The 230,686-nt window shown below is 67.3% G+C and carries 196 protein-coding genes, 4 tRNA genes, 3 pseudogenes and 1 riboswitch (2 of these 204 cut by a window edge); of the genes and pseudogenes, 119 read left to right on the top strand and 84 right to left on the bottom strand.

Annotation, left to right across the window (positions count from 1 at the left end):
* Together ncot_RS11340 and ncot_RS11335 are read left to right on the top strand one after the other, a co-directional pair.
* Positions 1–223, top strand: the 3' portion of a protein-coding gene (locus tag ncot_RS11340) for a flavin reductase (protein ID WP_168617702.1). 284 nt of this gene lie to the left of the window's left edge; only the last 223 of its 507 coding nucleotides appear in the window; its start codon lies off the left edge, out of view; its stop codon occupies positions 221–223.
* Between the two features lie 68 nt (positions 224–291).
* On the top strand, positions 292–633 hold the full coding sequence (locus tag ncot_RS11335; RefSeq protein WP_168617701.1) for a DUF2200 domain-containing protein: 342 nt from the start codon (positions 292–294) through the stop codon (positions 631–633).
* A gap of 49 nt (positions 634–682) precedes the next feature.
* Here ncot_RS11335 and ncot_RS11330 read toward each other — a convergent pair whose 3' ends face one another.
* The 3 genes from ncot_RS11330 to ncot_RS11320 all read right to left on the bottom strand — a co-directional run bounded on the left by ncot_RS11330 (position 683) and on the right by ncot_RS11320 (position 3,777).
* Positions 683–1,249: a DUF2231 domain-containing protein gene (locus ncot_RS11330; protein ID WP_168617700.1), complete on the bottom strand. Its 567-nt coding sequence runs from the start codon at positions 1,247–1,249 to the stop codon at positions 683–685.
* 83 nt (positions 1,250–1,332) lie between these two features.
* Complete coding sequence (locus ncot_RS11325) at positions 1,333–2,445, bottom strand: homoserine O-acetyltransferase (RefSeq protein ID WP_168617699.1); 1,113 nt, start codon at positions 2,443–2,445, stop codon at positions 1,333–1,335.
* A gap of 45 nt (positions 2,446–2,490) precedes the next feature.
* A complete protein-coding gene (locus ncot_RS11320; RefSeq protein WP_168617698.1) occupies positions 2,491–3,777 on the bottom strand; it encodes an O-acetylhomoserine aminocarboxypropyltransferase/cysteine synthase in 1,287 nt (428 codons plus the stop codon).
* A gap of 193 nt (positions 3,778–3,970) precedes the next feature.
* Between ncot_RS11320 and ncot_RS11315 the strand changes: the two genes are divergently transcribed.
* Positions 3,971–4,267: a DUF4235 domain-containing protein gene (locus tag ncot_RS11315; protein WP_168617697.1), complete on the top strand. Its 297-nt coding sequence runs from the start codon at positions 3,971–3,973 to the stop codon at positions 4,265–4,267.
* 58 nt (positions 4,268–4,325) lie between these two features.
* On the opposite strand, the gene ncot_RS11310 is transcribed toward ncot_RS11315, so the two are convergent.
* The 3 genes from ncot_RS11310 to ncot_RS11300 all read right to left on the bottom strand — a co-directional run bounded on the left by ncot_RS11310 (position 4,326) and on the right by ncot_RS11300 (position 6,709).
* Positions 4,326–5,000: a DUF6766 family protein gene (locus ncot_RS11310; RefSeq protein ID WP_168617696.1), complete on the bottom strand. Its 675-nt coding sequence runs from the start codon at positions 4,998–5,000 to the stop codon at positions 4,326–4,328.
* Between the two features lie 106 nt (positions 5,001–5,106).
* Positions 5,107–5,496, bottom strand: coding sequence for a hypothetical protein (locus ncot_RS11305; protein WP_206065375.1), 390 nt, complete (start codon positions 5,494–5,496; stop codon positions 5,107–5,109).
* 34 nt (positions 5,497–5,530) lie between these two features.
* Positions 5,531–6,709, bottom strand: a complete 1,179-nt coding sequence (locus ncot_RS11300) for an alcohol dehydrogenase catalytic domain-containing protein (protein WP_168617695.1) — start codon at positions 6,707–6,709, stop codon at positions 5,531–5,533.
* Positions 6,710–6,847: 138 nt separating this feature from the next.
* On the opposite strand from ncot_RS11300, the gene ncot_RS11295 reads away from it, so the two are divergent.
* Both ncot_RS11295 and ncot_RS11290 read left to right on the top strand, forming a co-directional pair.
* Positions 6,848–6,991, top strand: coding sequence for a GPGG-motif small membrane protein (locus ncot_RS11295; protein WP_168617694.1), 144 nt, complete (start codon positions 6,848–6,850; stop codon positions 6,989–6,991).
* Between the two features lie 14 nt (positions 6,992–7,005).
* Positions 7,006–8,007, top strand: a complete 1,002-nt coding sequence (locus ncot_RS11290; RefSeq protein ID WP_168617693.1) for an NAD-dependent epimerase/dehydratase family protein — start codon at positions 7,006–7,008, stop codon at positions 8,005–8,007.
* Positions 8,008–8,271: 264 nt separating this feature from the next.
* Here ncot_RS11290 and ncot_RS11285 read toward each other — a convergent pair whose 3' ends face one another.
* From ncot_RS11285 to ncot_RS11270, 4 genes are all read right to left on the bottom strand, one after another.
* Entirely contained in the window at positions 8,272–8,469 is a 198-nt protein-coding gene (locus ncot_RS11285) for a CDGSH iron-sulfur domain-containing protein (protein WP_168617692.1), read from the bottom strand.
* Positions 8,470–8,633: 164 nt separating this feature from the next.
* The gene (locus ncot_RS11280) at positions 8,634–9,641 is read right to left on the bottom strand and encodes an iron-containing redox enzyme family protein (protein ID WP_168617691.1); all 1,008 of its coding nucleotides are present in this window, start codon (positions 9,639–9,641) and stop codon (positions 8,634–8,636) included.
* 96 nt (positions 9,642–9,737) lie between these two features.
* Complete coding sequence (locus ncot_RS11275) at positions 9,738–10,388, bottom strand: methyltransferase (protein WP_168617690.1); 651 nt, start codon at positions 10,386–10,388, stop codon at positions 9,738–9,740.
* Between the two features lie 58 nt (positions 10,389–10,446).
* Positions 10,447–11,031: an isochorismatase family cysteine hydrolase gene (locus ncot_RS11270; RefSeq protein WP_168617689.1), complete on the bottom strand. Its 585-nt coding sequence runs from the start codon at positions 11,029–11,031 to the stop codon at positions 10,447–10,449.
* A 78-nt stretch (positions 11,032–11,109) separates the two neighbouring features.
* Between ncot_RS11270 and ncot_RS11265 the strand changes: the two genes are divergently transcribed.
* The 3 genes from ncot_RS11265 (at position 11,110) to ncot_RS11255 (ending at position 14,436) form a co-directional block, all read left to right on the top strand.
* The gene (locus ncot_RS11265) at positions 11,110–13,272 is read left to right on the top strand and encodes a catalase (protein ID WP_168617688.1); all 2,163 of its coding nucleotides are present in this window, start codon (positions 11,110–11,112) and stop codon (positions 13,270–13,272) included.
* Positions 13,269–13,751 carry a hypothetical protein gene (locus ncot_RS11260; RefSeq protein WP_168617687.1) on the top strand — a complete coding sequence of 161 codons (483 nt, stop codon included), beginning with the start codon at positions 13,269–13,271 and terminating at the stop codon, positions 13,749–13,751. The genes ncot_RS11265 and ncot_RS11260 overlap by 4 nt, the downstream gene beginning before the upstream one ends.
* A gap of 73 nt (positions 13,752–13,824) precedes the next feature.
* Positions 13,825–14,436: an NAD(P)H-dependent oxidoreductase gene (locus ncot_RS11255; RefSeq protein ID WP_168617686.1), complete on the top strand. Its 612-nt coding sequence runs from the start codon at positions 13,825–13,827 to the stop codon at positions 14,434–14,436.
* Between the two features lie 54 nt (positions 14,437–14,490).
* Here ncot_RS11255 and ncot_RS11250 read toward each other — a convergent pair whose 3' ends face one another.
* The gene (locus tag ncot_RS11250) at positions 14,491–15,303 is read right to left on the bottom strand and encodes a class II glutamine amidotransferase (RefSeq protein ID WP_168617685.1); all 813 of its coding nucleotides are present in this window, start codon (positions 15,301–15,303) and stop codon (positions 14,491–14,493) included.
* Positions 15,304–15,338: 35 nt separating this feature from the next.
* On the opposite strand from ncot_RS11250, the gene ncot_RS11245 reads away from it, so the two are divergent.
* The 8 genes from ncot_RS11245 to ncot_RS11210 all read left to right on the top strand — a co-directional run bounded on the left by ncot_RS11245 (position 15,339) and on the right by ncot_RS11210 (position 25,984).
* On the top strand, positions 15,339–16,478 hold the full coding sequence (locus ncot_RS11245) for a glutamate--cysteine ligase (RefSeq protein ID WP_240937873.1): 1,140 nt from the start codon (positions 15,339–15,341) through the stop codon (positions 16,476–16,478).
* Positions 16,479–16,654: 176 nt separating this feature from the next.
* Positions 16,655–17,047: a hypothetical protein gene (locus ncot_RS11240; RefSeq protein WP_168617684.1), complete on the top strand. Its 393-nt coding sequence runs from the start codon at positions 16,655–16,657 to the stop codon at positions 17,045–17,047.
* A gap of 650 nt (positions 17,048–17,697) precedes the next feature.
* On the top strand, positions 17,698–19,218 hold the full coding sequence (locus ncot_RS11235; protein WP_168617683.1) for a DUF3375 domain-containing protein: 1,521 nt from the start codon (positions 17,698–17,700) through the stop codon (positions 19,216–19,218).
* Positions 19,215–19,937 (top strand): DUF4194 domain-containing protein, encoded by a 723-nt coding sequence (locus ncot_RS11230; protein WP_168617682.1) that lies wholly within the window; start codon positions 19,215–19,217, stop codon positions 19,935–19,937. The genes ncot_RS11235 and ncot_RS11230 overlap by 4 nt, the downstream gene beginning before the upstream one ends.
* Positions 19,934–23,542: an SbcC/MukB-like Walker B domain-containing protein gene (locus tag ncot_RS11225; protein WP_168617681.1), complete on the top strand. Its 3,609-nt coding sequence runs from the start codon at positions 19,934–19,936 to the stop codon at positions 23,540–23,542. Before ncot_RS11230 ends, ncot_RS11225 begins: the two co-directional genes overlap by 4 nt.
* Positions 23,543–23,553: 11 nt before the next feature.
* Positions 23,554–24,582, top strand: coding sequence for an arginine deiminase-related protein (locus tag ncot_RS11220; protein WP_168617680.1), 1,029 nt, complete (start codon positions 23,554–23,556; stop codon positions 24,580–24,582).
* A gap of 136 nt (positions 24,583–24,718) precedes the next feature.
* The gene (locus tag ncot_RS11215; RefSeq protein WP_168617679.1) at positions 24,719–24,925 is read left to right on the top strand and encodes a DUF3099 domain-containing protein; all 207 of its coding nucleotides are present in this window, start codon (positions 24,719–24,721) and stop codon (positions 24,923–24,925) included.
* A 27-nt stretch (positions 24,926–24,952) separates the two neighbouring features.
* Positions 24,953–25,984: a hypothetical protein gene (locus ncot_RS11210; RefSeq protein ID WP_168617678.1), complete on the top strand. Its 1,032-nt coding sequence runs from the start codon at positions 24,953–24,955 to the stop codon at positions 25,982–25,984.
* A gap of 159 nt (positions 25,985–26,143) precedes the next feature.
* Here the strand turns inward: ncot_RS11210 and ncot_RS11205 are convergent, their stop codons facing one another.
* The 3 genes from ncot_RS11205 to ncot_RS11195 all read right to left on the bottom strand — a co-directional run bounded on the left by ncot_RS11205 (position 26,144) and on the right by ncot_RS11195 (position 29,004).
* Positions 26,144–26,767 carry a vitamin K epoxide reductase family protein gene (locus ncot_RS11205; RefSeq protein WP_168617677.1) on the bottom strand — a complete coding sequence of 208 codons (624 nt, stop codon included), beginning with the start codon at positions 26,765–26,767 and terminating at the stop codon, positions 26,144–26,146.
* On the bottom strand, positions 26,764–27,645 hold the full coding sequence (locus tag ncot_RS11200; protein ID WP_168617676.1) for a thioredoxin domain-containing protein: 882 nt from the start codon (positions 27,643–27,645) through the stop codon (positions 26,764–26,766). The genes ncot_RS11205 and ncot_RS11200 overlap by 4 nt, the downstream gene beginning before the upstream one ends.
* A 234-nt stretch (positions 27,646–27,879) precedes the next feature.
* Positions 27,880–29,004 carry a hypothetical protein gene (locus ncot_RS11195; protein ID WP_168617675.1) on the bottom strand — a complete coding sequence of 375 codons (1,125 nt, stop codon included), beginning with the start codon at positions 29,002–29,004 and terminating at the stop codon, positions 27,880–27,882.
* A gap of 221 nt (positions 29,005–29,225) precedes the next feature.
* On the opposite strand from ncot_RS11195, the gene ncot_RS11190 reads away from it, so the two are divergent.
* On the top strand, positions 29,226–30,803 hold the full coding sequence (locus ncot_RS11190; protein ID WP_168617674.1) for a DNA polymerase ligase N-terminal domain-containing protein: 1,578 nt from the start codon (positions 29,226–29,228) through the stop codon (positions 30,801–30,803).
* Positions 30,804–30,866: 63 nt separating this feature from the next.
* Here ncot_RS11190 and ncot_RS11185 read toward each other — a convergent pair whose 3' ends face one another.
* A complete protein-coding gene (locus tag ncot_RS11185; protein ID WP_168617673.1) occupies positions 30,867–31,763 on the bottom strand; it encodes a LysR family transcriptional regulator in 897 nt (298 codons plus the stop codon).
* Between the two features lie 70 nt (positions 31,764–31,833).
* Between ncot_RS11185 and ncot_RS11180 the strand changes: the two genes are divergently transcribed.
* The 5 genes from ncot_RS11180 (at position 31,834) to ncot_RS11160 (ending at position 36,840) form a co-directional block, all read left to right on the top strand.
* A complete protein-coding gene (locus tag ncot_RS11180) occupies positions 31,834–32,892 on the top strand; it encodes a putative sulfate exporter family transporter (RefSeq protein ID WP_168617672.1) in 1,059 nt (352 codons plus the stop codon).
* A gap of 110 nt (positions 32,893–33,002) precedes the next feature.
* Positions 33,003–33,644: an ABC transporter permease gene (locus tag ncot_RS11175; protein ID WP_168617671.1), complete on the top strand. Its 642-nt coding sequence runs from the start codon at positions 33,003–33,005 to the stop codon at positions 33,642–33,644.
* The gene (locus tag ncot_RS11170) at positions 33,641–34,912 is read left to right on the top strand and encodes an ABC transporter ATP-binding protein (RefSeq protein ID WP_168617670.1); all 1,272 of its coding nucleotides are present in this window, start codon (positions 33,641–33,643) and stop codon (positions 34,910–34,912) included. The genes ncot_RS11175 and ncot_RS11170 overlap by 4 nt, the downstream gene beginning before the upstream one ends.
* Positions 34,905–35,840 carry an ABC transporter permease gene (locus ncot_RS11165; protein WP_240937872.1) on the top strand — a complete coding sequence of 312 codons (936 nt, stop codon included), beginning with the start codon at positions 34,905–34,907 and terminating at the stop codon, positions 35,838–35,840. Before ncot_RS11170 ends, ncot_RS11165 begins: the two co-directional genes overlap by 8 nt.
* A 1-nt stretch (position 35,841) precedes the next feature.
* Positions 35,842–36,840, top strand: a complete 999-nt coding sequence (locus ncot_RS11160; protein WP_206064944.1) for a glycine betaine ABC transporter substrate-binding protein — start codon at positions 35,842–35,844, stop codon at positions 36,838–36,840.
* 47 nt (positions 36,841–36,887) lie between these two features.
* Here ncot_RS11160 and ncot_RS11155 read toward each other — a convergent pair whose 3' ends face one another.
* The 4 genes from ncot_RS11155 to ncot_RS11140 all read right to left on the bottom strand — a co-directional run bounded on the left by ncot_RS11155 (position 36,888) and on the right by ncot_RS11140 (position 39,634).
* Positions 36,888–37,325, bottom strand: coding sequence for a hypothetical protein (locus tag ncot_RS11155; RefSeq protein WP_168617669.1), 438 nt, complete (start codon positions 37,323–37,325; stop codon positions 36,888–36,890).
* A 76-nt stretch (positions 37,326–37,401) separates the two neighbouring features.
* A complete protein-coding gene (locus ncot_RS11150; RefSeq protein WP_168617668.1) occupies positions 37,402–37,848 on the bottom strand; it encodes a hypothetical protein in 447 nt (148 codons plus the stop codon).
* Positions 37,849–38,213: 365 nt separating this feature from the next.
* The gene (locus ncot_RS11145; protein WP_168617667.1) at positions 38,214–38,813 is read right to left on the bottom strand and encodes a DUF6318 family protein; all 600 of its coding nucleotides are present in this window, start codon (positions 38,811–38,813) and stop codon (positions 38,214–38,216) included.
* A gap of 140 nt (positions 38,814–38,953) precedes the next feature.
* Positions 38,954–39,634 (bottom strand): helix-hairpin-helix domain-containing protein, encoded by a 681-nt coding sequence (locus ncot_RS11140; protein WP_168617666.1) that lies wholly within the window; start codon positions 39,632–39,634, stop codon positions 38,954–38,956.
* Positions 39,635–39,825: 191 nt separating this feature from the next.
* On the opposite strand from ncot_RS11140, the gene ncot_RS11135 reads away from it, so the two are divergent.
* The gene (locus ncot_RS11135) at positions 39,826–40,869 is read left to right on the top strand and encodes an excalibur calcium-binding domain-containing protein (RefSeq protein ID WP_168617665.1); all 1,044 of its coding nucleotides are present in this window, start codon (positions 39,826–39,828) and stop codon (positions 40,867–40,869) included.
* Positions 40,870–41,249: 380 nt separating this feature from the next.
* Entirely contained in the window at positions 41,250–42,635 is a 1,386-nt protein-coding gene (locus ncot_RS11130) for a dicarboxylate/amino acid:cation symporter (protein WP_168617664.1), read from the top strand.
* Between the two features lie 288 nt (positions 42,636–42,923).
* Here ncot_RS11130 and ncot_RS11125 read toward each other — a convergent pair whose 3' ends face one another.
* Entirely contained in the window at positions 42,924–44,204 is a 1,281-nt protein-coding gene (locus ncot_RS11125) for an MFS transporter (RefSeq protein ID WP_206064943.1), read from the bottom strand.
* A gap of 81 nt (positions 44,205–44,285) precedes the next feature.
* Between ncot_RS11125 and ncot_RS11120 the strand changes: the two genes are divergently transcribed.
* Positions 44,286–45,149, top strand: a complete 864-nt coding sequence (locus ncot_RS11120) for a LysR substrate-binding domain-containing protein (RefSeq protein WP_168617663.1) — start codon at positions 44,286–44,288, stop codon at positions 45,147–45,149.
* A 48-nt stretch (positions 45,150–45,197) separates the two neighbouring features.
* Here ncot_RS11120 and ncot_RS11115 read toward each other — a convergent pair whose 3' ends face one another.
* From ncot_RS11115 to ncot_RS11105, 3 genes are all read right to left on the bottom strand, one after another.
* Complete coding sequence (locus tag ncot_RS11115) at positions 45,198–45,911, bottom strand: TOPRIM nucleotidyl transferase/hydrolase domain-containing protein (protein ID WP_168617662.1); 714 nt, start codon at positions 45,909–45,911, stop codon at positions 45,198–45,200.
* 214 nt (positions 45,912–46,125) lie between these two features.
* The gene (dtd, locus tag ncot_RS11110) at positions 46,126–46,554 is read right to left on the bottom strand and encodes a D-aminoacyl-tRNA deacylase (protein ID WP_168617661.1); all 429 of its coding nucleotides are present in this window, start codon (positions 46,552–46,554) and stop codon (positions 46,126–46,128) included.
* A gap of 25 nt (positions 46,555–46,579) precedes the next feature.
* Positions 46,580–48,148, bottom strand: a complete 1,569-nt coding sequence (locus tag ncot_RS11105) for a peptide chain release factor 3 (RefSeq protein ID WP_168617660.1) — start codon at positions 48,146–48,148, stop codon at positions 46,580–46,582.
* A 156-nt stretch (positions 48,149–48,304) separates the two neighbouring features.
* Here ncot_RS11105 and ncot_RS11100 point away from each other — a divergent pair, with 156 nt between their 5' ends.
* The 13 genes from ncot_RS11100 to ncot_RS11040 all read left to right on the top strand — a co-directional run bounded on the left by ncot_RS11100 (position 48,305) and on the right by ncot_RS11040 (position 55,087).
* Entirely contained in the window at positions 48,305–49,204 is a 900-nt protein-coding gene (locus tag ncot_RS11100) for a histone protein (RefSeq protein WP_168617659.1), read from the top strand.
* 6 nt (positions 49,205–49,210) lie between these two features.
* Positions 49,211–50,518, top strand: coding sequence for an SRPBCC family protein (locus ncot_RS11095; RefSeq protein ID WP_168617658.1), 1,308 nt, complete (start codon positions 49,211–49,213; stop codon positions 50,516–50,518).
* Between the two features lie 54 nt (positions 50,519–50,572).
* A complete protein-coding gene (gvpJ, locus tag ncot_RS11090; RefSeq protein WP_206065369.1) occupies positions 50,573–50,986 on the top strand; it encodes a gas vesicle protein GvpJ in 414 nt (137 codons plus the stop codon).
* Positions 50,987–50,991: 5 nt separating this feature from the next.
* The gene (locus ncot_RS11085) at positions 50,992–51,759 is read left to right on the top strand and encodes a GvpL/GvpF family gas vesicle protein (RefSeq protein WP_346766643.1); all 768 of its coding nucleotides are present in this window, start codon (positions 50,992–50,994) and stop codon (positions 51,757–51,759) included.
* The gene (locus ncot_RS11080) at positions 51,750–51,995 is read left to right on the top strand and encodes a gas vesicle protein GvpG (RefSeq protein WP_168617655.1); all 246 of its coding nucleotides are present in this window, start codon (positions 51,750–51,752) and stop codon (positions 51,993–51,995) included. Before ncot_RS11085 ends, ncot_RS11080 begins: the two co-directional genes overlap by 10 nt.
* A gap of 2 nt (positions 51,996–51,997) precedes the next feature.
* Positions 51,998–52,429: a gas vesicle protein gene (locus ncot_RS11075; protein WP_206064942.1), complete on the top strand. Its 432-nt coding sequence runs from the start codon at positions 51,998–52,000 to the stop codon at positions 52,427–52,429.
* A 41-nt stretch (positions 52,430–52,470) separates the two neighbouring features.
* Positions 52,471–52,803 carry a gas vesicle protein gene (locus ncot_RS11070; RefSeq protein WP_168617653.1) on the top strand — a complete coding sequence of 111 codons (333 nt, stop codon included), beginning with the start codon at positions 52,471–52,473 and terminating at the stop codon, positions 52,801–52,803.
* Positions 52,796–53,557, top strand: coding sequence for a GvpL/GvpF family gas vesicle protein (locus tag ncot_RS11065; RefSeq protein WP_168617652.1), 762 nt, complete (start codon positions 52,796–52,798; stop codon positions 53,555–53,557). Before ncot_RS11070 ends, ncot_RS11065 begins: the two co-directional genes overlap by 8 nt.
* Complete coding sequence (locus ncot_RS11060; RefSeq protein ID WP_240937870.1) at positions 53,554–53,775, top strand: gas vesicle protein; 222 nt, start codon at positions 53,554–53,556, stop codon at positions 53,773–53,775. Before ncot_RS11065 ends, ncot_RS11060 begins: the two co-directional genes overlap by 4 nt.
* A complete protein-coding gene (locus ncot_RS11055; RefSeq protein ID WP_168617651.1) occupies positions 53,772–54,065 on the top strand; it encodes a gas vesicle protein K in 294 nt (97 codons plus the stop codon). The genes ncot_RS11060 and ncot_RS11055 overlap by 4 nt, the downstream gene beginning before the upstream one ends.
* 22 nt (positions 54,066–54,087) lie before the next feature.
* Complete coding sequence (locus ncot_RS11050) at positions 54,088–54,456, top strand: hypothetical protein (protein WP_168615748.1); 369 nt, start codon at positions 54,088–54,090, stop codon at positions 54,454–54,456.
* A 47-nt stretch (positions 54,457–54,503) separates the two neighbouring features.
* A complete protein-coding gene (locus ncot_RS11045; RefSeq protein WP_168617650.1) occupies positions 54,504–54,737 on the top strand; it encodes a hypothetical protein in 234 nt (77 codons plus the stop codon).
* Between the two features lie 149 nt (positions 54,738–54,886).
* Complete coding sequence (locus ncot_RS11040) at positions 54,887–55,087, top strand: hypothetical protein (protein ID WP_168617649.1); 201 nt, start codon at positions 54,887–54,889, stop codon at positions 55,085–55,087.
* 106 nt (positions 55,088–55,193) lie between these two features.
* Here the strand turns inward: ncot_RS11040 and ncot_RS11035 are convergent, their stop codons facing one another.
* The gene (locus tag ncot_RS11035; protein WP_240937869.1) at positions 55,194–55,829 is read right to left on the bottom strand and encodes a DUF4396 domain-containing protein; all 636 of its coding nucleotides are present in this window, start codon (positions 55,827–55,829) and stop codon (positions 55,194–55,196) included.
* Between the two features lie 98 nt (positions 55,830–55,927).
* Between ncot_RS11035 and ncot_RS11030 the strand changes: the two genes are divergently transcribed.
* From ncot_RS11030 to ncot_RS11020, 3 genes are read left to right on the top strand one after another with little or no spacing between them, the layout of a single operon-like run.
* The gene (locus ncot_RS11030) at positions 55,928–56,755 is read left to right on the top strand and encodes an alpha/beta hydrolase (RefSeq protein ID WP_168619305.1); all 828 of its coding nucleotides are present in this window, start codon (positions 55,928–55,930) and stop codon (positions 56,753–56,755) included.
* Between the two features lie 56 nt (positions 56,756–56,811).
* Positions 56,812–57,597, top strand: a complete 786-nt coding sequence (locus ncot_RS11025; RefSeq protein ID WP_168617648.1) for a dienelactone hydrolase family protein — start codon at positions 56,812–56,814, stop codon at positions 57,595–57,597.
* On the top strand, positions 57,594–58,682 hold the full coding sequence (locus ncot_RS11020) for a tellurite resistance/C4-dicarboxylate transporter family protein (RefSeq protein WP_168617647.1): 1,089 nt from the start codon (positions 57,594–57,596) through the stop codon (positions 58,680–58,682). The genes ncot_RS11025 and ncot_RS11020 overlap by 4 nt, the downstream gene beginning before the upstream one ends.
* Before the next feature lie 13 nt (positions 58,683–58,695).
* On the opposite strand, the gene ncot_RS11015 is transcribed toward ncot_RS11020, so the two are convergent.
* Together ncot_RS11015 and ncot_RS11010 are read right to left on the bottom strand one after the other, a co-directional pair.
* Positions 58,696–59,052 (bottom strand): hypothetical protein, encoded by a 357-nt coding sequence (locus tag ncot_RS11015; protein ID WP_168617646.1) that lies wholly within the window; start codon positions 59,050–59,052, stop codon positions 58,696–58,698.
* A gap of 591 nt (positions 59,053–59,643) precedes the next feature.
* Positions 59,644–62,685 (bottom strand): AAA family ATPase, encoded by a 3,042-nt coding sequence (locus tag ncot_RS11010; RefSeq protein WP_346766619.1) that lies wholly within the window; start codon positions 62,683–62,685, stop codon positions 59,644–59,646.
* A gap of 396 nt (positions 62,686–63,081) precedes the next feature.
* Between ncot_RS11010 and ncot_RS11005 the strand changes: the two genes are divergently transcribed.
* The gene (locus ncot_RS11005) at positions 63,082–64,329 is read left to right on the top strand and encodes an IS256 family transposase (protein WP_168617553.1); all 1,248 of its coding nucleotides are present in this window, start codon (positions 63,082–63,084) and stop codon (positions 64,327–64,329) included.
* Positions 64,330–64,426: 97 nt separating this feature from the next.
* On the opposite strand, the gene ncot_RS11000 is transcribed toward ncot_RS11005, so the two are convergent.
* Complete coding sequence (locus ncot_RS11000) at positions 64,427–64,762, bottom strand: hypothetical protein (RefSeq protein ID WP_168617644.1); 336 nt, start codon at positions 64,760–64,762, stop codon at positions 64,427–64,429.
* A gap of 544 nt (positions 64,763–65,306) precedes the next feature.
* Here ncot_RS11000 and ncot_RS10995 point away from each other — a divergent pair.
* From ncot_RS10995 to ncot_RS10980, 4 genes are all read left to right on the top strand, one after another.
* Complete coding sequence (locus tag ncot_RS10995; protein WP_168617643.1) at positions 65,307–66,737, top strand: DUF2971 domain-containing protein; 1,431 nt, start codon at positions 65,307–65,309, stop codon at positions 66,735–66,737.
* 62 nt (positions 66,738–66,799) lie between these two features.
* Positions 66,800–68,038: an IS256 family transposase gene (locus tag ncot_RS10990; protein ID WP_168617579.1), complete on the top strand. Its 1,239-nt coding sequence runs from the start codon at positions 66,800–66,802 to the stop codon at positions 68,036–68,038.
* 434 nt (positions 68,039–68,472) lie between these two features.
* Positions 68,473–72,105, top strand: coding sequence for a hypothetical protein (locus tag ncot_RS10985; protein WP_168617642.1), 3,633 nt, complete (start codon positions 68,473–68,475; stop codon positions 72,103–72,105).
* A gap of 73 nt (positions 72,106–72,178) precedes the next feature.
* Positions 72,179–73,321 (top strand): hypothetical protein, encoded by a 1,143-nt coding sequence (locus tag ncot_RS10980; protein ID WP_168617641.1) that lies wholly within the window; start codon positions 72,179–72,181, stop codon positions 73,319–73,321.
* 327 nt (positions 73,322–73,648) lie between these two features.
* Here the strand turns inward: ncot_RS10980 and ncot_RS19700 are convergent, their stop codons facing one another.
* Positions 73,649–73,915 (bottom strand): nucleotidyltransferase domain-containing protein, encoded by a 267-nt coding sequence (locus ncot_RS19700; protein WP_240937868.1) that lies wholly within the window; start codon positions 73,913–73,915, stop codon positions 73,649–73,651.
* 1,154 nt (positions 73,916–75,069) lie between these two features.
* Here ncot_RS19700 and ncot_RS10965 point away from each other — a divergent pair.
* Positions 75,070–76,395 carry a hypothetical protein gene (locus ncot_RS10965; RefSeq protein ID WP_168617639.1) on the top strand — a complete coding sequence of 442 codons (1,326 nt, stop codon included), beginning with the start codon at positions 75,070–75,072 and terminating at the stop codon, positions 76,393–76,395.
* A 352-nt stretch (positions 76,396–76,747) separates the two neighbouring features.
* Here the strand turns inward: ncot_RS10965 and glnA are convergent, their stop codons facing one another.
* Positions 76,748–78,178: a type I glutamate--ammonia ligase gene (gene glnA, locus ncot_RS10960; RefSeq protein ID WP_168617638.1), complete on the bottom strand. Its 1,431-nt coding sequence runs from the start codon at positions 78,176–78,178 to the stop codon at positions 76,748–76,750.
* Positions 78,179–78,418: 240 nt separating this feature from the next.
* On the opposite strand from glnA, the gene ncot_RS10955 reads away from it, so the two are divergent.
* The 3 genes from ncot_RS10955 to ncot_RS10945 all read left to right on the top strand — a co-directional run bounded on the left by ncot_RS10955 (position 78,419) and on the right by ncot_RS10945 (position 80,235).
* Positions 78,419–78,820: an RDD family protein gene (locus ncot_RS10955; protein ID WP_240937867.1), complete on the top strand. Its 402-nt coding sequence runs from the start codon at positions 78,419–78,421 to the stop codon at positions 78,818–78,820.
* A gap of 10 nt (positions 78,821–78,830) precedes the next feature.
* Positions 78,831–79,697 carry an LppX_LprAFG lipoprotein gene (locus ncot_RS10950; RefSeq protein WP_168617637.1) on the top strand — a complete coding sequence of 289 codons (867 nt, stop codon included), beginning with the start codon at positions 78,831–78,833 and terminating at the stop codon, positions 79,695–79,697.
* 109 nt (positions 79,698–79,806) lie between these two features.
* On the top strand, positions 79,807–80,235 hold the full coding sequence (locus tag ncot_RS10945) for a hypothetical protein (RefSeq protein WP_168617636.1): 429 nt from the start codon (positions 79,807–79,809) through the stop codon (positions 80,233–80,235).
* A gap of 42 nt (positions 80,236–80,277) precedes the next feature.
* Here ncot_RS10945 and ncot_RS10940 read toward each other — a convergent pair whose 3' ends face one another.
* The 5 genes and pseudogenes from ncot_RS10940 to lipB all read right to left on the bottom strand — a co-directional run.
* A complete protein-coding gene (locus ncot_RS10940) occupies positions 80,278–80,976 on the bottom strand; it encodes a DUF4191 domain-containing protein (RefSeq protein WP_168617635.1) in 699 nt (232 codons plus the stop codon).
* 51 nt (positions 80,977–81,027) lie between these two features.
* Positions 81,028–81,930, bottom strand: coding sequence for a lipoyl synthase (gene lipA, locus ncot_RS10935; RefSeq protein WP_346766618.1), 903 nt, complete (start codon positions 81,928–81,930; stop codon positions 81,028–81,030).
* A gap of 147 nt (positions 81,931–82,077) precedes the next feature.
* Complete coding sequence (locus ncot_RS10930) at positions 82,078–83,058, bottom strand: ABC transporter permease subunit (protein WP_168617633.1); 981 nt, start codon at positions 83,056–83,058, stop codon at positions 82,078–82,080.
* Positions 83,055–84,020 (bottom strand): ABC transporter ATP-binding protein, encoded by a 966-nt coding sequence (locus tag ncot_RS10925; protein ID WP_168617632.1) that lies wholly within the window; start codon positions 84,018–84,020, stop codon positions 83,055–83,057. Before ncot_RS10925 ends, ncot_RS10930 begins: the two co-directional genes overlap by 4 nt.
* A gap of 212 nt (positions 84,021–84,232) precedes the next feature.
* Positions 84,233–85,036 (bottom strand): annotated as a pseudogene (gene lipB / locus ncot_RS10920) (lipoyl(octanoyl) transferase LipB); the annotation flags it as partial.
* Positions 85,037–85,086: 50 nt separating this feature from the next.
* On the opposite strand from lipB, the gene ncot_RS10915 reads away from it, so the two are divergent.
* Positions 85,087–85,656, top strand: coding sequence for a hypothetical protein (locus ncot_RS10915; protein ID WP_168617630.1), 570 nt, complete (start codon positions 85,087–85,089; stop codon positions 85,654–85,656).
* 1 nt (position 85,657) lies between these two features.
* Here the strand turns inward: ncot_RS10915 and ncot_RS10910 are convergent, their stop codons facing one another.
* From ncot_RS10910 to lpdA, 3 genes are all read right to left on the bottom strand, one after another.
* On the bottom strand, positions 85,658–86,566 hold the full coding sequence (locus ncot_RS10910) for a TIGR01777 family oxidoreductase (RefSeq protein WP_168617629.1): 909 nt from the start codon (positions 86,564–86,566) through the stop codon (positions 85,658–85,660).
* Positions 86,567–86,719: 153 nt separating this feature from the next.
* The gene (gene sucB / locus ncot_RS10905) at positions 86,720–88,543 is read right to left on the bottom strand and encodes a 2-oxoglutarate dehydrogenase, E2 component, dihydrolipoamide succinyltransferase (protein ID WP_168617628.1); all 1,824 of its coding nucleotides are present in this window, start codon (positions 88,541–88,543) and stop codon (positions 86,720–86,722) included.
* 49 nt (positions 88,544–88,592) lie between these two features.
* Positions 88,593–89,987, bottom strand: coding sequence for a dihydrolipoyl dehydrogenase (lpdA, locus tag ncot_RS10900; RefSeq protein ID WP_240937866.1), 1,395 nt, complete (start codon positions 89,985–89,987; stop codon positions 88,593–88,595).
* A 124-nt stretch (positions 89,988–90,111) separates the two neighbouring features.
* Here lpdA and ncot_RS10895 point away from each other — a divergent pair, with 124 nt between their 5' ends.
* Both ncot_RS10895 and ncot_RS10890 read left to right on the top strand, forming a co-directional pair.
* Positions 90,112–90,468 (top strand): hypothetical protein, encoded by a 357-nt coding sequence (locus tag ncot_RS10895; RefSeq protein ID WP_168617626.1) that lies wholly within the window; start codon positions 90,112–90,114, stop codon positions 90,466–90,468.
* Positions 90,465–91,322: an NYN domain-containing protein gene (locus tag ncot_RS10890; RefSeq protein WP_168617625.1), complete on the top strand. Its 858-nt coding sequence runs from the start codon at positions 90,465–90,467 to the stop codon at positions 91,320–91,322. Before ncot_RS10895 ends, ncot_RS10890 begins: the two co-directional genes overlap by 4 nt.
* A gap of 15 nt (positions 91,323–91,337) precedes the next feature.
* Here the strand turns inward: ncot_RS10890 and ncot_RS10885 are convergent, their stop codons facing one another.
* A complete protein-coding gene (locus tag ncot_RS10885) occupies positions 91,338–92,852 on the bottom strand; it encodes a leucyl aminopeptidase (protein WP_168617624.1) in 1,515 nt (504 codons plus the stop codon).
* A gap of 32 nt (positions 92,853–92,884) precedes the next feature.
* Here ncot_RS10885 and gcvT point away from each other — a divergent pair, with 32 nt between their 5' ends.
* Complete coding sequence (gene gcvT, locus ncot_RS10880; protein ID WP_168617623.1) at positions 92,885–93,994, top strand: glycine cleavage system aminomethyltransferase GcvT; 1,110 nt, start codon at positions 92,885–92,887, stop codon at positions 93,992–93,994.
* A gap of 242 nt (positions 93,995–94,236) precedes the next feature.
* Here the strand turns inward: gcvT and ncot_RS10875 are convergent, their stop codons facing one another.
* Genes ncot_RS10875 through ncot_RS10850 form a run of 6 tightly spaced genes read right to left on the bottom strand, consistent with a single transcriptional unit; the run spans position 94,237 to position 100,725 of the window.
* A complete protein-coding gene (locus ncot_RS10875; protein ID WP_168617622.1) occupies positions 94,237–95,031 on the bottom strand; it encodes an adenosylcobinamide-GDP ribazoletransferase in 795 nt (264 codons plus the stop codon).
* Between the two features lie 14 nt (positions 95,032–95,045).
* Positions 95,046–96,479 (bottom strand): bifunctional adenosylcobinamide kinase/adenosylcobinamide-phosphate guanylyltransferase, encoded by a 1,434-nt coding sequence (locus tag ncot_RS19695; RefSeq protein WP_168617621.1) that lies wholly within the window; start codon positions 96,477–96,479, stop codon positions 95,046–95,048.
* Complete coding sequence (locus ncot_RS10865) at positions 96,476–97,276, bottom strand: ECF transporter S component (RefSeq protein WP_168617620.1); 801 nt, start codon at positions 97,274–97,276, stop codon at positions 96,476–96,478. The genes ncot_RS19695 and ncot_RS10865 overlap by 4 nt, the downstream gene beginning before the upstream one ends.
* Positions 97,269–98,867, bottom strand: coding sequence for an ABC transporter ATP-binding protein (locus tag ncot_RS10860; RefSeq protein WP_168617619.1), 1,599 nt, complete (start codon positions 98,865–98,867; stop codon positions 97,269–97,271). The genes ncot_RS10865 and ncot_RS10860 overlap by 8 nt, the downstream gene beginning before the upstream one ends.
* Positions 98,864–99,988 carry an energy-coupling factor transporter transmembrane component T gene (locus tag ncot_RS10855; RefSeq protein WP_168617618.1) on the bottom strand — a complete coding sequence of 375 codons (1,125 nt, stop codon included), beginning with the start codon at positions 99,986–99,988 and terminating at the stop codon, positions 98,864–98,866. Before ncot_RS10855 ends, ncot_RS10860 begins: the two co-directional genes overlap by 4 nt.
* A 2-nt stretch (positions 99,989–99,990) precedes the next feature.
* Positions 99,991–100,725 (bottom strand): SCO2322 family protein, encoded by a 735-nt coding sequence (locus ncot_RS10850; protein ID WP_168617617.1) that lies wholly within the window; start codon positions 100,723–100,725, stop codon positions 99,991–99,993.
* Between the two features lie 86 nt (positions 100,726–100,811).
* A riboswitch (cobalamin riboswitch) is annotated at positions 100,812–100,933 on the bottom strand.
* A 54-nt stretch (positions 100,934–100,987) separates the two neighbouring features.
* Here ncot_RS10850 and ncot_RS10845 point away from each other — a divergent pair.
* Positions 100,988–101,248 carry a hypothetical protein gene (locus ncot_RS10845; protein ID WP_168617616.1) on the top strand — a complete coding sequence of 87 codons (261 nt, stop codon included), beginning with the start codon at positions 100,988–100,990 and terminating at the stop codon, positions 101,246–101,248.
* Between the two features lie 143 nt (positions 101,249–101,391).
* Here ncot_RS10845 and ncot_RS10840 read toward each other — a convergent pair whose 3' ends face one another.
* Positions 101,392–102,156 carry an acyl-CoA thioester hydrolase/BAAT C-terminal domain-containing protein gene (locus tag ncot_RS10840; RefSeq protein WP_168617615.1) on the bottom strand — a complete coding sequence of 255 codons (765 nt, stop codon included), beginning with the start codon at positions 102,154–102,156 and terminating at the stop codon, positions 101,392–101,394.
* 34 nt (positions 102,157–102,190) lie between these two features.
* Here ncot_RS10840 and ncot_RS10835 point away from each other — a divergent pair, with 34 nt between their 5' ends.
* The 5 genes from ncot_RS10835 (at position 102,191) to ncot_RS10815 (ending at position 107,727) form a co-directional block, all read left to right on the top strand.
* Positions 102,191–103,006, top strand: coding sequence for a thymidylate synthase (locus tag ncot_RS10835; protein ID WP_168617614.1), 816 nt, complete (start codon positions 102,191–102,193; stop codon positions 103,004–103,006).
* Between the two features lie 45 nt (positions 103,007–103,051).
* The gene (locus ncot_RS19690) at positions 103,052–103,954 is read left to right on the top strand and encodes a dihydrofolate reductase (RefSeq protein ID WP_240937865.1); all 903 of its coding nucleotides are present in this window, start codon (positions 103,052–103,054) and stop codon (positions 103,952–103,954) included.
* Between the two features lie 136 nt (positions 103,955–104,090).
* A complete protein-coding gene (locus tag ncot_RS10825; RefSeq protein WP_168617613.1) occupies positions 104,091–105,014 on the top strand; it encodes an LLM class F420-dependent oxidoreductase in 924 nt (307 codons plus the stop codon).
* A 113-nt stretch (positions 105,015–105,127) separates the two neighbouring features.
* Positions 105,128–106,027 (top strand): 4-hydroxy-tetrahydrodipicolinate synthase, encoded by a 900-nt coding sequence (dapA, locus tag ncot_RS10820; RefSeq protein WP_168617612.1) that lies wholly within the window; start codon positions 105,128–105,130, stop codon positions 106,025–106,027.
* An 11-nt stretch (positions 106,028–106,038) separates the two neighbouring features.
* Positions 106,039–107,727, top strand: a complete 1,689-nt coding sequence (locus ncot_RS10815; protein ID WP_168617611.1) for a ribonuclease J — start codon at positions 106,039–106,041, stop codon at positions 107,725–107,727.
* 158 nt (positions 107,728–107,885) lie between these two features.
* Here the strand turns inward: ncot_RS10815 and ncot_RS10810 are convergent, their stop codons facing one another.
* From ncot_RS10810 to ncot_RS10780, 7 genes are all read right to left on the bottom strand, one after another.
* Entirely contained in the window at positions 107,886–109,205 is a 1,320-nt protein-coding gene (locus ncot_RS10810) for a hypothetical protein (protein ID WP_168617610.1), read from the bottom strand.
* Between the two features lie 130 nt (positions 109,206–109,335).
* The gene (locus ncot_RS10805) at positions 109,336–110,022 is read right to left on the bottom strand and encodes a response regulator transcription factor (RefSeq protein WP_168617609.1); all 687 of its coding nucleotides are present in this window, start codon (positions 110,020–110,022) and stop codon (positions 109,336–109,338) included.
* On the bottom strand, positions 110,019–111,911 hold the full coding sequence (locus tag ncot_RS10800; protein ID WP_168617608.1) for an ATP-binding protein: 1,893 nt from the start codon (positions 111,909–111,911) through the stop codon (positions 110,019–110,021). The genes ncot_RS10805 and ncot_RS10800 overlap by 4 nt, the downstream gene beginning before the upstream one ends.
* Positions 111,912–112,140: 229 nt before the next feature.
* Positions 112,141–112,944 carry a class I SAM-dependent methyltransferase gene (locus ncot_RS10795; RefSeq protein WP_168617607.1) on the bottom strand — a complete coding sequence of 268 codons (804 nt, stop codon included), beginning with the start codon at positions 112,942–112,944 and terminating at the stop codon, positions 112,141–112,143.
* A gap of 31 nt (positions 112,945–112,975) precedes the next feature.
* Entirely contained in the window at positions 112,976–116,476 is a 3,501-nt protein-coding gene (gene cydD / locus ncot_RS10790) for a thiol reductant ABC exporter subunit CydD (RefSeq protein WP_168617606.1), read from the bottom strand.
* On the bottom strand, positions 116,473–117,501 hold the full coding sequence (gene cydB, locus ncot_RS10785) for a cytochrome d ubiquinol oxidase subunit II (protein WP_168617605.1): 1,029 nt from the start codon (positions 117,499–117,501) through the stop codon (positions 116,473–116,475). The genes cydD and cydB overlap by 4 nt, the downstream gene beginning before the upstream one ends.
* Positions 117,502–117,509: 8 nt before the next feature.
* Entirely contained in the window at positions 117,510–118,964 is a 1,455-nt protein-coding gene (locus tag ncot_RS10780) for a cytochrome ubiquinol oxidase subunit I (protein ID WP_168617604.1), read from the bottom strand.
* A 90-nt stretch (positions 118,965–119,054) separates the two neighbouring features.
* Here ncot_RS10780 and ncot_RS10775 point away from each other — a divergent pair, with 90 nt between their 5' ends.
* From ncot_RS10775 to ncot_RS10765, 3 genes are all read left to right on the top strand, one after another.
* Complete coding sequence (locus ncot_RS10775; protein WP_168617603.1) at positions 119,055–119,504, top strand: BlaI/MecI/CopY family transcriptional regulator; 450 nt, start codon at positions 119,055–119,057, stop codon at positions 119,502–119,504.
* A 4-nt stretch (positions 119,505–119,508) separates the two neighbouring features.
* Positions 119,509–120,369 (top strand): M56 family metallopeptidase, encoded by an 861-nt coding sequence (locus ncot_RS10770; RefSeq protein ID WP_168617602.1) that lies wholly within the window; start codon positions 119,509–119,511, stop codon positions 120,367–120,369.
* Positions 120,370–120,870: 501 nt separating this feature from the next.
* Positions 120,871–121,149, top strand: coding sequence for a GIY-YIG nuclease family protein (locus ncot_RS10765; RefSeq protein WP_206064940.1), 279 nt, complete (start codon positions 120,871–120,873; stop codon positions 121,147–121,149).
* A gap of 266 nt (positions 121,150–121,415) precedes the next feature.
* Here ncot_RS10765 and ncot_RS19820 read toward each other — a convergent pair whose 3' ends face one another.
* Complete coding sequence (locus ncot_RS19820; protein ID WP_168617601.1) at positions 121,416–124,550, bottom strand: M4 family metallopeptidase; 3,135 nt, start codon at positions 124,548–124,550, stop codon at positions 121,416–121,418.
* Positions 124,551–124,786: 236 nt separating this feature from the next.
* Between ncot_RS19820 and ncot_RS10755 the strand changes: the two genes are divergently transcribed.
* From ncot_RS10755 to ncot_RS10730, 6 genes are all read left to right on the top strand, one after another.
* Complete coding sequence (locus ncot_RS10755) at positions 124,787–127,366, top strand: DNA translocase FtsK (RefSeq protein ID WP_168617600.1); 2,580 nt, start codon at positions 124,787–124,789, stop codon at positions 127,364–127,366.
* Entirely contained in the window at positions 127,363–129,318 is a 1,956-nt protein-coding gene (locus ncot_RS10750; protein WP_168617599.1) for a RodZ domain-containing protein, read from the top strand. Before ncot_RS10755 ends, ncot_RS10750 begins: the two co-directional genes overlap by 4 nt.
* A 126-nt stretch (positions 129,319–129,444) precedes the next feature.
* The gene (locus ncot_RS10745) at positions 129,445–131,073 is read left to right on the top strand and encodes an AMP-binding protein (protein WP_240937864.1); all 1,629 of its coding nucleotides are present in this window, start codon (positions 129,445–129,447) and stop codon (positions 131,071–131,073) included.
* A 94-nt stretch (positions 131,074–131,167) separates the two neighbouring features.
* The gene (gene rimO, locus ncot_RS10740) at positions 131,168–132,640 is read left to right on the top strand and encodes a 30S ribosomal protein S12 methylthiotransferase RimO (protein WP_168617597.1); all 1,473 of its coding nucleotides are present in this window, start codon (positions 131,168–131,170) and stop codon (positions 132,638–132,640) included.
* Entirely contained in the window at positions 132,637–133,245 is a 609-nt protein-coding gene (gene pgsA, locus ncot_RS10735) for a CDP-diacylglycerol--glycerol-3-phosphate 3-phosphatidyltransferase (RefSeq protein ID WP_168617596.1), read from the top strand. The genes rimO and pgsA overlap by 4 nt, the downstream gene beginning before the upstream one ends.
* 302 nt (positions 133,246–133,547) lie before the next feature.
* Positions 133,548–138,713, top strand: coding sequence for an ExeM/NucH family extracellular endonuclease (locus ncot_RS10730; RefSeq protein ID WP_168617595.1), 5,166 nt, complete (start codon positions 133,548–133,550; stop codon positions 138,711–138,713).
* 149 nt (positions 138,714–138,862) lie between these two features.
* On the opposite strand, the gene ncot_RS10725 is transcribed toward ncot_RS10730, so the two are convergent.
* On the bottom strand, positions 138,863–140,644 hold the full coding sequence (locus ncot_RS10725; protein WP_168617594.1) for a glycoside hydrolase family 15 protein: 1,782 nt from the start codon (positions 140,642–140,644) through the stop codon (positions 138,863–138,865).
* 155 nt (positions 140,645–140,799) lie between these two features.
* On the opposite strand from ncot_RS10725, the gene ncot_RS10720 reads away from it, so the two are divergent.
* Positions 140,800–141,105: a helix-turn-helix transcriptional regulator gene (locus tag ncot_RS10720; RefSeq protein WP_168617593.1), complete on the top strand. Its 306-nt coding sequence runs from the start codon at positions 140,800–140,802 to the stop codon at positions 141,103–141,105.
* A 41-nt stretch (positions 141,106–141,146) separates the two neighbouring features.
* Here ncot_RS10720 and ncot_RS10715 read toward each other — a convergent pair whose 3' ends face one another.
* From ncot_RS10715 to ncot_RS10690, 6 genes are all read right to left on the bottom strand, one after another.
* On the bottom strand, positions 141,147–141,926 hold the full coding sequence (locus ncot_RS10715; protein ID WP_168617592.1) for an Fpg/Nei family DNA glycosylase: 780 nt from the start codon (positions 141,924–141,926) through the stop codon (positions 141,147–141,149).
* Positions 141,919–146,475, bottom strand: a complete 4,557-nt coding sequence (locus tag ncot_RS10710; RefSeq protein WP_240937863.1) for an ATP-dependent helicase — start codon at positions 146,473–146,475, stop codon at positions 141,919–141,921. The genes ncot_RS10715 and ncot_RS10710 overlap by 8 nt, the downstream gene beginning before the upstream one ends.
* Positions 146,476–146,603: 128 nt before the next feature.
* On the bottom strand, positions 146,604–148,109 hold the full coding sequence (locus ncot_RS10705; protein WP_168617591.1) for an amidohydrolase family protein: 1,506 nt from the start codon (positions 148,107–148,109) through the stop codon (positions 146,604–146,606).
* Between the two features lie 45 nt (positions 148,110–148,154).
* On the bottom strand, positions 148,155–149,201 hold the full coding sequence (locus ncot_RS10700) for a hypothetical protein (protein ID WP_168617590.1): 1,047 nt from the start codon (positions 149,199–149,201) through the stop codon (positions 148,155–148,157).
* Positions 149,198–149,506, bottom strand: coding sequence for a sigma-70 family RNA polymerase sigma factor (locus ncot_RS19495; protein WP_240938184.1), 309 nt, complete (start codon positions 149,504–149,506; stop codon positions 149,198–149,200). Before ncot_RS19495 ends, ncot_RS10700 begins: the two co-directional genes overlap by 4 nt.
* The gene (locus ncot_RS10690) at positions 149,403–149,936 is read right to left on the bottom strand and encodes a DJ-1/PfpI family protein (protein WP_206064939.1); all 534 of its coding nucleotides are present in this window, start codon (positions 149,934–149,936) and stop codon (positions 149,403–149,405) included. Before ncot_RS10690 ends, ncot_RS19495 begins: the two co-directional genes overlap by 104 nt.
* A 307-nt stretch (positions 149,937–150,243) precedes the next feature.
* Between ncot_RS10690 and ncot_RS10685 the strand changes: the two genes are divergently transcribed.
* From ncot_RS10685 to ncot_RS19490, 5 genes are all read left to right on the top strand, one after another.
* Positions 150,244–150,657 carry a hypothetical protein gene (locus ncot_RS10685; protein WP_168617588.1) on the top strand — a complete coding sequence of 138 codons (414 nt, stop codon included), beginning with the start codon at positions 150,244–150,246 and terminating at the stop codon, positions 150,655–150,657.
* Between the two features lie 616 nt (positions 150,658–151,273).
* Entirely contained in the window at positions 151,274–151,672 is a 399-nt protein-coding gene (locus ncot_RS10680) for a hypothetical protein (protein ID WP_168617587.1), read from the top strand.
* A gap of 322 nt (positions 151,673–151,994) precedes the next feature.
* On the top strand, positions 151,995–152,711 hold the full coding sequence (locus tag ncot_RS10675) for a hypothetical protein (protein ID WP_168617586.1): 717 nt from the start codon (positions 151,995–151,997) through the stop codon (positions 152,709–152,711).
* Positions 152,683–153,303, top strand: coding sequence for a hypothetical protein (locus tag ncot_RS10670; RefSeq protein ID WP_206064938.1), 621 nt, complete (start codon positions 152,683–152,685; stop codon positions 153,301–153,303). The genes ncot_RS10675 and ncot_RS10670 overlap by 29 nt, the downstream gene beginning before the upstream one ends.
* Positions 153,304–153,400: 97 nt before the next feature.
* Positions 153,401–153,955, top strand: coding sequence for a thermonuclease family protein (locus tag ncot_RS19490; RefSeq protein ID WP_240937862.1), 555 nt, complete (start codon positions 153,401–153,403; stop codon positions 153,953–153,955).
* Positions 153,956–154,350: 395 nt separating this feature from the next.
* On the opposite strand, the gene ncot_RS10660 is transcribed toward ncot_RS19490, so the two are convergent.
* On the bottom strand, positions 154,351–155,019 hold the full coding sequence (locus ncot_RS10660) for a helix-turn-helix domain-containing protein (RefSeq protein ID WP_168617584.1): 669 nt from the start codon (positions 155,017–155,019) through the stop codon (positions 154,351–154,353).
* 135 nt (positions 155,020–155,154) lie between these two features.
* Entirely contained in the window at positions 155,155–155,397 is a 243-nt protein-coding gene (locus ncot_RS10655) for a helix-turn-helix transcriptional regulator (protein ID WP_168617583.1), read from the bottom strand.
* Between the two features lie 157 nt (positions 155,398–155,554).
* Here ncot_RS10655 and ncot_RS10650 point away from each other — a divergent pair, with 157 nt between their 5' ends.
* Positions 155,555–156,793 carry an IS256 family transposase gene (locus ncot_RS10650; RefSeq protein ID WP_168617579.1) on the top strand — a complete coding sequence of 413 codons (1,239 nt, stop codon included), beginning with the start codon at positions 155,555–155,557 and terminating at the stop codon, positions 156,791–156,793.
* 280 nt (positions 156,794–157,073) lie between these two features.
* Here ncot_RS10650 and ncot_RS10645 read toward each other — a convergent pair whose 3' ends face one another.
* Positions 157,074–157,739 carry a hypothetical protein gene (locus tag ncot_RS10645; RefSeq protein WP_168617582.1) on the bottom strand — a complete coding sequence of 222 codons (666 nt, stop codon included), beginning with the start codon at positions 157,737–157,739 and terminating at the stop codon, positions 157,074–157,076.
* A 578-nt stretch (positions 157,740–158,317) separates the two neighbouring features.
* Positions 158,318–159,097 (bottom strand): hypothetical protein, encoded by a 780-nt coding sequence (locus ncot_RS10640; RefSeq protein ID WP_206064937.1) that lies wholly within the window; start codon positions 159,095–159,097, stop codon positions 158,318–158,320.
* 486 nt (positions 159,098–159,583) lie between these two features.
* Between ncot_RS10640 and ncot_RS10635 the strand changes: the two are divergent.
* Together ncot_RS10635 and ncot_RS10630 are read left to right on the top strand one after the other, a co-directional pair.
* A pseudogene (locus ncot_RS10635) lies at positions 159,584–160,934 on the top strand (IS256 family transposase).
* Positions 160,935–161,790: 856 nt separating this feature from the next.
* Positions 161,791–164,073: a DNRLRE domain-containing protein gene (locus ncot_RS10630; protein WP_168617580.1), complete on the top strand. Its 2,283-nt coding sequence runs from the start codon at positions 161,791–161,793 to the stop codon at positions 164,071–164,073.
* A 16-nt stretch (positions 164,074–164,089) separates the two neighbouring features.
* Here the strand turns inward: ncot_RS10630 and ncot_RS10625 are convergent, their stop codons facing one another.
* Together ncot_RS10625 and ncot_RS10620 are read right to left on the bottom strand one after the other, a co-directional pair.
* The gene (locus ncot_RS10625) at positions 164,090–165,328 is read right to left on the bottom strand and encodes an IS256 family transposase (RefSeq protein WP_168617579.1); all 1,239 of its coding nucleotides are present in this window, start codon (positions 165,326–165,328) and stop codon (positions 164,090–164,092) included.
* Positions 165,329–166,305: 977 nt separating this feature from the next.
* A complete protein-coding gene (locus tag ncot_RS10620; RefSeq protein ID WP_168617578.1) occupies positions 166,306–166,671 on the bottom strand; it encodes a hypothetical protein in 366 nt (121 codons plus the stop codon).
* A gap of 706 nt (positions 166,672–167,377) precedes the next feature.
* On the opposite strand from ncot_RS10620, the gene ncot_RS10615 reads away from it, so the two are divergent.
* Positions 167,378–167,620: a hypothetical protein gene (locus ncot_RS10615; protein ID WP_168617577.1), complete on the top strand. Its 243-nt coding sequence runs from the start codon at positions 167,378–167,380 to the stop codon at positions 167,618–167,620.
* Between the two features lie 61 nt (positions 167,621–167,681).
* Here ncot_RS10615 and ncot_RS10610 read toward each other — a convergent pair whose 3' ends face one another.
* The gene (locus ncot_RS10610) at positions 167,682–167,828 is read right to left on the bottom strand and encodes a sigma factor (protein WP_168617576.1); all 147 of its coding nucleotides are present in this window, start codon (positions 167,826–167,828) and stop codon (positions 167,682–167,684) included.
* Positions 167,829–168,017: 189 nt separating this feature from the next.
* Between ncot_RS10610 and ncot_RS10605 the strand changes: the two genes are divergently transcribed.
* Entirely contained in the window at positions 168,018–168,332 is a 315-nt protein-coding gene (locus tag ncot_RS10605) for a hypothetical protein (protein ID WP_168617575.1), read from the top strand.
* Positions 168,333–168,369: 37 nt separating this feature from the next.
* Here ncot_RS10605 and ncot_RS10600 read toward each other — a convergent pair whose 3' ends face one another.
* Positions 168,370–168,879, bottom strand: a complete 510-nt coding sequence (locus ncot_RS10600; protein WP_168617574.1) for a GNAT family N-acetyltransferase — start codon at positions 168,877–168,879, stop codon at positions 168,370–168,372.
* A 42-nt stretch (positions 168,880–168,921) separates the two neighbouring features.
* On the opposite strand from ncot_RS10600, the gene ncot_RS10595 reads away from it, so the two are divergent.
* The 8 genes from ncot_RS10595 to ncot_RS10560 all read left to right on the top strand — a co-directional run bounded on the left by ncot_RS10595 (position 168,922) and on the right by ncot_RS10560 (position 175,161).
* Entirely contained in the window at positions 168,922–170,055 is a 1,134-nt protein-coding gene (locus tag ncot_RS10595; RefSeq protein WP_168617573.1) for a DinB family protein, read from the top strand.
* On the top strand, positions 170,052–170,246 hold the full coding sequence (locus ncot_RS10590) for a DUF3046 domain-containing protein (protein WP_168617572.1): 195 nt from the start codon (positions 170,052–170,054) through the stop codon (positions 170,244–170,246). The genes ncot_RS10595 and ncot_RS10590 overlap by 4 nt, the downstream gene beginning before the upstream one ends.
* Positions 170,247–170,432: 186 nt before the next feature.
* Entirely contained in the window at positions 170,433–171,476 is a 1,044-nt protein-coding gene (recA, locus tag ncot_RS10585; protein WP_168617571.1) for a recombinase RecA, read from the top strand.
* Positions 171,476–172,336, top strand: coding sequence for a regulatory protein RecX (locus ncot_RS10580; RefSeq protein WP_240937861.1), 861 nt, complete (start codon positions 171,476–171,478; stop codon positions 172,334–172,336). Before recA ends, ncot_RS10580 begins: the two co-directional genes overlap by 1 nt.
* A 104-nt stretch (positions 172,337–172,440) precedes the next feature.
* On the top strand, positions 172,441–173,151 hold the full coding sequence (locus ncot_RS10575; protein WP_168617570.1) for a GNAT family N-acetyltransferase: 711 nt from the start codon (positions 172,441–172,443) through the stop codon (positions 173,149–173,151).
* A gap of 14 nt (positions 173,152–173,165) precedes the next feature.
* Positions 173,166–174,023 (top strand): PPK2 family polyphosphate kinase, encoded by an 858-nt coding sequence (locus tag ncot_RS10570; RefSeq protein WP_168617569.1) that lies wholly within the window; start codon positions 173,166–173,168, stop codon positions 174,021–174,023.
* Entirely contained in the window at positions 174,020–174,784 is a 765-nt protein-coding gene (locus tag ncot_RS10565) for a HipA family kinase (RefSeq protein WP_168617568.1), read from the top strand. Before ncot_RS10570 ends, ncot_RS10565 begins: the two co-directional genes overlap by 4 nt.
* Positions 174,781–175,161, top strand: a complete 381-nt coding sequence (locus ncot_RS10560) for a DUF3037 domain-containing protein (RefSeq protein WP_168617567.1) — start codon at positions 174,781–174,783, stop codon at positions 175,159–175,161. The genes ncot_RS10565 and ncot_RS10560 overlap by 4 nt, the downstream gene beginning before the upstream one ends.
* Before the next feature lie 133 nt (positions 175,162–175,294).
* On the opposite strand, the gene ncot_RS10555 is transcribed toward ncot_RS10560, so the two are convergent.
* The 4 genes from ncot_RS10555 to ncot_RS10540 all read right to left on the bottom strand — a co-directional run bounded on the left by ncot_RS10555 (position 175,295) and on the right by ncot_RS10540 (position 178,725).
* Positions 175,295–176,038 carry a sirohydrochlorin chelatase gene (locus ncot_RS10555; protein WP_168617566.1) on the bottom strand — a complete coding sequence of 248 codons (744 nt, stop codon included), beginning with the start codon at positions 176,036–176,038 and terminating at the stop codon, positions 175,295–175,297.
* Between the two features lie 79 nt (positions 176,039–176,117).
* Positions 176,118–176,864 (bottom strand): phosphoadenylyl-sulfate reductase, encoded by a 747-nt coding sequence (locus ncot_RS10550; RefSeq protein WP_168617565.1) that lies wholly within the window; start codon positions 176,862–176,864, stop codon positions 176,118–176,120.
* Entirely contained in the window at positions 176,861–177,022 is a 162-nt protein-coding gene (locus ncot_RS10545) for a hypothetical protein (protein WP_168617564.1), read from the bottom strand. The genes ncot_RS10550 and ncot_RS10545 overlap by 4 nt, the downstream gene beginning before the upstream one ends.
* Positions 177,022–178,725 carry a nitrite/sulfite reductase gene (locus tag ncot_RS10540; protein WP_168617563.1) on the bottom strand — a complete coding sequence of 568 codons (1,704 nt, stop codon included), beginning with the start codon at positions 178,723–178,725 and terminating at the stop codon, positions 177,022–177,024. Before ncot_RS10540 ends, ncot_RS10545 begins: the two co-directional genes overlap by 1 nt.
* 422 nt (positions 178,726–179,147) lie before the next feature.
* Between ncot_RS10540 and ncot_RS10535 the strand changes: the two genes are divergently transcribed.
* A complete protein-coding gene (locus ncot_RS10535; RefSeq protein ID WP_168617562.1) occupies positions 179,148–180,620 on the top strand; it encodes a glycine hydroxymethyltransferase in 1,473 nt (490 codons plus the stop codon).
* A gap of 135 nt (positions 180,621–180,755) precedes the next feature.
* Here ncot_RS10535 and ncot_RS10530 read toward each other — a convergent pair whose 3' ends face one another.
* The 5 genes from ncot_RS10530 to ncot_RS10510 are packed head-to-tail and all read right to left on the bottom strand — an operon-like array spanning position 180,756 to position 185,029.
* Positions 180,756–181,436 carry a response regulator gene (locus ncot_RS10530; protein ID WP_168617561.1) on the bottom strand — a complete coding sequence of 227 codons (681 nt, stop codon included), beginning with the start codon at positions 181,434–181,436 and terminating at the stop codon, positions 180,756–180,758.
* Positions 181,433–183,037 carry a sensor histidine kinase gene (locus tag ncot_RS10525; RefSeq protein WP_168617560.1) on the bottom strand — a complete coding sequence of 535 codons (1,605 nt, stop codon included), beginning with the start codon at positions 183,035–183,037 and terminating at the stop codon, positions 181,433–181,435. Before ncot_RS10525 ends, ncot_RS10530 begins: the two co-directional genes overlap by 4 nt.
* A gap of 29 nt (positions 183,038–183,066) precedes the next feature.
* The gene (locus ncot_RS10520; protein WP_168617559.1) at positions 183,067–184,320 is read right to left on the bottom strand and encodes a DUF6596 domain-containing protein; all 1,254 of its coding nucleotides are present in this window, start codon (positions 184,318–184,320) and stop codon (positions 183,067–183,069) included.
* Positions 184,317–184,667 (bottom strand): YciI family protein, encoded by a 351-nt coding sequence (locus ncot_RS10515; RefSeq protein ID WP_168617558.1) that lies wholly within the window; start codon positions 184,665–184,667, stop codon positions 184,317–184,319. Before ncot_RS10515 ends, ncot_RS10520 begins: the two co-directional genes overlap by 4 nt.
* Positions 184,664–185,029: a YciI family protein gene (locus tag ncot_RS10510; protein ID WP_168617557.1), complete on the bottom strand. Its 366-nt coding sequence runs from the start codon at positions 185,027–185,029 to the stop codon at positions 184,664–184,666. The genes ncot_RS10515 and ncot_RS10510 overlap by 4 nt, the downstream gene beginning before the upstream one ends.
* A gap of 223 nt (positions 185,030–185,252) precedes the next feature.
* Here ncot_RS10510 and ncot_RS10505 point away from each other — a divergent pair, with 223 nt between their 5' ends.
* Together ncot_RS10505 and ncot_RS10500 are read left to right on the top strand one after the other, a co-directional pair.
* Positions 185,253–186,239: a YihY/virulence factor BrkB family protein gene (locus ncot_RS10505; protein WP_240937860.1), complete on the top strand. Its 987-nt coding sequence runs from the start codon at positions 185,253–185,255 to the stop codon at positions 186,237–186,239.
* A gap of 64 nt (positions 186,240–186,303) precedes the next feature.
* The gene (locus tag ncot_RS10500; protein WP_168617556.1) at positions 186,304–187,389 is read left to right on the top strand and encodes a potassium channel family protein; all 1,086 of its coding nucleotides are present in this window, start codon (positions 186,304–186,306) and stop codon (positions 187,387–187,389) included.
* 6 nt (positions 187,390–187,395) lie between these two features.
* Here the strand turns inward: ncot_RS10500 and ncot_RS10495 are convergent, their stop codons facing one another.
* Positions 187,396–188,742, bottom strand: a complete 1,347-nt coding sequence (locus tag ncot_RS10495) for a cytochrome P450 (protein WP_240937859.1) — start codon at positions 188,740–188,742, stop codon at positions 187,396–187,398.
* A 63-nt stretch (positions 188,743–188,805) separates the two neighbouring features.
* On the opposite strand from ncot_RS10495, the gene ncot_RS10490 reads away from it, so the two are divergent.
* Positions 188,806–189,414 carry a TetR/AcrR family transcriptional regulator gene (locus ncot_RS10490; RefSeq protein ID WP_168617555.1) on the top strand — a complete coding sequence of 203 codons (609 nt, stop codon included), beginning with the start codon at positions 188,806–188,808 and terminating at the stop codon, positions 189,412–189,414.
* A 74-nt stretch (positions 189,415–189,488) separates the two neighbouring features.
* On the opposite strand, the gene ncot_RS10485 is transcribed toward ncot_RS10490, so the two are convergent.
* The 3 genes from ncot_RS10485 to ncot_RS10475 form a co-directional block, all read right to left on the bottom strand.
* A tRNA-Val gene (locus ncot_RS10485) sits at positions 189,489–189,563 on the bottom strand.
* A gap of 22 nt (positions 189,564–189,585) precedes the next feature.
* Positions 189,586–189,656, bottom strand: a tRNA-Cys gene (locus ncot_RS10480).
* Positions 189,657–189,701: 45 nt separating this feature from the next.
* A tRNA-Gly gene (locus tag ncot_RS10475) sits at positions 189,702–189,774 on the bottom strand.
* Between the two features lie 128 nt (positions 189,775–189,902).
* Between ncot_RS10475 and ncot_RS10470 the strand changes: the two genes are divergently transcribed.
* On the top strand, positions 189,903–190,724 hold the full coding sequence (locus ncot_RS10470) for an aminodeoxychorismate lyase (protein ID WP_168617554.1): 822 nt from the start codon (positions 189,903–189,905) through the stop codon (positions 190,722–190,724).
* Between the two features lie 60 nt (positions 190,725–190,784).
* On the opposite strand, the gene ncot_RS10465 is transcribed toward ncot_RS10470, so the two are convergent.
* Positions 190,785–191,216: an SsgA family sporulation/cell division regulator gene (locus ncot_RS10465; protein WP_240937858.1), complete on the bottom strand. Its 432-nt coding sequence runs from the start codon at positions 191,214–191,216 to the stop codon at positions 190,785–190,787.
* A gap of 172 nt (positions 191,217–191,388) precedes the next feature.
* Here ncot_RS10465 and ncot_RS10460 point away from each other — a divergent pair.
* The 4 genes from ncot_RS10460 (at position 191,389) to ncot_RS10445 (ending at position 195,126) form a co-directional block, all read left to right on the top strand.
* Positions 191,389–191,460: transfer RNA gene (locus ncot_RS10460), tRNA-Val, on the top strand.
* A gap of 533 nt (positions 191,461–191,993) precedes the next feature.
* Complete coding sequence (locus ncot_RS10455; protein WP_168619296.1) at positions 191,994–193,076, top strand: IS630 family transposase; 1,083 nt, start codon at positions 191,994–191,996, stop codon at positions 193,074–193,076.
* 120 nt (positions 193,077–193,196) lie between these two features.
* Positions 193,197–193,325: a YegP family protein gene (locus ncot_RS10450; protein WP_240937857.1), complete on the top strand. Its 129-nt coding sequence runs from the start codon at positions 193,197–193,199 to the stop codon at positions 193,323–193,325.
* Between the two features lie 553 nt (positions 193,326–193,878).
* Positions 193,879–195,126: an IS256 family transposase gene (locus tag ncot_RS10445; RefSeq protein WP_168617553.1), complete on the top strand. Its 1,248-nt coding sequence runs from the start codon at positions 193,879–193,881 to the stop codon at positions 195,124–195,126.
* Between the two features lie 4 nt (positions 195,127–195,130).
* Here ncot_RS10445 and ncot_RS10440 read toward each other — a convergent pair whose 3' ends face one another.
* The gene (locus tag ncot_RS10440; RefSeq protein WP_168617552.1) at positions 195,131–195,949 is read right to left on the bottom strand and encodes a hypothetical protein; all 819 of its coding nucleotides are present in this window, start codon (positions 195,947–195,949) and stop codon (positions 195,131–195,133) included.
* A gap of 918 nt (positions 195,950–196,867) precedes the next feature.
* Here ncot_RS10440 and ncot_RS10435 point away from each other — a divergent pair.
* The 16 genes from ncot_RS10435 to ncot_RS10360 all read left to right on the top strand — a co-directional run bounded on the left by ncot_RS10435 (position 196,868) and on the right by ncot_RS10360 (position 217,067).
* A complete protein-coding gene (locus ncot_RS10435; protein WP_168617551.1) occupies positions 196,868–198,067 on the top strand; it encodes an XdhC family protein in 1,200 nt (399 codons plus the stop codon).
* Entirely contained in the window at positions 198,068–198,520 is a 453-nt protein-coding gene (locus ncot_RS10430; protein WP_168617550.1) for a molybdenum cofactor biosynthesis protein MoaE, read from the top strand.
* Between the two features lie 696 nt (positions 198,521–199,216).
* The gene (locus tag ncot_RS10425; RefSeq protein WP_206064936.1) at positions 199,217–199,861 is read left to right on the top strand and encodes an NAD(P)H-dependent oxidoreductase; all 645 of its coding nucleotides are present in this window, start codon (positions 199,217–199,219) and stop codon (positions 199,859–199,861) included.
* Between the two features lie 1,068 nt (positions 199,862–200,929).
* Entirely contained in the window at positions 200,930–201,229 is a 300-nt protein-coding gene (locus tag ncot_RS10420; RefSeq protein ID WP_168617549.1) for a Dabb family protein, read from the top strand.
* Positions 201,229–202,158, top strand: coding sequence for a cyclase family protein (locus ncot_RS10415; RefSeq protein ID WP_168617548.1), 930 nt, complete (start codon positions 201,229–201,231; stop codon positions 202,156–202,158). Before ncot_RS10420 ends, ncot_RS10415 begins: the two co-directional genes overlap by 1 nt.
* 34 nt (positions 202,159–202,192) lie before the next feature.
* Positions 202,193–203,392 carry an FAD-dependent monooxygenase gene (locus ncot_RS10410; protein WP_168617547.1) on the top strand — a complete coding sequence of 400 codons (1,200 nt, stop codon included), beginning with the start codon at positions 202,193–202,195 and terminating at the stop codon, positions 203,390–203,392.
* 82 nt (positions 203,393–203,474) lie between these two features.
* Positions 203,475–204,173, top strand: coding sequence for an SRPBCC family protein (locus ncot_RS10405; RefSeq protein WP_168617546.1), 699 nt, complete (start codon positions 203,475–203,477; stop codon positions 204,171–204,173).
* Between the two features lie 308 nt (positions 204,174–204,481).
* Entirely contained in the window at positions 204,482–205,339 is an 858-nt protein-coding gene (locus ncot_RS10400) for a carbon-nitrogen family hydrolase (RefSeq protein ID WP_240937856.1), read from the top strand.
* A gap of 1,219 nt (positions 205,340–206,558) precedes the next feature.
* Positions 206,559–207,428: a xanthine dehydrogenase family protein subunit M gene (locus tag ncot_RS10395; RefSeq protein WP_168617545.1), complete on the top strand. Its 870-nt coding sequence runs from the start codon at positions 206,559–206,561 to the stop codon at positions 207,426–207,428.
* The gene (locus ncot_RS10390) at positions 207,425–207,964 is read left to right on the top strand and encodes a (2Fe-2S)-binding protein (RefSeq protein WP_168617544.1); all 540 of its coding nucleotides are present in this window, start codon (positions 207,425–207,427) and stop codon (positions 207,962–207,964) included. The genes ncot_RS10395 and ncot_RS10390 overlap by 4 nt, the downstream gene beginning before the upstream one ends.
* 224 nt (positions 207,965–208,188) lie before the next feature.
* On the top strand, positions 208,189–209,265 hold the full coding sequence (locus tag ncot_RS10385; protein ID WP_168617543.1) for an alpha/beta hydrolase family protein: 1,077 nt from the start codon (positions 208,189–208,191) through the stop codon (positions 209,263–209,265).
* Positions 209,262–210,512 carry an aminotransferase class III-fold pyridoxal phosphate-dependent enzyme gene (locus tag ncot_RS10380; RefSeq protein ID WP_240937855.1) on the top strand — a complete coding sequence of 417 codons (1,251 nt, stop codon included), beginning with the start codon at positions 209,262–209,264 and terminating at the stop codon, positions 210,510–210,512. The genes ncot_RS10385 and ncot_RS10380 overlap by 4 nt, the downstream gene beginning before the upstream one ends.
* 100 nt (positions 210,513–210,612) lie before the next feature.
* On the top strand, positions 210,613–211,791 hold the full coding sequence (locus tag ncot_RS10375) for a helix-turn-helix domain-containing protein (protein WP_168617541.1): 1,179 nt from the start codon (positions 210,613–210,615) through the stop codon (positions 211,789–211,791).
* 486 nt (positions 211,792–212,277) lie between these two features.
* Complete coding sequence (locus ncot_RS19485; RefSeq protein WP_206064935.1) at positions 212,278–212,889, top strand: DUF4286 family protein; 612 nt, start codon at positions 212,278–212,280, stop codon at positions 212,887–212,889.
* Complete coding sequence (locus ncot_RS10365) at positions 212,886–214,280, top strand: amidase (protein ID WP_168617540.1); 1,395 nt, start codon at positions 212,886–212,888, stop codon at positions 214,278–214,280. Before ncot_RS19485 ends, ncot_RS10365 begins: the two co-directional genes overlap by 4 nt.
* Before the next feature lie 378 nt (positions 214,281–214,658).
* The gene (locus ncot_RS10360; protein ID WP_168617539.1) at positions 214,659–217,067 is read left to right on the top strand and encodes a xanthine dehydrogenase family protein molybdopterin-binding subunit; all 2,409 of its coding nucleotides are present in this window, start codon (positions 214,659–214,661) and stop codon (positions 217,065–217,067) included.
* Between the two features lie 823 nt (positions 217,068–217,890).
* Here ncot_RS10360 and ncot_RS10350 read toward each other — a convergent pair.
* A complete protein-coding gene (locus ncot_RS10350; protein WP_277345709.1) occupies positions 217,891–218,562 on the bottom strand; it encodes an IS3 family transposase in 672 nt (223 codons plus the stop codon).
* 875 nt (positions 218,563–219,437) lie between these two features.
* On the opposite strand from ncot_RS10350, the gene ncot_RS10340 reads away from it, so the two are divergent.
* From ncot_RS10340 to ncot_RS10310, 6 genes and pseudogenes are all read left to right on the top strand, one after another.
* A complete protein-coding gene (locus ncot_RS10340; RefSeq protein ID WP_168617536.1) occupies positions 219,438–220,367 on the top strand; it encodes a sugar ABC transporter substrate-binding protein in 930 nt (309 codons plus the stop codon).
* An 82-nt stretch (positions 220,368–220,449) separates the two neighbouring features.
* Positions 220,450–224,307, top strand: coding sequence for a hydantoinase B/oxoprolinase family protein (locus ncot_RS19475; protein WP_277345708.1), 3,858 nt, complete (start codon positions 220,450–220,452; stop codon positions 224,305–224,307).
* 211 nt (positions 224,308–224,518) lie between these two features.
* The gene (locus ncot_RS10325) at positions 224,519–226,879 is read left to right on the top strand and encodes a molybdopterin-dependent oxidoreductase (RefSeq protein ID WP_168617535.1); all 2,361 of its coding nucleotides are present in this window, start codon (positions 224,519–224,521) and stop codon (positions 226,877–226,879) included.
* Between the two features lie 158 nt (positions 226,880–227,037).
* The gene (locus tag ncot_RS10320; protein WP_206064932.1) at positions 227,038–228,096 is read left to right on the top strand and encodes an IS110 family transposase; all 1,059 of its coding nucleotides are present in this window, start codon (positions 227,038–227,040) and stop codon (positions 228,094–228,096) included.
* A 390-nt stretch (positions 228,097–228,486) separates the two neighbouring features.
* Positions 228,487–229,768 (top strand): annotated as a pseudogene (locus tag ncot_RS10315) (IS3 family transposase).
* Between the two features lie 419 nt (positions 229,769–230,187).
* Positions 230,188–230,686, top strand: the 5' portion of a protein-coding gene (locus ncot_RS10310) for a sugar ABC transporter substrate-binding protein (RefSeq protein WP_168617533.1). It continues 428 nt past the right edge of the window; 499 of the gene's 927 nt are visible here — the first part of the coding sequence; the start codon lies at positions 230,188–230,190; its stop codon lies off the right edge, out of view.

The following is a 230,686-nucleotide window of genomic DNA, read 5'->3' as shown; positions in this document are numbered from 1 at the left end:
GGAGGTCACGAGCCACGAGCACGGCGTCCCCCTGCTGGCCGACTGCCCGAACCGGATGGTCCTCGAGCGCATCTCGCTCCTGGACGTGGGAGGCGACCACGTCAACCTGGCCACGCGTGTGCTGCATGCCGAGCACGGCGGTGAGTTCACGCCGCTGCGGGTGTCTGACGCGGCCGGCCTCGAGCCCGGCCACGGCAGTGAGGAACGCTCGATCGAGCCCTGAGCCCTGAGCCCGGAGCCGTGAGCCCCGAGCCGTGAGCCCGGAGCCCTGTCCCCGATAGGCTCGGGGTCGTGCACAAGATCTTCGCGACGAGCGTCGCCTCCGTCCATCCCCACTACGTCGCCAAGGTGGAGCGCAAGGGCCGCACGAAGGCCGAGCTCCACCAGGTGATCGAGTGGCTGACCGGCTTCGACGAGCAGGCCCTGCAACGCCACCTGGACGCCGGGACGAGCTTTGCGGACTTCTTCGACGACGCTTCGCTCAATCCGAACGTCACGCTCGTCAAGGGAGTCGTCTGCGGCGTTCGGGTCGAGGACATCGAGGACCCGCTGATGCAGAAGATCCGCTACCTCGACAAGCTCGTTGACGAGCTGGCGAGGGGGAAGGCACTGGAGAAGGTGCTCAGGTCGTGAGGGGCGGGGTGCTGCTGACCTCGCTGCACCCGGCCGATCACTGGCAGCGTCAGGGCAGGTCTGGCGCGTCGAACTCCGGGTGACGGCTGCCGACCTTGCGGGCCACGGCCAGGTGACCGCCCAGGAAGCCGGCCGCACTCGCCACGGCTGCTCCGGCCAGCGCTCGTCGTGCACCAGCGCGCTGGTTGCCCCTGCGGCGGGCGATCCAGGACGAGGCATAGAGGCCGATCGCGACCCCGTTGCTGACCGCGTGCACGAAGCCGACCCGCTTGTCGGTCGGGCCCGCCTCCGACCACTCGGCCCAGCCGGTCCACGCGGTCGGGCCGACCACCACGAGACCGGTGCCGACCAGGGTCCGGGCGGCGTCGGGCCATCGGCCGCGACCGACGACGTCGAGCACGGTGGCCGACGTCCACGAGCCGATCACGAAGTCCGTGAGCAGGGGATGGAGGGCGTGGCCCAGCCAGTCACCGCGGAGCACCCGGCCGCGCGCGCCAGAGCCGAACAGCCGGCGAACCTTGGGCTCGAGTGCATGGACGGGGCCGTCGAGTGCTTCGGCGTCCTCGAGGCGCCGGGTCAGGCGTACGAGGACGGGCAGCTGGTCGAGGGAGCTCATCGGTTCCTCCTCGGTGGGATCGTCTGACTCCACCCTGCTCCCGGCCGCGGCCGGGATCAACCCCCTCGCCGGCCGTCCTCGCGTCAGGCGAGGAACGCGGCGATGCGCTCGTGGTAGCCCGGAGGCTGGAGCAGGAACGAGTCGTGCCCGAACGGGGAGGACAGCTCTGCCCGGTCGACCTGCACGCCGAGCTTCTCCAGCTCGGTGGCCATCCGCACCGACTGCGCAGTGTCGAAGCGCCAGTCGGTGTCGAAGGAGGTCACCTGGAAACGGGTGCGCGTCGTGCCCAGGGCGTCGGCCGTCCAAGGGTCACCGAACGGGTCGAAGTAGTCGAGCAACCGAGTGAGGTAGAGGTAGGACAACGCATCGAAGCGGTCGAGGAAGACCTTGCCCTGGTGCTGGAGGTAGTGCTCCACCTCGTAGTCGGGTTGCAGTGTCCAGTCATCGCCCCGGGACGTGCGCCGGTGGCCGAACTTGGCGTCCAGCGACTGGGCGGAGACGTAGGTGACGTGCCCGATCATCCGGGCGACCTTCTGCCCGCGCCACGGGAAGACGCCCTGCTCGATGTAGCGGCCGTTGCAGAAGTCGGGATCGGACATGATCGCCTCGCGCCCGATCGTGGAGAACGCGATGTTCTCCGGCGTCAGGCGCGACGACGCGGCCACCACGACGGCCCGGTCGATCGCCTCCGGGTCATCGATCGCCCACTGCAGCACCTGCATCCCGCCGAGCGACCCGCCGACGGCGGCGTACAGCTTCTCGATGCCCAGGTGGGCGGTGAGACGCCGGTGGGCAGCGACCAGGTCGGTCATGTGCAGGATCGGGAAGTCGAGGCAGTACGGCGCCCCGGTGGCCGGGTCGTTCGACAACGGGCCGGTGCTGCCGGAGCAGCCACCGAGCAGGTTGGGGGAGATGACGAAGAAGCGGTTCGTGTCGACCGGCTTGCCGGGCCCGATCAGGTTGTCCCACCAACCGCGCTTCTTCTCACCCACGTGCAGCCCCGCGGCGTGGGCGTTGCCGGTCAGGGCGTGACAGATGAAGACCGCGTTGTCGCGCTCCGGCGACAGCTCGCCGTAGGTCTCGTAGGCGATCTCGACGTGGTCGAGCCGACCGCCGCCACGCAGGCGCAGCGGGTCGTCCGGACTGGCCAGGACGACCCGCTGTTGCTCGACGTGGCCGAGCGTGCCGCTCGCCATCAGGTGTTCACCGCTCGGATCAGCGTGGTCTCGTCAGGGCTCGACTCACTTGCTGGCCAGGAGCGCCTGCTCCAGGTCCGCGATGATGTCCTCGACGTTCTCGATGCCGATCGAGAGGCGCACCATGTCCTCGGGGACGCCGGCCGCCTCGAGCTCCTCGGGCTCCAGCTGGCTGTGCGTCGTGGTGGCGTTGTGGATCGCCAGCGACTTCGCGTCACCGATGTTGGCCAGGTGGCTGAACAGGCCCAGCGACTCGATGAACTTCTTGCCGCCCTCCCGGCCGGACTTCAGGCCGAAGCTCAGCAGGCCGCCGTAGCCCTTCCCGGTGCCGATGCGGTCGTGCACCTCCTTGTGGGCGCTGTCCGCCAAGCCCGGGTAGCTGACCCACGACACGGCGTCGTGGCCCTGCAGGAACTCGGCGACGGCCAGCGCGTTGGAGCTGTGCCGTTCCATCCGCAGGTGCAGGGTCTCGAGGCCCTGGAGGAACAACCACGAGTTCATCGGGGTGGTGGCCGCTCCGGTGTTGCGCAGCAGCACGGTGCGGGCCCGGATGATGTACGCCGCCGGGCCGGCCGCGTCGGTCCACACCACGCCGTGGTAGGCCGGGTCCGGCTTGGTGAGGCCCGGGAACCGGTCGGAGTTGCCCGCCCAGTCGAACTTGCCGGAGTCGACGATGACACCGCCGATGGAGGTGCCGTGGCCACCGATGAACTTGGTCGCGGCGTGCACCACGACGTCGGCACCCTGGTCGATCGCGCGCACCAGGTACGGCGTCGGGGCGGTGTTGTCGATGATCAACGGGAGGCCCTGCGCGTGCGCGGCCTCGGACCACGCCGGGATGTCGACGACGTTGATCTTGGGGTTGCCGACCGTCTCGCCGAAGACCAGGCGGGTCTTGTCGTCGACGACCTCAGCGAGGTCCTCCGGCTTCTCCGGGTCGACGAAGCGCACCTCGATGCCGAACTGCGGCAGGGTGTGCGCGAACAGCGCGTAGGTGCCGCCGTACAGGGTCGACATCGCAACGATGTTGTCGCCGGCGTTGGTCAGGTTGAGCACGGCGTACGTCGTGGCGGTCGAGCCGCTGGCCACGGCGAGCGAGGCGACGCCGCCCTCGAGCTGGGTCATCCGCTGCTCGAAGACGTCCTGCGTGGGGTTCATGATGCGGGTGTAGATGTTGCCCGGCTCGGCGAGGCTGAAGAGGTTCGCCGCGTGCTCGGTGTCGTTGAAGACGTAGGACGTGGTCTGGTAGATCGGCACCGCCCGGCTGTTCGTGGTCGGGTCGGCTTCCTCCTGACCGGCGTGGACGGCGACGGTCTCGGGACGGTAGGTCATCTCTTCTCCTGGCGATCGATGAAACCACGAGCCTAGGCAGAAGCCGAGCGCCACTCCAGACCCGTCCAGTGAGCGGTCACCTCCGACGGCTCCCGGGCCCGGCACAGTGCGTGCGGGAGCGGGTGAGGAGCCGCCCGGTGGGTACCTCATGGGCCGACAGATGTGAGTGACACACACCAACGGGAGGTCCGTCATGAGCAAGGAAGAACCAGGCACGACGTCCGCGAAGATCCTCTACCGTCCGGTCGGCCTGGTCGCCTCCATGGCGGCCGGGCTCACCGCGAGCATGGTCTTCCGCTGGGTGTGGGGCCGCCTCTCGCGCGGCGAGGACCAGGATCCGCCGAAGGCCCTCGAGAGCGAGTACGGCCTGCGCGAGGTCCTCATGGCCGCGGTGGTGCAGGGCGCCATCTACGCCGTCGTCCGGGCCCTGGTGGATCGTGGCGGCGCCCGGGCCTTCCAGCGGGTCACCGGGGACTGGCCGGGCAACTGAGCGCCCGCCCCGCTCGGGCGCGACGGGGGAGACCGCCTCGCCGGCTCCGGGGGCCGGCTCAGCCCTCCAACCCGGTGGCGCCGTGCGGCGCCCCGACGGGCTTGCTCTCCGGTGAGCCCCGCTGGCGCAGGTAGATGGCCAGGACCGCCATCGAGCCCACCGCCAGGAGCTCCGACTGCCAGTTCTGCAGCGTCCGGGCCCAGAAGTCGGCGTTCGCCAGATAGGCAGGCCACGAGATCGGGTCACGCAGCTGCCCCACGCGAGTCTCGTTGTAGGCCGCCCACCCGGCAACGGACTGGACCAGCCACGAGGCCAGGAAGATGGTCGCCATGACCAAGGACAACGACCACGAGTAGAGCGCGGTGCGCACGCCGCCGACACGGGCCCAGCGCGGTGAGTCGTCCTTGGCGTGTGGGCCCACCATCTGGTCCTCGTCGGACTCGAGCCCTGCCTTCCCGAGCTCCTTGGACTCCGGTGAGCCCTTCTGCAGGAACCACACGGTGGCCGTGATGTAGAGCAGGAACTGGAGGTACTCGCTCTGCCAGTTCTCCGTCACGTCCACGGCGAAGTCCGCCGACAGGAGATAGCGACCCAGAGTGATCTGGTGGTAGCCCTCGCCCAGCTGCTGGTCGTTGAACTGGTGCCAGCCGGCCAGCGCCTGACCGACCAGGGCCAGGATGAACAGCAGGCCGAAGACGAGACTGAGCGAGTTCTCCTTGATGAACCGACGCATGGGCAACCTCCCGATGAGGGCTACTGGTGTTGGAGGGCGGTGACCAGGGTGATGGCCAACCCGGCGATGATCACGCACAGGTAGGCGACGAACATGAGGCGCATCCTCAACCTCCCTGGACCGAGCAGTCGTAGGGCTTGTCCTTGCGGGGCGTGCATCCGGCGGCGACGACGCGCCACCCGTCGCCGAAGCGGCTGAGGAACAGGGTGTCGTGGGCGAAGCTCACCTGGGCCGTGGTGCCGAAGACCTGCACGGTGTCGAGCCGACCCGGTGGGTCCAGCTCCTCGCCGGAGAGTCCCTTGGCGCACGAGCCCCCGCCGGAGTCCGCGAGCTCGGCGCGGGTCGGCGGGGCGAGGTGCTGGCAGGCCCTGGACCAGTCGGCGTGGTCCAGGGCTGCCTCGAAGCCAGCAGCACGATCTCGTACGTCGTCCTCCTGGCCGTTGCTGCAACCGGAGCACAGCAGCAGCGCCGTCACTCCGAGGACCAGCATCCGCATCACGGGCGTCACCCTTCTCGGTCGGTGGATCCCGTCACGGGTTGAAGACGACCTTGACCATGCCGTCGTCCTTGGCCTGGAAGGTGCGGTAGGCCTCGGGCGCCTCCGACAAGGGGAGGTGGTGGGTCGCGAAGCTCTCGACCCCCAGCGGGTCGTCGGGCCCGTCGAGGAACGGCATCAGGTCCTCGGTCCACGCGCGCACGTTGGCCTGGCCCATGCGCAACTGGACCTGCTTGTCGAAGAGCTGCAGCAGCGGAATCGGGTCCACCGCGCCGCCGTAGACGCCAGCGATCGAGATCGTTCCGCCGCGGCGTACGGCGTCGAAGGCGGTGTTCAGCGCCGCCATCCGGTCGATGCCGGCCTTGCGCATCATCGGCTCGGCCACGGCACTCGGCATCCGGGAGATCGCCTTGGTCATCCCCTCTACGACGGGAGAGCCGTGGGCCTCCATGCCCACTGCCTCGACCACGGCGTCGGCGCCGCGTCCGTCGGTCAGCTCGCGCACCTGTTCGCCGACATCCCCGGAGCTCAGGTCGATCGTCTCCGCGCCGCGCGCGCCGACGCGGGCCAGGCGTTCCGGGACACGGTCGACGGTCAGCACCCGGTGGCCGGCGTCGAGGGCGAAGCGGGTGGCCATGTCGCCGATGGGACCGGCGCCCAGGACCAGCACGGTGCTCTCGGGGGCCGGGTCGGCGTACTGCAGGGCCTGCCACGCCGTGGGCAGGACGTCGGAGAGATAGAGGAACCGATCATCGGAGGGGCCGTGCGGGACCTTGATCGGGAGCTGGTTGCCGAACGGCACCCGGAGGTACTCGGCCTGCCCACCGGGCACCTGCCCGTAGAGCTTGCTGTAGCCGAACAGGCTGGCACCCGTGCCCTGGTCGCGGTTCTGCGTGGTCTCGCACTGCGAGTGCAGGTGGTGCTGGCACATCCAGCACGTGCCACAGCTGATGTTGAACGGCACGACGACACGGTCGCCGACAGCCAGCTCGCGCACCTCCGGGCCGACCTCGACGACGGTGCCCATGGGCTCGTGCCCGACGACGTCGCCCGGGGTCATGAACGCGGTCAGCACCTCATAGAGGTGCAGGTCGGAGCCACACAGCCCGGTCGAGGTGATCTCGACGATGATGTCGTCGGGGTCGATGATGCCCGGGTCGGGGACCTCCTCGACCCGCATGTCGCGCTTGCCCTGCCACGTGACGGCCTTCATGGATTCCTCCTCGAGATCGTTGTCCCCGCGCAGTACCCGCAAGGCGCGTGAGCAGTCGGCACGGATGAACTTCGATCCGTTGGGTACCGGGCGGCGCGCGGCGGACACTGGGTCCGGCCGCAGACATGGAGGGATCACATGACAGTCATCCTGCTGATCATCGCCGCCATCCTGGTCATCAGCGGCATCGTTGCGCTGGTGCGTGGACAAGTCCTGTGGGGAGCAGTGCTGATCATCGTCGGCCTGCTCGTCGGCCCTGGTGGCGTCAGCATCTTCTCGTAGGTCGAGGAGATGCAGTGAAGGTCGTCGTCACCGGCGCCACCGGAAACCTCGGCAGCGCCACCGTCCGCGTCCTCTCCGCCGGGGGTGGAGAGGACGTGGTCGGTGTTGCCCGGAGGCGTCCCGAGGGCATGGGACAGACCGTCGACACGTCCGTGGAGTGGCGTGCGGCCGATGTCGCGACCGACGACCTCACACCCGTGGTCGAGGGAGCCGACGCAGTCGTGCACCTCGCCTGGAAGTTCCAACCCACGCACCGGCCCGAGGTCACCTGGGCGACCAACGCAGTCGGCACCCGCCGTCTGCTCGCCGCCGTGGCCCGGGCCGGTGTACCGGCCGTCGTGTGCGTCTCGTCGGTTGCGGCCTACTCCCCGGTCGACCACGACCACCCGGTCGACGAAACCTGGGACACCGACGGTGCCTCGCCGGCGGCGTACTGCCGCGAGAAGGCGTACGTCGAGCGGGCTCTCGACGCGTTCGCCCTCGCCCATCCCGAGGTGCGACTGGTCCGGGTTCGCCCGGCCTTCGTGTTCCAGCGCTCCGCTGCCAGTGAGCAGCGGCGCATCTTCGGCGGGGCGTTGGCCCGGCCGAGCCTGCTCGACCGGCGGCGGATCCCGGTGCTGCCGGTGCCGGCGGGCCTGCGGTTGCAGGCGGTCCACGCCGGCGACGTGGGCCGGGCCCTGGCCGCCGTGGCCACCACCGACGTCAGTGGAGCGTTCAACCTCGCCGGTGACGGAGTGATCGCTCGTGAAGAGCTCGGGGAGCTGTTCGGGGCACGGACCGTGGAGGTTCCTGCCCGGTTGGCGAGCGCCGGACTGCAGGCTGCGTGGCGCGCCCGCGCCCTGCCGGTTCCCGGCAACCTGCTCGACGCCGTGATGCAGCTCCCGCTGATGGCGACCGACCGCGCGGTGCGAGACCTCGCGTGGTCGCCGCAGCACACCGCGGCCGACGCCCTGGAGGCCGTGCTCAGCGGAATGCCCGCGCGAGCGGGCAGCCGGATGCCGCCGCTGCATCCCTGACCCGCAGCCGTCGCCCGTCCGGCTGCGGCCAGCCCGCCGCCCGCTCGTGCGTCGAGAGCCCCGTACGCCGCACGTGCGCCGGAGGCGTGGGGCCGCTCGTGCGTCGAGGGCCCGTACGCAGCACGTGCGCCGGAGGCGGCGGCCGTGTGTGCGTCCGGCCCCGCGACCCGTGCGTGCGTGCGTGGAGCCGCATGCCTGCGTCGAGGCCCGCATGACGTGGGCCCAGGCGGAGCAGGGACGGCCTCGTCGGCCGCCACCGCTGATTCAGCTGCTCGTCTGTGCCGAGGCCCGGGGAGTGACGAACTTGTGCGTGCCGTCGCACCACGGCTGCCGTTGCGACCGCTCGCAGCGGCACACCGCCACGACGGGTCGGGTGACCGGGTGCTCCTCGCCGTCCTGGCCGACCCACGAGGCCGCGCCGCGCACGAGCAGCGGTCCGCCCGGGCAGTCCTGCGTGCGCACCTCCTGACCGACCGGTCCGGTCTGCCGGGTCTGACTGGTCCGACCTGCCGGATCGGTCTGACTGGTCTGACTGGTCCGACCGGCCTGACCGGCGTGAGCGGACGACGGACCGGCCTGAACGCCGGGGTCACCTGTGCCTGCCCCGGGGCCTGCCGCGGCGCCCGTCATGCCTGGACCCCGACCAGGTGTCGGGGAGCCGGCCGGCTCCACATGTCGACCAGCGCCGCGCCGGCCAGCCCGTCCAGTCTCAGGCAGCTGGCCGCACCGAACAGCACGTCGTCCGCGAGCTCGGGCTCGGCTTCGACCAAGGTGCCGCAGATGTTGCGGATCGCGAGCTGCTCGTGCACCGCGTCAGCCTCGACGTGCTCGTCGAAGTAGGCGGCGGTCACCTCGGGCAGGCCGAGGCGTTCGATGCCGGAGACGATGCGTCGGCAGGGGGCCGAGCTGGTGGCCTCGAAGGCGGCCAGGTGCCCGAGGGCGGCACCGCGCAGTCGTCGTCGCAGTGCGAACATCGACATCACGTTGTTGACCGCCAGGGTGATGGCGCTGGCCTCGTCAACGTGGGCTCCGTAGGCGCTGTCCAGCCCGATCGCCTCCATGGCGCGGGCGAACATGGTGGCATGCAGCCGCTCGGGTCGCCCGGCGCCGTACTCGTCGTACTGCAGCTCGGCGAGCGCCGCCTTCGCCGGCCCGTCGAGCCGGGGCAGCACGAAGCTCTGCGGGTCCGACTCCTTGAGCTGGTAGACGCTGCGCTGGCGCAGGAAGTCGGCGAACTGCTCCTCGGTGGCGTGGCGCTGCAGGTGCGACGCCAGGGAGCCACCGTCCAGCTCGTCGATCAGGTGGTTCAGCTGCTCGGGCAGGTCGCCCGCGCTCGACGCTGCGCGGCGTACGTCGTCGGCGGTGAGGCGGCGCAGGGTCTGCTCGAGGCACGCCTCCAGCATCGTGCGCGAGTGGATCAGCAGGGGATCCCACTCGAGGTCGGGGTCGACGTCGTCGAAGCCCCGGTAGTGCAGCTCGAAGAGCATCCACAGGGCCAGCTGGACGTCCTCGTTGACGAGGAGGTCGTCGTCCTGGAGGGGGAGTGCGGTGACGACCGGCGCATCCATGGCTCGGTCGGCAAGGACATGTGCCACCTGCTGGCTGAGCGGGCCGCGCGGTGCGGGCAACTGCATGGGACCACCTCCCGGGAGTGTGTGCGGCAGAGGTACCCAGTGCCGGGCTGATCAGTCGCGATCGTCGTCGACTGACCGGGTCATCCCGGGAGCAGGTCAGGCAGGCCGGCCCAACAGCATCAGGACTCCGCTCTCACCGAAGGTGCGCACCTCGGTGGTGGCCAAGTCGATCCGCTCATCCGCCATCCAGTCCCCGAGGTCGTCGGCCTGCGCCACGGTGCCGAGCTGCACGACGGCTGCCCCGTCGGGGTGCAGGCACTGGTCGATGGTGCTCACGCAGGCGCGGGCCAGCGTCAGTCCGTCCGTTCCACCATCGATCGCCAGCTCCGGGTCCTCCGGGAAGCGCCCGACGTGCTGGCTGGGCACCCATGGGGGATCGGCGATCACCAGCGGGAAACGCTCGCCCGAGTCGAGACAGTCGACCACCGGGCGCTGGCGCACCTCGACGAGCTCGGAGAGCCCCGCGACGGCGGCATTGCCGCGACCGAACTCGCAGGCCACGGGATCGATGTCCACGAGGACACCACGTCGGCCGGTGCTCTTCATCGCCAGCAGGCCGATATGCCCCACCCCGGCGCACAGCTCGAGGATCGGGCCGGAGGGGACCTCGTCGGCGGCCTCCGTGGCCCAGGCCGACTGCGCGGCCGTCCACGGTCGCGGCGCCAGGACACGGTTGTCGTAGACGATGGCCACGTCGCCGAACGTCAGCTGTCGGGTGGTCGGGTCTGCCGGCTGCGAGGTCTGCATGCGTGGCGTGTACCCAGCGCCGGCATCCTGATGCCGCGCCCCGGGCGCGGGTCGCCGGTCAGACGGGGCGTGCCGTGAGGTCGGGCCCGGAGCCGTCGGTGATCTCGGCGGTCGAGAGGCTGCGGAACCTGAACTCCTCGCACATCACCTCGAGCGTCGGTCGGTGGAGCTCGGGACGGTGAGAGGCGATGGCGTCCTCGGCAAAGACCACGTGCAGGTTGTGGGCGTAGGCGTCGCCGGCGGTCGCGGCCACGCACGTGTGGGTCGAGACCCCGGAGAGCACCAGCAGGTCGACGTCGCGCTCGCGCAGGAGATCGCTGAACCCGGTGTGGTGGAAGGCGCTGTCGCGGGTCTTGACGACCTCGGTGCCGCCGTCGACGGCCAGGCCATCGACGAGCTGGGCGTCGTCGTCCCCGGCGATCAGGAAGCCCTGGTCGTCCTCGAGCATGCTGAGTGTCCAGGTCGACCGGTCCGGCAGGTGCTCGGTGCGCACCCGGATCACCGGCATCTCCTGTTCGAACGCCCAGCGTTGGAGGGCGTTGCACTGCTCCACCAGGGCGTTCGTCCGGGACTCGAGGGGGCCGGAGGCGAAGAACGCGACCTGCATGTCGATCAGCACCAGGGCCGGAGTGGATCCGTTCACGGGCGCCAATCTACTGGGGAGCTGTGGTGCATCCCGCCGAGACGGGTACCGGAGTCGTCCCCAGACCAGGAGGCTTCGATGACATCCGATCGCCAGCGCGCCCAACCGGCCGGCAACCCCACCGCCCGCACCGAGGCACAGGGCTCACCTGACCCACGCACCCCGACCGGGGCCACGGAGGGAGCCGATCCGACAGCACGTGGTCAGCAGGGCGAGCTCCTCACGACCGCGAACGGCGCTCGTCTCCGCGACACCGACCACTCCCTCAAGGCGGGTGCCCGCGGGCCGGTCCTGCTCCAGGACCACCACCTGCGCGAGAAGATCACCCACTTCGACCACGAGCGCATCCCGGAACGCGTGGTCCATGCGCGCGGCGCGGCCGCCCACGGGGTGTTCGAGGGCTATGGGACCGCAGCTGCGGTGACCCGTGCAGCGTTCCTCGAGAAGGGACGGCGTACGCCGGTGTTCACCCGGTTCTCCACCGTCGTCGGCTCCCGTGGATCGGCCGACACGGTGCGTGACACCCGTGGCTTCGCCACCAAGTTCTACACCGACGAGGGCACCTTCGACCTCGTCGGCAACAACATCCCGGTGTTCTTCATCCAGGACGCCATCAAGTTCCCCGACGTGGTCCACGCCGCGAAGCCGCATCCCGACCGTGAGATCCCGCAGGCGCAGAGCGCCCACGACACCTTCTGGGACTTCGTCTCGCTGCACACGGAGGCGCAGAACCACACGATCTGGTTCATGGGTGATCGCGGCATCCCGCGGTCCTTCCGCATGATGGAGGGCTTCGGCATCCACACCTTCCGACTGACCAACGCCGACGGCGACACGTCGCTGGTGAAGTTCCACTGGAAGCCGGCGCTCGGCGTGCACTCGCTGACCTGGGAGGAGGCCCAGCTGGCCGCCGGTGGCGACCCGGACTTCCACCGTCGAGACCTGGCCGACGCGATCGAGGCCGGCAGCTTTCCCGAGTGGGAGCTGGGGATCCAGGTGTTCCCCGACAACGAGGAACAGGTCTTCGAGGGGATCGACCTGCTCGACCCCACCAAGTTCGTGCCCGAGGAGCTCGCCGAGGTGCAGGCGATCGGTCGCTTGACCCTGAACGCGAATCCCACCAACTACTTCGCGGAGACCGAGCAGGTCGCCTTCCACCCCGGCCACCTGCCACCCGGCATCGACGTGACCGACGACCCGCTGCTGCAGGGGCGGTTGTTCTCCTACATCGACACCCAGATCACCCGCCTCGGGGGACCCAACTTCGCGCAGCTGCCGATCAACCGTCCGCACGCGCCCGTCAACGACATGTTGCGTGACGGCTTCGCCCAGCAGGGCGACCACACGGGGATCGCGCCCTACCACCCGAGCTCCCTCGACGGTGGGTGCCCGTTCATGGCCACCGACGACGACCGCCCCTTCACGGACGCGCCGGTGAGGATCCCCGAGTCGGTGAAGAACCGTGAGCTCGCCGAGTCGTTCGACGACCACTTCAGCCAGGCTCGCCTCTTCTGGTCGAGCATGAGTGCCCCGGAGAAGGAGCACATCATCGGCGCCTACAGCTTCGAGCTCGGCAAGTGTCACGACCCGGCGGTCAGGGAGCGCCAGGTGCAGTGCCTGGCCCAGATCGACCCGGTGCTGTGCCGTGAGGTGGCAACGGCCCTCGGCCTCCCGGTGCCCGAGCCGGAGGAGGCCCTGGCCGAGGTCACCGCGTCGTCGGCACTGACCCAGGTCGGCGAGACCTGGCCGGTCGACGGACGCAAGGTCGGCATCGTCGCCGACGTCGACCACCCGGAGGACCTCACCGGGCTCGTCGAGTCGATCACCGAGGCCGGGATGGTGCCCCTGGTGATCGCAGCCCGCGGTGGAGAGGTCGGCGGCGTGGTCGTCGACCGGACCTTCGCCACCGGGCGCTCGCTCGAGTTCGACGCACTGCTGCTCGCGGGGAACCCGGCGGCAGCACCTGACGCCATCCCTGCCCGGGATGCCAAGGCCGGTGCTGATGCCGATCAGCGGCCCGACCCGAGAGTCACCCTGCTGGTCGAGGAGTGCTGGCGCCAGGCCAAGGCGATCGGCGCGTGGGGCGCCGGAGAGGACGTCCTGGTGGCGTGCGGCGTCGACGGGAGCCCCGGGGTGCTCAGTGGTGACGACGCGCCCTCCCTCCTGCCCCAGGTGCAGGAGCTCCTTGGCTCGCACCGGGTCTGGGAGCGGTTCCCCAGCCGACTCGAGGGGGAGTCATGAACAGTGAGGTCCTCGAGGGACACCTGCAGCACCACTGGACAGGGGCGACGGGAGGAGTCGCCTTCTTCGACCGGGTGGCGCGCACGCTTCCGGACCGGGAGGCGGCCGCCCAGGTCCGCGACATTGCGCGCGAGGTCAACGACGACCGCGAGTCGTTGCGTCGCATCATGGTGTCGTTGGGCTTCCCGCCATCTCGCACGGGGGCGCTGGTCGCCCGTGCCGGAGAGTGGGTCGGCCGGTTCAAGCCGAACGGCCGCGTGATCAGTCGTTCACCCCTGACCGACGTCCTGGAGCTGGAGGCCCTCCGTGACGCGGTCTCCGCCAAGCGGATCGGGTGGCAGCTGCTGCGCGAGCTGGCCGAGCACGACGGGAGGATCGATCCACGGCACGTGCAGGGCCTCCTGGACCGTGCGGACTCGCAGCTGGACAGGCTCCAGCAGCTGCACCTGCAGGTCGCGATGGACCGAATCCTGGAGTGAACGACGGCCCGGAGCGGTGGCTCGGTGTGCAGGCCCCCCGGCATGACCGACCTCCGGCTGGGTACCAGACGGCATGACTGAACTGACCTGTCTGGTCCTGAACTGCACCCTCAAGAAGTCGCCGGCGGAGTCGAGCGCCGAGCTGCTCGGTTCGCAGGTGCTCGCCGCCCTCGGTGAGCACGGGGTGACGGGCACGATCGAGCGCGTCGTCGACCACGACGTACGTTTCGGGGTGAGCACCGACGAGGGCGACGGCGACGCCTGGCCCGCACTGCGCCGGAAGATGCTGGATGCCGACATCCTCGTGCTCGCCACGCCGATCTGGCTCGGACAACCCTCCGCGGTCTGCAAGATGGTGCTGGAGCGCCTCGACGCCGAGCTGTCCGAGACCGACGACCAGGGCCGGATGCTCACCTTCGGCAAGGTGGCCGGGATCGCGGTCGTCGGCAACGAGGACGGCGCCCATCACGTCACCGCTGAGCTGGCCCAAGCGCTGATCGACGTCGGCTTCACGCTGCCGGCCAGTGCGGTGACCTACTGGGTCGGCGAGGCCATGCAGGGGGTCGACTACAAGGACAAGTCGCCGACCCCGGAGCAGACGGCTGGGACCACCGCCACACTGGCCGCCCATGCGGCTCACCTGGCCGGTCTGCTCGCCCAGTCGCCGTACCCGGCGCAGGGTTGAGGGGTGTCCGTGGGAGGGGACACCGTGTGGATGACGCGGCAGGGGCCCGGGACGTCAGCTGTCGTCGACGTCGAGCGTCGCGATCGGGTCGAGCCGGGTGATCTCGCGGGTCGACAGGTCGACCATCACCGCAGTGTCCTCGGGCACCGGCGTCCACCCCGGCTGGTCGAGGCCGCTGGAGACGATCTCCAGCCCGGCATCGCTCTCCCGGTAGTCCATCGCGAAGTACTCCGTCGTGTGTCGCGGCGGAATGTCGTCCTCGTCGTCGAACATCGCGCGCAGCGCCCGCATGGGCGAGTCGGCACGGGAGTTGATGTGGATGGCGAACATGTGCGTCGGGGTGAGCATCAGCGCGTTGAGGCTGCAGCGCGGAAACTTCTTGATCAACGTCGCCAGGGCCCGGGTGACACCCTCGGCCTCGTCCCCGTGCTCCTCGACGCTCTGGTGGACGAAGTGGAAGTAGCGCTCGCTGTCGGTGTCGCCCCGCAGCTTCGCACGGGTCTCCGGCGTGAGCAGGGCCTCGAGCTCGGCGATGGGGGAGACATGGCCGTTGTGGGCGAAGGCGGCGCCGTCCTCGAGGAAGGGATGCGTGTTCCTCGGGCCGACGTCGATCCCGCCGGTCGCCCAACGCAGGTGCACCAGCCCCGCATGGGACAACGGCTCCTCGACGAGCATGCGGTAGGTCTCGTCGATGTCCGCCGAGCGTGGCGAGCTCGAGCAGCGGGTTCCCTCCGGTGTCTGCCAGGCCATGCCCCAGCCGTCGGAGTGGACTGCGGTCAGCGAGGTGAAGGCGGCCAGCCCTTCGTCGCCGAGGAGATCGGCAACGGAGTGGGGCGCATCGGTGACGTAGCCGAACAGACGACACATGGTCCTGTGGGTGCTTTCGTGGGGAGCGTGACGACTTGAGTGGAGATGCCACCGTCGGTACCCCGACCCCGATCCGGACAGTCGGGGTCGAGGAGGAGCTGCTCCTGGTCGACGCCACGACCGGTGCTCCCCGCTCGGTCGCCAGCCAGGTGCTCCGGGTCGCGAAGCGCCGCGGGGAGACGGGGGAGGCCAATGACGACGTCGGCGGCTCACTCGGACCCGAGCTGCAGGAGCAGCAGGTCGAGACCGACACGCCTCCGGTGCAGGACCTCGGACTGCTCGAGATCGAGCTCGGCCGGTGGCGGGAGAAGGCACGCGCCGCCGCCGCCGAGGCCGGTGCCCTGGTGCTGGCCAGCGGTACGACGCCCCTCCCGGTCCGCCCGCAGCCCGTCGACGACGAGCGCTATGCCGAGATCCGGGAGCGCTTCGGCCTGACCGCCAGCGAGCAGCTCTCGTGCGGCTGTCACGTGCACGTGTCGGTCGACTCCGACGACGAGGCGATCGGTGCCCTCGACCGGATCCGGCCCTGGTTGCCGGTGTTGCTGGCGGTGAGCGCGAACTCGCCGTTCTGGCAGGGCGGCGACTCGGGCTACGAGAGCTATCGCTCGCAGGTGATGACCCGGTGGCCGACCAACGGCCCGACCGAGGTGTTCGGCAGTGGTGCGGCCTACCTCGACCACCTGCGCCTGCTCACGGAGACCGGGGTCCCGCTGGACGAGGGGATGGCCTACTTCGACGCTCGGCCGTCGCGGAGCTACCCGACGCTCGAGGTGCGGGTCGCCGACGTCTGCCTCGATCCGCGGGACGCCGTGCTCGTCGCCGCTCTCTCCCGTGCCCTCGTCGAGACCGGGGCACGCGCCTGGGCAGCGGGGGAGGACGCGGACCCCGTGTCGGTGGCAGTCCTGCGCCTGTCGATGTGGCAGGCAGGCCGGAGAGGCCTGGGCGGCGAGCTGCTCGACCCGCTCTCCCACCGGCCACGACCCGCCGAGGACGTCGTCGAGTCGCTGGTCGCCCACGTCACGCCGGCGCTCGAGGCGACCGGAGATGCTGAGCGCGTCCACGAGGGCCTCGAGCGGGTCTTCACCAAGGGCACCGGCTCGGTGCGGCAGCGCGCGATCCTGGCCGAGGAGGGCCGACTGGACCGGGCGGTCGTGCGGTTGGCTGAGCTCACGTGACCGCGCCGGCGTGCGTCTCCCATCGGCGTCGCGATCTCCCATCGGCGTGCGTCTGCCATCCGCGTGCGTCTCCGATCGGCACCATGGCGACCGTCCACGGATGACTCGTTCGGGTCATCTCCGAACCGCCCGTGTGGTTGCCGGAGAGCGGCCCGTCCTCCTTCTAGGCTTGAGCCATGACGTCATTGGGGGCAGCACCGCAAGAGGATGAGATCACTCGTCTCTTCGAGGCGTCCCCGGACCGTCCGGTGCGGACCTCGGCCGCGTCGGTGTCTGCCTTCCTCCTCGGACTGGTCGCCATCCTCACGGCGCCGTTCACGCAGGCGCGCGGGCTCGCCCTGCTGGCCGGGGGAATGGCCCTCGTCGTGGTGGTCGTCGGCATGGCTGCCACGAGTCGTTCGCACGTCGCCGGCCGGGCACTGGTCGCAGCCGGTCTCTTCCTGGCCCTGGCCGCCCTGGTGGTGATCGGCATGGGCTATGCCGGGTTCGACACGACGTTCGGCGACGGTCTCGTGCCCACGTTGACGTCGTGGTTGGAGACGCTGCGTTCCACCTTCCGCCTGCCGTAGGCGCTCCTGCCCGCTCGTGCCTCGTGCCCGCTCGTGCCTCGTGCCCGCTCGTGCCTCGCGCCCGCTCATGCTCGTTCGTGCCTCGTGCCCGCTCGTGCTCGCTCGTCCTGGCCCGTCGCGGCTCATGCCGGGCTCGTTCCCGCTCGTGCCGGCCCGCTCCTCGACCTCATCTCACGGTCCACGGCTTTGCGCGCGATTCACTGTCACCTGGTGACAGTGAATCGCGCGCAACCGTGATCGACCGCTCCTGAGTCCTCGGCTGTTGCCCGCGCAGAAGGGCAGGTGGTCGCCACAGTCATCGCCGCGGAGCGAGCGGCGAGCACAGCAGCGAGTGTGCCGAGCGCAGCGGTGTGTGTGCCGAGCACAGCGGAGCGAGCGCCGAGGGCGGGCGGAGCGAGCGGCGGGCGGAGCGAGCGGCGAGCACAGCGGCGTGTGTGCCGAGCGCAGCGGTGTGTGTGCCGAGCACAGCGGAGCGAGCGCCGAGCGGCGGGCGGTGCTCACGATCTCGGATCGCCGTGCTGACCGCCCCGGACGGGGCGGGGGAACCTCCCGCGGGAGGGCTCTGGGATGCTGGGCGCCGCAACGGACGGCAAGCGGGTCGCTGGTGACGCGCCGGCGAGTCACTGGTGGAGTGAGCGGATCGAGGTGGAATGAGCGAGATCGAGGGAGAGCTGCAGCGCGTCAGGGGCGCGTTCGCGACGCCCACGCTCACCCTGCTGCACCAGCGCCAGGCACCCGTGGTGATCACGCTCTTCCGGTCGGCCTTCGGCCGCAGCAACACCCCGATCCCCACGGCTCGGTTGCACACCCAGGTCGAGTCCCACCTGGAACAGCTGCGGTCCGTGGGGGAGGAGGACCTCCCGAACGGCTCCGGCAAGGAGCTGTGCCACCGATGGATGCGCGGACAGTGGCTGGTGCGTGCGCTCGACGAGCGCGGCCGTGAGGTCTACACGCTGACCTCCCACGCCCAGCAGGCCCTGGAGCTGGTCAAGAACCTGACCCGTGACCGGGCCACGCTCAGCGAGCACCGGATCGCCACGATCCTCGGCACGGTGCGCCGGTTCAACGCCGAGGCCAACCCGGACCGCACCACGCGGGTCACCCTGCTCAACGAGGAGATCGCCCGACTCCAGGCGGAGCGCGACCGCTTGGTCGACGGTGCGGAGATGGTCAGCGCCACCGAGGACTACATGCACGAGGGCTACACCGAGCTGCTGTCGCTGATCTCCGCACTGCCCAGTGACTTCGCCCGGGTCGAGGAGCGCTTCGCGAAGATCCGGGGCGAGATCCTGGCCGCGTTCCGGGCCGAGGACCGACCGGCCGGCGACGTGATCGACGACTACCTGGACCGGGCCGACATGGTGATGACCCGCACCCACGAGGGGCGGGCCTTCGAGGGTGCCTTCGCGCTGCTGCGTGACGAGGCGCTGGTCACCCAGCTGCGCGAGGACCTCACCGCGCTCCTCGACCACCCGCTCTCCGACCGGATCCTCGGTGAGGCCGACCGCGCCGAGCTGCGCGGCACGGTCAGGCTGGTGCGTGACGGGCTCGACCGGGTGCTCAAGCAACGCTCTCGGGTGACCGCGACGCTCAAGGAATACATCGTCTCCCACGACGCTGCGCGGGACCGCGAGCTCGAGCAGACCCTGCGCCAGGTCGAGTCCGAGCTGATGACGTGGGTGGAGAACACCGGTCCGCGGGCCACGCACGACGTACCGCTCCTGCCCCCGCGGGTGAGTGTCGACCACCTCCGCGAGAGGTTCCACGACCCGGCTGACGACGTACTTCCCGAACGCATCGCACCACCCGCACCCGCCGACGTCCCGTCGCTGACGCTGGCCGAGCTGAAGGCCCAGGGTGGGCCGCGACTGGGTGAGCTGCGCCAGCGACTCGACGAGGCACTCGCGGACCTGCTGCCGGCGGACTCGCTCGGCGCCTTGTTCGGCCAGCTGGAGCCGGAGCTGCGGCGCCCCGTGGAGATCTTCGGTCTCCTGCACCTGGCCGCCGATCGCGGCTGGGTGAGCACGGACGACCCGGAGCCGTACGCCGCGCAGCGCCACGACGGCTCCCGGCGCACGTTCTCGGTGCCGCGGATGCCGATCGACGCGGGTGGCCCCGGCACCGCTGACCCTGATCACGCCGACGAGCAGAACAGTGAGCACCACGCATGACCGACGTCGTTGACGAGACCTGCCCCGACACCGAGCATTCCATCGACCCCGTGGAGGCATCGGGCGACCCGGAGGACACGTCGGTGTCGCTCTTCGAGGGTGACGAGGGTGGCCTCGAGCTGGCCCAGCGCCAGGCGCTGGTGACGCTGCTCAAGCAGCGCTTCATCAGCGCGCGCACACACCCCCGCGACTGGCAGGTGCTGGTCGACCACGAGCGTGCCCTCCGCTCACGGCTCAACGACCTCTTCCTCGACCTGCAGGTCGACCGGGCCCGCGAGGTGGCCTGGAAACGGCAGGCGGTCTCCGAGACCGGAAGCCGCTTTCCGACGTTGCTGTACGACGCACCGTGGTCGCGCGAGGAGACCATCGTCCTGGTCCACCTGCGCGACCGGTTGCGCTCCGGTGTGGCAGGTGGCGACACCCGTGTGTTCATCGACCGGGAGGACATCGTCAACCACGTGGCCAGCTTCCGCCCGCCGCACGCCACCGACGAGGCCGGTGACGAACGTCGAGCCAGGAACGCGGTGACCACGGTCGCGAAGTCGGGGCTGCTGATCCCCACCGCCTCCGAGGACCGCTTCGAGATCAGCGAGGCCGTCGAGCCGCTGCTGCCCCTGGAGCTGCTGGTCGAGCTGGTCGAGGCGCTGCAGAAGGCCAACGGTGCGGAGCAGGCCGGCGACGAGGCCGACGTCGAGCTGTTCGAGGAGGAGGCGGAATGAGCACGGATGACCTGGACGTGACCGGAGGGCTCGACACGTCCTCGTTCGCCGCTGCGTCGGACGACCCGAGCCGGGATCGGGCCGACGCCACCAACGACGGACGCGTCGACGAGTCGGAGCACTCCGAGGGGCTCTTCCTGCACCGCGCGGTGGCCAACCCAGTCGACGACACCGTGCAGTGGCGCGCGGCCCTGCTGCAGCTGGTCAACTGGGGTGGCTTCGGTGGCCTGACCACCATTCCGCTGCGTGGGGACGCGACGATGATCTCCGGGGCCTCGGGGGTCGGCAAGAGCACGATCCTCGATGCCTACACCGCGCTGATGATGTCGTCCGACACCAAGTTCAACGGCGCCTCCAACGACGCCGTCGCCGGCCGCGCGCGCAGCGTGGGCCAGCGCAACCTGCTCTCCTACCTGCGCGGTGCGGTGGACGTGGTCGACGATCCCAGGACCGGTCGGCCGGTGGAGAAGCTCCTGCGTGGCAAGGGGTCTGACACCTGGGGCGCCATCGCGATGACCTTCGTCAACGACCAGGGCGGTCGCTTCACCGCCCTGCGGACCTACTACGTCCCGCGACGTGCCACCCGGTCCAGCGACGTGCAGATGCGGTTGTTCTCGGTGGAGGGCACCGTCGAGCTCGACAGGCTCGAGGTCGCCGTTCCCGACAAGCTGCACGCGAACACGATCAAGAAGCTCTGGCCCGGCATCCGGGCGCACGGCACCTACGCCGAGTTCTCGGCCGTGCTGCACGCCCGTCTGGGCATCGGTGCCAACGGTGACGGCGCCAAGGCGTTGCGGTTGCTCTCCCGGATCCAGGGTGGCAACCAGGTCCGCAGCGTCGACGAGCTCTACAAGGACATGGTGCTCGAGCGCCCGGCGACGTACGCCGCGGCGGACCGAGCGATCGAGCACTTCGACGACCTCGACGCGGCGTACTCCGCGATGCGCACCGAGGAGGCCAAGCTCGAGCTGCTGGCGCCGATCGCGGAGCTCCACGAACGCCGCAGCGCCGCTGCCCGGCGCCTGGGGCAGCTCGACTCCTACGGGGTGACCGCTGCCGGCGACACACCCCTGCGCCTCTGGCTGCTGGGCACGCACCTGCGACTCATCGAGTCGGCCCTGTCCACGAACAGCCGCGCGCGTGCGGCCACGGCCGATGACCTGGCCAAGGCCGCCTCGGCGGAGGCCGCGCTGGTCGGCGACCTGGAGGCGGCCAAGGAGTCGCACCGGTCGGCGGGCGGCTCGACGCTCCAGTCGTTGGGCAACGCCCTGGAGCAGGAGAAGGTGGTGCGTGACGACAGGTTGTCGCGTCGTACCGTCTTGGCGGAGCGGATGCTGCCGCTGCTCGAGGCGCCCCTCGCAGCCGCCCCCGACGAAGAGTCGGGCACGTCCGTCGAGGTGTCCACCGACGAGGCCCTGTCCTCGGCGGTGGGCTTCGCTGCCCTGCAGGAGCAGGCGCGCACCTGGATGGCCGACTGGCAGGACAAGCACGACGCGCTGCGCACGGAGCGCGACGACGTGCTGCGCGGGGGCTATCCGCTGAACCAGCGGCAGGCGGAGCTGCGTCAGGAACGAGCCTCCCTGGAAGGACGTTCGGGTCGGGTGCCGGCGCGGCTCCACGAGCTCCGCGCCGCGGTCTCCGAGGCCAGTGGGATCAGCGAGGACCGCCTGCCGTTCGTGGCGGAGCTGATCGACGTCTCGGCCGACGAGTCGAAGTGGCGCACCGCCATCGAGACCGTGCTCGGTGCCTCGGCGCGCACCATGCTGGTGCCGATCGACGAGCTGGCCGGCTTCTCGGCCGGCATCGACGGGCTGCACCTGCGCGGAAGGCTGACCTTCGAGGGTGTCGAGCTCGACCTGCCCGCAGCCGAGCCGGCCGACCCCGAGCGGGTCGCCGGCAAGCTGGACTTCAAGGAGTCGCCGTTCTCGGGGTGGGTGCAGGCCCACGTCGCCGAGCCGTCGCGCAACGCACTGTGCGTGGAGACCGCTGCGGGACTCGACGGCGGCGGCCACCGTGTGACGGCCGCCGGCCAGACCCGCAAGGGACGTCGCGGCAGCCATGGTCGTGCCGACTCCCGCAGCATCATCGGCTTCTCCAACGACGACGCGATCGCCGAGATCGACGCCGAGCTGGCCTCCGTCGGTGAGCAGCTCGCCGCGCTCGACGACCGGGTGCGTGAGCTCGACCGCCGGGCCAGCGTGCTGGGGCAGCGCCACACGGCCTACGACGCGGTGGTCGCGGCGCGCTTCGACGACTTCGACGTCACCGGCAGCGACGAGCGGATCGCCGACATCGGCCGGCGGCGTCGCGAGATCCTCGGCTCCGACGACCAGCTGCAGGCCCTGCAGCGCCAGATCGAGGAGCTCACCACGCGCCTCGACGAGACCCGGCAGGAGCGGTTCGCGCTCGAGCAGCGACGCAACCAGCTGAACGAGGTGCACGGCCGCCTGGTCGACGACGAGGACTCGGTCAAGGACCGGCTCGAGGCGATGCAGCACTCCGGGCGGGCCGTGCTCACCGAGGAGCAGTCGGCCACGCTGACCGCCGACTTCGCAGCCGCCTCGGCGCCCGCCGATCCCGACGACCTCGATCGCTTCCCGGAGAACTCACAGCGGCTCGCCGAGAGGCTGCGCGACGCCGTGGGCGACGCCCACGCGGAGATCGAGCGGGCCGACGACGAGCTCGGTGCGATCTTCCGGATGTACAAGCTGCAGTGGGACGCGCCCAACCTCGGTGGCACCACCGAGTCGTACGCCGACTACGCGCGGATCCTCGAGGAGATCAAGCAGACCGGCCTGGCCCAGCGGCGCACGGAGTGGCGCCGGCGGCTCACCGAGTGGAGCGGGCAGGACCTGGTGCCGTTGGTGGGGGCGATGGCGGCCTCCATCGAGGAGATCGAGGACCGGCTCGAGCCGATCAACGCCATCCTGCGACGCCTCGAGTTCGGCGCCGAGCGGCATCGGCTGCGGATCCGGCTGCGCCGGTTGTCCCCGGCGCACGTGCAGGTCTTCCTCAAGGACCTGCGCGCGCTGTCGTCGGCCACGGCGAAGGACCTGGACGACGCCGCGCTCGAGAAGCGGTTCGCCGACCTGAGCCGGTTCATGCAGCAGCTGCGGCGCTCTGACCAGGCCAGCATCGGGCTCACCGACCGGGACCGGCTGCTCGACGTACGCCGTCATGTCGAGATCAGTGCGGAGCAGTACGACCACGTGACCGGCGAGCTGCGTGCGACCTACCGCACGCTGGGGGAGAAGTCCGGAGGTGAGAGCCAGGAGCTGGTGGCCTTCATCGTCGGCTCCGCGTTGCGCTTCCGGCTGGGCGACGAGATGCGGTCGCGTCCTCGGTTCGCGCCGGTGTTCCTCGACGAGGGGTTCGTCAAGGCCGACTCCGACTTCGCCGGCCGTGCGGTCAAGGCGTGGCGGGGACTGGGCTTCCAGCTGATCGTGGGGGTGCCGCTCGACAAGGTGACCGGCCTCGAGCCCCACATGGACGAGCTGTTGGCGATCACCAAGAACAGCGCGACGCACCAGTCCTGGATCACGCCGATCACGGACGAGTCCGACGCCGACTCCGTGCGTTCGGCTTCCACCGTCCCGATGGTCTAGATTCCGTTGTCGTGAGTGCCCAAGCCCCCTCTGCCGTCATCCTCGTCCGTGCCGAACGCTTCACCCCCAACCCGGTCACGTCGGCTGACAACGCCTTCCAGGCTGATCCGCCGGAGGGACAGTCGGCCGACGCCACGGCCGCCAGGGCGTTGGCGGAGATGGATGCCCTGGCGTCGGCCCTGAGGGAGGCCGGCGTCCGCGTGCACGTGTTCGAGGACGAGGACCACACTCGCCCCGACAGCGTCTTCCCGAACAACTGGCTCTCCACGCACGCCGGGGGCAACGTCGCGGTCTACCCGATGTATGCCTCCAACCGTCGCCACGAGAGGCGGGCCGACGTGCTGGAGATGCTGAAGTCGGACTATCGGGTCCAGACGATCATCGACTACTCCGGCCTCGAGCCCGACGGGATCTTCCTCGAGGGCACCGGCGCGATGGTGCTCGACCACGTGTCGCGGGTCGCCTACACGGCGGTCAGCCACCGGGCCGACACCCACGTGCTCGAGCGGTTCTGCACCGACTTCGGCTACGAACCGATGGCCTTCGACGCCGTCGACTCCGACGGCGTTCCTGTCTACCACACCAACGTGATCGCGTGTGTGGGCACGGAGGTGGCGCTCTTCGCGCTGGAGATGATCCCCGACCTGCGCCGCCGCGAGGAGGTCCGCGAGCGGCTCACGGTCCAAGGTCGCAAGGTCGTGGAGATCACCGAGGAGCAGGTGCGCGAGTTCGCCGGCAACGCTGTCGAGCTCTGCGGCCGTACGCCGGAGGGCAAGCGTCGCTACATCATGGCGATGTCGGCCCGAGCACGCGCCAGCCTGCGGCCCGACCAGGTCGCTGCGATCGAGGAGTCCTGCGAGATCGTCTCGGTCGACATCCCCACGATCGAGCTGGCCGGTGGGTCCGTGCGGTGCATGATCGCCGGCGTGCACCTCGACCACCGTCCGCCGGTCGAGCCCGAGCTGACCGAGGCCGTGGCCGCGATCAACGAGGACGCACCGGTGACCGCCGATGGCCGCGACGTGATGATCGAGGCCTGAAGCCGGGCTGGCCGGTTCGCGCAGTCGCCGTACCCGTCACCGGTGCGGCGCTGGTCCGGTGCCCGTCCGCAGGGACGGCGTGCCGACGCCTCGGGTGCACACTGGAAGGGTGCGACAACGCGACAGGACGCCCCGGGTGACCGACGCTGAGGAGTCCCTCTCGCACCGGCAGGCCAAGCGGCGCCGGGTCTACTTCGTGATGATGGGGACCTGCATCCTGCTGATCGTGCTGGCGTGGAACGTCGTGCGCCTTTGGTCGGTCCCCGCAGCGGTGGTCATGTCGGCTGTTGCCGCCGTGATCCCACCGACGGCCGCCATCCTCGCCAACCGGGACGGCGGCTAGGGCACGTCGTGGCCGTATCGTCTGCCTGTGCCCTCCTCGAAGCCGACCGCCGCGTCCCTCGCCAGCCAGCTGCTCGACGCACAGGTGCGCCACCACCTCGACCGGTTGGCAGGTGCCCACCTCGAGTCCACGGTGCGAGGCCTGGCGGATGACCTGATGGCGGTCGGCGGGCAGCACCAGCTGGCTGATCTGGTCGACGAGCAGGTGATCGCCGAGGTGGTGGTCCGGGCGTTGGCGACGGTCCCGGCCAGCGCGGCAGTCAGCGGGTTCGTCGACCTGGGCCTGCAGGTCGCGATGGATGGTCCGACCGAGCCGCACACGGTCGGTGACGTGTTCGACCGGGACCAGGTCGAGGCGGCCCTCGACGCAGCCCTCGGGCTGACCCCGGTGCTCGAGCGCGCACTCGAGCGGCTGACCGCCAGCCCCCTCGTGGGCACGATGGCCTCACGCTTCATGGGGCGCATCGTCGGTGAGGTGCTGCAGGCCAACAAGGCCGTCGCGGACAAGGTGCCCGGGCTCGGCTCGCTGATGTCCTTCGGCACCAACGCGGCCTCCAAGGTGATGGGGGCTGCGGACAAGCAGTTCGAGGGGCTGATCGGCGACACCATGGGCAGGGGTGGGACCTTCGCCGTACGCCGCCTGAACCGCATCATCGTGGAGACCCTGCGCGACCCGACGACGCGCGAGGCCTTGCTGCAGGTGTGGGACATGGTCGGGGCGGAGCCGGTCAACGGTGTCGGCGAGCACGCCAGCCGCGAGGAGGTCGCCAGCCTGGTCGACGCCCTCCACGAGATGGCGATCACCACCCTGGCCGATGAGCACGTCGCCGCCCTCGCCACCGTGGTGGTCAAGGGATTCTTCGAGCGGTTCGGCGGCTACACGCCCACCGAGCTGCTCGGGGAGCTCGACCTCGACCGGGAGGACGTCGTCGACGACCTGGTCCGGATCGCCCCAGGAGTCATCGACGCACTGCGTGAGAGCGGCGACCTGGAGCGGATCATCCGCGCGCAGCTCGAGCCGTTCTACTCCTCGGTGGAAGTGACCCGCCTGCTCGAGTGAGGCACGTCGGGCGGTGTGAGCCTCGTGCTGCGGCAGCCTGGGCGGTCGGGCCAGCCGGGCGGTCGCGGCAGCCGGGCGCCTGCCCCGTGGGCGCGTCACCAATCCGCGACTCGCGCATCAACCATCCGCGGCTCGCTCATCAAGGACACGCGGTCCGGGTCAGAGGTTGCTGGTCCAGAAGTCCCAGAAGCGAGCCAGGACCAGCACGGCGACACCGACGTACCAGAGGCCCACGACGGTGAAGCGCCAGTCCCACAGCACGCGCACCACCCGGCGTACGCCGTCGCCGGAGGCGACTTGCTCGACGGCCTTCAGGGTGAACCACCAGGCCAAGGGGATGGTCACAGCCCAGACCACCATGCACCAGGGGCACAGCGCACCGATGCGGTAGAGGCTCTGGAAGATCAGCCAGTGCACGAAGACCGTGCCGGCGATTGTGCCGATCGCGGCGCCGGCCACGATCGGCGTCGGGACCCGGCCACCGGCGGCAAGCAGCGCACCGAGGGTGAGGACGATGCTGAAGCCGACCACGCCCAGGAACGGGTTGGCGAAGCCGAAGACGGAGGCCTGCTCGGTGGCCATCACGGAGCCACAGGAGAGGATCGGGTTGAAGTTGCAGCTGGGCTCGAAGCTCGGGTCCTGCAGCAGCTTCACCTTGTCGACGGACAAGGTGAACGCGGCGGCCAGACCGAGGAACGACAGCACCGCCACGAGGATCCCCGTGGCGCGCCCCCAGATGATCACGCCGTCCTGTGCCTCGAGCACGGCCGCCTCCTCACTCACGAGGCCTGGGCCTCCTGCACGGCGGACTGGATCGCGCCGGCGGTGGGGTTGACGCGGTCGCCGTTGACGTAGACGCCCGGGGTGCCCTGGAAGTCGGCCTCGTTGGTGATCTCGTTGCTGGTGTAGTCGACCCAGCCCTCGTTCTTGTTGTCGTCGATGCAGGTGGACACGGCGTCCTCGTCGGCCCCGGACTCAACAGCCATCTCGGTGAGCCGGGAGTCAGGGAGACCGGCACCACCCTCGGCGGGCTGGTTCTCGAGCAATGAGTCGTGCATGGCCAGCCAGTTCTTCGGATCGTCCTGGACGACGCAGACCGCGGCGTTGAGCGCGCGGCTGGAGTACTCGTCGCTCGACATCCTGTCGAGGAAGGCGACCGGACGGAACTCCACGGCCACGTCGTCGCCGTTGGCATACCCGTTGATCAGGTCCTTGCTCTCCTGGTGGAGCGCCGCGCAGTGCGGGCAGGCGAAGTCCTCGACCAGGGTGACGGTCACGGGTGCATCCGGATTGCCGACGGTGATGCCGCCGTCGTCGGCGAAGCCGGTGGGTGCGGCCACGAAGTCGGGCTCGCTCGCCTTCTTGATCCCGATCACGACACCCACGGCGATCACCGCCACCGCGGCGAGGACACCGACCTGCACCAGGACCTTGTTGCGCCGCTGCTTGCGCTGCTCGGCCTCGCGGATCGCCTTCGCCCGCTCCCGGCGCTCCCGCTTGGCTGCCACCTTCTCGGCGTCGACGGGCTTCTTTGGCTTGTCACCGGGGCGCTTGCGGGACATCTCGTCGTCTACCTCGTCGTTCGTCTGGTCGGGGCGGGGGTACGGCGTCGACGGCCCCGGGAGGGCCATCTGGTTGAAGAATGTACTTGAATGGTTCAAGTCTCGGATCGATCCTCGCAGATCCCCGGCGCTGTCGAGCGCGGCCGCCGAATCTAGGGGCGGTGGCCGCCTCGACCGAACCCGGTGACCCGTCCTCCTGGTTCCTGACCGCCGGCTGTCGCTGCTGAAGATGGCGTTCGCGGTGCCGGCCCCACCGCCACCTCCACGACCCCGACGGCAGGCCGCGGCAGCCGCGGCGCGCAACAAGCGGCAGCTGCGGCGCGACAAGCAGTCCTAGCCGAGCTTGGCCGCGTCGATGCTCCACTCCAGCGTGGCGACCGGATCCTTGCCCTGCTCGCCGAAGCTCGAGGTGAGCGTCAGGTCGCCCTGCTCTCCCTCGGGCACCTCGAAGACGAACTGGGTGCTGGACCTGTCGCGCTGCCATGTGTCGATCGGGTCCGCGCCGTCGAGCGTGGCCGCTCGCTCGGTCACCGCTGCCGGGCTCTCGCCGGACAGTGCCAGCTGCTTCGCGGTGCGCACGTTGACCACCAGGAACTCCTGGCCGGTGTCGGCCCAGCCGAGCCCGTCGACGTACGGCGTGCGCAGGGTGCTGCTCACCGTGCAGGGCGCCGCGCCCGGCTGCAGGTCGGCCCCGGAATCGGTGCGCGTGAACGAGCCACAGGGGAACTGGTCGTAGTCCTGGTTGAGTGCTGGGACGTCGGCAAGGGCGGCTGCGTCACCCAGGTCGACCTTGCCGCTGGCGGCGTCGACGACCTGCTCCACGTCGCCGACGCGCAACACCACCTGCACGTCGGTGGGCTGGCCCGCGACGCTGAGCCAACGGGTCTCGCGACTCTGGAAGAGCCACGGCTTGGACGGGTCGAACTCGAGCCCGTCGGGTCCCTCGGTCAGCGAGTAGTCCGTGCCGTCCGCCCGCAGCAGCAGGTCCACGTCGTCGGCCGGGGACTTCGAGCTCAGTGCGAAGGCAACGGTGCCCTGCTTGCTGACCTCGACCCGGATGAAGCTGCCGCCGGCGGGTGCTGCGACCGCGGCCTGCTTCTTGGTGGCCGGGATCTCATCGACGGGTTCACCTGCGGCGACGTCGAGGCGGATCCACGGCAGCACGACCTCTCCCTCGTTCGTGAGGGGCTCGGCGGCAGCAGCGCCCTTCATCACCTTGCCGAAGGTGCCCGACGGCGTTCCGTCGACGCGGGAGTCACCGGGGTCGTCATCGCCGATGAGCTTGACGCCCGCGACGAGCGCGACCACCGCGACCACGGAGATGATCGCGATGAGGGCAGGGAGCCAGCGCGACGCGCCGCTCGTCCTGTCGGTGCCAGCTCGGTCGCTGCCCGTGCTCTGGGTGCCGGTGCTGTCGGCGCCAGTGGTATCGGCGCCAGTGGTCTTGGGGTCGGTCATGGCGGGGCTCCTCCCGGCGTGCGCCGGATCCGTCCGGTGCGTGTCGGTCGCGACCATTCTTCCATCCGACCCCAGCGCTGCCTGCGTGCCCACGCCGACCCGGTGCCGAGCCAGGGCCACGGGCGAGGTCCCGCCGGGGCCCCGTCGTGACGGGTCTTCCCGGTGCTGGTCGTTGCCGGTCCGGGTGGCGTGATCCGTCCGGTGTCGGGTACCGCTCCGGTATGGCCGACCTCCTCGAGACCTATCGCCGCAAGCGGGACTTCACGCGCACGCCGGAACCGGCCGGGGGGCGCGGTCGAGCACCGGGCGGCGACCGCTTCGTCGTCCAACGCCATCGAGCCAGCAGCCTGCACTACGACCTGCGCTTCGAGGTGGACGGCGTGCTGGTGAGCTGGGCGGTGCCGAAGGGCCCGACCCTGGACCCGGGCGTACGCCGCCTTGCCATGCACGTGGAGGACCACCCGATCGAGTACCTGCACTTCGAGGGCGTGATCCCGGAGGGGGAGTACGGCGGCGGCGACGTGATCGTCTGGGACACCGGCACCTGGGAGCCGGTGCACACCGACGATCCCGGCGCGGCCATCGCCCAGGGTGAGCTGCACGCCGAGGTGCACGGCGAGAAGCTGCGCGGACGCCTCGTGCTGGTTCGCCGCGGTGACCCGGACCGTGACAAGGACGAGTGGATGCTGCTGCACAAGCACGACGACCACGCGGTGGACGGGTGGGACCCGGAGGACCACCCCGTCTCCGTGCTCAGCGGGCGCACCAACGAGGAGGTCAAGGCGGACCCCCACCACGCCTGGCGTTCCGACGAGCCGGCCGCGGAGGCCGAGGTCTCGTTGCTTCCCGAGCAGCTCGACGACGACGCGATCGACGCCCTTGCCGAGATCGGGAAGGAGGGCACGTGGCAGGTCTTCGGTCGCCGGCTCAAGGTGACCAACCTGGACAAGGTGCTGTTCCCGGCGCGGGACGACGCAGAGCCGGTGACCAAGCGCGAGTTCCTTGCCTACGTGGCGCGGATCGCGCCGGTGGCCCTGCCCTACGTCGAGGGCCGCGCGTTGAACCTGCGACGCCACCCCGACGGCTCCGACGCCCAGGGCTTCTGGCACAAGCAGCGGCCCGACCACGCACCGAAGTGGCTCGGTGCGTGGGACAACCCCGAGGCGGACCCGGGTGAGACCACGACGTACGTCGTCGCCGACGAACCTGCGGCGTTGGTGTGGGCCGCCAACTTCGGTGCGCTGGAGTGGCACCCGTGGACCTCGCGGACCGAGGCACCGCACGAGCCGACGTACGCCCTGATCGACCTGGACCCCGGGGAGAGGACCACGTGGGACGAGCTGTTGGACCTGGCGCGGCTGCATCGCACCGCGCTCGACGAGCTCGGTGTGACCGCGGGCGCGAAGGTGACCGGCAAGCGGGGCATCCAGATCTGGGTGCCGATCGTGGCCGGCTACACCTTCGACGAGACCCGAGCCTGGGTGGAGAGCCTGTCGCGGACCGTGGGCAAGGTGCTCCCCGACCTGGTGAGCTGGGAGTGGGAGGTCAAGAAGCGCAAGGGTCGGGCGCGTCTGGACTTCACGCAGAACGCGATCAACAAGACGCTGGTGGCTCCGTGGTCGACGCGCCCGGCGCCGGGTGCGCCGGTCTCCGTGCCGATCACCTGGGACGAGCTGGACGATCCCGGCCTGCGGTCCGACGGCTGGACGATCCGGACAGTGCTGGACCGGTTGGAGGCGAAGGGTGACCCCTTCCGGGTCCTGCTGGGATCAGCGCAGGAGCTGCCGGTCTTCGAGTGATCACCCCGCGATGGCGGTGCTCAGCACGACCAAGCGGCTGGCAGCTCCCGGGCCCGGCGCGACTCAGCGGCCGGTGCGGTGCGCGATCCGGAGCAGCGCAGCCGCAGCGGGCTCGAGGGCGCGGTCCTTGCGCCAGATCGCAGTCAACGGCCGCTCCAGGTCGAGTCCGTGGGAGACCTCGACCAGCTCGCCGGTCTCGAGCGCGGGCCTGACGGCGTGGGGCGTGACCACGGCGGGTCCCATCCCCGCCTGCACGGCGCCGACCATCGCGGTGGTCGACGTGGCGACCATCGAGATCCTCGGCTGAGCGGCCAGGGCCCGCTCGAACGTGTCGCGGGTGCCACTGCCTTCCTCGCGTACGACGAACTCGGCCTCCAGCAGCTGCGAGCGGAGCAGGGGAGTGCTGCGTCGCGCCCACGGATGGTTCGGCGGGACCACCATGACGAGACGGTCGGAGCCGACGACGCGACGGGCCACGTCGGTGGCCACGATGCTGGTCTCGACGAACCCGAGCACGCAGTCACCCGAGCGGACGAGGCTGTCCACGGCATCGCTGTTGACCACCTGGACCCGGGGGTGGATGCCCGGCTGGGTCGCCCGCAGCTCGCCGATCCAGCGCGGCAGCATGAACTCGGCGATGGTCAGGCTTGCGGCGATGGGCAGGTCGTGGCCCTCCTGGCTGCGGTGGGCCCCGAGCGCGCGCAGGCCGCCCCGCACGGTGTCGACCTGGTGGAGCAGGTCGCGGGCCCAGGCGGCGACGGTGGTGCCGTCGGGCGTCAGTAGGGTGCCACGGGCCGAGCGCTCGGCGATCGTGAGCTGCCAGCGGGTCTCGAACGCGCGCAACGCCGCGCTGGCCGCGGGTTGCGAGATGCCCAGTCGGCGACCGGCAGCTCCGAGGCTGCCGGTGTCCTCGAGGTGGACGAGCAGGCGCAGCGCCTGCAGATCCAGCTCCCGACTCATAACCAACGGTTATATCCCACCTTCACCTCGGGGTCTACCGGCCACGGCCGCCGCCGAGGAGGGTGGCTGCATGAACTCGACCACGGCCTCCGCTACGGCTGGCAGCGCGCGCCAGGTCGACGCCCACCCGGCCACCGCGCCGGGGCCGGGGCCGACCCGGCCGGCACAGGTCCTGCGTTGGCTCGTCGTCACCGCACTCGCGGCCGGAGCATCGTTGCTGATCAGTCGCGAGCTTCCCCTGCTCGGGCCGCTGCTGGTGGCGCTGGTGCTCGGAGTCGTCTGCGCCAACCTGGGACCGGTCGCCCGCCACGTCGTCGGCCAGTCGCCACGACTCGACAAGCTCCTGCTGCGTTCCGGCGTGGTGCTCCTCGGGCTCAAGGTGGTCGTCGCCGATGTCATCGACCTCGGCCCGGGGGCGGTCGTGGTCGTGCTCGGCACCGTCCTCACGACGTACGCCGCCACACAGGTGGTCGGACGGGCGCTCGGGCTGGACCGGGAGCTGACCACGTTGATCGCCGCCGGCTTCTCGATCTGTGGGGCGGCCGCGGTGGCTGCGGTCGAGTCGTCGATCCGGGCGAGGCCGCGCGATGTCGGGCTGGCGGTCGCCCTGGTGACCGCGTTCGGCAGCGCCATGATCGTCGCCGTGCCCACGCTCGGGCACGTCCTGGGCCTGGACCGGCAGCAGACCGCGGTGTGGGCGGGGGCCAGCATCCACGAGGTGGCCCAGGTGATCGCGGCCGCGTCGTTGATCGGCGGCGGGACGGTGGCCCTGGCCACCGCCATGGCCGTCAAGCTGGCCCGGGTGGCGCTCCTGGTGCCGGTCCAGGTCGCCTCCGGCCGGATCTGCCACGGTCGCCACGGGAGCCGGCGCGGTCCTCTCGTCCCGCTGTTCCTGGTCGGCTTCCTGGCGGCCGTCGGCACCCGCGCCACCGGAGTCCTGTCCGCCGGGATGCTCGACCTGGCCAGTGACGTCACCACCTGCTTGTTCGCGGCCGCGATGTTCGGACTCGGCACCACGATCGTGGCGCGCCAACTGTGGCCGGTGCCCCTGCGAGCGCTGCTCCTGGCCGTCGTCTCGACGGTCGTCGCTGCCGGGGTCTCGTTGGTCCTCGTCGTGCTGCTGGGCTGACGCACGACGCGTTCCCGACCCGTCCGGCGACACGCCGTTGCGTCACCTCCCGGCCCACCTGTGGTTGGCTGAAGCGGCCGTCAGCTGATCAGTGAGGTGATCCCCGGGCCATGTGGAACTTCGTGAGGGACCGCTGGGACCTGATCCTCTACAACGCCCTGCAGCACGCGAACTTGGTCTTCCAGGCGGTGCTCCTGGCCACGATCGTCGCCGTCCTGCTCGCGGTGGTCATCAACAAGTTCCAGGTGCTCGAGTCGGTCGCCAACATGCTCTCCGCGATCGGTCTCACCATCCCGTCGTTCGCACTGGTGGGCCTGTTGTTGCCGCTCACCAAGATCGGCGCCATGACGGCCTTCATCTGCGTGGCGTTCTATGCCATGCTCCCGATCCTCCGCAACGCGGTGGTCGGCTTCAGCCAGGTCGACAAGGACCTGCTCGAGTCGGCCAAGGGCATGGGCATGGGCGAGGTCGCCATCCTGATGCGGGTCCGGCTCCCGCTCGCCTGGCCAGTGATCCACGCCGGCGTCCGCACCTCGGTGCAGATGTCGATGGGCATCGCCGCGATCGCCGCCTACGTCCTCGGTCCCGGCCTGGGCGGCTACATCTTCACCGGCCTCTCACAGGCCGGCAACGAGAACGCCGTCAACTACGCCTTGGTCGGCACGGTGGGCATCGTGGTCGTCGCCCTGATCGCCGACGTGCTGATGCTGCTGCTGGGTCGCTTCACCATCTCGAAGGGAATTCGCGCATGACCGACATCGAGGCCGCCGACTCCGCGAAGCACCGCGACGAGGGTGGTGGTGACGGCAGGTCCATCAGTGGCGCCGAGCTGCGCCTCGAGAACGTGGTGAAGCGCTACCCGGGGCAGAAGGTCGCCGCCGTCGAGTCGCTCACGCTGACCATCCCCGCGGGCGAGATCGTCACGTTCGTCGGGCCTTCCGGCTGCGGCAAGACCACGTCGCTGAAGATGATCAACCGGCTGATCGAGCCGACCTCGGGGACGATCCTGATCGACGGCCAGGACATCAAGCAGGACAGCGCCAGCAGCCTGCGGCGCAAGATCGGCTACGTCATCCAGGGTGGGAGCCTGTTCCCGCACATGACGGTTGCCACCAACGTCGGCGTCGTGCCGAAGATGCTCGGCTGGGACAAGAAGCGGATCAGTGCCCGCACCGACGAGCTCCTCGACCTGGTCGGTCTCGACCCCGACCGCTATCGGGACCGTTATCCGCGTGAGCTCTCCGGTGGCCAGCAGCAACGTGTCGGTGTGGCGCGCGGGCTGGCCGCGGATCCGCCGGTCATCCTCATGGATGAGCCCTTCGGGGCGGTTGACCCGATCACTCGGCAACGGCTCCAGGACGAGCTGATCAGCATCCAGCGCGAGCTGGGCAAGACCATCGTGTGCGTCACCCACGACATCGACGAGGCGATCAAGCTCGGAGACCGCATCCTGATCCTCCAGGAGGGCGCCCACATCGCCCAGTACGACACCCCCGAGAACATCCTGGCCGCACCGGCCAACGACTTCGTCGCGGACTTCGTCGGGGCCGGGTCGACACTCAAGCAGCTCTCGCTGACCCGTGTGCGCAGCCTCGACCTCAGCCACCCGACGATGGCCCATGTCGGGGACGAGATGGCGCCGGTGATCCAGGCCGCGGAGCAGGCCGGCGACGAGACCGTCGTCGTCCTCGACGAGCGGGAGCGCCCCGTTGCCTGGCCGTGGCTGCGCCAGATGCGCAACAACCCGCGGGTGCTGAGCTCGCCGCGCGAGAACCTGGTCACCCTCGACCAGGCAGCGACCCTCAACGACGCGCTCGACACGATGCTCACCGCGGCGCACTCGAAGGCGATCGTCACCGGCGACCGCGACAAGTATCTCGGTGTCATCGACTTCGAGACCGTCACCGACCACATGCGCCAGGCCGAACGCGAGGCGGCCGAGAACGTGGAGCAGGCCAGGGCAGCGGACGCCGCGGCGCCTCCCGGCGGCGACCCGACGGGGGAGGGCAGCCATGACTGACCCCCACCCGGTCGATGTCGAGCCGCTCGATCGGCAGTCGGCATCTGAGGCCCCCGAGGGGACCGAGCCCACGGGCAAGGCCAAGGGCCGGGTCATCACACGCGAGATGGCCCTGATGCTGGCCGTGCCACCGATCCTGGTCGCGGCGATGTTCGGCGGCTTCGTCTGGTGGCGACAGACCGCCGAGCTCGACGTGGTCGAGTCGAACCAGCTGGCGTGGAACGTGCTGTTCCAGAGTCGGTGGACCGAGGTGTTCCCGAGCTGGAACCCGGCCGACTGGCACGCGCCGTTCCCGAGCTGGAACCCCGCCACGTGGTACGACGGCCCCTTGCTGCAGGGCTTGATCTGGGAGCACGTCCTCCTGACGGTCGTCTCGGCGATCATCGTGGTGCTCGCCGCCGTACCCCTGGGCATCATGCTCACCCGCCGGGGGCTGAACGTGCTGGCGCCCTTCGTGGTCGGCATCGCGAACGCCGGGCAGGCGGCACCCTCCGTGGGACTGATCGTGCTGCTCTTCCTCTGGCTCCAGGGCGGCTTCTGGACCGCGGTCATCGCACTCAGCCTCTATGGAATCCTTCCCGTGCTGCGCAACACCATCGTCGGCATCCAGGGCGTGGACCCGACCTTGGTCGAAGCCGGTCGTGGGATCGGGATGACCGGTTCGATGACGCTGTTCAAGATCGAGCTGCCGCTCTCGATCCCGGTGATCATGGCCGGAGTGCGCACCTCGCTCGTGCTGATCGCCGGCACCGCGTCCCTCGGCTGCTTCATCGACGCCGGTGGTCTGGGCGAGATCCTGCAGACCGGCATCACGCTCTTCAAGTTCTCACTGATGGTGACCGGCGCCCTCCTGATCGCCTTGCTGGCGCTGTTGATCGAGTGGCTCGGACGTGTCCTCGAGCTGGTCACCCGACCGAAGGGGATCTGAGATGAACGACGCACGGCGTCGCCGACGCGGTCGGCTCGGGTTGGTCAGTGTCGTCTCCGCCATGTCGCTGCTGCTCAGCAGCTGTTTCCTCGGCACCGCTGCTGGTCCGATCCGCCAGGGCGAGCTCGCCGGGCCGGTGGCCGACGTGAAGTCGATGGACGGACTCAAGATCTCCATCGGCTCGAAGAACTTCAGCGAGAACATCATCCTCGGCAAGATGGCGGTGTCGTTGCTCGCCTCGGCAGGTGCCGATGTCACCGACCTGACGAACATCCCCGGGAGCGCGGCGGCCAGGCAGGCGCAGCTCGAGGGGCAGATCGAGGCGATGTGGGAATACACCGGCACCGGGTGGATCACCTACCTCGGCCACACCGACCCGATCCCCGACGAGCAGAAGCAGTATGTCGCCGTGCGCGACGAGGACCTCGAGAAGAACGACCTGGTCTGGCTGCCGCCTGCGCCGATGAACAACACCTACGGCTTCGCGATCACCCCCGAGGTGAAGAAGCGCTTCGGCATCACCAAGCTCTCGGAGATCCAGAAGCTCCCGGTCAAGGAGCGCACGTTCTGCGTGGAGTCGGAGTTCACCAACCGGCCGGACGGCTTGCCCGGGATGCTCAAGACCTATGACATCCCGCTCGGACGCAACGGCGTACCCCAGTCCAACCTGAAGACCTACCAGACGGGTGCGGTCTACAGCGCGACGGCGAAGGGGGAGTGCAACTTCGGTGAGGTGTTCACCACCGACGGTCGCATCGTGGCGCTCGACCTCACCGTCCTCGAGGACGACCGGTCCTACTTCCCGAAGTACAACGTGTCCCTCGTGGTCAACGAGGACATCCTCGAGGACTACCCGCAGATCGAGGAGCTCTTCGCGCCCGTGACCGAGAAGCTCACCGATGAGGTGCTGCTGAAGCTCAACGCGCAGGTGGACGTCGAAGGGAAGGAACCGGTCGACGTGGCCTTCGACTGGTTGAAGAAGGAAGGCTTCGTCAAGTAGCGCGCCTGCGGTTCGACACGCGTTGTCCCGGGGGGCCTGCGCTCTCGTCAGCCGATGCTCCTGACCAGCCTGGTCAGCTCCTCGTCGACTGTCGGGGTCATCGTCGTGACCGCGAAGACCGTCGCCCAGATGTCTCCACTGTCAAGGTGCGCGTCCTCGGTGAATCCGACCTCCGTGTAGCGCATCTTGAACTTGGAGGCGTGCTTGACGAAGACCACGACCTTGCCGTCCCGGGCCCACGCCGGCATTCCGTACCAGGTCTTGGGCAACAGGTCGCTCGCGTGCTCGGTGACGATCTCGTGCACCCGGTTGGCGATGGCCGCCTCGTTGCCGGGCATCGCGGCGATCGTGTCGAGCAGGGCCTGGCGTTCGGTCGCTGCCTTCTTGGACGTGGGCTTGCTCGCGGTCTTCAGCTCGGCTGCACGCTGCTTCATCGCGGTGCGCTCTTCCTCGCTGAACCCGTCGTACTTCTGCTTCTCGCTCATGGCCATTCCTCTCGTCAGTTGCTGTCACTGGGATGACGATCCGCATCGCACAGGTGTGACTGACTGGCTGGGTTGCTCAGGAAGTGCCGAGCAGGACCGACCTGGCCTCGACGACCCGTAGGTCGACGGGTGTGCCTTCGGAGGTGACCGTGCCGGAGACGTCACGCCATCGACCGTTGCCCACTCGGAACCTGGCGGAGTAGGCGACCGACACCCGGGGCTGCATGGTCACGTCGGCGTCCTCGTAGGCATGGACCAGGTAGTCGCTCATCGGCCGACCGGAGCTCCACTCCACGCCGGGCCCGGTGGTGGTCTCGGACGTTCCGTCGCCGTAGGCCCACACGTAGGAGACCGGCGTGATGCCGAGCTGCACCCGGCGCCCCAGGAGATGGACCGTACGCCGGAACGAATCGGCGTCGGTGGAGAAGATCGTGTCGAAGTTGACCAAGGTCTTGCCGCCCGGTGGCTGGATGCTCAGCGTGGGCTTGGGGAGCTCGACCTTCTGGAACGCGCGGAGAACCATGAGCAGGGTGATCTGCTGTGGCGCGGGTTGTTCGCCCGTTGGGCACATCTCCGCAGTGTCTGAATGCGCCACAGCGGCCGCAGTCATGCACATGATGTTTCCAAGGTTCGCGAACGGATTCGGGGCTGCGGTTGTGCTGGCATCAGCGGTGTTGAGTGTCTTGATCGTTCGACAAACGGCTTGGGTTTGCGAAAGGCCTCCCGCTGCGAAGGATGATGAGGATGCACTGGCCTCAAGGCTGACTGCGACGGACGTGGTTCCAGGTGGGCATTCCAGAGCGGACGACGACTCTGGCGCCAATGAGATTGCAGACCAGATGATGGAGCTGAAGAGCAGAATTGCCGCTAGTCGCGCCCCGGATGGCTTCATTGCCAGACCTCCAAAGCAGCAACCACCCATCTGCCGCCGTCCCTGCGTAGATATAAGCGATAGGCCACTCGTGCGGGCTCTATGACTTCAAGGACCTTCCCTGAGCGCGAGATCTTCTCTTGTTTGGAATATTGCGCGCGAATCTCAGCGATGTTGATCAGCTTCTCTGAAGATCGCCGGGTTCCGAGATGATCGATTCGATATTCGCCTCCCCGCAGGGTCCTGCCATGGCTCCAGTCCGACTTGACCTGGTCGACTCCGCTCGTGCAGGCGCTGCATTCCGGGGTGTGCAGATCTTCGAGTGGCGCGGTGTCGCCGGTCGACTGCGCGTAGTTGACCATCTCCAGCCAGTAGCGTGCGAAGGCGCGGGCGGCCTTGTCGCCGGTGCCGTCGGCGGCTGCGGGCCACTCCGGGAGCGTGGGCTCCTCGGGCGTGGACGACTCGGAGGCCGTCGGGCTGGTCGATGCCGTGGGCGTCATCGTCGATGACGGCTCGTCGTCAGCGTTCGCGTCGTCGTCGGAGCACCCGGCGAGCCCCAGCAAGGCCACGGCCAGTGCCGCCGCGGCCATTGATCGACCAACGCCCACGATCTTCACCTTCCCGAGAATCAGGCAACGCCTGCACATTACGCACATCGAAGAGGTGGCGGAAGTCCCGATCAGCGGCCTGTGGACAAGGCGCAGCGAACCGCCGGACCACCCGAGAGGACCAGGGGGCCGACACGCAGGGCCGTGGGTCAGCGGGGGAGCACGACTCCGCGATCACGCAGGAAGCCCGCGTGCGTGGCCGTCTGATCACTCACGACGATCACTTCCTCGACGCTCGAGAAGCCTTCCGAGTAGAGCGCCCGATGGCTGACGATGCGTTCCGCGGCCTCATCGGGGAGACCGCAGTGCTTGGCAATCACTTCCTTGGGGGCGTTGTTCAGGTCGACCAGACCGCCGTCGTAGTATTCGCGCTGCAGGTCGGGCCGTCCGATCCGCAGGTCGCGCGCCAACGAGGGGTCGTTCTCCGCGATCTGTCTGGCCTTCGCCCGGTGCTCACGGGCCGCCAAGGCGTTCTGGATCGAAGCATCGACCACGGGGGCGGGCCGGTAGGCATACCGGTCCGGATAGATCTCGGCTCGGATCGGGCTCAGCTTCACGCAGGCGAAGATCATCAGTGCCAAGGTCAGGATCGCGCCGACGGTGGACAACGGACCCGTCGGATCGCCGTTGGGGTCGTTCGGCGCCGCGGAGATCAGGATCGTGGAGATCGCCGCGCCGGCACCGAAGATCGCCGCCAGACGTCCGAGACCGCGACCCTTCAACCGCGAGGCGGCATGGAGGAAGGGAACCCACGCGAAGAGGCCGCACGACGCGATGGTGAGGGTGTAGTACCACTTGCCCCGGTCGATCAGGTTGTGCTGGAGGCTCACGTCGATTCCTTCTGGGTTGCTGGCGTTCTGTCCTGCTGGCCACGGCCGGTTCACGCCGATTGTCCACCGAGTCGGGGCGTTCGTTCCCGGTTTCGCCAATGATGCTCCTCCCGGTTCGGTGAATCGCCAGCGCAGACACGGCTGCACAGGCATGCTTGTGCCCAAGGGATTGCATTCGGGGGTCGGGTCTGATGTTGAAGTACGCCGTGGGCGCGCTGGTTGCTGCCGTCGCGCTGACCGGTTGCGCGCCGAGCGAAGCGGACGGAGGGCCCAGCTCGAGTGCCGAGGTCAGGTTGAGCACCACCCCCAGCCCGAGTGCACCGACCACCGCTGCGTCCACGTCACAGGCTCCGCCGCCGGAGGAGACGACCAGCGCTCCTGTCGAACCGGTCACCGACGAGGCCGAGGACACCGCCCTCGCGGCACTGGCCCTGCTCGCGCTCAAGGGGCGGGCGCCGATGACGGGCTACGACCGGGCCCGGTTCGGACAAGCTTGGCTCGACGCCGACCGGAACGGCTGCGACACCCGCAACGACGTGCTCGGCGACCTGCTGACCGACGTCGCGCTGGAGTCCAACGGCTGCGTGGTCGGCACCGGGGTGTACGCCGACCCCTACACCGGCCGCTCCATCGACTACCGCCACGGCGACGGGACCCTGATCGACATCGACCATGTGGTCGCGATGGGCAACGCGTGGGCGACGGGTGCCGCTCGGTGGGACATCAGGAAGCGGGCAGCGTTCGCGAACGACCCGTTGAACCTGCTGCCGGCCGACGCCAGCGCCAACCGGCAGAAGGGTGACGGCGACGCGGCGACCTGGCTGCCGGCGTACAAGCCGTTCCGGTGTGAGTACGTCGCCCGGCAGGTGGCGGTCAAGCAGAAGTACGGGCTGTGGGTGACCGCTCCCGAGAGGGACGCGATCACCCGAGTCCTGGAAGGCTGCATCGACCAGGTGCTGCCGGAGGACACCTGGGGGGCGGCCACCGAGGTCGACCACGACATCAAGGACCCGGGCGCGCCCGCCGAGACGCACACCACCGAGCCCACACCGGCCGCGACGCTCGCCGCACCCTCCCAGCAGCCCAAGCCGAAGCCGAAGCCGAAGCCGCTCGTCTCCGTCTACTTCGAGAACTGCGATGCTGCGCGGGCAGCCGGTGCGGCGCCGGTGCGCCGGGGCGGCCCCGGCTACGGGTCGCACCTGGACCGTGACGGCGACGGCGTCGGCTGCGAGTAGACCACCCAGGCGACCTGCCAACCGACGCCCTGACTACCCGACGCCCTGACAACCCGGCGACCCGGAGACCCGGCGTTCCGTGAGTGCTGCGTGGATCACATCGGGTGGCGGGAATGTCGGGTCGCAGTGGTTGGTTCAGCCAACGTGCAGGCAGAGAAGCGAGACGAGGGCGAGCTGTTGACGCGTCGCCTCGTCGTCGACCTCCAACGCACCCAGAGCACTCGCTGTCGCTGAGCCGGAGGCGCTGCCCCGTCCACGCACGGTAGGTCCGTGTGTCGATCGCTGCGCCTCGGCATCACCCTGCCCGTCCCTCCTTCGAACTGGACGCGGCGCCACGGCAGCCAGAGGTGCGCCGTCCGCCGCAGTGAAAGGCCTCCTCCATGAGCTCCAGCAGCACGACCGCCACACCCGACAAGCAGCGTCGGCGTTGGCTCCCTTCCTTCGGCGTCCAGGTCCTCATCGGCCTGGTGGTCGGTGTCATCCTCGGCCTCGTCGCCCGCTCGATGGGCGCCGACGGAGTCGATGCGGCCACCGGTGAGACCGACCCGAACTGGCTCACCGAGACGCTGACCACCGTCGGCAGCACCTTCGTCACGCTGCTCCGGACGGTCGTGCCACCTCTGGTGTTCCTGGCGATCGTCGCCTCGATCGCCAACCTGCGGGAGGTGACCGGAGCTGCCCGCCTGGCCTGGAAGACCCTGCAGTGGTTTGCGATCACCGCCTTGATCGCGGTCTCCATCGGCATCGTGCTCGGGCTGGTGCTCGAGCCGGGCAAGCACACCAGCGTCACGGAGGCAGCCGCCGAGGCGCCGGGCACCACCGGCTCGTGGCTCGACTTCCTCACCGGGCTGGTCCCCGCCAACGTGATGGGCCTCGAGGCGAGCGCGAACGGCGACGGCTCCGTCGGGCTCTCCTTCAACGTGCTGCAGATCCTGGTCGTCGCGATCGCGGTCGGCATCGCCACCCTCAAGGTGGGGAAGGCGGCCGAGCCGTTCCTGGTGGTCGTGCGCTCCGCGCTGGCCATCGTCCAGAAGGTGCTCTGGTGGATCATCCTGCTGGCCCCGATCGCCACCGTCGGCCTCCTCGGCAACGCGGTCGCGTCCTACGGATGGGACGCCCTCGGCTCGCTCGGCACGTTCGCCGGAGCGATCTACCTCGGCCTCGCGCTCGTGATGTTCGTCGTCTACCCGATCCTGCTGCGCGCCAACGGCCTGTCGATCAAGCAGTTCTTCTCCGGCGCCTGGCCGGCGATCCAGCTGGCGTTCGTGTCGCGCTCGTCGATCGGAACCATGCCGGTCACCCAGTCCGTCACCGAGCGCAACCTCGGGGTGCCGCCGGCGTACGCGTCCTTCGCGGTGCCGCTCGGTGCGACCACCAAGATGGACGGTTGCGCCTCCATCTACCCGGCGATCTCGGCGATCTTCGTGGCCCAGTTCTTCGGCGTCGACCTCGCCCTCACCGACTACGTCCTGATCGTCTTCGTCTCGGTGATCGGTTCGGCGGCCACCGCTGGTGTCACCGGCGCGACCGTCATGCTGACGCTCACTCTGTCGACGCTCGGTCTCCCGCTCGAGGGCGTCGGTCTGCTGCTGGCGATCGACCCCATCCTCGACATGGGACGCACGGCGACCAACGTGGCCGGCCAGGCCCTGGTGCCGACGCTGGTGGCCAAGCGCGAAGGCTTGCTCGACCACACGTCGTACGACGCCTCGCGTCACGGCGAGGTCTGGCAGGACGACCCGAAGCTGTCTCCGGTCGCGGCCTGACCCCGGGCCGGTGGGTCACGGACCGACCCGGCGCCGAGACCCCCGATCGCGTTGAACAAACGTTCATTCAAGATCGATCTTGAATGAACGTTTGTTCAACCGGGGACTGCCTCCAGGTCGGGGCCCGGTTGCCGCGGGACATCAAAGCAGCGGTGCCCTGCCCCGAACCCGGTCGACGTCAGGCTCTCGCGGGACCTCCAGGCAGCGGTGGCCCGTCCCGAGCCCGGTCGACGTCAGGCTGCCGCGGGACCTCCAGGCAGCGGTGGCCCGACCCGAGCCCGGTCGACGTCAGGCTGCCGCGGGTGTCCGGTGCTGAGCAGGCGCCAGCGCTGGGACGTGGCGCAGAAAGGCGATCAGCGCGGCGCTGACCAGCAGCAGTCCACTGGTCAGCAATACGACGCCGTGCCAGCCGGCGTGGGTCCAAGCGGTCGCCCCGAGGTTGCCGAAGACCGACGAGCCGACGTAGTAGGAGAACAGGTAGAACGAGGCCGCCTGACTCGTGCTGGCGCCGGACGCATGGGCCCGCACGGTCACCCAGCTGCTGGCGATGCCGTGCATCCAGAAGAATCCGATGGTGATCAGCGCGATGCCCACGACCACCACGGGCAGGACGGAGCTCAGTGTCAGCGCGACGCCGATCAGCGCGATGGCGCAACCGAACGGCACCACGTCGCGGCGGTCGTGGAGATCCGAGAGACGGCCGGCGGCGATCGAGCTCGCCGTGCCCAGGGCGTAGACCAGGTAGATCAACGCGACCGCGCCCAGGCTCAGGTGGAACGGTGACGAGGTGAGCCGGAAGCCGAGGGCGTTGAGGGTGGCGACCAAGGTGCCGACCACGCACGCGCCGAGGAGGTAGAGCGCGAGCAACGCGCGATCGGTCAGGGCGTCGCGAGCCATCCGGACCAGGGTGGCGCGACTGGCGGGCGAGGGGTGGAAGTTGCGGGAGGCCGGCAGGAGCACGCCGACCAGCACTGCGCAGACCAGCGCAAAGACGGCAGCCGCTCCCATCGCCCAGCGCCAGCCGGCGACGTCGGCGATCGGCGCTGTGACGAGGCGTCCGGCCATCCCGCCGATGCCGGTGCCGCCGATGTAGAGGCCGACCGCACGGGCCTGGGCGGAGGGATGCAGCTCCTCGCGGAGGTACGCCGTGGCGACGGCCGGCAGTCCGGCCAGAGCCAAGCCGGCCAGCATGCGCAGGCCGACCAGGCTGGACCAGTTGGGAGCCAGCGCGCAGGCCGCGGCGACCACCACCGAGGCCCACATCGAGAGGTGGATCAACCTCGTGCGCCCGACGATCTCCGAGACCGGCCCGGCGACCAGGAGCGCCAGGGCCAGGGCAGCGGTGGTGAGCGAGACGGTCAGGGTGCTGGCGCTGGGCGAGACGCCGAACTCACGCCCGAAGGCCGGCAGCAGCGCCTGTGTGGAGTAGAGCAGCACGAAGGTGGCCAGCCCGGCGGCAAACATCGCCACCATGATGCGCCGGTAGCCGAGGCTTCCGGGGGAGTGGCCGAGGAAGATCGGCTGCTCGTCCCGCGTCGTGTCGCGGATGGAAGGCGTCGTGGTGCTCACCCGACCACCATGGGGCCGCGCGGGTCATGCGTCCAATGTCAAGCCTGAGCAATCATCATGCGCATTCCGTATGATCACTCCATGTTGCTGCGTGATCTCGAGTGGTTGCTGCTCCTCGCCGAGCACGAGAACGTGACCGACGCCTCAGCGGTGATCGGCACGAGCCAGCCCACGCTCTCGCGCGCGTTGTCGCGCTTGGAGGACGAGCTCGACGCGAGGCTCTTCGAGCGGGTGCCGTCCGGGGTCGTGGCGACGCCTGACGGGGAGCTCGTGGTCGAGGCCGCTCGCGACATCGTGCGACGCCACACTCTCCTGCGTGACGAGCTGCGGGCCCGCCACGATCCCGATGCCGGCACGGTGCGGCTGGCATTCGTCAGCTCGATGGCGACGTCGCTCGTGCCACAGGTGCTGCGGGACTTCCACGCCCATGCCCCGGGGGTGCGCGTGGTGCTCCGCCAGGAGTCCGGGCTCGACATCGTGGGCGACCTGGCGTCCCGGGCGGCCGACCTGGCGATCACCTCCATGCGGCCCGAGGGCGCCTTCGGGTGGCATGTCGTCCAGCGCGAGAGCCTCGTGGTCGTCGTGCCTGCCAAGCACCGGTTGCGGCGCCGCAAGCGCATCGCGCTCTCCGACCTGGCCGGCGACGAGCTGGTCACCACGCCCAGTGGCTTCGGTTATCGGGCCGCGGTGGAGGACCTGATGCGCGAGGCGGGCATCGTGCTGCCTATCTCCTTCGAGAGCACGGACCTGGCCACGATCGAGGGCCTGGTCGCCGCCGGGCTGGGGGTGGCAATCGTTCCCGAGCAGTTCGCCGGGCTCTCGGGCACCGTGGGGATCAAGCTCGACTCAGCGGCCGCTCGACGCACGATCGGCCTGACCTGGCGCACGGACGTGCCCTTGCCTCCTCCGGCCCAGCGAATGCTCGACTTCGTTCGCGACCGGTGAGCCCCGTCTCGCAAGCCCTGCTCCGGGGCTCGTCATGCACGGGGGACCTCAGCGGGCGGCGCCCTCCTCACGAGGAGGGGCATCGCAGACCCACGCGAGGAGGTCCCGCAACGGCGCCGGCACCCGGTCGGCCGGAGCAGCATCGACCAGCAGCTGCGCGTACCGAGCCTTGCGGCCCGACTGAGACGTCATGAAGCGCCGCAGCAATTCCTCGCGCGTCCACCCGGCCTGGGCCGGCATCTGGGTCAGCAGGCGCAACGACCGGCCCTCGCCGTTGGCCTCGATGACTGCCTCGACCTGGTCGATGCCGACGGCCCTGATCAGCTCGTCCTCCAGGTCTCGGGTGCACCTGAAGAATCCCAACCGGGCCAGGGCATCAGGGTCCCGTGACCCGACCTGCAACGCCTCGGAGACTCTGGCCTCCGAGTGCCCGGCCCCCGAGTGCCCGGCCCCCGAGTGCCCGGCCGCCGGGAGCCCGGCCGCCGGGCGTCCCGCCACCGGAAGCCCGGCCGCTGCGAGCCCGCGGCGCACGAACTCCTCCTCGGGCGCGTCGTAGAGCCCGGCGAGGCGCAGGTCGTCCCCACCGGGGCCGTAGTGCCGGGCGAAGGCGCGAGTGTTGGTGACGCCGTCCATCGACACGATCTCCACGCCCGCGGCCGCCAGGTCTCGGCCGTCGCGTGCCGCCAACGCCAGCAGCGCCGCCCGGTCGCTGGCGCCCTCGACGAGGACGATCCACCGTGACGCTCGGCCGACTCCTGGCATGCCCTCATCGTCGCAGAGCGCACCCGGTCCGCACGCGGAGCTCGCCCGACCCGCAACCATCCCGACCGCAGGCACGCCCACGCGCAGGCATCCTGACCCACAGGCACACCCACGCGCAGGCACGCTGCCCCGCAGGCACATCCACGCGCAGGCAAGCTGCCCCGCAGGCACGCGGCCCCGCCAGCTCCTGACCCACAGGCACGCGGCCCCGGAGTCAGGGTGAGTCGAGGATCAGCGTGACCGGTCCGTCGTTGACCAGGGAGACCGCCATGTCGGCTCCGAAGCGACCTCGTTCCACGCGTGACCCGAGGGACTCGAGCTCACCGCAGAACGCGTCGTACAACGGCTCGCTCACAGCGCCCGGTGCGGCCGCGGCCCACGTGGGCCGGCGGCCCTTGCGCGCCTCGCCGTACAGCGTGAACTGGCTGACCACCAGGATCGGCGCGTCGACGTCGGAGGCGGACTTCTCGTCCTGCAGGATGCGGACGCCGCGCACCTTGCGCGCGAGCCACGCGACGTCGTCGGGGCCGTCGTCGTGGGTGACGCCGAGGAGCACGACCAGCCCCGGCCCGTCGAAGTGTCCGACGACCTCGCCGGCAACGGTGACCGATGCCGACGAGGCCCGCTGCACCACGGCTCTCATGGCTTGGTCCGACGAGCCCGGTGGATCATGCGGAGCCGCCCGCGGGCAGCTCCTCGAGCATCACCTCGGGGTTGTCGCGCGCGGTGACCTTGGCGCGCCACTGGTCGACGAAGAGCGCCAGGTGGGTGCCGTCGGAGCGTTGCAGGACCTCGACCCCGCGCATGCCGGCCAACGCGGTGGCGCCGGCGGCGTCCGTGCGTCGGGCGACCTGGTAGTCGAGCCGGGTGAAGCGGATCGGGGCATTGAACTCGTTGGTCATCCGGTCCTCGACGACCTCGAACTGCATCGGTCCGACCGCGGCCAGCACCGGGCTCTGGTCGCCGCGCAGGTCGGAGCGCAGCACCTGGACGACGCCTTCCTGGTCGAGCTGCTCGATGCCGCGACGGAACTGCTTGTAGCGGCCGATGTCGCTGGCGCTGGCCGAGACGAAGTGCTCGGGGGCGAAGGACGGGACCGGGGGATAGGCGATCGCGTCGCCGACGTAGACGGTGTCGCCGACACGCAGGGCCTGGGCGTTGACGAACCCGATGATGTCGCCGGGCTCCGCGGTCTCGACCGAGGTGGTGTCGCGGCCGAAGACGGCTTGGGCGAACTTCGTGGCGAACGGCTTCTTCGTGGCCGCATGGGTGACCACCATGCCGCGCTCGAAGGAGCCGGAGACGATGCGGGCGTAGGCGAGGCGGTCGCGGTGGGCGGTGTTCATCCCCGACTGCACCTTGAACACGAAGGCGCTGAACTCGTCGTCGACATCGCGCACGGCACCGTCGGCACCCTCGGTCGCGTGCGGCGCTGGAGCGAGGTCGAGCAACCGGTCGAGCAGCTGCGCGACACCGAAGTTCTGCAGGGCGGAGGCGAACATCACCGGGGTGGTCTCGCCGGCCAGGAAGCGCTCCTGGTCGTGGTCGGCCTCGTCGAGCGCGAGCAGCTCGTGCTCCTCGACGGCCGTGGTCCACACATCGCGGTCGTCGTCGCCCACCTCGTCAGCATCCATCCGGCGCTCGGGGGCGATGGTCGCACCTCCTGCGGTGCGGGTGTACTTGATGAACTCGTCCGTTCGGCGATCGAGGACGCCGCGGAAGTCGCCGGCCTCACCGACCGGCCAGGTCAGCGGGGTGGGTCGCAGGTTGATCTTCGCCTGGATGAGGTCCATCAGCTCCAGTGCGGACAGGCCCGGGCGGTCCCACTTGTTGATCACGGTGATCACCGGGATGCCACGCAGGGCGCACACCCGGAAGAGCTTCAGCGTCTGCGGCTCGAGCCCCTTTCCGGCGTCGACCAGCATCACCGCGGAGTCGACGGCGGACAGCACGCGGTAGGTGTCCTCGGAGAAGTCGCTGTGCCCGGGGGTGTCGACCAGGTTGATCACGTGGTCGCGGTAGACGAACTGCAGCGCGGCGGAGGTGATCGAGATGCCGCGCGCCTTCTCCATCGCCATCCAGTCGGACACGGTGGCACGACGGTCGCCCTTGCCGTGCACGGCACCGGCCTCGCTGATCACCCGGGCATGCAGGGCCAGGGCCTCGGTCAGCGTGGACTTCCCGGCGTCCGGGTGGCTGATGACGGCAAACGTACGGCGGGGGCGGGTGTCAGGCACCCGGTGAATCTACCGGCCGTCGTGCTCGGTCAACGAACTGCGGCTCCTCGGCACCTGACGTGTGCAGCCCGTGAATGTGGGTACCGCGGCGTGAGGGAGATCACGAGGATGCCCGGAAGTCGGGATCCATGAATCGAGGAATTTCAGGGAGCACGCATGTCTGCAACGACCAAGATCGCCATTGGTGTGGCCAGTGGGTATCTTCTCGGCCGCACCAAGAAGTTGAAGCTCGCGTTCACCGTCGGCAGTCTTCTCGCCGGCCAACGAGTGGCAACCAATCCACGCGCCCTGCTGGCGCAGGGCTCGAAGCTGGTCGACAACAACCCGGAGCTGCAGAAGCTCCAGGGTCAGATCACCGGCCGGCTGATGGACGCTGCGAAGACTGCGGCGCTGACCACGGCGACCTCGCGTCTCGAGCTCCTGAGCTCCAGGCTTCGCGATGACGGCGGTGACGACGAGACTGACGAGTACGACGAGTACGAAGACGACGCCGGCGAGGAGCCCGAGGACTCGGAGGAGGAACCGGAGGACTCGGAGGAGCCCGACGAGGGCGACGAGGCCGAGGATGAGTCAGCCGAGGAACCAGAGGAACCGACGGACGAGGGTGAGGAACCCGAGGACGAGCCGGAGGAGCCCGAGCGTCCTCGTCGCTCGCGCAGGTCCTCGTCCAGGAGCCCCCGGAAGTCGGCACCGACGAAGTCCAAGTCCTCGCCGTCCGGACGCCCCACGAAGCAGGCCACGTCGGCGGCCTCCGGGCGACGAGGCGCCGGCGCCAAGAAGACCTCATCGGCCGCCAAGAAGTCACCGGCCAAGAAGGCTTCGGGCGCGACGTCTGCGCCAAAGAAGACCAGCACTGCGAAGACCAGCACGGCGAAGACCGCGGCGAAGTCCGCACCGGCCAAGAAGACCGCCGCGAAGAAGTCGGGGAGGGCAGCGAAGAAGGCTCCCTCGGCGGCCAAGAAGAGCACAGCCAAGAAGAGCCCCGCCCGCAAGAGCGCGGCGAAGAAGACGTCCGGCTCCTCGAGCCGGTCCAGCCGTTCCGGATCGAGGAGCTGATCTGCCATGGCGAAGACACCCAACCCAGCGATGGACAAGCTGAAGGACGTGTCGTCCGACCTGCTCAAGACGGTCGGCGAGCGCGCACTGAGCACAGTCACCGACAAGGTCGGCGGGCTGACGGACAAGCTCGAGGACATCGCCGACGGAGGCCCCATCGGCAAGGCCGTGAGCAAGGGCGCGGAGGCCAAGGCCGAGGGGGACAACCCCGTCGCCGGCGCCGTGAAGGGAGCCTTCTCCGGGATCAAGGACAAGGTCACCGGCGGCGGTGGGAAGAGCGGCGGTGGATCGAAGGCGGCCAAGTCGACGAACATCATCGAGTCGATCGACGTCGGTGTGCCGATCTCCGTCGCCTACAACCAGTGGACCGAGTTCGGTGCCTTCCCCAGCTTCATGAAGAAGGTCGAGAACGTCGAGGCCGAGGAGGAGACCAAGCTCACGTTCAAGGCCCAGATCTTCCTGAGCCACCGCACGTGGGAGGCGACGATCCTGGAGCAGATTCCTGACGAGCGCATCGTGTGGAAGTCGAAGGGCGAGAAGGGCCACGTCGACGGCGCGGTCACCTTCCACGAGCTCGGGCCGAATCTCACCAGGATCTTGGTGGTCCTCGAGTACTACCCCCAGGGCCTGTTCGAGAAGACGGGCAACATCTGGGAGGCACAGGGACGGCGTGCCCGTGCAGAGCTGCGGCACTTCCGGCGTCACGTGATGACGCGGACGATCCTGGAGCCCGACGACGTCGAGGGATGGCGCGGAGTCATCCAGGACGGCGAGGTCGTCCAGTCGCACGAAGAAGTGGTCGAGCAGGAGGAACAGGAGCAGGAGGAACAGGACCAGGACGAGCAGGAGCCGGACGAGCAGGAGCCGGACGAGCAGGAGGAGCCGGAGGACGAGTACGAGGACTCCGACGAGTCCGAGGAGGCCGAGCCCGAGGACGACTACGAGGAGCCCGAGGACGAAGAGTCCGACGAGCAGCCCGAGGAGGAGTACGAGGAGCCCGACGAGTCCGAGGAGCCTGAGCCCGAGGACGACTACGAGGAGCCCGAGGAGGAGTCGGAGGAGGAGTACGAGGAGCCCGAGGAGTCCGAGGAGGCCGAGCCCGAGGACGACTACGAGGAGCCCGAGGAGGCCGAGCCCGACGACGAAGAGCCCGAGGGTGAGGACGAGGACGACTACGAAGAAGTGGAGGAGGAAGGCGAGGAGGAAGCAGATCCCGAGGAGGAGTACGAGGAAGGCGAGGTGGATGACGAGGACGAGATCCGCGACGAGGAACCAGAAGAGAAGCCTCGATCGCGTCGTCGCCGCAAGTCCTGACCCCCCATCACTTCACTCACCAGTTTCTAGGAGAACTCCATGACAACCCAGACCATGTCCCGTCGCAGTGGCGGCGGATACCTCGACCGCCCGGCCCCGAGTGGGCTCGCGGACGTCATTGAAATCATCCTCGACAAGGGCATCGTGATCGACGCCTACGTCCGCGTCTCCCTGGTGGGCATCGAGCTGCTCACCATCGACGCTCGCATCGTCATCGCCAGTGTCGACACCTACCTCCGCTTCGCCGAGGCCACCAACCGTCTGGACCTGATCGAGCACGGCGGCGGAAAGCCCTTGGACGAGTTCATCGGCAACATGCAGGAGAGCGGCGCCGGCGGCAAGGTGAAGGGCGCCGTCGAAGGTGCGAAGAAGGCCTTGACCGGAAAGGACGACGACGACAAGGACGATGACGAGTCGTCCCGTCGCCCGGTCAAGCGTGCGCCGCGTCGACGTGCTGAGAAGGCGTGACGGGGATGGCCATGGCCGCCGACGTCCGACAGCAGACAGGATGCTGGGTGTACGCGGTGGTGCGCGGAGCGGATCGTCCTGCCATGGACGCCGTCGGGATCGACGACGCGCCGTTGCGGCTGCTCGTCCACGGGGCGGTGGCAGCCGTGGTCGCCGACGTCGCGGTGGATCGGCCTCCGGGGAGACGCGCCGACCTCATGGCCTACAGCCGTGTGGTGGACGACCTCCTCGCCGGCGGGGTGGTCGTGCCGGTGCAGTTCGGGTCGCTCATGCCCGACGAGGCAAGCGTCGTCGAGGACTTCCTGGCGCCCAACGAAGGACACTTCACTGAGCTCCTCGACCAGCTCGAGGGCCGCAGCCAGTTCACCGTGCGCGCCACCTACGTGACGGACACGGTGCTGAGGGAGGTGGTCGCCACGGATCCGGCCGTCGCAGAGCTCCGGGCGCGGACCAAGGGACAGCCCGAGGAAGCGGTGTACGGCGACCTCGTGCGTCTGGGGGAGCTCGTTGCCCAGGAGATGGAGGCCAAGCGCGACGTCGATGCCGAGACTGTCTGTGATGCCGTCGCCCCGTTGACGGTCGCCGTCAACGTGACCGCGGGCTCGGGGTTGGAGGCGGTCGTCGATCTCACCTGCCTGGTCGACGACGACCGGCGAGCCGACTTCGAGGACCGCCTCGAGGACCTGGCCGAGATCCTGCACGAGCGCATCCACCTGAGCCTGGTGGGCCCGGTGGCTCCCTACGACTTCGTCGAAGGGGCGCCATGGGGTTGATCACGGGACTGCTCGGCCTGCCGCTCGCACCGTTGCGGGGGACGGTCGCTGCTGCCGAGCAGATCCTGAAACAGGCAGAGGACCAGTTCTACGATCCCGCCGCCATTCGGTCGCAGCTCGAGGAGGTCGATCGCCGCCGAGCGGCTGGTGAGCTGAGCGAGGACGACGCAATTGCATGGGAGGACGAGCTGATCGAACGTCTCATGGCCGGGCAGAACCGTCACCGGGAGGATTGAGCATGCCAACCCAGAAGAAGCCCAGCGCACAGAAGGCGACCACCGCGCGGAAGAGTCCGTCGGGAAGCAGGAAGTCCGCCAGCTCCGGGGCCGGCACGAGCAAGAAGTCCGCCAGCTCCGAGGCCGGCACGCGCAGGAAGGCCGCGGCTCCGAGCAGCGAGGCACCCAGACGAGCCTCGGCGAGCCGCGTCGCTGAGCTGGCGGCCCAACAGCTGCTGGCACTCACGGGCAAGGAACCCGAGGGGGTGGCCGGCCTCGAGCGCACGGACGACGGATGGGCCGTCATGGTCGAGGTGGTCGAGCTCCGTCGCATCCCCAACACCACCGACGTCCTGGCCACCTACGAGGTGGAGGTCGACTCGGGCGGAGACCTGCTGGGCTACCGCCGGGTCCAGAGGTACGTCCGCGGCAACGTGGGGGACGAGTCGCGATGACCGAGTCCTCACCAACCCCGCAGCCGCGCTACTCAGGACCGATGGGCCAGAGCAACCGACCTCAACCGGCGAACCTGGCCGACATCCTGGAGCGTGTGCTCGACAAGGGCATCATCATCGCGGGTGACATCCGGGTGAACCTGCTCGACATCGAGCTGCTCACCATCAAGATCCGACTGCTGATCGTCTCCGTCGACAAGGCCCAGGAGATGGGCATCGACTGGTGGCGCAACGATCCGATGCTCACGACGAGTGAGAACGCCCTCGCCGAGGAGAACCGCGCACTCCGCGAGCGCCTCGAGGCGCTGGAGGGCGGCAGCGGCAGCGAGGAGACGTCGGAGCAAGGAGCCAAGGAGGGACAACGCCGTGGGTGAAACGGCTCGCTATCTGTATGCGATAACCCGCAGACTTCCGTCGAGCGCCCTGAGCGGGACGACCGGTCTCGGGAGAGCCCGGCTCGACGTGGTTGAGCACCAGGGCCTGGCGGCCGTGGTCAGCGACGTGGACCTCGACGAGTACGGCGAGGAGCCCCTGCGGGAGAACTTCGAGCAGCTCGAGTGGCTGGAGGAGGTGGCCCGCACGCACGATGCGGTGATCCAGGCGGTGACTGCGCTGGGTGCGACGGCGCCCTTGAGGATCGCCACCATCTGCCTCGACGACGAGGGTGTGCGTCAGCGGCTGGACGAGTGGGGCACCGCTCTCGAGCAGGTTCTCGCCAACGTGGAGGGCCGTCTGGAGTGGAGCGTGAAGGTGTTCGCCCCGCCGGCGGAACGCGAGCCCACAGGCGTGGCGGCGGGCGGAGGGCTCGGAGGCGCCGAATACCTCAGGCGCAAGCGGGCGGCCACCCAGGCTCGGTCGGACGCCGAGTCGGTCGCGGCACAGGTCGGTGACGAGATCCACGACGCGTTGTCGGCGATGTCCGTCGCGAGCCGACGCCTGCACCCGCAGGATCCCCGTCTGACCGGCCACGCCGGGACCATGTTGCTCAACGGCGCCTACCTCATCGACGCGGACGACGGGCACCTCGTGGACTCACGGGTTCGCGACCTGGCCGAGGCCCACCCCTCGGTGGAGATCACGTGCGCGGGGCCGTGGCCGCCGTACTCCTTCGCGATGCTGGAGCAATGATGACCACCTCTGTCGATGAGCAGGCCCCGGAGCGGGTCGGGGACGGCTCCCGTGCCCTGGGGCAGGTTGCCCTGGTGGATCTGCTCGACCGCCTGCTGGGCACCGGCGTGGTGCTCGCCGGGGACGTCGTCATCTCGCTCTCGGGGGTCGACCTGGTCCAGGTGCGGCTCCACGCCCTGATCACGAGCGTGCGTGCGGACATGGTGAGGACGCGATGACTCGCGAGCCGTCGCTGCTGCCCCAGCGTCTCGAGACCGATCCCGAGTCCGTCGAGCGTGACCTGTTCAAGCTGGTGCTGACCATCATCGAGCTGGTCCGCCAGCTGATGGAGAAGCAGGCGCTGCGCCGCGTCGACGAGGGTGACCTCTCCGAGGAGCAGATCGAAGGACTGGGCACCGGTCTGATGCACCTCGAGGAGGCCATGGAGGACCTGAAGTCCCGCTATGACCTCACTGCTGCCGACCTCAACATCGACCTCGGGCCGCTGGGCAGCCTGCTCGAGCCATGAACATCACCGAGGAGGTGTCGCCATGAGGGTGCTGCGAGGCTTGTTGGGCGCCGTCCTGTGGCTGCTCGCCGCAGTCGTCGGCCTGGTCGGCGTGGTCCTCTGCGTCACGGTGATCCTGCTTCCGCTGGGCATCCCGGTGCTCATGCTGGCGCGCCGGCTGTTCGCCCTCGCCGTACGCCTCATGCTGCCCCGCGCCGTCGTGCACCCCGTCGACGAGCTCAAGAAGACCACCGGCCGTCGTGGGAAGCGAGCCGCCTCCGCGGTCGACTCAGGGGTCGCCGCGGTCGCCAAGCGCGGGCGCAAGGCCTCCGGCAAGACCGCAGGCAAGGCGTCCGGGTTGATGCACTCCGGCAAGAAGAAGGTACGCCGCACCCGCCGGCGCCTCGGCTGACGGACACGACGAACCACGCACGAACGACAGGACCACCAGGAGGAGACATGGAACCGCAGGAGTGGCAGCAGCAGCAGCGCGAGATCCGCGACGCATTGGTGGGTCATCTCATCGATCGGATCTCGAGGGACACCTATCCGTCGACCACGATGCTCGACATGATCGAGCAGTCCATGGGGCCGGAGCACGTGGCAGCGTATGCCGAGGCGTTGATGGACAAGATCCGTCAGGACGAGTTCCCGAGCCTCGCCCTCATCGACCGGGTGAGCGGTTTGGTCTGAGTCCTTCGGAGCGCGGGCGTCGGGCGCACCTTGGGGACAGGGGCAGCCCGGGTTGGTGGCCGTCGGATCCGCCGTGATGGTGCGATCCGGGGCTGCACCCGTTTGGAATCGCGACATTTGGGCACCGGGTCGACGAACTCCGAGGAGGCATGGTGCGCAAAGGGACTGAACCCGAAGGTCTGCTGTCCGGCGGCGGGCCCGTCGAGGCGGTCGCCTCGGCCGCGGCCGAGCCCTCGGCCCACGAGCACGACTGGCATCTCGTGGAGGTCCACTACGACATGGAGCCCTGTGCCGAAGAATATGCGTGCACGCACTGTGGGGAGCCGGAGCTGCGCCTTCCCGACCAGTAGCCGCCAGGGCGCCGCGACCTGACCGTGCGACCCGACCGTGCTTCCGACAGCGGTCAGTGTGCCCGCCGACGGCCACACGGTGCGGGTGGACGAGTCGTCGGACGAGTCAGGCGCCGAGCTCGGCGGCGATCGAGACGATCAGTCCACCCAGCATGAAGGCGACCAGGACCGCGACCAGCGTCGACGTGCGCAGCTCCGGGACGAGACGGCGTACGCCGGCAGCGGGTGCGGCGCCGTGGAACTCGTGGGTCAGCGCGTGCCCCTTGCCACGTTGCAGCAGGTAGCGGTTGACCGGCCAAGCAGCGAGGAAGGCGACCACGAAGGCGATCGTCATGCTGACCCAGAAGATCCAGTTGACCAGCCCCGCATCCATCGCGCCAGGGATGAGCGCCATCACCGCGTTGTCGACGACCTCCATGGTCAGGATCGAGAGGGTGTCGGCGGCGAGCACGACGCCCAGGGCGGTGCTGATGGCGAGCCCGGCCCGCAGCAGGGGGAGGGTGGACAGGAGATAGCCGAAGAAGAACGCCAGGGTGATCGACAGTGCGATGGTCCAGCCCATGGCCAGGCCGACGGCGGTCCCGATGACGAGGCCGGCGATCTCACCGATGGCGCAGCCGGTCAGGCAGTGCAGGGTGGCGGAGACGGCCATCGCGTTGACGCCGCCGTGGCCGTCGTGAGCCTCGTGGTGGTCTGCGTGGTGGTCTGCGTGGTGTTCAGGGTGGTCTGCGTGGTCGCCCATGTCCGTCGAACATACCCTATGGGGGTATCTATTCCCAGTCCCTGAAATGATCGAACCCCAACTCACGGGGCCCGGCGCATCGCTAGGCTGGCGCGGTGATGACATGCGAAGAGGGCCGTCTGGCCGGTGCGCTGGGGGAGAGCTACTGGCAGGCGTGGCTGCCCGAGAGCACGCCCAAGGCGGTGGTGCTCGTCGTGCACGGGGTGGCCGAGCACTCCGGGCGTTACGCAGGTCTGGCTGCGAGGCTGGTGGACGCGGGCTATGCGGTCTATGCGCTCGACAACCACGGGCACGGCCGGTCAGCAGGCACGCCCGGCAACATCGGCCGGATGGGCGCACTCGTCGCCGACGTGCACGCGCTGCGGGGGATGGCCGAGGCGGCACGACCGGGGGTGCCCGTCTTCATCATCGGGCACAGCCTCGGCGCCCTGCTCAGCCTCGACTACCTCGTGACCCAGGGGCAGGCAGGCATCAGCGGCGTGGTGCTCTCCGGAGCCGCCATCGACCCCAGCATCGGGTCGAGGCTCGAGCGGCTCGCGGCGCCGCTCCTGTCGAGGTTGCTGCCCAACCTCGCCCTCGTGAACCTCGGCATCGACAACATCTGTCGTGACCCCGAGGTGGTGGAGGCCTACCGTGCCGACCCACTGGTCTACACGGGGAAGGTCCGCGCGCGCACGGGCGCCGAGGTCCTGGTCGCGATCGACCGCGTCTCCGCGGGTCTCCCCGCGCTCACCCTGCCGGCCCTGGTCCTCCACGGCGGTGACGACAGGCTGGCGGACCCCGCCGGCGCACAGCTCATCCACGACGCCATCGGCTCGACCGACAAGACCCAGAAGATCTATGACGGGCTCTACCACGAGATCTTCAACGAGCCCGAGAAGGACCAGGTGCTCGCGGACGTCGTGACGTGGCTCGACGCGCACTGAGGTCTCCCTGCGTGAGTCCAGGCGTGCCAGCGGACTGACATCGCTAGATTGGCCCCATGGGTGCACAGATCTTCTGCACGATGCCCGGCGGCGAGGAGGCCGAGGCCTACCTCGCCGGCGACCGGGGGCCCGGGGTCCTGTTCTACATGGACGCCATCGGGCTTCGACCACAGATCGAGCGGATGGCCGAGCGGATCGCCAGCTGGGGCTACGTCGTCCTGGCGCCCAACGTCTTCTGGCGTGACGGTGCCGCCGCGGACCTCGCCCCCGAGCAGGACCTCACGGTCCCGGAGAACCGGAAGGCCTTCTTCGCCAACGGGGTGATGCGACGGGTGAGGTCGATGGCCCCGGAGCGGATCGACGCCGACGCCGATGTGTGGCTCTCGGTGCTGCGCGAGGCCGACGGGGTCGCGGACGGCCCGATCGGAACCACGGGCTACTGCTTCGGTGGTCGGCTGGCGCTCCGCACGGCGGCCCACCGGCCCGACGACGTGGCCGTGGTGGGCATGTTCCACACCGGAGGCATTGTGGTCGAGGGGGCCGACAGCCCTCACCTGGTGGTTCCGCAGGTGCGGGCGCTGGTGCTCGCCGGGCACGCCGCCGGGGACCGGTCCAACACGCCGAAGCAGATCGCCGCCTTCGAGGAGGCGCTGACCGCGGCCGGCGTACGCCACCGCAGCGCGATCTATCCGCGTGCGGAGCACGGCTTCACGATGGCGGACACGTCGAGCTATCAGGAAGCCGGAGCGGAACGGCACTTCGCCGAGCTGCGGGCCGCGCTCGAGGAGGAGCTGGGTGTGGTTGACGAAGGCCCCACGGGGTCGGGGAACATGGAGGCGTGACCCACGTCCGCGATCGGTTCGCCCAGGCTCTCGAGGGCCTGACCCCGGGATACTTCGCGCTGGTGATGGCCTCCGGGATCCTGTCGGTCGGGATGCACCTCGAGGACCTCGTCGTGCTGTCCCGTGTCCTGCTGGGCGTGTGCGCCGCGGCGTACGTCGTCCTCGTGGTGCTGACCGTCCTCCGCTTCCTGCGCCACCGGGCCGCCGTGGTGGAGGACTTCACCGATCCGCGACGTGCCTTCGGGTTCTTCACCTTCGTCGCCGGGACCAACGTGCTGGGAGTCCGCCTCGGTCTCGCGGACTGGCCGGGCGCCACCGCGGCCCTGCTCGTGGCCGCCGGCGTGGTCTGGCTGGTCCTGGGCTACGTGGTCCCGTGGACCGCCGTGCTCGGTCGGCAGGAGCGCCCGGTGGTCGCCTCGGCCAACGGCACCTGGTTCATCTGGGTGGTCGCCAGCCAGTCCGTCGCGACTGCCGCCGCGACCATCGAGCCCCTCTATGCGTCGGGCCGCCGCGAGCTCGCGCTCCTCGCCGTGGTGTCGTGGTCGGTGGGAGTCTTCCTCTACGCGGCGGTCGGCGTGTTCGTCGCGTTGCGGTTGATGCTCTATCCGTTCGGGCCTGAGGAGCTGACGCCGCCTTACTGGGTCTCGATGGGCGCGCTGGCGATCACCGTGCTCGCCGGCGCTCGGATCGTCGAGATGGCCGACGCGCCGATGGTGCGGGTGACCCGAGACCTGATCGCCGGCGTGGCCGTGGTGTTCTGGGCCTTCGCGACGTGGTTGATCCCGGTGCTCGTCGCGGCCGGCTGGTGGCGCCATGTCCGGCGCGGCATCCCCCTGCGGTACGACGCCACGCTATGGAGCCTGGTGTTCCCGCTCGGGATGTACGCCGTGGCGGGCATCTACCTGGGCAAGGCGGACGACCTGCCGGTGGTCGAGGCGATCGGCCGCGGCGAGCTGTGGGTGGCCTTCGGCGTCTGGCTCCTGGTGTTCACCGCCATGATTCGCCATGTCGTCAACACCGTGTTCAGGTCGTCGCACGGGACGCCAGCGGCCTCGGCGACCCCGCAGGCCGCTCCGACCCGGTGAGCAGGAGGCGACATCACTGGTCAGGAACGTCGAGGGTGGCCAGCGCGAGCAGACCGTGGGGGACGAGCTGGGGCTGATCGATGCCGCGGGTCGCGGCCCATCGCTCCACGACTCTGCCGAGCGGCTCTTGGCCACCGGGGTGTCGCACGAGGACTCCGTCGCTCACACCACGCTCGATCCCGAAGCGGACGCGAATGTCGCCCCGCGCGAGCTCGAGGGCCCAGACATCCATCTGGACCGGACCCCAGCAGGTGATGACCTCCCACCCGGACGCGAGCAGCAGCCTGGCAAACCTGGCGGCTTCGCGATCGCGCGGCTCGAGGTGGGAGAGCAAACCGGAGACGGTCTCGTGGGGATCGACGGTTGGCACGTGGCTCATTATGGGCGCCCCGAGTCAGGGCAAGAAGCACCGAGAGAACCGACACCGACGGGATGGGGAAGTTCGGCCCCGTCGCACTGGTCCGATCGGGACCGTTGCCTCATCTGCACCCCACGACGTACGCCGTGTCGCCCGGCGCACGCTCACGCGCGGAGCTAACGTGGCCGTCATGGCTGACCTCACCGAGCCCTGCCCCAACTGCGGAACGCTGATGCGCTGGGAGACCTCCCACGAGCGCTGTGACGGGTGTGGCTGGATCCGGCCCTGTTGTGAAGGTGCTCCCTGCAACTGACTGGGCGATCGAAGGCGCGAGTCGTGCCTTCACCCAGCCGGGCCTTCGATCACCGAGACTCCGGTGTGGGGCGGTGAGGTCGCTGGGCAGAGCCGCACGGTCGTAGGGGATCTGGCGTGGCCTTCGAATCCTGCCCTCAGGCGCCAGCTGGCGATGGATGAGACCCATGGTGGGTTCTTCACCTGAAGCGTTTGGTGGTCGATCATGACGCGCTCGGCACGAGCCGGAGGGCACGTCAATGGCGGTGGAATGACGCAGTTCCTGAACGTTCGGATTGTGCCACCGCAGCGTCACGTCCAGTAGCTCTGCGGAAGCCTAACCTCGTCGTAGCCAAGAGCGTCGGCCAAGGCGCCGTTGAGCCTCCCACTAGTTCGAGTCGCGCGCATCGGGTCAAATTCGGGGATGTGGAACCAGCGACCAAATTCCTCCACGTCGGGGAAGCCGACGGATAGGGACGGCTCGTCCGTAATCATGAGATAAACCTCGCCGGGAGCCGATTCCGACGGGATCGATAACGTTTCTAGGCTGTGCTCGAAGCCCCGCAGCCGATCGCCTGGCCGTTCGCGACGAATGATCGCGAAGACCTCTCGGCCAAACCTCCGATCGGAATCCTGAGGCAAAATGCCGGCATCAACGAGCGCGATCGCGTCGTCATAGCGCTGTTGGTGCGCTCGATTGAGCATCGCCGACAAGAGTCCCACGTCGTCGGGAATCTGCAGGCGGTACCCGATGCGCTGGGCCTTGTTGAACGCCTGAAGCCGCTTGTGAGTCGCAGACAGAACGGAGGGCACCGGGTTGCTGGGTGTTCCGCCCCGGTACCGCACCCGGCTAATGTGTCGGTCATCCCGGAGGCCCGCCAACTCTTCCAGTTGAAGAAACATCCGCTTCGAGGTCAGGGTACCCGGCGGCGGACCAAGATCGATCAGGTCATCGGCTCCCCGAACCTCACCGACCCACGCCTGCGTCTCATCACCGACGAGCACCAGCCCGTACGGCTGGTCAATGTCCATCGCGAGACGCTCGGTTGGCGACGACAGCTCGCGGACGATCCTCCACGCGTCGAGCTCTAGCTCGAGCTCGGCGGCGACAGTCGACATCGGTGGTAGTGACTTTGCCTTGGTGAAGTGAGATGCATTCTTGAAATCCTCACCGATTGCGAGCTTAGCTGCGCGGGTGAATCGTAGGGCGGGCAACGGATCACCTTCTGCCGGCCACGGGAGGATGACCTCGAACCGCAGTGGTTCCCCCAGACCATGCACGTCGTCGGGCAGCGAAGCGAGCTGGTGGCGTGCGGCATCGCGAAGCTCGGTCGACGGAAAGTTGACAGCCCCGTAAAGGCGCAGGTCACCGAGCCGCGGTCGGATCACCAGGCCGGGACGATCGTGGCGGCTGACATGCTCCACGCCTGCCTCGACCGCCCGGTCGTACTCCATCTGGCCGAGAGTCCGACCCAGTTCGGTGACGCTCGGGCTGCCCACGCCGAACGAACCGGCGTGGAACTCGCCCAGCAAGGGACGCACGTACTCCTCGAACAGGGTGGAGGCCAGCGATTGGATGGGACCTCTACCAAGATCGGTCGCGATGCGGCCGATGACAGCCATCTTTGCGGCTGGAGAACGCCACACCGGAAGGGCGATCACGACGTCGTCGTTCTCTGCGGTCACCACGAGCCGCTTATCCTCAAGATCCCTCACGACTGTGCCGACCGGGCCGGAGAAGCCGAACCGGTGTCGAGCGTGCCGCACCAGGTGGTCGAGCGAGAGAGCACCCTGGTTGCCGTCCTCCTCGAGCTCGACCATCGCGGCCAGTAGCGCGAGCTCCTCGGACACCAAGTCCAGCGCCTCGGCGAGCGCTTCGTGGGCCGACGCGACGTTCGGTGCGTCACGGCTTAGACGGGCCAGGTCCATGCAGTCCTGGATGGAGCTAGAGCCAGCGGCATCGGCTGATGCGAGGATGGCATTCGCCGCGACGGTGGCACTGGCTCCCCGTTGGTGCGAACTGAGAATCGAGGTCCAAATCGCGCGCCGACCCAGCTCATGGAACCAAGGTCGACCGCGTACCGAAGTGACCAGCACACGCGCCTCGACCAGGCGCCGCTCCATGACGGTCCATCGAACCTCGTCTAAGCCAGTCACCTCGAGGACGATCGGGAGGTCCGGTGGATCAGTGAAGGCGCTGAGCAGCGTGACCACTTGCTGTTCGTCGAGCTGGAGCGCGGCGTAGTTCTGCTGGCTGCGGGAAACGAACGCATCTTCTCCCGAAACCGTGCCGAGGTCGCGTCCGGCTGCGAGCGCCCGCAGCGCCTGGTCGACGTACAATGGATAGCCACCGGTGGTGTGCAAGACGTCTTCGAGCAAGCTCTCGGCTGCGCGCCAGTTGAGTCCCACGTGTTCCATCCACCCAGCGACAACGGGCGTCGGGAGGGGCGCAAGGGAGACCACCCGTAGCGCGCGAGGCGCTGGATCGTCATCGTTGCCGGCTGCGGCAACGGTCGCCTTTGAGCCGACCTCGTCGAGCTGACGAATGCGGGCCAGGTCGTCTGCGGCGCGGCTGGCGTGCGCCATCAGTAGAAAAACACCCTGAGGGAGGTCCTCGACCAGGTCAAGCAGCATGCGAAAGTCGTCATCAGAGATCCGCTCGACCGCGTCCAGGGCGAGCACGAGTGGTCCATCAGTGAGTGAGCTCGCGCAGAAGGCGAGTTCTTTGAAGGCTTGGAGCGCGTCGGGGTCCGAGGCTGCGGCGATCTGGTTCGACAGCCGGTCGGCTGCGGACAAGCTCAGCTGATCTCCGACTTCGGCGATCAGGTCTGCCACTGGATCGCCGAGCCGGGCACGGATGATACCGAGCATGTATCCGTGAGCTCCAGCCACCATGTCGCGCACACGATTCTGTGCAACCTGAGCCAGGGTGTCACGGAAGATGCGTTCCCAGCGACGTGCCGGGCCCTCCGCGGCTTCGGCCATCGTGACTGCCAGCCCCAGCGCTTCGAGGAGGGCACCCTGGAGTGCGCCCGGTCGACGGGTCAACTGGACACGCGTCGAGCAGATAACCTCAGGGCGAGTCGAGGATTCGGCCAGCCGTGCCAGCCCGGCCTCGAGGAGGCGGGATTTGCCTATCCCACTGTCACCGACGATGAGCACCGCCTGCGATGTCAGAGCCGTCAGCTCGTCGAGTTCTGCTTCGCGACCGAACATCGGATCAGACGCGCGGTGTTGTACAGGGCTAGGCGAGTTCTGAACCGGTACGAGGGCACGCCCGGCCGCCGCACTCGACCCAGGCTCAGCCGGGCCCGCGCGACGCCGTCCGGGCCAGCGCGGCGGCCACCATCGCATGCCGCCCTCCGCAGTTCGGGGTCCGGCGTTCCGGACTCACGTGTCGTCCAGCATATGACATCAGACCTGCGTTGCGCTGACAGAATCCACCTCGTCTGGCGTCCCTCTATTGGGCGACGTCCCCTTCTATCACTGGTTGGTGAGGCGTAGGCGTCGTGCGGGACGGTCGGCGGACAAGCGGCGCCGTGGGGCCCGCTGGCGGCGGTAAGACGCCTCCAGGAAGTGCCGCTGTAAACGGAACATGTCGGGGGCAGCCTCCGGGCATCAGTTGAGTCCCCGATAGTGGTGTAGCGCGGTCGCTGTCTTCGTGACCGGCGTGTATGTCGGACGTGGACGCGGCCACCGCGTGATCCTTCGAGTCAACCTTCCACAGAATCCTCGAATGGAGTCATCACGATGACCGCTCCCCACATTGTCGACCCTGCCGGCCTGCTCGGCGAAGCCCTCGCTGAGGCGAGTCCAGATCTCATGCGCTCGCTGCTCCAGTCGATCATCAACACCCTGCTCAGTGCCGATGCCGACGCCGTGGTCGGTGCCGAGTACGGCCGCCCGACCCCGAGCCGGACCAGCCAGCGCAACGGTTATCGCCACCGCGACCTCGACACCCGCGTCGGCACCGTCGACGTCTCGATCCCCAAGCTCAGGAAGGGCACCTATTTCCCTGAGTGGCTCCTCGAGCGTCGCAAGCGCGCCGAGTCTGCGCTGATTACCGTCGTGGCCGACTGCTACCTCGCCGGGGTGTCCACCCGGCGGATGGACAAGCTCGTCAAGACCCTCGGCATCGACTCACTCTCGAAGTCCCAGGTCTCGCGGATGGCAGCTGAGCTCGACGAGCACGTCGAACAGTTCCGGCACCGGCCCTTGGATGCAGCGGGGCCGTTCACGTTCGTCGCCGCCGACGCGTTGACGATGAAGGTCCGCGAGGGCGGCCGTGTGATCAACGCGGTCGTCCTGGTCGCGACCGGCGTCAACGGCGACGGACACCGCGAGGTCCTCGGCATGCGCGTCGCGACGTCAGAGACCGGTGCGGCGTGGAACGAGTTCTTCGCCGACCTCACAGCCCGCGGCCTGAGCGGTGTCCGCCTCGTCACCTCCGATGCCCACGCCGGGCTGGTCGAGGCGATCGCGGCGAACCTGCCCGGCGCCAGCTGGCAGCGTTGCCGCACTCACTACGCAGCGAACCTCATGTCGACCACACCGAAGACGATGTGGCCTGCTGTGAAGGCGATGCTGCACTCGGTCTACGACCAGCCCGACGCGCCCGCCGTGCACGCCCAGTTCGACCGGCTGCTCGACTACGTCGCCGACAAACTCCCTGAGGTCCACGAGCACCTCGACGGTGCCCGTGCCGACATCCTCGCCTTCACCGCGTTCCCGAAAGACGTCTGGACCCAGATCTGGTCCAACAACCCCGCCGAACGCCTCAACCGCGAGATCCGGCGCCGCACCGACAGCGTTGGGATCTTCCCCAATCGTGACGCCATCGTCCGGCTCGTCGGCGCCGTCCTCGCCGAGCAGACCGACGAGTGGGCCGAAGGCCGCCGCTACCTCGGACTCGAAGTCCTCACTCGCTGCCGCATCAACATCGTGCCCACCACCGAACCCGAGATCGGAGTCAACGACCTACCCGAACTGACTGCCTGAACCATCAACAAGGAGAACGCAGCGCTACACCACTACCCGGGACTTGACCCGGGCATCGAGCCCAGAGATTCAGATGCGGGGTGCGCTGTCGTCAAGGTTAAGCTTCCGCGCCCTCATCGAACGCCGCCCTTAGGATGGTTGCTTGCTCTGCACGGATCCTCAACCGCCAGTCGACGGGGTTGCGGGCTGAGTCTGGGATAAGCGATCCATGTTGCCAGCGCGAAGCGACCGATTCGAGGCTGACTAAGAACCGGCCGAAGACCTCTAGCGCGTCGGTCGCCATCGAATGAAAAAGTTGTCCGCCGATCCGGAAGGCTTGAAGATCCTCGAGGTTTTCCGGCACGCGTGGGCGGCCGAAGTGCACCACATACTTGCTGGCGATGTCCCAGTACTTGTCCAGCCGGGTCCCTGCGGGCGTATCTGGCTTGCCCAATCAACACCGAAGTCCCGAGGCCCGAAGTCCAAATCGTGCGTGCTCTTCACCAGGAAATCAGCAAGCAGACGTATGTGGACGTAGAAGGCGTCCAGCATGCAACGGGCAACGCCGAACTCCCCGCGGTCCACCGCGCCGTCGTAGTTCGCAGCGATGTCTCCCACCATCTCGACCGAGTACGCGACCTGTTGAGCGCGCCGCACGTCGGGGAGAAGCCATCAATTCGTGGAAGTTGGAAGTCACAACGGCACCATGCCAGACACCCACTACTTCGTGGCACGGCGAAGCTGCTGCGTGGCAGCCCAGCCTTGGTGCTGAAGGAGAAGAGACTCCATCGCGGCGGAGTGACGCGCTGCGGTCGCAGTCGCGCCCCCCGCCTCACGCGGGAAGCGAACAGAGGACACATCGCAGGTCGTCGAAGAGACCACTCGCCACCGAGGCAAGTTATGTGAGTTTCATCCGGGTGGTCGGCTGGGCCAGATTGTGTGCGTGCCACTGGCCCTACTCGGGCTCGTCGCCTAGCTCGGGTGGTTGCATTGCACCCATGTCGACCGACTACACCGCGTACTTCGAAGAGGAACTGCGCAATTCGCCAAAGAGGCAAACGGACGACCTTTACCACTACACGTCGTCGGACGCCGCCATCCTTGGCATCTTGGCGACCCAGACCATCCGGCTGTCGCCGTTCCACAGCACGAACGACCTGTGGGAATCGAAACCCCTGTACCCAAACCTCCAGGGCTCAGCCGAATTCAGCCCCGAGGCGACAATGGAATTGTGGGAGGAGATCGATCGGTACATCCGCATGCATTCTAAGGTCGCTTGCTTCACAAATGATTGGGACCTTCCGGAGGCCGTGCTCGACAGGGACGCGCTCCGCGGTTGGTCTCACCTCTCGCTATGGGCCCACTACGGCCAGCGTCATGCGGGAGTGTGTCTTCGTTTCGATCGTCAGAAGTTGCTGTCTGCGTTCGAAGCGGCGAAGCGTTCCGCCGTCCACCAGTTCAGCGGCGACGTGCGCTACCGCACGGTCAGCCTGGGCGCTGGCCCAGAGGGCATCGACTTGCTTCAAGTACAGGAGTTCGGAGCAGACGCGGCTGCATTTCGCTACTCCGAGACTCACCACCACGAGTTGTTTTTCAGCAAACATATGGACTGGTCAAACGAGTCAGAGTTTCGTCTTGTTCGCACCGACTTGTCGCCTTCACCGTTCTATCTCGACATAGCGGACGCGCTCAACGGCGTGTTCCTAGGAGACGAGTTCCCAAAGGAGCGCATTCCCGCGCTGCAGGCAGTCTTGGGCCCAGTGGCATCAGTTCCCATCTTCCAGCTTCGTTTCCACAGCAGACGCCTTTGGTGCGACCCGTTCGAGCTTGGGAGCACTTCCAATGCTGACGCGGTAGCGGAACCAGTCTCGAGTTTCGGTGCGCGACGCGAGGGCACCCTGGCCGCGCGACTCGAGGAGTTGAGGGCGGCGGAGCGTGAAGCCGACGGAGCTCTCACAGTTGCGCGCGAGGCCGCACAACCCGTAGCAGCCGTGCTAGCGGAGGGAGTGGACTCGGCCGCGGCTGAGGTGGTGGAGTGGCCGGCAACCCTGGCTCGGGTCCACTCAAGCATTACCGCAATCCCGGAGGGGCAGCGCCGCCGCGCGCCCGGTACTGGTGGCGAAACACCGGCGTACGAGACAGGCCTCATGATCGTCGCCGAACACAAGCCCCAATACAGCTTTACGTTCGTAGCAGCTGTTGCGCTTCAAGTGTTCGGCAAACGCGTCAGGATGCACGCGACGATCTCGGTCGAGACATGGTTGGCCACAGGGAACGTGCGAGAGGAACTTTGGCGCGAAGTGGAGGAGGCAGATGTGGCAACCGCGCCTGCTCTCGCGAGACTGTTGCTCGATCGACTGCGCGAGGCGTTAGGAGAGTCCCCTGGGGTGGTGGGGTTTGAGGTCCATCGGCGGGGCTGCGTGACGTAGGTGGCCATCGGCGGGATCTTCGGTGTGAAACGACCAAGTAACGCACTGAAGGAGACCCACCGATGGCCTTGTCCCAGTCTGCCCTGTCTGAGTTGCTCGACGCGTTCCGCACCGGAGATGGCGTCGACATGATCCGTGAATCGGTCCGCACCGTGCTGCAAGAGCTCGTAGATTTCGAAGCTGCCGGGGTGATCGGCGCGGAGCGCTACGAGCGAACCGAAGACCGCTTCACCGAACGCAACGGCACCCGGCCGAAGCTGCTGGCCACCAAGGCCGGCGATGTCGAGCTGCGGATCCCCAAACTGAGGAAGGGGTCGTTCTTCCCCTCCATCCTCGAACCCCGCCGCCGCATCGACCAGGCGCTGTACGCGGTGGTGATGGAGGCCTACGTCCACGGTGTGTCCACCAGGAGTGTGGACGACCTGGTCGCGGCGATGGGCGCCGACTCGGGGATCAGCAAGTCCGAGGTCTCCCGGATCTGCGAAGGCCTCGATGAGTCCGTCGGGGCGTTCCGCACCCGGCCGCTCGATCACACGCCGTTCCCCTACGTCTACCTGGACGCGACCTACCTCCACGTGCGCAACAAGCCCGGCAAGGGCGGCCAGGTCGTCTCGATGGCGGTCGTGGTGGCGACCGGGGTCGCCGCCGACGGGACCCGTGAGGTCCTCGGACTCGACGTCGGCGACAGCGAGGACGAGACGTTCTGGCGGTCCTTCCTACTCAGCCTCAAACAACGCGGCCTGGCCGGGGTGCAGTTGGTCATCTCTGATCAGCACTCCGGGCTGGTGGCGGCATTGAAGCGGTCCTTCCAGGGCTCCGCGCACCAGCGGTGCCGGGTCCACTTCGCCCGCAACCTGCTCGCCCACGTACCCAAGTCCCACGCCGACATGGTCGCCGCGGTGTTCCGCACGATCTTCGCCCAACCCGACCCCAAGGCCGTTACCGCCGCGTGGGACGAGGTCCGTGACCAACTCGCCGCCTCGTTCCCCAAGGTCGGCCCGCTCATGGACGAAGCCAAGGCGGAGGTACTCGCGTTCACCGGCTTCCCCAAGGCCCACTGGTGCAAGATCTGGTCGACCAACCCACTCGAGCGAGTCAACAAAGAGATCAAGCGCCGCTCCCGAGTGGTCGGGATCTTCCCCAACGCTGCCGCGGTGATCAGGCTCGTCGGTGCGGTGCTGATCGACATGCACGACGAGTGGATCGCCGGCGACCGCCGCTACCTCTCAGAGGAGTCCATGGCGCAACTCAACGACACCATGGATACTGGTACTCATGCCGCCATCAAGAGCGGCGAGTAGGGCACCGAGGATCCCCTCAAAGCCCACCACCCCGCGGGGCTCTGTCGAGGCGTTTCCGAGTTCTCGTGAGGCGTTTAATCGCAAGCGGGGAGTTTGACCAGTCGGCACGGCTGCACCGAACCTAATCTCAGGGTTGCACCGTGCGCTCCGATCTCACGACTTGAAACTGGTCACTTGGCGAACCCCCTCCAAGTCCTCTTGTCCTGTCGCTGCTGTGCCGACAGGCGGTGGAATGACGCAGGTCGCGGCAAACACGCGAAGCGACGAGGGTTGTCGCTATACGGACCTGGGCCGCAGCAGTCTGGCGCGGATTCAGCATGTCCGAATGTCGTTGCGCCGTGGCGAAAAGGCGTATGCCTGCAGGAAAGGTCGCCAGAACCCGGCGAATCGTCGGACCCTTCCGGGAGGATAGAGGCCCGACGAAGGAGACTGCTTTGATCGACCCGCTTAGTGCCGCGGCAACAACCGCGTCAGTGGCCGGCGCCGCGAAGGGGGTCGGCAGCGCTGCAGGCAAGAAGATCGTCGAACTCCTCGGGAGGCAGACCTTCAGGCTGCGCGTCGCCTGGGTGGTTTCCAAGAAGGCCAAGGCTGACGGGGTCCGCGTCAGCCGTAAGGACCTGACGGCCTGGCTCAAGAACCGGGATGTGCGCGCAGCCGTCGCCTCAGGCGAGTTCCAGGCCCTGAGCGCGACTATTCCAAAGTTGACGCTCCATGTTGACGAGCATCGCCTAGACGCTGCCGCCGCCGCAGAGCGCGTGGTCGGCCTGGTTCGGAACGAGACGCTTCGGCGAATGACCGACGGCGACGCTCGGGTGACCCAGACTCAGCGCATTGAGGAGGCGATCGCCGGCGACGTCCGAGCGCCCAGGCCGTTGCTGAACTCCGGAGGCGACGAGCTCGCGTTCACCAACGCTCTTGCCAAGCTGCACCCGTGGCGGTCCGACGCTGCAAGAGAACTGGCTACGCATTGGGTGTCGCTACGGGGGTTGGTGATTACCCTCGCCGGTGAGCGGGACCGCCGCAGCCTCTTGGAGCAATGGGCCGCGCAGCCGCCGCAAGGACTCGAAGAGGCACCGGCGGATGGTTGGTGCTGGCTGGCGTGCGTTGCTGCCGACTACGGAGCGACCTCAGCGTCACTCACGTTCATCACCCGCGGAGTCCACGGGGGCGCGTCAGCGTCCTACTGGTGGGCGCGTGCGGGCCTGACGGTTGGGACCGGCCGGCCTGAGGATTCTGCTCGCGCTCGAGAACTTTGGGCCCGGTCCGTGCCGAAACACCCGCTTGCGGCTGCTGGCGAGGCGATCGAGTCAGGCGAATACGCAACCGCTGAAAAGATCCTCGACGACTGGTCACCGGACACGCCGAACGACGAGTCGATCAGGGCCATCCTTCGCACGGCCGCGGCCACCGGGCTCGGCGACTTCGATCGAGCAATCGCCATCGGCGCCGCCGGCGCCGCCGAGAACCCGGAAGGCAGTGGCAACACCCTCCGGACCGCGGAGGCACTTCTTTCCCGTGGGTACTACGGCGGGAGCGATCACCCGCTCGACGATTTTGCGCGTGCCTACGACCTGGCGATCCAGGCACGAGACTCCCGGCGCGACTGGCTCGGGGACAGCGTTGCTCCCATCCTGACCGCGGTGACGGCGTCCGCGCTCGCCACCGACGTCGACCAAGCCTGGCGGCTCACCCGACCAGCCCCCGACGGCGAGGCGCTGCCGCACGAGGCCCGCGACGAACGGCTTCAGAGGGAGTCGGCAATCCTGGCCGCCACGATGGGGCGCTTCGAGGGCGCGCAGGCCATCGCTGAAGCGCTCGGAGACCCGTTCGTCACAGACACAGTCGAAGGCTGGGAAGCCTTCACGGAAGACCGCCACGACGACGCTGAAACTGCGTGGCTCCGAGCCTGGGACAACGCGCCCAACGAAACTGCCCGGTTGCAGACCGCCTCGGCGCTGGCCCCCCTTGGCCTACGGCTGCCCGACCTTCAAGCTCTGTCCGGCGAGTACAGCAACGCAATCGAACGAATCAAGAAGATCCACGAGGTCATGACCTGCGACGCGGACATGTCGCTGCTGCGGGTACGCGCCACCGAGTCCGAACAGCTAACGGTGCTACTGGCCGAGAGGCTCATGGCCCAAGGGCAACTCGAGGAGGCCGCCGCAACCCTGGAGGCCGGCGGCGCTCGCTGGAACCAGCCGCTGATGACCCGCATGGCCGCCGCCCGATACGAAAGCGCCGGCAAGTACAAGGAGGCATTCGACGTCGCGGCCACCGCACTCTCGCTTGGAGGCGCGTCCTGGGCGGGACGCCTGGAGACGCTCATGATTCAGTTCGGGGCGCTCGAAGCGATGGGCGAGTTCACCCGATCGCTGGCGGTCGCTCGCGAGATGATCACCATCGCCCCAGCAAACCTGACCATCCGGTGGGCCCTCGTGCACAGCCTGGTCCGCGACGGCAAGCTCGAGGACGCGTGGCGCGCGCTCAAACACGACGGCAAGCCTGTCGCTCCGCGCACGCCCGGTGATGCCCGGACATGGATCGGTCTCGCCGCCGAGTGCGACAACAGTTCGGCTTTCGTGCAACGAGCGCTGGAGATGATGGCCGCCTGGATGCACGAGGCCGACGTGGTCGGTGTCTTCCTCATTCAGATTTATCGCGGCTTGAACCGTCACGAGCGCGAAGTCGCTGACTCCGACATCAGTGAGCTCCACAAAGCCACGGAAGAGTTCACCACGAACCATCCCGAGAACCAGATCTTCCGGCAGTTCACCCTCGACGAGGACGACCTGCTTGGCTCCCTGACCGCTCTGCTCGAAGACCAGGCGAAGGAAGACCCCGGCGTCGCTGAGATACGCGAGCAGGTCGAGCGAGGGGATCTGCCGCTCGGGTTTGCCGCGGAGTTGACCGGCCGCACCTACGTCGAAGCGTGCATCAAGACCGGAGCAGGCCTGGCCTACAGCCACTTCCCACCGATGGCCGCCGATGCCAAGGCGGCCGCGGCCGGAGCGCTCGACACACGCGTGGTCATCGATCCCTCCGCTGCCGCGACGTTGTCGCTGCTCGACCCAACGACAGCAGACACTCTCGTCGGCGCCTTCGTGGCACTCGAGACTACGGACTCCGCGTACCGCGATGCCCTTGGAGCTCAGCAGAGCTTGAACATGCTCTCGACGATGACGCTGGGCTGGGATGCCAAACAGAACCGTCCACGCATCACAGAGACAGGCATGGACGAGGCGCAGGCGTTCGCGACACGCGGAGACCGTGTCGTCGGGCTTCTGGCTCGTTCCGAGCGACGTGGGTGGCCTGGTCTGAAGAGGTTTGCCGAGCTCGCCGGAGACACCACTTGGCTGAGCGCGATCGACCTCGCTCTGTCCGAACAACGCGCGTTCTGGTGCGATGACCGGTCGCTCCGGCAGCTTGCTGCGTCGGACGGTGCCATGACGTTCGGAACGGTTGACCTGCTTACCGCGCTTGAGGCGGCGGGCCGCATCTCGACTGAACTCGGTGCTGCCGTGCGCGCCACCCTGGTCGCTGGCTACCACGTGGACCTGGACTTCGACCCTGACGTACTCACGCTCGCCGCCAAGCTCGATGGTTGGCTTCCGAAGGGTGCCGCCGCCTCTCTTGCACGTGCCCACACGTGGAGCGACCCGGCCGAGTGTGTGCGGTTCGTGACGACAGCGATCGCCACGATCGCCGACGAGTCAGCAACGGGCATCGCTCACTGGACAGCAGCCGCCGGTCTCGGCCTCGTGCGCATCACGGCGGGCAACGTCGCTGGCGCCTCAGAGAACCTGAACATCCTGCTCACCCACTTTCTCTCGCAGCCCTGGCTACGACCAGACACGTTCCCGTTCGTGATGCAGGGCATCCGAACTGCACTGGACGAGCTGCCCGGGGCAGCCGACCCGCTACGCACCGTGCTCACCCGCATCTACGGCCAGATCGCCGAAAAGCACGGTGCACCGCAGGCAGCCGAGTTCCTGCTGATGCTCGTCGCCAACCTCGAAGAAGAGGACAGAGTGACGGCGGCAGGCATCATCCTCACCAGCAAGGCCTAGCCATCCCACGCGGGGAGCCCTCGCTCAAACCCGTTGGCGCTCGCACGGCATCACCCGTAGCGTTTATCCCATCATGCTGGAAGCGCCCGTTCCCGAGCAGTTGGTGTGGGCGAGAGTCACTCGACCAGCGCAACCGCTTGTCTACCTCGACCTGAACCACTACATCCAGCTCGCCAAAGCGAGTCGAGCCGAAGCCGGTTTCACCTCGGAGGACGGGCGAGCCATCAAAGTGTTGCCGGGGTACTCGGACCTGCTCGCTTCGGCGCGTCGCGCCAAGGCCGACGGACGCGCACTCTTTCCGCTGTCTGCCGTTCACTTCATGGAAGTAGCGCACCGGGTGCCGAGCCCCCGGCAGCGCGGCCACGTTGCCGACATCATGGAGGAGCTCTCCAGCTACCTCTACCTCGCCGGCCGGCCGACCATGATTCAGGTCGAAGTCGCGGCCGGCGTCGACAAGGTGTACGGGGTTGCGTCCACCTACCAGCCAGTACCGCTCTTGCAGGATTCTGCGATGTGGGCCTTCGGCCGCACTGGAGGCTTCAAGTTCCTCAACCAAGGAACTGGCGAGGACCTCGAGGCCCAGATTCGACGGGCGATCGGCGACGAAGCCTTCGAGAAGCAGCTCGCCGAGATGAGATACATCCTCGAACGCAAGGTGCTCGAAGGTCCCCAGGACAGCGAGATACCGAACCTCCGCCGCAACGGGTACCTGCCCGAGAACTACGGAGTCCGTATGCAGAGCAGGCTGGACTTCGAGCTCGAGACCCGCACCATCCTCGACAACGACCCCGCCTTGCGCCGACAGCGGCTGCGCGACCACATTTTCGCTCGTGAGGTGGCTCATGAGTGCATGACCCTGTTCGCTCTTCATCTCCGTCAACGCGAGGAGGAAGGCCTGCGGCACGACCTGCTCGATCCGCCCGACCTCGTCGCATTGTTCGCAGCGATGCCCCAACTCCAGGTCTCGGTGACGATGAAGGCTCGGTATCACCAGAACCCTCAGCACCCCTGGAAGGTCAACCACATCTCCGACATCGATGCGCTGTGCGTGGCGTTCGCATACTGCGACGCCGTGCTGACCGACGCCGAGGCCCGCGCCGCGATCGCCGGTGCTCGCGAACTGAGGGGGTTCGGTACCTTCCTCCCCGCCAAGCCTATCGAGATGGCGAGGTGGCTGGACGGCTTGCCTGCCCAGCCGAATGGCACCGACGACTGACTCTCGCCGAGACAACTCGCGTCGCGCGCCTGCGGCGCGCGTGCCTGGAGAGGCGTTCCGGAAGCCGAAACAACGCCGCTTGGGTCGGAGGGGTTGCGATGACCGTCAGTTCTTCAGACGCCGAAGAAGCACCGAGATCTAGGTTGTGAGTCATTCTGGGTGGAATGCAGCGCCTCAGTGAAGCCTGACATGGCCAGACTGCCTGTCAATTGACGATAGCCCCGGGGGTGCCCGGGGCCATCGATCGGTCGAACCCTTAAGAGATCGACCAGTTCACGATCAGATGTCGCAATTCCCGTTTGGCGTAGTTCGTGCTCTCCGCCGAGGTCATGGCGCCTTGGGTCTACTGGGACGCGGCATGGTGCCGACCAGTGCTAAGCCGTCACGGAGGATCTCGCCGACGACAGGCTCTCGCTCCTTCGGAGCCCGGTCGAAGTCCTCGGAGGGCAGGTGGAGTACGTCGCAGTCGTTGCCGAGACGCTCTTGTACCTGCTGTTGAAGGTCGGCTCGACCAGCCCAATCCTCGGATGCAATCACCACCAGGTCGATGTCACTGTCGACGCGTGCTTCCCCTCGGGCGACGGATCCGAACACTATGACGGCCTCGACGTTGGGCGCAGTCGCGCGTACGACCCGCGTCAGGATCTCGATGGGGCTGGCCAGCGAGCGCAGGCGAGCGATGACCTCGTGGCTCTCGTTGATGCGGTGTACGCCAGCTCGACCGGATTGTCTCGGTCGTGATCACGCCGATCCGCTCGAGATCCCGGAGGGCTTGCTGGACAGCGCCCAAACTGTGGCTGCCGGCGAGTGCTGGAATGCGCCGGCCCGTCAGCGCCGCCCCGGTGCGCAGCATTACCGCGAGCACTGCGCCGCGTGCTCCCGGCATCAGGCCACCGAAGGGCTCACCGAGTCGCCACGAAACCCACCTCATGACGCCCACGTCGTCGAGACCGGTCAGGGCTCGTGACGGTTACTCGCTCAGCGCCAAGCGTCGCCCCCCGACTCCAGCGGCAACATCGGCGACGGAATCGTGCGGCGCCAGCGTGCCGATAAGGTCGCCCACCGCGTGACGCAACTCCTCCGCGTCGCCTCCGAGAAGGTCCACGATCTGTTGCGAGAAGAGCGCCCACCTGCACCGCTGCGATGGTGAGAGCGAGCGCCGCACGCATCTGCTCGGACGGACCACCTGAATTGTCGGCGTGCTTCGCGACGATCACGTCGCTCATCGAAGGTCCTTCTCCGACCAGGAAGTCGCTGCGGCCGGCCAGTGCCAGCCATGCCGAGAGGCGTGTGTGCTCCGGATGGGCAGTCCCGACCAGGAACATGGCGCGGGTGCTGCTGGCCAAGTCGCGCATCCGTGCGGCGACCGCAGCGCCCAGCTCGTTGTCCTCAGCGAGCACCGCACGCAGGAGATCCTCCTTGTTGCCGACATAGTGGTGGATCAGCCCGTGATTGACATTCGCACGGGTGGCGACGGCCCTCAGTGGTGCGTCAGGTCCACGTTCGGACCACTCGCTACGGGCGGCTCGCAATAGCGCCGCGCGCACCTCCTCCGGGCCCCGAGGCCGACGTTTCGTCTCGTTCTTCGGCAGCATCCCTTGAGTTTAGACAAACAACTAACCGAGGGTGCCAAGTGATCCGGATCACCGGAATTCGATGGGGTCGATCCGACCCGCTGACAGAAGGAAGATTGCATGCGCGCTCCTCGAAGCTCCAGGCTCTCAGCGGCCTTGGCCATAGGAACTCTTGTGGTTGCCGCAGCAGCGATGCCAGCCAGCGCCGGCCACGGCAAGGATGCGCTGCACGACACCGGCCAGGCACTCGACCACGTCCGTGCCAGCCCTCGTCCAGCTCCTGAGTTTCGGGGCGAGGACCTGAGTGCGACCGAGCGGCTGACCCCGGCTGCGCGACGCCTCGCGGACGAGCCTGTCGTACGCCGAGCGCGGGCCGTCCTGGTCGACGAACTGTTGGCCACGCCGTACGTCGTCGCGGCCGGTATCAGCCGCCCCAGGGTGGAGGAGTACGTCGCCGGCGTGGCCTATGTGAAGGCGCTCTCCGAGTTGTCCAACCGGTCACCTCGACCCACGATGCTCCGGAGTCCCTATCCCGTGGGGCGGGCCGGTCTCGACAATCCCGACAACGTCTATCGCTTCATCCGGCTCGATCCGAAGGCGTCCTACGTCATCACAAGTCGGCGCAACTCCAGCTATAACGTCTACTTCCAGTTGCTGTCTGGTCAGCCGGGCGAGGAGAACAGCCTCCACGAGACGCTGGGCTTCCTCACCGGGGACGACCTCGACGCCGATCGTCGGGGTCGGTTCCGGGTGACACTCGACCGACGTCCCGCCAGCATGGTCGACGGGCCGCATCTGCAGTTGCCAGGCGACGGCACGGTGCTGGTCGTGCGGGACACCCTCAACGACTGGGCCACGGAGGCCCCGGCTCGGATGAGCATCCGGCAAGTCAGCCGGGGTCGCCAGGACCTCGCCACCGGCGATGCAGCCGACGAGGTGGCGCGCCGCACCACGGACGCCGTCCGGTTCTGGAACGCCTACACCAGCCAGCTCCAGCGGATCGGCGCCAACACTGTGCTGGCGCCGAAGTCCTCGGTCGGGGGCATGCCGGGACAGGTGAGTTCGTTCGGTCGCTTCGCTCTCCGCACTGACCAAGCGTTGGTCCTGACCGTAGAACCCGCGGATGCTGAGTATCTGGGAATCCAGCTGGGTGACAACCTCTTCGCGTCACTCAACTACTGGGACCGCACCTCGAGCCGTAACCTCACTCAGACGCACCGCAATGCCGACGGAACCATCACCTATGTCATCTCGGCGTCAGACCCGGGCGTCGCGAACTGGATCGACAATGGGGGAGACGTCGAGGGTCTGGTGTTCCTGCGGTGGCAGGGTCTCGCGGTGGGCGAGGTCCCTGCACCAGTCGATGTGCGCATCATGGATGTCTCCGACGTTGCCACGGACCTTCCCGACCAGCGCATCAGCCAAGCGGAACGCCGCGACGAGCTGAAGCAGCGCCGCGCAGCCTTCGACCGCCGTGGGATGGGGACCACGCGCTACTGAAGGCTGCTCGCCGTGATCGCGGCGGCGCGCTCCGTAGGCGACTGCTCGGGTCTCCCGGTGCAGACCCGAGCAGGCACCTTCTGGTGACCGAATGACCTGACCTACTCAGGGCCGCCAGCGGACTTGAGCTGGTGAACTTCAGATCGATGTCGTCCTTGTCGAGATGGCCTGGTGCGCGCATCGTACGAGGCACCGTGACTGGAAGACGGAATCTGGCGCGGACCCCGCGTGGGGTGCAATGGGTACGCACGACAACGAGAAACGGCGTCTGACGCTGAAAGACGTTGGATGACGTTTTCGCAGGTCAGGCGCCGTTTCACGAATCTATCCGCAGGTCACGAGGACCCCAGAATCAGATGTCGTAATAGAGCTCGAACTCGTGCGGGTGCGGACGCTGCTGCACCGGCGCGATCTCCTGGGTGCGCTTGTAGTCGATCCAGGTCTCGAGCAGGTCGGGGGTGAAGACGTTCCCGACGGTGAGGAAGTCCTGGTCCTGCTCCAGGGCCTTCAGCACCTCGTCGAGGGTGGTCGGCACCTGCTCGATGTCGGCCATCTCGTCCGGCGGCAGCTCGTAGATGTCCTTGTCGATCGGGTCCGCGGGCTCGATCTTGTTCTTGATGCCGTCGAGGCCGGCCAGCAGCAACGCCGAGAAGGCGAGGTAGGGGTTGGCCGACGGGTCGGGGCAGCGGAACTCGATGCGCTTGGCCTTCGGGTTCGAGCCGGTGATCGGGATGCGCACGCAGGCCGACCGGTTGCGCTGCGAGTAGACCAGCGAGATCGGGGCCTCGAAACCGGGCACCAGACGGTGGTAGGAGTTCACCGTGGGGTTGGTGAAGGCCAGCAGCGCCGGGGCGTGCTTCAGGATGCCGCCGATGTAGTAGCGCGCCATGTCGGACAGGCCGCCGTACCCGGTCTCGTCATAGAAGAGGGGCTCGCCCTCGCTCCAGATCGACTGGTGCACGTGCATGCCCGAGCCGTTGTCACCGAAGATCGGCTTCGGCATGAAGGTCGCGGTCTTGCCGTTGCGCCACGCGACGTTCTTGATGATGTACTTGAACTTCATCACGTCGTCGGCGGCCTTGAGCAGCTCGTCGAACTTGTAGTTGATCTCGGCCTGGCCGGCGGTGCCGACCTCGTGGTGGGCACGCTCGACCAGCAGACCGGACTTCTCCAGCTCGATGACCATCTCGTCGCGGAGCTCACCGAAGTGGTCGTAGGGCGCGACGGGGAAGTAGCCGCCCTTGTACTTCACCTTGTAGCCACGGTTCGGGCTGTCCTCGGTGCCGGCGGCACCCGAGTTCCAGGCGCCGGCCTCGGAGTCGATGTGGTAGAAGCCCTCGTTGGCGTTGGTCGCGAAGCGGACCTGGTCGAAGACGTAGAACTCGGCCTCGGGGGCGAAGAACGCCTTGTCGCCGATGCCCGTGCTGGCCATGTAGGACATCGCCTTGCGAGCGATGTTGCGCGGGTCGCGGGAGTAGGCCTCACCGGTGATCGGGTCGTGGATGAAGAAGTTCACCACCAGCGTCTTGGCGACCCGGAAGGGGTCGAGGTACGCCGTGGTCGGGTCCGGGTAGAGCTGCATGTCGGACTCGTGGATCGCCTGGAAGCCACGGATGGAGGAACCGTCGAAGCCCAGGCCGTCGTCGAAGACGGACTGGTCGAACGACGAGACCGGAATCGTGAAGTGCTGCATGATGCCCGGGAGGTCGCAGAAACGGACGTCGACCATCTCGACTTTTTCGTCCTTGAGGTACTTCAGAAGCTCTTCGCTGTTCGCGAACATTCGTTCCTCCTTGGTCGCGACCCAGGCGGACTGGGGCGACCGCAAGTTCGTGCGGATTGAGATTCCCGATGCGGCTCTGCACCAGAAGATGCCTGCAAAAGTAGTCACTGGCAGTTTCTTGACCGTATCCGGTTTGTTTCAGCCATGTAACACCTGCCCGGTGGCCGAGCAGGTGGACCGCCTGCCGGCGAGGGGCTGCCGGGCACCGGGCTCCGGGGTGCCGAAGGTAGAGTTCGGCCGGTGGAACAGACAGCATCGTGGCTACAGCGCGTCGGCGCGCTCCTCGTCGACTGGATCGCCTCGACCCTGGTCGTGATGCTGCTGATCGGGGCCGGCGGGTGGAGCGAGAACCAGTTCGCCGGGCTCTACACGATGGGCGTGTTCATCCTCGAGAGCACGGTGCTCACCGCCCTGGTCGGTGGCTCCTTCGGCAAGCTGGCCCTGCGCCTGCGCGTCGTACGCTTCGACAGGAGCGGGCGGCCGGTCAGCCTCCTGATGGCGCTGGTGCGCAGCGTCATGGTGTGCCTGGTGATCCCGCCGCTGGTCTTCCGCCCCGATGGTCGTGGCCTGCACGACATGGTCGCCGGCACGTCGACGGTCCTCCTGCGAGACGTCATCAACGGGGTTGGGTCGCGCGGATAGATTGGGGCCTATGCGCCTCACCGATCGACGCTTCCGCACCCGACTGGCCTCCGCTGCCGTCGTACCCCTCCTGGCCCTCACCGCAGCCGGCTGCGGGGCCGACGACGACACGGCCTCCGGCGCCGACGCCCCGTCCTCGAGCAGTACGCCGGAAGCCGGCGAGGGCTCGTCCGCCTCGGGCAGCGGGAGCCAAGCAGCTCCCGTGGGTGATGAGGTCGACGCCGAGGAGTTCGCGACCACGATCAAGGACTCCTTCACCAAGGTCGACACCGCCAGCGTGAAGATGGAGCTGGTCAACGCCGGCCTGGCGATGACCGCCGACGGGAAGCTCGACTACACCGGTGACGCGCCGAAGATGTCGATGACGATGTCTGCCCCGGCCTTCGGTGAGCAGGCCATCAAGGCGCGCGTGGTCGACGGCAAGATGTACATGGCGATGCCGATGCTCGGCTCCGGCACCTCCGACACCTTCTTCCAGATCGACCTCGACGACCCCGAGAACCCGCTGGCGCAGAGCATGGGCGGGTTGTCGTCCTTCGACCCGAAGTCGACGGTCGAGATGTTCGGCCAGGGCATCGAGAAGGTGACGATGGTGGGGGACGACTCGGTCAACGGTGTGCACACCCAGCACTACGTGGTGACCACGAACACCGAGGAGTTCGCCAAGTCCCTCGGTGATGACGCCGACCTCGTGCCCAAGGACCTCACCTACGATGTCTGGCTCGACGACGAGGGCCGGATGGCGAAGATGGAGGCCGAGCTGGACGCGCAGGGCTCCATGACGCTGACCATGTCCGACTGGGGTGAGCCGGTGAACATCGTCGCCCCGCCTGCGAACAAGATCCAGGACTTCCCCAGCGGAACGCCCTCGCCCTGACCCGAGCGGACCAGGGCAATCTCCCCATTTCGGGCGATGGCCGCGGCTCGGTGCCTCTGGTGCAATCGGTGGTGCGCCGGAACAGACCGGCACTGACGAGGAGATGCAGATGAACATCAACCGGATCATGCAACGGAGCATGATGGTCGGCACCGGGGCCGTCGCAGCCATCGCGTTGAGCGCCACGAGCGCCAGCGCCCACCACTGCTACATCCCGATGTACAGCCTCAACGGGCCGGTGTCGGCGAACTGGGAGGTGTTCAGCGCGGAGGACGGTGCCGCCATGTTCACCGGCTTCACCGCCGAGTGCGACGAGCAGGTGGACGCGGGGTACGCCGCCCTGCGCGCCGAGAGCATGCCGGTGGGCATCAAGATCAAGGCATCGATGACCATCGGTGACCCCAAGGATGAGGGGAAGATGAACCCGAACGGTGCCAACGGCAAGGGCCTTGAATACTTCGGGGCCGGCTCGACCCTCGCCGACGAGATGGTCGGCACCTGGCTGATGGCGGCAACCGAGACCAGCTGCCCGGCCTGACCCGGCGTACCGGTGCCGTCGGGCAGGATGTGAGCAGGAGGGTCAGCGACCACGCAGGTTGCCGCGCTGGCCCTTCATGCTCGTCGGCACCGGGCCCTTGGGCATCGGGATCGCGGAGCGGTTCGCGTCGAGGGCCTTGATGCGGTAGAGCAGGTCCGTCATCTCCTGGCCCTTGATGTTGCGGCCGAGCTTGGTGACGTGCTTGACGAGCTTGTCGAGCGGCACCTCGCCCTCCCCGTTGCCGCAGACCACCTCGTGGATCGGGGTCTCGGACGCGACCCGCTCGTGCTTGCGGCGTTCGTTGATCAGCAGCTGCTTGACCCGGGCGGAAGAGCCCTCACCGACCAGCACGATCCCGGGCGGGCCGATCACCCGGTGCACGACGTCCTGCTGCTTGGTGAAGGCCACCGCGGGGTCGGTCTTCCAGCCACGTCGCAACATGCCCAGGGCCGCAGCGGCGGCACCCTTCTGGCCGTCCATCTGCATGAACGCGGCCTTCTGGGCGCGGCGCCCGAAGATGATCATCGCGAACAGCAGGCCGAAGAGCAGTCCACCGATGACCGGGAACAACCAGATCGGGCCGGGCAGGAAGTAGAACAGCGCGAAGCCGACTGCGGCGCCCACGATGAAGGCGCCGAGCATCCACAGACCGAGCCGGGTGTCGGTCTTCTTCGCCATCTTGTAGGTCTGGACGAGTTGCTTGCGGCGGCTCATCTTCTCGGGTGCCACAGGAGTCGACATGGTGTTGGCCTTCTGGATATCAGTGCGAGTGATGCGGGGTGGAGACTATCGTCAGGCGAGCTGGCGGCGTTCCATCGCCTGCTTGTAGAGACGCCCGGCGCGGTACGACGAACGCACCAGCGGACCGGAGAGCACACCGGAGAAGCCGATGTCCTCGGCCTCCTCGCTGAGCTCGACGAACTCCTGGGGCTTGACCCAGCGCTCCACGGGGTGGTGGCGCAGCGAGGGGCGGAGGTACTGCGTGATGGTGATCAGCTCGCAGCCGGCGTCGTGCAGGTCGGTGAGCGCCTGGGAGATCTCCTCGCGGGTCTCGCCCATGCCCAGGATCAGGTTCGACTTGGTGACCAGGCCGAACTCGCGGGCCGCGGTGATGACACCGAGGGAGCGCTCGTAGGTGAAGGCCGGACGGATCCGCTTGAAGATGCGCGGCACGGTCTCGACGTTGTGCGCGAGCACCTCGGGACGGGACTCGAAGACCTCGGCCAGCAGGTCGGGCTTCCCGTTGAAGTCGGGGATCAGGTTCTCGACGCCGGTGCCGGGGTTGAGCTCGTGGATCTTGCGCACCGTCTCGGCGTACAACCAGGCGCCACCGTCGGGCAGGTCGTCGCGGGCGACGCCGGTGATGGTCGCGTAGCGCAGGTCCATCTTCTGCACGGACTCGGCGACGCGGCGTGGCTCGTCGCGGTCGAGGGGCTGGGGCTTTCCGGTGTCGATCTGGCAGAAGTCGCAGCGTCGGGTGCACTGCTCACCGCCGATGAGGAAGGTGGCCTCGCGGTCCTCCCAGCACTCGAAGATGTTGGGGCAACCCGCTTCCTGGCAGACCGTGTGGAGACCCTCGGACTTCACGAGCTTCATCAGCTCGTTGTATTCCGGGCCCATCTTGGCCTTGGTCTTGATCCACTCGGGCTTGCGCTCGATCGGGGTCTCCGAGTTGCGCACTTCGAGTCTCAGCAATTTGCGCCCGTTCGGGGCGGTGGGCGAGGTGGCCTGGTCGGCTGGAGCTTGCGTCACGGCCGCCACTCTACGCCCGTGACGAAGGCCACCCCAATCGACTGCGAACCCATCGGTACGCCGTGGATGCGCCCGGTGCGGGCACCCGGGTCAGGGCACGTCGCGCCGCCGGAAGGAGGCGATCGAGAGAGCGGACACGATGGCCAGCAGGACCGCGTAGTAGACCACGCCGTGGGCCAGCGAGAGCGTGACCATGGCGTCGCTGCAGTCGCCCATGTCGCAGATGTAGTCGCCCCGTGGCCAGTACTCGTAGCCGTCCTGCAGGACGGCGGCCGCGTTGGAGTGGAACATCCATCGTTCCGGGTCGTCGAAGGGGAGCACGGACATCAGGATCGACCCGCCGATGGCCCCGGCGAGCAGCAGCCCGAGGCAGGCCACGGTGCTGCGGAAGAGCATGGTGACGGCAAACCCCATGAGTGCGGCGCCACCGGCGAAGAGGAGCGAGCGCAGTGCCAGTGCTCCGACGTCGTCGCCGGAGCCGGCCAGCGGGACGTCGCGGATCGCCGCCAGGCCGGCGTACAGGCTCCAGAAGACTGCGCTCCCGACCACGGCCAGGACCACGCCGCCGATCGCTGCCGCGGCCGCCTTCGCGAGCCACAGGCGGGCCCGGCGGGACTCGAAGAGCAGCTGGTTGCTCATCGACCCCGATGCCCAGTCGGCCCCGGCGAAGGTGGTGCCGAGGATCATCGCCAGCAGCACCATGAACACCGCCGTCGACAGGCCCGGGCCCTCGAGGGCGTACGGCGTGCTGAGCTGGTCGCGATAGAGGTAGTTGGAGATGTCGTCCTCGAAGAGGAACATGTCGCGGCAGACTTCCTCGAGCTTCGGGTCGTCGGGCTCGAGGCCGTTCTGGCGCGGGTGCGCCACACAGTCGTCGACGCTCTCCTGCTGGTACTGCTGGTTCATCTCCAGCTGGGACCGGGCATCGGCGATGTCGGCATCGCTCAGGGGACGGGTGTTCCACGCGGTGGCCGCGATGAAGATGATCGGCAGCACGACGGCAGCCAACAGGATGAGGAGTGCGGCGCGACGCCACCGCAGGCGGGTGAGCTCGACCTTGAGCAGGTTCATGCGCCGGCCTCCCCACGGGTCGTCGGATCCTGGCGGTTGCTCGTGGCCGAGTCGTCGAGGCTGGTGCCTTCGGTGAGCTGCAGGAAGACGGACTCGAGGTCGGCGCGCTCGGCGACCAGCTCGCTCAGGAAGATGCCCTCGCCGGCGAGGGCCCGGGTGATCGCCTCGGGGGCGTCGGTGTCGACGAGCAGTCGGCCGTCGGTGATGCGGGCGGCGAGGTCGTGCTGGGCCAGGACCCTGGCCGCCGCTGCGGGGTCGGGGACGCCCACGCGCCAGGCAGCGCCCGCGCCGATCAGCTCGTCGACCTTGCCGCTGGCCAGCATCCGGCCGCGGCCGATGATCGTCGCGGAGTCGCAGACCTGCTGCACCTCGGCGAGGATGTGCGAGCTGAGCAGGACGGTCACGCCACGCGCGCCCAGGCCGCGGATGGTCTCGCGGATCTCACGGATGCCGGAGGGATCGAGCCCGTTGGTGGGTTCGTCGAGGATCAGGAGGTCCGGGTCCTTGAGCAGGGTCGCGGCGATGGCCAGCCGCTGCTTCATGCCGAGCGAGTAGGCGCGGAACCGGTCGTCGTCACGGCCGCTGAGCGAGACCGTCTCCAGCACCTCGTCCACCCGCGACTCGGGCATCCCGATGGTGCCGGCCAGGAGCCGCAGGTTCTGCCGGCCGGTGAAGTTGGGTGCGAACTTCGGCGCCTCGACGACCGCGCCGATGCGGGGGAGGACGTCGGACAGGTCGCGGGGCACCTCGCGCCCGAAGAGGCGCATCGTGCCGCGGGTGGGGCGGGCCAGCCCGAGGAGCATCCGGATGGTGGTGGTCTTGCCGGAGCCGTTGGGCCCCAGGAAACCGTGGACGCCACCTGCCGGAACCGCCAGATGCAGGTCCTCGACGGCGACGCCGACCCCGTGTCTCGTGCGGAACTCCTTGCGCAGACCTGCGGTCTCGATCACCAGCTCGCTCACGCGCTACCCCCTCCGTGTCGGGAGAATCCTGACAGCAGGTGGTCGTGGCGGCGCCGCGCCGCGCCGTACGACGTCCCCTGGCCGCAGCTCGCTCACCCACCCACCCACCCACCCGCGTTTGGATAGTCCCTAACGTCCGGCAGGTCCCGGGGCCCGAATCGCATGCCGCTGGTTAGGGACTATCGGGGGAAGTGGGGATGGAGGCGGCGGGATCAGGCGCCGGGCGTGAGCAGCTTGAGCCGGGGCGGCTCGGGACGGGCTTCGTAGTCGGGGGTGGGGGTGTAGTCGCCCCAGGCCAACAGGTCGGCCACGTGCTTCTCCACGCTCGGCACCACGTCTGCGGTGGTGACGTCGCGGCCGAGCTCCTTCGACAACGAGGTGACTCCCGCGTCGGCGATGCCGCACGGCACGAAGCGGTCGTACCAGCTCAGGTCGACGTCGCAGTTGAGCGCGAAGCCGTGCATGGTGACGCGCTTGGAGACTCGCAGCCCGATCGCGGCGATCTTGCGCTCGGGGCCCCTGGCGTCGGCCTGCAGCCACACGCCGCTGCGTCCGGGGATGCGCGCCGTGGTGACGCCGAAGTCGGCGCACACGCGGATCAGGGCCTCTTCCACACGGCGTACGTAGTCGACGACCTTGACCCGCTCGGGGAGCTTCACGATCGGATAGCCGACCAGCTGCCCCGGTCCGTGGAAGGTGATCTTGCCGCCCCGGTTGACGTCGATCACCGGAGCGCCACCCGGGTCGAGCGGACGCTCGTGGGCGTCGGTCCTGGTGCCTGCGGTGAACACCGGGGGATGCTCGAGGAGGAGCACGGTGTCCTCAGCGCCGTCGGCGACGGTGGCGTGGACCGCTCCCTGCAGGTCCCACGCCTCGAGGTAGTCGACGGCCTGGTCGCCCAGGCCCACTTCACGGAACTCGAGTGGCACGGGATCGACCCTACTCCGGGTCGATCCGGCCCCGCCCCCGACCCGGTCACGGGCCTTCGGGGCGACGTCCTCGGAGCTGCGCGAGGGCCTGTGGACAACCGGATGCGACGAGACGCTCGTTGGGCAAGGGTGGAGCCATGGCTTCCCGCAGGCTGGTCACCGGTCTCCTCAGCGTCGTCTTCGTGGCGGCGTCGGTGGCCGGTATCCTGTGGCTGTCCCACCGCACTGCTCCGACGTCCTCCACATCGAGTGCCCAGGAGACTCCGGTCGACGTGCGGATGGGCGGGAGTGCGCAGGCGGCCGCCGTCGCAGGCGGGGCGTTCGGGGTGGGTGAGGCCCGCAGGTCGGCGAGGGAGGTCCTGGATCGCTGGGACCGCAGCCGGGCCTCGGCCTACTCCGATGGCGACGTCCGTGCGCTGCGCTCGCTCTACGCCCCGGGGAGCCGGTCAGGAGACACCGACGTGGCGTTGCTGCGCGACTACCTCGGCCGGGGGCTGCGGGTGGAGCACCTGCGCATGCAGGTGCTGGCCTTCCGCGTCCTGTGCCGTACGCCGTCACGGCTGGTCGTGGAGGTCACCGATCGACTGGACGGCGCGGTGGCCGTGCAGGGCGACCAGCGCACCGCACTGCCCGACGACCGAGCCGACCGGCGACGCATCGCCATGGTCCGCCGAGACGGATCCTGGCTGGTCTCCGAGGTCCGCTGACTCAGCGTGGCCTGAGTGCCGAGGTGACCACGTCGCGCACGTCGTGGTCGGCGAACTCGTAGCCGGTCTCCACCAGGGCCGTGGGCTGGGTGCGCATGGAACCGAGGATCTCCGGGGCCATCCGACCGGCCGCGCGACGCAGCACGAACGCCGGAACCGCCAGCCGGGGCTTGCTCCCGAGAGCGGTGCACACGACCTCAGTGAACTCGGCATTGGTCGGGGTGATCGGGCAGCAGAGGTTGAACGGCCCGTGTGCCGAGTCGTGCTCGGCCAGGTGGGCCACGGCCCCGACCCAGTCGCGCAGCGAGATGATCGGGAAGAACTGGCTACCGCTGCCCAGGCGGGCTCCGAGCCCGAGCTTGAAGGGCAGCAACATCGGCTTCAGCGGGGGATGGGTGCGGTCGATGACCGGGGCGGTGCGCAGGATCGCGACCCGCGCGCCGGCGTCGACCGCAGGCCGGGCGGCGTCCTGCCACAGCTGCGTCACACCGGTCAGGAACGCCTCGCCCTGCGACTGGTCGTCCTCGGACAACGTCTGGTCGCCGTGGTCGCCGTAGAACGAGATGCCGCTGCCGGCGAGGTACGCCGGGGAGCCGGCGCCACTGCGGTGGCTCCGTGCGGTCGCGTCCGCCAGCACCCGGGTCGTCGTGACCCGGCTGCTGACCAGGTCAGTCGCCCACTTCTTCGAGTGGGGATTGCCGATCAGCGGTGATCCAGCGAGGTTGATCACCACGTCCGCCGCGTCGATCACCGACTGGTCGACCTCGCCCGCATACGGGTCCCAGGCGGACTCGTCAGCGGCGCTGGCCTCCCGGCGTACCAGCCTGGTCACGTGGTGGCCGCGGTCCTGCAGGGCGGTGACCAGGTTCGTGCCGAGGAACCCGGAGGATCCGGCGATGACGACGTCCATGCTGACCAGCCTGCCATGGGCGGCAAGCGCCCGGACCTCGGCGGAGTCGTGCGGATTCGCCGGAAATGCACCGAGCCGGCACGTGGTGACGCCTGTGCGTCAACTCGTGCCGGCTCGGCGTGGGATCAGACCGGTGGGGCCAGACCTGTGGGATCAGACCTCGAAGGAGCCCGACTCCACGCGCTGCTTCACGTCCTGCAGGAAGCGCGCGGCGTCGGCACCGTCCACGATGCGGTGGTCGTAGGTCAGCGACAGGTAGCACATGTGACGCACCGCGATCGTCTCGCCGAGGTTCGGGTCGTCGATGACGACCGGGCGCTTGACGACCGTGCCGGTGCCGAGGATCGCGACCTGCGGCTGGTTGATGATCGGCGTGTCGAATAGTGCACCCACGCTGCCGGTGTTGGTCAGCGTGAACGTGCCGCCGGAGAGCTCGTCGGGCTTGACCTTGTTGTTGCGGGTGCGGTCGGCGAGGTCCGCGATCTTGCGGGCCAGGCCGGCCACGTTGAGGTCACCGGCGTTGTGGATCACCGGGCTGAGCAGTCCGCGCTCGGTGTCGACCGCGATGGCCAGGTGCTCGGCGTCGAAGTAGGTCACCTCGCCCTTCTCGGCGTCGACCTGCGAGTTCAGGGCCGGGTGGGCCTTGAGGGCGTCGATCGTGGCCTTCGCGAAGAACGGGAAGAACGACAGCTTGACGCCTTCACGGGCGAGGAAGTCGGCCTTCGACTCGTTGCGCTTGCGCGCCACGTTGGTCACGTCGACCTCGACCACCTGGGTGAGCTGCGCCGAGATCTGCAGCGACTCGACCATGCGCTTGGCGATCACCTTGCGCAGCCGGCTGAGCGGCTCTGTCTTGCCACGCAGCGGCGACGGCGCGGACGGAGCCGGGGCCGCCGGCGACGCAGCCGCGGCAGCGGGGGCTTCGGCAGCAGGAGCGGCCGGGGCCTCCTTGGCCTTGGCGGCGTCGAGCACGTCCTGCTTGCGGATCCGGCCACCGACACCGGTGCCGGTGATGCTGGCCAGCTCGACACCGTGCTGGTTGGCGAGCTTGCGCACCAGCGGCGTGACGTAGCCGGCGTCCTCGTTGACCGAGGATGCCGCAGACTTGGTCTCGGCAGCTTGGGTCTCGGGAGCCTTGGACTCGGCAGGCTTGGACTCCGCAGCAGGCTGGGCCGGTGCCTCCTCCTGCTGGGGCTCCTCCGTGGCCGGCGCTTCCTTCGGGGCCTCCTCGACGGGCGCCTCCTGCTTCGGCTCCTCCTTGGGGGCCTCTTCCTGCTTCGGCTGCTCCTGGGGAGCCTCCGCGGCTGCCGGGGCGGCGCTGCCGTCCCCGATCTTGCCCAGCACGGCGCCGACCTCGACGGTCTCGTCCTCGGCGACGCTCTGCTCGAGGAGAGTGCCGGCCACGGGCGAGGGGATCTCGGTGTCGACCTTGTCGGTGGAGACCTCGAGCAGCGGCTCGTCGAGGGCGACCTCGTCGCCGACCTGCTTCAGCCAGCGGGTCACGGTGCCCTCGGTGACGGACTCACCGAGCTCGGGGAGCTTGACCTCGGTCCCGCCGGCGTCCGAGCCACCGGTCTCGGCGGCCGGGGCGGGGGTGTCCTCCTTGGCTGCGGGCTCCTCCGCGGGAGCCTCCTCAGCCGGAGCCTCCTCGGCCGGAGCCTCCTCGGCGGGCTCTTCCTCGGCCGGGGCTTCCTCGGCGGACTCGGACGATCCGGCGTCGGCCGAACCGCCGCCCTCGCCCTCAGCGCCGATGATCGCCAGGAGCCCGCCCACCTCGACGGTGTCGTCCTCGTTGGCCTTGATCTCGAGCAGGGTTCCCTCGGCGGGCGAGGGGATCTCGGTGTCGACCTTGTCGGTCGAGATCTCGAGCAAGGGTTCGTCCATGGCCACCGAGTCGCCGACCTGCTTCAGCCAGCGGGTGACGGTGCCTTCGGTGACGGATTCGCCCAGCTCCGGGAGGTTGACTTCGGTGGCCATGTGTTTCCTTCGCTCGAATCTTCGTGGGTCTTGTTCAGATACTGGGGTGTCAGGAGTGCGCGTGCAACGGCTTGCCGGCCAGGGCCAGGTGTGCCTCGCCGAGCGCCTCGTTCTGGGTGGGGTGGGCGTGCACCAGTGGTGCGACGTCCTCGGCGAAGCCTTCCCAGTTGTAGATCAACTGCGCTTCACCGATCAGCTCACCGACTCGGGCGCCCACCATGTGTACGCCGACAACGGGCCCGTCCTTGCGACGGACCAGCTTCACGAACCCCTGGGTCTTGAGGATCTGGCTCTTGCCGTTGCCGCCGAGGTCATAGGTCAACGCCTCGACCTCGCCGTACTTCTCCGTCGCCTGCTCCTCGGTGAGCCCGACGGAGGCGAGCTCGGGGTCGGAGTAGGTGACGCGCGGGATGCCGGTCTCGTCGATCGCCGCCGGGTTGAGGCCGGCGAGCTCCTCGGCGACGAAGATGCCCTGCTGGAAGCCGCGGTGGGCCAGCTGCAGGCCCGGGACGATGTCGCCCACGGCGTACACGCCCTCCACGTTGGTGCGCAGGCGCTCGTCGGTGGTGACGAAGCCGCGGTCCATCGCGACACCGACGCTGTCGAAGCCGAGGCCGTCGGTGCTGGGGCCGCGGCCGACGGCGACGAGGAGGATCTCGGCCTCGACCGTCTTGCCGCCCTCGACGGTGACCACGACGCCCGAGTCGGTGGTCTTGACCGACTCGAAGCGGGTGCCGGTGAGGAAGCTGATCTTGCGCTTGCGGAAGGCGCGCTCGAGCACCTTCGACGACGCGGCGTCCTCGGCCGCGACCAGGCGGGGGAGAGCCTCGATGATGGTCACGTCGGCGCCGAACGACTTCCAGACGGAGGCGAACTCACAACCGATGACACCGCCGCCGAGCACGATCGCCGACTTCGGGACCCGGTCGAGCCGCAGCGCCTGCTCGGAGGTCATCACCCGCTCGCCGTCGATCTCGAGGCCGGGCAGCGAACGCGAGTAGGAGCCGGTGGCGAGGACCACGTTCTTACCGGTGTAGGTGGTGCCGCCGACGTCGACGGTCGTGGGGGAGGTGAGCTTGCCCTCGCCCTCCACGACGGTGATGCCGCGCGACTTGATCAGGCCGGTGAGTCCCTTGAACAGCCGGGAGACCACGCCGTCCTTGTAGGAGTTGACCCCGGCCATGTCGACACCCTCGAAGGTGGCCTGGACGCCGAACTGGGCGGCGTCCTTCGCACTCTCGGCGACCTCGGCCGCGTGCAGCAGGGCCTTGGTCGGGATGCAACCGACGTGCAGGCAGGTCCCGCCCAGGTTGCCCTTCTCGACGAGGGCCACGGTGAGGCCCAGCTGGGCCGCGCGCAGGGCGCATGCGTAGCCCCCCGAGCCGGCGCCGAGAATGACCACGTCAAAGGTGTTGCCGGTCTGCGGTGTTGCCGCTTCCGTCACGCTGTCCTCCACTCTTGATGAATCGACGTCGCCCATCTTTGCACTAACCCCGTGACGCCCGACACCACCCTTGGGACTGGCGGACTTCCGGCGCCGACGGGGGTCGGTGGGTCACACTGTTCGCATGGGCCTGTTCGACCGATTCCGACGACGTTCCCGCGTCAGCCGCCCCACGGGCGGCGCGCGCACGGGTTCGACCACGGTGCGCGCCTCCGATGCCGCCGACACCGCGCACCTCGAGAACTTCGTCTCCACGCGGCGAGGTGTCGAGGGCTTCGTCGAGCCGCGGACGGCGGTCAGCGACGTCACGCTGCTGCTGGTCGCGCACGACGGCGAGTGGACCCGCCGTCGGGTGCCGTCGGTGGCCTGGGCGCACAACTTCGCCAACAAGCACCAGGTGCCGTCGTACGACGCCGCCGTGGTCGGCGTGCCGCAGCGGATGCGGGACTACAACCGGCGCAAGAAGCAGCAGGGCCTGTGAGTGCGGAGGAACGGCGCCGGATCATCCTGCTGATCGATGCCGATAACGCGCAGGCCAGCAAGATCGACGTGGTCCTCGAGGACCTGGCCAACGAGGGCGAGGCGAGGACCCGCCGAGCCTATGGCGACTGGGACGACACCCACCTCAAGCACTGGAAGGACGTGCTCCACGAGCGTGCCATCCGACCGATCCAGCAGTACGCACTGACCAAGGGCAAGAACGCCAGCGACATCGCGCTGGTCGTCGATGCGATGGACCTGTTGCACCGCGACCGGCCGGATGCCTTCGGGCTGATGTCCAGCGATGCCGACTTCACCCCCTTGGTGATGCACCTGCGCGAGCGCGGCGCCGACGTCTTCGGTTACGGCGACTCGAAGTCACCTGCCCCGTTCGTCAATGCCTGCACGCGGTTCCTCCACCTGGACAAGGTGAATGCCTCGGCGCACGAGCCTGACGAGTCGGTCGCGTCGACCACGGGAACCCCACCCGACCGCGTCCCGACGCAGAAGCTCCGGGGCGATGCCGGCTTGGTCAAGCTGCTTCGCGACGCCGTCTCCGGGAGCGCGGACGACTCCGGGTGGGCTCGTGCGTCCACGGTGGGACAACGCATCCGCAACCAGTCGTCGATGGATCCGCGCAACTACGGCTATGCCCGGCTCACCGACCTGATCCGCGCGACGGAGCTCTTCGAGACCAAGGATGACGCGACGTCGAGCATGGCCTTCCGCGACGTGCGGTCGTCCCGAGGCGAGAGCCCGGCCGCGAAGAAGGCCGTGAAGAAGGCGGCCACGAAGCGGCCACCGGTGAAGAAGGCTGGGGCGACGGCCCCCGAGAAGCAGTCGGGAAGCGCCTGAGCGGCGCGACCCGGCTCAGGTGAGGTCGGCCAGCCCCGCGACGTACTCGACCAGCGTGGCCACGCCGAAGCCCGTGCCGCCGGGCGCCATGTAGCCGTGGGCGCCGCCGGTGTTGTAGCCGGGACCGGCGATGTCGAGGTGGCCCCAGGGGAGTCCGTCGGTGAACTCGCGCAGGAACGCGCCGGCGAAGAGGCCACCACCCCACCGCACCCAGTCGCTCTGGGCCAGGTCGGCGACCTTGCTGCTCCGGACGCGCTCGTGCATCTCGTCGGGCAGCGGCATCGGCCACACCGCCTCGCCGGCGACGTCGGCCGCGACACGGAGGTCGGCCACGACGTCGTCGGTGCCCATCAGGCCGGCCACCTTCTCGCCCAGCGCGACCACCATCGCGCCGGTGAGGGTGGCGATGTCGACGATCGCGTCGGGCTTCTCCTCGGTGGCCATGACGAGCGCATCGGCCAGGATCAGACGTCCCTCGGCGTCGGCGTTGGTCATCTCCACCGTCGTGCCACCGCGCATGGTGAGCACGTCACCGGGGCGCATCGCGGCCCCCGAGATCATGTTCTCCGCCATCGGCGCCCAGGCGGTCACCTTGACGGGCAGGTTGAGCCGCGCGATCAGGAAGAGGGCCTGGATGACGCTCGCGGCGCCGGCCATGTCCTCCTTCATCGAGACCATGGATGCGGGCGGCTTGATGGTGTAGCCGCCGGAGTCGTAGGTGATCCCCTTGCCGACCAGCGCCACGTGCTGGGTGGCTCCTTCGGGGCTCCAGGTCAGCTTGACCATGCGCGGGGGAGTGGCGGACCCACCGCCGACGGCGAGGATGCCGCCGCAACCGTCCTTGGCGAGGTCGTCCTCGTCCCAGACCTGGATGCCGATCTCGGGGGCGCCCTTGCCCTTGGTGAGCTCCTTGTGCTGAGCGACCACCTGGTCGGCGAAGGTCACCGGGTTGAGTGCGTTGGCAGGGAGGTTGACCCAGTCACGGGTCGCGGTGGCCGCCTCGACGACCAGTTGTGCGCGGTCGAACGCGGCACTCGCCTCGCCCTGGCGGGCGACCGGGCTGAGCACCACGACCTCGCTCGACTTCTCGCTCTGCGGCTTGGTGTCGCGCTTGAAGTCGGTGAACGTGTAGCCACCCAGCAGGAAGCCCTCGGTGACGGCTCGGACCAGCTCAGCGGAGTCGGCAGGCAGGGCCAGCGCGACGGACGCGGCGTTGCTGACGCTGCGTGCGGCGCTGCCGGCTGCACGGCGTACGACGGCGGGCGTCAGCTGCTTGGCATCGCCGAGCCCGACGAGCACCATGAGCGGCGCATTGATGGTGCCGGACGTGGGGACCTTCGCGGTCTCCCCGGCCTTGCCGGTGAAGCCGATGATGGCCAGGAGCGGGCGGAACTTGCGTGCGTAGGCGGCACCGACATCCTCACCTCCCGCGGCGACACTCGGGCCCTTGTCACCCTTCGTGACACCGACGATCACGACGTCGGCCTTGGTCTTGGCGGGGCTGGCATTGCGGAGGGTGTAGGTCGTCACATCCAGCACTGTAGTTGGGATAGGTTCTGAGCATGTCTGATGCCTCCCTCCTCAGGTCCCCGCTCCACGATCGCCACGTCGCCCTGGGCGCCAAGTTCTCCGAGTTCGGTGGCTGGTCGATGCCGTTGGAATACGCGACCGGAGTGGTCAAGGAGCACACCGCCGTCCGCGAGTCCGTCGGCATCTTCGACGTCAGCCACCTCGGCAAGGCCATGGTCACCGGGCCCGGCGCTGCGGCGTACGTGAATGCCACGCTCTCCAACGACCTCGCCAAGATCGAGCCCGGCAAGGCCCAGTACACGCTCTGCTGCGACGACGAGACCGGCGGGATCGTCGACGACCTGATCGCCTACTACCAGGACGACGAGCACATCCTGCTGGTCCCCAACGCGGCCAACACCGCCGAGGTCGTACGCCGGTTGCGGGCCACCGCGCCCGACGGGGTGAAGATCACCGACCACCATGAGGAGTACGCAGTCCTCGCCGTGCAGGGCACCAAGTCCGACGAGGTGCTCAGTGCAGTGGGGCTGCCTGTCGGCCACGACTACATGTCATTCGTCGAAGCCGACTTCAAGGGGTCGGGTGTGGTGGTGTGCCGCACCGGCTACACCGGCGAGCGGGGCTACGAGCTGATCGCCAAGAACGACGTCGTCGGCGCACTCTGGGACGCACTGATGGAGGCCGGCGAGCAGTTCGGCATCCTCGCTGCCGGCCTGGGCGCCCGCGACACCTTGCGCACCGAGATGGGCTACCCGCTGCACGGCCAGGACATCTCGCTCGACGTCACGCCCAGCGAGGGCCGGGTCGGATGGGCCGTGGGCTGGAAGAAGGACGCTTTCTGGGGCCGCGACGTGCTGCTGGCCAAGAAGGAGAAGGGGGTCGACCGGATCCTGCGTGGCCTGCTCGCCGTGGGCCGTGGCATCCCGCGTCCGGGCATGTCGGTGCGACTGACGGCCGACGTCCCGCTGGCCGACATCACCTCCGGCACCTTCTCGCCCACCCTGAGGAAGGGCATCGGGATGGCGCTGCTGCCCAAGTTCGTCGAGGAGGGCTCCGAGGTGTCGGTCGACGTGCGAGGTCGCCGTGAGATCTTCACGGTGGTGAAGCCGCCGTTCGTGGACACCTCCGTCCGCGAGTCCTGACCCGCCCTGCATCCTGTTGACGCGAACGGGCAACTGTTGGTGCGCGAACGGGCAACCGTTGCTGCGCGAACGGGCAACCGTTGGTGCGCGAACGGGCAGCGCTGAGGCGTGACCTCAAATCGTGCCTGTTGGGCGCGCAAGAACTGCCCGTTGGCGCAGCAAGAACTGCCCGTTGGCGCAGCAAGAACTGCCCGTTGGCGCAGCAAGAACTGCCCGTTCGCGCAGCAAGAACTGCCCGTTGGTCAGAGGGGGAGCAGGGTGATGAGCAGGGTGGCGGTGAAGGACACCTCGACGGCGGCGCCGTGGACGTCACCGGTGACGCCGCCGAAGCGGTTGCGGGCGCGCAGGGCGAGGAGCACGCCGGGGACCAGTCCGCACGGTGCGGCCACCAGGAGCTGCACCGCGTCCTCGAAGGCGAGGGTCGCGGTCGAGCCGTCGAGCCCGGCCGACCAGTTGGCGGCGAGCACGACGGCCAGCGCGAGCAGCCCGGCAACCAGGCCGATCGAGACGACCAGGAGCCCGCCCCCGACACTGCCGGACACTGTGGCACCCAGTCCGTCGCGCCGGGCCGCGGGGAACAGACGGGTGCACAGCACCGGGAGCACACCCCGACTGGTGACCAGTGCGAGCAGCAGCACGAGCGGACCGACGCCGAAGGCCAGTGCCTGGGCGAGCAACGCCGCCTGCAGCAGCAGCACCAACACGAGCGTGACCACTCCGAAGGGCCCGATGTCGGACTTCTTCATCACCTCGAGCGCACCCGTGCCGCGACGGCCGGAGCCGAGGCCGTCGGCAGTGTCGGCGAGTCCGTCGAGGTGCATCCCGCGCGTCAGCCACGCCAACGCACCGAGCACGATCAGCGCCAACGCCCAGGCAGAAACGTTCGCGTCGAGACGGCTCACCAGGACCAGCGGGACCCCGGTGAGCACGGCCAGCAGCACCCCACCGAGTGGAGCGAGCGCCATCGCCCGCCCGGCCACCGTCCGATCGACCCGGGTGGGTGCCGGTACCCGGACCGCGGTGAGCGTGCCCAGCATCAACCACAGCGCACTCACAGGTGGACCACCCGCCCGGTGATGCACCAGCGCACGTCTTCGGTCTCGGCGGCGAGCCTGCTGTTCAGCCGTCCCATCTCGTCGCGGAAGCGCCTCAGTGAGGCCCGGTCGGGAACCAGCCCCTGGCCGACCTCGTTGGTGACGGCGACGACGCGACGGCTGGTGCTGCGCCACGCCACGACGAGATCGTCGACCGCCGCTGTCACCTTCTCGGAGGCTCCAGCTGCCCACACGTCGTCGTCCCAGGCCTCGTGCTCGTCCATGACCCGGGTCAGCCACAGGGTCAGGCAGTCGATGAGCAGCGGCCCGCCCGCCGTCCGCAGCAGCCCGACGAGGTCGAGGGACTCGATCGTCGACCAGTGCTGGGGCCGTTGCAGCTGGTGCCGGCGCACCCGCTCGACCCACTCCGGGTCCTCCGAGCGCGGGTACGACGTCGCCACGTAGGTCACGTCCTCGGCGGCGGCCAGCAACCGCTCTGCCTCGGTCGACTTGCCGCTGCGGGCGCCACCGATCACGAGCGTGCGCAGGTGTGCGCGCGGATCGCTGTCACCTGGTGACTGCGCATCGCGCGCATCTGCTCCGGCCGCGTCGCGGTCGTGGGATCGCGGCACAGCGCGGTCACGTGGTGCCTGTGCGTTGCGTGCCCCCGGTCCGACGAGCGAGCCGTCGTCGACGATCCGGGCGCCGTACGCCGCCAGGCGGCGCGCGAGCTCGGGTGCCGGCGGGTTGTGGTGCGAGAGGTGTACGGCGACCAGGTCGGTCGCGTCGGTGATCGCACCGACACCGCGGAGCCGGCGTACCTGGTCGGCGAAGGCAGGGAGATCGAGATGGGAGGTGCCGTGGCTGACGAGGTCGCCGAAGGTCTGCTCCAGCAGCACCACGTCGTACGCCGCGTCCCGTGCCGCGGCGACGGTGGAGGCGGGCAGGGGACCGGTGTCGGTGGCATAGAGCACCCGCCCGCTCGGGGCGGCCACGTCGTAGAGCACGGCATCGTCGGTGTGTGCGGCAGCGAGGACGCGCACCACGCCGCCGGCGAGCACGAGTGAGTCCCCGGGAGCGACCACGTGGAAGCGCACGTGGGTGTCGGGTGCCAGCCACTGCCGGGCCCCGTCGATCACCGAGGCCGGACCGACCACGTCGAGCGGATCGTCGGCCGAGGTGACCCAGGAGCGGTAGAGCAGGAAGGCCGGCGCGGTGTGGTCGGGGTGGTCGTGCGTGAGCAGCACGTGCCGGACCGACGTCAACGACGCGCCACATCGCTCGGCGGTGCGGGGGGTCTCCGGGCCGCAGTCGAGCAGGAAGCTGTCGACCATCGCGCACGTCTGCGCGCGGACCCGGCCCGAGGCGCGAGCGGCCGCGCAGGAGGCGCAGCCACAGAACGGGTTCGGCCAACCGTCGGCCGCGCCGGTGCCGAGCACGCGGATGCTCATCGCAGGAACTCCACGTGGGGGTCGAAGTTCGCCAGTCGTGCCACGCGGCGGAAGGCGCGCAACAACGGAGCGCCGACCAGCAGCAGCAACAGGAAGGTGAAGATGCCACGAGCCAGGTCCCACACCACCGAGGTGGTCAGGTAGTAGCGCACGTAGTTGGTCGCGTTGGTGGCCACCGACGCTCCCTCCACGAAGCTGATGCCCTGACCGTACTGGCCGAAGGGCCAGAACCACAGGTTCATCAGTGCGCCGTAGAGGAGGCCGAGGAAGAAGCCGAGCCCGGCCATCAGGAGCACCTCACGGCGGCCGGGACGCACCGGCAGGCAGCCGGCGAGGAAGCCGACCCAGCCGGCGGCCATCATCTGGAACGGCAGCCACGGTCCGACGCCCCCGGTGATCAGCGCGCCGATGAAGAGCGAGAGCGCCCCCTGCACGAAGCCGAACCCGCGACCGAACACGCGTCCGCCGAGCATGATCAGCGCGAAGCTGGGTTCCAGTCCGGCCACGCCGGGGGAGAGCGCGCGCAGTGCGCCTCCCATCGCCGACAGCATGCCGAGGAGTGCGATTGCCTTGGCGTCGATGCCGCCGGCGTTGAGCTCGGCGAGCACGATCGCGGCGAGCAGCGGCAGGATCAGGGCGAACAGCCACGGGGCGTCCGAGCCGTGGGAGGAGGCCTCCACGCCGCCGGCGGGCTCGAAGACGAACGGCCAGCCGAAGGCGCCCAGGGTCACGATGCTGGCCAGGACCAGCGCGAAGCCGGCCGAGGCGTGCACCCGGATCGCGTGGACGTCACTCATGGGCGCTCCCGGCCAGCGAGTGATCGGTCGAGGCCAGGGCCGCGGCGACGTCGTGCACGGTCAACCACGGTTGCGGCGCCATCACCTTCGCCACCTGGGGGGCGAAGGCGGGGGAGGCGACCACCACGTCGGGGGCAGCACCGTCGGCGACGACCTCGCCGTCGGCGAGGACCACGACCCTCGAGGCCACCTCGGCCACCAGCTCCACGTCATGGGTGGCGAAAACGATGCCGTGGCCGGCGTCGGCGAGCTGGTGCAGGACCGTGATCAGCTGCTGCTTGGCGACGTAGTCGAGGCCACGGGTCGGCTCGTCCAGGAGCACCAACCGCGGCTCGGAGACCAGGACGATCGCCAGGGCCAGCGACAGCTTCTGGCCCTCCGACAGGTCGCGTGGGTGCTGCTCGCCGGGGATGCCGGGGGCCAGTCGGTCGAGCAGCTCCCGGGTGGCACCCTTCGTGGCTCCCGCGTCGCGGTCGGCCGTGGCGCACTCGTCGGCCACGCTCGCGGCGTACAACAGGTCGGCCGGCACCTGCGGGACCAGCCCGACCTCGCCGACCTCCACCCGGCCGGAGGTGGCCCTGTGCAGTCCCACGAAGGTGCGCAGGAGGGTCGACTTGCCCGCGCCGTTGCGGCCCATCAGGGCGACGATCTCGCCGGCGGCCACGCTGAGCGTGACGCCGTTGATCACGGGTCGTCGCGGATAGCCGGCGACCAGGTCCTTCACCGACCCGACCGGAGCTCCCAGGGAGGTCGCGCGGTGCTCCGGGGGAGGTACGTCGGCCAGCTGGGCGCGCAGCTCCACCGACCGGCGCCGGGCGTTGCGCACGGTCAGTGGCAACGGGGACCAGCCCGCCGCCCGCCCGAGCTGGACGACGGGAGGCGCGATCGGTGTGGTGGCCAGGACGGTGGCGGGATCGCCCGTCTCGACGTGGGCGCCGTTGCCGGGCACGTGGATGATCCGGTCGACGTACTGCACCACGCGCTCGAGGCGGTGCTCGGCCAGGACCACCGTCATGCCGAGGTCGTGGACCAGGCGTTGCAGCGTGGCCAGCACGTCCTCGGCGCCCAGCGGGTCGAGCGCGGAGGTCGGCTCGTCGAGCACGAGCACCTTGGGGTGCGTGGTCAGCACGGCACCGATGGCCACGCGCTGCTGCTGGCCACCGGAGAGCTGGGCCAGGGGACGACCGCGCAGGTCGGCCAGACCGAGCAGGTCGAGGGTCTCCTCGACCCGCTTGCGCATGGTGGACGGCGACACACCGAGGGACTCCATGCCGTAGGCGAGCTCGTCCTCGACGTTGTCGGTGACGAAGCCGGCCAGGGGGTCCTGTCCGACGAAGCCGACCACGTCGGCGAGGTCGCGGGGCCGGTGGGTCGCGGTGTCGCGCCCGTCGACGGTGACCCGGCCGCGCAGGGTGCCGCCGGAGAAGTGCGGCACGAGGCCGTTGACGGCACGCAGGAGCGTGGACTTGCCGCTTCCCGTGCGGCCCATCACCAGCACCATCTCGCCTTCGGGGACGTGCAGGTCGACGTCGCTCAACGTGGGGGCGGCGGCGCCCGAGTAGGTGATGGAGACCTGGTCGAAGCGGATCATGCCGCCACCTCGAGCTCGTCGGGCTGCGCCTGGGCTGCCGGGCGGGGCAACGGCGGGGCGAGGAACGCCGGGAGCGCCCCGACCAGGATGCCGACGCAGGCCAGCACCGGCACGGGCGGGACCTTCGCGACGGAGCCCATCACCAGGGTCGTCGGGTCGACCCGCATCTGCCAGAACGTCAGCACGGCCGCGGTGAGGCCACTGGCGACGACGAGCAGCTCGGGGACCGCCTCCGGGTCCGGGCGGTAGCGGGTGCGCCCGGTGCGACGACCGCCGACCACGAGCCCGGCGATGCCGAGGACGCAGCCGACAAGCAGTGCCGGCAGGCCCATCCAGTCGGAGGCTGTGCCGCTGAGGATCCCGTAGACGCCGAGGCAGACGCCGAGCATCCCGGTGATCACGAGGGCGGAGGTGATCCGGCGCGAGCGCGGGTCGGAGACCGTCGTCCGTCCGTAGCCACGCGAGTCCATCGCGGCGGCCAGGTCCACCGACCGCTCCAGGGCGCCCTCGAGCATCGGCATCGCCAGCCGACCGAAGCGACGGATCCGCCCGGTGTTGCCGCCGCGCAGCCTGGCCGCGTCGCGGACCCGACGGGCGTCGGTGGCCAACTGGGGCGCGAAGGTGAGCGCGATGATGCAGGCGACACCGATCTCGTACAACGCCGCCGGCACGTAGCGCAGGAGCTGGCGGGCGCTGCCCAGGGCGTTCGCTGCCCCGATGCAGCAGAAGATCGCGGCCAGCTGCAGCGCGACGTACAGCGCCGACAACAGGGCCTCGAGGGTCACCTCGCCGCCGATCTGCAGCCCGGTCGACTCGGGCAGGGGAAGCTGCGGCAGCGTGAACAGGACGGTCAGGCCCTGGGCGTTGCCCGAGAGCAGGGTCTGGAAGACCAGGTGGACGGCGATCACGAAGAGCGCCAGCTTGAAGAACAGGGCGTACGACGACGCCCACGGGGTGTCGCCACGACGAGCCGACACGACGAACCAGCTCACCGCGATGATCAACAGCAGCGGGACGGGGTTCATCGTGCGGCTCGCCGCGGCGGCCAGGCCGATCGCCCACAGCCACCAGGCACCCGGGTGCAGTGCACGCGGGTGGGTGATCAGGTGGTGTGGGCGCATGATCAGGCTGCTGAGCGGTTGCGGCGGGCCAGGACGAGACCGCCGGCGAGGAGCACCACGATGACGCCGCCGACGCCCAGGAGGACGGGAAGGTTGTCGTCGTCGGACTCGGAGTCGGCCCCGGAGACGTCGGAGCCGGAGGCGTCACCCGCCGCGGCGGTCTGGAACTCGACGGTTCCCTCCTCGGCAGGGGTGCCCTTCTCGGCGGTGTCGCTGGAGCAACCGGTGGCGGGGTAGCCGCTGATGCCGCACAGGCTCGGGCCGTAGGAGGACTTCTCCGTGCGCAGGTCGGGCGCGACGGCCTGCAACGTCTGCAGCCCGGTGGCCTTCGTCGGGACCACGGCACACAACGCCTCGGGTTCGGGGATCTCGGCGCCCTTCGCGGCGTCGGCCTCCACGCCGTAGTCAATGAGGACGGCCACCCGCTTCTGGTCGGACTCGGCCTCCTTGTCGCCGCACACCGACTCGAAGGTGACCTTGCTGAGGTCGGCACGGGGGACGTTGGGGTTGTTGAAGTCGGCGGGGGCCGCATAGCGGTAGCCCTCGACGGTGCCGTCCTTCGGCTTCGACGACGACGGACCGACCGCCTGGGCGACGAACTTGTCGTTGCTCACGCTGAAGTAGGCCCAGTAGCGGTAGACGTCGTCGGCGTGGGCGGTGGACGGGGTCAGGGCGATGACCAGTCCGGCCAGGGCCAGGGACAGGGCGGTGGCGATGGTGGTGCGCAGCGAACGCATTGGGTGGTGACCTTCTCTTGGGTTCGGCACGCGGGGTCGTGAACCGGACCGGAGGAGCGCCCGGCTCCCGTTCCGCAGACCTCGGCGGTTTGGAGCCAACATCCCGTCCGGTGTTCCGGCTTGACGGCTGCGGGTCAGCGCCGGAATCTCACCGGCTTCCCCAGAGCGGGACGTGCAGCACGACGCCACGAGACGACGTACCAGTCCGAAATGTGCCACCGTGCCTCCCGTTCGTCAAAGGCGGGCGCGCTAGTCTCACGCCATGGCCAACGTCCCCCCAGAGCCGACCACCTTCAAACCCAGCCCGGAACCGCCGCGTCCGTGGACCTGGCGCCTCGAGGACGCCTCGGGTGCCGTGGTGGAGATCACCGGCGACCTGGCCGACGAGACGTTCGTCAGCCAGGCGGACGCCGAGTCGTGGGTGGGCGAGTTCTACGCCGACCTGGCCGAGCAGGGTGTCGACGCGGTGACGCTCTTCGAGGCCGACCGCGAGGTCTACGGTCCGATGAGCCTGCACGCCTGAGCCTGCACGCTTGAGCCTGCACGCCTGAGCCTGCACCATGAGTTGCCAGGGCCCTTCGATCTGATCGGCCGGTGATGACGCCGATCGACTGCTCGTCGGCGCAGACGAAGGCGACGTGGAGCGCAGCAGGCGGAGCGGACGGCTCAGCCCAGCTCCAGGATCGCGGCCAGCACCTTCTCACCGAGCGCCCGGTCGGCCTCAGGGTCGCCGCCCGCGGGAAGGTCCGTGCGCGGGGGAGGCGCCTGCTCCCCGGGGAGCAGCACGCGGTGCCCGGCCCCGGCCTCGACGAGGTGGGTGGTGTCCTGTCCGTGGTGGGTGCGACGGGCGACGATGTCCTCGCAGAACGCCGCGGACTGCCACACCCGGTCGTCGCCGCCGGCGCTCACGATGACGGAGGCGTCGATGCGTTCCACCGGGATGTCGTAGTCGACCCGGTTGCCGTTGAGGGCGGCCACGCTCTTCTCGTGCACCTCGCGCGCGTCCGCCAGCGCGTGCCCGGTCTGGTCGACGTACGGAACGCCGGCGATCGGCTCACCGCGCCAGGTCCACTTCGCGTCGTGCACCGGACGGCCGTCCTCGAGGTCCGGGCATTCCCACACCACCGAGGTCGGCGACAGGGCGATCACCGCGGAGACCCGGACGTCACGCGCCGCCAGCAGCAGGGCTGCTTCCGCCCCGAAGGAGACACCGAGGATGCCCACGCGACGGCATCGCCGGTCGAGCTGCTCGAGGTGGGGCAGCAGCGACTCCAGCGGAACCCGCCGCGGGGTCCTCGGCTGCCCGGTGCCGCCGAACCACTGCACCGGGACGGCGTCGATGCCGTGCGTGCGCAACATCTCGCAGCGCTGTGTCTCGAGACGACCGGACGAACCGGAGAGGACCATCAGACCAAGCTCGGAGTGGGTCACACCTTCATGGAACCACGCGTCGTAGGCTGCTGTCGTGCAGCCCTACCTCGACCTCCTCCAGCGTGTCCTCGACGACGGCGCCGACAAGGGGGACCGCACCGGCACCGGCACCCGCAGCGTGTTCGGCCACCAGATGCGGTTCGACCTGTCGGCCGGTTTCCCGCTCGTCACCACCAAGAAGGTGCACACCCGCTCGGTGTTCGCCGAGCTGCTGTGGTTCCTGCGCGGTGACACCAACGTGAAGTGGCTCCAGGACCGCGGCGTCTCGATCTGGGACGAGTGGGCCGACGAGAACGGCGACCTCGGACCGGTCTACGGCTACCAGTGGCGCTCCTGGCCGGCTCCGGACGGCAGCCACGTCGACCAGGTCAAGCAGGTCATCGAGCAGATCCGCCGCGACCCCGACTCGCGGCGCCACATCGTCTCCGCGTGGAACGTCGCCGACATCCCGCAGATGGCGCTGGCGCCGTGCCACACGATGTTCCAGTTCTACGTCGCGCCGCCCCAAGGAGACAGCGTTCGGGGCCGCTTGTCCTGCCAGCTCTACCAACGCAGCGCCGACGTGTTCCTCGGAGTGCCGTTCAACATCGCCTCCTACGCGCTGCTCACCCACATGGTCGCCCAGGTCACCGGGCTCGAGGTCGGTGACTTCGTGCACACCTTCGGCGATGCGCACCTCTACTCCAACCACCTCGAGCAGGCGAGGCTCCAGCTGACCCGCGAGCCGCGTCCGCTGCCGACGTTGACGCTCGACCCGTCGGTCACCGAGATCGACGGCTTCGACCTCGACCACATCACCCTCGAGGGCTACCACCCCCACCCCGGGATCAAGGCCCCGATCGCCGTCTGAGATGCGCGAACGGTGGATTCTTGATGCCCGAACGGTGGATTCTTGATGCCCGAACCGACGATTCCTGACGCCCCGCGGGTCGTCATGGTGGCGGCGTACGCCCGGAACCGGGTGATCGGCGACGGTGGTGAGATCCCGTGGCACATCTCCGAGGACTTCGCGCACTTCAAGAAGGTCACCCTCGGCCACACCCTGGTGATGGGCCGGGCGACCTACGACTCGATCGGGCGCCCGCTGCCCGGGCGTACGACGATCGTGGTCACCCGCCAGCGCGACTGGAGCGCGGGGGAGTACGCCGACAAGGTGCTGGTCGCGCACAGCATTAACGAGGCGCTCGACCTCGCCGCGACCCAGCCGGGAGACACCGTCATCGCGGGCGGCACGCAGGTCTATGAGCAGGCGATGCCGTTCGCCACCCACCAGGTCCTCACCGAGATCGACCTCGAGCCGCAGGGTGACGCCCGGTATCCCGAGTTCAGCCCGGACGAGTGGCGCGAGACCGGTCGCGCCGCGGGCCCCGGGCTCGACTGGGTCTGGTGGGAGCGCACGGCTGCGCCGCCGACGATCGTGGTGGCCGCAGTCGCGTTCGTCCGCGATCGACAGGTGCTCACCGTCCGCAAGCGCGGCACCGGCAGGTTCATGCTGGTCGGCGGGAAGTTCGAGCCGGGTGAGGCGCCCGCCGATGCGGCCCGGCGTGAGGCCGAGGAAGAGGTGGGCCTGAGCCCGACCGACCTCGAGCCGCTCGGCAGCTTCGTCTCGCTGGCCGCCAACGAGCCCGGACACCTGCTGCGCTCCGAGGCATTCCTCGCCAGCCCCGAGGGCGAGCCGAGCATCGACGGCGAGATCGACGAGATGCGCTGGATGGGACTCGACGAGGCCCACGCCGACCTCGCACCGCTGCTGGAGCACCACGTGCTGCCCATCCTGAGGAAGCGCTTCCCGGACTGAGGTCGACGGAGGCGTGCTCCGGGGTCACACGCTCGCGACAGTGGAGGATCCCACGCAGCATGCGCGTGAAATCCTCCGCTGTCGCGCACCCAGCAGGACACCCGGGCGTGTGCACGGGCGTGGCAGGCTGGGCGTCATGGAACTCCGTGTCTTCACCGAACCCCAACAGGGCGCGACCTACGACGACCTCCTGAAGGTCGCCCTGGCCGCCGAGGAACTCGGCTTCGGGGCCTTCTTCCGCTCCGACCACTACCTCGGCATGGGCACCGAGGGGCTGCCCGGGTCGACGGACGCCTGGACGACTCTGGCCGGACTGGCCCGCGACACCACGAGCATCCGGCTCGGCACGATGATGACCTCGGCGACCTTCCGTCACCCCGGCGTGCTGGCGATCCAGGTCGCGCAGGTCGACCAGATGAGCGGCGGCCGGGTCGAGCTGGGCATCGGCGCCGGCTGGTTCGAGCAGGAGCACACGGCCTACGGCATCCCCTTCCCGTCCACCAAGGAACGCTTCGACCGCTTCGAGGAGCAGCTCGCGATCATCACCGGCCTGTGGGGCACCGAGGTGGGGGAACGGTTCAGCCACGGCGGCGCCACCTGGCCGATCACCGACTCCCCGGCCCTGCCCAAGCCGACCCAGGCCAAGCCGCCGATCCTGATCGGCGGCCTCGGCAGACGACGTACGCCGGCGCTCGCGGCGCGGTACGCGGACGAGTTCAACCTGCCGTTCGTCGACGAGCAGACCACGAAGACCCAGTTCGACCGGGTGCGTGCAGCCTGCGAGGAGATCGACCGAGACCCGGAGGAGTTGGCCTGGTCCAACGCGTTGGTGCTGTGCGTCGGGCGCGACGAGGCCGAGATCCGCCGGCGTGCCGAGGCGATCGGTCGTGAGGTCGACGAGCTGCGGGAGAACGGCTTGGCCGGCACCCCCGACGAGGTGGTCGCCAAGGTCAAGCGGTTCGAGGCCCTGGGCAGCCAGCGGATCTACCTGCAGGTGCTCGACCTGGCCGATCTCGACCACCTCCGGCTGGTCGCCGACCAGGTCATGCCAGCCGTCTGAGGCTCGGTCAGGAAGGCGTCGAGACTGGGCACAGGGAGTCGGGAGCACGAATTCGGGTGTCCGCGCAGCCACCTGTGCGCTCAACCCGGGTCCGTGAGCGATAACCTGTCGCCATGACCTCCGCTGCCCCCGCCGCGCCCTTCGGTCGCGTGCTCACCGCGATGGCCACTGCTTTCAACGATGACGACTCCGTCGACTTCGAAGGCACCAAGAAGATCGCGCAGCACCTGGTCGAGAACGGCCACGACGGACTGGTCGTCTCGGGCACGACCGGCGAGTCGCCGACCACCTCGATCGAGGAGGACGGCCAGATCCTGGCCGCCGTCCGCGAGGCCGTGGGCGCCGACATCAAGATCGTCGCCGGCGTCGGCACCAACACCACCGCCCACTCGGTCGAGCTGGCCAGGCAGGCCGAGAAGAACGGCGCCGACGGGCTGCTCCTGGTCACCCCCTACTACAACAAGCCGTCCCAGAAGGGCGTGCTGCACCACTTCCGCCAGGTCGCCGAGACCACTGGCGTCCCCGTGATGCTCTACGACGTCCCGGGACGCACCGGCACCACGATCTCCCTCGAGACCTACGCCGAGGCGATCAGGATCGAGTCGGTCGTCGCGGTCAAGGACGCGGTCGGCGACTTCGCCCGCGGCGTACGCCTGCAGCAGCTCGGCTACGCGGTCTACTCCGGCGACGACATCGCCAACCTCGGCTGGCTGGCCCACGGCGCGGCCGGCGTGGTCTCGGTCGTCGGCCACGTGGCCGGCAACCAGATCAAGGCGATGTCCGACGCCTTCCGCTCCGGCGACCACGCCGAAGCCCTCACCATCTTCACGCGGATGCTCCCCGCGATCGACGCCGTCATGGGCGTCCCCAACTACGGAGCCACCACCGCCAAGGCAGCACTCCAGCTGCTCGGCGTCATCGACAACCGACACGTCCGCAGCCCTCTCGTCGAGCTCGACGAGGAAGAAGTGACCGCACTTCGCACGGGGCTGGAGGCGGCCGGTCTCATCTGAGGAGATCCACTTTGAGCCATCCGCACCCCGAACTCTCCGTGCCGCACGAGCTGCCGAAGGGTGGACTGCGGATCACCCCGCTCGGCGGCCTCGGCGAGGTCGGTCGGAACATGACGGTCTTCGAGTACGACGGCCGCCTGCTGATCGTCGACTGTGGCGTGCTGTTCCCCGAGGACCACCACCCCGGCGTCGACCTGATCCTGCCCGACTTCGCCTCGATCCGTGGACGCCTCGACGAGGTCGAGGCGCTGGTGCTGACCCACGGGCACGAGGACCACATCGGCGCCACGCCGTACCTCCTGCGCGAGCGCGGCGACATCCCGCTGGTCGGCTCCGAGCTGACCCTGGCGCTGCTCGGCTCCAAGCTGCGTGAGCACCGGCTCAGGGAGACGGTGCACCACGTCGTCAAGGCCGGCGACACGATCTCCTTCGGCCCGTTCGACCTCGAGTTCGTCGCGGTCAACCACTCGATCCCGGACGCGCTGGCCGTGGCGATCCGCACCGGTGCCGGGCTGGTCCTGCACACCGGTGACTTCAAGATGGACCAGCTGCCGCTCGACGGTCGGATCACCGACCTGAACGCGTTCGCCCGTCTCGGTGACGAGGGCGTCGACCTGTTCATGACCGACTCCACGAACGCCGAGGTGCCGGGCTTCACCACCACCGAGAAGAGCATCGGCCCGGTGCTCGACTCCGTGTTCCACAGCGCCCGTGACCAGCGGATCATCGTCGCCTGCTTCGCCTCCCACATCCACCGGGTCCAGCAGGTGCTCGACGCCGCGGTCGCCCACGGCCGCAAGGTCGCGTACGTCGGCCGCTCGATGGTGCGCAACATGGCGATCGCCCGTGACCTGGGCTACCTCAACGTGCCGAAGGGTGTGATCGTCGACGCCAAGGAGCTGGCCGACCTCGCCCCGCACAAGCAGGTGCTGATCTCCACGGGCTCGCAGGGCGAGCCGCTGTCCGCGCTGTCGCGGATCGCCCAGCGCAACCACAACTTCGTGCACATCGAGGAGGGCGACACCGTCGTCCTGGCCTCGTCACTGATCCCCGGCAACGAGAACGCCGTCTACCGGGTGATCAACGGGCTCTCCCGCTGGGGGGCCAACGTGGTGCACAAGGGCAACGCGCTCGTGCACGTCTCCGGGCACGCGAGCGCCGGTGAGCTGCTCTACTGCTACAACATCGTCAAGCCTAAGAACGTGCTGCCGATCCACGGCGAGATCCGGCACATGCGCGCGAACGCCGACCTGGCCCGGGCCACCGGCATCGAGAACGTGGTGATCGCCGAGGACGGCGTGGTCGTCGACCTGGTCGACGGCAAGGCGGAGATCGCCGGCAAGGTCGAGTGCGGCTACGTGTTCGTCGACGGCACCTCGGTCGGTGACATCACCGAGTCGTCGCTCAAGGACCGCCGGATCCTCGGCGAGGAGGGCTTCATCTCGGTGATCGTCGTGGTCGACTCGCAGTCCGGCCACGTGGTCAGCGGGCCCGAGATCCACGCCCGCGGCTTCGTCGAGAACGAGCACACCTTCAACGGCATCCGACAGCCGATCATCGACGCGCTGGACAAGGCGATGTCCGACGGGGTCAACGACACCCACCAGCTGCAGCAGACCGTACGCCGAGTCATCGGCCGCTGGGTGAGCAACAAGCACAAGCGTCGTCCGATGATCGTCCCGGTCGTCATCGAGGCCTGAGACCGGCCGCCCGCTCCACTGCCTCTGCACTCACCGGACAGTCCGCAGGCCCTCCTCGACGAGGACCTGCGGACTGTTCGTCATTGCGGGCTGACCCGGGCCGGCGCCGGCTCACGCGGGCCGGCGAGGCTCGACACGGGACCGCGCGGACCTTCGCGTCAGCGGATCCTCGTGCCGTTGTTCCTGATCCGCACGGCCTTCGTGGTGATCACCAGCGCGCGGTGACCGGGGCGGGCGATCGTGATGCGCGCCTTGAGCCTCGTGCGACGATCGGCCTTCCTGATCCGGTGCGCCCGCGACGTGGACCCCTTGACCACCTTGCCGTTGCGCAGCCACTGGTAGCGCACCTTGGCATCGGGAGCGTCCGCCCTGGTCCTGATCTTCTTGGCGCCGATGACGACCTTGACCTTCTTCCTCACCTGGTGCGTGCCCTTGAGGGTGATCTTCCTGCCGGTCCACACCGGGGCTGCGGCTCGGGCCACAGTGCTGCCACCGATCCGGCTCGTCTGCGGGTCGTAGCCGGCGCGGGTGGCGGTGACCACGTAGGAGACGGAGTGCCCGATGTCCTTCAGTCCCAGCGTGTAGTCGTTGTCGGTCGCTCCGGGGATCGGTGAGCCGTCGCGCTCCCAGTGCCGGGCGATGTCGGTCCCGACCGGCCACTCACCCTCATCGCCGGTCAGGGTCTGTCCGAAGACCCGGTTCCCGGTGATGCTCGGAGGGGAGATCGCCGCGAGGCTGCCCCGGACGACGGTGCTGGTGAAGGTCGAGTACTCGAACCCGACCAAGTGTCCGGGGCGTTGGGCGGTCACCCCGACCCGGATCTTCGTGCCGAGGTCCGCCGGGGTGAGCGTGTAGGTGGGCCCGTGGGCGAAGCTCGTGCTCGTGCCCTCGCGGTACCAGGCGTAGCTGTAGGACTCCGGGGAGTTCGTCCAGGTCCCCGGAGAGGCGGTGAGCGTCTGACCGACCTGTGCTGTGCCGGCGACGGAGGGAGCGGCTTGGTTGACAGGCGGTGCGCCGTTCTGCACCGCGTCGGTGGCGGCGGAGAACTCGTCCTTGACGCACGGCGACTGTGCGCCGATGCCGCGGACCCACAGCCGGATCTGCTTGCCCTGGTCCTGCGCCTTCACCGTGTAGTTGAAGGTGCGGTTGTCCAGGTAGGTGTGGGAGGTCGAGGTCGTGGCGGCGTTGTCGCCGACGAACCACATCACCTTCAGGTTCTTGGTGTTGCTGTTCCAGACTCCGGTCCGGGCGGTGACCACCTCACCGACCTTGGGTGCGGACGGCGCCTGGGGGACCACGATCCACGGATCTGTGGTCGCCGCGATCGTGGGACAGGGGACGCCGGGATCCTCGGGCAGCTCGGGAGTTTCACAGTCGAGGCACACGTGCGCGTTGGCGCCGGGTGCGGTGAGCAGGGCAGCGACGACGGTGGTCGCCACCACGGTGGTGCTGGTTCGCAATAGGGTGCGCAGACCCATGGGGTTGACTCCTCTGGTCTCGAGATGGCTCCGCGAGGTCGCCCGATCGGCGGATCGAGGCCGTGCACGGGTCGCCGAGTCTAGGAACGATGCGGGGCCCGGCGCGTCGCCCGAAGGTCGCGACTTCGGGTCAACCTTGGGATGACGGGCGGGGGCGCGGCACCGCCGCCTGGTGCAGCCCGCTCTGGAAGCCGAGGACGACCGCCTGGACCCGGTCGCGGACCTCGAGCTTGGTGAGCAACCGGGTGACGTAGGTCTTCACGGTCGCCTCGCTGAGGTGCAGGCGGGCGGAGATCTCCGCGTTCGACAACCCCTCGCTCAACGCGTGCCACACCTCGAGCTCACGGTCGCTCAGCCGCTCGACGAGGTGCCTGGCCGACGGGGCCGGCGCGGTGGATCCTTGGAGGTAGGCGTCGACCAGGCGCTCGCCGACAGGGCGGGAGAACACCAGCCGGCCGGCGTACGCGTCCCGCACGGCGGCGGTGATCTCCTCCGGTGGGCTGGTCTTGAGCAGGTAGCCGTCGGCCCCCGATCGCAGGGCGCCCGCGACGTGGTCGTCGAGGTCGTAGAGGGTGAGCATGAGCACGGCGGCCCGCAACCTCTGCTCCCGGATCCTGTGCAGCCCGGCCAGGCCGTCATGGGCGGGCATCTCCAGGTCCATCAGGACCACGTCCGCGTCGTGCCGGGCGGCCAGCTCGGCGGCGCGGAGCCCGTGCTCGGCCTCCGCGACGACCGCGATGTCGGCTTCGGCCTCCAGGATCGAGCGGATCCCGTTCCTCACCAAGGGCAGGTCATCGGCCACCACCACGCTGATCATGTGCCACTCCGAGTCGCCGAGGGGAGCGGGAAGCGAGCCGTCACCGTGAAGCCTCGCCTGCCCGGACCGGCAGAGAAGTGCCCGTGGCTGGCGCTGACGCGTTCGCGCAGCCCGGAGAGCCCCCATCCGCCGCTTGGAGTGGAAGGTACCGCGCCCTGGGGTCCGGTGTCCTCGACTTGGACCAAGAGGTGGTGGCGTCGTCGGGCCACCAGCACGCTCACCTCGCTCCCGGGAGCGTGCCGGGCGCAGTTGGTCAGGGCTTCCTGGACCACTCGGTAGCAGGCTCCGGCCAGCTCGGGGGAGGTCGGCGTGGGCAGGTCAACCCGGGCCTCCACCGCCAGGCCGGAACGTCTCCACTGGCTGATCAGCGCCAGCAGCTCACTGCCCAGGGTGGTGCCGTCCAGGGTGGTGCCGGCTGGGGTCGTGCCGGCTGGGGTGGTGCCGGCTGGGGCCGGGCCGGTCTCGCCGGGCAGCAGCGGACTGCTCGCGGTCCGGGCCTGGTCGCCGGCCTCCCTGGCGATGCGCAGGGCGGCGATCGCCTTGTCCGGCGACGGCTCGAGGTTGGCCTCGGCGGCGCTGACCTGCATCAGCATGATGCCCACTGCGTGACTCGTGGCGTCGTGCAGGTCCCGGGCGATGACCACACGCTCGCGTCGGACCGCCTCGGCAACGCCGTTCTCGAGCGCAGCGCGCAGCACCACGGACTCCTCCTGGGCTCGCTGCAGGATGCGGTCGGGCTCACCCCACGCCCGGCTGCTGGTGACCGAGACCAGCAGGAGAGTCGCGATGAAGGCCGTTCCGTCGGTGCCGAACCGCGTGCCCAGGACGATCGCCGCCACGCAGACGATGCCCGCGAGGGCACGGTGCTCCAAGTCGTCGGTGCTGGCGAGCTCCCACAGGACCGCGGCCACGCCGGCCGCCATCAGGAGGAGGGCGTCCGGGTCGTCCGGGGGCTGCACGGCCAGGAGCGCCAACGCGGTCGCGAGGAGGGCAACCGCGATGAGTGGCGTCGTACGCCGGAGGGCGAGCGCCGCGACCACTCCGGCATAGGCGAGGGCGACCCAGCGCTCGTCGGCCCAGCCGTCGACCTGCCACAGGGTGATGGCCGCCACCGACGCGGCGGCTGCAGCCAGGCCCAGGTCCACACGCCACCGCGAGCGCTCGGGCGGGGACGACGCCCCTGCTGACGTGGGTTCGGCCCGCAGGAGCAGCAGGAGCTTGCGCAGCTCCTCGACCGTTCGGGTGCCGCGCTCCCGGATGCGCCGCAGATGTGCCACGGTCGGCGTCGTCCCGAGCAGGGCGTGGTCGATGGCCGACACCATGTCGTGGACCGCCGCGCGGAGGTCGGTGGCCGCACTGGCGGCGACGTGACGCCGCTCGGCCTCGGCCCGGGGACGGGCCAGAGCAGCGGGGTCCGCGGCCGCCAGTCGCTCCGCTTCGGCCACGGCACGGGCTGCGGCCAGGGCGCGGTGGCGCACGAGCCGGCCGAAGAGCCAGAAGGATCCGAAGACGACGAGCGTGACGACCAGCTTGCGGAGCGTGATGCCGTCGCGCATCGCCTCCGGGAGGGCGGTGAGCCCGATCGCGAGGAGGCCGACCCACGCTTCCGGCGTACGCCGCCCGACCCATCCGAGCAGGAGGACGGCGCCGGCAACCAGCTCCAGCGAGCCGTAGCGGCCACCGCTGACCAGTCCGGTCAGGCTGGCGGCACCGAGCAGCAGAACAGGGAGCAGGGGCCGGGTGCGGGCCAGGAGGACGGCCACGGCCATGAGCGGCACCGCGAGGTGTGCCGGCCCGAGTGGCTCGTCGATGAAGAACGCCGTCCACGCGCCAGTGAACAGCGCGGGGAGGAACGTCGGCCACCGGGCCAGCGACAGCCACCAGGTCATGGGAGGCACTGTCCACCAGAATCGACGTCACCGTGCCCGGAACGACGAAACTCCTGCGCGGGTGGTCGCGTCGGTCTCGCGGGTGTGCCGTGGCGCGCGGCCGCGTGTGGTGGCCCAGGCGACGGCCTCGATCAACCTGCGGGCGACGCCACGACCGCGGACGTCGGGAGCGGTGAAGAGCTCGTCCCACGCCACACGGTCTCGGGCCTCCGAGTCCAGAGGGTGATGGTCACGGTGTGACTCCTTCTGCCAGGAGTGCGGTCGCGGAGAAGACCAGGTCGTCGCCGTCGAGGAGGTCGCGGCTGAGGTCGTCGTACGACGCCCGCAGTCTGGTGCGCACCGCCTCGGGCTGTGCCTGCAGGGCCCGGCCGATGACGCCGATGCCGGCCGAGATCCCGCGCCAGAAGTGGTCGGGGCGGATCCGCCAGCTGATCGGCACCTCGACCACCGACACGGCCTCGAGCCCGGCGCCGGTGGCCAGGGCGGCGACACCGTCGCGGGTCCGCTCGAAGTCGAGGTGCGGCGGCAACAGGTCGGCAGGCGGGGGAGTGACCCCGGAGGCGTCCAGCACCCGGGCGAAGAGCTGGCCCTGGGAGGTGGTGCCGGACGGCCACACGGTGAACAGCACCTGTCTGGCCGGCCGGGTGACCCGCGCCAGCTCCGAGACCCCAGCCCGCGGATCGTCGACGTGATTGACCACGAAGTTGGCGACCACGACGTCGAAGAGGCCGGTGGCGAAGGGCAACCGCGGCAGCCCGGCCCTCACCAGGCGGGTTTCCGCGGGCAACACCTGCCGTGCGGCGGCGAGCATGCCCGGGTCGGGCTCCGTGGCGGTCAGGCGAGCGTCGGTCTCGACGATCCGGGCCGACAGCAGGCCGGTGCCCGCGCCCACCTCGAGTGCCGTCGCCCCCGGCAAGAGGCGCGCGCGTTCGAGCAGCAACGGAATCGTGCCGGCGCAGTAGTGCGCGAAGGTGTCGGCGTAGGCACCGGCCACGTCGGACCAGTGGTGGGTTGCGCGGGCCGGGGTGGTCATCGCCGGACAGCCTATGTGCTGCGTCGTGGGCTCACCCGGTTGCCGGGACCACCAGCTCGGCACCCGCTCCGAGGTCGAGGATCTCGTCCATCTCGGCCAGGCCGACCGTGTCGTGCGTGATCCACACGATGCTGCGTCCCGCGCTGGCACTGAGCAGGTCGTCGGCGACTGCGCGTGCCGTGGCCGCGTCGAGATGGGCGGTGGGTTCGTCGAGCACGAGGACGTCGCGTCCGGCGAGCACGGCTCGGGCCAGGCCGATGCGGGCCCTCTCGCCGCCGGAGACCTCGACTCCGCCGTCGCCGACTCGAGTGTGGATCCCGTCGGCCAGGCCGTCGACCCAGTCACCGAGGTGGGCGGCGCGCAGTGCGTCTGCCACCTCGCCGTCCGTGGCGCTCGGTCGGGCCAACCGGACGTTCTCGACGAGCGTCGAGCCGAAGAGGTAGGGGTCGTCGTCGAGCAGCCCGACCACACGGCGTACGTCGTCCCCGTCGAGGTCGGCGACCGGGATGGAGCCCAGGTCGTGGTGGCCCGCCCGGACGGGCAGCAGCTTGAGGAGGGCCAGTGCCAGCGTCGACTTGCCCGAGCCCGACGGCCCGGTGATGCCGATCCGGCGTCCGGGAGGCAGGTCGAGGTCGAGTCCTTGGAGCACCTCCTCGTCGGGCCTCCAACCCAGAGAGGCGTTGCGCACGGAGATTGCCGGAGAGCCGTCCAACGAGGCCGGGGCGGTCGGCTCGGAGACGGCCGGGTCCAGCCCGGTCAGGGAGGTGAGCCGTGCCTGGGCGGCCGACGTGCGCACGAGGAGGGCGCCGGCGTCGGCCAGGGGTGCGGTGACCTCGGCCAGGGCCAGCGGGAGCAGGAGGAGCAGGGCCAGCATCGGCCCGCTGATGGCGCCCTCGGCCAGTCCCGGTGCGCCGATGAACGCGACCGCCACGGTGCCCAGGCCTGCGCTCAGGAGCGCGACCGCGCGGCCGACGGCGACCCCCGCGACGGAGCCCTGGGCGCTCCGGGCCAGGCGTTTCCCGGCGACATCGGCCTCGGACAGGGCCCGCTCGGCGGCACCCCAGACGACCCACTGGCGGGCGGAGCCGATCAGGTCCGCGCTGCGGCGTCCGACCTCGGCACGTGCGTCCACGAACGCGGTCTCGTGCCTGCGCGCGCCCGCCCTCGCGATGAGGAGGGTGGCGCCACCTCCGAGCAGCGCGACCCCGACGACCGGCAGCACGGCCAGGGGTAGCAGGAACCACGCGAGGGTGCCGGCGATGGCGGTGACCCCGAGCCAGCTGGCGATCGGCAGACGGACCCGCAGCAGGTCGTCGAGGTGGGAGTCGACGTCGTCGACGACTCCGGTGAGCACGTCGCCGTGACGGCCGGTGCGGCCCGGGACCAGGGGCACCAGACGGGCGAAGACGCCTGCACGGCGCTCGGCCAGCTCGCGCAGGGCGAGGTCGTGGCCGAGCAGGCGCTCCACGTAGTGCAGTGCAGGTCGAGCCAGGCCGAAGGTCCGCACGCCCACGATGGCAACGGTGAGCATCAGGATCGGCGGCTGCTCGGCACTGCGCGCGATGAGCCAGCCAGCGGTGGCGGTCAGGGCGACGCCGGAGGCAGCGCCGAGCGTGGCCAGCACGGCCGTCAGGGCCCAGCCCCACGCGCCGTCGAGGCGACGCTTGCCGACTCCCGGGCCGGCCGCGTCCACCGGCGCTGACCGCTGGGTACGTCGCGCAGGTGCGGGTCGACGCGCGAGGGCGTCGCCTCGTGCCGGCACGGCTCCCGACTCGGCTCCGGTTCCGTCTCCCGGTTCGTTTCCCGGTTCGTCTCCGGGGAGGGCTCCCGGTCCGCCTCCCGCACCGGTGAGCTCGTGCGGGCGCGGGGCGTCGACGGCGACGGTGGCCAGGTCGATCACGTGGTCGGCGACGTCGACGACCGCCTGGCGGTGTGCCACGACGACGACCGTGCTGGTCTCGGCCACCATCCTGATCACGTCGAGCATGATCCGCTCTGTGTCGGCGTCGAGGTGTGCGGTCGGTTCGTCGAGCAGCACGTAGGGACGCTCGGCGAGCACCACCCGGGCCAACGCCAGCCGGGCGCGCTGCCCGGCGGACAACCCCAGGCCCTCGTCGCCGAGCCGGGTGGCCAGGCCGTCGGGGAGCGCGAAGACGAGTCCGGCCAGGTCGACGGTGGCCAGGGCGGCGTACAGCTCCGCCTCGGTGGCCTCGGGGCGGCCCAGGCGCAGGTTCGCGGCGATGGTGTCCGCGACCAACCACGGGCGTTGCGGGAGGTGTGCAACGCGCGCCTGCCACGACGTACGCCGGACGGCCGCGAGGTCGTCGCCGCCGGCACGGAGCATGCCGCCGGCGACGGGCAGCTCGCCCAGGAGCGTGTGCAGCAGCGTGCTCTTCCCGCAGCCGGACGGGCCGACCACGGCGGTGATCGTGCCCGGCAGCAGCCGTGCGCTGAGACCGCTCACCACCGGTTCGCGATCAGGCCAGGCCAGTGAGACGTCGTCGAGGCGGATGGTGCGCGGTGAGGCATCAACAACTGCCTGTTCGGACGACAAGAATTGCCCGTTCGCGACGCAAGAACTGCCCGTTCGCGTGAGGTGGGTGATCGCGGTGAAGGTGGCGGTGCCCTCGGCTGCGGCGTGGAACTCGGCGCCGACGCGGCGGATCGGCCAGTAGGCCTCGGGAGCCAGGAGCAGCACCGTCAACGCGGTGCGCAGGTCCAGGGAACCGCCGGCCAGGCGCAGGCCGACGCAGACCGCGACCAGGGCCACCGAGATGGTGGCGATCAGCTCCAGGGCGGCCGAGGAGGCGAACGCCAGCTTGAGGGTGTCCACGGTGGCCCGGCGGTGGCGGTCGGTGACCGCGCGGATCTGGGCGGTCTGTGCTTCGGCGCGGCGGTGGGCCACGAGGGTGGGCAGGCCGCGGACCACGTCGAGGAAGTGCCCGGCGAGGGTGCCCAGCGCGCGCCACTGCCGGTCTGCCTTGTCGCGCGTGGTCATCCCGATCAGCACCGCGAAGACCGGGAGCAGCGGCAGGGTGAGCAGCACGATCAGCGCGCTGAGCCAGTCCTGCGCCGCGATCGCGACCAGCGTGATCACGGGCAGGACGACCGCGAGCACGAGCGCCGGCAGGTAGCGGGTGAGATACGGCTCGACGGCCGCCACCCCGCGGGTGGCCAGTGTGGTCAGCTCACCACGACGGCGACGACCGAGGTCGGTCGACGACTGCGCCAGGGCCGAGCGGAGCACCAGGTCACGCAGGTGTACGCCGACCTGCCCCGCCGCACGGGCCGCAGCGGCGTCGACGACACGACCGAGCACGGCCCGGAGGACCGTGATCCCCGCGAACCACCATGCCGCCGCGTGCCAGCCGGTGCCCGACGGCGCGTCGAGCACGCCGGCGACCAGCGCCGCCCCGGCGAACGCCTGGGCGACGACCAGCAGCCCGGTCAGCACGTTGCCGCCCACGACGACGGCCAGCGGGCGCCGTGCCGGAGCCAGGTGGGGGAGGACCTGCGGGTCCAGGGGCTTCATCGCGCACCGGCTCCCTCGGCGGCCAGCTCGGGGGTGGGGATGTGGTGCGTGGCGATCCGCTTGCGGAACACCCAGTAGCTCCACGCCTGGTAGCCGATCACGATCGGCGTGAACACCAGCGCCACCCAGGTCATCACCTTCAGGGTGTAGGCGGTCGCAGCCGCGTTGGTCGCGGTCAACGAGTGCGCGGCGTCCGTCGTCGACGGCATCACGTCGGGGAAGAGCGCCAGGAACAGTCCGGCCACCGCCAGCGCGATCGTGACGAAGGTGCCGGTGAACGCCCAGCCCTCACGACCTCGACTCGCCGCGACGAGGCCGGCAACCAGGGCCAGGGCGGCGACGACGAAGGCCGGTGCACTGTTGCCGTTCCCGGTGATCGCCTGGGTCCAGGCCAGGAAGGCCACCGCGGCCACGGCCGCAGCGGCTCCCAGGCGCAGGGCCAGGGCGCGGGCCCGGTGCCGGATGTCGCCGTCGGTCTTCAGCGCGATGAACAGCGCGCCGTGGGTCAGGAAGAGCAGTGTGGTGACCACGCCGCCCAGCAGGCCGAACGGGTTGAGCAGCGTCAGCGTCGTTCCGGTGAACTCGAACGAGGCGTCGATCGGGACACCACGCACGATGTTGGCGAAGGCGACGCCCCACAGGAAGGCCGGCACCAACGAGCCGTAGATGATGGCGCGGTCCCAGTTGGCCTGCCAGTCGGCCTCGGGTCGCTTGTGCCGGTACTCGAAGGCCAGCCCGCGCAGGATCAGCGCGACGAGGATCGCCAACAGGGGCAGGTAGAACCCGCTGAACAACGTGGCGTACCACTCGGGGAACGCCGCGAACGTGGCGCCACCGGCGACCAGCACCCACACCTCGTTGCCGTCCCAGACGGGGCCGATGGTGTTGATCATGACCCGCCGCTCGGTGTCGTTCCGGGCAAGGACGGGCAGCAGCATGCCGACGCCGAAGTCGAAGCCCTCGAGGGTGAAGTAGCCGATCCACAGGACGGCGATCAGGATGAACCAGACCGTGGTGAGTTCCATGATTGCTCCTAGTAGGCGAAGGTCAGCGGGGCGTCGTCGGCGTCGTCCGAGGAGCTCAGCGACGGGTCAGGCGGTTCCACGAACGGTTCGGCGCCGGCCTTGACGTACTTGACCAGCAGGCCGAACTCGATCACCGCCAGCACGGCGTACAGGCCGGTCAGCACGAGGAGCGAGGTGAGCGCCTCGCCGACCGAGACCCCGGGGGACACCGCGTTGTCGACGGTCATCAGGCCGTAGACCACCCAGGGTTGTCGACCCATCTCGGTGAAGATCCAGCCGAAGGAGTTGGCGAAGACGGCAGCGAACGGCAGGGACAGGGCGAGCCACGACCACCACCTGGCCTGGGGGCGACGACCTCCGCGCAGGCCCCAGAGCAGCAGGGCCGCGCCGGCCGCCGCACCCATGCCGAGTCCGATCATGAAGCGGAACGACCAGTAGGTCACCGGGATCACCGGGACGTAGTCGGTCGGGTGGTAGTAGGCGGCACCCGGATCGGTGCCGTACTCCTCGGCGTACTTCTCGCGCAACGGGTTGATGCCCTCGACCTTGCCGTCGAAGGTGCCGGTGCCCAGGAACGAGAGCAGGCAGGGGACCGTCACCGCGAACTTCTCGTGGCGTCCGTCGGGTGTGCCGACAGTGAAGACGGAGAAGGGTGCGCACGACTCGGAGGTCTCGTAGAGGCCCTCCGCGGCAGCCATCTTCATCGGCTGGACCTCGGTCATCACCTTGCCCTGGAGGTCGCCCGTGATCGCGGTGCCGAGTCCGGCGACCAGCACGATCCAGGCGCTGATCCGGACGCCGGTGAGATACATCGGCCGGTCCTCGTCCTTGGTGCGCTTGCGCAGGTGGAGCCAGGCCGAGACGCCGAGGACGAAGGCGCCGCCGGTGAGGTAGCAGGCGGTGACCACGTGCGGGAAGGCGACCACCTGCACCTTGTTGAACATCACCGCCCAGAAGTCGGTGAGCTCGGCGCGCCCGGTCTCCGGGTTGTAGGAGTGGCCCACCGGGTGCTGCATCCACGAGTTGGCGGCGAGGATGAAGTACGACGACAGCAGGGTGCCGATGTGCACCAGCCACATGCAGCCGGCGTGCAGCCAGCGGGGCAGCTTGTCCCAGCCGAAGATCCACAGGCCGAGGAAGGTCGACTCGAGGAAGAAGGCGAGCAGGCCCTCGATGGCCAGGAACGAGCCGAACACGTCGCCCACGAAGCGGGAGTAGTCCGACCAGTTCATCCCGAACTGGAACTCCTGGACGATGCCGGTGACCAGCCCGATGGCGAAGTTGATCAGGAACAGCTTGCCGAAGAACTTGGTGAGGCGCAGGTAGACCGGGTTTCCGGTGCGGATCCACATGGTCTCGAAGATCGCGATGATCGCCGACAATCCGATGGTGATCGGAACGAAGAGGAAGTGATAGACGGTGATGATTCCGAATTGCCAGCGGGCAATTTCGACGACGTCCATGAGCGGCTCCCGGTGGAGGTTGTCTACGACAACGAGTAGTAGATACGACCGAGCGTAGTACGACGAGGAAGCGTAGGTACAATCGACCGCATGGCAGCCCCGAAGTCCCGCTCGACGTCCCGCCAGCCCGGTCGCGGGTCGAGTCGCCGGTCAGCGCGTCCGTCCAGTCGACTGGGCGACCTCGAACGCGCCGTGATGGAGGTGCTGTGGTCGCCGCCCGACGACAAGGCGTGGACGGTACGTGAGGTGCACGCGCAGCTGGCCGAGACCCGCGACATCGCCTACACGACCGTGATGACGGTGCTGGACCGGCTGGCCAAGAAGGCCGTGGTCCACCAGGAGCGGGACGGCCGGGCCTACCTCTACCGTGCTGCCGCGAGCCGCGGCACGATGACCGCCGACCTGATGCGCGAGACGCTCAGCGACTTCGGACGCGACAGTCGGGAGTCAGCCCTGGTGGCCTTCGTCGAGGACGCCAGCGCCGACGACATCGCCGCGCTCAAGCAGGCACTGGCGGACCTGACCGGTCCCGACTCCTGATCCGATGACCACCCTCGTCCTCGGCGTGCTCGCCGTGCTGCTCGCCGGGCCGGTGCCGTCCCTGATGGCCCGCCTGCCCCGCCTGCGCCGTACGCCGCGAGCCGCCATGCTGTTGTGGCAGAGCGTCGCGCTCGGAGCCGTGCTGGCAGCGGTGGGCACCGGGCTGTCCTTGGTCACCGACCACGCGTGGCGGCGGGCGCCGGACCCACTGGGCTGGGCCATCGCCGGCGTCGCGCTGGCGCTGACCTCCATGGTCGTCGGTCGGCTGGCGCTCAGCGGCCACCGTGTCGGCACCACGTTGAGGACGCTGCGCCGGCGCCACCGCGAGCAGCTCGACCTGCTGTCCTACGACGGCCCCGGTGCGCAGGTGCTCGAGCACGACGTGCCGGTGGCCTACTGCGTGCCGGGCATGCAGGGGGCGCGCGTGGTGGTCTCGGCCGGCGCCCTGCAGCGGTTGAGCGACGTGGAGATCGAGGCAGTCCTGGCCCACGAACGGGCGCACCTGCGGGCGCGTCACGACCTGGTGCTCGAAGCCTTCAGCGTGCTGCACCGGGCGTTCCCGCGCTGGGTGTCGAGCGAGGCTGCGCTGGGGGAGGTGCAGCTGCTCGCCGAGGTGCTGGCCGATCGCGCCGCCACGCGGGTCTCGGGGCCGCTGCCGCTGGCGCGGGCCCTGGTCACCTTGGCTGAGGGGCGTGCGCCGCAGGCCGCGCTGGGTGCCGCGGGTGTGGCACTCGTCGACCGGGTCCGCCTGCTCGACGGGGACGACCACCCGGTCCAGGCGGCGCTGCTCATCCTGCTCGCCGGCTCGGTGATCGTGGCCCCGACTGCCTTCGTCGTGGTGCCCTGGCTGGCCGCGCTCGCCTGACCCGCCCTCCTGTCCGTTGGTCGACCAGGGCGCGCCCCACTTCGTTGGTCGCGCAGGGCGCGCCTCACTTCGTTGGTCGACCAGGGCGCGCCCCACTTCGTTGTCGACCAGGGCGCGCCTCACTTCGTTGGTCGAGTAGGGCGCTCTGCGCCCGTATCGAGACCTGGTGCGTGGGCCCGTGGGTCTCGATACACCGGCTCGTTCCTCGCCGGCACTCGACCAGCGAGCTTCTTGTTGGGCGCCCACTTCGTTGGTCGACCAGGGCGCGCCTCACTTCGTTGGTCGAGTAGGGCGCTCTGCGCCCGTATCGAGACCTGGTCCGTGGGTCCGTGGGTCTCGATACACCGGCTCGTTCCTCGCCGGCACTCGACCAGCGAGGTCTTCGTTGGGCGCGGCTTGTTCGTTGGTCGACCAGGGCGCTGTGCGCCCGTATCGAGACCTTTGTCCACAGGCCAGCAGAGTGCCCTTGTCCGCTTCGGTGTCTGGGGCCGATCCTCGGGTGTGGCTTTCACGTACATGCTGGAGTGCGCCGACGGATCGTTCTACGTCGGGAGCACCCGCGACCTCGAGCAGCGGATGGAACAGCACCGAGTCGGGAAAGGTGCCGACCACACGAGGCGGAGACTGCCGGTTCGGCTGGTCTGGTTCGAGGAGCACGAGAACGTCGGGGTCGCCTTCGCACGCGAGAAGCAGCTGCAGAACTGGAGCCGCGCCAAGCGCAAGGCACTGATCGACCAACGGTGGGAGGTCGTTTCAGCCTCGGCCAGGAAACGGTTCTGAGGCCGTCGTCGGGTCTCGAGCGTGCGTCGCCGATCACTGCGTGATGCGTCTCGATGCGGCCGGCTGGCGACCTGCTCGACGAACGAGGGGTACGCCGCGTCAGTCTCGATGCACCGGCTCGCTCCTCGCCGGCACTCGTCCAACGAAGCGCATGGCCGGCGACATGAACGATCGGGAGAAGGGCCCGGGCGGTGGACATGACAGGAGACCCCGCCCGGACGAGTCCGGACGGGGCCTCCGACGTGCCGTGCTTCGTCAGCTCCAGGTCATCGACGGACGACCCTGATGACGAACTTGTCCTTGCCAGCCTTGATCGTGTCGGATCCGGAGTAGTTGGCGACCAGGTTGTTCTTGCCGATCTTCAACTTCTTGCCCTTCACCTTGATCACAGCGGTGCCGTCGGCGAGCGTCGCCTTGCCGACGACCTTCTTGCCCTTGGTGATGGTCACCTTGCCGGTCACGGCGGTGTCGGGCGCGGTCACCTTGACGGTCACCTTGCTCGCCTTGTTCCGCTTGATCTTCTTCGGCTTCGGCGTGGCCTTGACCGTGGCCGTGACCTTCTCGACACAGTCGAGCACCTTGACGTTGTCGACGTACCAACCGTCGACACCACCACAGCCGTCGCGACCGATGGCGAACTGGATCTGGATGGTGTCACCGGGGGCGACACCTGCAGCGGCCAGGTCGACCTGCGACTCGCCCCAGCTGCCGTACGGCGTGCCCGGGTCGGTGCCCGAGAAGCCCGGCTGGCCCTCGAGCGGGTTGGTGCTCTGCTCGGCCGCGGTGGCGAGCTGGCCCGGAGCGTTGAAGGTGAAGGCCTCCGGGGCGATGGGAGCGAACTCGCCACCGTTGACGCTGAGTCGCACGTTGCCGCCGTCGTAGCCGACCTCGGTCGCGATGTAGTGCTCGAAGGTCATCCGGGGCGCCGAGGCGTCCGCGGGGACCACGATGTCACCACTGGTCATGAAGTTCGCGCTCGAGATGTCGGTCGCGGTGCCGGAGCAGTCGCCCTGGTCGGGCGCGTTGCCCATCGCCACCGAGCTGGTGTGGTCACCGCGGTAGTCCGAGGTGGTGTGCCAGTCAGCCGGATCCGGGGCTCCGCCGAAGACGCTCTCCTGGGAGAGCGTCCAGTTGTCCATGCCGCTCTCGAAGTCCTCGGAGAAGACCTCGTCGGTGGCGAAGTCCTCACCGCACGCCGAGGGGGCGTTCGGGGCGAGCAGCGGCTGCCATCCGCACTCCTCGGTCGGGTCCAGACGGAACTCCACGGCCTGGGTCATCGCGGCGACCTGTGCGCAGTCGTCGGCGGTGATCTTGTCGTAGTTGACCTTGGAGTCGTCCTCGCGGGTCGAGAGCTTCTTGATGGCCTTGTTGGTCAGGTCGGCACAGGAGGCCTCGAGCGAGTTGGCGTGGTCGGTGAAGTTGCTCACCGGCGTCTGGTAGACGGTCATCGCCTGGTAGTAGATGGCCGCTGCCTTGTCGAGGCCGATGCCCTTGACGGCGACATCGTTGTAGGTGCCACCGTCGACGAGCAGCGCGTAGCCGTGGTTGACCACGCCGGAGTTGCCGTGCACACCGCCGTTGTCGTCGGTCGAGCACTTGTACTCGGCGTCCGAGACCTTGCCCGGGTCGCCGTAGCAGGTGGGGTTCCACATGTCGCGGATCGCACCGCCGAAGGCCGCGCTCTTCTCTCCGATCAACCAGCGGAAGGAGTCCTCACGGGTGCCGCTGGCATCCTTGATCGTCAGGTTCACCGGGGTGCCCGAGGCCACCGCTGCGCGAATCGCCTCACGGTCGGTCAGGCCGATCGATGCCGTCGGCGGCAACGTGGTGTCAGGGCTGCTGAAGCTGATCGGGCTGTCGTCGCGGTTGCCGATGATCAGCGCGGCAGCGCCTGCGTCGCGGGCGACCTCGGCCTTCTCCACAAAGGTGCAGAGACCACGGTCGACCATGACGATCTTGCCGGCGACCGCAGCCGCGTCGTCGTACGTCGAGCAACCATCGGTGGCCGTGCCGCCCTCTTCGACGGCGTCGGTCGGGATGACCACGTCGGAGGTGATCGGAGCGTCCAGCACCGGGCCCATGTAACCGCCGGTGAGGCAGTCCTTGGCGATCGAGGCCGGCGAGTTGATCGTGACCAGCGGGTTTGCGAGGGAGTGCGTCGAGCACATGCCCACGGTGCGCTTCTTGGAGAGGTCGCCCTCGCCCTCGTCGAGCCGGTTGTTGATCAGGTCGACGGTCTCACCCCAGATGTCGGAGTAGCCCTCGTTGAGGGCACCCGACTGCCACTGGTAGATCAGGCCGTGGGTGTACTCGGTGTAGGCGTGGCCCCACTCGTGCGCCACGACGTCGTCGGAGGAGACGCCGTCGCAGTAGTTGGTGGTGACACCGTTCCAGTTGGCGTTGGGGCACTGGATGGCGGGGTCGTTGTTGATCGTGTACATCGGGGCGCCCTCGCCGTCGAACGAGTCGCGGCCCCACCCGTTCTTGAAGAACCAGTAGGCCTCACCGGTCGACTTGACCATGGAGTCCTGGTCCGCGTTGACCGTGGCCTCGGGGTCCGGAAGCAGCGGGTCGCCCTCTTCCCAGACCAGCGTGAGGTTGCGGTCCTCGTCGGCCTCGTAGAGCTCGCGGTGGAGGGCGTTGTCGATCATCGAGTAGCGGTTGACGATCTTGCCGGTGTTGGCGCTGAGGAAGACCATGTCGCGCACGTTCTTCTCGTTCGTGACCTCCACCTGGTAGGCCAGCTCGCTGTCGCCCTCGATGCCCTGGACCAGGCCGTGGCGGTAGACGACCAGCTCGGTGGTCTTCGCCTTGACGCCCGTGGTGTCGGACTTGCCGTCGGTCGTCGGCGGCTGGGCCTTGACCAGGGTGACCGCCCGCTTGCCGGCGTCGGCCTCAGTGATCTTGGGGGTCACCGAGAGCTTCAGGTCCGGAACGGCCTCACCGTTCACCCGCGTCAGGTTGCCCTGCTTGTCGACGAAGGCACGGACCAGGGTGCCGAAGACGGGAACGTCCTTGTAGGTCTGGACGTAGCTGATGCTCGTGCCGAGGTTGTTCTTGGCGACGCTGTCGCGGACCAGCTGGCCGCTGTCGGCGCCGAACGCCTCGGCGTACTTGTCGAGGTAGGCGTCTGCCTTGGCTGCGGGGGAGGCGCTGTTGCCCGGCATCAGGTCGGCGCCGCGCGGGGCCCGCACGAAGCCGACCTTCCCGGTGGCGTCCTCGGTGCTGATCGCCGGGTTGCGGTCGGCTTGGTTGCGCATCTCCTGCACCAAGGACTTGTCGTCCTGCTTGGCTGGCGCCGGAGCGGCGCTCGCATTGAGGGCGGGAACGGCGGCGAGGCCTGCTCCCACCACGGCCAGGGCTATGCCCTGCCTGAGGAACTTCACGATGGTGCCCTCCATTTTCAATTTCCTGGTTGCCACGACGGGGGTGTGCCGTGACTCGGGTCACACTAGAAGTTTCGGTCTTGGTGGTCTAGGTCACAATGAAGATTTCCGGTAACGGGTTGGTCACCGCGAATTCTCCGTCGGGGCGTTTCGTCCGGTTTGCGTGGATGGGGCGTCGGAAACGGCACTCGAGCGCGACACGCAACGTGTGGTCCGTGTGACTGGAGTGACGATCGCCTAGAGTCCTGAGCATGGCGACCCGTACGTCTTCCCCGCCGGGTTCGCGGAGCAAGAGCACGTCTGCAAAGGCCGGCTCGAGCACCCGAACTCGGAGTACAGGCAGCCAGGCCAAGCGAAAGCCGACGCCGAAGCGCAAGCCGTCCCCGGCGAAGCGCCCGGCCCCCCGCGCCGTACGCAATGGACCTGGCCCGATTCTGCGCGCCTTCGTGGCGATCGGCAGTGCCCTCGCGGCCGTGTGGCTGGGCGTCGCCCATGCCATCGGCGCGACCGCACGCTCGATCGGCCGGAGCGCCCGCGACATCGACCCCGAGCAGCGTCGCGACGGTGCGGCCCTGTTCCTCTACGGGCTGGCGTTCGTGGTGGCCGCCGCGGTCTGGTGGCAGCTGCCGGGGGGAGTGATGGACTTCTTCCGGACCATGGTCGCCGGCTCCGTCGGCAAGCTCGCCTGGTTCGTCCCGCTCGGCCTCGTCTACATCGGCTGGCGCAACATGCGCGACCCGGAGCAGAACGGGCCGGCCGGCCGACAGGCCATCGGCTGGGTCACGCTGTCCTTCGGCGTCCTCGGCATCGTGCACATCGCCAACGGGAGTCCACGCCCCGTCCGCGGCGACACCGAGGCGCTCCAGCAGGCCGGCGGTGCGGTCGGCTACGTCATCTCGAGCCTGCTGCTCGACCTGTTGCGCTCGCCGTACGTCGTGGTGCCCCTGCTGGCCCTGCTGGCGGTCTTCGGCATCCTCGTCATCGCGGCCACGCCGGTCTACCAGATCCCGGTGAAGCTGGCCGAGAAGCGTGACTGGTTGCTCGGTCGTGCCGTGCCGGAGCCCGACGACGAGGAAGCCACCCAGTCGTTGCGCGGCCGACGTGGCAAGAAGGCCGTCGACGACGAGATCGATCCCGACATGGGCGACCCCGCCTACGACTCGCCGGTCCTCGAGGACCGCGAGGTCAAGAAGCGTCGTCGCAAGGCCGACGCGATCGACGTCGCCGAGGAGAACGCGGCGGGCGAGGCCGTCGACGCCCCGACGCCCGTCGCCGAGACCACGGTCGCCGAGCGCGCGGAGCTCGAGCCCCCGCCGCACTCCCAGCTGCCGGCCCGCGTCGAGCAGCTCGCCCTCTCCGGTGACGTCACCTACTCGCTGCCGTCCAGCGATGTGCTGAAGCCCGGTTCGGTGCACAAGGCGAAGTCCAAGGCCTCCGACGAGATCGTCGAACGGCTCACCACGGTGCTCGACGAGTTCAACATCGATGCGCGGGTCACCGGCTACACGCGCGGTCCGACGGTCACCCGCTACGTGGTCGAGCTCGGCCCGGGTGTCAAGGTCGAGAAGATCACCAACATCCAGAAGAACATCGCCTACGCAGTGGCCAGTGCCGACGTGCGGATCCTCAGCCCGATCCCGGGCAAGTCCGCCGTCGGTGTCGAGATCCCCAACACCGACAAGGAGATCGTCTCGCTGGGCGACGTGCTGCGCAGCAACGTGGCCCGCAACGACCACCACCCGATGATCACCGGCATCGGCAAGGACGTGGAGGGCGGCTTCGTGGTCGCCAACCTCGCCAAGATGCCCCACCTGCTGGTCGCCGGTGCCACCGGCTCCGGGAAGTCGTCGTTCATCAACTCGATGATCACCTCCGTGCTGATGCGGGCGACGCCCGACGAGGTGCGGATGATCATGGTCGACCCCAAGCGGGTCGAGCTGAACGCCTACGAAGGTGTGCCCCACCTGATCACGCCGATCATCACCAACCCGAAGAAGGCTGCCGAGGCGCTGCAGTGGGTCGTGCGCGAGATGGACATGCGCTACGACGACCTGGCCAACTTCGGCTTCCGCCACGTCGACGACTTCAACAAGGCGGTGCGGGCCGGCAAGGTCGAGCTCCCGCTGGGCAGCGAGCGCACGCTCTCGCCCTACCCCTACCTGTTGGTGGTCGTCGACGAGCTGGCCGACCTGATGATGGTGGCGCCGCGCGACGTCGAGGATGCGGTGGTCCGCATCACCCAGCTGGCCCGAGCGGCCGGCATCCACCTGATCCTCGCCACGCAGCGCCCGAGCGTCGACGTGGTCACCGGGCTGATCAAGGCCAACGTGCCGTCGCGGCTCGCGTTCGCGACGTCGTCGTTGGCCGACAGCCGGGTCATCCTCGACCAGCCGGGTGCCGAGAAGCTGGTCGGGCAGGGTGACGGGCTGTTCCTGCCGATGGGCGCCAGCAAGGCCGCTCGTGTGCAGGGCTCCTGGGTCACCGAGGCCGAGATCGCCCAGGTGGTCTCGCACGTGAAGGAGCAGCTCGCGCCGACGTACCGCGAGGACGTCACCGCGCCCGCCCAGTCCAAGCGAGACCTCGACGACGACATCGGCGACGACCTCGACCTCGTGGTCCAGGCCATCGAGCTGGTGGTCTCGACCCAGTTCGGATCGACCTCCATGCTGCAGCGCAAGCTGCGCGTCGGCTTCGCCAAGGCAGGTCGACTGATGGACATCATGGAGAGCAGGGGCGTCGTCGGCCCCAGCGAGGGTTCGAAGGCCCGAGACGTGTTGGTCAAGCCAGATGAGCTCGACGGAGTCATTGCCACCTTGGAGGGGGAAGCGTGAGCGCAGCAGAGCAGGTCGAGACCGGCCATGACGAGACCACGGGCAGCGTGCTCGGTGCGGCCCCCGACGTCGTCGAGGTCCGACGCAACGGCGGGCTTGCCGCACTGATCGGGGCGGTGGCCTCGGGCGTCGCGATCGCCTACCTGGGTCGAGCCGTCCAGAGTGGTCACGTCTTGGACTGGACCCTCTTCGTGGTGCTCGGCGCCATCGGAGCCACGTGGTTGCACGCCTTCCTCGACGCCCGCACCCCGCTGATGGTCGCTGACGCGCAGGGTGTGCGGCTCCGTCTCGGTCGCGCCTGGCAAGGACTGCCCTGGGGAGCACTCGCCGCGGTCGAGCACACGCCGCGTCGTGGGCTCCTGCGTGACGGCAAGGTCGTCCTGGTGCCGCACAACCCCGACCGCGTGCGTGACGAGCTCGATGCCTCCGGGCGTCGGCAGGGTCGCCTGTCGGAGACGCTCTACGGCTCGCCGTTCGCCGTGCCGCTGGGCCTGTCGACCCGAGTCCCCGGGCTGTCCGAGGACCTGACCACCGCCCTGCGCGAGCTGGCCGGCGGAGCCACCCGGATTATCGAGCCCCGGACGGATGTCGCAGTCGATGCCGCTGAGGACCTCGACGACGGCGACGAACCGCGCGCGACCTTCGCGTTGCCCCGCATGCTGTCGATGCCCGCGTCCCGCGACCAGGACGAGCACTACGACGAGCACCTCGACGAGGACGACGACCCGGCGGACGGCCTCGACGACCGGGACGGCCGTGACCGTGACGAGGACCGTGACGAGGACCGTGACGAAGACGGGGTCGAGGACGACCGGGACGACGACCGGGAGCCGCTCGGCACTCGCCTGCAGGGCACGCTCGGCGCCTGGAAGGCAGGGCTTGCCGCGCGCATCTCGCGTCGTGACGACGAGTCCGACGCCGCCGTGGCCGAGGCAGCCGACGACACCGAGCGGACCCAGCCCCTGGTGGCCAGTGCCACCCCGAGCCCGTTGCGCGACATCACCCCGGCGTCGCGCATCGAGATCCACAGCAACCTGTTCGCCGACGGCGCGACCGCCCGTGACAGCGCTGGCAACCGGATCCCTGATGACCTGCCGGAAGGGCGCGAGCTGCGTCGCCAGGGCAGCATCCCTCTGGTGGAGGACACCACGACCTGGGGCGACCGGGTCCGTCCCATCGCCACCGTGAAGCACAACGTCGAGCCACTGGTCATCGACGACCTGGCCGCGGAGCCGGCTGCCGATCCGGTGATCGGTCCCGATCTCCTCGCCGCGCGCACCCGCATCGGCCTGAGCGTCGACACGCTCGCCGAGCGCACCCGCATCCGGCCCCACGTGATCGAGTCCATCGAGGTCGACGACTTCGTGCCCTGCGGCGGCGACTTCTACGCGCGTGGCCACCTGCGGACCCTGGCTCGTGTGCTGGGCCTCGACGCGGCGCCACTGCTCAAGGCGTACGACGAGCGCTACGCCGATGCCCCGATCAACCCTCGACGCGTCTTCGAGGCCGAGCTGGCCACCGGCTCCAGCGGCGGCATCCGCTCGACCCGGGGCGGCCCCAACTGGTCGGTGCTGATCGCCGCGATCATGACGTTGGTGCTGGCCTGGTCGATCGCGCGCCTGGTGATGGACACGCCGGTGGAGCTGCAGAGCCCGGCGCCGATCCTGAACGGATCGGACGGACCCAACCAGAGTGCCCCCGCGGTCGAGAGCGTCACCGTGAAGGTGACCGCAGACGGCGAGACCCACCTGGTGATCCGTGACGCCAAGGACAAGGTCGTCTTCGACGCCGACGTGACCTACGGCGACGTGCACCGCATCGACGTGCTGCCGCCGTTCCAGGTCCATGCCGACGACGGGGGAGCGATCGACGTGCAGGTCAACGGGTCCGACCAGGGCTCACTGGGCGCCGACGGCAAGAAGACCCAGAAGACCTACCGCGTGACCGACTAGCGGCCCAGACGACCGAGGGGCCAGCTCCGGATGCCATCGCACCCGGCGCTGGCCCTTCGTCGTGGAGAGGCGTCACGTGCGTGGGGGTCCTTCGCCGGAGGGACGGTTTGCGGCACACTGGCCGATGTGACTCATGACACCCACCCAGCACCCAGCCACACCTCCGGCCCGACCGACGTACCCCTGCTCGAGCAGACCATCGGCGACAACTTCGACGCCACCGTCTCCGCGCACGGTGACCGCGAGGCCGTCATCGACTTCGCCACTGGTCGTCGCTGGACCTATGCCGAGTTCGGCGCCGAGGTCGAGACCCTGGCCCGCGGCCTGCTGGCGGCGGGGGTGGGCGTCGGCGACCGGGTCGGGATCTGGGCTCCCAACTGCGCGGAGTGGACGCTGGTGCAGTTCGCCACCGCCAAGATCGGCGCGATCCTGGTCAACGTCAACCCGGCCTACCGGACCCACGAGGTCGCCTACGTCATCAACCAGGCGGGCATCGCCACCATGGTGGTCGCCGAGTCGTTCAAGACCAGCGACTACCCGGCGATGATCGACGAGGTTCGTCCCGACTGCCCGACGCTGTCGCGGGTGGTGGTGATCGGGCAGTCATCGTGGGACGACCTCGTGGCCGGAGCGGGCGAGATCGACCAGACCCGCGTCACGGAGGTGCAGGCGACGCTGTCCCCCGACGACGCCATCAACATCCAGTACACCTCGGGCACCACCGGCTTCCCCAAGGGCGCCACGCTGAGCCACCGCAACATCCTCAACAACGGCTACTTCGTGGGTGAGGGCTGCGGCTACACCGAGGTCGACCGGATCTGCATCCCGGTGCCCTTCTACCACTGCTTCGGCATGGTGATGGGCAACCTGGCAGCCACCACCCACGGTGCGGCCATGGTGATCCCGGCACCCGGCTTCGACCCCGAGGTCACGTTGCGCGCGGTCGATGCCGAGAAGTGCACCAGCCTCTACGGCGTACCCACCATGTTCATCGCGATGTGGTCCCTGCCCGACTTCGCGACCTACGACATCAGCACGCTGCGCACCGGCATCATGGCCGGCTCCCCGTGCCCAGCGGAGATGATGCGCAAGGTGCTGGATGCCGGAGTGGTGGACATGACCATCTGCTACGGCATGACGGAGACGTCCCCGGTGTCCACCCAGACCCGCCCCGCCGACGCGTTCGAGGTCAAGGTGGCCACCGTGGGGAGTGTCGGCCCGCACCTCGAGATCCGGGTGGTCGACCCGATGACCGGTGAGGTCGCCCCACGTGGCGTGCCGGGGGAGTTCCAGACCAAGGGCTACTCGGTGATGCTCGGCTACTGGGAGGACCCCGAGAAGACCGACGAGGTCCTCGTGGACGGCTGGATGCACACGGGAGACATCGGGGTGATGGACGACGAGGGCAACGTCTCGATCACGGGCCGCATCAAGGACATGGTGATCCGCGGCGGGGAGAACATCTACCCCCGTGAGATCGAGGAGTTCCTCTACACCCACCCCGACATCCTCGACGCGCAGGTGATCGGTGTGCCGGACGAGAAGTACGGCGAGGAGCTGATGGCCTGGCTGCGGATGCGGGAGGGAGCCGCCGAGATCGACGCGGAGGCGCTGCGTGGCTTCTGTGCCGGGAAGCTCGCCCACTACAAGATCCCACGCTACGTGCAGGTCGTCGACGAGTTCCCGATGACGGTGACGGGCAAGGTGCGCAAGGTGGAGATGCGCGAGGACGCCGTCCGCCTGCTGGGGCTCTGACCTGCCGCGCAGGTGATTGCGGTCACCACCTGCGCTGCCACCCGGCGGTGGATGAGCAGAAGTTGCTGGGGAGACGGCATACTCGGAGGCAACCATGACGACTTCACCTTCACGCCCCGCCGACGGACTGCTGTCCGTGGCGATGGTGACCCTTGGATGTTCCCGCAACGAGGTCGACTCCGAGGAGCTCGCCGGCCGGCTCGAGGCCGACGGCTTCCGTCTGGTCGACGACCCGGAGTCCGCCGACACCGTGGTGGTGAACACCTGTGGCTTCGTCGAGGCGGCCAAGAAGGACTCGGTCGACACCATCCTGCAGGCGGCCGACCTGAAGGCAGAGGGCAGGACCCAGGCCGTGGTGGCGGTCGGCTGCATGGCCGAGCGCTACGGCAAGGACCTCGCCGATTCGCTGCCCGAGGCCGACGCGATCCTCGGGTTCGACGACTATCCCGACATCGCCGCGCGGCTGCGCTCGATCGTCGCGGGCGAGTCCCACCAGGCACACACCCCGAGCGATCGCCGCAAGCTGCTGCCGATCTCCCCGGTCGAGCGGGACGCGGGCTCGGTCAGCGTCCCCGGCCACGGTGCCGTCCCCACGGACGCGCCCGACCTGGGTGAGGGGATCGCGCCCGCCTCCGGGCCGCGCGCGATGCGCCGCCGACTGGAGGGCGGCCCGATGGCGCCCCTCAAGCTGGCCAGCGGCTGCGACCGGCGCTGCTCGTTCTGCGCCATCCCGAGCTTCCGGGGCTCCTTCGTCTCCCGTCGTCCGAGCGACGTCATCCAGGAGGCACAGTGGCTGGCCACCCAAGGAGTCAAGGAAGTCTTCCTGGTCAGCGAGAACTCCACCTCCTACGGCAAGGACCTCGGTGACCTGAGGCTGCTCGAGACGATGCTCCCCGAGCTCGCGGCCGTCGAGGGCATCGAGCGGGTGCGGGTCTCCTACCTCCAGCCGGCCGAGACACGGCCCGGCCTCATCGAGGCGATCGCCGACACTCCGGGCGTGGTGCCCTACTTCGACCTGTCCTTCCAGCACGCGTCCGCCTCGGTGCTGCGTCGCATGCGCCGCTTCGGTGACCCTGAGAGCTTCCTGGGCCTGTTGTCCCAGATCCGTTCGATCGCGCCGACGGCCGGCATCCGCTCCAACGTGATCGTCGGCTTCCCCGGCGAGACCGAGGACGACCTCGAGACCCTGTGCGACTTCCTGACCGAGGCACGCCTCGACGTGACGGGTGTCTTCGGCTACTCCGACGAGGACGGCACCGAGGCCGAGACGTACGCCGACAAGGTCGATCCCGACGAGGTCCACGAACGCACCGAGCACGTGCTCAGCCTGGTCGAGGAGCTCAACGCCCAGCGCGCGGAGGAACGCATCGGCGAGCAGGTCGACGTGCTCATCGAGGCACTGGTCGACGGGGTTGCCGAGGGCCGGGCCGAGCACCAGGGCCCCGAGGTGGACGGAACCACCGTGGTCGAAGGACTCGACGACGTGGCCGTGGGTGACGTCGTGCGCGCCACGGTCGTCGGCACCGACGGCGTCGACCTGATCGCCAGCACGGAAGGCATCCGATGACCGAGACCTCGGCCAAGCCCAGCAACTTCAACGTGCCCAATGCGCTGACCACGCTGCGCATCCTGATGGTGCCGTTCTTCGGATGGGCCCTGCTGCACGACGGCGGCGACTCGATCACGTGGCGCCTGGTGGCGTTCGCACTGTTCGCGGCCGCCATGATCACCGACAAGATCGACGGGGACATCGCCCGTGCCCGCAACCTGGTCACCGACTTCGGCAAGATCGCCGACCCGATCGCCGACAAGGCGATCACCGGGATGGCGTTCATCGGGCTCTCGATCGTGGGAGACGTCTGGTGGTGGGTCACCATCCTGGTGCTGCTGCGAGAGTGGAGCGTCACCCTGCTGCGCCTCTCGATCATGAAGAACGTCGTGATCGCGGCCGCCCAGAGCGGCAAGATCAAGACCGTCCTCCAGGCGGTCGCCCTGTCGGGACTGTGCCTGCCGTTCCGCCAGATCGACGGAGCCCTCGACGTGCCCGGCGACGTCCTCTACTACGTCTCCCACGTCCTGCTCGCCGGTGCCGTGGCGATGACGCTCTGGTCGGGCTACGAGTTCTTCCGCGACGCCTGGCGCCAGCGCGAGACGATCCGCACCACCTCCTGAGACATTCCGGGGCGACTCCCCCCGAACAGCTCGTCGGTCGGTTCCGGCCCGGTCGCGCCGGTCAGGACGCCCGCCGGGCCGGCGGAAGATCGTCCGTGCATTCCGTTGTTACCGAAAGTTTGCCGGTATCGGTGGCGGTGGTGCGGATGTTGGGGCAAAGTGACCACCCCCGGTCACGTGTCAGTTCGGGCTGACTCCTTCCCCTGATCGGCCACCGTCCGTGTCGTTCCCTGGGAGTTCAATTGTCTGGCCTGACCAGGCGACCGCGTCTCACCGCGCTCGCCGCCCTATCGACCTTTGCCATGGTGGGCACCACGCTCGCCCTAGCCCCGACCGCAGCTGCTGCGCCCGACGGCAGCGGCCTCGTCATCAGCGAGGCGTACGGCGGCGGGGGCAACTCCGGTGCCGTCTACAACGCCGACTTCATCGAGATCCACAACCCGACCGATGCCGCCATCGACCTGAGCGGCAAGAGCCTGCAGTACCGCTCAGCCGCCGGCACGGGCACCTCCAACAACGTCTTCGCGCTGCCCGTCGGCGCCAGCGTCCCGGCCGGCGGCTACTACGTCGTCAAGGGCCAGGGCGGCGCCAACGGCGTCGACCTCCCGGTCACCCCGGACGCGACGGCCGGCCTGAACCTCTCCGGGAGCGGCGGTCAGATCTACCTGGCCGACAGCGCCGCCGGGATCGACCCGGGCACGGGTGCGATCGACAACGCGCAGGTCATCGACTTCCTCGGCTGGGGCAGCTCCACGACCAGCTTCGAGACGGCGAAGGCGCCGGCGACGACCAACAGCACCTCCTCGACACGCGACGCCGACAACGCCGACACCGACGACAACTCGGCCGACTTCATCTCCAGTGCCCCGACCCCGGGCGCGGTGTACACCGAGCCCGAGCCGCCGACCGAGGTGGAAGCCACGATCGCCGAGGTCCAGGGCACCGGCCCCGCCTCACCGTTGGTCGGCGACATCGTCACCACGCAGGGCGTCGTCACCGCGGCGTACAACACCGGTGGCCTCAACGGCGTCTACATCCAGACCGGCGGCACCGGTGGTGCCACCGATGCCACCCCGGGTGCCTCCGACGCTGTCTTCGTCTACGGCAGTGCGGTCGGGGCCGCCGACCTGGCCATCGGCGACTCCGTCGAGGTGACCGGTCCGGTCTCGGAGTTCAGCGGCACGACCGAGATCACCCCTGCGGCCGGCGGTGTCACCCAGCTCGAGACCGCCCTTCCGGAGGTCACCGCGCTGGTCACGGCCTACCCGACCACCGAGACCGACCGTGAGGCCCACGAGGGCGAGCTGCTCGCCCCGACCGACGACTTCACCGTCACCAACACCTACGCCACCAACCAGTACGCCGAGATCGGCCTGGCCACCGGCAACAAGCCGCTGATCCAGTGGACCGACGTCGCCCGCCCCGGAACCCCCGAGGCCGACGCGGTCAAGGCCGACAACGCCGCCCGCGGTGTCATCCTCGACGACGGTGCCAGCCTCAACTTCTTCAACGCGGAGAACCAGGGCACCCCGCTGCCGTGGCTGTCGAAGGCCAACCCGATCCGGGTCGGTGCCGCTGCCACGCTCGCGGCGCCGGTGATCCTGGAGTACCGCAACAACAACTGGAAGTTCCAGCCCACCTCGCCCGTCACCGGCAGCGGTGCCGAGGTCGCGACGTTCGAGAACACCCGGACCCCGGCCCCCGAGGCCGTCGCCGGTGACCTCCACATCGCCACCTTCAACGTGTTGAACTACTTCAACACCCTCGGTGTCGACTGGGCACCCGGCTGCACGTTCTACACCGACCGTGCCGGCGACCCGGTCACCGACAACCGGTGCGAGGAGAACGGTCCCCGCGGAGCCGCTGAGGCCGAGGACCTCCAGCGCCAGCAGGACAAGATCGTTGCCGCGATCAACGCGCTCGGCGCGGACGTCGTGTCGCTGGAGGAGATCGAGAACTCGGTCGCCCTGGGCGAGACCGACCGTGACGACGCGCTGTCCACCCTGGTCGACGCGCTCAACGCAGCCGCCGGGTCCGACGTCTGGGCCTTCGCCCCGTCGCCGGACGCTGACGACCTGCCACCGGTCTCCGACCAGGACGTGATCCGCACCGCGTTCATCTACAAGGTCGCCAGCGTCGAGCTGGTCGGTGCCTCCGAGGTGCTCGTCGGGGACCCCATCTTCGACAACGCCCGTGAGCCGCTGGCCCAGGCCTTCAAGCCGGCCGGCGCAGACGACAGCGCCGCCTTCGCCGTGGTCGTCAACCACTTCAAGTCCAAGGGGTCGGGCGACGACGCCACCGGCGACAACGTCGACACCGGGGACGGCCAGGGTGCATGGAACGGTGACCGGGTGCGCATGGCCGGTTCGCTGGTGACCTTCGCCAACGACTTCGCCGCCGACCGGGGCACCGAGAAGGTCTTCCTGACCGGTGACTTCAACTCCTACTCGCAGGAGGACCCGATGCAGGCCCTCTACGACGCCGGCTTCACCGCCGTGGAGTCCGACACCGAGGGCGAGTCGACGTACTCCTTCAGTGGTCTCTCCGGCTCGCTGGACCACGTGCTCGCCAACGACGCCGCTCTGGAGACCGTGCAGGGTGCCGACATCTGGAACATCAACTCCGGTGAGTCGGTGGCCTTCGAGTACAGCCGTCACAACTACAACGTGACGGACTTCTACGAGCCCAACGTCTACCGCAGCTCTGACCACGACCCGGAGATCGTCGGCATCTCGACCGACGACACTCCGGCCGAGGGCCAGGTGACGCTCAACCTCCTCGGAGTCAACGACTTCCACGGCCGCATCAACGACAACACGGTCAAGTGGGCCGGGACTGTCGAGGAGCTCACCGAGCAGGGCGGTGCCGACAGCACCCTCATGGTCGGTGCCGGTGACCTGATCGGTGCCTCCGAGTTCGCCTCGGCGGTGGACGGCGACCAGCCGACCATCGACGTGATGAACGCGCTGGGCCTCGACGCCTCCGCCGTGGGCAACCACGAGTTCGACAAGGGATGGGCCGACCTGCGCGACCGTGTCATCGGTCCGGACGACGCCCGCAACGCCCAGTGGGACTACCTCGGTGCCAACGTCTACGCGAAGGGCACCACCGACCCGGTGCTGCCGGAGTTCGCCACCTTCGAGGTCGACGGCGTGACCGTCGGCGTCGTCGGAGCAGTGACCGAGGAGACCGCCTCGCTGGTCAGCCCCGCCGGCATCGCGGACATCGAGTTCGGTGACCCCGTCGACGCGGTGAACCGGGTCGCCGGCGAGCTCTCCGACGGTGACGACGCCAACGGGGAGGCTGACGTGATCATTGCCAGCTTCCACGCCGGCGCCACGCAGGGCGTGGGCTCGAGCTACGAGGAGGAGGTCGCCAAGGGCGGCGAGTTCGCCGAGATGGCGAACCTCGACGCGGCGGTCGACGTGATCTTCAACGGCCACACCCACCAGACCTACGCCTGGGACGCTCCGGTCCCCGGTGAGGAGGGCGCGAGCCGACCGATCATCCAGACCGGTCAGTACGCCGACAACGTCGGCCAGGTCTCCCTGACCGTCGACTCCGCAACGGGTGACGTGGTCTCCTACGAGGCACGCAACGTCGCCCGCACCACCGAGGACGACGCCGTGCTCGTCGAGAAGTACCCCCGCGTGGCACAGGTCAAGCAGGTCGTGGACGCAGCGCTGGCGCACGCCGCCGAGATCGGCAACCAGCCGGTCGGCGAGATCACCGGCGACATCAGCCGGGCCAAGACGCCCACCGGCGGTGAGGACCGTGGTGCGGAGTCGACCGTGGGCGACCTGGTCGGCAACGCGCTGCGCGACGGGCTGCCCTCGGACTTCGAGGCTGATCTGGGCCTCGTCAACCCGGGTGGCCTGCGGGCCGACCTGCTCTTCGCGGGTGACACCTCGAAGAACCCGGCCAACACCAACGGTGTGGTCACCTTCGCCGAGGCCAACTCGGTGCTTCCGTTCGTCAACAACGTGTCGCTGGTGGACCTCACCGGCGCCCAGCTGAGGGCCGTCCTGGAGCAGCAGTGGCAGCCCGACGGGTCGTCGCGTCCGTTCCTGGCCCTCGGCCTGTCGGACAACGTCCGGGTCACCCAGGACCCGACCAAGCCCAGGGGTGAGCGGATCACCTCGGTGATCATCGACGGCCAGATGCTCGACCCCACCGCGACCTACACGGTCTCGACGTTCTCGTTCCTGGCGAGCGGTGGAGACAACTTCTTCGCCTTCAAGGACGGCGTGGCCCGCGACACCGGCCTGGTCGACCGTGAGCTGTGGATGAGCTACCTGGAGAGCCACCAGCCGCTCAGCCCGGACTTCGCCCGCCAGCAGGTGGTCGAGCACGGCTACCCGGGCGTGGTGTTCGCCGGCCAGGAGGTCTCGTTCGACCTGTCGAACCTCGACCTCACCTCGCTCGGCAGCCCGGCCAACACCGAGGTGCGGGTCTTCCTCACCAACGGCACCGACTCGCAGCCCATGGGCAGCTTCCCGGTGACCAACGGTGCTGCCACGGTGGCGTTCACCGCACCGGCAGACCTCGAGGGCATGTGGACGGTCGGTGTGATCGCCGATCCGTCGTTCACCCAGGTGGGCCTGCCGTTGCCGGCCGTCGACACCACGCTCACTGCCGAGGGCCCGGCCGAGCCGGTCACCTATGGCAGCAAGGGCCTGGTGGTGGCCACGCTCGACTCGGCCAACCCCTCCACCGGCCAGGTGGAGCTGTTGCTCGGTGACCAGGTCGTGGGCACCGGGACGCTGACCGGTGGCACCGCCAACATCCGGTTCGACAGCACCAAGCTGGAGATGGGCACCAACCAGCTGACCGTCCGCTACTCCGGGGACGAGCAGAACAACCCCTCGGAGACGACCGTGCAGGTCGAGGTCGTCAAGGCGACCCCGGAGCTGAGCACCACGCTCAGCACGGACAGGCCCGTGGTGAAGGCCGACTCGATCGTCGTGACGACCAACGTGGCCACCGAGGGCTACACCGCCACCGGATACGTCGTGCTCTACGTCGACGGCATGATCCGGACCCTGGCGAACCTCGAGGACGGCACGGCCGAGATGGGTGTGACCCCCCTCGACACGGTGGGCGAGCACACCATCCAGGTCGCCTACTTCGGCGATGACCACACGAAGGTCGCGATCACCAACGACACCGTGACCGTGGTCAAGGCCAAGCCGTCGATGACGGTCAAGGTGAAGCCGAGGAAGATCCACGTCAAGAAGACGCGGGCCACGCTCGTGGTCTCGCTCGCAGCGGTCGGCCAGACCCCCACCGGCAAGGTGACGGTCAGGGCCAACGGCAAGAGCTACGCCAAGAAGCTCTCGGGTGGCAAGGCGAAGATCAAGCTCAAGAAGTTCACCAAGAAGGGCAAGCAGAAGGTCGTGGTCAAGTACGCCGGCGACAAGCTCAACAAGTCGGTGAAGAAGAAGATCACGATCAAGGTCGTGAAGTAGCACCAGCACGACCGGCACGAGTCGGCGCCCGGAGGGAGTCTTCCCTCCGGGCGCCTCTCATTGGTGAGGACGGCCCGTTCGTGAGGACTGCCCGACCGTGAGGACTGCCCGACCGTGAGGACTGCCCGACCGTGAGGACTGCCCGACCGTCAGGGCTGCTCGAGCCTGGAGAGGCGGAAGGCCGCCTGGACCAGGGTCAGGTGGCTGAAGGCTTGGGGGAAGTTGCCGACCATCCGACAATTGCCGGCGTCGTACTCCTCCGAGAGGAGGCCGACGTCGTTGGCCAAGCCTGCGAGCCGGTCGAGCAGCTCGCGCGCGTCGTCCGGGCGCCCGGCCTCGGCATAGGCCGAGACCAACCAGAAGGTGCAGGCCAGGAACGGGTGCTCACCGCCGCTGAGGCCGTCGACGCCGGACTCCGTGCGGTAGCGCAGCAGGAGGCCGTCACGCATCAGGTCGTGCTCCACCGCCTCGATGGTGCCGAGGATGCGCGGGTCGTCCCCGGGCAGGAACCCGACCAGCGGCAGGACCAGCAAGGAGGCGTCGACCTCGGTGGTGTCGTAGTGCTGGGTGAACGAGTTGCGCTCGGCGTTGAAGCCCTTCGCCAACACCTCGTCGCGGACCGCGGCACGGATCTCTCGCCACCGCTCCACCGGTGCCTCGAGACCGTGCTCCTCGGCGGCTGAAATGCCCCGGTCGAAGGCAGCCCACACCATCACCCGTGAGTGGGTGAAGTGGCGCAACGGCCCACGAATCTCCCAGAGCCCGTTGTCGGGCTCCTGCCAGTGCTCGGCGAGCTCGTCGACCAACGCACGTTGCAGGGCCCAGGAATCCTTATCGAGGGCCAACCCTGCCTTGCGGGCCAGGTCGAGGGCGATCATCACCTCACCGAGCACGTCGGTCTGCCGCTGGTCGGCCGCTCCGTTGCCGATGCGCACCGGCCGCGAGTCCAGGTATCCGGGAAGGTGGTCGAGCTCGCGCTCGGGCAGCCGGCGCCCGCCGTCGATCGTGTACATGATCTGCATGTCCTCCGGGTCGCCGGCCACCGCTCGCAGCAGCCAGCCCCGCCACAGCTTGGCCTCGTCCGTGAAGCCGGCGGTGACCAGGGACTCGAGCGTCAGGGAGGCGTCGCGCAGCCAGCAGAACCGGTAGTCCCAGTTGCGTTCGCCGCCGAAGTCCTCGGGCAGCGAGGTGGTCGGCGCGGCGACGATGCCTCCCGTCTTCGCATGGGTGAGCATCCGCAGAGTCACCAGGGACCGCACCACCAGGTCGCGGTGGGGCACGTCCGTGCGGCACGACGCCGCCCAGTCGTTGCTCTCGTCGATGGTCTCGGCGATGCGCGCCGGTGCGACGATGGACTCCGGCAGGTCGGCCCAGGAGGGGACCCAGGTCGTCGACCAGGTCAGCTCGTCATCCTCGCGCACGTCGAACTCGTCGCTGTGACGGTGGTCGGCGGCCTTCGGCAGACGAGGGCCGCGCAGCGCGAACTTGTCGGGCCCGGCGATCGCCACGATCAGCTCGACGTCGTCGACCCGTTCGCGGTGCACCCACGGTCGCACCTCGCCGTAGTCGGCCCGGACCACCCACTCGTGGCGCATCCGCACGGTGCCGCCCACGCCGGTGAGACGGCGTACGACGTCGGCGCGGCCGTCGCCGACCGGCATCAGGTCGAGCATCGTCACCTGGCCCGAGTCGGTGGTGAAGGTGGTCTCGAGTGCCGCGGAGTCACCGATGTAGCGGCGGGTGACCGTGTAGTCGTCGACGGGCTCGAACTGCCAGTGGCCGTGCTCCTCGGTGCCGAGCAGCGCTGCGAAACAGGCCGAGGAGTCGAAGCGGGGGAGGCACAGCCAGTCGATCGAACCGTTCTTGCCGACCAGGGCCGCGGTGTGTCGATCGCCGATCAGGGCGTAGTCCTCGATGGGTAGAGCTGCCATGCAGGTCACCGTAACGGCAAGACCACCACAGTTCCGGTCGCACGGCCGCGCGACCGGGCAGCCCGGCTCCGAATTCCGGACCTTGGCGCAGTCGCCGGCGGGAAGAAACAGGGAACAGGTAGCGTTGGGCCCATCAACGGAGAAAGGACGGGCTCATGGTGCTCTTTCGTCGGATCCTCGGCGAGGTGCTTCGCGCGCATCGCATGCGGCGTGGCCTGACCCTGCGTGAGGTCTCCGCGGAGGCCCGGGTGAGCCTCGGTTACATCTCCGAGATCGAGCGTGGCCAGAAGGAAGCATCGTCCGAGCTGCTGGCATCGCTGTGTGGTGCCCTCGACCTGCCGCTCTCCGACGTGCTGCGTGACGTGAGTGACGCGGTCGCCGTGGAGGAACGCGCGCTCGAGATCGTGCCGACGCCGATCACCGTGGGCACCGGCCCCGGTGTGGTCGCCTCCGCAGCCTGAGAGGGCGCCGCCCCGGTCCACGGACGTGCTCGGGCGCCGGGTCAGTGCTGGCACGAAGGACACCAGTACGCCGCCCGCTCGCGTCCCGGTGTGCCGATCATCTCCATCCTCACGGTCGTGCCGCACCGAGCGCACGGTTGACCGTTGCGCCCGTAGACCCAGTGCTGGTGTCCGTGGCGGGTGTTGCCCGTGGTGGTCTGGATGCGTCGCGTCTTGTTGGCCTCGAGCAACGCCTTGGCCCGGGCCATCAACCGTCGCAGGTCACGGATCTCCGCGACCGGCGTGGTCGGGAGGATCCCGTTGAGGAAGCAGAGCTCACTGCGATAGAGGTTGCCGATGCCAGCCAGGTTGCGTTGGTCGAGGAGGGCCTCGCCGATCGTGCGGTCCGGCGCGACCATGAGGCGGCGGATGGCTTCGTCGGGCGACCAGTCCTCACCCAACAGGTCGGGACCGAGATGGCCGACCGCTCGCTCCGTCTCGTCGGCGCCCAGCAGCTCCAGCACACCGAGGGAGAACCCGACCGCGATCCAGCGGGGGGTGCGCAGCACGACGCGGGCCTGCTCCACGGGGCGCTGCCAGCGCGACTCCGAGCGGTAGAGGTGCCAAGAACCCTCCATCTTCAGGTGGGTGTGCAGCAGGTGGTCGTCTCCGATGCGGGTGAGCAGGTGCTTGCCGCGCGAGACGGTGCCGTTGACCAGCCGACCGCGCAGGTCCACCTCGGCCAACGACGGCACCCGGAAGTCGCTCATCGTGATCCTGGCCCCGGTGAGGGCCGAGTCCAGGGCACGTGCGGTGCGCCAGACGGTGTCGCCTTCAGGCACGGATCCTCAGCCCCTTCGGTGTGGTCACGAACCCCGCCTGCTGCAGGGCGATGCGCAAGGGGGAGGACGAGTCGCCACGGCCGAGCAGGGGCTCGCCGTCCGCCTTCTCCACCGTGAGCCGCCCGAGCGCGCCACGGCGTACGGCGTCGGCCAGCGCCGAGCAGGCCGGACCGAGCAGGTCGGGGGAGTCGGTGAAGGTGAGCAGGGTGCGTCCGCCACGCTCGACGTAGAGCCCGAGCGCCCCGTCGACCAGCACCACCATCGCGCCGGCCTTGCGCCCGGGACGGTGCCCGGCGCCCTCCTCGGTCACGCGCTCCGGCCAGGACAGGGCAGCGCCGAACGGGTTGGCGGGGTCGGTGGCGGCCAACGCCACGGCGACCGGCTTCTCGCCGGGAGACTGCTCGACGAAGGTGCGCAGCCGGTCGACCGCGCCCGCCGAGCCGAACTGGGCCGCCCCGAGCCCGTCCACGAAGTAGCCGCGTCGACAGCGCCCGGAGTCCTCGAAGAGGGAGAGCACCTTGTAGACCGCCGCAAAGCCGCCCACCACCCGCTCGCTGGCGACCGCACCGCGGGTGACCACTCCGTGGCGCTCGAGCAGGGCCTCCGCGGTGGCGTGCGTCCGGCGGGTCGCGTCGTCCTCGATCGCGGGCAGGGCGGCCCAGCGTCCGGCGGTCTCGGGCGGTCCGGTGCGCGAGGGCATCGTCGCGCGGCCGCGGGCGCTGCCGCGCGCCCTCGGGGGAGTACGCCGACTCCGGTGGGTGGTCGTGCCGGAGCGGGTGAGCGCTCGCACCGGGGCGAGGGTGTCGTTGGTCAGGTGACCGGCCCAGACCAGGTCCCACAGGGCGGCGGACAGCTCTGAGTCGTCGGTCGACCCGACGGCCGCGCCCAGCTGTCGGAAGAAGTAGGCCCCTCCGGGGGACAGTGCCTCCAGCACGGCCCGATGGGTCTCGCCGAGAAGGTCCGAGGAAGGCTCGGGCAGGGTGAGCGGAGCCTGGTCGGCCAGGTGGACCGAGATCCAGCCGTCGCTGCCGGGCAGTGCCCCGTGGCCCGACCACAGCACCTCGCCGGTGGCGGTGAGCTCGTCGAGCATCGACGGCTCGTAGTCGCTCACCCTGGCTGCCAGCACCAGCGGCTCGAGCGCCGAGGCCGGCACGGGGCACCCGGCCAGCTGGTCGACCGCGGTGAGCACGCCGTCGATGCCGCGCAGGGCACCCCCGTTGCCACGGGAGGACGTGAGGTTCTGCCAGGTGGGGAGGAACCGGCCGAGCACCTCCGGCTCGACGGGCTCGACCTCCTTGCGCAACCGGGCCAGCGAGCGCCGGCGCAGCTTGCGCAGCACCTCGGCGTCACACCACTCCTGGCTGCCCGAGCTCCCGGAGGGGCGGAACTCACCCTCCAGCACGCGGCCGCTCGAGGCGAGCCGGACCAGGGTCTGCTGGGCCACCGCGACCCCGAGCCCCAGTCGTGCGGCGACCTCGGCCGACGTGAAGGGGCCGTGGCTGCGCGCGAAGCGTCCGACCAGGTCGCCGAGAGGATCCTCGACGGGCTCGGTGAAGGCATCGGGAGTGCCGGGCGGGGTCGGCACGCCGAGCCCGTCGCGCAACCGTGCCACGTCCTCGACAGCGCTCCAGCGGTCCTCGCCGCCCATCCGCACGGGGACTGCTCGGCGGGAGTCGGCGAGGTGGGCGATCCAGCCGGCGACGTCCGCGTCGTCGACGCACCGGGCGGCGATCTCGGCGTGGGTCAGCGGCCCGAGCAGCCGGAGCAGGTCGGCGATGCCCTCGGAGTCGCGGGCCCGGCGGTCGGTGGCGAGTCGTTGCAGCTCCGCCTCGACCTCGGCCAGCACCTCAGGGTCGAGCAGCTCGCGCAGCTCGGCACGGCCGAGGAGCTCGGCCAGCAGGCCCTGGTCGAGGCTCAGCGCGGCAGCGCGGCGCTCGGCGATGGGGGAGTCGCCTTCATAGACGAACTGCGCGACGTAGCCGAAGAGCAGGCTGCGGGCATAGGGCGAGGGCTGGGCCGTCGCCACGTCGACGACGCGCACCTCGCGCTGGTCGATCCGGCGCAGCAGGGCGACCAGGCTGGGCAGGTCGTAGACGTCCTGCAGCACTTCTCGCACGGCCTCGAGGACGATCGGGAAGGACGGGTACTTGGCGGCCACCTCGAGCAGCTGGGCCGAGCGCTGGCGCTGTTGCCACAGCGGCGAACGGCGTCCCGGGTCACGACGCGGCAGCAGCAGCGCCCGCGCAGCACATTCGCGGAACCGGCTCGCGAACAGCGCGGAGCCGCCGACCTCGGAGGTGACCAGGTCCTCGATCTCGTCGGGCGCGAAGACCACGACGTCACCGCCGGGGGGCTCGGCGTCGGTGTCGGGGATGCGCAGGACGATGCCGTCGTCACTGGCGACCGCCGAGGCCTCGACGCCGTAGCGCTCCCGCAGCCGGGTGTTGACGGCCAGGGCCCACGGCGCGTGCACCGGTGTGCCGTAGGGGGAGTGCACCACCAGGCGCCAGTCACCCAGCTCGTCGCGGAACCGCTCGACCACGATGGTCTGGTCGCTGGGCAGCTGGTTGGTGGCCTCGCGCTGCTCGGCGAGGTAGGCGAGCAGGTTGTCGGCCGCCCAGGCGTCGAGGCCCACGTCGGTGGCGGCGACCCGGGCCTCCGCGGCGGGCATGGTGGCGAGCTCGCGGGTGAACGCGCCCACCGCCTGGCCCAGCTCGGCCGGTCGACCGAGGGAGTCGCCCTTCCAGAACGGAAGCCGCCCCGGCACCCCCGGGGCTGGAGTGACCAGCACCCGGTCGTGGGTGATGTCCTCGATGCGCCAGCTGGTCGCGCCCAGCGCGAAGACGTCGCCCACCCGCGACTCGTAGACCATCTCCTCGTCGAGCTCGCCGACGCGGTTGGCCTTCTCCCCGACCAGGAAGACCCCGAAGAGTCCCCGGTCAGGGATGGTGCCGCCGCTGGTCACGGCGAGTCGTTGCGCGCCGGGTCGGCCGGTCAGCTGCCCGGTGACGCGGTCCCACACGATGCGGGGGCGGAGCTCGGCGAACTCGTCGCTGGGGTAGCGGCCGCTGAGCAGGTCGAGGGTGGCGTCGTACGCCGCTCGCGGCAGCCCCGCGAAGGAGGCGGTGCGTCGCACCAGTGCGTAGAGGGCGTCGACGTCCCAGTCGTCGAGGGCGGCCGCGGCGATCACCTGCTGGGCCAGGACGTCGAGCGGGTTGGCCGGAACCCGGAGCGACTCGATGCCGCCGGTGCGCATGCGTTGCACGGTGACCGCGGTCTGGGCGAGGTCGCCGCGGTGCTTGGGGAACAACACCCCCCGCGACACCTCGCCGACCTGGTGCCCGGCCCGTCCGACGCGCTGCAGGGCACTGGCCACGCTCGGCGGCGACTCGATCTGGATGACCAGGTCGACGGCACCCATGTCGATGCCGAGCTCGAGGCTGCTGGTCGCGACCACCGCGGGGAGCCGGCCGCGCTTGAGCTCGTCCTCGATGAGGGAGCGTTGCTCCTTGGACACCGACCCGTGGTGCGCCTTGGCGATCACCGCTGGCGCTCCGTCGGACTGCCCGGACTGGGCCATGACCTGGGCCGGTGGGGAGCCGTCGGCGGCGGGTTCCACACCGGCGCGCTCGGCCGCGATCTCGTTGAACCGGGCGGTCAGTCGCTCGGCCAGGCGCCGGGAGTTGGCGAAGACGATCGTCGACCGGTGGGACTCGAGCAGGTCGACCACGCGCTCCTCGACGTGGGGCCAGATGGAGACGGCGCGAGGACCTCCGGCGGCGGGTCCCTCGAAGTCGTCCTCGAGGGGTTGGCCGATCTCGGACATGTCCTCCACGGGGACGACGACCTTCAGGTCCCACGACTTCTGCGCGGGCGGGGCCACGATCGTCACGGGAGCGGTGCCGCCCAGGAACCGGGCGACCTCGTCGAGCGGACGCACGGTCGCGGACAGCCCGATGCGCTGGGCGGGGCGTTCGAGCAGGTCGTCGAGCCGCTCCAGGGAGAGGGCCAGGTGGGCGCCCCGCTTGGTGCCCGCCACGGCATGCACCTCGTCGAGGATCACGGTCTCGACGCCGCGGAGCGCCTCGCGGGCCCGCGAGGTCAGCATCAGGAAGAGCGACTCCGGCGTGGTGATCATGATGTCCGGAGGGTTGGTCTGGAACCGGCGACGATCGGCGGCGCTGGTGTCACCGGAGCGCAGCCCGATGCTCACGACGTTGACGGTCTGGCCCAGTCGTTCGGCGGTGTGGCGGATGCCGGCGAGGGGCGCGCGCAGGTTGCGCTCGACGTCGACGGCGAGCGCCTTCAGTGGCGAGACGTAGAGCACCCGGCAACGACGCAGCTTGTCGTCGGGAGGGTCAGCGGTGAGCAGTCGGTCGATCGACCACAGGAAGGCCGAGAGCGTCTTGCCCGACCCCGTCGGTGCGACGACGAGCGAGTGCTGCCCGGCCCCGATGGAGGCCCACGCTCCCGCCTGGGCCGGGGTGGGCTCGGCGAAGGCAGCCTCGAACCACGCGCGGGTGGGTGCGCTGAACTGCTCGAGGGCCATGCAGGCCATCTTCCACCATGGCACCCACACCCGCCCCCTCTTGCGAGCAACGCGGTGTCCAGGTCACTCCCCGCGGAACCGGTTGCCGCGGAAGCGACGCCAGCACCGCGCAGGTGCCCGGCGCGGCATCAGCTCAGGAGCGGGGCGGTGAGCCGCCCGGCGACGTACGTCGCGGCGACGTTCATGAAGCGCAGGTGGGTGCTGGTCGCCCCGGTGTCACCGACGTCGGCCAACGGGTCCGCGTCGAGCAGCACCAGGTCGCCCGGATGTCCCACGGCGACCGTGCCCCACCCGTCGGTCGACGCGGCCAACGCCTCGCGTGCGGTCAGGGACTGGCCGGGGTTCCACGGGTCGCGCTCGTCGGCGCTGCGGTGCACGGCAGCCGCCATCGCGAGCCACGGGTCCAGGGGAGCCACGGGGGCGTCGGAGCCCAGGTGCATCCGGGTGCCCGCGTCGTGCATCCACCGCAGGGCGAAACAACGGTCGAGCCGATCGGCCCAGCAGTGCTCGGACACGTCGCGGTCGTCGAGCAGGTGGGCGGGCTGCACGCTGGCACGCAGGCCGGAAGCGGCCAGCCGGGGCACGTCGGCAGGGTCGATCAGCTGGGCGTGCTCGATGGAGCCCCGCGCCCCGGTGGCCGCGAAGCTGAGCAGTGCCTCGTGGACGGCGGCGTCACCGATCGCGTGCACGGCAACCTCGAGACCGCCGGTGGTGGCCCGCACCATCAGCTTGCGCAGCTCCTCGACGGTCTGGTTGGCATAGCCGAACGGATGGATCAGGTCGTCGCCGTTGGTGTACGGCGCACAGCACCACGCGGTGCGGGTGTTGAGCGAGCCGTCGGAGATGACCTTCAGTGGGCCCATGGTGACCAGTCCGGTGTCCGGGATCGTGTCGCCGGAACGCAGCGCCGCGTCGAGGACCGCGTCGAGGCCGTCGGCATACGTGGCCATCCGGATCCGCAACAGGTCGACTCCCTCGGCCCAGCGCCCGGCCCAGTCGTCGGCGCCGCCGGTGAACTCGAAGTCGACCAGGCCGACGACGCCCCGGGAGGCGGCCTCGGCCTGCACCGTGCGGTACGCCTCCGGCGTGGCCTCCCTGCCGATCAGCCCCTCCAGCCGTCCGTAGGCCTCGAACCACTCCGACTCGCGCACCACCTCGTTGCGCGGTGCGAGGCCGAGCCCCCGCAGGGCAGGCGAGTTCAACCACGCGTGGTGGGCGTCGCCGCTGATCAGCACGATCGGGACACCGTCGGAGACCTCGTCGAGCTCGGCGACGGTTGGCTTGCGCGGCCACGTGGCCGAGCGGTGTCCGAAGCCGACCAGCGGCTTGTCGGGTGCATAGGAGAGGCGCTCCTGCACGAAGAAGGTGACTTCCTCCGGCGACCGGGCCGTGGACAGGTCGAGCCGGCTCGTGGTCATCGCCACCTGGCCGAGGTGCACGTGGTGGTCCCACAGACCGGGGATCATCCAGCGTCCGTCGGCGTCGTGGACCCGGGCGTCGTCGACGTCGGGCAGATCGGTGCCCATCCGGCGTACGACGCCGTCCTCCACGAGCACGTCGACGGGTTCGGTGGCAGCTGCTTCGTCGACACCGAGTGGCACCGGGAGCACGTTGCGGATGACGAGTGGATCCATGCCGCAGAGGCTAGATCAGGAGCGGCTGGAGCCCGTGCGGCGGTCCTACATCCGGTCGGTTCCCTCGTGCAGCACGGCACCCCGGACGTCGAGCACGCGGTAGTCGTAGCTGACCACACCGCCTGTCCCCGGCTCCTTGTGGACGAAGGCGTAGTTCCCGTCGGTCACCGGAACCGTGAAGGTGCTCCCCGTGACCAGCGTGACCTCGATGCGTGCGGCGTCCTTCGGCATGGTCCCGGCGGCGTAGTAGTAGGTGGCGTCCTCGTCCACGATCGACTTGCCCGAGGCGCCCGTCGCCGAGCCCTGGACCCAGATCGCGTAGCCCTCGGGGGCGGTCCTGCCCACGCCGAACGGACCGGCATCCCAGGTGACCGGGCTGAGGGCGCACGCGAAGTGCTTCCCGCCCAGGTCGAGGAGAACCTCCAGCACGGGTCCGGCGGAGTCGACGGCAGCCACGGTGGCCCGGCGCAGGTCGGGCATCTGCCGGTCGGGGTGACCGAGGAACTCTCCGGTCCTGAAGTCCAGGTCGGCCTGCGGAAGGAACTCCTCGCTGCATCGTTGAGCGACCGCTGCCGGCCGCGAAGCAGCGGGTTCGTAGGCGGAGAACGGCACCTCGTCGTGCTCATGGCCGGCTTCGGGCACCACGCACAGCACGCGGTTGCGGGAGCCACGACGGTCCTGGAGGGCGACCAGGTCGCCGGCGCGGTAGTCACGCTCGCGGGGAATCCGCCACTGCCGGGCCGGGGTGTCCCCCGTTCCTTCGTACTGCGGGAGCTCTTCGTACTTCTCGAGCTGGGGCAGGCAGCGGCGGACGATGTCACCCTCGTGGAGAGGCACGTCGGCCGAGGTGGGCGTCGTCGACCGCGGCTCCTCCTGCGCGGCGGGGCGCGAGTCGTCGGGGAGCACGGCGCGCACGCCCAGCGTCGTCCCGATCAGGGCGGCAGCGGTGAGCACGGCGGCCCGTGCGGTGAGGGTGCGCCGGCGGGAGCGCTCGTGGCGGGCCCGCCCGAGCAGGTCGGTGATGTCGGTGGTCAGCGGGTGCTCGGTGTCGTCGGCGGCCCGGCGGAGCCGTTCGTGGAGGGAGTCGTTCACAGCCTGGGTCCTGTCTCGGTGTCGTCCGTCTCGAGCAGCGGCTTCAGCGCGCGCAGTGCGTCAGAGGTCTGGCTCTTCACCGTTCCCTCGGAGCAGCCCAGCGCGGCGGCCGTCTCCCTGACGGACAGCTGGTGGTAGTAGCGGAGCACGACGCACGCGCGTCGCTTCGGGGTGAGCTCTGACAGCGCCCGCACCACGGCGTCACGCTCGACGACCTCGACGTCCCCGGCGGGTGTGCCGCCCATGTGGTGGTCGTCGATCTCGGTCGAGCGTTCCCGGCGCTTTGGGCGACGGGAGTCGTCGATGAGGAGGCGGATCGTGGTGCGCCGTGCGAAGCAGGTCGGCGTGGCGCCAGTGCGTCGTGGCGCGGCGACCGTCCAAGAGGCCGGATACGGCCAGGATGAACGAGCCTGTGCAGATGGAGACCATGCGCCGGGACCGGGCATGCAGAACGAGCACCGAGGCAATCAGTTCGGGCGGGATCGACTTCACCGGAAGGTCATCACCACCCGAAACGACAACTGTGTCAGCCCCGACCACATCAGCGGCTGCAGCAGTGACCGGAAACATTGTCCCGATCGACGTGACCACTGCTTTGCCCTGGGGCGACACGTAGTCGAGGATGTATCCGGCGCCGAACCTGTTCGCTTCGGAGAAGACCTCAGCGGGTCCGGTCACGTCGAGCATCTTCATGCCGTCGAAGACCAAAAACACGACGTGCCGCGTCTCGGACACTGACGCACTCCTCTGGTTCGCCGGATGCAACTACATGTCATCGTAGGCACTGGTCGAGCGCGGCCCGCGACGCTGCCGATCCGCGCCCCGGGAAGGCAACCGAAGCCACTACCCAAAGGAGAAGCATGAGACCGGACAAGCACGACTTCGAGACCCTGACGAGCGACACGTGGTCCGTGCACGGTGGCAACCATGCGGACGAGACCACGGGTGCGATTCGGACGCCCATCGTGATGGCCAACTCATATCGCCTTCCGGCGGATCCGACCACGATCGACGACCCACAAGCGCACATTCCGCTATCTGATTGGCGCAACTGGACGTCCTGGAACGCGCCATGACCGGGTCCATCAAGCTTCCAGAAATGCGGCTCGAGGTGGTCGCAGCCCTCGAGTCATTGAGCGATCCTCTGCGGCAGGAACGGTGGGGCTGGGTCGAGGAAGGCGTCGACTACTTCGATGACCTGACGCTCAATGTGCACATCCTCTACGACGACTGCATGGTTCTCCCTGAACCCGAGAGCGCCGTCCCCGACATCCTGCATCTGGAAGAGATCTCGGCCTTCATCGACTTGGAGAATGCGCTCGGCCTGATGATTCGTGAACTCGGCGAACGGCCAGACGAGGCATACACGGGCGACGCTCGCTGGCCCGGCGTCATGGCGGCAGCCTCGCGGGCATTGGCAGTCATGAAACGTTGCGACGAGGGGTCACAGACGTGAGCCGGCTTGTTTCACTCCTGGTCGCGTTGGTCGCTTCCTGGCTCTGATCTGAACCTTGTGATCGTCGGGCTTGACGGTTCCAGATGGACGGCGCAGCGGTCGTTCCGCTGATCGACTTCAGTTCGATCGAGGGTCGTGGGTCTCGCGGGTACACACCAGCGCGTCGGCAGCTCGCGACGTCTTTCGTGATTGGGTCCCGATGCCGGATCTGGTCGAGGTCATGCCCGCCGGATTCGATGAGTAGTTGGCTCCGGCACCTCGTACCCGCAATGGTGGCTGCGGACCTTGTCTGGCTTGGAACGCGTACCATTTGGCCATCGACGCTGCGTCGAGCGGCCGATCGGTGCGCCTGCGGCCCGGGGCAGTCCGCAGCGACACCGGCTACGACCACAGTGCAGGTTCTGTGCAGCGCGGCAGTTGCACCGTTACGACCCGGATGGCATCTGGCGTCCCCGTGTGGGACGCATGCGCTGTTCCGGACGTGAGTCTGTGGAGTCCAAAGTTTTGGTCGGGGTCGTGGTGTCCGATCGGGGTTGGTCGAGGTTGCTTCTCGTCTGTGTGAAGCGTCGCGGTGGATTGGCGGTGACTGTGAGGTGTACGGAAGAGGTGGTCCCCAGTGGGCAGCAAGGCGACACGGGCACAGACTGTTCGGGATCGGGCGCGTGACGCCCGGCTGAAGGTGGCGCGTGATCGCCGGCTCAAGCTGGACCCGGACCAGTTGGCCCGGGACCGGCGCATCGACGAGGCGTCGGTCGACGTCGAGTTGGCCTGGGAGGAACGGACGCGGGCTGAGCGGGCGATCCTCGACGCTGAGGTCGCCGCCGCGACTGCGATCGAGCAGCTCCTCGCGGAGAAGCTCGCGGTCAAGGACGTCGTGCAGTTGACCGGATTGAATCTTGCGACGGTGCGTCGGCTTCGTCAGGTCGAGACGGACACCCGAGACGTCTCCACCGGCAGTGACGAGCGCGGTGCGAGTGCTGTTGCTGAGGCCTCCGGCGTCCAGGTGGCGCAATGACCATCGAGGAGGGTTCCTTGCTTGGGTCGATCGCGGACAGGGCACGTGAGATGCGGACGGGCGATTTGCGGGTGTGGTTGGTCGAAGCAGGGGATCGACGGATGGATGCCAGCTCGGCGTCGACGGCCAGGGAGGCGCGACGTGAACAAGCTGTTCTGATCAGCGAACTGCGGCGGCGTGGTGAGCCCCTCGACAGCCCACCCGGCGACAGGATCGCGGGACCGTCCGGACTTCTTCCGCCCGGCCTTGGACGGGAACCTTCTAGCACCACACCAGCGCGCACCGAGCGAACGTCGCCGCGTCCCGGGCCAGGAGTCGGACGATGAGCGATCAGGCCGCGGTGGTTGTGACTAGCCGTCGTCGTCAGTGCGAGCTTCTGCGAGTGTGGTCGAGCTGGGCGTTGACCTCGATCCTCCTCGATCCGGCGGAGGTCCGTCGCGTCCGAGAGTCCGGCTGGTCGGTCACACACCACACCGACCCGGCGACGGGGGAGTGGATCGCCGGCACAACCGATGGTCTCGGGTTCGACCTCGACGAGTCGTGGCACAACCCACGCGAGTTCATCGCGTGGCCAGAGATCGAGGCCATCGCCAACGCAATACCGGCCGAGGTTCCCGAGCAGTTCGCCGAGCTCCGAGAGCGGATGCGCGAGCACCGCAGGACGTACCCACGCTTCGCCGCCAGCGCAGAGGCCGTCGGGTGCGGACCGATCATTGAGGGACAGCCCCTCACCCCGCGCCAGGAGGCCTACGTCCACGAGCTGGCCGCCTTCGAGGCCAGCGGCGTGCTCCAGGCTTGGGAGAAGGACCACGACGCCCTCGACGCCGAGCGTCTCGCGCTACACGAGCTCGCGCTGCCTCCTGGCCGCGACCGGGAGCCGGTCGATCTTCTCGACCTCATCGAGGACCAACACCTCGGCCATGAGGCCTCGACTGATGCGGCAAAGCCAGCGCGACAGGCCCCAGCGCACGGCAACACCCCGATGACCCACCAATTGCTGTACCGAGGCGATGGCGCAGGGTGTGCTCGGCTTCATTGACACACCGAAGCTGGGGAACCGTCGCCCACTTGGGGTGATGTGGTGTGCCGACAACGGCTGCTTCTCAGAACGGTGGGAGCCAGACCCGTGGTGGCGGTTCCTCGTCGCCAATGCGGCTGACGCGGACACCTGCTTGTTCGCGACAGCGCCCGATGTTGTCGGTGATGCAGCGGCCACCGAGGATCGTGCCGGGCCGTGGCTTGCAAAGATCCGCGACCTGGGCTACCCGGTGGCATACGTCGCGCAGGACGGTATGGAGTTCTCCTCGTGGGACCTGTGGGATGAGATCGACTGCTTATTCATCGGGGGATCGACGGCATGGAAGTTTGGGCCGGAGGCGTGCAACCTGGCGGGGGTCGCCTCGTCGCTGGGCAAGTGGGTCCATGTCGGTCGGGTCAACAGCGAGCGTCGGTTCCGCTACGCGCAGGCAATTCGGGCGGACTCTTGCGACGGGACCTATCTGACCTATGGGCCGGGTAAGAACCTGAACAACGTGCTGGTCTGGGGGCGGACCAACCAGCAGCCGGCTCTCCTTGATGCAACCGACGTGTGGCACCCCGCGCCGGTGGCGGCATTGGAGCGGCCGGGTTGATGCCGCCAGCATCCGCGCACCGAGGGAACGAACCGGTCGTCGGCGCGACCAGGCATGCGGGAGTGCCGCGACGATCGCCAACACGCCGGTGCGCGTGGTGTCCTTGGTGATCGTGGCGGCGGTGATCGTCGTTGGCATCCGCGGCATTTTCAGTGGCCTCGCCCTTGGTGGCGAACTCGGTGGCAACCTCCTCGATGCCCCGGGTCGCGGCGACCGCGACTCCGTTCTGTCGGCGCAGCGCACGCGAGGGACGATGGCGTACGTCCTCGACGGCGACACCGTCCAGGTGACGACTCGGGCCGGTGCGTCGGTCCGGGTTCGGTTCCTCGGGATCAGTGCTTCCGAGATCCCGCATCCCGGCAGACCGGGGGAGTGCTACGGCCAGCCGTCCAAGCAGAACCTTGAGCAGCTGCTCCCTGTGGGTACTCGGGTGACCCTCGTGAGTGATCCCAGCCAGCGCGACGTCGACACCTACGGCCGCTGGCTGCGGTATGTGCAGGCCGACGGGCGCGACGTCGGTGCTGCCCAGATCCACTCCGGCGGTGCTCGCCCCCGAACCAGCTCGCCCCCGGTTGCACGGTCCTCGGCATACACCGAACTGGAGGACACGGCTCGTGGTCGAGGTGCCGGGATGTGGTCGGCATGTCGCTGACGAACGAAGGCAGCAGCAACGTCGGAACCCAGGTGAGCACAAGGGTTCACCATGGCATAGCGACCTACAGCGATGGGGGTGGCCGCAACCGTTAGGCTTGATGGGGGTCGTCGCCTTCTCGTCCGCACGGGCTGAGGACCCGCGACGTGAGTGAGCCGACGAACACTCGCCTTTGGGGTTCCTCAACGTCGAGTGCGTCAAGGTGGGAGAAGCTCACTACGCGACCGGCCGTCGTTCCCGAGTCTAGGTGGATTCGAGATTCGTCGGGTCGGATCCCGGTCCAAGCCGGTCAGCCAATTCTTGCCCCAGCGTACCAACAATCGTTCTGCCGTACTCCGCTCGCGCAGCCCCATTGCCTTCGATTGGTTTGCCCCTCCTCGGTACCGCCGCGAAACCTACCTGACGCGCATCAAGCGAACTGCCCGTGTGGCTGAGAGCGACTCGGCGTGTGAGCGTCGGATCCACCACCGTCGCTCACGCTTGGTGGCAGGGATTCGCCCGGACCTGACCAGTTGGCCGACCCGGGTTCTGCTCACTCGCAAGACCAGGGCACCTTCAGTGAGGCTGAGCCAGACTTCCCCGTCGTCCGGAGGACTGCTAGCTGCTGTCTTCGCGGCCCGTTTCGCAGCACGCGCGTCCTTCTCGACCTGTCTTTTCGATTTGCACTCCTGAGCAGATCGCCTGGAGATGGAGGGCTGCTGCTGTGAGGCTGTGCGGTGCTCGAGCTCGCCCTTGAGGACCAAGGCGCGCACTGTGCCGGCCGAGATGCCGATCAGTTCCGCGGCGGTGGCGTAACTGATCCATTCTCGGCGCTCGTCGGCGAGGCAGTCGACGTCGTCGTAGGTGAAGCGGATCCAGCCGCGGGTGGGGTGTCTCTCGGCACTGAGCCGGCCCGTTGCCACCCACCGTTGCACGGTTGTCTCGCTCACCGCGAAGAGCTCAGCCACGTCACGCGGACTGTGGTGGCCAGCAATCCAGCGCCTCGATTGCTCCGTGGCGGTGAGACGGTAGCGCTGCTGCGTGCGCTTGCCTTTGGGGACGTAGCTCGCGGCGAACTCTTCCACGCTGCCCTTGTTCAGCGTTGGTCTGTTGCCGTGACGCAACCGCTTGATCGATCCGCCCCTGACGGACTCACCATTCAATGGTGTTTTCGTTGATGCCGGTCAGTTCCGCGGCGGCGCGGGCTGAGATCCATTCGCTCACGTCGAGGGTTCCTCGTCGGGTACTCGCCGCAGGATGTCCTCGACGTTGCAGGCGAGGACTCGGCAGAGCGCGTCGAGTGTGTCGAGGTTGAGGCGCCCTGGGCGAGAGGACACGAGGCGGTAGACCTGTGCCTGGGACAGTCCCGGCGCTCCGACGTCTTCGAGGGCCCGGCGCAGATCGCTGGTCTGCCAGAGTTCCCGCTCTGCCGTGACCGGACGCAGCCGCCACTCGATTGCCATGCTTCCAGCATGGCAATCACTTCCCTCGTCAAGTGATAGGAGAGTCCCCTGGGGTGGTGGGGTTTGAGGTCCATCGGCGGGGCTGCGTGACGTAGGTGGCCATCGGCGGGATCTTCGGTGTGAAACGACCAAGTAACGCACTGAAGGAGACCCACCGATGGCCTTGTCCCAGTCTGCCCTGTCTGAGTTGCTCGACGCGTTCCGCACCGGAGATGGCGTCGACATGATCCGTGAATCGGTCCGCACCGTGCTGCAAGAGCTCGTAGATTTCGAAGCTGCCGGGGTGATCGGCGCGGAGCGCTACGAGCGAACCGAAGACCGCTTCACCGAACGCAACGGCACCCGGCCGAAGCTGCTGGCCACCAAGGCCGGCGATGTCGAGCTGCGGATCCCCAAACTGAGGAAGGGGTCGTTCTTCCCCTCCATCCTCGAACCCCGCCGCCGCATCGACCAGGCGCTGTACGCGGTGGTGATGGAGGCCTACGTCCACGGTGTGTCCACCAGGAGTGTGGACGACCTGGTCGCGGCGATGGGCGCCGACTCGGGGATCAGCAAGTCCGAGGTCTCCCGGATCTGCGAAGGCCTCGATGAGTCCGTCGGGGCGTTCCGCACCCGGCCGCTCGATCACACGCCGTTCCCCTACGTCTACCTGGACGCGACCTACCTCCACGTGCGCAACAAGCCCGGCAAGGGCGGCCAGGTCGTCTCGATGGCGGTCGTGGTGGCGACCGGGGTCGCCGCCGACGGGACCCGTGAGGTCCTCGGACTCGACGTCGGCGACAGCGAGGACGAGACGTTCTGGCGGTCCTTCCTACTCAGCCTCAAACAACGCGGCCTGGCCGGGGTGCAGTTGGTCATCTCTGATCAGCACTCCGGGCTGGTGGCGGCATTGAAGCGGTCCTTCCAGGGCTCCGCGCACCAGCGGTGCCGGGTCCACTTCGCCCGCAACCTGCTCGCCCACGTACCCAAGTCCCACGCCGACATGGTCGCCGCGGTGTTCCGCACGATCTTCGCCCAACCCGACCCCAAGGCCGTTACCGCCGCGTGGGACGAGGTCCGTGACCAACTCGCCGCCTCGTTCCCCAAGGTCGGCCCGCTCATGGACGAAGCCAAGGCGGAGGTACTCGCGTTCACCGGCTTCCCCAAGGCCCACTGGTGCAAGATCTGGTCGACCAACCCACTCGAGCGAGTCAACAAAGAGATCAAGCGCCGCTCCCGAGTGGTCGGGATCTTCCCCAACGCTGCCGCGGTGATCAGGCTCGTCGGTGCGGTGCTGATCGACATGCACGACGAGTGGATCGCCGGCGACCGCCGCTACCTCTCAGAGGAGTCCATGGCGCAACTCAACGACACCATGGATACTGGTACTCATGCCGCCATCAAGAGCGGCGAGTAGGGCACCGAGGATCCCCTCAAAGCCCACCACCCCGCGGGGCTCTGTCTCAAGTGATTGCTTTTCCCGCTAACCGATGTCATTTCTTATGGCAAACTATAAGCCTGCGTGTTGCATCAGATGAATCACCCGACCCGGGCCGATGACGAAACCGGTGTACCTCTACGAGAACCAAACGGAAGGGCTACACGCTCTGCGCCAGGTTGTCGTCTTGTAGTCGATGCTCGCCGGGGCAGCGCTGTACTTAACCACATACCGTCCGTACGGTGGGCGTGGCGAAATCTCAGGGACGATGTGAACGCAGGTCAGCACTGTAGCTGGTTTCGAAGGCTTCCAGGACGGTATCGCTGGTGATGGCGTCGATCAGGTCAGATGGGCCGGCCACTAGGGTCGAGTCGAAGTCGAGTTCCGTGACGACGAGCCATGACTTCGAAGCATCGAACCAGTGATAGGGAGTGACGCCAACTTCGGTCGCGAGGTGCGCCAGCTTGTCGAACTCGGATTCGAACAGAACACACTCTCTGGGGCCGCGATAGGCGGGCGCGCCGTGCACGCCAGGCAATCGCCCCACCTTCGCCGAACCCGTCCACCACCCGAAGAACACACTCGCCTGCGTAGCTCTCCACTCAGTCAGAATCTCGGTGAGGCGCTCTTGGGAGACAGGATCCAGTGAGCCGACTTCTGCGGGCGGTTCTTCGCCTAGGCTCTGCCGTATGTCGTCGAACTGAGTATCGGAGGACAGTGTCTCTCCTGAGGCTGCGCTGATCCGCTTCCAGGTGAGGTCGTAGTCGTGGCCAGCTCGATGGAGCACGCGGGCCACGCCATCAAGGTCCGTCGGGACATAGTTGCGAATGATGCCTGTTCCAGGGGCGATTGTTTCTGCGATCCACCGGGCATGTTCGACGCTAGATAAGGGCGCAGGGAACCCCGAGTCGTCAGAGACTGGCATTTCGACACTCCTCCCCGGCTCAAAGTGACAGGACGAGAATTGTCCTGGGCGACAGGATGGGACAATCACCCAGGACAACTCATGATCTCAGTAGTCGTGATAGGTCTCCGAAGTGCAGGGATTTCTTGTGAACTGGGGACTCTTTCCAGCCTGACCAAACCTGTTCAAGATGGTCGTGCCCGGCCTGACCTGAACTTGAAGCGACGCCACTCCTCGGTAGTCACCCGATGCACAGAAAGTGTTGGCAGAGAACTTGTACACGCGCCCCGACTTGGGATAGAGGACGCGTTGGCTGCTGTCAGAGACAGCGACGGTAGTCCAGCCAGAGCTGAGCCGTTTTTGCAGTTGTATGTCAGCCGAGAGGCGAGTCGCTGCGCCGACGCACGCCCCACTCGCGACGACGTTGATCCGTCCCACGTTGTGGTGAGACCCATGAACATTGTCGATCGCACCACGGCATGTGACGTTCTTGATCTTCGCGCTGATCGGGGCACCGCACGAAGCGCCGAGATATATCATTACGATGCCAATGGCCAACGCAATCGCACTGCGCGTGAACCTTGCTCTCGTCCATCCGCTCATTGGTTGCCCCCCACCGCGAGGGTGCGACCGCCGGCCAAGTCGAGTAGCTCCTGGTTGTCAGTCACGAACTGCAGCCACTCGGGCTGTGTAGACAAGCCATCGAGATAGGCTTGATAGCCAGTGGTCGTAAGGCAGTCAGCGGTGGTCTCGGCGAGATCCTCCTCTGCAGCTTCGAGAGTAGCCCATTGGCCAGCCGTACCGCCGGCTTCATATAGGTCAGAAGCCTCCACTGCGGCTGTCGTGGCTGGCTCGATCGGGGAGCTATAGTTGTAGTCTTGGTCGGCCATGCAGTCGATCCAGTCCGCTTGAAGTCCTTCGTAAATCGGGTCAGTGCCGATGGCCTCCACCAGAGGAGCCGCTTGGATTTGGAGTTCCTCGAGTGCCAGCAACGCGGGTTCAGAGACGAGTTCGCGGCCCTCAGCTTCGCATCCGCCGGTGTCTTCGGCTGAGATGCCGAAGTTGTCCGAGTTGACACCGTCGTAGGCCCGCCAGTCGTACGCATTCAGGGCCTTGGAGCCCAGCCCTGATGGGATGGTGACACCGCGCAGCGCCTGGTAGTAAGCGGAGCTGGGTCCGGCAACGATGCTGGCGGGTGCCTGGCGGGTTGGCATCTTGTACTGCATGGACTTTGTCTCACGAAACGTGACATCGGAGCCGGCGGTGCTTTCCTCAACTGGAAGGCTGGCCGGCTCAACCGACTGGGGCCTAGGGGCGGCAGCGGCGTAATTAAAACCGTACATTTTCATACAGCCAGCAACGACCCGTTGGAAGTTCATCCATACAGCTTGGCGGAAGGGGGTTCCGTCGAAAAGGGCATCGAGTGGGTCGCTGACCTCCGGCGCGATAGTCGCAGCGTATGGACTTGTGGGGATGCTGTCTGAGTTCGCGTCTGTGATGGTCGCGCCCAGTGCTACTGCCAATATGCTTACGCACAGGCCTCCAGTGATCGCATGTTTTCTAGACATGCGCCCTCCCTCCGTTGGGTCGTTCCGCTCTGGCTTTTCCTAGGGGCGGTTTGGAGAAGTAAAGAGCGGGTGCCCGGGGGCGCGCTTTGAGATTGAGAAATTCGCACGTTTTGGCTCAGCCGGTCTAGTCCGCCTCACGTGGTTCCGTCTTTCGGTATGCGCGCGGAGTTCTTGCGCCGAGATCCGGCGGGCGATCCGCAACCGCTCAACTCGTTCCGACGTTGCGAAACGCTGCGACCCCACCCGAGAGGTGTCAGATCTTCTGTGTAAGGGATCGGTCCATCTGAAAGGAACATGATGGACCTCGTGACCGACGAACAATCTGATCGTCGTGGCTCTGACGTCGCTGCCGAGATGGCCGCGTCGGGAGCATTGGACGACATCTTCGCCCGCATCGATGCGGGCGATCTGGAACTGACCGGCGATGACGGCCTCATCCCGGGTCTGATCAAGGCCGCACTCGAACGTGGTCTGCAAGCCGAGCTGACCGACCATCTGGGGCTACGAGAAGGGCTCGGCCGAGGCAGCGCTGTTCGCCAACTCCCGCAACGGCGCCACGCCGAAGACGATGGCCTCTCAGATCGGCGAGGTGCCGCTCGACGTCCCGCGGGATCGGGACGGGACGTTCATCCCGCGGCTGGTCCCCAAGGGCTCACGCCGGCTCGGTGGGCTCGACGAGATGATCATCAGCCTCTACGCGGGCGGGATGACGATCCGCGACATCCAGCACCACCTCGCCACGACGATCGGCACCGACCTCTCGCACGAGACGATCAGCAAGATCACCGACGAGATCGGCGAGGAGATCATGGCCTGGCAGCGCCGCCCGCTGGAGTCGCTGTACCCGGTCATCTACCTCGACGCACTGGTCGTCAAGGTCCGCGACGGTGCGCACGTGATCAACAAGGCCGCACACATCGCCGTGGGCGTCGACATGGATGGCATCAAGCACGTCCTCGGCATCTGGATCCAAGCCACTGAGGGCGCGAAGTTCTGGGCCGGCGTGTGCGCCGACCTGGCCAACCGCGGCATCCGCGACGTGCTGATCGTGCGCTGCGACGGGCTCACCGGTTTCGCCGAGGCGATTGAGGCGACATGGACGCAAGCGACCGTGCAGACCTGCACCGTGCACCTGATCCGGGCCGCGATGCGGTTCGTGAACTACAAGGACCGCAAGGCGATCGCCAAAGCCTTCAAGCCGATCTACACCGCTGTTGACGCTGACACCGCCCGGGTCGAGTTCGACACGTTCAAGGCCACCCCGCTGGGTCAGAAGTACCGCCACGCGGTCGCGACCTGGGACGCCGCATGGGAACGGTTCATCCCATTCCTGGCGTTCCCGCCCGAGCTGCGTCGGGTGATCTACACGACGAACTCGATGGAGTCGTTGAACTACCAACTGCGCAAGATCATCAAGAACCGAGGCCAGTTCCCCAACGACACCGCGGTCATCAAGCTGTTGTGGCTATCGATCTGCAACATCGAGGACAAACGAGCCCGCGAGCGTGAGAAGGAACGCGGCAAACCCGCCGCCGAGCGCAAGGCCAAACCCCGACTCGTCGAGGGCCAGGTCGTCACCAACTGGAAGCAAGCCCTCGAGCAACTCGCTCGGGTCTACCCCGACCGGATCAACCCCCACCTGAAATGACCGGCCCTTACACAGAAACCTTGACAGGCTCCGGTGACGGCGCGTCGTACGGCCTCCCTGTTGGCGTTCCACCAGGGAATGCGAGTGCTTGAGGGCTGATTCTTCTGAGGGCACTCTCAGGGCGCCTGCGAACCTGCCGACCATGTCCAGTGCAGTCACCCGAATGGGCTACTTCAGAGTCCGTTCGGACTACTTCCTGTCGTTTGGCGTCGCTTTCCTGAGAACCACCTGAGACTTCGCCTATCCCATTCAGTTGACGGAAGACATCACGATGCACCCACACCGCAGAGCGTCGGCGCTCCTGGCCGCACTGTGCACGGTGGCCGTTGGAACCGCCACCCTCACATCTTTTACGTCCGCTCCGGCAGCCCAGGCTGACTCGCAAACAGATAGGGACCCGCTGCTGGTCCAAGCGGAGGCATCCGGGAACCGGGTGGAGGACATCAGCCAGAGGAGCGAGACCGCTCAGGTCTACGCAAACCCGGATGGCACTTGGACGGCCGAAGTCACTAGCGATCCAGTGCGGGTCCAAGAGTCTTCAGGAACGTGGCACGACATTGACACGACCCTCGTGGAAAACAATGGCACCGTCCGCCCTCGCCACGCAGTCGGGAACCTCCAACTCTCAACTGACGGAGACCGAACTTTCGCGACCCTTCACGCTGATGGGCGGGCCCTGAAGTGGCAGTGGCCCACGCAACTCCCGGAACCCGAACTCGACGGTTCCACGGCCACCTACGCAGGTGCAGGGCCAGGCAACTCTGACCTCGTAGTGACTGCCACAGCCACCGGGTTCAGTCACTACTTGGTTCTGCACGCAGCTCCCACTGAGCCGCTCGAACTTGCCCTACCCGTCGTGACCGGAGCAGCGGAACTCGTCGAAACTCCGAATGGTGGAGTTGAGATCAACACCCCTGCTGGCGAAACCATCGCAACCGCGGCTGCACCACTCATGTGGGAAGGCAACCCTGCAACCAATCCCGTCGACAGCAATGTGGCTCCCGTGGGCGTTGAAGTGTCCGCACCGGCCTCAGGCGAGTCGTTGCTCACGTTAACCCCGGACACAGAGTTCCTCAACGACCCAGCCACCACGTACCCGGTGACGATCGACCCGACGTTCACTCTCACTGAAGCCGGGAGCGCATACATCTCGAGCCCGGAGCGCCAGGGCTGGGTGATGAACGACCCCGAACTGCGCGTGGGAACGAACGATCTCGGAGCCACCAAGTACCGGTCGCTGCTCAAGTTCAACGACACCACGTGGGTGGGGAAGGACATCACCTCCGCCGCACTGAAACTGCGGAACTTCTCATCCGTCTCCTGCACCGGGGCTGAGATCCAGGTGCGACGACTCAGCGACACCTGGAGCCCTTCGAACGTCACTTGGGCCAACCAGCCGGAGGGCACAACCGCCGGCCAAGCCTCCTACAGTCCGGCCCACGGTGGTCCGGACTGCGCCACCGCAGACGCCACGTGGGATCTCACCACGATCGTCGGCGGCTGGGCCGACCAGACCTACCCCAACCGTGGCCTCAAGCTGCGGGCGGCAGACGAGACCATCAACAAGAGCTACCGCAAATACCGCTCCTCCTACATCGCCGACACATCGCTACGCCCACGACTCATCGTCACCTACAACGTGGTTCCATCCGTACCTGAGCCTGGTTTTACCCCCTGTTTGGCCCCATGCGAGGCTGAAACGGCTTTCACAGAGAGTCTTAGGCCAACTATCATCGCAAGCTCTCTTGACGACTCCGGCTTGCTCACTTATACGTTTGAAATCGTCGAGGAGGACACCTCCGCTGTGGTTGCCACCGGGACGGCGACGGGTGCCAGCGGCGAATCTGTGTCTTGGCAGATTCCAGACGGTGCTTTGGCCAACGAATCCGTCTATCTCTACCGAGTCTCGGCGAGCGACGGGAGCTACTCGTCGCGGTCGGATTGGTTGATGCTTGGGGTCGATGTCGACGAGACGCCTCAGATCCCTATCGAGGCTCTCACGCTGAGTCCTTGCTTAGATCTGTGCGAACCTGCGATCGCCACGTCGGAAGAGGTTGTCCTAGTGGCCACCCCCGACGACCCCGACTCTGGTGCGCTGACACCGCAGATGGAGTTGCGGGAGGTGGGTTCCTCTTCCTTGCTCGCGTCCGCAACTGGGCAGCGAGCCCCCACGGAGGCGCCGGCTGAGTTCACGATTGAAGACGGAACCCTCGAGTCAGGCAAGACATACGAGTTTCGAATCGGCGCCGCCGACGAAACCTCAACGACTTGGAGCCAATGGAAAACGTTTCAAGTTCAGCTCCAAACTGGACCCGAGGCTCCGGAAAACCTCACGATCGATCCTTGTATGGCTCCCTGCGATCAACTGCGGACTGACGAGGTTACTCCCACCATCTCAGCTACGAACCCTGGAGAACTCGCAATCGATCTCACTGTTGAAATCGATGCAGCATCCGGAGAAACGATCGCGACCCACACAATATCGAATGTTCAGGGTGGTGAGACCACTTCGTGGACCGTACCTGCCGGGACGCTCGGCACAGGCGTCTACAGCGTGCACGCATCATCTTCCTCAACTTCCGGAAACAACTGGGGCGCCACCAAGTTGCTGCTCGTTGACCCCCCAACCTTCGTGGAAGGAGAACCTCTACCCGCCGAGCCGAATCCGGACCCCGAACCAGGAGACGACAGCGTCTACGTTGAAGACCCGGCGATCGCGGCAGAAGAGTTCACCACGCTCTCGGAGAAGGACATAGACAATGCAGCCGCAGCACTGGCCGGGGCAAACATCCGCGTCCAGCACGCACCGTTGCTGTTCTTTCACACGAACGAGAAGCATTGGCCGCTCTCGGCGACGTCCTTTATTGATCGATCCGAACTCCGCTGGTCTCATTCGGGATGCAATGACCACTCGATCGATGATGACATCGATGCCGGCCGATTGTCCGGCGCATACAACCACCGTCAACGCGGTAACCTATTCTGCAAACATGGAACTGCCTCCTCTGATCTATTTCAGGCAGATGATGACGACCTGAGGCCGCACACCAAGGGTGCGCCCGGCAAAGCGCGCGTCGACGTCGAGGGTATGTTCATGGACTATAGGGCGGACAGAGCCCCGCGGGGTGGTGGGCTTTGAGGGGATCCTCGGTGCCCTACTCGCCGCTCTTGATGGCGGCATGAGTACCAGTATCCATGGTGTCGTTGAGTTGCGCCATGGACTCCTCTGAGAGGTAGCGGCGGTCGCCGGCGATCCACTCGTCGTGCATGTCGATCAGCACCGCACCGACGAGCCTGATCACCGCGGCAGCGTTGGGGAAGATCCCGACCACTCGGGAGCGGCGCTTGATCTCTTTGTTGACTCGCTCGAGTGGGTTGGTCGACCAGATCTTGCACCAGTGGGCCTTGGGGAAGCCGGTGAACGCGAGTACCTCCGCCTTGGCTTCGTCCATGAGCGGGCCGACCTTGGGGAACGAGGCGGCGAGTTGGTCACGGACCTCGTCCCACGCGGCGGTAACGGCCTTGGGGTCGGGTTGGGCGAAGATCGTGCGGAACACCGCGGCGACCATGTCGGCGTGGGACTTGGGTACGTGGGCGAGCAGGTTGCGGGCGAAGTGGACCCGGCACCGCTGGTGCGCGGAGCCCTGGAAGGACCGCTTCAATGCCGCCACCAGCCCGGAGTGCTGATCAGAGATGACCAACTGCACCCCGGCCAGGCCGCGTTGTTTGAGGCTGAGTAGGAAGGACCGCCAGAACGTCTCGTCCTCGCTGTCGCCGACGTCGAGTCCGAGGACCTCACGGGTCCCGTCGGCGGCGACCCCGGTCGCCACCACGACCGCCATCGAGACGACCTGGCCGCCCTTGCCGGGCTTGTTGCGCACGTGGAGGTAGGTCGCGTCCAGGTAGACGTAGGGGAACGGCGTGTGATCGAGCGGCCGGGTGCGGAACGCCCCGACGGACTCATCGAGGCCTTCGCAGATCCGGGAGACCTCGGACTTGCTGATCCCCGAGTCGGCGCCCATCGCCGCGACCAGGTCGTCCACACTCCTGGTGGACACACCGTGGACGTAGGCCTCCATCACCACCGCGTACAGCGCCTGGTCGATGCGGCGGCGGGGTTCGAGGATGGAGGGGAAGAACGACCCCTTCCTCAGTTTGGGGATCCGCAGCTCGACATCGCCGGCCTTGGTGGCCAGCAGCTTCGGCCGGGTGCCGTTGCGTTCGGTGAAGCGGTCTTCGGTTCGCTCGTAGCGCTCCGCGCCGATCACCCCGGCAGCTTCGAAATCTACGAGCTCTTGCAGCACGGTGCGGACCGATTCACGGATCATGTCGACGCCATCTCCGGTGCGGAACGCGTCGAGCAACTCAGACAGGGCAGACTGGGACAAGGCCATCGGTGGGTCTCCTTCAGTGCGTTACTTGGTCGTTTCACACCGAAGATCCCGCCGATGGCCACCTACGTCACGCAGCCCCGCCGATGGACCTCAAACCCCACCACCCCAGGGGACTCTCCTATAGGGCGAACCGAGACGGGGGCGGTCTCGGTCGCAACGAACCAACCTACGTTGAATACGTAGAGAAAAAGTTGCTGCACTACTGGTTCCACTACGCGAACAGTTATAATCCGACCTTCTCATCGGCCTTCACTCACGAGGGAGATTGGGAACATATCGCCATCAAATTGGATTCCAGTACCAATCGTCCCACATGGGTTCAGTACTTCTATCACCACAATTCCTGCAGGCTCCCCTGGGCTCGGGTCCCAAAGACGAACGGTCACCCCATCGTGCACGTCGCAAGGGAGGCGCATGGAAGTTATCCCCCTGGCGCACGCACTGTCTTGGGAGACGACATCATGTCCGGGCCACTCTGGAACACAGCAATAAATGTCAAGCGAGTAAAGGAAGAACCTTGGTGGGGCTACACCGGCGGCTGGGGGGAGGTCGGACAGAATAGCCTCACTACCGGACCACGCGGCCCCAACCCTCAACGGTCGAGGGAATCCGCACCGAGCTTTGGGGTAAATATTTGTGTCCGAGCGAATAACACCGGCTACCCCATCGACAACGACTAGTGGCGAGTGAAAAGGACTACGTGATGAGGGAAACTCGAGGCACTCGTGCCTTACTGATACGTGGCGGACCAGCACTCTTAGGCCTTCTTCTAGGAGTCGCATGCATTGCTGGTTCGGAGTCTGCTTTCGCAAACGCTCGCGGTGATCGTGGCCTAATTTTGCTGGCCCTGCCACTGTGTGCCGCACTGATACTTGTTTGCTCCCGCTCCACCGGCGTGCTCAGAAATCTCGGTCTCGGAATCGGCGCGGCTCTTGGGGCATGGATCATCTACTTAGCTGCGACCGGGCTGTTCCTGATCATCGTCGATGCACCGACATAGCATTCCCAGGTCCAAGCCTGGCGGGAAACCGCTCACTGGACTCGTCTCTCTGGTCTCTGAGATCGTCCGCATATCGCCTGGAGATGGAGGGCTGTTGCTGCGGAGCGGTGCGATGCGCGACCTCACTCCCGCGCACAAAGGTGCGGATCGTGCTGGTGGAAACGCCGATCAGTTTCGCCGCGGTGGCGTAGCTGATCCGTTGTCGACGTTCAGCTGCGAGGCGGTCGATTTCATCTTGGGTGAAGCGGATCCAGCCGTAGCTGGGGTGTTTGTCGACTGTGAGGCGGCCCGTTGTCACCCACCGTTGAACGGTGGTGGTGCTGACGCCGATGAGCTCAACCATGTCACGCGGGCCAGCAGCGCCTCTATTGCTCAGTGGCAGTGAGGCGTTCTCGCTGGTGCGTGCGCTTTCCCTTTGGGACGAAGTTCGCAGGGAATTCTTCGACGCTGGCTTTGTTCTGGCGGAATGATCGAGAGGCGGTGAGGGATTCGGCATGCAGCCGGCGAATCCACCACCGCCGGCCCCTTTGCGTGGCTGGGATCCGTTCGGCTTGAACCAGTTGGCCGACTCGGGTTCTGCTCAGCCGAAGGAGACGAGCGCGGCTTCAGCGGTTGAACGGGCACAACGAGTCGGCAGCAGTTCAGTATTTCGTGCATAAGGAGTCGTGCGCGCTTCCTTGGAACCAGGTCCCGAAGTACAAAGGGCACCCGGTGGTGTGGGTAGCGAAGAATGCCCATGGCAGCTACCCCGCTGGGGGCCGGCCGTTCGAATTCTTCGGAGTGAGGCCCGATCAGGTCAGTGGAGACGGACCCCTGTGGCCGGCGAACCGGAATTTGAGGAACGTCATGGGCGAGCCCTGGTATGGCTACGCTGGTGGATGGGGAGAGGTGGGGAGCCGTGCTTCCACCACCGGACCTTGGGGGCCGAACCCAATCCGAGAAGCCGATAGCGCACTCGGCTTCGGAACTAGAAAGTGTGAGTTCTAATGACGAAGAGACTCAGTTTGCCCTACCTCACCCCATCGAAGCGAGCGCTTCTTCTGCTCACGATGCTCATCGTCGGGGTGGTCATCTACTGGGCCATTCTAGAGATAGGCAACGACCTCAGCGGGGCGAACGAGGAGGACACTGCAAACGGCGACGGAGATCCGTTCGCAGGCTTTCTGTTCATCTTCCTGCCCATGTGCATTGCCGGGTTCATCTACATCCCTGCATGTATCTGGGCCTTGATCCAGACGGGGCGCCGCGAACGACGTCAGCAAAAGACGTCGGCTCAACGTCTGGTCCAATAAAGCACAAAGAACCCCGCGCGAGCGACCTCGCGCGCTCGGGGCAGTCGGCGAGTGGGAACAGTCAGTACGACGCAATGGCGGCGCGACGATCGGGTTCTTCTCCGAAGGCGAGCAGGCCTTCCCGCCTCTCGACACGGCGCCACGAGCGGTAGACCCGGATCAGGGTCTCTTGGGCGGCGTCCTCCGCGGTGTGCCAGTCGGAGCACATCAGGTACGCCGTACGCGCGGAGGTCGGTGAGGGAGGCCGCCGCGAACGCGGTGAACTCCTCGTCGTAGGACCTGCTCAAGGTGGTTCCTCTTCGGTTGCTGTCCGGTGTCACAGGAGAGACGAGGACCGGGGCGGATCGGTTGGCCGCCTCCTCGAGTCCACGTTGTCCCGGGTGGATAGGTTCGTGCCATGAACCTTCCTGCCGCCCAGGCCCTGCCCACTGCCCCCGTTGCTGCCGCCGGTCTGGTCGGTGGCTACCTGGTCGCCCGCGCCACCGGCGTACGCCCGTTGGGTGGGGCGGTGCTGGCAGCTGCCGGGGTCCTGGCCGGGCGTGGGTGGTTGGCCAAGTCCGGGGCAGGGACGACAGCGGCACTGTCCGCGATCTACCTCGGTGGCTTCGGTGCCTCGCACCCGTTGGCCAAGAAGGTCGGCGCGTGGCCGGCGGTGCTGGGCGCGGCCGCGGTCTCGGCCGGTGCAGCGCACGTGCTCTCGGACCGCCGCTGATCGGATCGGTTCGCAACCAGCGGGCCGGACGTGACGGCTACGGCAGGGTGACCAGCATCTTCTGGTACCAGGCGACGTCGATCCACTGGCCGAACTTCCAGCCGACCTGGCGCAGCTGACCGGTCTTCTCGAAGCCACAGCCGACGTGGAGCCGCTCGCTGGCCGGGTTCGGCAGGGCCACGAGTGCGACCGCGGTGTGCACGCTGGAGATCGCCATCGTCTGCAACAGCGCGGGATAGAGCAGCTTGCCGACGCCCTCGCCGCGGACGCTGTTGTCGAGATAGATCGACGTCTCGCGGGTGGTGTCGTAGGCCGGGCGTGGCCGGTAGGACCACGAGTAGGCATAGCCGACGACCCGGTCGTCCGAGTCGACGGCCACGAGCAGGTGGTCACCCGGGTGGTCGCCGTCGAGGCGGGCCCGCCAGTAGTCGAGGTCGGGGGGTTCCAGGTCGAAGGTCGCGTGCGAGTGGTCCACTGCGTGGCTGTAGATCGCGGCGATGTCCTTGAGATCGCGTTCGCGTGCGGACCGTGTGGAGTATTCGCCCATGCCCCTCATTCTCGCAGGTGGGCCGTGTCGCAGAATGGGCGTGTGCCGATCGAACCTGACACCAAGGACTGGACCTGGGTCCTCGAGACCCCCTGTGCCGCCTGCGGATTCCGCAGCGGCGCCGTCGCGCGTGAGCGTGTCGGAGCGGCGATTCGATCGAACGCGGCGGCGTGGCGCTCGGTGCTGTCGGGGCCCGCGGAGCAGGTGCGGAACCGACCGGCGGACGACGTCTGGTCGCCGCTGGAGTATGCCTGCCACGTGCGCGACGTCCACCTCGTCTTCGCGCAGCGCCTGCAGCTGATGCTCGACCAGGACGACCCGGAGCTGGCCGGTTGGGACCAGGATGCGGCGGCAGTGGCGGGGGAGTACGCCGACCGGGATCCGGCCACCGTGCTGGACGAGCTGGTCGCCGCGGCTGCCTCCGTCGGCGCCCTCTTCGACGCGGTCGAGGACGACCAGTGGCAGCGCACCGGCCGGCGCAGCGACGGGTCCGCCTTCACGGTCGGGACGCTCGGGCAGTACCAGCTGCACGACGTCGTCCACCATCTCCACGACGTCGGCGACGCGCGGCGGTCGACGGTCTCGGCGTACGACGCGAACGCCGTGGCGTACCGGGACGCATCGATGACCATGAACGAGGGCGTGGCCTCCGAGGTCGCCTGGTTCGCCGCCGAGCTGGGGAGCGGTGCCCGGGTGCTGGAGGTGGGCAGCGGAGGCGGTCGCGACGCCCTCGCGCTCGAGACGGCCGGCCTGAGCGTGCGACGCACGGACGGCACACCGGCCTTCGTCGCGTTGCTGCGTGCCGAGGGCCACGAGGCGGACCGCCTCGACCCGCTCACCGACGCGCTGGCCGATCCGAGGGGACCGGAGCCGTACGACGGTGTGTGGGCGCACGCCTCGCTGCTGCACGTCGCCCGCGACGACTTCCCCGTGGTGCTGCGGCGGTTGGCCGAGGCGACCCGGCGGGAGGGCGTGCTCCACGTGGCCCTCAAGGAGGGCGAGGGCGAACGATGGTCGACGCACGGCACGATCGAGGCTCCCCGGCACTTCGTCCTCTGGCAGGAGGCGCCGCTGCGTGAGGTCCTCGAGGAGAGCGGATGGTCGGTCGCCGAGGTGGTCCGCCAGCAGTCCGACGGGGGCCAGGCATGGCTGGTCGTGCGGGGGCGACGTCGATGAGGCACACGGAGTTCTGGGCCCGGATGGAGCAGGCGCTGGGTCCGGGGTACGCGCGCTCGTGGGCCGAGCAGCACGTCATCAGCGAGCTCGGCTCGCGCACGGTCCAGGAGGCACTGGCAGCGGGGGAGTCACCGAAGCGCGTGTGGGAGGCGGTCTGGCGCACCCTGGACCTGCCGTTCCGGGACAAGTGAACCTGTCCGATCACCTGTTCGATTCCACGCCTGCGTGTCGCGCTTGATCGAACGTCTGTTCGGGCTAGTCTGAGTGCTGTCGACCGGGGTTGTCCACAGCCCTGCAGGTGGTCGGCACCCATTGTCGGTGGCTCGGTCTAGCGTCCGGGACAACACATCGACCTCTCACGAAAAGGACACGCAGCCATGGCTGGAGACCGCGACAAGGCGCTCGACGCAGCGCTTGCCAACATCGAGAAGAGCTTCGGCAAGGGCTCGGTGATGCGCCTCGGCGACGAGACCCGTGCACCGCTCGAGATCATCCCCACCGGCTCGATCGCGCTCGACGTGGCCCTGGGCCTCGGCGGCCTGCCGCGCGGTCGTGTGGTCGAGGTCTACGGTCCGGAGTCCTCCGGAAAGACGACGGTCGCCCTGCACGCGGTGGCCAACGCCCAGGCCGCCGGCGGCATCGTCGCGTTCATCGACGCGGAGCACGCGCTCGACCCGGAGTACGCCAAGGCGCTGGGTGTCGACACCGACGCCCTGCTGGTCTCGCAGCCCGACTCCGGTGAGCAGGCGCTCGAGATCGCCGACATGCTGATCCGTTCCGGCGCGCTCGACCTGATCGTGATCGACTCGGTGGCGGCCCTGGTTCCTCGCGCCGAGATCGAGGGCGAGATGGGTGACAGCCACGTCGGCCTCCAGGCTCGCCTGATGAGCCAGGCTCTGCGCAAGATGACCGGTGCCCTCAACAACTCCGGCACCACCGCGATCTTCATCAACCAGCTGCGCGAGAAGATCGGTGTCATGTTCGGCTCGCCCGAGACCACCACCGGTGGTCGCGCGCTGAAGTTCTACTCCTCCGTGCGCCTCGACGTACGACGCATCGAGACGCTCAAGGACGGCACCGACATGGTCGGCAACCGCACCCGCGTCAAGGTCGTGAAGAACAAGGTGGCCCCGCCGTTCAAGCAGGCCGAGTTCGACATCATGTACGGCAAGGGCATCAGCCGCGAGGGTGGCCTGATCGATGTCGGTGTCGAGGCGGGCCTGGTCCGCAAGGCCGGCGCTTGGTACACCTACGAGGGCGACCAGCTCGGCCAGGGCAAGGAGAATGCCCGCACCTTCCTCAAGGACAACCCCGACCTGGCCAACGAGCTGGAGAAGAAGATCCTCGAGAAGCTCGGCGTCGGGCCGAAGGTCGACGAGCCCGTCGACCTGGCTGACGAGCCGACCAACATCGACTTCTGATGTCCGGCCCCTTCGAGGCCGAGCCGACCGAGTGGTCGGCACAGCTCTCCGAGGGGCCACCACCCGCGTGGGCGGTGGACCCGGGATCGGGGACACCGCCCGGCGCCGGGGCCGCTGACCAGATGCCGGTCGATGGAGGCGACGCCTCGCCGAGCTGGCAGGGCAACGTCAGTGACGGGGTCGACGCCTGGTTGCGTGCGGTGGCGGCGGGGGAGATCACGCGACCTGACACCGCCACCGCCACCGCCACCGCCGCTGCCGACAGCGCCCCGACTTCGGAGGCGGAGGTTCCTCGAGACGGCGCCCCTGGCAGCGGGTTGGCGCCCGATGACGACGGCTCGGGAGATGAGGCCGACCACGAGGCGGTGGCTCGCAAGATCCTGCTCGACCAGCTGACCGGTCAGGCTCGCAGCCGCAAGGAGCTGGCGGATAGGTTGGCGAGGAAGAACGTCCCCGACGACATCGCCGTCCGGTTGCTCGACCGGTTCGAGGAGGTCGGCCTCGTCGACGACGAGGCGTTCGCGCGCGCGTGGATCGCCTCACGACAACCGGGCAAGGGGTTGGCCCGGCGCGCCCTGGCGCAGGAGCTGCGTCGCAAGGGCATCGACGACCTCGTGGCCCGAGAGGCGCTCGACGAGATCGATCCCGACGACGAGGAGGCGGCCGCGCGGCGACTGGTCCGCAAGAAGCTGCGTTCGATGTCCGGGCTCGACGAGGTGAAGGCCACGCGGCGCCTGGTCGGGATGCTGGCTCGCAAGGGGTACCCGCCGGGCATGACGTTCTCCGTGGTGCGCGAGGAGCTGGCGGCTGCCGCCGAGGGGCCGGACGACGACTCGCTCGAGGTGCCGTCCGACTGGTGACAGGTCGGCTGGGTGACCGGCCGACGACTCGCTCGAGGCGCCGTCCGACTGGTGACCGGTCGACTGGGTGACCGGCCGACGGTGCCACGGCTAGCCTGCTGCCCATGGCCGAGCAGGTGCACGTGGTGGTGCGACACGGCGAGCGGGAGCTGTCCGGAGTCGTCCACGGTGACGAGTCGTGGAACGCTGCCGCCCAGCGGCTGGCCGCGACCGTGATGGGAGAGCCCACCGCGGTCGACCTGTCGGCGGAGCCCAAGAGATTCATCGTCGACCCTGACCTGCGCGTGCTGCTGCGCCCGATGGAGCGGGGTGACCTCCCCGACGTGGCCAGGTGGCGTGCTGCCGAGCATGTGCACAAGTGGTGGTTCGACGACGGCTCGCCGGACCTCGAGACGGTGACGGCGAAGTACGCCCCGCACATCGACGGCACCACCCCGACCCGGATGTGGGTGGTGGAGGTGAACGGCCGATCGGTGGGATTCCTCCAGGACTACCGGCTCAGCGACTACCCGGAGTTCGCGCTGCTGACCCCCGACCCCGAGGCCATCGGCGTCGACTACGCCATCGGCGAGGATGCCTGGATCGGCAAGGGGCTCGGCGCGGCCATGCTCTGGGCCTGGTTGCGCCGCACCCGCAAGCGCTTCCCCGACGCCACGACCTACTTCGCGGCGCCCGACCACCGCAACGCCGCGTCGTTGCGGGTCCTGGAGAAGGTGGGGTTCGTGCAGGGCACGTGGTTCGACGAGCCGTTGAGCGACGGCACGACGGCGACCGTCGTCGGCTGCGCCCTCGACGTCCGTCGGGTGCTCGGTTGACTAGTGTTGGCGCCATGGCCCACCACGCGACCTTCCACGAGCTCCTCCGCGCGCCGTCCGGCGCGATCGACCTCGGCGAGTTCGACCCGCACGGTCAGCCCGGGTTCGAGGATGACAAGCATGCCGGCGAGCAGGCACTGATCGATCTCGGTGACGAGCTCGCCGACCTCCAGGAGCAGCTGTTCGCCCAGCGAGGGACGGGTGACGAGCGACGGATCCTCCTGGTGCTGCAGGGGATGGACACCTCCGGGAAGGGCGGGGTGATTCGCCACGCTGTCGGGCTGGTCGATCCCCAAGGAGTGCGGATCACGTCCTTCAAGGCCCCCACCCAGGAGGAGCTGGAGCACGACTTCCTGTGGCGGATCCGCAAGGCGGTGCCCGCGCCCGGCTACATCGGTGTCTTCGACCGATCGCACTACGAGGACGTGCTGGTCGGCAGGGTCCGCGAGCTCGCGACACCCGAGGAGATCGAGCACCGCTACGCAGCGATCAACTCCTTCGAGAAGGAGCTGGTCGACGACGGGGTCATCCTCATCAAGTGCATGCTGCACATCTCCGCCGACGAGCAGAAGGAACGACTGCTCGCCAGGCTCGACGACCCGACCAAGTTCTGGAAGTTCAACCCGGGTGACATCGACGAGCGTGCGTTGTGGCCGGCGTACCAGCGGGCCTACGAGCTGGCCATCGAGAAGACCAACACCGAGCACGCCCCGTGGTACGTCGTCCCCTCCGACCGCAAGTGGTTCCGCAACCTGGCGGTCGGCGAGCTCCTGATCGAGGCGTTGCGCGCGATGGACCTGGCCTGGCCCGAGGCCGACTTCGACGTCGAGGAGCAGAAGGCCCGGCTGGAGCACGAGGAACCACTCTCGTGATCGACGTCGTTCCCGTCACGCGCTACGTGGCGCCCCTGCGCGAGGGCGGATCGCTTCCGGGGATCGTCGAGGCCGGCGACCTCGGCACCTACGTGTGCAAGTTCCGCGGTGCCGGGCAAGGGCTGCGGGTGCTGGTCGCCGAGGTCATCGTGGGTGAGCTGGCCCGGCGCATCGGCCTGCTCACTCCGCGCCTGGTCGCGCTGGAGCTCTCGTCGGACATTGCTCGCTACGAGGCCGACGAAGAGGTCCAGGACCTGCTCACCGCCAGCGTCGGCCTCAACCTCGGTGTGGACTTCCTGCCCGGCTCCTTCGGGTTCGACGGCGACACCTCCACGTCACCCCAGGTGTCGTCGAAGGTGCTCTGGCTCGATGCCTTCACCGCGAACGTCGACCGGAGCTGGCGCAACCCGAATCTCCTGCTCTGGCACGGTGACCTGTGGGTGATCGACCACGGCGCGGCCCTCTACTTCCATCACGCATGGGGCGGAGGGGTCACCGATCCATCGCGTTTCGCGGCCCAGCCGTGGGACCCCAGCGACCACGTCATGCTCGGGCACGTCGAGGCCCTACCGGCCGCCGACAAGGAGATCGCCGGCCTGCTCGACGCCTCGGTCTTCACCGAGATCCTCGCCAAGGTGCCCGACGAGTGGCTCGAGCCGGTGCCCGGTGCCGAGGACGCGGCGGCCGTTCGGTCGGCGTACGTCGCCTTCCTGACGGCTCGGCTCGGGACGCGGCAATGGCTCCCCGGAGGCGCGTCATGACTGACCTCGCCTACCAGTACGTCGTGCTGCGGTGCGTGCCGCGCGTCGAGCGCGAGGAGTTCGTGAACGTCGGTGTGCTGGTCTACTGCCAGGCAGCGGACTTCCTCCAGGTCGCCTGGAACGTCGACCGGGAGCGGCTCACCGCGCTGCACCCGGGCCTGGACCTCGACCAGGTCTGCCGCGCCCTCGACTTCATCGAGGGAATCTGCGCGGGGGACTCGCGTGGCGGGGCGGCGGCGGACAAGCCGCTCGGCACCCGTTTCGGCTTCCTGAAGGCGCCGAAGAGCACGGTGGTCCAGCCGGGCCCGGTGCACGGCGGCATCACCAATGACCCGGCCCGACAACTGGAGCGCCTGGCCCACCAGCTCGTCTCCTGACGCGAACGGTGGATTCTTGCGCGCCGAACGGTGGATTCTTGCGCGCCGAACGGTGGATTCTTGCGCGCCGAACGGTGGGTTCTTGCGCCGCGAACGGTGGGTTCTTGCGCACCAACCGCCCGTGGTTGGCGAATCAGACGGGGACGAGCTCCACGGCGCCGACGGCGTACCGGGCCAGGATCGTCCGCGCCAGGGTGGGGTGGGCACCCAGGGGAGCGGACACCGCCACTGCACCGGCCTCGAGGGCGAGCTCGGCAGCGCGATCAGGCAGGAAGCCGGGGGCCAGGAAGAACGAGGCGACCGCGATGTGGCGGCGTCCCTCGCCCCGGAAGGCGCGAACGGCCTCACCCGTGGCGGGCGGGGTGGCCGAGGCGAAGGCCGCCTTCACGGGGAGCTTGTGGTGGGTGCCCCACAGGCGGGCCAGTCGTCCGACGGCCTGGTTGGCGAGCGGGTCGCTGGAACCGGCTGCGGCCAGCACCAGGGCGTCGAGCTCGCGCACACGGGCGTCCTTGAGCGCCTCGCGCAGGCGCAGGTCGAGCACCTCCAGGAAGGCCTGCTCGAGGCCGAGCACCTCGGTCGCCCGGATCTGCAGCCCTTCGTGGCGGGCGGTCTGCTCGGCCACCGCGGTGGGCACGTCGACCTTGGCGTGGAACGCATCGCTGAGGAGGAGGGGGACGACGACGATCTCGTCGTAGCCGGCTCGGACCAGCTTGTTCACCGCCGTGTTGAAGGACGGCTTCGACAGTTCGAGGAAGGCCGTCTCGATGCGCAGGTCGGGGCGCATCGTCTTCACCTCGTTGACGAGGGCGGTGATGGTCTCGGCATGCCGCGGGTCGCGGCTTCCGTGGGCGAGAGCGATCAGAGCAGGAGCAGTCATGAGAACTGCCTCCCTTCACGAGCGATGTTGAACGACACCTTTGTCGCTGGTTGTTCTGCTGGCGTGTTGCTGTGGCCGATCACGAGTGGATCCCGCACTCGGTCTTGTTCTGCCCGGCCCAACGACCGGAGCGTGGGTCCTCGCCGGGGGCGACGCGTGCGGTGCACGGCCAGCACCCGATCGAGGGATAGCCGTCGTGGACCAACGGGTTGACCAGCACGCCGTTCTCGGCGACGTAGCGCTCCACCTGTTCGTCGGACCATCGGGCGATGGGGGAGACCTTGACCTTGCCCTTCTTGGCGTCCCAGCCGATCACGGGCGCGATGACGCGGTTGTGGGTCTCGGCGCGCCGCAGGCCGGTGGCCCAGGCGTCGTAGTTGGCCAACGAGTCGGCCAGGGGCTTGACCTTGCGCAGGGCGCAGCACATGTCGGGGTCGGTCTTGTAGAGGTCCTTGCCGTACTGCGCGTCCTGCTCGGCAACGGTCAGGTCGGGCTTGATGGTGACCAGGTTGACGTTCATCGTCGCCTCGACGGCGTCGCGGGTGCCGATGGTCTCGATGAAGTGGTACCCGGTGTCCAGGAAGACCACGTCGACGCCCGGGGCGACCTTGGCCGCCAGGTGCGCCAGCACGGCGTCACCCATGGACGAGGTGACGCAGAACTTGGACCCGAAGGTGGCCACGGCCCACTCGATGATGTCCTCGGCCGGAGCCAGCTCGAGCTCGGCGCCCACGTGGGAGACGATCTCGCGCAGCTCCTCCGGGGAGCGGTCCGCGGTGTGCGAGCCGCGGTAGGCAGCGGCGGCCGCCGTCGTTGCCGCGGTCATGAGCCACCTCCTGCGGTGGGTCGGATCATTCCGGTCATCTTCAGGGTGAAGGCGCGCAGGCAGGAGCGGCACTCCCACGAACCCGGCGTACCGTCGTGCGGTCGCAGGTCGTCGTCCCCGCAGTAGGGGCAGAGCTGGGGCTGTGCGCGCTCGGACATCAGACGGCCTCGAGGGCCTTCTCGCCACGCAGCACGTCCTCGTCGGCGCGGGCCACCCAGGTGGCGAAGCTCTCACCGTCGGTGCGCTGGCCCAGGTAGGCGTGGACGACGTTGGTGATGTAGTCGTCCAAGCCCTTGCTGGTGACCTTGTGGGCGCGCAGCTTGCGGCCCAGCTCTGCGGTCAGGCCGATGCCGCCGCCGAGGTGCACCTGGAATCCCTCGACCTGGTTGCCGTCGTCGTCGAGCACCAGCTGGCCCTTGAGCCCGATGTCGGCGACCTGGGTGCGGGCGCAGGAGTTCGGGCAGCCGTTCACGTTGACCGTGATGGGGGTGTCCAGGTCAGGGAAGCGACGCTCGAGCTCGTCGATCAGGTCGTGGGCACGCTGCTTGGTGTCGACGATGGCCAGCTTGCAGAACTCGATGCCGGTGCAGGCCATCGTGGAGCGGCGCCACTGGGACGGACGTGCCTCCAACCCGATGCGTGCCAGGGCAGCGACGACGTCCTCGACCTTGTCCTCGTCGACGCCGATCAGGACCAGCTTCTGGTACGCCGTGAAGCGCACGCCGGCGACGTCGTACTTCTCGACGAGGTCGCCCAGTCCGGTCAGCACCTCGCCGCTGACGCGACCCACGACCGGGGCGGCACCGATGTAGAACTTGCCGTCCTTCTGCTCGTGCACGCCGATGTGGTCACCGTTGCTGGTGGCGCGCTCGGGAGAGGGGTTCGAGATGAGCTTGCGCTGGAGGTACTCGGTCTCGAGGACCTCGCGGAACTTCTCGATGCCCCAGTCCTTGACCAGGAACTTCAGGCGGGCCCGCGAGCGGAGCCGGCGGTAGCCGTAGTCACGGAAGATGGAGATGACGCCCTCCCAGGCGTCGGCCACCTCGTCGAGCGGGATCCAGACGCCCATCCGGGCGGCCAGGAACGGGTTGGTGGACAGTGCGCCACCGACCCAGAGGTCGAATCCGGGCCCGTGCTCGGGGTGCTCGACACCGACGAACGAGACGTCGTTGATCTCGGGAGCACCGTCGAGGCTCGGGTGACCGCTGACCGACGTCTTGAACTTGCGGGGGAGGTTGGAGTACTCGGGGTTGCCGGTGCGACGACGGTTGATCTCGAGCAGCGCCGGGGTGCCGTCGATGATCTCGTCCTTGGCCACTCCGGCCACGGGGGAGCCGAGCATGCCGCGGGGAGAGTCACCGCAGGCCTCTTCCGTGCTCAGGCCGACTGCCTCGAGGCGCTCCCAGATGGTGGGGACGTCCTCGATCTCGATCCAGTGGTACTGGATGTTGGAGCGGTCGGTGATGTCGGCGGTGCTGCGGGCGTAGTCGGTGGAGATGCCGCCCAGGGTGCGCAGCTGCGCGGGGCTCAGCAGCCTGCCGTCGCTGCGCACGCGCATCATGAAGTAGCGGTCGTCGAGCTGCTCTTCTTCCAGGGCGCCGGTCTTGCCGCCGTCGAGGCCGGGGGCACGCTGGGTGTAGATGCCGTACCAGCGGAAGCGGCCACGCAGGTCGGCCGGGTCGATCGAGTCGAAGCCCCGCTTGGAGTAGATGTTCTCGATGCGGGCCCGCACGTTGAGCGGGTTGTCGTCCTTCTTGGACTGCTCGTTCTTGTTCAACGGCTCGAGGTAGCCGAGAGCCCACTGCCCTTCGCCCTTCTTGGGGCGGGGGCGGGGCGTGCGTGGTGCGGGAGCGTCGTTCATCGGTTTCCTTCGGCGCAGATTTCTTGACGCGCGATGCGAGGCTCCGACGCTGCGACATTGAAACGTCGGGTTGGCCTGCGACCGGCGCCCGGGGACTGTTCGGTCTGGGCGCCCGCTGCTCACTTGCTGGGCGGCGGGGTGGTCAGGAAGGCCAACACATCATGCTGCGGACGCGCCCGTAGTCCACGTGGCGTCGAACCACGAGGTACGTGTGCGTTGCAGCGCTGATCATGGGCATGAGTCTCAACCCTTGGACGCGCTGCCCACAACAGCGAATCTCATGGTGTGGACACAGATCTCACGATGCAAGACGCTGTGCGGAGATCTGAGCCTGCCGGGACCCCCTGACGTGGGGCAGGTCACTCCGCACGGCGCCTCGACCGGCGCTCGCGCCCGCACCGGGAGTCACTAGTGTGTGCCCCATGACTGATGCGTCTGCCTCCAACCTGTCCGGCCAGAACCTGAGCGGCCTGACCAGCTCCGCCTACAAGCAGGCCCTCGAGGTGATCGGCTCCGTCGAGCCGCGCATCGCCGAGGCCACCCGCCAGGAGCTGGCCGACCAGCGCTCCTCGCTGAAGCTGATCGCCAGTGAGAACTACGCCTCGCCGGCCGTCCTGCTCACGATGGGCACGTGGTTCAGCGACAAGTACGCCGAGGGCACCGTCGGCCACCGCTTCTATGCCGGCTGCCAGAACGTCGACACCGTCGAGACGTTGGCCGCCGAGCACGCCCGCGAGCTGTTCGGGGCGCCGTACGCCTATGCGCAGCCGCACTCGGGCATCGACGCCAACCTGGTCGCCTTCTGGTCGATCCTCGCCCACCGCATCGAGGGCCCGGCTCTGGAGAAGCTCGGCAAGAAGAACGTGAACGAGCTGACCGACGAGGACTGGGAGACGCTGCGCCACGAGCTCGGCAACCAGCGCCTGCTCGGCATGTCGCTCGACTCGGGTGGCCACCTCACGCACGGGTTCCGTCCCAACATCAGCGGCAAGATGTTCCACCAGCAGCAGTACGGCACCGATCCGGAGACCGGGCTGCTCGACTACGACAAGGTTGCCGCCAAGGCCCGCGAGTTCAAGCCGCTGGTGCTGGTCGCGGGCTACTCGGCCTACCCGCGACGGGTGAACTTCGCCAAGATGCGCGAGATCGCCGACGAGGTCGGCGCCACCCTCATGGTCGACATGGCGCACTTCGCCGGCCTGGTCGCGGGCAAGGTCTTCAGCGGCGACGAGGACCCGGTCCCGTTCGCCCACATCACCACCACCACCACGCACAAGTCCCTGCGCGGCCCGCGCGGCGGCCTCGTCCTGGCCCAGGAGGAGTACGCGCCCTCGGTCGACCGCGGTTGTCCGATGGTGCTCGGCGGCCCGCTGTCGCACGTGATGGCCGCCAAGGCGGTGGCACTGGCCGAGGCTCGCCAGCCCGAGTTCCAGACCTATGCCCAGAACATCGCCGACAACGCCAAGTCGCTGGCCGACGGGTTCATGAACCGTGGCGCCAAGCTGGTCACCGACGGCACCGACAACCACATCGTGCTGCTCGACGTGAGCTCGTTCGGCCTGACCGGTCGCCAGGCCGAGTCGGCCCTGCTCGACGCCGGTGTCGTCACCAACCGCAACTCGGTGCCCGCCGACCCGAACGGTGCCTGGTACACCTCCGGCATCCGTTTCGGCACGCCGGCGCTGACCACCCGCGGCTTCGGGCACGACGAGTTCGACAACGTGGCCGAGCTGGTCGTCGACGTCCTGAAGAACACCGCCCCCGGCACCACCAAGGCCGGTGGCCCGTCGAAGGCGTCGTACACCCTCGCCGACGGCATCGCCGACAAGACGCGTGCCGCCTCGGCCGAGATGCTCGACAAGCACCCGCTCTACCCGGGCCTCGACCTGTCCTGACCGGTCGTCCCACCTGTCTCCCACTCCCCGGGCAGCCGGCGAGATGGCCGCCTCCCGGCCGGACTTCCACCCGGGAGGTGGCCATGTGGGCCGGGCGCCAAGGGGCCGGCGTGGCGAACTCAGGACCGGGCGGCCTCAGGACCAGGCGTACTCCACCTCGGGACGCCCGCCGCCGCCGTAGCGTGGTCTGCGCTCCACCAGCTGCCGGTCGGCGAGGTGCTCCAGATAGCGCCGGGCGGTGACGCGGGAGGCGCCGACCAGCTCGGCGACCTCGGTGGCCGAGAGCGCGACCTCGCTCTCGCGGACCAGCGTGGTCACCTGCTGGAGGGTCTCGGGGGAGAGGCCCTTCGGCATGGCGACCGAAGGACCCGTCGGCCGCAGCGCACCCATCATGCGGTCGACGTCCTCCTGGACGACCCCGGCGGCCGCCGCGTCGACGCGTGCGCGGTACGCCGCGTACTGGTGCAGCTTCTCGCGGAACGTCGCGAACGTGAACGGCTTGATGAGGTAGAGCACCACGCCCTGGGAGACGGCCTGTCGGACGACGTCGGCATCACGTGCCGATGTCACCGCCATCACGTCGCACAGGTGCCCGGCTGCCCGCAGCCGCTGCAACAACCCGAGGCCGTGGCCGTCGGGCAGGTGCATGTCGAGCAGGACCAGGTCCACGTGTTGGTCGTTGGCCAGGTGGCGGGCGGCCTCGTGGGCGGAGTGAGCCACGCCGGCGAGCTCGAAGCCGTCGACACGTTGCACGTAGGACGCGTGCGCCTCCGCGGCCAGCGGTTCGTCCTCGACGACCAGCACCCGGACGCTCACCGCGCCTCCTCCCCGAGGGTCACCGTGAACTCGGCCCCGCCCAGCCGGGAGCGCCCGAAGCGCAGCCTGCTGCCGTGTCGGCGGGCGACCTGGCCGACCAGGGCGAGCCCGACCCCGCGACCGCTCTCGTCGGCGGAGGCCTTCGTCGACCAGCCCCGCTCGACGGCGTGGGCGGCGGCCTCCTCGCTGAGTCCCGGGCCACTGTCGCCGACGACGACCTCGATCCGCGTTCCGACCGTGGACAGCTGCACCGAGACCCTGCGGTCCCGCTGCCCGGTGACGGCATCCATCGCGTTGTCGACCAGGTTGCCGATCACGGTCACCAGGTCCCGTGCGTTGGCCACGGGAGCATGCTCGGCCACGCTGCCCGTGACCTCCAGCTCGATCCCGCGCTCGGTCGCCTCGGCGATCTTGCCCAGCAGGAGCGCCGCCACGACGGGTTCCTCGACAGCACCGACCACCCGGTCGGTGAGCAGCTGGGCCACCTGCAGCTCCTCGGTGGCGAACTCGACGGCGTCCTCGGGCCGACCCATCTCGATCAGGGACACGATGGTGTGCAGCCGGTTGGCCGCCTCGTGGTTCTGGGCGCGCAGCGAGTCGGTGAGTCCACGGACGGCCGCCAGCTCCCCGGAGACGGACTGGAGCTCGGTGTGGTCGCGCAGGGTCACCACCGAGCCGACCCCGTGCCCCTCCCACACCGCCGGGGATGCGCTCACCAGCAGGACGTGCTCCCCGGAGATGTAGATGTCGTCGACGGCTGCGGTGTCGCCGACCGCGGTCTCGACCAGTCCGGGCGGCAGCCCCAGGTCGGCCAGGGGTTGCCCGATGACGTCGTCGGGCAGGTGCAGGAGCCGACGGGCCTCGTCGTTCACGAGCTGGACGCGACCGTCGGAGTCGAGCAGCAGCATGCCTTCGCGCACCGCGTGCAGGACCGCTTCGTAGTACTCGTACATCCGGGTCATCTCCTGGGCACCCATCCCGTGCGTGACCCTCCGCAACCGCCGGCTGATCAACCACGCACCGAGCAGGCCCACCAGCAGCACGGCGGCTGCGCTCGCCGCGATGGCAGGGAGCGTCGAGATCAGCTGGTCACGCGTCTTCTCGACCGTGATCCCCACGGAGACCATCGCGACCACCTCGCCGTCGATCGTCACGGGGACGACGGATCGGATGGAGGGGCCCAACGTGCCGGTGTACTCCTGGGTGAAGACCTGGCCGTCGGGCGCCCCACCGAGGTCGCCGATGAACTTCTTGCCGAGCTGCTCCGGGTTGGGGTGTGAGTAACGGGTGCGATCCATCGCCATCACCACGACGAAGTCGACCGAGGTGTCGCCGCGCACCCGCTCGGCGTACGGCTGGATGGTGTGCGAGGGGTCCGGGCTGGCGAGCGCGCTGCCCAGGACCGGCGCGTCGGCGACCGTCTCGGCGACCGCCACAGAACGCTCGCGGGCGGAGGCCCGAGTGTCGTTGCGGGCGTCGAAGGTGGCCAGCGCGATCGCCGACACGACCAGCACGAGGACCACGAGGACCTGCAGGAGGAGCACCTGTCGCGCGACGGACGTGTCACGCGTGCCGACCGGCCGGCTCCTGCCTCTGACCATCCCCGCATTGTGCCGCACGTGGCGAGCAGTCAGCCGCTGCCGTCGAGCGAGTCCCGTCTCGCCCTGAGGTGGGCCAGCTCGGTCTCGTTGCGACACAGGTCGATCGCGGTGTCGTACGCCGACCGCGCGGCGTCGGTGTCACCGAGCCGGGCCAGCAGGTCCGCGCGCACCGCGGGAAGCCGGTGTGAGCCCGCCCAGGTGATCGGGCCGAGTGCCTCGAGTCCCGCGGCGGGCCCGCGTTCCTCGGCGACGGCAACGGCTCGGGCGACCTCGGTGGGCGCCCCCGGCATCACCTGCAGCAGCAGGTCGTAGAGCGAGACGATGCGGGACCAGCTCGTGGCCGCCGTGGAGGGTGCCAGGGCGTGCTCGGCAGCGATCCGTGCCTGCAGGGTGTAGGCGGCGGCGCGGGGCGACATCGGCCCGAGCAGTGCCGGGCTCATCAGCCGTTCGTGCGCGGCGGCGATCTCGTCGCGGTGCCAACGGGTTCGATCCTGGTCGGCCAGCAGCACCAGCGCTCCCGCCGCATCGACCCGCGCGTCACGGCGTGAGTGCTGGAATCCCATCAGCGCCCGCAACGAGACCAGCACCGGATCGTCCTGCCCTCGCAGGTCGTCGGTGACCGAGATCAGCTCGATCGCGGTCCCGGCGAGCTCCGCACGCAACAGGTCCGGCCCGGATCCCGGCGCGTAGCCCGCGGTGAACGCGAGGTAGCCGATCTGGGCGACCGTGTCGAGACGCCCGGGAAGGTCTTCCTCACTCGGCACCGCGAACGGGATCCCGGCGGAGACGATCTTCTTCTTCGCGCGGGTGATCCGAGCCGCCATCGTCGACTCGGGAACGAGGAACAGCCGCGCTATGTCGGGCGTGCTGACACCGACGACCAGGCGCAGGGCCAGGGCGCCGGCTGCTTCGGGGGCGAGGGCCGGGTGTGCGCACATCAGCACCAGCCGGAGCAGCTCGTCCTCGATGAGGCCACCGGGGTCGGCCATCACCTCGGCCGGGACAGGCCGCGTGGCGTCCATGACCAGCTGCGGCACCTTGCGCTGGTGGATCGCCTCGGCCCTCAGCTGGTCGAGGATGCGACGGTTGGCCACGGTGTTCAGCCACGCCGGTGGGTTGTGCGGGACTCCCTGCTCGGGCCAGGCCCGCGCGGCCGCCTCGACGGCGTCGGCCAGCGCGTCCTCGACGAGGTCGAGCCGGCGGTGGCGCGCGAGGAGCAGGGCCACGAGCCGGCCCCACTCCTCGCGAACCGTCGCGTCGAGCACTGCGTCCGGATCGGTCACCTCGAGATGGTCACCGTCGGCCGGATCTCCACGGCGTACGACGGGGGGAGCAGGGCCGCGGCGGCAATCGCGTGGTCCATGTCGGGGAGCTCCACGTCGTAGTACCCGCCGATCATCTCCACCGTCTCGGCGAACGGGCCGTCACTGATCGTCGCGGCGCCGTCGACGTGCCGCACAGTGGTTGCCGTGTCGGTGTCGGCCAGTGCGGCCGAACCGTGCTCCTGCCCGTGTTCGGCCACGTACGCCGAGAACGATGCGTGCGCGGTGAAGAACGGCTCCTGCTGCTCGGCCGTCAGCTGCTCGAAGTGGCCGGGCTCGTAGGCGATCAGGAAGATGTAGCGCTTCATGAGTGCCGTTCCTCCTGCGGGCGACGGCGGAGCTCGATGTGCTCGCCACGGGAGGCGAACCGGGCACAGATCTCACGCAGCCCGGCCTCGTCGTCGGACTCGATCCAGTAGAAGCCGACCACCTGCTCGGCTGACTCGGTGAACGGGCCGTCGGTGACGATGGCGCCACCGTTGCCGTCGGGTCGCATCGAGGTGGCCAGGGTCGACGGTTCCAACGGGCTCACCGCGATGATGCGGTGCCCGCCGGCCTCGAGGTCGGCCTGGAACTGCCCGTGGGACGCCATCCCCTTCTCGTGCTCCTCGGGTGGCAGCTTCGCCCACTCGGCCTCCGGGGCCGGGAGCAGGATCATGAAGTGACTCATGGGACTTTCCTCCTGGGTCTCCGAGGCCGCGGGCGCGACCTCACCACCATGACGGGCGAGCACCGCCGCAATCGACAGACTCCACGAGAACTCTCGCGATGCAAGGTGCGAGGCAGGCGAGCCGCGGCGGACACACCGCGAGCGGTCGGCCGGGCGCAGGTCACGGACGCTCAGGGTGTCGTCGTTGCGCGAATGTGGACTGCCATGTCGATACCCTAGGCGCATGTCCGCCGCGAACAGGAAGGACGGGCTGCCACTCGGGTTGGTCCGGCTGTTCTGGCGTCTCGTCGTGGCGACGGTGTCGTCCTGCATGCGCTACCGGGTCACCGGGCTGGCTGCCGAGGCAGCGTTCTTCGCGGTGCTCTCTATGCCGCCGCTGATCTTCGCCCTCGCCGGCTCCATCGGTTACCTGGGACAGACCTTCAGCGACACGCAGCTCGCGGACATGCGGGACTCCGTCATCGACCTCTCGAGCCGGGCGATGACCGACAGCGCGGTCAACAAGATCATCGTTCCGACCTTCGACGACGTGCTCGCCGGCGGTCGCCTCGACGTGATCTCGATCGGATTCATCCTGGCGCTCTGGTCCGGTTCCCGGGCCCTGAACGTCTTCGTCGACACCATCACGATCATGCACGGCCTCGGTGGGCACCGAGGGATCGTGAAGACACGCGTGCTGTCCTTCGGGCTCTACGCGCTCGGCCTGGTCACCGGTGCGGTCTCGATCCCGTTGGTGGTGGCCGGGCCGCGGCTGGTCCGCGACTGGCTGCCCGAGCGCCTGCAGTTCCTCGACGACCTCTACTGGCCCGTCGTGATCGTGGTGTGCATCTGCTTCCTGGCGACGCTCTACCACGTGTCGGTCCCGGTCCGGACCCTGTGGCGCTACAACCTCCCCGGTGCGACCTTCAGCCTCGCCTGCTGGGTCTTCGGCTCCTACCTGCTGCGCTGGTTCCTCACCGCCACGGCTGCCGACTCGAAGTCCGTCTACGGTCCGCTCGCGGCGCCGATCGCTGTCCTCCTGTGGCTCTACCTGGTCTCCATCGCTGTGCTGATCGGCGCGGCGCTGAACGCTGCCTGCGACACCGCCTTCCCGCAGAACACCACGCAGCGTGCGCGGCAGGAGCTGATGCGCAGGATCAACGCCGTGCTGCCGAACAAGATCACCGATCGATACGCGCCACGCCGCACCGAGACCGGGGCCGAGGAATGATCGCCCGTGCCACACTGGCCCCCGTGCCGACACGCTCACGCGAATCCCGGGGGGACTGATCCGGGTGGACGACCAGACAGTCCAGAAGGTCCTGCGCGGTGTCTCGTTGCCGGCCCGCTCGCGGTCCCCGTGGTGGGAGCTCGGGCGGCGCCTCCTACTCGCCCTGGCCATCCTCGTCGGCACCGTGCTGCTGGTCTGGTTCGACCGCGACGGCTACTACGACAACAACGATCCCACCCGCAGGGTGGACCTGATCGACGCGATCTACTACACGACGGTCACGCTCAGCACGACCGGGTACGGCGACATCACGCCCTGGTCCGACTCCGCCCGGCTGGTCAACGCATTCATCATCACGCCCGCCCGCATCGCGTTCCTGGTCCTGTTGATCGGTACGACGCTCGAGGTGCTCGCCGCCCAGGGCCGTGAAATGTTCCGGGTCACCCGGTGGAGGAAGAAGATGCACCAACACGTCGTCGTCATCGGCTACGGCACCAAGGGGCGCAGCGCGGCCAGCGCACTGGTCCAGAACGGCACCGACCCCGAGTCGATCGTGGTCGTCGACCCGAAGCCACTGGCTCGCGAGGAGGCCAACTCCGACGGGTTGGCCGTGATTGCCGGTGACGCGACCCGTCGCGACGTGCTGCGCCGCGCCGGGGTTGCCGACGCCTCCCAGGTCATCATCACCACCGATCACGACGCCAACACGATGATGGCGACGTTGACCGTGCGCCAGATCAACCCCGACGCCTACATCGTGGCGGCGGTGCGGGAGCAGGTGAACGTGCCGCTGGTGCGCCAGAGCGGCGCCGACGCGGTGGTCACCTCGTCCGAGGCGGTGGGTCGACTGCTCGGCCTCTCGTCCATGTCACCGAAGCTGGGTGAGGTGATGGAGGACCTGATGACCTACGGCACCGGGCTCGAGGTCGCCGAGCGCGACCTGCTGGTCAAGGAGGTCGGCAAGCAGCCGCAGTCCCTGCCCGACCAGGTGATCGCGGTGGTGCGCGACGAGAAGGTCTACCGCTACTTCGACCCGGTGGTGACCCAGCTGGCTCGCGGCGACCGGCTGATCGTCGTACGCCCGGCGAAGGAGCAGCCGTGGGCGCCGCGTCCCGGCACCCACGACGAGGAGACCGCCGAGGAGGACTAGCTGACGCTAGGCCTTCAACGCAGCGGGCAGGTTCTCCCAGCCGCGCAGGATCCGGGTGGAGCGTCGTTCGGCTCCGTCGAGCAGCTGGAGATCGGGGAAGCGGTCGAAGATCGTGCGCAGCCCGACGTCACCCTCCATGCGGGCCAGGGCTGCGCCCAAGCAGTAGTGGCGACCCGCTGAGAACGAGACGTGGTCGCCGGCGTTCTCCCGGGTCACGTCGAAGACCTCAGGATCGGTGAAGACGTCGGGATCGCGGTTGGCCCCTGCCAGCAAGGCGGTCAGGATCGCGCCCTCGGGGACACGTCGACCGGCGATGGAGGTCTCCGTGGACGCGGTGCGCCCGGTGAGCAGGACCGGTGGGTCGAAGCGCAGCACCTCCTCGACCGCTTGGGGCCACCGGTCAGGGTCGTTGCGGAGCAGCCCCAGCTGCTCCGGGTGATCGTGCAGCAGCCTGATGCCGTTGCTGAGCAGGTTGACGGTGGTCTCGAAGCCGGCGGCCAGCACGAGGCCGGCCGTGGCCTTCAGCTCACGCTCGTCGAGCCCGTTGCCCTCGTCGTCGCGAGCAGCCACCAGCTGGCTCAGCAGGTCGCCGCCCGGGTTGCGGCGCACGGCCTCGAGGTGGTCGGCCAGCCACTGGTCGAAGGCGAGCAGCGCATTGTCGACGGCGCGGAAGCGGCGCCAGCCCAGGCCTAGGTCGAGGCTCGGCGCCGCAGCCGTGCCGAAGTCGAGGACGGTGGCCCGATCCTCCTCGGGAACCCCCAGGATCTCGGCGATCACGGTGACCGGGAGCCGCGCACAGTAGGACTCCACCAGGTCGACGGGTCTGTCAGCGTTCGCGGCGATCTCGTCGAGCAGTCCGTTGGCGATCTCCTCGGTGCGTGCGCGGAGTCGCTCCACGGCGCGGACCGTGAAGACCCGGGTCACCAGCTTGCGGTAGCGGGTGTGCTCCGGCGGCTCGATGACCAGCAGCGACGGTGGGGTGAGCGGGCCGGTGGGTGCCTTGGCGAAGGCCCAGTCGGCCACGGAGCCGAGCGCGCCGGTGGCCTGGAACTCGACCCCCGCGTGCACGTCGGGGCTGCCCAGGATCTCCCTGACCGTTGGCATGGAGGCGGTCACGAACGCGAGCTTCGAGCGCTGCAGGGGACCGTTGGCGCGCGCCTCGTCGAAGAGGTCGGTGGGCATCTCGGCGCCGTCGACGGTCTTGGCGACCAAGCGGCCGTGGAGGTCGCCACGACGTGCTGCCGCGCCGAGCGCGAGCTGGGGGAGCGCTTGGCCGAAGCCCCAGCGCACGGACTGCGCGACCTCGTGCGCGACGTTCTCGCGCACCGCGCCAAGTCGGTTCATCAGGGACATCAGGGACGCCTTCCTCGCATCGATACTGAGTGGTATCCAATACCGTGCAGTATCCTAGCGCGCGTGTCCATTCCCACCAGTCGACGGCGGCCCACGCGTGACGAGGTGCGCCGTGCGTTGCTCGATGCGGCGGCCCAGGTCTTCGCGCGCCGTGGCATCGAGGCGGCGAGCATGGACGAGGTGGCTGCGGCGGCAGGCTTCACGAAGGGCGCGCTCTACTCCAACTTCAGCAGCAAGAACGCCCTGGTCGAGGAGCTGGCCGACGACCACGTCTCGGCGTACGTCGAGCTCGGCCTGGCCGCGATCGCCAACACGGAGCAGCCGCTGTCCGCGCAGGCCCGCGCGCTGGGGGACAGGCTCACCCGGGCCATGGACGAGAACCACGACTGGAACCTGCTCTTCGTCGAGCTCTGGGCCCGGGCCGTCCGGCAAGGGGACCCGGACGGCTCGTTCCTGCGCCGGCGTCGCGACCTGCACCGCATCATCGCCGACACCGTCGCCGAGCACTCCCGGCTGGCGGGCGTGGAGCTGGCGATGCCTGCCGACGAGGTCGCAACGCTGCTGATGGCACTGGCCAACGGGTTGGCGATCGAGCGCAACGTGGCCCCCGGGGCCGTTGCGCCGGACCTCCTCGGTCGAGCCCTTGCGCTGTTCGTGCGGCCCGTCGGGTGAACGACGCGCGCTGACGGCTCCCGAGCAACCTGGAAATGCACGAACGGCCCCGAGTGCTCGGGGCCGTTCGAAGGTGGTGGGCGATACTGGGTTTGAACCAGTGACCTCTTCCGTGTCAGGGAAGCGCGCTACCGCTGCGCCAATCGCCCGTGTTGAGTTCTTGTGGATTCGAGGTGGGTACGGGATTTGAACCCGTGTACACGGATTTGCAGTCCGTTGCCTCGCCTCTCGGCCAACCCACCGTGAGGCCCACCCGAGGATGAGCCGGTATGGGAGAGACCTCTCCGAGCGGACGACGAGGCTCGAACTCGCGACCTCAACCTTGGCAAGGTTGCGCTCTACCAACTGAGCTACGTCCGCTTGCAACCTCCGGCGGACCGGCGGTGCGAGAAGAACATTAACCGAACGTGGGGGTCGTGCAAAATCCGGGCCACCAAGTGCGTGTTGGCCGGTGCCGCGAAGGGCGGATGCACGGCTACATTGCAGGCATGCGTGCATGGGTGAACGGACAGGTGCTGTCGGATCCGCGGGCGGCGGCGATCACCGTCTCCGACCACGGATTCACGGTGGGGGACGGGGTCTTCGAGGCGGTCAAGGTGGTCGAGGGGCGTCCCTTCGCGCTGACTCGCCACGTGGCCCGGTTGGCGCGCAGTGCCGCGGGCCTGGGGCTCCCGGAGGTCGACGAGACGGTCGTGCGCCGAGCAGTCGACGAAGTCGTCGCCGGCCAGGACCTGCCCCTGGGCAGGGTGCGGATCACCTTCACCGGTGGCGTCGCGCCCCTGGGCTCTGGACGCGGGGAGGCCCCACCGACCCTGGCCGTGGTGGCCGCACCGATGGAGCCCTACCCTCCGAGCACGTCGGTGGTCAGCGTGCCGTGGCCCCGCAACGAGCGCGGGGCGCTGGCCGGCCTCAAGACCACGTCGTACGCCGAGAACGTGGTCGCGCTGGCCCACGCGGCTGAGCGCGGAGCCACCGAGGCGTTGTTCGTGAACCTCGCCGGGAACATCTGCGAGGGCACCGGCAGCAACATCTTCTACGTCGTCGACGGTGAGCTGCGCACCCCCACGCTCGACTCGGGCTGCTTGGCCGGTGTCACGCGCGCTCTCGTCCTGGAGTGGTACGGCGCCCGCGAGGTCGACGAGCCACTGTCGGTGCTCGACCGGGCCAGCGAGGTCTTCCTCGTCTCGACGACGCGGGACGTGCAGGCCGTGCACTCCTTGGACGGGCGCGAGCACCCGGCACCCGGGCCGGTCACCAGCGAGGTCGCACAGACCTGGGCGCGCAAGGAAGCAGAAGACCCCGACCCGTGATCGGGTCGGGGTCCTCGCGACCTCGTCGGGCGGAGCTCCGGCCCACGGTGGTGTCGCCGGTCAGACGGCCAGGAGGAGGTCGATGAGCTGGTCGACGTCGATGTGCTCGCCCTCGGTGCCCACGGGAACGCGGGCCAGCGTTCGGTTGACGAAGCGGGTGACGTCCGCTGACGGCGCCAGCACCGACAGCTCGCCGTCGGGGGAGGAGAGCTCGATGATCACCACCGAGCGTCCGTCGGAGTCCAGGCAGGGCCACACGTGCACGTCGCCCTCGCCGGCGGGGTCGGTCAGGCCGCGCAGGAGCAGGTCCCGGGCGAAGGTCCAGACGACTTCGTAGTAGTCGGTGCGGAACGTGGCAGTGACGGCGTACGGGTCGTGGACGTCGTAGCCGAGGACCGCGTCGAGGACGACCGACTCTCCCCGGTCGTCGACACATCGCATCGTGATCTCGTTCGTCACTGTGCTGCGTGACGCATCTGCGTCGAAGCGCATGGGTGAATGCCTCCCTGGAGCCGGTGTCAGTGATGAAACGCTCGAGTCGGGAAGTCATGACGCGTGATTGAAAGATATCTGGATCACACGTGTCGCGACGTTCTCATGGCTGGTCCGGGGGTGCGATTCCACGTCGAGGCGATCCATGCGCTAATGTTCCGGACGCACCTGCGGGCGATTGGCGCAGTGGTAGCGCGCTTCGTTCACACCGAAGAGGTCACTGGTTCGAACCCAGTATCGCCCACGCTCACGAAAACAGCCCCTGACCTGCGGAAACGCAAGGATCAGGGGCTGTTCTGATTTGGTCACGTGTCCACCATGTGTCCATCAGTTCAAGCGCTCAATCTGAGGGACTCCGCATATGCCCAGAGGCACCCGCCTTGGCGGGGTCGAGCAACACCGCAACACCTCGTGCGGTCCTGGGCGATCCGCGTCGGCCCGCAGGAGCCGTGGCCGAATGGCAGGAACTCCGGGCGCGCTGCGCACGCTCGAAGGCGCACGCTCATGCCGATGAGCGGGCATCCAAGGATCCACATGACCTGCGGTCAAACTCTGGAAGTCAAGCTCAGGACCAACGTGCGGCTTGGTGCGACAACGCGCTTTCGCGAGCCTTGCAACGCTGTTCAGCGGGTCCTGGTCTAAGACCTGTAGCCGTCGTGGTGCGGGGTTGCTAGTGTTCCGTCAGGCTGTTCCGTGAACAAATATCGCTGTTTCGGGAATTTCGTAGTCTGAACTGGGTTCTGAAGAGGCAAGAGCCTCAACAGGATGGAGCCGGTGATGGGACGTGCGGGACGACCGACAGTCGCGATCGAGCTGAGCGAGGACGAGCGAGCAACGCTCGAACGATGGGCCCGTCGGCATTCCTCATCCCAAGCGTTGGCCACGCGGTGCCGGATCGTGCTGGCGGTGGCCCAGGGTGTCACCAACCTCGAGGCGGCGGCACAACTGGGGATCAGCCGCGCCACGGTGGCCAAGTGGCGTCACCGGTTTGCGGCCGACCGCCTCGAAGGACTCGTCGATGCGCCCCGACCCGGCGCGGCGCGCACGATCGGTGACGAGATCATCGAAGCGGTCGTGGTCGAGACCCTCGAGACAGCGCCGAAGGACGCTACCCACTGGTCCACGCGATCGATGGCCGAGCGCCACGGCATCAGCCGCCAGAGCGTCAGCGAGATCTGGCGTGCGTTCGGGCTCAAGCCCTGGCGCCAAGAGGAGTTCAAGGTCTCCCCAGATCCCGAGTTGATCGAGAAGGTCCGCGACATCGTCGGGCTCTACCTCAATCCACCCGTCGCGGCAGCAGTGTTCGCGGTGGATGAGAAACCCCAGATCCAGGCCCTCAATCGCAGCGCACCAACGTTGCCGATGCTGCCGACCACTCCGGCCAAGGCAACCCACGACTACATCCGCAACGGCACCATCGATCTGTTCGCCGCCCTCGAGATCGCGACCGGCAAGGTGATCACCGACCTGCGGCCCTCGCACACCAGCGCCGAGTTCGTCAGGTTCCTCGACAAGATCGATGCCGAGGTCCCTGCCGACCTCGACGTCCACGTCGTGCTGGACAACCTGTCAACGCACAAGACCCCTGCCGTGCACGAATGGCTGCTGCGCCACCAGCGGTTCCACTTCCACTTCACCCCGACCTACGGGTCGTGGATGAACCTCGTCGAACGCTGGTTCTCAGCACTGACCACCAAGAAGCTTCAACGCTCTGCGCACCGCAGCGTCAAAGCACTGACTGCCGACATCCGCGCGTGGGTCGAGACCTGGAACGAGGACCCCAAACCCTTCGTCTGGCACAAGAGCGCCGACGAGATCCTCCAGCGGCTGGCCGGCTATTGCCGGGCGATCAACAAATAGCCGGCCCTTCAACCTGACAGGACACTAGCCTCGCATTATCCAATGGCACTCTCTCGGAAGGTCGATCATGGCTGGCAAGTTTGAAGTTTATGAGGACAAGGGGGCAAGTTCCGGTTCCGGTTGAAGGCAGGCAACGGCGAGATTGTCGCCGTCGGCGAGGCCTACAACACGCGTGACGCTGCGGAGAATGGTTGTGGCTCGGTTCAGCGTGCGGCTGAGGGCGCCAAGATCGTGCACGATAACGCCTGAGCGCACTTGAAAGCCCCCGCCCCAACAGCGACGGGTGCGGTTTCTTCTGCTTCATGTGCCACTGCCCTGGATGCGAATGTATGCCCCGCAGCCATTGGTGATGGCCATGCGGATCTTGGGGAGATGACGCGCACTTGGTCTGGCAGCCGGGACCTCCCGCCGGCGATTGGTGATGGTCTTCTAAGGGTGGGCAGGCGCCCGGAGCGGCCATTCGCACGCGAGTCGGCCGCTCTTTCTCGGTCGTTGGCGCGCATGTGTATCAGCGGTGACGGTCTGACACCGGGGCGTCACGGAGCGAGAGTTCGCGTGGACGAGTTGTCTGGTCGGACGAGTGCTGCTGCGTTGGACGCAGAGGGCTCTTGGGCGGTTGCACAGGCTCGCTGGTCGGTGCCGCATCCTGGCTATTCGTAAGGGCAACCGTCGAGTTGAGTCCCCGATAGTGGTGTAGCGCGGTCGCTGTCTTCGTGACCGGCGTGTATGTCGGACGTGGACGCGGCCACCGCGTGATCCTTCGAGTCAACCTTCCACAGAATCCTCGAATGGAGTCATCACGATGACCGCTCCCCACATTGTCGACCCTGCCGGCCTGCTCGGCGAAGCCCTCGCTGAGGCGAGTCCAGATCTCATGCGCTCGCTGCTCCAGTCGATCATCAACACCCTGCTCAGTGCCGATGCCGACGCCGTGGTCGGTGCCGAGTACGGCCGCCCGACCCCGAGCCGGACCAGCCAGCGCAACGGTTATCGCCACCGCGACCTCGACACCCGCGTCGGCACCGTCGACGTCTCGATCCCCAAGCTCAGGAAGGGCACCTATTTCCCTGAGTGGCTCCTCGAGCGTCGCAAGCGCGCCGAGTCTGCGCTGATTACCGTCGTGGCCGACTGCTACCTCGCCGGGGTGTCCACCCGGCGGATGGACAAGCTCGTCAAGACCCTCGGCATCGACTCACTCTCGAAGTCCCAGGTCTCGCGGATGGCAGCTGAGCTCGACGAGCACGTCGAACAGTTCCGGCACCGGCCCTTGGATGCAGCGGGGCCGTTCACGTTCGTCGCCGCCGACGCGTTGACGATGAAGGTCCGCGAGGGCGGCCGTGTGATCAACGCGGTCGTCCTGGTCGCGACCGGCGTCAACGGCGACGGACACCGCGAGGTCCTCGGCATGCGCGTCGCGACGTCAGAGACCGGTGCGGCGTGGAACGAGTTCTTCGCCGACCTCACAGCCCGCGGCCTGAGCGGTGTCCGCCTCGTCACCTCCGATGCCCACGCCGGGCTGGTCGAGGCGATCGCGGCGAACCTGCCCGGCGCCAGCTGGCAGCGTTGCCGCACTCACTACGCAGCGAACCTCATGTCGACCACACCGAAGACGATGTGGCCTGCTGTGAAGGCGATGCTGCACTCGGTCTACGACCAGCCCGACGCGCCCGCCGTGCACGCCCAGTTCGACCGGCTGCTCGACTACGTCGCCGACAAACTCCCTGAGGTCCACGAGCACCTCGACGGTGCCCGTGCCGACATCCTCGCCTTCACCGCGTTCCCGAAAGACGTCTGGACCCAGATCTGGTCCAACAACCCCGCCGAACGCCTCAACCGCGAGATCCGGCGCCGCACCGACAGCGTTGGGATCTTCCCCAATCGTGACGCCATCGTCCGGCTCGTCGGCGCCGTCCTCGCCGAGCAGACCGACGAGTGGGCCGAAGGCCGCCGCTACCTCGGACTCGAAGTCCTCACTCGCTGCCGCATCAACATCGTGCCCACCACCGAACCCGAGATCGGAGTCAACGACCTACCCGAACTGACTGCCTGAACCATCAACAAGGAGAACGCAGCGCTACACCACTACCCGGGACTTGACCAACCGTCGCTACCGCTGCCGCAGCGCACGACGCAGCAGCGGTAGTTGCACTCGCCGCACGCAGTGACTCCCGGACTGGCGGCGGTATGAGGATTGTTCGGCGAGCGAGGATATCGGCAGGTGAGACCCAGACGACGTCGCCTTCGGCGGGCGGCGTTGCCAGGCCGGCCTCGACGTCGTTGTGCGCGCGGATGGAGACCGCGCGGGCGGGTCCGGTGAGCCCTGGGGTGCTTGCCTTTTCGACCATCACGTAAGAGAGCTCGGACCCGGACTCGAGAGAGCGGAGGGACGCCATGGTGCCCCGTTCGAGGCCGGGTCGGGTGGCGATGGTGGTGAGGCTGGCCATAGTGGTCGCGTCGTGGGTGAGCTCGCGGTAGGCCGCGCGGACTTCGGCGGCGGCGCACATCAGGTCGGGATCTAGGCGGGCGTGAGGGAGGGTCAGGTCCCCCCAGCGGCTGGCGAGGTTGCTCCAGGCTTGGTCCGCCTCGACGACTGCGGGGTTGAGCCGGTCGGTGGGCTCGAGGTGGCCGGCGAGTTGTGCGGCGTCGACGAGGACCATCGCGGCGCCGGCGATGAGTCCTTGGGTGCGGGTGATGAGGACCATGTTGGTCGGCCATGTGTCGGAGGCGAGGGTGCGGTGGGCCTGGATGTCCCATCCCGCGAGGGCTCGGGGGAGACGAGTGTCGTCCTCGATGGCTGCGATGGCTTCGCCCTGGAGCGCCTCGGTGAAGCGCCCGTCGAGGTAGCGTCCGGCGACTCTCTCGGAGACGGACATCCGGCCAACCCATCCGGTGGTCGGCTGCAGTGCGTAGGCAGCGTGGAGTTGGCTGAGCTGGAGGGGGCTGTCGCTCTCCAGGGACGCCTCGTAGCGTGCTCGCCCATACTGGTTCAGAGAAACCCCAAGCGCGTGGGCCGAGATGTAGAGCGAGGGTGATCAACTATTCTAGGGGGAACGCGAACGTCCTTCTCGTGACGATGCTCGTCTATCCCTAACTTCCCGTCATCGCAGCGATGGCCTTCGCGCATCAGCACCTTCCACGTTACCCCCGCCGAGCGTCATGATCCGCCGAGCGCGAGCGCTGCGGCGCACCCTACGCATTGTCGTAGGAGTGCTCGCCCTGACAGCCTCCCTGCTTGTTGCCATGAAGGCCGCCTCGGAGGCTGTGGCAGCGGGTGCGCCGGGCTGGATGAACCTCGTCGTTCTGTTCCTTGCGTGGGAAGCGATTGAGGTGGTGGCGCTATCTGTGCGGGTCCCCACTCGGTGTCTGTCGAACCGTCTGTGTCGGGCAGTTCCGTCTCGCGCTTGGCGCCGGTGAGAGCAGGTTCCCCGTCAACCAGAGTCCAGGGAGCCCTAGCGATCACGCAATGAAAGGTTTGCGTTGCGCGTCTCTGATGGCCAGACGGGTCAGGGCTGGCTTTCAGAAAGCCTTCACGAAAATCTGTCACCAGATTGCGCAAACCTTTGGGGCTCAGCACCGTGCCACCTCGCCAAGGTCAAGCATACGATCGAATGTTGACCAGACAGATTCGTTACGTTTCTGCAGCCCAGTTCAGGGAGAGCCTCGTTAGCCTTGAGTGCCGCACGGTTTAGCTCGTAAGTCTTTCTGCCACCGTCACCGGCACCGCGATGCATGAACCAGGCATTGAATTTTTGGAGCCCCCCGGGCGACAAACCTGAAAGGGACACCACTTCATGCGTGACATCATCGACCAACTTGACGTTTGGTACCGCGACGGTACTCGCTTCGCGCTGGCCACAGTCGTGTCCACTTGGAGTTCCTCTCCGCGCAGCGCGGGTGCGTCCATGGCTGTTTCGGAGACCGGAGAAGTCGTTGGAAGCGTCTCGGGTGGCTGCGTTGAGGGTGCGGTTTACGAGCTAGCTCAGCAGGTCTTGGCGACTGGAATACCTGTGCGGCGACGCTACGGGATTTCTGAATCTGACGTTTGGGAGGTGGGTCTGACCTGCGGTGGATCTCTCGAAGTCTTCGTCGAACTTGCTGGTCGTGAGGATTTTCCAGAACTCGCCCACGTCATCGCCGCGCACAGGCGACGTAGCGCCATCGCAGTCGCGACCATCACCAATGGATCTGATGAAGTCGGTGCTCGGGTCGTGGTTGAAGGCGGACGTACAGCTGGCACCATCCCTGATGGTCCGCTACGAAAATCGGTCGTCGCCGCCGCTGAAGGGATGCTCCTGCACGGTCGTACTGGTGAGGTGCAGCTCGGACCCCAAGGACAGGAGCGAATGGATGACCTGACCATCTTCGTTGAGGCGTTTGCGCCACCACCAGAAATGATCGTGTTCGGCGCGATCGACTTTGCTGCCGCTGTCGTCCGCATCGGAAAATTCCTTGGATATTATGTGACCGTGTGTGACGCCCGTCCGGTGTTTGCTACCAAAGCGAGGTTCGCTGACGCGGATGAAGTCGTGGTTGAGTGGCCGCATCGTTATCTTGAACGACGCAAGGTGGATGAGCGGGCAGTTCTGTGCGTACTGACCCACGATCCGAAGTTTGATGTCCCATTGCTTGCCGTAGCACTTCGCACGGATGCGCAATACATCGGAGCAATGGGGAATAGGCGCACCCACGAAGACCGTCTGAAGCGGCTGCGCGAAGCAGGACTCCAGCCTGCAGAACTCTCGCGCCTGTCATCACCTATTGGCCTCGATTTGGGGGGCCGGACCCCTGAAGAAACTGCCGTTTCCATCGCAGCAGAGATAATTGCAACGCAATGGCGCGGAACAGGACGACCGCTCGGTAAGACGTCAGCGCCGATCCACGGGAATTCAATTGAAGTTGCTGCTCCATTGATGCCGGCAGCTCAAGAGTCCGCCATCAAATCCAACGGGCGCGTGCTCGAGAATGCCAGTGTCGCAAGGGTGGCCCGATAGATGTTCCAGGAGAAACAGTCCCCAGCGCCACGTGACGTTGTCCGACTGGTAGCCATACGGGAACAGGCATTGAGCGTGGACGAGGTCTTGCACGCAGTTGATCATGACGGAGCAGGCGGCGTCACATTGTTTGTGGGCCGCGTTCGCAACCATGACCAAGAGAACTTGGTCGACGCGCTGGATTACAGCGCCCACCCGCGTGCGTTGGAAGCGATGCAGGCCGTATGTGCGGCCGTCGCGTCACGCCACGCGGTGTGCGCTCTGGCCGCGGTGCACGCCGTCGGATACCTGAGCCTAGGCGATGTGGCAGTAGTCGTAGCGGCTTCCTCCAGTCACCGAGCGGAAGCCTTCGCTGCGGCACGGGATCTGATCGACACGCTCAAGGCGGAGGTGCCGATCTGGAAACACCAGATGTTTGCAGATGGAACCGAGGAGTGGGTTGGTTGTCCCTAACGCGCGACGTCTTGGTCTGCCGGCCGAGAGTTTCGAGAACCCGAATGGTTGAGCCTCGCGGCTGGACTCACGCGGCGAGCGAACAAGCCGGCACCCAGGTCAGCGCATGGGACCTCGGCGTCGTACAGCAGGTGCCAGATAGGGAGGAACGGATCGACTGGCAGCGACGGGTCTGTCACACCGTGCCCGGTGGGGTCGCTTTTCCGTGCTCTCTGAATCGGACTTGAAGTCTGTAGGCCTTGACCCCGCAGATGTGGTCGCCGGACGAGTGTCTCTGGCCCTATCGACCTCTCGTCCTGGTGTTGGCGCCGCGCATCTGATACCTCGGCAGCTGACCCTCTGTAACCACAGCCCCGCCCCGCAGAGCAGGAGGAGAACGGAGTCGACGACTGACGAAACATGGTTTCGCTTCCATCGGGTCCGCCTCGATCGGATCAAGCCGGCCTTTGCTTCGGTTTTGAACCGCTTCCCGCAGGTTGCGGAAAAGGGAAAAAGGAGTTGGGATTCCTGCACAACCGGGGAACGGCAAACTATCAGCGAGCCGGATACTAGTCCGGTGACCAGTTGCGACACCTTGGTGAGTGCCCCCCAAGTCAGCAGGAGGAAAAGCTGAGGTCCTTTCGCGTACTCCTTCATTGGTGCAGTTCAAGAAAAGGTCGCCCCATTGCACGTGTGCTACCTCGGAACAGTGATTAGGTGGCAGGGAAATTGTCGATTGCGACATCGGAATTCAACCAGCTCATGAGCAAAGAAGAGGAAGCTGTGACTCAACCGATTCTGCAAGTTATTCTCGCCAGCACCCGTCCTGATCGGCGTGGTGGAGCCGTTGCTAACTGGATACAGCGTGTAGCGAAGGAGCACGCTGGGTTTGGAGTGGAGGAGGTCGACTTGGCCCAGGTGGCACTTCCTTTGCTAGATGAACCATTTCACCCACGGTTACAGCAGTACACCAAAGGTCACACCAAGGAATGGAGCGCCACGGTTGACCGGGCTGATGCCTTTGTCATTGTTCTGCCCGAATACAATCATTCTTTTCCTGCTGCGCTCAAGAATGCCTTGGATTACTTGTTCGTTGAGTGGGCTGACAAGCCTGTCGGTCTTGTGTCCTACGGAGGCATCTCGGCAGGCTTGCGATCGGTGGCCGCACTCAAACCCGTTCTCGCTGCGCTTCGCATGATTCCTGTGTTGGAAGGGGTGTCAATATCGAACTTTGGTGAATTAATCACTGAGGATGGTGAATTGCGGGATGACGCCGGCCGAGATGCCGCCGGAATTTTGATGCTCGATGAAATAGCCCGTCTTGCCAAGGTCTTGATGCCCCTGCGCACTAGGTTTGCGTAAGGATTCTCGCCCGCGAACAGTGAGTTCCGGCTGTTCGCACACAGCCGTACCTGGTCTCATGTTGGTTGTTGGACCACGGTGCCGGAAGGGAACTGAGGTCCTCTGGAGCCCAGTCCAGCTTGCCGCCTTTCTCAATGACCGGAAGTCAGGCTCCAGACCTGCAGCGCTTCAATTCGCCCGGGAATATTTCTGCCATGACGAACTGGACAGCGTGCATTCAATGTGGCCGAGTTCGAATCATCGTCAACCAACTGAGTGACGCCCTTCAAGTAACCCTGCGATTCGCCAAGATCGTTAGAGAGGTCGTGTTGATCGACGAAGCGCTGACTTGCTTGTTGAAATCGGCCCATCCATGAGCCATGGGCCACCCCACGGATTCGGACAGCGCCACCGTCGTTACTCGTCGCAATTCAGCGAACTGACGCTCTGCCAACGCCCGCTCGAACACCGCTCCTGCCTACTTCCTCAGGCTGGGTTGACTCACTGACGCGGGCGAGGGATCGGGGAGCAGACACATGCTCCATGCCAGTCGGTCAACCTGCGCGATGGATGACTAGGCATTGGGAGGTCTTCTCTGTCATGGAACGCTGGTGCAATGTGCTATCCGCATGCCTAAATCACTACTGCGCTCCACCGAGGTCGAACATCTCATCTGCATTGGTGCCCACCGAGGTCGCTCGGGACGGCATCACCAGATGGATGTCTACAGCAGGGCAGACACCTTGGCCCCGCGGGGGAATGGCAGAGTCGACGACGAAGACAGGCCCGTCCCTCCTGACATGCTCGTTAGAGCCACGAAGCGAGTGGGCACATGAGATTACGCTCACGCGGTTCTCGACCTTGAGGCCGCTACTTGAGGCGCGACGTTGCCGGCAGCGCGGATCGCTTCATCGTGCGCAACCTACTGACCTTCTGCGTCTCCCGCGCCGAGAGTCCCTCACTGATCATCAGCATTCCGGAAATACGTCTCCAGATCTTACTGAGGATGGAGATGCGTGAACCCGCCGCAACGCCAGAGACTGAGCGGACCCAAATGAGCGTTACATCAACGTATACAAGGAGAAGCCCATGATTCGCCACGTGTTTTCCTGGAAGGTGGCTGAAGGCCAAAGTAATGAGGAAATCGTGGAGATCCTCAATACCCTCCCTGGGGCCTTGCCTGTCATCAGGCACTGGGAGATCGGGAGCCACCAAGGCGACCCCGGTGACAATGGTGACCCGTTCGACGGCGTTCTCATCACCGATTTTGACTCTTGGCAGGACCTCGAGGCCTACTCGGTCGACCCGTTCCACCTGGACGTCGTTGAGCGGCTTCTACCGCGGTTCTCGGCGCGTGCAGTCGTCGACTTCGAACGCGTGGACGTCTGATGAGTTCTCGGGCAGGCATCAAGGTTGCGACGAGTCCATGGGGAGCCGCGGACCAGCTTGGGGCACTCAATTACCTCAACGCTGAGAAGACGGCCGCGCTCCTTTCCCGCGTGGACGGAGCACACAGTTACGACCTGAGCATCGACTACTTCGTCGGTATGCCGAGCTTTCAAGGTGCGGGTGACCCCGGCTACCAGATTTTCATGAGCCACACTCCCGAAGGAACGGTTGTAGACAACCTGAATGGTGTCGGCGAAGGAGTGAATCGTCACGTGTGCTATTCCGGTGATGTGGTGTTCATGTACACGCATACCGGCACACATATCGACGCGCTCAACCACTTCGGTGTCGATGGGGAAATCTACAACAACTACAAGGCCGACGAGCACTTGGGAAGCCGTGGATGGAACAAGGGTGGCGCCGAGGTCATCCCTCCCATCATCACCCGAGGTGTGCTTTTGGATATCGCGAAAAGCCAGGGAGTTGATTGTCTTCCGGACAGTTATGCCATCAGTGTCGAGGACTGTCAAAAGGCGCTCGCCAACGCAGGTCTCACACTTGAACCAGGTGATGTCGCGTTCGTGCGGACCGGTCGGATGCGTTACTGGCCGGAAGGTTCAAAGGTCCTCGGGAATCCACCCGGTCTGAGCCTTGAGGCAGCCAATTGGTTGACTAGTCAGCGCATCTCCGTGATAGGTGCTGACCAAGAATGTGTTGAGGTAGGACCGTCGCAGCATGAGGACAACTGGCTACCAGGGCACTGCCATTTCTTGGCCGAGTCAGGGGTGCCGATGATGGAACTTCTTAACCTCGAGGAGCTCTCACGCGACAGCATTGAGGAGTTCTGCCTGATTGCAGCTCCAATTCGTCTTCGGGGTGCGAGTGGAGCCCCCGTGCGACCGATCGCACTGCCACTGCATGACCGCTGAACCGACCGGCGAGAATGAGGGGAGAAGTCCAACGATGAATATGCCCAAGGTTGCCGTTATAGGTGGTTCGATCGCAGGTCTCACAGCAGCCAACGTGCTGCGTGACATTGGTTGCGAAGTAGATGTTTACGAGCGAACTCCTCAATTTCTTTCGGGCTTTGGAACCGGAATCGTCGTTCAACCAGAATTGGTGCGATACCTGTTGGAACGGACGGACACCCAACTCGACGAGATTAGCGTCCCCAGCACATCGATGCGTTATTACGACGGAGCAACGGCACAGAAGAAGGGCGAAACCGACGCATCTTGGCACTTCACCGCGTACAACGCCGTCTACCAGAAATTGCTCGATGCGTTTGGGACCGACCGGTATCACCTCGGACGCTCCGTGACTCATATCGTCCAGACTGAGTCTGGCCCGGTCGCCCATTTTTCTAGTGGGCCGCCAGCGTCAGCAGATTTGATTGTTTGCTCGGATGGCGGGGGATCTGTTGTTAGGTCAGAATTGCTTGACGTCAAACCGAAGTACGCCGGGTACGTCACATGGAGAGGGATGGTTGACGAGTCTGAACTCTCGGAGAAGACCTGGAACTTCTTTCAGGATGCGTTCAGTTACGGACTCCTCGAGGACAGCCACGTCATCGCATACCCGATCCCTCAGGTCTCCACAGATGGTCGATTGACTGGTCGACACCGACTGAACTTCCAGTGGTATTGGAATATGGACGAGGGCCCCGATCTCGACCTACTGATGACTGATCGTTCCGGGCAGCGTCGTCCGGTATCGGTCCACCACGAGGCGATCACTGAGCAGAACCTCACAGGCCTCCGTGAACGCACTGAAAGCCAGCTGGGCGGACCCTTTCGCGAACTAATTTTGTCCGCGTCAAAGCCTTTCGTGACCGTGGTATCAGACGCCGAAGTCGACCGTATGGCGTTCGGAAACATCGTGTTGATCGGCGATGCAGCCATCACGCCGAGACCACACGCCGCTGCCGGCGCAGCTAAGGCTGCTTCCGACGCGTGGAGTTTGGCGGAGCAACTTGAGATGGCGGGCGGCCTGGTAGGCGAAGCGTTAGCTGCCTGGGAGCCCGAGCGCCTGGCAATCGGGCATGCCTACGTGGCGAAAGTTCGAGCGATGGCTGAGGTACTCCAGCACGGGGGAAACTTTCCGCCGGGCAAAGCAGAATACAAGTTTGGGTTACCTCGGCTACCACACACTGCTGCCGGGTGAGACACAAAAACCGGTCAACCATTGACCGGTCATCATAGACGAGGAGCGCCAGGTTCGTCCGGCGTAGAAGAGGAGTGAACTAATGGAGCTAATCAACGAGTTTGAGGTGGGCCTCCCCCCCGAGGAAACTTGGACGTTGCTGACCGATCTCGAAAAGGTAGCGCCGTGTCTTCCTGGTGCGTCGATCACTTCGAAGGAAGGCGACGAGTTCCACGGTCAGGCGAAGATCAAGGTTGGTCCGATCACGGCCCAGTACAAGGGGAAGGCACACTTCACAAGCCTGGACGTTAAGAACCGGACGGCGGTCCTCCTCGCCCGCGGTAAGGATACTCGTGGGCAGGGCGACGCCACCGCCACGGTGACCGCCACAATGACGCCGAGTGGGACGGGCACGAAGGTCACGGTTGAGACTGAGCTAGCCCTCACCGGCAAGGTCGCACAGTTCGGTCGAGGCATTCTGGCAGACGTAAGTGGTGCCCTGATGGCGATGTTCGCGCGGAGACTCCAGGAGATGGTTGCGGCCGAGAGTACTCCCATAGCCGACCACCCACCGGCTTCGTCAGAGCCCGCAGCGGAATCCCCGGCGAAGGCGCCGGTCACGGGTCCTGCGATGGTGCGCCCCGCAAGTGATGAGGCGATCGATCTCTTGGCGTTGGCTGGGGGAACGACATGGGCGAAAGCACTTCCCGCTGGGGGCACACTGGTAGCCATTTCTGCCGCACTGATCAGCGTCTTTGCTGCGGGATATGCGTCAGCGCGAGCTCGCTCGGTGGCCCGCTAGTAGTACTTGCGCTCGCGGTGCACATTTCTGGGGCAGCGTGTTTGCGGTTATTGAATCACTGCATTGGGCTCTCCTCCGTACCAGTGCTAACTCTTGTGATTGAAGGCGCCGGTCGCAGTCGGCTCCTGCGGGACATGACATGGCCCGTCATCCTTGGCAAGTCTAGTGAGGTCTGACGACCTGGAGGTACAAGCCGATGCCCTTCATCCGGGCGGTTCAGTGGAGGAACGCTGGGCCGCCGGATGACGGCTTGGAGCCGTCGATTTCATCTAACAAGGCGGATTGCGTCGCACCAACCAGAAGCGCCGATGTCGCTCGCAGAAAGCAGAGAAATTATGGACTCGAAGTTGCGCATCTCCCTAGTTCAGGTCGGATACGGAGACGGTGAGTCGTTGTCGGACCGTGTTCAGCGGATCGCAATGCAGCTCGAGGAACTGCCGTATGCCGACCTAGTTGTACTACCTGAGTTGTGGGCTCACGGCGGCTTTACATTTGACACATGGGCGGAAGAGAGCGAACTTCTTAGCGGAGACATAGTTAGTCGCCTCGCGGAAGTGTCAGCCCGTCGCGGGTTTTGGTTGCACGGTGGATCGATCATCGAGCGTGTCGAAGATGGTGCGGATTCGGGGTTCGAGGATCGAGGACTCTGGAATACCTCAGTTGTGTTCTCACCTGATACTGGGCTGCATGCCACCTACCGAAAGATCCATCGGTTTGGATTTGGCAATGGTGAGCCTCGGCTGCTCGAGGCAGGCGACCGATTGGTGGTCACGGATCTGGACTTCCGGACGGGGTCTACAGCGCTTGGTCTCGCAACGTGCTACGACCTTCGCTTTCCGGAGATGTTTCGTGGTTTGGTGGACGCGGGGGCCGTCATGCTGACCGTGCCAGCAGCTTGGCCTCTGGAACGTATTGAGCATTGGCAGGTGCTCGGCCGTGCCCGTGCAGTTGAAAACCAGGCTTGGGTTCTGCAATGCAACACCGCCGGCACCCACCGTGGCGTGACTATGGGGGGACACAGCCAGGTCGTTGCGCCAACTGGCGAAGTAGTAGGGCGGTTGGACGCCAACGAGGGAGTGTTGAGCGTGGACCTTGACTTCGAACTCCTTGATGAAACACGGCGGTCCTTCCCTGTCTTGCAGGATCGCAGGTTGGGGCGGCTGTGAAACCATATTGCCGGGTGGAGTGGGTGACGGTCTTGCTGATGAGTCGTGGTGGCAGCGACATGCGAATCGGTGTGGCTCGGAGTTGCAGAAATGTCTTGAGCGCCTACTCCTTTCCCAAGGAGGGGTACGTCGCCAGGTCGATAGAGGGTCTCGACCGAAGGAAGACGATGGGTGTACTGGCAGCACTGATGAAGACCGGTGTCGAGCACCAGCATTGGGCGAAGAGGGTCGCGATCGACGCCGTAATGAGGCGATTTCTCGCTCTGAACGATGAAGTAGGTCGATGATCAGCAGCTTCGGTTCTAGTTTGAGAATCTAGGCTCGACCGGTGAACTGGATGGCCGCCCGAATGTCACGCCCAAGCGCCATGACGCGATCACATTGGCCACGGAGTGTCCCCCAAGACCTAGCGCCGACTTACGAAGTTCCGCGATTGCGCCCAGTGCCTAGGGACCCGGGAAGATCACGCCCGGTTCAACCGTGACGGCGCTGTGATCGTCTGCTGACCTTGGATTGGCTCGGGAGGACTCTCAGTCTGCACGGAATCTCGCGGAGCGAAGCCATCACTCAACGTGGATTCATGGATGCGTGTTGAACTCTGCCCGGCCGGCCCGTGCGGACCACCCTCGGTACTGCATGGAAATCGAAGCGTCGGATAATCTCGTTAGGCGTTAGTCCATTTCCGCGATGGGGACAGACTCTGATGACCATCTGCTCTACGTCGGCATACGCGCGGGCTCCACACACGTGGTGCTGTCGCCCCACTCCTCGAATGGTTATGGGTGCGTGTTTGCCTATTGTCGTGCGAGTGCACCTCGCTGGTACTCACGATACGGGCCCGTGGGCACGCGGCAATTGGGGGTGACGTCGGCATGGCCGTAGTAGGGTGTCAGTCGACAGCCGGGCCCATTGAGCCGCGCCGCCAAGTTTGCGAGTTCGCGTCTCTGGGCCCGAAGGGCAGGCAGTTGCGAGAACCCCCGGTCGACGCGCTGAACTAGACCTTCAAAGTTGCATGCATGCGCACCCGGTGAAGCGAGCGAAAGAGCGTCTGCAAATCGGTGGGTCGACTCGAGGCCCCCGTCACGGAGTCTAGTCCGCTCCATGAGACTCGAGCGCGGCTGGCGTTACGGAGCCTGAATTTCGCGTTCTGTCGAATAGTATTGACTTTTTGACGGGTTGGGCAGAGGCACATCCGCGCCGCATTGACGAGACTCTGAGCATGAAACCGCCGCCGTTCGACTATCTCCGCGCGACAAGTCTGGATGAAGTCTGGGATGCGCTGGACAGTGACGACGACGTGAAGGTCATCGCCGGTGGTCAGAGTTTGGTACCCCTGCTAAGTCTGCGATTTGCCTCGCCTTCCCTACTCGTCGATATCACTGCTCTGGACGAGCTAGGGGGCATTAGCACCGACGGCGACGTACTCCGGGTCGGTGCCCTCAGCCGTCACGTACAGGTTGAAAAGCATCCTCTCATCCTTGATCGAACGCCGCTACTGGCTCGTGCTGCCTCCTGGGTGGCACACGCGCAGATTCGAAACCGCGGCACATTCGGAGGGTCCGTTGCGCACAGCGATTCGGCGGCCGAGTTCCCAGCAGCCTTGTTGGCGCTCGACGCCACCATGATCGTGCGTTCACGTGCGGGGGAGCGCAGGGTTCGAGCCGCTGACTTCTTCCATGCGTACTTTACGACCGCGCTTACTCCCACCGAACTGCTTACAGCTGTCGAGGTTCCAATCGCTCGCTCAGGTTCTTCATGGGGCTTCGAGGAGTTTGCTCGTCGGAGGGGGGACTACGCCATCGGTGGCGCCGCTGTGTACGTCGAGCGGGATCCGGACGACACGTGTCGAGTTGTTCGCGCCGGCCTGCTCGCCGCAGGGCCTGCTCCTTGCCTCGCACCGAGGTTGGAGGACGTATTGGTTGGCAACGTCGTCGACGCCGGGAGGATCAATGATGCCGTTCGGTCTGCAATGGCCCGGGTGAACCCTGGCGAAAACGTTCACGGTGCGTCGGAATACCGCCGAGATGTCATCGGGGAGATGTTACGCCGCGCGCTGGCGTCGGCCTTCAATTTGGAAGAGGTTGCATGAAGACTCGCATCATCGCGAACGGCACGGCATACGAACGTGACGTGGAGCCTCGTCGGCTCCTATCCGACTTCATTCGACAGGACCTAGGGCTCACCGGCACCAACATCGGGTGTGAGCATGGCGTTTGCGGGAGTTGTACGGTCCTCCTAGACGGCGATCCGGTGCGGTCTTGCACCACTCTCGCCGTCCAGGTAGACGGACAACGCGTCACAACGGTCGAGGGCCTAGCCGATGGGACAGAGCTGAATGGTCTCCAGGAGGCCTTCAAGGCATGTCATGGTCTGCAGTGTGGGTTCTGCACTCCGGGCTTCTTGATGACGTTGCTGCCCATCTATAACGAGGCCAAGCGGCTGACTCGTGAGGAGATCCGTGAAGTCATCTCGGGAAATCTCTGTCGCTGTACCGGGTACCAGCAGATCGTTGAAGCGGTGGAACTCGCGCTCAACGAGGCGGCAGAACTCGCGGAAACACCACCCGAGGAGGGTTTAGGTCGGGTGCCGCAGGAGAGCGAGAGTTCAAGGGACGGGAGTCCATGACGCCCCTGAACCCGTGGGGCGCGCCGACGGTGACAAACCGTCGTCCACGCGCTGCTTGCACGTGTGGTGCCAACCCCAAAGCCTGCAGCTCGGCGATGGTTCAGCGTGGCTGGGCGGGAAATCGACACCGTGCCCAACATCAACTCGGCAGCAAATCATAAGACCGTAGATCGATCCGGGTCATGTGGTGACCTGGCTCTAGGAAGACAGAAGGACGGAAAAACATGACTCTAATCAATGCTGAGGTAGCCCCTGAACAGGAAAGGCTCAACTGGGGTCGCTTGCTTATGGATGGCATACCTTACGCGGATCTCACCGCCGCTCTTGAGCGAGGCGAAGACGTATCTTGGTTCGATCACTGGATGAAGACGGCCGCGGACTACGAGAAAGAAGCGCAGCGTGCAGTTGACGCTGGCCACCGTCATACTGCTGGTGAGCTGTTCGTGACGGCCTCCCTTTGTGCGCAGTACGCCCAATACCTATGGTTTGGGGAGGATCGCGCCGCAGGTCAACAGCGTAAGGTCGATCTATATCTCAAGGCGGCCCCATACCTTGATCCGCCTGCCGTCCGATTCGACTTGCCAATCGACGACGTCTCTGTTCCTGGGTACCTCCGTGTGCCGGATGGTAAAGGGCCGTGGCCCTGCGCGGTCCTGATCGGTGGGTTGGAATCGACTAAGGAGGAGAGCTATCGGTTCGAGGAGTTGTTGCTCGCCCGTGGTGTTGCCATTGCGACTTTCGATGGACCAGGGCAAGGCGAAATGCTTGCAGGTACCGCCGCCTGCGGTGACTTTGAGCGCTATACATCCCGCGTGGTCGATTTCCTCATTGAGGACTCCCGACTGGATGCGAACCGTTTGGCGGTGGTTGGCCGTAGCGCTGGCGGGCACTACGCGTTGCGTAGTGCCAGCTTGGACAGCCGATTCGTAGCTTGCGTTTCGTGGGGGGGGTATGTGAACTTCGAAAATTGGGAAGGCCGAGCACCACTGGCCAAGGAATCGTGGCGTTATGTGAGCAAGTCCGCGAATATGGACGAGGCCCGAATTTTCGTCGAGGAATGCTTGGATGTTCGTCCCGTGCTGGCTGAACTGCGTGTACCCACGTACTTCCAACAAGGTGCACTGGATTTTGTCCCTGTGTCTCAAGTTGAAACCTTGAAGAAGCACGCCATCAATGCCGATCTCACGGTTGTCGTCGAGCCCGCGGGTGACCACTGCTGCCATAACCTCGGCCCCCGGCCCCGGCTGGAGATGGTCGATTGGGTCGCAGATCAATTGCGCACGGGAGGCAGCGACCAGTGAGAGCGGTCGCCAGCCCAGATCGGCCGTCGGGTTCGTTGGAGTTGGACAATATCCAAGAACGCCGAGAACGTGTCTACCCAGGCGGGCTTGGTCGCACCAGTGCGTATCTCGGTCGGCCAGCCCCCACGCTAGTTAGGGGCAGTGGATATTACGTCTGGGATAGCGAAGGCGTTCAGAAGATCGATCTCAACAACAACTTCACGACGCTACTGCACGGGCATGCACATCCCGAGGTCACCGCTGCCGCAACGCGGGCATTGGAGGCAGGCGCCTGTTTTGGGTTGCCGAACCCCAAAGAGGTGGCACATGCAGAGTCTTTGCTAAGCAGAGTGCCGTGGTGCGATCAAGTTCGTTATACGAACTCCGGCACCGAAGCAGTGATGACCGCAGTCCGCATGGCGCGAGCGCTCACAAGACGAGACCGAGTACTCGGACTCAGTTCGAGTTATCATGGGACGGGCGAGGCACTACTACCCATGCAGGGCACAATTGCTGGTGTGCCGCAGGGAGTAACGGACGATGTTCTACTCGTCGCTCCCAATGACGCAGACGAACTGAGAGCAATGTTCAGCCTGCATGGCGGCGAGATCGCTGCGATCGTGCTCGATATGATGCCGATGAATGCTGGTGGCCGGCCCCTCAACCCTCAATTCGTTGCGACTGCAGCAACGCTCGCGCGACAGCATGGAGCACTCGTAATTGTTGATGAGGTCATCTCGTTCCGTCTGCATGTTCAAGGTTTCGCGAATGCGGTCTACGACCTCTACCCGGATTTGCTGGTCACGGGCAAATCAATCGGCGGGGGTCTCCCCATGGGTGCGATTCTCGGACGGCGTGATGTCATGACGATCCTTGATTCGTCCAAGCCAGGCGCTCTTTTTCATGGCGGTACGTTCACTGGTAACCCAGTTTCAATGTCTGCTGGTCTCGTCGCGATGAACCTGTTTCATGCTGACGAGGTCGGACGCCTCAACGAACTCGGAGAACGGCTGCGTGCCGGACTGACCGAGGGCGGCCAGGTGTCTGGCTGGACGGCGAACGGCTACGGATCGGTCGTGCGCCTAAACTCGCGCGACCAAAATCCTGCCCGGCGCATGAGGGACTTGTTCTGGATCGCATTTGAGGAAGGAATCGCACTGGCTCCAAGCGGGACTCTGTGTGTATCCACGCCGATGAATGACGAGGTCATCGACACACTCATTGAGCGACTCGCTTGCTGCTTCCACAAGATCGATTCCGGCGCATGACTCAGTGAACGGTCGGCCGAGACAGGTCGCCTATCAGGTCCCAGAGTTCTTCGGGACGCTCGATGAGTTGAACGGGAGTGACTGGCCTATGCTGAGGGTCGTGGAAGTTGAACATGGAGTGGGTGCAGTCGTCTCGGCGATCCGAGCGGTGCTTGGCGACTTGGTGATTTTCATCCAAGCTCGGCTGCGCGAGGAGGTCCCCGAATTCTATGTTATCGATGATCCGGCGTTGGCAGGCACCGAAATGGAGACCGTTCCGTCGTCTCTGGAGGCCATCCTCCAAGGGCTGACAGACCAGTTAGACGTAGAGGACGCCGTACCAGGGGCCATGCTGAAGCAGGCTCGTCTTGCCGCCCAAGCCAATGTCAGTCTGCACGCGCTGGTTCGCAAGCAGCGGGTGGCCCAAGCAGCAATGTGGGACGCAGTTCTGGATGCGGCCCAGCGGGCAGTGTCTGACGATGAGCTCCGCGGCGCGGCACTGCGCAGGATTAGTCAATACCACTTTGCTTGGAACGACCATGTCGTTGCGGCACTGATCGAGGAATATGAGGCTGAGCATCGGCTCTTTTTTATGCAGCGATCGGACCGCAAGAAGCGTGCGTTGGTCAATGCGGTCTTGGCGGGATCCCCCCCAGATGAACAAGCTCTTGGGTATCCGATGGATGGCCGACATCTAGCAGTGGTTGCGTGGGGGGAGAAGCCGGAGGCGGCCATCAGGGCCGTTGCATCGAGGCTCGATGCGAAGTGTTTGGTGGTTTCGGGCACCGACAACGCGTATTTTGGATGGTTGCGCCGCGCCACACGCTCGCCCAGGTCCGATGACTCCCTTGCCTCGGTGGAGTTGCCGTCGTCCACGCAGATTGCGTGCGGCCAATATGGCAATGACGTTTCGGGGTTCAGGACCAGCCATAGGCAGGCTGGATTGGCCTATCGGGTGGCCAAGTTGGGGTCTCAGAACGTGACCTGGTACCGGGACGTTTCGTTGGAGGCGTTGGTGCTGCGCGACGTGCCGGCTGCCAAAGAATTCGTTCGTCAGGAGTTGGGGAGTTTGCTTGATGGCTCTGCGAGGTCTCGAACCCTCTTGGAGACCATTAAGGCCTATTACGCTCTCGGGCAGAATGCTGCTGCAACCGGAGTTCGCCTAAAGGTCAATGAGCGGACCGTCGCGTATCGGCTCAAAACCGTGGAGGGTGCGCTCGGCAGCACAGTGCTAGAACGGCGAGATGAGATCGCAGTGGCATTACGGATTGTCGCAATGTTGGAGTCACAAAACGACTGATCTTTACTGCCACCAGGGGAGTGGTCGTGGAGGGGGCGAATACGGTCAGCAAGAGTTGACGCGACTTTCCGCTTTGTCCGTGGTATGGGAAACCCCGCCCGACGGTTCGTGACCTTTGGGAAGACCGAAGCCTCGATTCCGATCGTTGAGTCTAAATCTGTGTTTCCGTATTCCGACAAAGCGAGTCTCCATCCTTCGGGAGATGAAGATGCCCAACTGACCGAACCCCACGAGACTGGGTCTTTCACGCCATCCGTTCGTCGAGGGGGGCAGCGTCGGCCCGGCCTCGCGAAGAGCCAGAAGGTCCAGCCAACGAGTGCGTCAAGTTCCCTGATTCCTTGGGAGATCGATTCCTGCACCACAATTTCGTTCCGTGCCGCTTGATATTCGCGTGCCGAATCACGTCGTTTGATGCGTGTGTTGCAGCGATTCAGGCCGGTCGCCGGGTGGGTGATGCCGGAGACAAAAAGGAGATCTAGGAAGAAAATGAGCACCAAACTTTTGATGGCAACATATGCTGACATCACTGCGGAAGCGGAGGATGCCTTTCGCGAGTGGCGGGTGGATGTGCAACTCCCATCATTGCGTGCAGCTCCGGGCGTATCTAGCGCCTCCTGGCTCGAGAGCAAAGATGGCCAACCACGCTTCCTTTTGCTTTGCCAACTGGAGGACGAGTCGGTTGCCCAGAGCACTCCCGTGCGTGATGCGCTCGATTGGGGACTTTGGACGCGCGCGTTGCGTGGTTGGCATCGTCGGACCTACCGACCAATCTTCGCAATGGGGTCCGCGGACGTGGAAGGTGCATATGTGCTGACCGTGCGTGCCGACGTTGAGCCTGAGGCTGAGGTAGCTTTCAATGAGTGGTACAACACCACGCATCTCCCTGAGGTGCTTGAATGCCCTGGTTTTGTCGCTGCCGCTCGGTACGAGTGCATTGAGGGTGAACCCCAGTTTCTTTCCGTGTACCAGTTAGACCGGCCGGATGCGTTGGAAACGCCAGAGATGGACAAGGTCTACGGTTTCGGGCCGTTGACGCCGCACATCCGCGGCGAGCACGGCAGAATCTACGGTCGCCGAACAGGTGAGGTGGAAGTGTGAATATCGTGCCCGAAGTCGGTCCGTTTAGTCCCGCGGTGGTGCAAGCAGAGGAGATTGCTCGGGGACGGGTCTCCGCTTCAGAACTTGTGTCCATGTATCGGCAGCGGATCGACCGGTTCAATGATGACTTGAACGCCTACTGCCTGACTACCATTGAGCTTGCCGAGCTAGGGGCTGCCGAGACGAGGGTCGGGCCATTGTCAGGGCCACTGGCCGGGGTGTCAGTCTCGATTAAGGACCTCGCGCCCATGGCTGGCTATCCATTCACCCGTGGGTCGCGCGCGTTTCGGGACGATATCGCGGGCGAGGACGCCTTCGCCGTGACCCAGTTGAAACAGGCAGGGTGTCTCATTCTCGGCAAGACAACGACAGCCGAGCTCGGTGGTCGTCCGGTCACTGACTATGGACTCCACGGCGCTGCTCGCAACCCGTGGAACATTGATCACACGGCTGGCGGATCCAGTGGTGGCGCCGCTGCTGCGGTCGCTGCGGGCCTCTGTGGAATTAGCCATGGCAGCGACGGGGGCGGCTCGGTTCGTATTCCAGCGGCGTGTTGTGGAGTGGTGGGAATGAAGCCGTCGAGGGGGCGTATCTCTTTGGGGCCAACCTCCGGTGCTGGGTGGGGCGGACTCTTGACTGACGGGGTGCTCTCTCGGTCTGTCGCGGACGCTGCGGCTGGGCTGGATGCCATGGCCGGCCACCTGCCCGGCGATCCTTACTGGGCTGCCCCCGCAGCAGAGCCATACTTGGAAGCGACGCGCAGAGGCCCTGGTCAGTTGCGCATCGCATTTACCAGCGACGCCGAGGTTCCAGTTGACGCGGAGATCGCCAGCCGCGTGCGCGATATTGCGACTCTGTGCGAGGAGATGGGCCACCAAGTGGTGGAGCGTGGCCCGCGGACTCAGGCGCTTCGCGAACTTCAGATAGTCGTGTTCGCCGCGGCCATGGCTGCTCAGCCGGTCACGGATCGCTCGCTACTAGACCCGGCTAACGCGATCGCCGCCGAGTTCGGTGATGGCCTCTCGGCTGCGGATTACGTGCGCGCCATGGATGGACTTCACGCTGAGAGTCGCGCGGTGATCTCGTTCTGGGACGATTGCGATGTCCTGATTACCCCGACATTTCCTCAAACGGCACCCCGGATCGGGGAAATGGGGCTCGATCCGGCGACGGCGGGCCGTGAGCATCTCGATTGGCTCAGTTTTACCTACCCGGCTAATTGCACTGGTCAGCCGGCAATTAGCCTCCCGCTGGCTGTTCATTCCAATGGGCTCCCAATCGGGATACAACTCGTGGGACCACCACAGGGTGAGGCCGTGATTCTTGCATTGAGCGCGCAACTCGAGGCGGCACAGCCTTGGGCACTTCGGCCGCTCACGGACTGGGACTGACTGAGCCGAAGGATTGCCCCGGGGTAGTTGTCTGGGTGCGGTGGTGGCGCGTGTCCGTTCAGCGCTGGGTAGTTCGCCGCGCCGCGAAAGTACCACGAGAGCGCGTGCAGCGCCGCCGTGGCAGACCGATTGAGAACGACGATGGTGCTGCGTGCCCTTGATGTATGGCCATCAGTCAGTGCCGATAAGTCCTTGACTCCGATCCCGGTACGGTGGTTGTCGCGATTTCTAGGTTCCTGAGATTGGAGAGAAGTCGTACACATAGCAGGAGCACCAGTCGGATGCGGCTTGATACGGTCTTCGGAATGCGGATATCCGATCCACGAAGCCTTCATTCAAGGGATACGACCGTCCCTGGTTTGGCGCAATACTGTTCATGTGAACAGCCCTACAGCACCTTCTGCTGCGACAAGAGCCTCTCAAGGCCGACAGGATCCAGGACATGGCACCCACGTGGGGAGCAGCACTCCGCGACGTGAGGATGACAGGCTGGTGCGCGGTCAAGGGGCTTTTGTGGGGAACATTGATGCTTCCAATCAGCTTTGGATGCGCATCGTGCGATCCACCGTCGCTCACGCGACGATTGAGTCCGTCGACGTACGGGATGCGAAGCGCATGCCTGGTGTGGCACTCATTCTCACGGCGGATGACATCGAAGGTCTAGCGACCGTACCTATCAAGAATGTGGGCTACCACCGCATAATTCCCGGTCTTGAGGAGTATGGGCATCCGGTACTAGCCGCCTCGAAGGTCCTCTATGTCGGCCAACCGGTGGTGGCAGTCTTCGCCGATGACCCCTATCGGGCGGAGGACGCTGCAGAGAAGGTACTTGTCGAGTACGCCGAATGCCCACCGATCCTTGACTCGGTCGAAGCAGCCGAGAACAGCACTCGACTGCACCCGCGCGGCAACGTATCGGCAACGTTCGTCAAGGAATACGGAGATGTGGACCGAGTGTTCGCAGAGGCGCCACACCACTTCCGCTCAGAATTCCGAATCGGCCGGCAAAGCGGTGTGCCCATGGAGATGCGCGGTTGTTTGGTGCAACCGGTACGCGGTCATGATGAGCTTGAGTTCTGGGGTGTGGTCCACGCCCACAATAGCCGTCGTGTTCTGGCGGATGCCCTCCAGATGCCTGTGAGTGCTATCCACATGCGTCACACAGATTTCGGCGGCAATTTCGGTGTTCGAGGCGGAGTATTTCCTGAGTATGTGGCGGCGGCCGTCGCAGCGCGTCGTCTCCAGCGGCCCGTCAAGTGGCTGGAGGATCGGCTCGAGCACATGGTCTCGATCTCCCATGCGCGCGAACAGGTACACCGTATCGAAGGAGCTTTCGACGATCAGGGTCGTTTGCTCGGGCTTAGGGACGAGATTTGGCACAACAATGGCGCCTTCTTGCGCCAATCGGAGCCGCTGATTACGGACATCACGGCTGGAATGGTCGCTGGCCCTTACAAAGTTCCCGCTTACCGGGCCACTGCCCATGCAGTGATGACCAACAAGACGCCGCTCTCCGCATATCGTGCTCCGGGCCGGTTCGAGGTCACCTTCGCGCGTGAGCGATTGCTCGACGTCGCTGCCCAAGAGCTCCAAGTGGATCCCCTCGACATACGGCTGAAGAACGTGTTGTCTAGCGACGACCTCCCCTGGGAACCAGGAATGGATATTGTCTTTGAAGGATTCCGTTTCGATTCAGGTGATGTTCGGGACCATCTGGAGAAGGCCCTCGTTGCCGCCAACTTCGAAGCATGGCGGACCGAAGCCGCAGAGCTTCGAGCTTCTGGGCGATTGGTCGGAACCGGTATGGGGGTGCTTATGGATAAGGCGGGCTTGGGGATATATGAGACTGCGTCCGTGGATGTGGATCCGTCAGGACGCATTCGCGTACTGACGGGGGCTTCATCGGTTGGGCAAGGCATCGAAACTGTGATTGCACAGATCGTCGCGGATGAACTTGGCAACGAGCCGGAGGAGATTGACGTCTTCCACGGTGATACGGATCAACTGAGTGACGGCGTCGGCTCTTGGTCGAGCCGCTCCACGGTGCTCGCCGGAGGCGCTGCAAAGAACGCAGCTCGAGGAATCATCAAGAAGGCCCTTCGCGTAAGCGCCACCCTGCTGGGAGTGCCTCTGGAAGACCTGCGGTTCGAGGCCGGTCGTGTGCAAACAGTGCTAAAACCCGTGCGTTCGCTGAGGCTGTCGGAGATCGCCCGACTCTGGGACGGACCGAGCGCCCGGCGTGTAGGCGACGATCCGGGGTTGAGCGTTTCCGGAGTCTATCGGGATGAGCACATGAACTATCCGTACGGGATTACACTCATACAACTCGAGGTTGATCCGACGACTGGTGGTCACAAAATTCTGCGTCTCTTCACTAGCGCCGAGGCAGGGAGGATTATCAATCCGATGACTACCCGCGGGCAGATTATTGGCGCTGCAGCCCAGGGAATCGGAGGAGCCCTGTTCGAGGAGTTCAGATATGACTCGGCCGGGCAGCCGCTCGCAACTTCCTTCATGGACTATCTGCTACCGGATGCGCAAGGTATTCCAGATGTTGATGTATTTGTGACGGAAGACGCGCCGACTCCTGATAATCCGTTTGGAGCCAAGGGGATGGGTGAAGTCGGGCTCATTGCTATGGGCGCTGCTGTGGCGGGTGCCATTGATGATGCCTTGGGGAACGGTGTTCGAATTTCCCGGGTGCCCGTCCATCCTGAGGACATTTATGAACTGGCAACGGCAGCACGCAGCCGAGGGCAATTGGGTGAATCCACTGAGGTCAAGTAGAGGCCCCACGCTGAGCGGGATCGCCAGGTGCTTCCAGGGTCAGGTCCTGAACTGCGGTCAATCGATTAATGCGATAAGAGGACACCATCGTCGACGAAGGTGCTCGGGCCGGACTCGACTAGACGGTATGGAGTGACCGCTCCGAGCTTCTGAGGGGCTGCGAGGCCGGGGCCTCGCTCCACACATGTTCGTGGGATACCGAGCAGTGGCGCCTGTTCGGCCTATCCGACAGTTGTGGGAAGCGCCGGTGTTTACAGAAGATACGAGTGCTGGGCTCGACGTGCACGCACTATCCGTTGCAGCAGCAGCGATCGACGGCGTCACAGGCGAGCTGTTCCAGGCGAAACTGACACCGTCACATGAGCACATCTGAGGGTGGCTCGCTGACCTGCCGGGCTCGGTGGCGGTGACGTATGAGGCTGGCCCGACCGGGTGCGACCTGTATCGGACGTTGACGGCGCCGGGATATGGTGGGTGGTCGCTCCGCCGTCGAAACTTCAGCATCCGTCGGGTGAGCGGGTCTAAGGACGCGGTCTAGGCCAGACTGTTGCGGTTGGATGAGAGCACCGCGGTGGCGATTCCCAGGGTCGACCGGGAAGGCGCCCGTGATCTGGTCCGGCACGTGAGGACTGTTTTGGTCTAGTGTGTCCCAGGTTCCGCGTAGTCGAGATTCATGCGATTCTCATGCCACGGTGATGATGCGGTTGCGTTCGAACTCTATGGGGGTGAGCCATCCGAGTTGGCTGTGACGGCGCTTCCGGTTGTGCCAGATCTCGAGGTACTCGAGCATCGCGGTGCTCAGTTCGATTCGGGTGTTCCACTTCTACCGGTCGAGCAGCTCGACCTGCATCCGCGACCAGAAGCTTTCGATCATGGAGTTGTCGTAGCACTCGCCGATGCTGCCCATCGACGCGAGCAGCCCGGACTCCTTCGCACGTCGCGTGAAGGCCCAGGAACCGAATTGAACGCCCTGGTCCGAGTGGATGATCGTCCCGGGTTCCGGCCGCTTCCCGAGCCGAGCATCGATCGCCATCCCCAGCGCGTTCGTGACCAGCGCTGCCGTCGGCGATGCGTCGATGGACCAGCCGACGACGCGACGGGAGTAGGTGTCGAGCACGACGCAGCAGTAGACCTTCCCTTCGCGAGTCGGATGTTCGGTGATGTCGGTGACCCACAACTGGTTAGGGCCGCTCCGCGTGACGTCGCGCTCGACGAGATCGGTCGCGATGGTGTCCGGCTTGATCCGCCGCCACTTCTTGCGCCGGCTGATGACCTGCAGACCCGCGCGTTGCATCAATAACTCGACCTGACCGTGGCCAACCTGGACACCTCGGCCGATGGTGAGCTCGGCGTGGACCCTGCGAGCGCCGTAGATCCCGTGGCACTCGGCGTGGATCTGGGTGATCAGGTCGGTCAGCATCGAGTGCCGCACTGACCGCTCCGACGGCGCACGCTTCCCACTCTCGTAGAAGCCGGCCTCAGACACGGCCAGCACCCGACGCGACCTGAACAGACAAGCCCTCCGCGGCGATCACCTCGACCGCCACGTTCCGCCTTTTGGGCTGGCCTCCTCCTTCAGCACGTCGACAGCGCGGCGAGCGACCTTCAGCTCGGTCTCGAGTTCAGCGATCCGCTTCCTCGCAGCCAACAGTTCGCCCTTCTCAGCCTTCGTCAGGCCGCACTGAACTCCACGGTCGATGCGATCCTTGGCGTCGCCAATTGCAGATAGTCTGCTCGCTGACATCGAGATCGTGCGCGACGCTGGCAACAGTCCTTCCCTCGGCGAGCAAGTCGAGAACCCTGCGCCGGAACTCCGCCGGATAGCCCGGTCGTCCCATCTGAACCGCCTGGTGTCAGGCACCAGAATCCAGAAACCCAGACGCCGTAAAACCCGGGACACACCACAGCCTCTACTGAAGCCGGGGCGGTTCAGGCAAGGACGTCTCCCGTCGCCGGTCTCCGGTGGGCAGATGCGCATGCGTCGGAGGAACGCAAGAGTTGGCGACATGGACAAAGGAACCGTTTCGGGGCCTTGTTTCATAAAGGTGTCTAGTGATGGGGGGCACATGCGGGGTCCTACTTTCAGTTCACGGTCCTTTTCTCGGACGGATCGCAGACGCTCTAGGTGGGCTTCTTCCTTGGGGTGCAGCGGCGGTCCGTGGGGCCGGTCGATTCGGTTTTCGATGTTGGGAGTTTGGGATGCGCCGATTGACGAGTAGGTCATCCGGGGCACGTCGCCCTGTGGTGGCTGTGCTGGCTGTGTTGATGTTGGTCGTGCTTGCTGGGTGCGGAAAGGCAGAGGGCACGGCGGATGCGGGGGCGCTACAAAAGGGGACGCCGGAGGCACGAAAGGCTGTTCTGGAGACTTCGGTGAGCAATGCGAAGCCGGTCAAGTTGGCTTGGTTCACACCCACGAGCCAGAACGACTACCTATCAGCTCTCGGCGTAGGCATCGAGGCCGCGGCCAAGGCTCGCAATGCAACGGTCACCACGTTTGATGCTGGGTTCGACGAGCAGAAGCAGTACGCACAGATTCAGGATGCCATCGCGACTGGCAAGTTCGATGCCTTCCTTGTCACTCCGGTTGACGCCTCCGGAGTCGTTCCTGCCATCGCGGAGGCTGCTGAGGCGGGCATCAAGGTGGTCTGCGGCGGCGGATACCCATGCGGCGATGACTTTGCCAGTAAGATCTCGAATGCTGAGGGTGTGGTCGCCCAGACGGCAATTCCCGAGGCATCCTTGGGCAAGAGCACGGGGCAGCTGATCGTGGAGGCTTGCGAAGGTAAGGATCCGTGTGAGGTAGCGCAGTTGCCGGGCGCAATGATCCCCGCGGAGGAGGCACTCTTCGACGGGGTGAAGCAGGTTCTTTCCTCCCACCCTGAGATCGAGATCGTGGCACGCGTGGAAGCCGGTTACCTTGCTGCGCCGGCTCAGGCTGCGACGCAGGACATCTTGCAGTCGAACCCGGACCTCGACGTCGTGGCTGCTTCGAGCGATGCGATGGCTGCGGGGATCGAGCTGGCTGTGAAGGCGGCGGGAGTTGAGGACCAGGTGAAGATCATCGGCCTGGCTGGGGGACAGCGGGGCCTGGCGAAGGTCCGCAGCGGAACTTGGTTCGGCACGGTGATGATGTACCCCTTCGATGAAGGCATGTATCTGGTGGACCAAGCGGTTCGCGCGGTGCGCTCGCAACGGTTCAGGGCTGGCATCAACCCGGCTGAGGAGTTGGCCTGGCCCATGGTGTTCACCAAAGAGAACAGCGCGGAGTTCGGAGACTATTCCGGACAGTGGGCTGGCTGAGACCCCCACACCTTCAGACATCTAACTTGAGCCGGGAAACCCGGCGGATTTGGGCCGGGAATCGGCCAGGAAAGAGTTTGCTATGCGATTCGCAGTTGACACTGGTGGAACTTTCACTGATCTCGTGATTGAGGATGACGACGGCACGCTGCAGGTCTACAAGTCGTCGACGACTCCGGACGACCCTGTGGAAGGTGTGCTGAATGTTCTCTCGGTTGCCGCTGAGGCTCGTGGAGTTGAACGGTCAGAACTCCTGGCTGGTGATGGTTTGTTCATCCATGGAACGACGAGGGCCATCAATGCGATCTTGACTGGCGGTACGGCCAGGACTGCGTTGCTTGCAAGTGAAGGACATCCGGACACTCTGTTGTTTCGGGAGGGGGGACGGACTGACCCGTTCAACTACACCAAGGCCTACCCGGAGCCGTACATTCCGCGGTCGTTGACTTACGAGGTTCCGGGGCGTATTGGCTCCGCAGGTGAGGTCGTGCGTGAGTTTGATGAAGCTGCAGTTGTTGCGCACATCGGCGTGCTCAAGTCGATGCAGGTCGAGGCGGTGGCAGTGTGTCTGCTGTGGTCGACGCTGAATCCTGCTCACGAACTGCGGGTCGGTGAGTTGCTCGATGAGCACCTGCCGGGTGTTCCTTATACGTTGTCGCACCAGCTGAACCCGATTTTGCGCGAGTACCGGCGTGCTTCGTCCACGGCGATCGATGCTTCGCTCAAACCGCTGATGCAGGAGTACTTGGGGAGTCTTGAACGACGTCTTCGTGAAGCAGGTTTCGATGGGCGGGTGTTGATTCTTACTTCGAATGCGGGTGTGTTGGATGCATCGTTTGTGGCTGAGCAGCCGATTCACTCGATCAATTCCGGTCCCTCGATGGCTCCGGTGGCGGGCCGTCACTACGCGCTTGTTGATGCAGACGCCGACACTGCAATTGTGGCTGACACCGGTGGCACGACATATGACGTGAGCCTGGTCCGTAAGGGCAGGATTCCGACCACTAGTGAGACGTGGATCGGCGAGCCGTTCTTCGGACACATGACTGGGTTTCCCAGTGTTGATGTGAAGAGCGTGGGGGCCGGCGGCGGCAGTATCGCCTGGGTTGACGAGGGTGGGCTGCTCCGGGTGGGGCCCCAGAGTGCGGGTGCGAAGCCGGGACCGGTTGCTTATGGTCGCGGAGGTACGCAGCCCACCGTTACTGACGCGAGCCTTGTCCTTGGCTACATCGACCCGGCGTACTTCTTGGGTGGGAAGATGAAGCTCGACATCGATGCGGCTCGGGTGGCGATTGAGGAACATGTCGCATCGCCTTTGGGGCTGAGTGTCGAGGACGCTGCCTCAGCCATCATGACGCTGGTCACTGAGGGGATGGTTACGGCCATCGAGGAGATCACTCTGAACCAGGGAGTTGATCCCGCCAAGGCAGTGCTGGTCGGTGGGGGCGGTGGCGCGGGTTTGAACTCTGTGGCTATTGCTGCACGACTCGGCGCTGAACGTGTGGTCATCCCTGAGACGGGTGCGACGCTGAGTGCGGCCGGGGCGCTGATGAGTGACCTGAAGGCTGAGTACGCCATGACCCTGATCACGAACACGGGAGTGTTCGACTTTGAGAGCGCGAACGCTGCTCTGGCCGAGCTCGAGGGCCGGTGCCGACAGTTCGCCAGCACGGTGGGAACAGCCGATGAGTCAGTTCACATTGAGTTCGCGCTGGAGGCAAACTATCCGCAGCAGGTCTGGGAGTTGCAGGTTCCTCTTGCCGGTGATCGGATCGAGAACGAGAACGATCTGCAGTCGTTCCGCGACGATTTCCATGCCCTTCATCTCGACGTTTTCTCGGTCAACCAGGAGGAGGCCGAGATTGAGGTGATTGGTATCCGCGCGGTCGTGCGCTGTCGACTTCGTGAGGACAGCGTTGGGCGGGTTCCGAGGAACCCTGGCAATGCGACTTCCGGGATTCGTCGTCTCATGTATTTCCCGGAGACTGGTTACGTGGAGGCTGAGGTTTACCGGCTCGAGTCGATGCCTGTCGACGAGGTATTCCGCGGCCCAGCGGTCGTGGAATCCCCGTTCACCACCGTGGTGATCGACCCCGGTGCAACGGTGACCCGAGGAGACTCAGGGAGCCTTGTCCTGACACCTCCCAACCAGGCCGCCGATCAAGGTGATCGCAAAACGGTTTCGGTCGCCTCAGATCCTGCCCAACTTGCTGTCCTCACCAACCGAATGCAGGCCGTGGTGAGATCGATGCAGAACACGCTCTTCAGGACAGCACGATCGGGGTTGATCAACACTGGTCGCGACTTTTCCTGTTGTTTGGTCACGGGTGGTGACGAACTCCTTGCTGCGGCCGAGAGTCTTCCCATCCATGTGCTCGCCGGTCCCGACCTGAGTGCACAACGGATGAAGGAACTGCACCCCGAGCTTCACGCCGGCGACGTCTTTCTCCACAATTCACCGTACGCCGGGAACTCGCATGCGGCCGATCATTCCCTCATCGCCCCGGTCATCGACGCGGATGGGATCCACCGGTTCACTGTCGTGGTCAAGGCTCACCTGGCAGACTGCGGTAACGCCATCCCAACTACCTACAATTCGGTTGCGCGTGACGTCTACAACGAGGGTGCACTGATCTTCGATTGCGTGAAGGTCGAGGACAGGTACAACCGCGTCGACGACGTGTTGAGGATGTGCCGGCTGCGACTGCGAGCACCCGAGATGTGGTGGGGCGACTATCTGGCCATGATGGGTGCGGTGCGTACCGCTGAGCGCGAACTGCTCGGACTCGGCGAGGAATATGGCTGGGACGTCCTGGAGGAGTACGTCGATGCGTGGTTCGACTACAGCGAGGACAGGATGGATCGGGCGATCAGGGCGTTGCCTGCTGGGAAGGCGAGCGGGAACACTGCATACGACCCGTTGCCAGTCCCCGGACTGGAAGCCGGCGTTCCCATCAACGCCAAGGTCGAGGTGCGATCCGGTGAAGGAATGATCGCGATCGACCTCACCGAGAACCCCGACTGTGTCCCCGCCGGAGTCAACACCACTGAAGCCACCGCCCTCACCGGCGCGATGATGGGCGTATTCAACAGCATCGGTCCCGGCGTCCCCACGAATGGCGGCAGCTTCCGTCGACTTGACATCACCCTGCGCGAAAACTGTGTCGCGGGAATCCCACGGCACCCGGTCAGCTGCTCATCAGCGACCACCGGGATCCCGGAACGGATCATGAGCGCTGTGCAACAGGCCATCGCCGAGTTGGCTGACGGTTCCGGTATGGCCGCCTCTGGAGCATGCTTGTCCCCATCGAACGCCATCGTGTCGGGAACCGATCCACGTCATGACACCCCCTTCGTTGACATGCCGTGCCTTGGAGCTACCGGCGGCCCCGGAAACCCATGGGCCGACGGCTGGCTCTCCTACGCCGGGGGCTGCGCAGGCATGAACGCATGGGAAAGCATCGAGTTGGCAGAAATACTCCGTCCGATGCGCATCGAGACTTCACGGCTGCTTCCTGATACCGAGGGCGCCGGCCAATTCCGGGGGAGTAACTCTGTCCTGGTGGAATTCACCCCCGTCGACACCTCGATGGAATGTTCGGTGACCACGGACAACACGGTGTTCCCGGCGGGAGGTGCACGTGATGGGCTGCCCGGCGCTGCTGGCTGGGCAGGGGTTCGTGACACGGACGGACAAGAGAAGCAGGTGAGTGGCTACGCGCACCTGGTCCTGTCACCAGGGGAGCGACTCATCTCTAAGTCCAGTGCTGGCGGAGGCTACGGATCGCCACACCAACGCGACCCCGAACAGGTCCGTCACGACGTCGTCGAGGGATACATCTCGAAGAACAGGGCCGCAAGCATCTACGGCGTCATCGTCAACCCCGACGGCACCATTGACACGACACCACGAACCACTCAGATACAACTCTCGAAATAGAACCTGAGTAATCGGTAGTCACGTTAAAAACGACGATTGCCGTTCTGCTCTGTCCAACTATTCGCTGAAGCTTCCAGACGTGGGGTCCCTTCAAGCGCGGCTTGATGGGACAGGGCATGGCGCACCCGTGAGTGCGAGTGCTCGGTCAATAGAGGGTGACCGCGCCCCACATCAGGTGAGAGTCCGATGGCGCAATTCAGAGGTGAGCAAATTGAGCGAGGAACGAGAAGAGAGCGCCAAACGAACGACTACCGCGACACACTGGGGACTCTACGATGTCACTACACGAGAGGGCCAGATCGTTGATATCGATCCAGTCGCGGATGACCCCGAGCCGTCGCCTATCGGCTCCGGAATAGTCGCAGCGATGCGGTCGAACGCCCGGATCAAGCGCCCCGCAGTTCGCAGAGGATGGCTCGAGGGGCGAAACCGCGAGGGGAACTACCGTCGAGGTGCCGACGAGTTTGTTGAATTGTCTTGGGACGAGACGCTCGATCTGGTCGCAGGGGCGCTATCAGAGCAGCGAGACCGGCATGGCGATGACTCTGTCTTCGGTGGCTCATATGGCTGGGGGAGTTCTGGTCGTTTCCATCACGCGCAGAGTCAGATCCACCGATTCCTTGCAATGGCTGGGGGCTATACGGGTTCTCTAAATAGCTACAGTTGCGCGGCAATGGAGGTAATTCTCCCGCACGTCATTGGTGGCTCAGGATTTAGCATTTTGGGTCGAACGCCTAGATGGGAGGAGATCGCGACAAATTGCGAACTGGTTGTCGCATTTGGCGGCATACCGGTCAAGAACCGACAAGTTAATGACGGTGGCACGGGTCTTCATCGAACGGATGCTTATCTGCAGAGTTGTCGCGACGCCGGAGTGCGATTCGTTAACATTTCGCCTATCCGGGATGACATGTCCGTCCTAGTCGGAGCAGAATGGTTTCCATTGAGACCAAACACGGACGTCGCGCTCATGATGGCAATGGCTCATACACTGATCATCGAAGGCCTGCATGATCGTGAGTTTTTGGATACGCGGTGCGTAGGATTTGAGCCTCTTGAAGAATATCTGATGGGACGTTCTGACGGCATAACAAAGGACGCTGAGTGGGCTGCGTCCACGTGTGAGGTTCCGAGCGAGAGTATTCGTGACCTCGCGCGTTCTATGGCCGAGCGACGGACACTCGTAACGGTAGGATGGTCTGTCCAGCGTGCAGACCATGGGGAACAGCCCTATTGGATGGCGGTTGCGTTGGCCGCGATGACCGGGTGGATGCGGGAACCTGGATGTGGCTTTGGCGTCGGTTATGGATCGATGCATGGCGTGGGTGTCGAACGCGCAAGACAGCGAATCGCCGCGCTGCCTCAACCAGAAAACCCTGTCGAGAGCGTGATTCCCGTGGCGCGGATATGCGATGCGCTGGAAAACCCCGGGAAGACGATCGACTATAATGGGAAGCGGCTAAAATTTCCTGACCTTCGCGCCATCTATTGGTGTGGCGGAAATCCGTTTCACCACCATCAAGACCTTAATCGCTTGGTAGAGGCGTGGCAGCGCCCCGATGTTATCGTCGTGAACGAATCATGGTGGACCGCCACCGCGAAGTTCGCTGATATCGTGCTCCCCGTCGCCACTTTTCTGGAGCGCAACGATTTCGCAGCTGGCTCAAACGATCCTTGGCTGTGTGCGCAACAGAAGGCGTCCGAGCCGCCAATCGGATGTCTCACTGACTATGAGGTTTTCTGTGGCCTTGCTGATCGCCTTGGGTTTGGCGATAGGTTTTCAGAGGGGCGCTCCTCCGACGAGTGGGTCAGTCACCTCTATGAGCAGACACGTGCCGCTCTCGGAGTTACGGGAGTCGACCTGCCAGACTTCGCAGAGTTTTGGCGATTGGGTCGCTTGCAACTTCCAACTCCATCTGGTTCACCTCCAGGCGACTTGGTCGCCTTCGCGCGCGATCCGTCCGCAGCTCCGCTGCAGACCCCGTCTGGAAGAATCGAACTCTTCTCGGCGACTGTGGAAGCGTTCGCTTATGACGACTGCCCTGGACATCCAGTATGGACGGAACCTGCTGAGTGGCTAGGTTCGCCAATTGCGCATACATTTCCCCTTCACCTGATCTCGAACCAGCCGAAGACGCGACTGCATAGCCAGTACGATCACGGGGCGGTGTCGCGAGCATCGAAGATCGCGGGGCGCGAGCCGATTAGAATCCATCCTCTCGACGCAAGGGCGCGTAGCATCGTCTCCGGGGAAATTGTCCGAGTATTTAACGACAGGGGTGCCTGTCTGGCCGGAGCGTTGGTCGATGACGCCGTTCGCATTGGCGTGGTGCAATTGTCAACCGGGGCCTGGTTTGATCCGATGGATCCTTCCACATCAGGAAGTTTAGAGCGCCATGGCAATCCCAACGTACTGACGCTGGACAAAGGCACTTCCAGTCTTTCTCAAGGACCAAGCGCTCACACGACACTCGTTGAAGTAGAACGCTGGAAAGGTGAGGTACCGCGCATGGCGGCCTTCGATCCGCCCACTTTCGTGTCCCGAGAGAGTGTCAATCCGGCGCCTCGCTAGACGGTATGAAGTGACCGCTCAGGGCTTGCTGAGGGGTTGCGGGCCGGGGCCTCACTCACACATGTTCGTGGGTTACCGAGCAGGGGCCGCCTGCTCGGCCTATCCGACAGTTGTGGGAGGCCCCGGTGTTTACAGAGCGTACGAGTGTTGGGCTCGACGTGCACGCACGATCCGTTGCAGCTGCAGCGATCGACGGCGTCATAGGCGAACTGTTCCAAGCGAAGCTGACCCCGTCACATGAGCACATCCGAGGATGGCTCGCTGACCTGCCGGGCCCGCTGGCGGTGACGTATGAGGCTGGCCCGACCGGCTTCGACCTGTATCGGACGTTGACGGCGGCCGGGATCCGGTGCGTGGTCGCCGCGCCGTCGAAACTTCAGAAGCCCTCGGGTGATCGGGTCAAGACCGACGCCAAGGACGCCGTCCACCTGGCCAGATTGTTGCGGTTGGATGAGGTCACTGCGGTGGCGATCCCCAGCGTCGACCAGGAAGCCGCCCGCGATCTGGTCCGGGCACGTGAGGACTGCCGTGGTGATCTGATGCGGGCCCGGCACCGGTTGTCGAAGCTGTTGCTGCGCCACGGGCTCGTCTACCACGGCGGGCAGGCGTGGACCGGGAAGCACGACATCTGGTTACGACACGAGGCACTCCCACAGCTGAGCGCCGGGGCGACGCGGCTGACGTTCGACTCCGACTACGAAACGGTCCTGGCCGTCAAGGCGCGCCGGGACCGGCTCGACACCGCGATCGCTGAGATGGCGGGGAACTCGGAATTCACCGACATGGTGCACCGACTCGGGTGTTTGCGTGGGATCAGCACCCTGACCGGGTTCGCACTCGCGGTCGAGATTGGCGACTGGCACCGGTTCACGGGCAACACCATCGGCTCCTTCGTCGGCCTGGTTCCCAGCGAGCACTCCTCCGGTGCCTCGCGGGTGCAGGGGCCGATCACCAAGGCCGGCAACACCCACGTCCGCAGACTTCTCGTCGAGGCAGCTTGGCACCACCGCGCCCGCTACACCGTAGGCAAGACCATGCGCGACCGCTGGGAGCTGGCCCCCGCGGCAGCACGTGCTCGCGGCGATGAAGGCAACCGGCGGCTTCACCACCGGTGGGTCAAGTTCATCGACCGACGCAAGAAGAACACGATCGCCAACGTCGCGATCCCCGTGAAACTCGCCGGCTGGACCTGGTCCCTGGCCGTGCTCGAGGAGTAGCTACCAAGAACTGCCTCGTCGTCCACCCCAAGGCTGGTGGCAGCGCTTGGAGCGACCCGCGCAACACCTATGAGCAGCGGACATCTCATCCGCGACGCTCGTTCCTAGACACGCGGTCCCGCTCCTGCCGAAAGCACCGTCCTGCGGTAACCAACCCGCGCATATCAGTCTGACCGCGCGTCGCCAACGACACGCTCACCAGCACCCACGACGACGAAGCACGAGGCGCCCGCCCCCAGCAATCGGGACGGGCGCCTCACCCTGCCACTTGACAGAAGGTCGCTACATATCAGGTGTGATGTCCAGGGACGTTGGCCAGTCGAGTGACCGGTGACTTGAAGCGCCCCAGGTTTGATGCCGCTCCTGTTTGATTCCAGGAGGATGAGCACCATGCCTAAGAAGATCGATGAAGAACTGAAGGCCAGAGCTGTGCGTCTGGTCAATGAGCACCAGGGCGAGTACTCCTCGTTGACGGCGGCTGCGGGGGTGGTGGCCAAGCAGGTCGGTGTCAGTCAGGAGTCCGTACGCCGCTGGGTCATCCAGTCCCAGATCGACGGTGGTCAGCGCCAGGGCGCGTCGAGTGAGGAGTTGGCGGAGATCAAGGCGCTCAAGGCCAAGGTCCGTCGGCTCGAGGAGGACAACGCGATCTTGAAGTCCGCGACGGGTTTCTTCGCCGGGGAACTCGACCCCCGCAACCGCTGATCATGGGCTTCATCGACACCATGAGAGCCGAGGGCCACGCGGTCGAGTCGATCTGTCGGGTGCTGCGTGAGCAGTGCTGCCAGATCGCCGCGCGGACCTACCGGGCCTGGAAACAGGCTGGCCGCGTCGTTTCGGCGCGGACCCTCACCGATGCCCTCGTCGTCGACGCGGTACGTGACATCGCCTGGATCACCGACGCCCAAGGGCGTCGCAAGCTGACTCCCGAGGGCCTCTACGGGCGCAGGAAGATGACGGCCTATCTGCGCCGTACCGTCATGGCTGAGGCCAGCGCGGGGTCGGTGGACCGCGCGATGAGGACCCTCGGGTTGGTCGGCGTCCGCCGTGACAAGGGCATCCGGACCACGATCCCAGCCAAGGACGGTGTCCGGGCCGGTGACCTGCTGGATCGGGATTTCACCGCACCGGCACCCAATCTGGTCTGGGTCACCGACTTCACCTACGTCAAGACCTGGGTCGGGTTCGTCTACGTCGCGTTCATCCTCGACGTCTACGCGCAACGGATTGTGGCCTGGCACGCCGCCACGACCAAGCACACCGACTTGGTGGTGATCCCGCTGCGAATGGCGTTGTGGCAACGCGGCCGCGAGGGCCACCCGAGAGTGCCGGGCGAGTTGATCCATCACTCCGACGCCGGGTCGCAATACACGAGTTTGCGGCTGACCGAGCACCTCGCGCTGGAGGAGATCCGTCCCTCGATCGGGTCGGTCGGGGACGCCTACGACAACGCCCTGATGGAGACCATCAACGGGCTCTACAAGGCCGAATGCATCCGCACCACGGTCTTCCACGACGGCCCCTACAAGACCATCGCCGACGTCGAGTACGCCACCGCCGGGTGGGTCGACTGGTACAACGCAAGACGACTCCACGGCTCTATTGGCATGACGCCTCCGTGGAGTACGAACAAGCCCACTACGCGGCCCTCAACCGAGAGCCGCAACCCGTATGAGAGCGGCAGAGAACCTAGGGCGCTTCATCGGACCTGGGTGTGGGCAGTGCCGGATGTAGACAAAAGGCAGTTTCGGGGCCTTGTTTCATAAAGGTGTCTAGTGATGGGGGGCACATGCGGGGTCCTATCTTTCAGTTCACGGTCCTTTTCTCGGACGGATCGCAGACGCTCTAGGTGGGCTTCTTCCTTGGGGTGCAGCGGCGGTCCGTGGGGCCGGTCGATTCGGTTTTCGATGTTGGGAGTTTGGGATGCGCCGATTGACGAGTAGGTCATCCGGGGCACGTCGCCCTGTGGTGGCTGTGCTGGCTGTGTTGATGTTGGTCGTGCTTGCTGGGTGCGGAAAGGCAGAGGGCACGGCGGATGCGGGGGCGCTACAAAAGGGGACGCCGGAGGCACGAAAGGCTGTTCTGGAGACTTCGGTGAGCAATGCGAAGCCGGTCAAGTTGGCTTGGTTCACACCCACGACCCAGAACGACTACTGGAAAGTCAACGGCGTAGGCATCGAGGCCGCGGCCAAGGCTCGCAATGCAACGGTCACCACGTTTGATGCTGGGTTCGACGAGCAGAAGCAGTACGCACAGATTCAGGATGCCATCGCGACTGGCAAGTTCGATGCCTTCCTTGTCACTCCGGTTGACGCCTCCGGAGTCGTTCCTGCCATCGCGGAGGCTGCTGAGGCGGGCATCAAGGTGGTCTGCGGAAACTATCCGTGCGGTAGCAACTGGGAAACTCCGGTCTCGGATGCTGAGGGTGTGGTCGCCCAGACGGGAATTCCCGAGGCATCCTTGGGCAAGAGCACGGGGCAGCTGATCGTGGAGGCTTGCGAAGGTAAGGATCCGTGTGAGGTAGCGCAGTTGCCGGGCGCAATGATCCCCGCGGAGGAGGCACTCTTCGACGGGGTGAAGCAGGTTCTTTCCT

Origin of the sequence: Nocardioides sp. JQ2195, from assembly GCF_012272695.1 — a bacterium.
In the GTDB taxonomy this organism is placed as follows: domain Bacteria; phylum Actinomycetota; class Actinomycetes; order Propionibacteriales; family Nocardioidaceae; genus Nocardioides.
This window is presented reverse-complemented; position numbering and strand designations above follow the sequence as displayed.

Bases quoted from the DNA above. Each gene is read 5' to 3' on its own strand.
- ncot_RS11325 (WP_168617699.1), bottom strand. From the start codon at position 2,445: ATGGCGAGCGGCACGCTCGGCCACGTCGAGCAACAGCGGGTCGTCCTG.
- ncot_RS10770 (WP_168617602.1), top strand. From the start codon at position 119,509: ATGACCACCCTCGTCCTCGGCGTGCTCGCCGTGCTGCTCGCCGGGCCG.
- ncot_RS10875 (WP_168617622.1), bottom strand. From the start codon at position 95,031: ATGCTGGGCACGCTCACCGCGGTCCGGGTACCGGCACCCACCCGGGTC.
- ncot_RS10455 (WP_168619296.1), top strand. From the start codon at position 191,994: ATGGGACGTGCGGGACGACCGACAGTCGCGATCGAGCTGAGCGAGGAC.
- ncot_RS10860 (WP_168617619.1), bottom strand. From the start codon at position 98,867: ATGATCCGCTTCGACCAGGTCTCCATCACCTACTCGGGCGCCGCCGCC.
- ncot_RS19475 (WP_277345708.1), top strand. From the start codon at position 220,450: ATGCGATTCGCAGTTGACACTGGTGGAACTTTCACTGATCTCGTGATT.
- ncot_RS10445 (WP_168617553.1), top strand. From the start codon at position 193,879: ATGACCGCTCCCCACATTGTCGACCCTGCCGGCCTGCTCGGCGAAGCC.
- ncot_RS10655 (WP_168617583.1), bottom strand. From the start codon at position 155,397: ATGGCAATCGAGTGGCGGCTGCGTCCGGTCACGGCAGAGCGGGAACTC.
- gvpJ (WP_206065369.1), top strand. From the start codon at position 50,573: ATGTCCCGTCGCAGTGGCGGCGGATACCTCGACCGCCCGGCCCCGAGT.
- ncot_RS10420 (WP_168617549.1), top strand. From the start codon at position 200,930: ATGATTCGCCACGTGTTTTCCTGGAAGGTGGCTGAAGGCCAAAGTAAT.
- ncot_RS10755 (WP_168617600.1), top strand. From the start codon at position 124,787: ATGGCGACCCGTACGTCTTCCCCGCCGGGTTCGCGGAGCAAGAGCACG.
- pgsA (WP_168617596.1), top strand. From the start codon at position 132,637: ATGACCGAGACCTCGGCCAAGCCCAGCAACTTCAACGTGCCCAATGCG.
- ncot_RS11165 (WP_240937872.1), top strand. From the start codon at position 34,905: ATGACTGACCCCCACCCGGTCGATGTCGAGCCGCTCGATCGGCAGTCG.
- ncot_RS10395 (WP_168617545.1), top strand. From the start codon at position 206,559: ATGAAACCGCCGCCGTTCGACTATCTCCGCGCGACAAGTCTGGATGAA.
- ncot_RS10810 (WP_168617610.1), bottom strand. From the start codon at position 109,205: ATGGGTCTGCGCACCCTATTGCGAACCAGCACCACCGTGGTGGCGACC.
- ncot_RS10675 (WP_168617586.1), top strand. From the start codon at position 151,995: ATGAGCGATCAGGCCGCGGTGGTTGTGACTAGCCGTCGTCGTCAGTGC.
- ncot_RS11250 (WP_168617685.1), bottom strand. From the start codon at position 15,303: ATGTGTCGTCTGTTCGGCTACGTCACCGATGCGCCCCACTCCGTTGCC.
- ncot_RS10605 (WP_168617575.1), top strand. From the start codon at position 168,018: ATGAACCTTCCTGCCGCCCAGGCCCTGCCCACTGCCCCCGTTGCTGCC.
- ncot_RS10525 (WP_168617560.1), bottom strand. From the start codon at position 183,037: ATGGTCAGAGGCAGGAGCCGGCCGGTCGGCACGCGTGACACGTCCGTC.
- ncot_RS10510 (WP_168617557.1), bottom strand. From the start codon at position 185,029: ATGAGTCACTTCATGATCCTGCTCCCGGCCCCGGAGGCCGAGTGGGCG.
- ncot_RS10895 (WP_168617626.1), top strand. From the start codon at position 90,112: ATGGGCCTGTTCGACCGATTCCGACGACGTTCCCGCGTCAGCCGCCCC.
- ncot_RS10550 (WP_168617565.1), bottom strand. From the start codon at position 176,864: ATGACCGCGGCAACGACGGCGGCCGCCGCTGCCTACCGCGGCTCGCAC.
- ncot_RS10780 (WP_168617604.1), bottom strand. From the start codon at position 118,964: ATGGACGTCGTCGAAATTGCCCGCTGGCAATTCGGAATCATCACCGTC.
- ncot_RS10915 (WP_168617630.1), top strand. From the start codon at position 85,087: ATGGCTTCCCGCAGGCTGGTCACCGGTCTCCTCAGCGTCGTCTTCGTG.
- ncot_RS11045 (WP_168617650.1), top strand. From the start codon at position 54,504: ATGGAACCGCAGGAGTGGCAGCAGCAGCAGCGCGAGATCCGCGACGCA.
- ncot_RS10825 (WP_168617613.1), top strand. From the start codon at position 104,091: ATGGAACTCCGTGTCTTCACCGAACCCCAACAGGGCGCGACCTACGAC.
- ncot_RS11310 (WP_168617696.1), bottom strand. From the start codon at position 5,000: ATGCGTCGGTTCATCAAGGAGAACTCGCTCAGTCTCGTCTTCGGCCTG.
- ncot_RS11275 (WP_168617690.1), bottom strand. From the start codon at position 10,388: ATGCAGACCTCGCAGCCGGCAGACCCGACCACCCGACAGCTGACGTTC.
- ncot_RS11010 (WP_346766619.1), bottom strand. From the start codon at position 62,685: ATGCGATGGTGGCCGCCGCGCTGGCCCGGACGGCGTCGCGCGGGCCCG.
- ncot_RS10495 (WP_240937859.1), bottom strand. From the start codon at position 188,742: ATGTCCCTGATGAACCGACTTGGCGCGGTGCGCGAGAACGTCGCGCAC.
- ncot_RS10560 (WP_168617567.1), top strand. From the start codon at position 174,781: ATGACTGACCTCGCCTACCAGTACGTCGTGCTGCGGTGCGTGCCGCGC.
- ncot_RS11305 (WP_206065375.1), bottom strand. From the start codon at position 5,496: ATGCGGATGCTGGTCCTCGGAGTGACGGCGCTGCTGCTGTGCTCCGGT.
- ncot_RS10545 (WP_168617564.1), bottom strand. From the start codon at position 177,022: ATGTCCGAGCGCGCACAGCCCCAGCTCTGCCCCTACTGCGGGGACGAC.
- ncot_RS11175 (WP_168617671.1), top strand. From the start codon at position 33,003: ATGTGGAACTTCGTGAGGGACCGCTGGGACCTGATCCTCTACAACGCC.
- ncot_RS11315 (WP_168617697.1), top strand. From the start codon at position 3,971: ATGAGCAAGGAAGAACCAGGCACGACGTCCGCGAAGATCCTCTACCGT.
- ncot_RS10620 (WP_168617578.1), bottom strand. From the start codon at position 166,671: ATGGTTGAGCTCATCGGCGTCAGCACCACCACCGTTCAACGGTGGGTG.
- ncot_RS10615 (WP_168617577.1), top strand. From the start codon at position 167,378: ATGCTCATCGTCGGGGTGGTCATCTACTGGGCCATTCTAGAGATAGGC.
- ncot_RS10865 (WP_168617620.1), bottom strand. From the start codon at position 97,276: ATGAGTGACGTCCACGCGATCCGGGTGCACGCCTCGGCCGGCTTCGCG.
- ncot_RS11050 (WP_168615748.1), top strand. From the start codon at position 54,088: ATGAGGGTGCTGCGAGGCTTGTTGGGCGCCGTCCTGTGGCTGCTCGCC.
- ncot_RS10580 (WP_240937861.1), top strand. From the start codon at position 171,476: ATGTCCGGCCCCTTCGAGGCCGAGCCGACCGAGTGGTCGGCACAGCTC.
- ncot_RS10995 (WP_168617643.1), top strand. From the start codon at position 65,307: ATGTCGACCGACTACACCGCGTACTTCGAAGAGGAACTGCGCAATTCG.
- ncot_RS10625 (WP_168617579.1), bottom strand. From the start codon at position 165,328: ATGGCCTTGTCCCAGTCTGCCCTGTCTGAGTTGCTCGACGCGTTCCGC.
- ncot_RS10410 (WP_168617547.1), top strand. From the start codon at position 202,193: ATGAATATGCCCAAGGTTGCCGTTATAGGTGGTTCGATCGCAGGTCTC.
- ncot_RS11180 (WP_168617672.1), top strand. From the start codon at position 31,834: ATGAACTCGACCACGGCCTCCGCTACGGCTGGCAGCGCGCGCCAGGTC.
- ncot_RS10440 (WP_168617552.1), bottom strand. From the start codon at position 195,949: ATGTCCGTCTCCGAGAGAGTCGCCGGACGCTACCTCGACGGGCGCTTC.
- ncot_RS11225 (WP_168617681.1), top strand. From the start codon at position 19,934: ATGAGCACGGATGACCTGGACGTGACCGGAGGGCTCGACACGTCCTCG.
- ncot_RS19820 (WP_168617601.1), bottom strand. From the start codon at position 124,550: ATGGAGGGCACCATCGTGAAGTTCCTCAGGCAGGGCATAGCCCTGGCC.
- ncot_RS11295 (WP_168617694.1), top strand. From the start codon at position 6,848: ATGACAGTCATCCTGCTGATCATCGCCGCCATCCTGGTCATCAGCGGC.
- ncot_RS10610 (WP_168617576.1), bottom strand. From the start codon at position 167,828: ATGTGCTCCGACTGGCACACCGCGGAGGACGCCGCCCAAGAGACCCTG.
- ncot_RS11135 (WP_168617665.1), top strand. From the start codon at position 39,826: ATGTTGAAGTACGCCGTGGGCGCGCTGGTTGCTGCCGTCGCGCTGACC.
- dapA (WP_168617612.1), top strand. From the start codon at position 105,128: ATGACCTCCGCTGCCCCCGCCGCGCCCTTCGGTCGCGTGCTCACCGCG.
- ncot_RS11300 (WP_168617695.1), bottom strand. From the start codon at position 6,709: ATGAAGGCCGTCACGTGGCAGGGCAAGCGCGACATGCGGGTCGAGGAG.
- ncot_RS19695 (WP_168617621.1), bottom strand. From the start codon at position 96,479: ATGAGCATCCGCGTGCTCGGCACCGGCGCGGCCGACGGTTGGCCGAAC.
- ncot_RS10590 (WP_168617572.1), top strand. From the start codon at position 170,052: ATGAGGCACACGGAGTTCTGGGCCCGGATGGAGCAGGCGCTGGGTCCG.
- sucB (WP_168617628.1), bottom strand. From the start codon at position 88,543: ATGGCCACCGAAGTCAACCTCCCGGAGCTGGGCGAATCCGTCACCGAA.
- ncot_RS10720 (WP_168617593.1), top strand. From the start codon at position 140,800: ATGGTGCTCTTTCGTCGGATCCTCGGCGAGGTGCTTCGCGCGCATCGC.
- ncot_RS11235 (WP_168617683.1), top strand. From the start codon at position 17,698: ATGAGCGAGATCGAGGGAGAGCTGCAGCGCGTCAGGGGCGCGTTCGCG.
- ncot_RS10650 (WP_168617579.1), top strand. From the start codon at position 155,555: ATGGCCTTGTCCCAGTCTGCCCTGTCTGAGTTGCTCGACGCGTTCCGC.
- ncot_RS10415 (WP_168617548.1), top strand. From the start codon at position 201,229: ATGAGTTCTCGGGCAGGCATCAAGGTTGCGACGAGTCCATGGGGAGCC.
- ncot_RS19485 (WP_206064935.1), top strand. From the start codon at position 212,278: ATGAGCACCAAACTTTTGATGGCAACATATGCTGACATCACTGCGGAA.
- cydB (WP_168617605.1), bottom strand. From the start codon at position 117,501: ATGGAACTCACCACGGTCTGGTTCATCCTGATCGCCGTCCTGTGGATC.
- ncot_RS10930 (WP_168617633.1), bottom strand. From the start codon at position 83,058: ATGAACCTGCTCAAGGTCGAGCTCACCCGCCTGCGGTGGCGTCGCGCC.
- ncot_RS11155 (WP_168617669.1), bottom strand. From the start codon at position 37,325: ATGAGCGAGAAGCAGAAGTACGACGGGTTCAGCGAGGAAGAGCGCACC.
- ncot_RS11030 (WP_168619305.1), top strand. From the start codon at position 55,928: ATGACATGCGAAGAGGGCCGTCTGGCCGGTGCGCTGGGGGAGAGCTAC.
- ncot_RS10710 (WP_240937863.1), bottom strand. From the start codon at position 146,475: ATGGCCCTCGAGCAGTTCAGCGCACCCACCCGCGCGTGGTTCGAGGCT.
- ncot_RS19690 (WP_240937865.1), top strand. From the start codon at position 103,052: ATGCCCGAACCGACGATTCCTGACGCCCCGCGGGTCGTCATGGTGGCG.
- ncot_RS11185 (WP_168617673.1), bottom strand. From the start codon at position 31,763: ATGAGTCGGGAGCTGGATCTGCAGGCGCTGCGCCTGCTCGTCCACCTC.
- ncot_RS11115 (WP_168617662.1), bottom strand. From the start codon at position 45,911: ATGCCAGGAGTCGGCCGAGCGTCACGGTGGATCGTCCTCGTCGAGGGC.
- ncot_RS10940 (WP_168617635.1), bottom strand. From the start codon at position 80,976: ATGTCGACTCCTGTGGCACCCGAGAAGATGAGCCGCCGCAAGCAACTC.
- ncot_RS10470 (WP_168617554.1), top strand. From the start codon at position 189,903: ATGCGTGCATGGGTGAACGGACAGGTGCTGTCGGATCCGCGGGCGGCG.
- ncot_RS11260 (WP_168617687.1), top strand. From the start codon at position 13,269: ATGAACAGTGAGGTCCTCGAGGGACACCTGCAGCACCACTGGACAGGG.
- ncot_RS10570 (WP_168617569.1), top strand. From the start codon at position 173,166: ATGGCCCACCACGCGACCTTCCACGAGCTCCTCCGCGCGCCGTCCGGC.
- ncot_RS10400 (WP_240937856.1), top strand. From the start codon at position 204,482: ATGTCGCTCGCAGAAAGCAGAGAAATTATGGACTCGAAGTTGCGCATC.
- ncot_RS11240 (WP_168617684.1), top strand. From the start codon at position 16,655: ATGACGTCATTGGGGGCAGCACCGCAAGAGGATGAGATCACTCGTCTC.
- ncot_RS10540 (WP_168617563.1), bottom strand. From the start codon at position 178,725: ATGAACGACGCTCCCGCACCACGCACGCCCCGCCCCCGCCCCAAGAAG.
- ncot_RS11330 (WP_168617700.1), bottom strand. From the start codon at position 1,249: ATGAGCTCCCTCGACCAGCTGCCCGTCCTCGTACGCCTGACCCGGCGC.
- ncot_RS11190 (WP_168617674.1), top strand. From the start codon at position 29,226: ATGGCCGACCTCCTCGAGACCTATCGCCGCAAGCGGGACTTCACGCGC.
- ncot_RS10845 (WP_168617616.1), top strand. From the start codon at position 100,988: ATGGCCAACGTCCCCCCAGAGCCGACCACCTTCAAACCCAGCCCGGAA.
- ncot_RS11075 (WP_206064942.1), top strand. From the start codon at position 51,998: ATGCCAACCCAGAAGAAGCCCAGCGCACAGAAGGCGACCACCGCGCGG.
- ncot_RS11150 (WP_168617668.1), bottom strand. From the start codon at position 37,848: ATGGTTCTCCGCGCGTTCCAGAAGGTCGAGCTCCCCAAGCCCACGCTG.
- ncot_RS10950 (WP_168617637.1), top strand. From the start codon at position 78,831: ATGCGCCTCACCGATCGACGCTTCCGCACCCGACTGGCCTCCGCTGCC.
- ncot_RS11170 (WP_168617670.1), top strand. From the start codon at position 33,641: ATGACCGACATCGAGGCCGCCGACTCCGCGAAGCACCGCGACGAGGGT.
- ncot_RS10670 (WP_206064938.1), top strand. From the start codon at position 152,683: ATGGCGCAGGGTGTGCTCGGCTTCATTGACACACCGAAGCTGGGGAAC.
- ncot_RS11080 (WP_168617655.1), top strand. From the start codon at position 51,750: ATGGGGTTGATCACGGGACTGCTCGGCCTGCCGCTCGCACCGTTGCGG.
- ncot_RS10910 (WP_168617629.1), bottom strand. From the start codon at position 86,566: ATGGACGTCGTCATCGCCGGATCCTCCGGGTTCCTCGGCACGAACCTG.
- ncot_RS10575 (WP_168617570.1), top strand. From the start codon at position 172,441: ATGGCCGAGCAGGTGCACGTGGTGGTGCGACACGGCGAGCGGGAGCTG.
- ncot_RS10645 (WP_168617582.1), bottom strand. From the start codon at position 157,739: ATGCCAGTCTCTGACGACTCGGGGTTCCCTGCGCCCTTATCTAGCGTC.
- glnA (WP_168617638.1), bottom strand. From the start codon at position 78,178: ATGTTCGCGAACAGCGAAGAGCTTCTGAAGTACCTCAAGGACGAAAAA.
- ncot_RS11005 (WP_168617553.1), top strand. From the start codon at position 63,082: ATGACCGCTCCCCACATTGTCGACCCTGCCGGCCTGCTCGGCGAAGCC.
- ncot_RS10775 (WP_168617603.1), top strand. From the start codon at position 119,055: ATGGCAGCCCCGAAGTCCCGCTCGACGTCCCGCCAGCCCGGTCGCGGG.
- ncot_RS11255 (WP_168617686.1), top strand. From the start codon at position 13,825: ATGACTGAACTGACCTGTCTGGTCCTGAACTGCACCCTCAAGAAGTCG.
- ncot_RS10385 (WP_168617543.1), top strand. From the start codon at position 208,189: ATGACTCTAATCAATGCTGAGGTAGCCCCTGAACAGGAAAGGCTCAAC.
- ncot_RS10505 (WP_240937860.1), top strand. From the start codon at position 185,253: ATGTCCGCCGCGAACAGGAAGGACGGGCTGCCACTCGGGTTGGTCCGG.
- recA (WP_168617571.1), top strand. From the start codon at position 170,433: ATGGCTGGAGACCGCGACAAGGCGCTCGACGCAGCGCTTGCCAACATC.
- gcvT (WP_168617623.1), top strand. From the start codon at position 92,885: ATGTCTGATGCCTCCCTCCTCAGGTCCCCGCTCCACGATCGCCACGTC.
- ncot_RS10535 (WP_168617562.1), top strand. From the start codon at position 179,148: ATGACTGATGCGTCTGCCTCCAACCTGTCCGGCCAGAACCTGAGCGGC.
- ncot_RS11040 (WP_168617649.1), top strand. From the start codon at position 54,887: ATGGTGCGCAAAGGGACTGAACCCGAAGGTCTGCTGTCCGGCGGCGGG.
- ncot_RS11060 (WP_240937870.1), top strand. From the start codon at position 53,554: ATGATGACCACCTCTGTCGATGAGCAGGCCCCGGAGCGGGTCGGGGAC.
- ncot_RS10405 (WP_168617546.1), top strand. From the start codon at position 203,475: ATGGAGCTAATCAACGAGTTTGAGGTGGGCCTCCCCCCCGAGGAAACT.
- cydD (WP_168617606.1), bottom strand. From the start codon at position 116,476: ATGAAGCCCCTGGACCCGCAGGTCCTCCCCCACCTGGCTCCGGCACGG.
- ncot_RS11055 (WP_168617651.1), top strand. From the start codon at position 53,772: ATGACTCGCGAGCCGTCGCTGCTGCCCCAGCGTCTCGAGACCGATCCC.
- ncot_RS10730 (WP_168617595.1), top strand. From the start codon at position 133,548: ATGGTGGGCACCACGCTCGCCCTAGCCCCGACCGCAGCTGCTGCGCCC.
- ncot_RS11280 (WP_168617691.1), bottom strand. From the start codon at position 9,641: ATGCAGTTGCCCGCACCGCGCGGCCCGCTCAGCCAGCAGGTGGCACAT.
- ncot_RS11120 (WP_168617663.1), top strand. From the start codon at position 44,286: ATGTTGCTGCGTGATCTCGAGTGGTTGCTGCTCCTCGCCGAGCACGAG.
- ncot_RS11070 (WP_168617653.1), top strand. From the start codon at position 52,471: ATGGGCCAGAGCAACCGACCTCAACCGGCGAACCTGGCCGACATCCTG.
- ncot_RS10515 (WP_168617558.1), bottom strand. From the start codon at position 184,667: ATGAAGCGCTACATCTTCCTGATCGCCTACGAGCCCGGCCACTTCGAG.
- ncot_RS11085 (WP_346766643.1), top strand. From the start codon at position 50,992: ATGGCCATGGCCGCCGACGTCCGACAGCAGACAGGATGCTGGGTGTAC.
- ncot_RS10555 (WP_168617566.1), bottom strand. From the start codon at position 176,038: ATGACTGCTCCTGCTCTGATCGCTCTCGCCCACGGAAGCCGCGACCCG.
- ncot_RS11195 (WP_168617675.1), bottom strand. From the start codon at position 29,004: ATGACCGACCCCAAGACCACTGGCGCCGATACCACTGGCGCCGACAGC.
- ncot_RS11320 (WP_168617698.1), bottom strand. From the start codon at position 3,777: ATGACCTACCGTCCCGAGACCGTCGCCGTCCACGCCGGTCAGGAGGAA.
- ncot_RS11130 (WP_168617664.1), top strand. From the start codon at position 41,250: ATGAGCTCCAGCAGCACGACCGCCACACCCGACAAGCAGCGTCGGCGT.
- ncot_RS11265 (WP_168617688.1), top strand. From the start codon at position 11,110: ATGACATCCGATCGCCAGCGCGCCCAACCGGCCGGCAACCCCACCGCC.
- ncot_RS11160 (WP_206064944.1), top strand. From the start codon at position 35,842: ATGAACGACGCACGGCGTCGCCGACGCGGTCGGCTCGGGTTGGTCAGT.
- ncot_RS10980 (WP_168617641.1), top strand. From the start codon at position 72,179: ATGCTGGAAGCGCCCGTTCCCGAGCAGTTGGTGTGGGCGAGAGTCACT.
- ncot_RS10990 (WP_168617579.1), top strand. From the start codon at position 66,800: ATGGCCTTGTCCCAGTCTGCCCTGTCTGAGTTGCTCGACGCGTTCCGC.
- ncot_RS10600 (WP_168617574.1), bottom strand. From the start codon at position 168,879: ATGGGCGAATACTCCACACGGTCCGCACGCGAACGCGATCTCAAGGAC.
- rimO (WP_168617597.1), top strand. From the start codon at position 131,168: ATGACGACTTCACCTTCACGCCCCGCCGACGGACTGCTGTCCGTGGCG.
- ncot_RS11035 (WP_240937869.1), bottom strand. From the start codon at position 55,829: ATGGGCGACCACGCAGACCACCCTGAACACCACGCAGACCACCACGCA.
- ncot_RS11095 (WP_168617658.1), top strand. From the start codon at position 49,211: ATGGCGAAGACACCCAACCCAGCGATGGACAAGCTGAAGGACGTGTCG.
- ncot_RS10430 (WP_168617550.1), top strand. From the start codon at position 198,068: ATGTTCCAGGAGAAACAGTCCCCAGCGCCACGTGACGTTGTCCGACTG.
- ncot_RS11025 (WP_168617648.1), top strand. From the start codon at position 56,812: ATGGGTGCACAGATCTTCTGCACGATGCCCGGCGGCGAGGAGGCCGAG.
- dtd (WP_168617661.1), bottom strand. From the start codon at position 46,554: ATGAGAGCCGTGGTGCAGCGGGCCTCGTCGGCATCGGTCACCGTTGCC.
- ncot_RS10640 (WP_206064937.1), bottom strand. From the start codon at position 159,097: ATGAACTTCCAACGGGTCGTTGCTGGCTGTATGAAAATGTACGGTTTT.
- ncot_RS10855 (WP_168617618.1), bottom strand. From the start codon at position 99,988: ATGCGCCCACACCACCTGATCACCCACCCGCGTGCACTGCACCCGGGT.
- ncot_RS10390 (WP_168617544.1), top strand. From the start codon at position 207,425: ATGAAGACTCGCATCATCGCGAACGGCACGGCATACGAACGTGACGTG.
- ncot_RS11100 (WP_168617659.1), top strand. From the start codon at position 48,305: ATGTCTGCAACGACCAAGATCGCCATTGGTGTGGCCAGTGGGTATCTT.
- ncot_RS10465 (WP_240937858.1), bottom strand. From the start codon at position 191,216: ATGCGCTTCGACGCAGATGCGTCACGCAGCACAGTGACGAACGAGATC.
- ncot_RS10795 (WP_168617607.1), bottom strand. From the start codon at position 112,944: ATGACCACCCCGGCCCGCGCAACCCACCACTGGTCCGACGTGGCCGGT.
- ncot_RS10705 (WP_168617591.1), bottom strand. From the start codon at position 148,109: ATGGATCCACTCGTCATCCGCAACGTGCTCCCGGTGCCACTCGGTGTC.
- ncot_RS10725 (WP_168617594.1), bottom strand. From the start codon at position 140,644: ATGGCAGCTCTACCCATCGAGGACTACGCCCTGATCGGCGATCGACAC.
- ncot_RS10800 (WP_168617608.1), bottom strand. From the start codon at position 111,911: ATGACCTGGTGGCTGTCGCTGGCCCGGTGGCCGACGTTCCTCCCCGCG.
- ncot_RS10435 (WP_168617551.1), top strand. From the start codon at position 196,868: ATGCGTGACATCATCGACCAACTTGACGTTTGGTACCGCGACGGTACT.
- ncot_RS10850 (WP_168617617.1), bottom strand. From the start codon at position 100,725: ATGCGTTCGCTGCGCACCACCATCGCCACCGCCCTGTCCCTGGCCCTG.
- ncot_RS11230 (WP_168617682.1), top strand. From the start codon at position 19,215: ATGACCGACGTCGTTGACGAGACCTGCCCCGACACCGAGCATTCCATC.
- ncot_RS10945 (WP_168617636.1), top strand. From the start codon at position 79,807: ATGAACATCAACCGGATCATGCAACGGAGCATGATGGTCGGCACCGGG.
- ncot_RS10805 (WP_168617609.1), bottom strand. From the start codon at position 110,022: ATGATCAGCGTGGTGGTGGCCGATGACCTGCCCTTGGTGAGGAACGGG.